The organism is Mesorhizobium sp. LNHC252B00, assembly GCF_000502955.1.
Taxonomy (GTDB): domain Bacteria; phylum Pseudomonadota; class Alphaproteobacteria; order Rhizobiales; family Rhizobiaceae; genus Mesorhizobium.
In genome coordinates this window covers 1-230686 of the sequence record NZ_AYWO01000005.1, presented here as the reverse complement: position 1 = coordinate 230686, position 230686 = coordinate 1, and the positions used below count along the sequence as shown (strand labels likewise).

Annotated in this window: 207 protein-coding genes, 3 tRNA genes and 14 pseudogenes; 133 read left to right on the top strand and 91 right to left on the bottom strand. The window is 60.9% G+C overall.

Going from position 1 to position 230686, the window contains the following annotated elements:
- Positions 1–332: 332 nt before the first annotated feature.
- Positions 333–527, top strand: a pseudogene (locus X744_RS1000000173505) (helix-turn-helix domain-containing protein); the annotation flags it as partial.
- 257 nt (positions 528–784) lie between these two features.
- Positions 785–1312 (top strand): ferritin-like domain-containing protein, encoded by a 528-nt coding sequence (locus X744_RS160370; RefSeq protein ID WP_023758467.1) that lies wholly within the window; start codon positions 785–787, stop codon positions 1310–1312.
- A gap of 51 nt (positions 1313–1363) precedes the next feature.
- Here X744_RS160370 and X744_RS160375 read toward each other — a convergent pair whose 3' ends face one another.
- Positions 1364–1945 (bottom strand): cupin domain-containing protein, encoded by a 582-nt coding sequence (locus X744_RS160375; protein WP_348626153.1) that lies wholly within the window; start codon positions 1943–1945, stop codon positions 1364–1366.
- A 180-nt stretch (positions 1946–2125) separates the two neighbouring features.
- Positions 2126–2944 carry an exodeoxyribonuclease III gene (gene xth, locus X744_RS160380; RefSeq protein ID WP_050589500.1) on the bottom strand — a complete coding sequence of 273 codons (819 nt, stop codon included), beginning with the start codon at positions 2942–2944 and terminating at the stop codon, positions 2126–2128.
- 399 nt (positions 2945–3343) lie between these two features.
- Between xth and X744_RS160385 the strand changes: the two genes are divergently transcribed.
- Positions 3344–4228 (top strand): hypothetical protein, encoded by an 885-nt coding sequence (locus X744_RS160385; RefSeq protein ID WP_023758464.1) that lies wholly within the window; start codon positions 3344–3346, stop codon positions 4226–4228.
- Positions 4229–4536: 308 nt separating this feature from the next.
- The gene (locus X744_RS0136390; protein WP_031259901.1) at positions 4537–4758 is read left to right on the top strand and encodes a hypothetical protein; all 222 of its coding nucleotides are present in this window, start codon (positions 4537–4539) and stop codon (positions 4756–4758) included.
- A gap of 355 nt (positions 4759–5113) precedes the next feature.
- On the opposite strand, the gene X744_RS160390 is transcribed toward X744_RS0136390, so the two are convergent.
- The 8 genes and pseudogenes from X744_RS160390 to X744_RS160420 all read right to left on the bottom strand — a co-directional run bounded on the left by X744_RS160390 (position 5114) and on the right by X744_RS160420 (position 12254).
- The gene (locus X744_RS160390) at positions 5114–5545 is read right to left on the bottom strand and encodes a hypothetical protein (RefSeq protein ID WP_023758462.1); all 432 of its coding nucleotides are present in this window, start codon (positions 5543–5545) and stop codon (positions 5114–5116) included.
- 719 nt (positions 5546–6264) lie between these two features.
- Positions 6265–6855, bottom strand: a pseudogene (locus X744_RS01000000169465) (ABC transporter permease); the annotation flags it as partial.
- A gap of 135 nt (positions 6856–6990) precedes the next feature.
- Complete coding sequence (locus X744_RS160395; RefSeq protein ID WP_023758459.1) at positions 6991–7554, bottom strand: sigma-70 family RNA polymerase sigma factor; 564 nt, start codon at positions 7552–7554, stop codon at positions 6991–6993.
- Positions 7555–8693: 1139 nt separating this feature from the next.
- On the bottom strand, positions 8694–8987 hold the full coding sequence (locus X744_RS160400) for a hypothetical protein (RefSeq protein WP_023758458.1): 294 nt from the start codon (positions 8985–8987) through the stop codon (positions 8694–8696).
- Between the two features lie 590 nt (positions 8988–9577).
- Entirely contained in the window at positions 9578–9811 is a 234-nt protein-coding gene (locus X744_RS160405; RefSeq protein WP_023758457.1) for a hypothetical protein, read from the bottom strand.
- Between the two features lie 2 nt (positions 9812–9813).
- Positions 9814–11490, bottom strand: coding sequence for an IS66 family transposase (locus tag X744_RS160410; protein ID WP_023758456.1), 1677 nt, complete (start codon positions 11488–11490; stop codon positions 9814–9816).
- A gap of 66 nt (positions 11491–11556) precedes the next feature.
- Complete coding sequence (tnpB, locus tag X744_RS160415) at positions 11557–11871, bottom strand: IS66 family insertion sequence element accessory protein TnpB (RefSeq protein ID WP_245266518.1); 315 nt, start codon at positions 11869–11871, stop codon at positions 11557–11559.
- A 29-nt stretch (positions 11872–11900) separates the two neighbouring features.
- Positions 11901–12254: a transposase gene (locus X744_RS160420; protein WP_023758454.1), complete on the bottom strand. Its 354-nt coding sequence runs from the start codon at positions 12252–12254 to the stop codon at positions 11901–11903.
- 169 nt (positions 12255–12423) lie between these two features.
- On the opposite strand from X744_RS160420, the pseudogene X744_RS1000000171765 reads away from it, so the two are divergent.
- Positions 12424–12597: pseudogene (locus X744_RS1000000171765) on the top strand (IS110 family transposase); the annotation flags it as partial.
- A gap of 189 nt (positions 12598–12786) precedes the next feature.
- On the opposite strand, the gene X744_RS160425 reads toward X744_RS1000000171765, so the two are convergent.
- The 6 genes from X744_RS160425 to X744_RS1000000176200 all read right to left on the bottom strand — a co-directional run bounded on the left by X744_RS160425 (position 12787) and on the right by X744_RS1000000176200 (position 22094).
- The gene (locus tag X744_RS160425) at positions 12787–14850 is read right to left on the bottom strand and encodes a carbamoyltransferase (protein WP_023758452.1); all 2064 of its coding nucleotides are present in this window, start codon (positions 14848–14850) and stop codon (positions 12787–12789) included.
- A gap of 1141 nt (positions 14851–15991) precedes the next feature.
- The gene (locus tag X744_RS160430) at positions 15992–18202 is read right to left on the bottom strand and encodes a xanthine dehydrogenase family protein molybdopterin-binding subunit (RefSeq protein ID WP_023758451.1); all 2211 of its coding nucleotides are present in this window, start codon (positions 18200–18202) and stop codon (positions 15992–15994) included.
- A 3-nt stretch (positions 18203–18205) separates the two neighbouring features.
- Positions 18206–18664 (bottom strand): (2Fe-2S)-binding protein, encoded by a 459-nt coding sequence (locus tag X744_RS160435; RefSeq protein WP_023708041.1) that lies wholly within the window; start codon positions 18662–18664, stop codon positions 18206–18208.
- 1169 nt (positions 18665–19833) lie between these two features.
- Positions 19834–20736: a dihydrodipicolinate synthase family protein gene (locus tag X744_RS160440; RefSeq protein WP_023758449.1), complete on the bottom strand. Its 903-nt coding sequence runs from the start codon at positions 20734–20736 to the stop codon at positions 19834–19836.
- Positions 20737–20788: 52 nt separating this feature from the next.
- On the bottom strand, positions 20789–21709 hold the full coding sequence (locus X744_RS01000000169460; protein WP_023758448.1) for an aminotransferase class V-fold PLP-dependent enzyme: 921 nt from the start codon (positions 21707–21709) through the stop codon (positions 20789–20791).
- Positions 21672–22094, bottom strand: coding sequence for a PLP-dependent transferase (locus tag X744_RS1000000176200; protein WP_023758447.1), 423 nt, complete (start codon positions 22092–22094; stop codon positions 21672–21674). The genes X744_RS01000000169460 and X744_RS1000000176200 overlap by 38 nt, the downstream gene beginning before the upstream one ends.
- Positions 22095–22168: 74 nt before the next feature.
- Between X744_RS1000000176200 and X744_RS160445 the strand changes: the two genes are divergently transcribed.
- From X744_RS160445 to X744_RS160460, 4 genes are all read left to right on the top strand, one after another.
- Positions 22169–23674 (top strand): PLP-dependent aminotransferase family protein, encoded by a 1506-nt coding sequence (locus X744_RS160445; protein WP_031249775.1) that lies wholly within the window; start codon positions 22169–22171, stop codon positions 23672–23674.
- Between the two features lie 159 nt (positions 23675–23833).
- Entirely contained in the window at positions 23834–24325 is a 492-nt protein-coding gene (locus X744_RS160450) for an MOSC domain-containing protein (RefSeq protein ID WP_023758446.1), read from the top strand.
- 5 nt (positions 24326–24330) lie between these two features.
- Complete coding sequence (locus X744_RS160455; RefSeq protein WP_023697831.1) at positions 24331–25281, top strand: PDR/VanB family oxidoreductase; 951 nt, start codon at positions 24331–24333, stop codon at positions 25279–25281.
- Positions 25282–25332: 51 nt separating this feature from the next.
- Positions 25333–27729: a transketolase gene (locus tag X744_RS160460; protein WP_023758445.1), complete on the top strand. Its 2397-nt coding sequence runs from the start codon at positions 25333–25335 to the stop codon at positions 27727–27729.
- 168 nt (positions 27730–27897) lie between these two features.
- Here X744_RS160460 and X744_RS160465 read toward each other — a convergent pair whose 3' ends face one another.
- The 3 genes from X744_RS160465 to gmd all read right to left on the bottom strand — a co-directional run bounded on the left by X744_RS160465 (position 27898) and on the right by gmd (position 31686).
- On the bottom strand, positions 27898–29319 hold the full coding sequence (locus tag X744_RS160465; protein WP_023758444.1) for a phosphomannomutase: 1422 nt from the start codon (positions 29317–29319) through the stop codon (positions 27898–27900).
- Between the two features lie 352 nt (positions 29320–29671).
- Positions 29672–30616, bottom strand: coding sequence for a GDP-L-fucose synthase (locus X744_RS160470; protein ID WP_023758443.1), 945 nt, complete (start codon positions 30614–30616; stop codon positions 29672–29674).
- Positions 30616–31686 carry a GDP-mannose 4,6-dehydratase gene (gene gmd / locus X744_RS160475; RefSeq protein WP_023692482.1) on the bottom strand — a complete coding sequence of 357 codons (1071 nt, stop codon included), beginning with the start codon at positions 31684–31686 and terminating at the stop codon, positions 30616–30618. Before gmd ends, X744_RS160470 begins: the two co-directional genes overlap by 1 nt.
- Before the next feature lie 973 nt (positions 31687–32659).
- On the opposite strand from gmd, the pseudogene X744_RS0136365 reads away from it, so the two are divergent.
- From X744_RS0136365 to X744_RS0136350, 4 genes and pseudogenes are all read left to right on the top strand, one after another.
- A pseudogene (locus X744_RS0136365) lies at positions 32660–33052 on the top strand (nodulation protein NodZ); the annotation flags it as partial.
- A 4-nt stretch (positions 33053–33056) separates the two neighbouring features.
- Positions 33057–33794 (top strand): annotated as a pseudogene (locus tag X744_RS0136360) (nodulation protein NodZ); the annotation flags it as partial.
- A 180-nt stretch (positions 33795–33974) separates the two neighbouring features.
- Positions 33975–34961: a sugar phosphate nucleotidyltransferase gene (locus X744_RS0136355; RefSeq protein ID WP_245266516.1), complete on the top strand. Its 987-nt coding sequence runs from the start codon at positions 33975–33977 to the stop codon at positions 34959–34961.
- A complete protein-coding gene (locus X744_RS0136350) occupies positions 34948–35601 on the top strand; it encodes a cupin domain-containing protein (RefSeq protein ID WP_198032199.1) in 654 nt (217 codons plus the stop codon). The genes X744_RS0136355 and X744_RS0136350 overlap by 14 nt, the downstream gene beginning before the upstream one ends.
- A gap of 244 nt (positions 35602–35845) precedes the next feature.
- On the opposite strand, the gene X744_RS01000000169455 is transcribed toward X744_RS0136350, so the two are convergent.
- Positions 35846–37150, bottom strand: coding sequence for an E2 ligase fold family C protein (locus X744_RS01000000169455; protein WP_245266515.1), 1305 nt, complete (start codon positions 37148–37150; stop codon positions 35846–35848).
- Between the two features lie 308 nt (positions 37151–37458).
- Between X744_RS01000000169455 and X744_RS1000000170895 the strand changes: the two genes are divergently transcribed.
- The 12 genes from X744_RS1000000170895 (at position 37459) to X744_RS160535 (ending at position 52403) form a co-directional block, all read left to right on the top strand.
- Complete coding sequence (locus tag X744_RS1000000170895) at positions 37459–38220, top strand: hypothetical protein (protein ID WP_023758442.1); 762 nt, start codon at positions 37459–37461, stop codon at positions 38218–38220.
- Positions 38221–38551: 331 nt separating this feature from the next.
- Positions 38552–39151, top strand: coding sequence for a hypothetical protein (locus X744_RS160480; protein WP_023758441.1), 600 nt, complete (start codon positions 38552–38554; stop codon positions 39149–39151).
- A 229-nt stretch (positions 39152–39380) separates the two neighbouring features.
- The gene (locus X744_RS160485) at positions 39381–39983 is read left to right on the top strand and encodes a hypothetical protein (RefSeq protein ID WP_031259894.1); all 603 of its coding nucleotides are present in this window, start codon (positions 39381–39383) and stop codon (positions 39981–39983) included.
- A 3-nt stretch (positions 39984–39986) separates the two neighbouring features.
- Positions 39987–42035: a UvrD-helicase domain-containing protein gene (locus X744_RS160490; protein WP_084025293.1), complete on the top strand. Its 2049-nt coding sequence runs from the start codon at positions 39987–39989 to the stop codon at positions 42033–42035.
- On the top strand, positions 42004–43299 hold the full coding sequence (locus X744_RS160495; protein ID WP_023758438.1) for a 3'-5' exonuclease: 1296 nt from the start codon (positions 42004–42006) through the stop codon (positions 43297–43299). Before X744_RS160490 ends, X744_RS160495 begins: the two co-directional genes overlap by 32 nt.
- A gap of 78 nt (positions 43300–43377) precedes the next feature.
- Positions 43378–43869 carry a hypothetical protein gene (locus tag X744_RS160500; protein WP_023758437.1) on the top strand — a complete coding sequence of 164 codons (492 nt, stop codon included), beginning with the start codon at positions 43378–43380 and terminating at the stop codon, positions 43867–43869.
- A 546-nt stretch (positions 43870–44415) separates the two neighbouring features.
- Positions 44416–44937, top strand: a complete 522-nt coding sequence (locus tag X744_RS160510; RefSeq protein WP_050589498.1) for a hypothetical protein — start codon at positions 44416–44418, stop codon at positions 44935–44937.
- 2 nt (positions 44938–44939) lie between these two features.
- Positions 44940–46304 carry a hypothetical protein gene (locus tag X744_RS160515; RefSeq protein ID WP_050589497.1) on the top strand — a complete coding sequence of 455 codons (1365 nt, stop codon included), beginning with the start codon at positions 44940–44942 and terminating at the stop codon, positions 46302–46304.
- 122 nt (positions 46305–46426) lie between these two features.
- Positions 46427–47686: a DNA repair exonuclease gene (locus tag X744_RS160520; protein ID WP_023758433.1), complete on the top strand. Its 1260-nt coding sequence runs from the start codon at positions 46427–46429 to the stop codon at positions 47684–47686.
- The gene (locus X744_RS160525; protein ID WP_023758432.1) at positions 47683–51153 is read left to right on the top strand and encodes an AAA family ATPase; all 3471 of its coding nucleotides are present in this window, start codon (positions 47683–47685) and stop codon (positions 51151–51153) included. Before X744_RS160520 ends, X744_RS160525 begins: the two co-directional genes overlap by 4 nt.
- 280 nt (positions 51154–51433) lie before the next feature.
- Complete coding sequence (locus X744_RS1000000175955; RefSeq protein WP_023758431.1) at positions 51434–51841, top strand: DUF4917 family protein; 408 nt, start codon at positions 51434–51436, stop codon at positions 51839–51841.
- Positions 51729–52403 carry a DUF4917 family protein gene (locus tag X744_RS160535; protein WP_198032198.1) on the top strand — a complete coding sequence of 225 codons (675 nt, stop codon included), beginning with the start codon at positions 51729–51731 and terminating at the stop codon, positions 52401–52403. The genes X744_RS1000000175955 and X744_RS160535 overlap by 113 nt, the downstream gene beginning before the upstream one ends.
- Positions 52404–52613: 210 nt before the next feature.
- Here X744_RS160535 and X744_RS160540 read toward each other — a convergent pair whose 3' ends face one another.
- Entirely contained in the window at positions 52614–53534 is a 921-nt protein-coding gene (locus X744_RS160540) for a hypothetical protein (protein ID WP_023758429.1), read from the bottom strand.
- A 642-nt stretch (positions 53535–54176) separates the two neighbouring features.
- Here X744_RS160540 and X744_RS160545 point away from each other — a divergent pair.
- Positions 54177–57818, top strand: a complete 3642-nt coding sequence (locus X744_RS160545; RefSeq protein ID WP_023758427.1) for a DNA-binding protein — start codon at positions 54177–54179, stop codon at positions 57816–57818.
- A 727-nt stretch (positions 57819–58545) separates the two neighbouring features.
- Positions 58546–59718 (top strand): hypothetical protein, encoded by a 1173-nt coding sequence (locus X744_RS160550; RefSeq protein ID WP_156938500.1) that lies wholly within the window; start codon positions 58546–58548, stop codon positions 59716–59718.
- A gap of 541 nt (positions 59719–60259) precedes the next feature.
- Here the strand turns inward: X744_RS160550 and X744_RS1000000171760 are convergent.
- Together X744_RS1000000171760 and X744_RS1000000173495 are read right to left on the bottom strand one after the other, a co-directional pair.
- A pseudogene (locus X744_RS1000000171760) lies at positions 60260–60738 on the bottom strand (transposase zinc-binding domain-containing protein); the annotation flags it as partial.
- A 3-nt stretch (positions 60739–60741) separates the two neighbouring features.
- Positions 60742–61739 (bottom strand): annotated as a pseudogene (locus tag X744_RS1000000173495) (tyrosine-type recombinase/integrase).
- Positions 61740–62043: 304 nt separating this feature from the next.
- Here X744_RS1000000173495 and X744_RS160560 point away from each other — a divergent pair.
- From X744_RS160560 to X744_RS160620, 14 genes are all read left to right on the top strand, one after another.
- A complete protein-coding gene (locus tag X744_RS160560; RefSeq protein ID WP_023758423.1) occupies positions 62044–64074 on the top strand; it encodes a conjugal transfer protein TraG in 2031 nt (676 codons plus the stop codon).
- 119 nt (positions 64075–64193) lie between these two features.
- Entirely contained in the window at positions 64194–64601 is a 408-nt protein-coding gene (locus X744_RS160565; protein ID WP_023758422.1) for a hypothetical protein, read from the top strand.
- On the top strand, positions 64598–65566 hold the full coding sequence (gene trbB, locus X744_RS160570; RefSeq protein WP_023753799.1) for a P-type conjugative transfer ATPase TrbB: 969 nt from the start codon (positions 64598–64600) through the stop codon (positions 65564–65566). Before X744_RS160565 ends, trbB begins: the two co-directional genes overlap by 4 nt.
- 11 nt (positions 65567–65577) lie before the next feature.
- Positions 65578–65886, top strand: a complete 309-nt coding sequence (locus X744_RS160575; protein ID WP_023689362.1) for a TrbC/VirB2 family protein — start codon at positions 65578–65580, stop codon at positions 65884–65886.
- Positions 65886–66158, top strand: coding sequence for a VirB3 family type IV secretion system protein (locus X744_RS160580; protein ID WP_023758421.1), 273 nt, complete (start codon positions 65886–65888; stop codon positions 66156–66158). The genes X744_RS160575 and X744_RS160580 overlap by 1 nt, the downstream gene beginning before the upstream one ends.
- Complete coding sequence (trbE, locus tag X744_RS160585; RefSeq protein WP_023758420.1) at positions 66152–68602, top strand: conjugal transfer protein TrbE; 2451 nt, start codon at positions 66152–66154, stop codon at positions 68600–68602. Before X744_RS160580 ends, trbE begins: the two co-directional genes overlap by 7 nt.
- On the top strand, positions 68599–69324 hold the full coding sequence (gene trbJ / locus X744_RS160590) for a P-type conjugative transfer protein TrbJ (protein ID WP_023758419.1): 726 nt from the start codon (positions 68599–68601) through the stop codon (positions 69322–69324). Before trbE ends, trbJ begins: the two co-directional genes overlap by 4 nt.
- Positions 69325–69360: 36 nt before the next feature.
- Positions 69361–70683, top strand: coding sequence for a P-type conjugative transfer protein TrbL (gene trbL, locus X744_RS160595; RefSeq protein WP_023758418.1), 1323 nt, complete (start codon positions 69361–69363; stop codon positions 70681–70683).
- On the top strand, positions 70684–71415 hold the full coding sequence (gene trbF / locus X744_RS160600; RefSeq protein ID WP_023697329.1) for a conjugal transfer protein TrbF: 732 nt from the start codon (positions 70684–70686) through the stop codon (positions 71413–71415). It abuts the gene before it with no gap.
- Positions 71405–72433 carry a P-type conjugative transfer protein TrbG gene (gene trbG / locus X744_RS160605; protein WP_031259890.1) on the top strand — a complete coding sequence of 343 codons (1029 nt, stop codon included), beginning with the start codon at positions 71405–71407 and terminating at the stop codon, positions 72431–72433. The genes trbF and trbG overlap by 11 nt, the downstream gene beginning before the upstream one ends.
- Before the next feature lie 10 nt (positions 72434–72443).
- On the top strand, positions 72444–73661 hold the full coding sequence (locus X744_RS160610) for a TrbI/VirB10 family protein (RefSeq protein ID WP_023758416.1): 1218 nt from the start codon (positions 72444–72446) through the stop codon (positions 73659–73661).
- Between the two features lie 13 nt (positions 73662–73674).
- The gene (locus X744_RS160615) at positions 73675–73953 is read left to right on the top strand and encodes a DUF2274 domain-containing protein (RefSeq protein WP_023758415.1); all 279 of its coding nucleotides are present in this window, start codon (positions 73675–73677) and stop codon (positions 73951–73953) included.
- A 691-nt stretch (positions 73954–74644) separates the two neighbouring features.
- The gene (locus X744_RS0136325) at positions 74645–74938 is read left to right on the top strand and encodes a helix-turn-helix domain-containing protein (RefSeq protein ID WP_023735755.1); all 294 of its coding nucleotides are present in this window, start codon (positions 74645–74647) and stop codon (positions 74936–74938) included.
- Positions 74939–76300 (top strand): type II toxin-antitoxin system HipA family toxin, encoded by a 1362-nt coding sequence (locus tag X744_RS160620; RefSeq protein WP_050589496.1) that lies wholly within the window; start codon positions 74939–74941, stop codon positions 76298–76300.
- Between the two features lie 302 nt (positions 76301–76602).
- Here the strand turns inward: X744_RS160620 and X744_RS160625 are convergent, their stop codons facing one another.
- From X744_RS160625 to X744_RS160635, 3 genes are all read right to left on the bottom strand, one after another.
- On the bottom strand, positions 76603–77898 hold the full coding sequence (locus X744_RS160625; RefSeq protein ID WP_023758413.1) for an integrase arm-type DNA-binding domain-containing protein: 1296 nt from the start codon (positions 77896–77898) through the stop codon (positions 76603–76605).
- Positions 77899–78110: 212 nt separating this feature from the next.
- Positions 78111–78186: transfer RNA gene (locus tag X744_RS160630), tRNA-Phe, on the bottom strand.
- 313 nt (positions 78187–78499) lie between these two features.
- A complete protein-coding gene (locus X744_RS160635) occupies positions 78500–79372 on the bottom strand; it encodes a helix-turn-helix domain-containing protein (protein WP_031259888.1) in 873 nt (290 codons plus the stop codon).
- Between the two features lie 106 nt (positions 79373–79478).
- On the opposite strand from X744_RS160635, the gene X744_RS160640 reads away from it, so the two are divergent.
- The 5 genes from X744_RS160640 to X744_RS160660 all read left to right on the top strand — a co-directional run bounded on the left by X744_RS160640 (position 79479) and on the right by X744_RS160660 (position 85700).
- Positions 79479–80750, top strand: coding sequence for an ABC transporter substrate-binding protein (locus X744_RS160640; RefSeq protein WP_023758411.1), 1272 nt, complete (start codon positions 79479–79481; stop codon positions 80748–80750).
- A gap of 106 nt (positions 80751–80856) precedes the next feature.
- Positions 80857–81717 (top strand): sugar ABC transporter permease, encoded by an 861-nt coding sequence (locus X744_RS160645; protein WP_023758410.1) that lies wholly within the window; start codon positions 80857–80859, stop codon positions 81715–81717.
- Entirely contained in the window at positions 81714–82550 is an 837-nt protein-coding gene (locus X744_RS160650; RefSeq protein WP_023758409.1) for a carbohydrate ABC transporter permease, read from the top strand. The genes X744_RS160645 and X744_RS160650 overlap by 4 nt, the downstream gene beginning before the upstream one ends.
- Positions 82551–82558: 8 nt before the next feature.
- Positions 82559–83638 carry a sn-glycerol-3-phosphate ABC transporter ATP-binding protein UgpC gene (gene ugpC / locus X744_RS160655; protein ID WP_023758408.1) on the top strand — a complete coding sequence of 360 codons (1080 nt, stop codon included), beginning with the start codon at positions 82559–82561 and terminating at the stop codon, positions 83636–83638.
- Between the two features lie 34 nt (positions 83639–83672).
- Entirely contained in the window at positions 83673–85700 is a 2028-nt protein-coding gene (locus X744_RS160660) for an aldo/keto reductase (protein ID WP_023758407.1), read from the top strand.
- A gap of 23 nt (positions 85701–85723) precedes the next feature.
- Here the strand turns inward: X744_RS160660 and X744_RS160665 are convergent, their stop codons facing one another.
- Positions 85724–86779, bottom strand: a complete 1056-nt coding sequence (locus X744_RS160665) for an AraC family transcriptional regulator (protein WP_348626152.1) — start codon at positions 86777–86779, stop codon at positions 85724–85726.
- A gap of 66 nt (positions 86780–86845) precedes the next feature.
- Here X744_RS160665 and X744_RS160670 point away from each other — a divergent pair, with 66 nt between their 5' ends.
- The 6 genes from X744_RS160670 to X744_RS160695 all read left to right on the top strand — a co-directional run bounded on the left by X744_RS160670 (position 86846) and on the right by X744_RS160695 (position 95844).
- Complete coding sequence (locus tag X744_RS160670; RefSeq protein WP_023758405.1) at positions 86846–88312, top strand: alpha-glucosidase/alpha-galactosidase; 1467 nt, start codon at positions 86846–86848, stop codon at positions 88310–88312.
- 119 nt (positions 88313–88431) lie between these two features.
- Positions 88432–90516: an ABC transporter substrate-binding protein gene (locus X744_RS160675; protein WP_023758404.1), complete on the top strand. Its 2085-nt coding sequence runs from the start codon at positions 88432–88434 to the stop codon at positions 90514–90516.
- A 114-nt stretch (positions 90517–90630) separates the two neighbouring features.
- Complete coding sequence (locus X744_RS160680) at positions 90631–91638, top strand: ABC transporter permease (protein ID WP_023758403.1); 1008 nt, start codon at positions 90631–90633, stop codon at positions 91636–91638.
- 1 nt (position 91639) lies between these two features.
- Positions 91640–92776: an ABC transporter permease gene (locus X744_RS160685; RefSeq protein ID WP_023758402.1), complete on the top strand. Its 1137-nt coding sequence runs from the start codon at positions 91640–91642 to the stop codon at positions 92774–92776.
- Between the two features lie 10 nt (positions 92777–92786).
- The gene (locus tag X744_RS160690) at positions 92787–94454 is read left to right on the top strand and encodes an ABC transporter ATP-binding protein (protein ID WP_023758401.1); all 1668 of its coding nucleotides are present in this window, start codon (positions 92787–92789) and stop codon (positions 94452–94454) included.
- Between the two features lie 19 nt (positions 94455–94473).
- The gene (locus X744_RS160695; protein WP_023758400.1) at positions 94474–95844 is read left to right on the top strand and encodes an alpha-glucosidase/alpha-galactosidase; all 1371 of its coding nucleotides are present in this window, start codon (positions 94474–94476) and stop codon (positions 95842–95844) included.
- Between the two features lie 4 nt (positions 95845–95848).
- Here X744_RS160695 and yacG read toward each other — a convergent pair whose 3' ends face one another.
- From yacG to X744_RS21510, 9 genes are all read right to left on the bottom strand, one after another.
- Complete coding sequence (yacG, locus tag X744_RS160700) at positions 95849–96046, bottom strand: DNA gyrase inhibitor YacG (RefSeq protein ID WP_023758399.1); 198 nt, start codon at positions 96044–96046, stop codon at positions 95849–95851.
- The gene (locus X744_RS160705; RefSeq protein ID WP_023758398.1) at positions 96043–96669 is read right to left on the bottom strand and encodes a Maf-like protein; all 627 of its coding nucleotides are present in this window, start codon (positions 96667–96669) and stop codon (positions 96043–96045) included. The genes yacG and X744_RS160705 overlap by 4 nt, the downstream gene beginning before the upstream one ends.
- A gap of 21 nt (positions 96670–96690) precedes the next feature.
- The gene (gene infA / locus X744_RS160710) at positions 96691–96909 is read right to left on the bottom strand and encodes a translation initiation factor IF-1 (protein ID WP_006200926.1); all 219 of its coding nucleotides are present in this window, start codon (positions 96907–96909) and stop codon (positions 96691–96693) included.
- Positions 96910–97108: 199 nt separating this feature from the next.
- Positions 97109–97579, bottom strand: a complete 471-nt coding sequence (locus X744_RS160715; protein WP_084025279.1) for a low molecular weight phosphatase family protein — start codon at positions 97577–97579, stop codon at positions 97109–97111.
- Positions 97567–98052, bottom strand: coding sequence for a UPF0262 family protein (locus X744_RS160720; protein ID WP_023758396.1), 486 nt, complete (start codon positions 98050–98052; stop codon positions 97567–97569). The genes X744_RS160715 and X744_RS160720 overlap by 13 nt, the downstream gene beginning before the upstream one ends.
- 6 nt (positions 98053–98058) lie before the next feature.
- A complete protein-coding gene (gene hisD / locus X744_RS160725) occupies positions 98059–99351 on the bottom strand; it encodes a histidinol dehydrogenase (protein ID WP_023758395.1) in 1293 nt (430 codons plus the stop codon).
- Between the two features lie 7 nt (positions 99352–99358).
- Positions 99359–99793, bottom strand: a complete 435-nt coding sequence (locus X744_RS160730) for a DUF2948 family protein (RefSeq protein WP_023758394.1) — start codon at positions 99791–99793, stop codon at positions 99359–99361.
- 91 nt (positions 99794–99884) lie between these two features.
- Positions 99885–101177, bottom strand: a complete 1293-nt coding sequence (gene murA / locus X744_RS160735) for a UDP-N-acetylglucosamine 1-carboxyvinyltransferase (protein WP_023758393.1) — start codon at positions 101175–101177, stop codon at positions 99885–99887.
- 147 nt (positions 101178–101324) lie between these two features.
- Entirely contained in the window at positions 101325–101501 is a 177-nt protein-coding gene (locus X744_RS21510) for a hypothetical protein (RefSeq protein WP_023758392.1), read from the bottom strand.
- A gap of 160 nt (positions 101502–101661) precedes the next feature.
- Between X744_RS21510 and X744_RS160740 the strand changes: the two genes are divergently transcribed.
- A tRNA-Thr gene (locus X744_RS160740) sits at positions 101662–101736 on the top strand.
- Positions 101737–101978: 242 nt separating this feature from the next.
- Here the strand turns inward: X744_RS160740 and X744_RS160745 are convergent.
- From X744_RS160745 to X744_RS160755, 4 genes are all read right to left on the bottom strand, one after another.
- Positions 101979–102410: a nuclear transport factor 2 family protein gene (locus X744_RS160745; protein ID WP_023758391.1), complete on the bottom strand. Its 432-nt coding sequence runs from the start codon at positions 102408–102410 to the stop codon at positions 101979–101981.
- A gap of 172 nt (positions 102411–102582) precedes the next feature.
- Positions 102583–103056, bottom strand: a complete 474-nt coding sequence (locus tag X744_RS160750) for an OsmC family protein (RefSeq protein ID WP_210164164.1) — start codon at positions 103054–103056, stop codon at positions 102583–102585.
- Positions 103057–103209: 153 nt separating this feature from the next.
- Complete coding sequence (locus X744_RS01000000169435; RefSeq protein WP_023758389.1) at positions 103210–103746, bottom strand: carboxymuconolactone decarboxylase family protein; 537 nt, start codon at positions 103744–103746, stop codon at positions 103210–103212.
- Between the two features lie 87 nt (positions 103747–103833).
- On the bottom strand, positions 103834–104787 hold the full coding sequence (locus X744_RS160755) for a sigma-70 family RNA polymerase sigma factor (RefSeq protein WP_023758388.1): 954 nt from the start codon (positions 104785–104787) through the stop codon (positions 103834–103836).
- A gap of 378 nt (positions 104788–105165) precedes the next feature.
- On the opposite strand from X744_RS160755, the gene metH reads away from it, so the two are divergent.
- From metH to X744_RS160770, 3 genes are all read left to right on the top strand, one after another.
- The gene (gene metH, locus X744_RS160760) at positions 105166–108975 is read left to right on the top strand and encodes a methionine synthase (RefSeq protein ID WP_023758387.1); all 3810 of its coding nucleotides are present in this window, start codon (positions 105166–105168) and stop codon (positions 108973–108975) included.
- Positions 108976–109077: 102 nt separating this feature from the next.
- Complete coding sequence (locus X744_RS160765) at positions 109078–110472, top strand: multicopper oxidase family protein (RefSeq protein WP_023758386.1); 1395 nt, start codon at positions 109078–109080, stop codon at positions 110470–110472.
- An 85-nt stretch (positions 110473–110557) separates the two neighbouring features.
- The gene (locus X744_RS160770) at positions 110558–112003 is read left to right on the top strand and encodes an NAD(P)H-dependent oxidoreductase (RefSeq protein WP_023758385.1); all 1446 of its coding nucleotides are present in this window, start codon (positions 110558–110560) and stop codon (positions 112001–112003) included.
- A 665-nt stretch (positions 112004–112668) separates the two neighbouring features.
- Here X744_RS160770 and X744_RS160775 read toward each other — a convergent pair.
- The 4 genes from X744_RS160775 to proC form a co-directional block, all read right to left on the bottom strand.
- Positions 112669–113931: an AAA family ATPase gene (locus X744_RS160775; protein ID WP_031259885.1), complete on the bottom strand. Its 1263-nt coding sequence runs from the start codon at positions 113929–113931 to the stop codon at positions 112669–112671.
- Positions 113932–114098: 167 nt separating this feature from the next.
- On the bottom strand, positions 114099–114557 hold the full coding sequence (locus tag X744_RS160780; protein ID WP_023758382.1) for a hypothetical protein: 459 nt from the start codon (positions 114555–114557) through the stop codon (positions 114099–114101).
- A gap of 1 nt (position 114558) precedes the next feature.
- Positions 114559–114990 carry a type II toxin-antitoxin system antitoxin SocA domain-containing protein gene (locus tag X744_RS160785; RefSeq protein ID WP_023758381.1) on the bottom strand — a complete coding sequence of 144 codons (432 nt, stop codon included), beginning with the start codon at positions 114988–114990 and terminating at the stop codon, positions 114559–114561.
- A gap of 343 nt (positions 114991–115333) precedes the next feature.
- Entirely contained in the window at positions 115334–116149 is an 816-nt protein-coding gene (gene proC, locus X744_RS160790) for a pyrroline-5-carboxylate reductase (protein ID WP_023758380.1), read from the bottom strand.
- Positions 116150–116412: 263 nt separating this feature from the next.
- Here proC and X744_RS1000000173480 point away from each other — a divergent pair, with 263 nt between their 5' ends.
- The 4 genes from X744_RS1000000173480 (at position 116413) to X744_RS160810 (ending at position 121370) form a co-directional block, all read left to right on the top strand.
- Positions 116413–117291 (top strand): hypothetical protein, encoded by an 879-nt coding sequence (locus tag X744_RS1000000173480; protein WP_023758379.1) that lies wholly within the window; start codon positions 116413–116415, stop codon positions 117289–117291.
- Positions 117292–117471: 180 nt separating this feature from the next.
- The gene (gene folD, locus X744_RS160800) at positions 117472–118371 is read left to right on the top strand and encodes a bifunctional methylenetetrahydrofolate dehydrogenase/methenyltetrahydrofolate cyclohydrolase FolD (protein WP_023758378.1); all 900 of its coding nucleotides are present in this window, start codon (positions 117472–117474) and stop codon (positions 118369–118371) included.
- A 55-nt stretch (positions 118372–118426) separates the two neighbouring features.
- Complete coding sequence (locus X744_RS160805) at positions 118427–119389, top strand: GlxA family transcriptional regulator (RefSeq protein WP_013530232.1); 963 nt, start codon at positions 118427–118429, stop codon at positions 119387–119389.
- 322 nt (positions 119390–119711) lie between these two features.
- Complete coding sequence (locus tag X744_RS160810) at positions 119712–121370, top strand: VWA domain-containing protein (protein ID WP_023758377.1); 1659 nt, start codon at positions 119712–119714, stop codon at positions 121368–121370.
- A 68-nt stretch (positions 121371–121438) separates the two neighbouring features.
- On the opposite strand, the gene edd is transcribed toward X744_RS160810, so the two are convergent.
- The 3 genes from edd to zwf all read right to left on the bottom strand — a co-directional run bounded on the left by edd (position 121439) and on the right by zwf (position 125501).
- A complete protein-coding gene (gene edd / locus X744_RS160815; protein WP_023758376.1) occupies positions 121439–123262 on the bottom strand; it encodes a phosphogluconate dehydratase in 1824 nt (607 codons plus the stop codon).
- Between the two features lie 71 nt (positions 123263–123333).
- Complete coding sequence (pgl, locus tag X744_RS160820) at positions 123334–124050, bottom strand: 6-phosphogluconolactonase (protein ID WP_023758375.1); 717 nt, start codon at positions 124048–124050, stop codon at positions 123334–123336.
- Positions 124032–125501, bottom strand: coding sequence for a glucose-6-phosphate dehydrogenase (zwf, locus tag X744_RS160825; RefSeq protein WP_023758374.1), 1470 nt, complete (start codon positions 125499–125501; stop codon positions 124032–124034). Before zwf ends, pgl begins: the two co-directional genes overlap by 19 nt.
- A gap of 317 nt (positions 125502–125818) precedes the next feature.
- Between zwf and X744_RS160830 the strand changes: the two genes are divergently transcribed.
- Positions 125819–126565: an SDR family oxidoreductase gene (locus tag X744_RS160830; RefSeq protein WP_031259883.1), complete on the top strand. Its 747-nt coding sequence runs from the start codon at positions 125819–125821 to the stop codon at positions 126563–126565.
- Between the two features lie 45 nt (positions 126566–126610).
- On the opposite strand, the gene X744_RS160835 is transcribed toward X744_RS160830, so the two are convergent.
- The 3 genes from X744_RS160835 to X744_RS160845 all read right to left on the bottom strand — a co-directional run bounded on the left by X744_RS160835 (position 126611) and on the right by X744_RS160845 (position 130601).
- Positions 126611–127462, bottom strand: coding sequence for an SH3 domain-containing protein (locus tag X744_RS160835; protein ID WP_023758372.1), 852 nt, complete (start codon positions 127460–127462; stop codon positions 126611–126613).
- Between the two features lie 298 nt (positions 127463–127760).
- Positions 127761–129047 carry an FAD-binding oxidoreductase gene (locus X744_RS160840; RefSeq protein ID WP_023758371.1) on the bottom strand — a complete coding sequence of 429 codons (1287 nt, stop codon included), beginning with the start codon at positions 129045–129047 and terminating at the stop codon, positions 127761–127763.
- Positions 129048–129164: 117 nt separating this feature from the next.
- A complete protein-coding gene (locus X744_RS160845; protein WP_023758370.1) occupies positions 129165–130601 on the bottom strand; it encodes a glutamine synthetase family protein in 1437 nt (478 codons plus the stop codon).
- Between the two features lie 163 nt (positions 130602–130764).
- Between X744_RS160845 and X744_RS160850 the strand changes: the two genes are divergently transcribed.
- On the top strand, positions 130765–131481 hold the full coding sequence (locus X744_RS160850; RefSeq protein WP_023758369.1) for an HAD family hydrolase: 717 nt from the start codon (positions 130765–130767) through the stop codon (positions 131479–131481).
- A gap of 65 nt (positions 131482–131546) precedes the next feature.
- On the opposite strand, the gene X744_RS160855 is transcribed toward X744_RS160850, so the two are convergent.
- The 3 genes from X744_RS160855 to aceA all read right to left on the bottom strand — a co-directional run bounded on the left by X744_RS160855 (position 131547) and on the right by aceA (position 133818).
- Positions 131547–131999 carry a response regulator gene (locus X744_RS160855; RefSeq protein ID WP_023758368.1) on the bottom strand — a complete coding sequence of 151 codons (453 nt, stop codon included), beginning with the start codon at positions 131997–131999 and terminating at the stop codon, positions 131547–131549.
- Positions 132000–132227: 228 nt separating this feature from the next.
- On the bottom strand, positions 132228–132470 hold the full coding sequence (locus tag X744_RS160860) for a hypothetical protein (RefSeq protein ID WP_006202762.1): 243 nt from the start codon (positions 132468–132470) through the stop codon (positions 132228–132230).
- 58 nt (positions 132471–132528) lie between these two features.
- Entirely contained in the window at positions 132529–133818 is a 1290-nt protein-coding gene (gene aceA / locus X744_RS160865) for an isocitrate lyase (RefSeq protein ID WP_023758367.1), read from the bottom strand.
- 235 nt (positions 133819–134053) lie between these two features.
- On the opposite strand from aceA, the gene X744_RS160870 reads away from it, so the two are divergent.
- The 7 genes from X744_RS160870 to X744_RS160900 all read left to right on the top strand — a co-directional run bounded on the left by X744_RS160870 (position 134054) and on the right by X744_RS160900 (position 142148).
- Complete coding sequence (locus X744_RS160870) at positions 134054–135496, top strand: XRE family transcriptional regulator (RefSeq protein ID WP_023758366.1); 1443 nt, start codon at positions 134054–134056, stop codon at positions 135494–135496.
- A gap of 151 nt (positions 135497–135647) precedes the next feature.
- Positions 135648–136547: a DUF2167 domain-containing protein gene (locus X744_RS160875; protein WP_023758365.1), complete on the top strand. Its 900-nt coding sequence runs from the start codon at positions 135648–135650 to the stop codon at positions 136545–136547.
- 177 nt (positions 136548–136724) lie between these two features.
- Entirely contained in the window at positions 136725–137678 is a 954-nt protein-coding gene (locus X744_RS160880) for a DMT family transporter (protein WP_023758364.1), read from the top strand.
- A gap of 344 nt (positions 137679–138022) precedes the next feature.
- Positions 138023–139120, top strand: coding sequence for a polyamine ABC transporter substrate-binding protein (locus tag X744_RS160885; RefSeq protein WP_023758363.1), 1098 nt, complete (start codon positions 138023–138025; stop codon positions 139118–139120).
- Positions 139121–139202: 82 nt separating this feature from the next.
- Positions 139203–140342 carry an ABC transporter ATP-binding protein gene (locus X744_RS160890; RefSeq protein ID WP_023758362.1) on the top strand — a complete coding sequence of 380 codons (1140 nt, stop codon included), beginning with the start codon at positions 139203–139205 and terminating at the stop codon, positions 140340–140342.
- A gap of 8 nt (positions 140343–140350) precedes the next feature.
- Positions 140351–141325, top strand: a complete 975-nt coding sequence (locus X744_RS160895) for an ABC transporter permease subunit (protein WP_023758361.1) — start codon at positions 140351–140353, stop codon at positions 141323–141325.
- 4 nt (positions 141326–141329) lie between these two features.
- Positions 141330–142148 carry an ABC transporter permease subunit gene (locus X744_RS160900; protein ID WP_023758360.1) on the top strand — a complete coding sequence of 273 codons (819 nt, stop codon included), beginning with the start codon at positions 141330–141332 and terminating at the stop codon, positions 142146–142148.
- 18 nt (positions 142149–142166) lie between these two features.
- Here X744_RS160900 and X744_RS160905 read toward each other — a convergent pair whose 3' ends face one another.
- Positions 142167–144020: an AsmA family protein gene (locus X744_RS160905; protein WP_023758359.1), complete on the bottom strand. Its 1854-nt coding sequence runs from the start codon at positions 144018–144020 to the stop codon at positions 142167–142169.
- Between the two features lie 212 nt (positions 144021–144232).
- On the opposite strand from X744_RS160905, the gene X744_RS160910 reads away from it, so the two are divergent.
- Positions 144233–146203 carry an acetoacetate--CoA ligase gene (locus tag X744_RS160910; protein ID WP_023758358.1) on the top strand — a complete coding sequence of 657 codons (1971 nt, stop codon included), beginning with the start codon at positions 144233–144235 and terminating at the stop codon, positions 146201–146203.
- Positions 146204–146606: 403 nt separating this feature from the next.
- Here the strand turns inward: X744_RS160910 and X744_RS160915 are convergent, their stop codons facing one another.
- Complete coding sequence (locus tag X744_RS160915) at positions 146607–150500, bottom strand: PAS domain S-box protein (protein ID WP_023758357.1); 3894 nt, start codon at positions 150498–150500, stop codon at positions 146607–146609.
- A gap of 248 nt (positions 150501–150748) precedes the next feature.
- Here X744_RS160915 and X744_RS160920 point away from each other — a divergent pair, with 248 nt between their 5' ends.
- From X744_RS160920 to X744_RS160935, 5 genes are all read left to right on the top strand, one after another.
- Positions 150749–151207 (top strand): phasin, encoded by a 459-nt coding sequence (locus tag X744_RS160920; protein ID WP_023758356.1) that lies wholly within the window; start codon positions 150749–150751, stop codon positions 151205–151207.
- A gap of 350 nt (positions 151208–151557) precedes the next feature.
- A tRNA-His gene (locus X744_RS160925) sits at positions 151558–151634 on the top strand.
- Between the two features lie 547 nt (positions 151635–152181).
- The gene (locus X744_RS1000000170890) at positions 152182–152991 is read left to right on the top strand and encodes an AraC family transcriptional regulator (RefSeq protein WP_023758355.1); all 810 of its coding nucleotides are present in this window, start codon (positions 152182–152184) and stop codon (positions 152989–152991) included.
- 98 nt (positions 152992–153089) lie between these two features.
- Positions 153090–154058 (top strand): alpha/beta hydrolase, encoded by a 969-nt coding sequence (locus tag X744_RS160930; protein WP_023758354.1) that lies wholly within the window; start codon positions 153090–153092, stop codon positions 154056–154058.
- Between the two features lie 189 nt (positions 154059–154247).
- Positions 154248–154760: a nuclear transport factor 2 family protein gene (locus X744_RS160935; protein WP_023758353.1), complete on the top strand. Its 513-nt coding sequence runs from the start codon at positions 154248–154250 to the stop codon at positions 154758–154760.
- A gap of 9 nt (positions 154761–154769) precedes the next feature.
- Here X744_RS160935 and X744_RS160940 read toward each other — a convergent pair whose 3' ends face one another.
- The gene (locus tag X744_RS160940) at positions 154770–155669 is read right to left on the bottom strand and encodes a LysR family transcriptional regulator (RefSeq protein WP_023758352.1); all 900 of its coding nucleotides are present in this window, start codon (positions 155667–155669) and stop codon (positions 154770–154772) included.
- Positions 155670–155771: 102 nt separating this feature from the next.
- Here X744_RS160940 and X744_RS160945 point away from each other — a divergent pair, with 102 nt between their 5' ends.
- From X744_RS160945 to X744_RS160960, 4 genes are all read left to right on the top strand, one after another.
- The gene (locus tag X744_RS160945; RefSeq protein ID WP_023758351.1) at positions 155772–157229 is read left to right on the top strand and encodes a hypothetical protein; all 1458 of its coding nucleotides are present in this window, start codon (positions 155772–155774) and stop codon (positions 157227–157229) included.
- 137 nt (positions 157230–157366) lie between these two features.
- Positions 157367–157723: a hypothetical protein gene (locus X744_RS160950; protein WP_023758350.1), complete on the top strand. Its 357-nt coding sequence runs from the start codon at positions 157367–157369 to the stop codon at positions 157721–157723.
- A 358-nt stretch (positions 157724–158081) separates the two neighbouring features.
- A complete protein-coding gene (locus tag X744_RS160955) occupies positions 158082–159065 on the top strand; it encodes a zinc-dependent alcohol dehydrogenase family protein (protein WP_023758348.1) in 984 nt (327 codons plus the stop codon).
- A 561-nt stretch (positions 159066–159626) separates the two neighbouring features.
- On the top strand, positions 159627–160478 hold the full coding sequence (locus X744_RS160960) for a LysR family transcriptional regulator (RefSeq protein ID WP_023758346.1): 852 nt from the start codon (positions 159627–159629) through the stop codon (positions 160476–160478).
- A 148-nt stretch (positions 160479–160626) separates the two neighbouring features.
- On the opposite strand, the gene X744_RS160965 is transcribed toward X744_RS160960, so the two are convergent.
- The 3 genes from X744_RS160965 to X744_RS160970 are packed head-to-tail and all read right to left on the bottom strand — an operon-like array spanning position 160627 to position 162129.
- The gene (locus X744_RS160965; protein WP_023758345.1) at positions 160627–160968 is read right to left on the bottom strand and encodes a nuclear transport factor 2 family protein; all 342 of its coding nucleotides are present in this window, start codon (positions 160966–160968) and stop codon (positions 160627–160629) included.
- Positions 160965–161375: a VOC family protein gene (locus tag X744_RS01000000169430; RefSeq protein ID WP_245266513.1), complete on the bottom strand. Its 411-nt coding sequence runs from the start codon at positions 161373–161375 to the stop codon at positions 160965–160967. Before X744_RS01000000169430 ends, X744_RS160965 begins: the two co-directional genes overlap by 4 nt.
- A 10-nt stretch (positions 161376–161385) precedes the next feature.
- On the bottom strand, positions 161386–162129 hold the full coding sequence (locus tag X744_RS160970) for an SDR family oxidoreductase (protein WP_023758344.1): 744 nt from the start codon (positions 162127–162129) through the stop codon (positions 161386–161388).
- Between the two features lie 132 nt (positions 162130–162261).
- On the opposite strand from X744_RS160970, the gene X744_RS160975 reads away from it, so the two are divergent.
- The gene (locus X744_RS160975) at positions 162262–163179 is read left to right on the top strand and encodes an AraC family transcriptional regulator (protein ID WP_023758343.1); all 918 of its coding nucleotides are present in this window, start codon (positions 162262–162264) and stop codon (positions 163177–163179) included.
- A gap of 236 nt (positions 163180–163415) precedes the next feature.
- Here X744_RS160975 and X744_RS160980 read toward each other — a convergent pair whose 3' ends face one another.
- Positions 163416–164381 (bottom strand): zinc-binding dehydrogenase, encoded by a 966-nt coding sequence (locus X744_RS160980; RefSeq protein WP_023758342.1) that lies wholly within the window; start codon positions 164379–164381, stop codon positions 163416–163418.
- A gap of 96 nt (positions 164382–164477) precedes the next feature.
- On the opposite strand from X744_RS160980, the gene X744_RS160985 reads away from it, so the two are divergent.
- The gene (locus X744_RS160985) at positions 164478–165365 is read left to right on the top strand and encodes a LysR family transcriptional regulator (RefSeq protein WP_023758341.1); all 888 of its coding nucleotides are present in this window, start codon (positions 164478–164480) and stop codon (positions 165363–165365) included.
- A gap of 195 nt (positions 165366–165560) precedes the next feature.
- Positions 165561–165968, top strand: a complete 408-nt coding sequence (locus tag X744_RS160990) for an aminotransferase class III-fold pyridoxal phosphate-dependent enzyme (protein WP_084025266.1) — start codon at positions 165561–165563, stop codon at positions 165966–165968.
- Positions 165969–166114: 146 nt separating this feature from the next.
- Here X744_RS160990 and X744_RS160995 read toward each other — a convergent pair whose 3' ends face one another.
- The 10 genes and pseudogenes from X744_RS160995 to X744_RS161025 all read right to left on the bottom strand — a co-directional run bounded on the left by X744_RS160995 (position 166115) and on the right by X744_RS161025 (position 176686).
- Positions 166115–166651 carry an NADH-quinone oxidoreductase subunit B family protein gene (locus tag X744_RS160995; RefSeq protein WP_023758339.1) on the bottom strand — a complete coding sequence of 179 codons (537 nt, stop codon included), beginning with the start codon at positions 166649–166651 and terminating at the stop codon, positions 166115–166117.
- A gap of 12 nt (positions 166652–166663) precedes the next feature.
- Positions 166664–168181, bottom strand: a complete 1518-nt coding sequence (locus tag X744_RS161000) for a nickel-dependent hydrogenase large subunit (protein WP_023758338.1) — start codon at positions 168179–168181, stop codon at positions 166664–166666.
- A 19-nt stretch (positions 168182–168200) separates the two neighbouring features.
- Positions 168201–169136 (bottom strand): annotated as a pseudogene (locus X744_RS0136295) (hydrogenase 4 subunit F); the annotation flags it as partial.
- A 31-nt stretch (positions 169137–169167) separates the two neighbouring features.
- A pseudogene (locus X744_RS0136290) lies at positions 169168–169776 on the bottom strand (proton-conducting transporter membrane subunit); the annotation flags it as partial.
- On the bottom strand, positions 169773–170435 hold the full coding sequence (locus X744_RS161005) for a hydrogenase-4 component E (RefSeq protein WP_023758337.1): 663 nt from the start codon (positions 170433–170435) through the stop codon (positions 169773–169775). The pseudogene X744_RS0136290 and the gene X744_RS161005, both read right to left, overlap by 4 nt.
- Positions 170435–171391, bottom strand: coding sequence for an NADH-quinone oxidoreductase subunit H (locus tag X744_RS161010; RefSeq protein ID WP_023758336.1), 957 nt, complete (start codon positions 171389–171391; stop codon positions 170435–170437). Before X744_RS161010 ends, X744_RS161005 begins: the two co-directional genes overlap by 1 nt.
- Positions 171382–173400: a hydrogenase 4 subunit B gene (gene hyfB, locus X744_RS161015; protein ID WP_023758335.1), complete on the bottom strand. Its 2019-nt coding sequence runs from the start codon at positions 173398–173400 to the stop codon at positions 171382–171384. Before hyfB ends, X744_RS161010 begins: the two co-directional genes overlap by 10 nt.
- Complete coding sequence (locus X744_RS21795) at positions 173400–173714, bottom strand: helix-turn-helix transcriptional regulator (RefSeq protein WP_023758334.1); 315 nt, start codon at positions 173712–173714, stop codon at positions 173400–173402. Before X744_RS21795 ends, hyfB begins: the two co-directional genes overlap by 1 nt.
- A gap of 261 nt (positions 173715–173975) precedes the next feature.
- Positions 173976–174716 (bottom strand): annotated as a pseudogene (locus X744_RS161020) (YoaK family protein); the annotation flags it as partial.
- Positions 174717–175285: 569 nt separating this feature from the next.
- Positions 175286–176686, bottom strand: a complete 1401-nt coding sequence (locus X744_RS161025; RefSeq protein WP_023758332.1) for a Do family serine endopeptidase — start codon at positions 176684–176686, stop codon at positions 175286–175288.
- Positions 176687–177235: 549 nt separating this feature from the next.
- Here X744_RS161025 and X744_RS161030 point away from each other — a divergent pair.
- The 7 genes from X744_RS161030 to X744_RS1000000175950 all read left to right on the top strand — a co-directional run bounded on the left by X744_RS161030 (position 177236) and on the right by X744_RS1000000175950 (position 180689).
- Entirely contained in the window at positions 177236–177793 is a 558-nt protein-coding gene (locus X744_RS161030) for an Hsp20 family protein (RefSeq protein ID WP_023758331.1), read from the top strand.
- Between the two features lie 64 nt (positions 177794–177857).
- Entirely contained in the window at positions 177858–178352 is a 495-nt protein-coding gene (locus X744_RS161035; RefSeq protein WP_023758330.1) for an Hsp20/alpha crystallin family protein, read from the top strand.
- A 68-nt stretch (positions 178353–178420) separates the two neighbouring features.
- Complete coding sequence (locus tag X744_RS1000000170885) at positions 178421–179176, top strand: NADH dehydrogenase ubiquinone Fe-S protein 4 (RefSeq protein ID WP_023758329.1); 756 nt, start codon at positions 178421–178423, stop codon at positions 179174–179176.
- Between the two features lie 140 nt (positions 179177–179316).
- Positions 179317–179523 carry a hypothetical protein gene (locus tag X744_RS161040; protein ID WP_156938496.1) on the top strand — a complete coding sequence of 69 codons (207 nt, stop codon included), beginning with the start codon at positions 179317–179319 and terminating at the stop codon, positions 179521–179523.
- A complete protein-coding gene (locus X744_RS161045; RefSeq protein WP_023758327.1) occupies positions 179508–179849 on the top strand; it encodes an SPW repeat protein in 342 nt (113 codons plus the stop codon). The genes X744_RS161040 and X744_RS161045 overlap by 16 nt, the downstream gene beginning before the upstream one ends.
- Before the next feature lie 92 nt (positions 179850–179941).
- Complete coding sequence (locus tag X744_RS161050; protein WP_023758326.1) at positions 179942–180151, top strand: DUF3072 domain-containing protein; 210 nt, start codon at positions 179942–179944, stop codon at positions 180149–180151.
- A 409-nt stretch (positions 180152–180560) separates the two neighbouring features.
- Entirely contained in the window at positions 180561–180689 is a 129-nt protein-coding gene (locus tag X744_RS1000000175950; RefSeq protein WP_280948943.1) for a hypothetical protein, read from the top strand.
- Positions 180690–181117: 428 nt separating this feature from the next.
- Here the strand turns inward: X744_RS1000000175950 and X744_RS1000000175945 are convergent, their stop codons facing one another.
- The 3 genes from X744_RS1000000175945 to X744_RS0136275 form a co-directional block, all read right to left on the bottom strand.
- The gene (locus tag X744_RS1000000175945; RefSeq protein ID WP_023758324.1) at positions 181118–181240 is read right to left on the bottom strand and encodes a hypothetical protein; all 123 of its coding nucleotides are present in this window, start codon (positions 181238–181240) and stop codon (positions 181118–181120) included.
- Between the two features lie 212 nt (positions 181241–181452).
- The gene (locus tag X744_RS01000000169420) at positions 181453–182034 is read right to left on the bottom strand and encodes a hypothetical protein (protein WP_245266511.1); all 582 of its coding nucleotides are present in this window, start codon (positions 182032–182034) and stop codon (positions 181453–181455) included.
- A 284-nt stretch (positions 182035–182318) separates the two neighbouring features.
- A complete protein-coding gene (locus tag X744_RS0136275; RefSeq protein ID WP_031259852.1) occupies positions 182319–182546 on the bottom strand; it encodes a hypothetical protein in 228 nt (75 codons plus the stop codon).
- A gap of 341 nt (positions 182547–182887) precedes the next feature.
- On the opposite strand from X744_RS0136275, the gene X744_RS161055 reads away from it, so the two are divergent.
- The gene (locus X744_RS161055; RefSeq protein WP_023758322.1) at positions 182888–184633 is read left to right on the top strand and encodes a thiamine pyrophosphate-binding protein; all 1746 of its coding nucleotides are present in this window, start codon (positions 182888–182890) and stop codon (positions 184631–184633) included.
- A gap of 19 nt (positions 184634–184652) precedes the next feature.
- Here X744_RS161055 and X744_RS161060 read toward each other — a convergent pair whose 3' ends face one another.
- Positions 184653–184982 carry a hypothetical protein gene (locus X744_RS161060; RefSeq protein WP_023758321.1) on the bottom strand — a complete coding sequence of 110 codons (330 nt, stop codon included), beginning with the start codon at positions 184980–184982 and terminating at the stop codon, positions 184653–184655.
- Between the two features lie 236 nt (positions 184983–185218).
- On the opposite strand from X744_RS161060, the gene X744_RS161065 reads away from it, so the two are divergent.
- The 4 genes from X744_RS161065 to X744_RS161070 all read left to right on the top strand — a co-directional run bounded on the left by X744_RS161065 (position 185219) and on the right by X744_RS161070 (position 187196).
- Positions 185219–186019, top strand: coding sequence for a cytochrome c oxidase assembly protein (locus X744_RS161065; RefSeq protein WP_023758320.1), 801 nt, complete (start codon positions 185219–185221; stop codon positions 186017–186019).
- Positions 186020–186141: 122 nt separating this feature from the next.
- Positions 186142–186423 (top strand): hypothetical protein, encoded by a 282-nt coding sequence (locus X744_RS0136270; protein ID WP_031259847.1) that lies wholly within the window; start codon positions 186142–186144, stop codon positions 186421–186423.
- A 72-nt stretch (positions 186424–186495) separates the two neighbouring features.
- On the top strand, positions 186496–186819 hold the full coding sequence (locus X744_RS0136265; RefSeq protein ID WP_023758318.1) for a hypothetical protein: 324 nt from the start codon (positions 186496–186498) through the stop codon (positions 186817–186819).
- A gap of 128 nt (positions 186820–186947) precedes the next feature.
- Positions 186948–187196: a metalloregulator ArsR/SmtB family transcription factor gene (locus X744_RS161070; RefSeq protein WP_023758317.1), complete on the top strand. Its 249-nt coding sequence runs from the start codon at positions 186948–186950 to the stop codon at positions 187194–187196.
- Between the two features lie 538 nt (positions 187197–187734).
- Here the strand turns inward: X744_RS161070 and X744_RS161075 are convergent.
- From X744_RS161075 to X744_RS161095, 5 genes are all read right to left on the bottom strand, one after another.
- Positions 187735–188088, bottom strand: coding sequence for a hypothetical protein (locus X744_RS161075; protein WP_023758316.1), 354 nt, complete (start codon positions 188086–188088; stop codon positions 187735–187737).
- Positions 188088–188450 (bottom strand): hypothetical protein, encoded by a 363-nt coding sequence (locus X744_RS161080; protein WP_023758315.1) that lies wholly within the window; start codon positions 188448–188450, stop codon positions 188088–188090. Before X744_RS161080 ends, X744_RS161075 begins: the two co-directional genes overlap by 1 nt.
- Positions 188450–189670 carry a divalent metal cation transporter gene (locus X744_RS161085; protein ID WP_023758314.1) on the bottom strand — a complete coding sequence of 407 codons (1221 nt, stop codon included), beginning with the start codon at positions 189668–189670 and terminating at the stop codon, positions 188450–188452. Before X744_RS161085 ends, X744_RS161080 begins: the two co-directional genes overlap by 1 nt.
- Positions 189667–189966, bottom strand: coding sequence for a hypothetical protein (locus tag X744_RS161090; protein WP_245266508.1), 300 nt, complete (start codon positions 189964–189966; stop codon positions 189667–189669). Before X744_RS161090 ends, X744_RS161085 begins: the two co-directional genes overlap by 4 nt.
- Before the next feature lie 261 nt (positions 189967–190227).
- On the bottom strand, positions 190228–190443 hold the full coding sequence (locus tag X744_RS161095) for a hypothetical protein (protein ID WP_023758312.1): 216 nt from the start codon (positions 190441–190443) through the stop codon (positions 190228–190230).
- Positions 190444–190648: 205 nt separating this feature from the next.
- Here X744_RS161095 and X744_RS161100 point away from each other — a divergent pair, with 205 nt between their 5' ends.
- A complete protein-coding gene (locus X744_RS161100) occupies positions 190649–192949 on the top strand; it encodes an FdhF/YdeP family oxidoreductase (protein ID WP_023758311.1) in 2301 nt (766 codons plus the stop codon).
- 70 nt (positions 192950–193019) lie between these two features.
- Here X744_RS161100 and X744_RS161105 read toward each other — a convergent pair whose 3' ends face one another.
- Complete coding sequence (locus X744_RS161105; protein WP_023758310.1) at positions 193020–193292, bottom strand: hypothetical protein; 273 nt, start codon at positions 193290–193292, stop codon at positions 193020–193022.
- 250 nt (positions 193293–193542) lie between these two features.
- Between X744_RS161105 and X744_RS161110 the strand changes: the two genes are divergently transcribed.
- The 19 genes from X744_RS161110 to X744_RS161190 all read left to right on the top strand — a co-directional run bounded on the left by X744_RS161110 (position 193543) and on the right by X744_RS161190 (position 212056).
- Positions 193543–194649 carry an NAD-dependent epimerase/dehydratase family protein gene (locus tag X744_RS161110; RefSeq protein WP_023758309.1) on the top strand — a complete coding sequence of 369 codons (1107 nt, stop codon included), beginning with the start codon at positions 193543–193545 and terminating at the stop codon, positions 194647–194649.
- Positions 194646–195800 carry an NAD-dependent epimerase/dehydratase family protein gene (locus X744_RS161115; protein WP_023758308.1) on the top strand — a complete coding sequence of 385 codons (1155 nt, stop codon included), beginning with the start codon at positions 194646–194648 and terminating at the stop codon, positions 195798–195800. The genes X744_RS161110 and X744_RS161115 overlap by 4 nt, the downstream gene beginning before the upstream one ends.
- On the top strand, positions 195797–197089 hold the full coding sequence (locus tag X744_RS161120; protein ID WP_023758307.1) for a TIGR04295 family B12-binding domain-containing radical SAM protein: 1293 nt from the start codon (positions 195797–195799) through the stop codon (positions 197087–197089). Before X744_RS161115 ends, X744_RS161120 begins: the two co-directional genes overlap by 4 nt.
- A gap of 835 nt (positions 197090–197924) precedes the next feature.
- On the top strand, positions 197925–198251 hold the full coding sequence (locus X744_RS1000000174995) for a glycosyltransferase (protein WP_245266505.1): 327 nt from the start codon (positions 197925–197927) through the stop codon (positions 198249–198251).
- A gap of 2 nt (positions 198252–198253) precedes the next feature.
- On the top strand, positions 198254–199384 hold the full coding sequence (locus X744_RS161125; RefSeq protein WP_023758306.1) for a glycosyltransferase: 1131 nt from the start codon (positions 198254–198256) through the stop codon (positions 199382–199384).
- Positions 199381–200475, top strand: a complete 1095-nt coding sequence (locus X744_RS161130; protein ID WP_023758305.1) for a glycosyltransferase — start codon at positions 199381–199383, stop codon at positions 200473–200475. Before X744_RS161125 ends, X744_RS161130 begins: the two co-directional genes overlap by 4 nt.
- Positions 200472–201575 (top strand): glycosyltransferase, encoded by a 1104-nt coding sequence (locus X744_RS161135; RefSeq protein ID WP_023758304.1) that lies wholly within the window; start codon positions 200472–200474, stop codon positions 201573–201575. Before X744_RS161130 ends, X744_RS161135 begins: the two co-directional genes overlap by 4 nt.
- A complete protein-coding gene (locus X744_RS161140; protein WP_031259831.1) occupies positions 201572–202648 on the top strand; it encodes a UDP-glucuronic acid decarboxylase family protein in 1077 nt (358 codons plus the stop codon). Before X744_RS161135 ends, X744_RS161140 begins: the two co-directional genes overlap by 4 nt.
- 122 nt (positions 202649–202770) lie before the next feature.
- On the top strand, positions 202771–202971 hold the full coding sequence (locus tag X744_RS161145; RefSeq protein ID WP_031259830.1) for a hypothetical protein: 201 nt from the start codon (positions 202771–202773) through the stop codon (positions 202969–202971).
- A 145-nt stretch (positions 202972–203116) separates the two neighbouring features.
- Positions 203117–204220: a myo-inositol-1-phosphate synthase gene (locus X744_RS161150; RefSeq protein WP_023758301.1), complete on the top strand. Its 1104-nt coding sequence runs from the start codon at positions 203117–203119 to the stop codon at positions 204218–204220.
- Complete coding sequence (locus X744_RS161155) at positions 204217–204813, top strand: histidine phosphatase family protein (protein ID WP_023758300.1); 597 nt, start codon at positions 204217–204219, stop codon at positions 204811–204813. Before X744_RS161150 ends, X744_RS161155 begins: the two co-directional genes overlap by 4 nt.
- Before the next feature lie 13 nt (positions 204814–204826).
- Positions 204827–205930 (top strand): glycosyltransferase, encoded by a 1104-nt coding sequence (locus tag X744_RS161160; RefSeq protein WP_023758299.1) that lies wholly within the window; start codon positions 204827–204829, stop codon positions 205928–205930.
- Positions 205930–206736: a nucleotidyltransferase family protein gene (locus X744_RS161165; protein WP_023758298.1), complete on the top strand. Its 807-nt coding sequence runs from the start codon at positions 205930–205932 to the stop codon at positions 206734–206736. The genes X744_RS161160 and X744_RS161165 overlap by 1 nt, the downstream gene beginning before the upstream one ends.
- A 2-nt stretch (positions 206737–206738) precedes the next feature.
- On the top strand, positions 206739–207500 hold the full coding sequence (locus X744_RS161170) for a TIGR04290 family methyltransferase (RefSeq protein WP_023758297.1): 762 nt from the start codon (positions 206739–206741) through the stop codon (positions 207498–207500).
- Positions 207493–208425, top strand: a complete 933-nt coding sequence (locus tag X744_RS161175) for a glycosyl hydrolase (protein ID WP_023758296.1) — start codon at positions 207493–207495, stop codon at positions 208423–208425. The genes X744_RS161170 and X744_RS161175 overlap by 8 nt, the downstream gene beginning before the upstream one ends.
- Before the next feature lie 127 nt (positions 208426–208552).
- Positions 208553–209620: a glycosyltransferase gene (locus tag X744_RS161180; RefSeq protein ID WP_023758295.1), complete on the top strand. Its 1068-nt coding sequence runs from the start codon at positions 208553–208555 to the stop codon at positions 209618–209620.
- A gap of 6 nt (positions 209621–209626) precedes the next feature.
- Positions 209627–210616: a GNAT family N-acetyltransferase gene (locus tag X744_RS161185; RefSeq protein ID WP_031259829.1), complete on the top strand. Its 990-nt coding sequence runs from the start codon at positions 209627–209629 to the stop codon at positions 210614–210616.
- 56 nt (positions 210617–210672) lie between these two features.
- Positions 210673–211584 carry a class I SAM-dependent methyltransferase gene (locus tag X744_RS0136250; protein WP_245266504.1) on the top strand — a complete coding sequence of 304 codons (912 nt, stop codon included), beginning with the start codon at positions 210673–210675 and terminating at the stop codon, positions 211582–211584.
- A gap of 292 nt (positions 211585–211876) precedes the next feature.
- On the top strand, positions 211877–212056 hold the full coding sequence (locus tag X744_RS161190; protein ID WP_023758292.1) for a hypothetical protein: 180 nt from the start codon (positions 211877–211879) through the stop codon (positions 212054–212056).
- A gap of 9 nt (positions 212057–212065) precedes the next feature.
- Here the strand turns inward: X744_RS161190 and X744_RS161195 are convergent, their stop codons facing one another.
- Together X744_RS161195 and X744_RS0136245 are read right to left on the bottom strand one after the other, a co-directional pair.
- Positions 212066–212620 carry a sigma-70 family RNA polymerase sigma factor gene (locus X744_RS161195; protein ID WP_023758291.1) on the bottom strand — a complete coding sequence of 185 codons (555 nt, stop codon included), beginning with the start codon at positions 212618–212620 and terminating at the stop codon, positions 212066–212068.
- A gap of 206 nt (positions 212621–212826) precedes the next feature.
- Positions 212827–213129: a hypothetical protein gene (locus X744_RS0136245; protein WP_023758290.1), complete on the bottom strand. Its 303-nt coding sequence runs from the start codon at positions 213127–213129 to the stop codon at positions 212827–212829.
- A 222-nt stretch (positions 213130–213351) separates the two neighbouring features.
- Here X744_RS0136245 and coxB point away from each other — a divergent pair, with 222 nt between their 5' ends.
- From coxB to X744_RS161220, 5 genes are all read left to right on the top strand, one after another.
- Positions 213352–214470 carry a cytochrome c oxidase subunit II gene (coxB, locus tag X744_RS161200; RefSeq protein WP_084025261.1) on the top strand — a complete coding sequence of 373 codons (1119 nt, stop codon included), beginning with the start codon at positions 213352–213354 and terminating at the stop codon, positions 214468–214470.
- Positions 214467–216410: a cytochrome c oxidase subunit I gene (gene ctaD / locus X744_RS161205; protein WP_023758288.1), complete on the top strand. Its 1944-nt coding sequence runs from the start codon at positions 214467–214469 to the stop codon at positions 216408–216410. The genes coxB and ctaD overlap by 4 nt, the downstream gene beginning before the upstream one ends.
- A complete protein-coding gene (locus X744_RS161210; protein WP_023758287.1) occupies positions 216407–217009 on the top strand; it encodes a cytochrome c oxidase subunit 3 in 603 nt (200 codons plus the stop codon). Before ctaD ends, X744_RS161210 begins: the two co-directional genes overlap by 4 nt.
- A 1-nt stretch (position 217010) precedes the next feature.
- A complete protein-coding gene (locus tag X744_RS161215; protein ID WP_023758286.1) occupies positions 217011–217352 on the top strand; it encodes a hypothetical protein in 342 nt (113 codons plus the stop codon).
- A 239-nt stretch (positions 217353–217591) separates the two neighbouring features.
- The gene (locus tag X744_RS161220; RefSeq protein WP_348626151.1) at positions 217592–218800 is read left to right on the top strand and encodes a cytochrome c; all 1209 of its coding nucleotides are present in this window, start codon (positions 217592–217594) and stop codon (positions 218798–218800) included.
- Positions 218801–218849: 49 nt separating this feature from the next.
- On the opposite strand, the gene X744_RS161225 is transcribed toward X744_RS161220, so the two are convergent.
- The 4 genes from X744_RS161225 to X744_RS161235 form a co-directional block, all read right to left on the bottom strand.
- Positions 218850–219224 (bottom strand): c-type cytochrome, encoded by a 375-nt coding sequence (locus tag X744_RS161225; protein WP_023758284.1) that lies wholly within the window; start codon positions 219222–219224, stop codon positions 218850–218852.
- Between the two features lie 154 nt (positions 219225–219378).
- Entirely contained in the window at positions 219379–219675 is a 297-nt protein-coding gene (locus X744_RS0136240) for a hypothetical protein (RefSeq protein WP_031259823.1), read from the bottom strand.
- A 230-nt stretch (positions 219676–219905) separates the two neighbouring features.
- Complete coding sequence (locus X744_RS161230) at positions 219906–220175, bottom strand: hypothetical protein (protein WP_245266502.1); 270 nt, start codon at positions 220173–220175, stop codon at positions 219906–219908.
- 30 nt (positions 220176–220205) lie between these two features.
- Positions 220206–220571, bottom strand: coding sequence for a PRC-barrel domain-containing protein (locus tag X744_RS161235; RefSeq protein ID WP_023758279.1), 366 nt, complete (start codon positions 220569–220571; stop codon positions 220206–220208).
- Between the two features lie 764 nt (positions 220572–221335).
- Between X744_RS161235 and X744_RS1000000175940 the strand changes: the two genes are divergently transcribed.
- The 8 genes from X744_RS1000000175940 to X744_RS161275 all read left to right on the top strand — a co-directional run bounded on the left by X744_RS1000000175940 (position 221336) and on the right by X744_RS161275 (position 224643).
- Positions 221336–221464, top strand: coding sequence for a hypothetical protein (locus X744_RS1000000175940; protein ID WP_023758278.1), 129 nt, complete (start codon positions 221336–221338; stop codon positions 221462–221464).
- 406 nt (positions 221465–221870) lie between these two features.
- Positions 221871–222056 (top strand): hypothetical protein, encoded by a 186-nt coding sequence (locus tag X744_RS161240; RefSeq protein WP_023758277.1) that lies wholly within the window; start codon positions 221871–221873, stop codon positions 222054–222056.
- A gap of 579 nt (positions 222057–222635) precedes the next feature.
- Positions 222636–222827 carry a hypothetical protein gene (locus X744_RS161245; RefSeq protein ID WP_023758276.1) on the top strand — a complete coding sequence of 64 codons (192 nt, stop codon included), beginning with the start codon at positions 222636–222638 and terminating at the stop codon, positions 222825–222827.
- Positions 222828–222882: 55 nt separating this feature from the next.
- Positions 222883–223077: a hypothetical protein gene (locus X744_RS161250; protein ID WP_023758275.1), complete on the top strand. Its 195-nt coding sequence runs from the start codon at positions 222883–222885 to the stop codon at positions 223075–223077.
- Positions 223078–223189: 112 nt separating this feature from the next.
- Complete coding sequence (locus X744_RS161255) at positions 223190–223408, top strand: hypothetical protein (RefSeq protein WP_023758274.1); 219 nt, start codon at positions 223190–223192, stop codon at positions 223406–223408.
- Positions 223408–223653: a DUF982 domain-containing protein gene (locus tag X744_RS161260; protein ID WP_023758273.1), complete on the top strand. Its 246-nt coding sequence runs from the start codon at positions 223408–223410 to the stop codon at positions 223651–223653. The genes X744_RS161255 and X744_RS161260 overlap by 1 nt, the downstream gene beginning before the upstream one ends.
- A 520-nt stretch (positions 223654–224173) precedes the next feature.
- Positions 224174–224395: a hypothetical protein gene (locus X744_RS161270; protein WP_023758271.1), complete on the top strand. Its 222-nt coding sequence runs from the start codon at positions 224174–224176 to the stop codon at positions 224393–224395.
- Positions 224395–224643 (top strand): DUF982 domain-containing protein, encoded by a 249-nt coding sequence (locus X744_RS161275; RefSeq protein ID WP_023758270.1) that lies wholly within the window; start codon positions 224395–224397, stop codon positions 224641–224643. Before X744_RS161270 ends, X744_RS161275 begins: the two co-directional genes overlap by 1 nt.
- Before the next feature lie 946 nt (positions 224644–225589).
- Here X744_RS161275 and X744_RS01000000169410 read toward each other — a convergent pair.
- Both X744_RS01000000169410 and X744_RS1000000170880 read right to left on the bottom strand, forming a co-directional pair.
- Positions 225590–225855 (bottom strand): annotated as a pseudogene (locus X744_RS01000000169410) (hypothetical protein).
- Positions 225845–226171 carry a hypothetical protein gene (locus X744_RS1000000170880; protein WP_245266499.1) on the bottom strand — a complete coding sequence of 109 codons (327 nt, stop codon included), beginning with the start codon at positions 226169–226171 and terminating at the stop codon, positions 225845–225847. The pseudogene X744_RS01000000169410 and the gene X744_RS1000000170880 overlap by 11 nt, the downstream one beginning before the upstream one ends.
- 65 nt (positions 226172–226236) lie before the next feature.
- Between X744_RS1000000170880 and X744_RS161280 the strand changes: the two genes are divergently transcribed.
- From X744_RS161280 to X744_RS1000000173475, 3 genes are all read left to right on the top strand, one after another.
- Positions 226237–226599 (top strand): SRPBCC family protein, encoded by a 363-nt coding sequence (locus tag X744_RS161280; RefSeq protein WP_023758268.1) that lies wholly within the window; start codon positions 226237–226239, stop codon positions 226597–226599.
- Between the two features lie 264 nt (positions 226600–226863).
- The gene (locus tag X744_RS161285; RefSeq protein WP_023758267.1) at positions 226864–227523 is read left to right on the top strand and encodes a hypothetical protein; all 660 of its coding nucleotides are present in this window, start codon (positions 226864–226866) and stop codon (positions 227521–227523) included.
- A 68-nt stretch (positions 227524–227591) separates the two neighbouring features.
- Positions 227592–227732: a hypothetical protein gene (locus X744_RS1000000173475; protein ID WP_023758266.1), complete on the top strand. Its 141-nt coding sequence runs from the start codon at positions 227592–227594 to the stop codon at positions 227730–227732.
- Positions 227733–227827: 95 nt separating this feature from the next.
- Here X744_RS1000000173475 and X744_RS161290 read toward each other — a convergent pair whose 3' ends face one another.
- Positions 227828–228547 (bottom strand): Crp/Fnr family transcriptional regulator, encoded by a 720-nt coding sequence (locus tag X744_RS161290; protein ID WP_023758265.1) that lies wholly within the window; start codon positions 228545–228547, stop codon positions 227828–227830.
- Between the two features lie 74 nt (positions 228548–228621).
- On the opposite strand from X744_RS161290, the pseudogene X744_RS1000000171710 reads away from it, so the two are divergent.
- Positions 228622–228835: pseudogene (locus tag X744_RS1000000171710) on the top strand (JAB domain-containing protein); the annotation flags it as partial.
- 172 nt (positions 228836–229007) lie between these two features.
- Here the strand turns inward: X744_RS1000000171710 and X744_RS1000000174990 are convergent.
- The gene (locus tag X744_RS1000000174990) at positions 229008–229166 is read right to left on the bottom strand and encodes a hypothetical protein (protein WP_023758264.1); all 159 of its coding nucleotides are present in this window, start codon (positions 229164–229166) and stop codon (positions 229008–229010) included.
- Positions 229163–229486, bottom strand: a complete 324-nt coding sequence (locus X744_RS1000000174985; protein WP_023758263.1) for a hypothetical protein — start codon at positions 229484–229486, stop codon at positions 229163–229165. Before X744_RS1000000174985 ends, X744_RS1000000174990 begins: the two co-directional genes overlap by 4 nt.
- A gap of 107 nt (positions 229487–229593) precedes the next feature.
- On the opposite strand from X744_RS1000000174985, the pseudogene X744_RS0136220 reads away from it, so the two are divergent.
- Both X744_RS0136220 and X744_RS1000000174980 read left to right on the top strand, forming a co-directional pair.
- Positions 229594–230148 (top strand): annotated as a pseudogene (locus X744_RS0136220) (HupE/UreJ family protein); the annotation flags it as partial.
- A gap of 12 nt (positions 230149–230160) precedes the next feature.
- Positions 230161–230386 (top strand): annotated as a pseudogene (locus X744_RS1000000174980) (hypothetical protein); the annotation flags it as partial.
- Positions 230387–230686: the final 300 nt, after the last annotated feature.

Sequence of the window (230686 nt, the reverse complement as noted above, 5' to 3'; positions counted from 1 at the left end):
CCTCCCGGATCTGCACAGTTTGCACCTCTCGGTGATCGATTGCACTTTTTCGACGCTCATACCGACCCGGTTAGGCTTCATGCGCCACGATGCTCTGCGCGCCATTTGCGAACAGCACCCCCGCATCGCGACCGCGTTCTGGCGCTCGACGCTGATCGACGCGGCCATATACAGGGAATGGGTCACCAATGTCGGAAGGCGCGAGGCTTTCACGCGTATGGCTCACATCCTTTGTGAACTGATCTACCGCTTGCGTTCGGTAGGACGCATCAAGGATCACATAGCCGACATTCCGATTACGCAGGCGGCGCTTGGAGATGCGCTGGGTTTNTTCGGTAGGACGCATCAAGGATCACATAGCCGACATTCCGATTACGCAGGCGGCGCTTGGAGATGCGCTGGGTTTGTCCACGGTCCACGTGAACAGAATGCTTCAGGAACTGCGACGGAAGGGCCTCATCGCCACCTTAGGCCCAACGGTACATGCTCTGGATTGGCCAAATCTTGTTCGCGCAGGAGACTTCGAATGCGATGCGAAGGGTTGCCGCCATTCACCGGCCTCGCCGCCAGCGCATAGGCCGAGTTGGGCGCGGAAATCGAAGACATCGGCATCTCCCTCCTCGCGCTGACAACGGCGTGGAAAACGACGGATACGGCCAAATGCCGAACTGGCGCCGAAGTGTCATGGACGACTCATTTAATTGGACAGCAAGGGAACTGCCAGCTTCTCTCCGAGTTAGAAAATGCCCACGACGCGAAACAAGCCAACAAGGAGCACACAGCGATGGCAACCACTAAGAAGGCAAGTGCGAAGACCAAGAGCCTTGAGGATCTGTTCCTCGACGGTCTCAAAGATCTCTACTACGCCGAGAAAAAAATTCTGAAGGCCTTGCCGAAGATGGCCAAGGGCGCGGACGACGGGCAGGTCACCGCAGCCTTCGAAAAGCATCGTGCCGAAACCGAAGCCCAGGTGGAACGGCTTGAGGAGGTTTTCGAAATCCTCGGCGCGGCTGCGCGCGGGAAAACCTGCCCGGCCATCGACGGCATTCTCGAGGAGGGATCCGAAATTCTCGAGGAGTATGAGGGTTCGAAGTCGCTTGACGCCGGGCTCGTCGGCGCCGCGCAGGCTGTCGAGCACTACGAGATCGCGCGCTACGGCACTTTAATTGCGTGGGCTACCTCGCTTGGCAAGGACGATATCGTTGAACTTCTGAGCGCGACCCTCGAGGAAGAGAAAGCTACAGATAAGGCCCTGACGTCTCTGGGCGAAGCCGGCGTGAACGACCGGGCGGCCGAGCTGAAAGCGGCTTGAATTGAGACGGGTTTCAATGGTCCCGGCGCGACCGCCGGGGCCATGTCGTCGTCATTTCGGCCATACTGACAGCAGCGGGCCTTTGCTCCCATAGACTGGATCCTTCCGGGGACGGCCAACCTTGGGAATCGTTTGCAATGCCCGCTCATGTTCCTGGGCTGTCGTGCATTCGTCATAAGTCCCCGATGCCGGATAAGCACCGACCACCAGAAAGTCATCACTCTCGCCGAGGCATTGGTGTCCGGTGCCGGCCGGTAGAACGGCCACGTCGCCAGCCTTCAAGGATAATATCCGGCCCCTTTTGCCGCCGAACCGAACCCTGCCGGTTCCGCGCGCAACCCCAAGCACCTCGTGTATGCGGGAATGGTAATGAACGTAGTGATAGATGCCGTCGCGCCAGCTGTCACGCCAGCCATTCGCCTCGAAAAGCTCTTCCAGCACGGCCGCGAAGTCGAATTGCTCCATCGGCTTCACGGCGCCACGATAGACGACAAATGGCCAGAACGGATGGTTCGGCACGAGGCCATCGTCCTTGAACCGAAATTCGAGCGGTTTCTTCAACCTCACCAGTTCGGCGAGTTCTTGCGTTCTCGGTCGCCCAATACCCGTCGCTAGCTCGGCCGCCTTCTTCACGCTTTCAAGAATACCCACTGCTATCCTCGTTGGATTGTAAGGGCTAGATAGAGCAGTAAGGACGCCGCCGCTCTGGTCTCAACGAATCTCAACTGGCGGCCCCGCATTTTGTTCCTTTTGCCGGATGGCCGTGGTCCGCGCCGCGATGTCAAAGAAACCCTTCGCTTCCGGGAGCGACGATCATCCAGCCTCACGATTGACATGACCCGCAACCTGGGCGGAGAGGTCGAGTTCTATCCAGGCTGGCGCATGATCACTCGGCTTTTCCCAACCTCGCACGTCAGCTTCCACGCCGGCATCACGTAGCCTGTTCGAAAGTGATGGGCTGACGAGGAGATGGTCCATCCGGAGGCCGGAACTCCGATCATAACCGCCCCGGTAGGAGAAGTTCCAATAGGTGTAGATGCCTTTCTCCGGATGGATGCGACGAACGGCATCGATCCAGCCGTTACCAAGCATTTCAGCGTAGGCTTGCCGGCTCTCCGGAAAGTAGACTGCATCGCCTAGCCAACGCCTTGGTACCACGGCATCGATCGGCGTTGGCACGACGTTGTAGTCGCCGCACAGAACGCTCGCGACACCTTCCCTGAGCAGTAGCTTACCGTAGCTGATCAGACGGTCGAACCAGCGGAGCTTATAGTCGAATTTCGGGCCGGGCGCTGGATTGCCGTTGGGCAGATAGAGGCAGCCGACCACAATTCCATCCACCTCGGCCTCGATATACCGACTGTGGGTATCGTCGGGATCGCCTGGCAGGCCGCGTCGACGTTCCACCGGCTCCCTCCCCCGGGCGAGTATGGCCACACCATTGTAGGACTTTTGCCCGTGCCAGATCGCGCCGTAACCGGCGTTCCTGATGGCTTCGGCGGGAAATTTCTCGTCCGAGGTCTTCAATTCCTGGAGGCACACGATGTCGTGGTCGTTCTGACCCAGCCACTTGATGAGCACGGGCAGGCGACCGTTCACGCCGTTCAGGTTGAAGGTTGCGATGCGAATCATCCGAGTTCTCGACAAACTCTTGGAGAGCAAGAAAGACTTGGTTGTTGATCCTCAGTGGTCTTTGTAGGGGCTTGGCGGCCTCGTCACAATCTTTCGCCAGTCATTCCGTAGCGACGTACCGACTCCCGCGCCTGCGCTGGTGACAGATCATGTGTCTCGATAACATGTCTCGCCTCTGCGTCCCCTTTGTGGGACGCGAACTAGCCTTTGCGACCGCTCGGCTCTAGCCGCATGACATCGTGGATCCTCCGGACCCTGCTTAAACTGTCAAGCGTGGGGAAAGTTTCACCCACGTCTTGGGCGTTGGCATCATAGCGCCATATTCCTGCGGACTTGCCCGGCTGATGAACCTTTGGCCCGGCGCCGCGTTCGCATGCAGCGAACTCGGTTGATTTTACGATGACGGACCCCAACGCTCGTCCTGCGCCGCACAAACAGGATGCAATTGGTGCCGAAGTCGGCTTTGCGTACGATCGAATGGCGGTCGAGCGGTTTCAGCAAGCTTTTCCGCGTGCCAGGTGGAGCGACGAGCGCAAGAGCTGGTTCGTGCCCGGTAAGACAGCGGCCCGGCGGATCGACCGCTGGCTGGAGCAAGAGGCGGCATTGCGGGCGCCCCATGACGAGAGCAAGGGACGAGATGCCTTCGCCTTCGACCCGATATCGAGCCGGTATCTGGAAATCGCGGATGACCTGCGCATTCGCACGCCCTATTCCAAGACGGTGGTTAAAGAACTGCATGCTGTCCCGTGGGCGAGTTGGGACGATGAGTTGCGGGCCTGGAGAGTTCCATTCCGCTCATATGAGACGCTCCGGCGTCGATGGCCACACATCGAACAGGCTGCGCAGCACGCCGAACCGGAGGAAAGGAAACGGCGACTTGCGGCAACCAGAAACACGGCAGCCTATAAGGCCGCACAACAGCGGGCTAGTGAACGTAGGCGCCATCGCTATCCGTTGCCACTTCAGGATCTGCCTACTTTGGGCCGCGCCGTCGCAACCATGCAGTACGGGATAGTCGTATTCACTGAAATTTCCGGTGAACTCGTTGAGCTATCTGACGCAGCCACCTTCTATCCCCATGCGATGCCTGCGACAGGTGATTTCGTTTGGGGCAAGTGGCGTTCGGCAACCCTGGCCGAACTTGTGAGCACTTGGCCTGCTCGGTCAGCCGCCGGGCCGAGCGAACGCTTCAGAGGCTGGTGGAGACCAACCCTTGCTGAACTTAGACTTGCTCGTCGAAATGCACGCAGTAGTGAGCGTAGGAGGCGAAGTCACGCGCGTTAGATACCCCGCCCGCATTCGTTTTGTCATTGCTGCATTACTGGCGTCGCCGAGCGTTTACTGACTGCGGCGCTAAACACGCAGCCGCGCTTCGGCCGATATCGGGCGCGCACGAGTAGGGACGCCAAGGGCTCGCTACAGATAATGACCTCCTGCTCGACCGGCGGGGATCGTCGAGATCTTGTCGGCACGACAGGGCCGACGATTGGACAGTGAGGCCCAGGGCCGTCAGGGCTTCTCACGAACAGCAGGGAACCAAAGGCAATCGCAAGTGGTTTACCAATCGAAGGGACCGTAATGGACGCGGAATAATGAAATTTTTGGATCTGGAACTGGCGCGAGCCCGACAGCGACTTAACCGAGAGGAGCTTGCCCTCGAAAATGCCAACGAGATGCTGGATGAAAACTGCGGCGTCGGCATCAATATCGCGCTCTGCAACAGGATACGGGCGGCGCAACGGCGCGTGGTAGAGGCCAGATCGCGGTTGACGAAGATTGATCACGGCAAGGCAAACACAATCCGCACAAGTTGATCCTTGCGGCCTTTAATTGGACGACGACCCGCGGCCGGTCGAACAGGTTGCGGCCATGCCAACGTCTTCCTGGCTTCGGCGACCGCTGTTGCGTACCGCGCATTGACTGCCCATTTCGACGGGTCAAAGGTCAACGATCGCATCGTCGTTTTTGATGTGAAGTCAACTGAGCGGCGAGCCGAACTGGCGCCTAACACCAAGGCCCGCTGCATCGAGGGAGAGCGGCGGGCCGATGCGGAGCCGGGCGACTTAGGGTGTTCCCGCGACGAGATAGCGAGGCTGCTGAAAGTTTTCGCAAAGCACGCAGGACGAAGGAATGCCGCTCTCCGAAATAAGTGTCGCAGTCTTACCGACCTCAGTGCCGCATTCTCTGTCTGAGCCAATTCAGAAATCTGTTGCCACCGATTGTCCGGCGGACTCTTGCAGCAGCCCATTGCCCTGTCATCATACTCCCGACATGACAACTACAGACCACGTCGTGCAATTGCCAGTCGGTCAGTTCGAAGAAGCGCTTTGCTTCCCCATAGGTGTCATCTTTCAGGCCCAACGCACGCAGCACTGAATCCTCGAAAGCCACTGTGATTGGCGAGCCCTCACACCGTACTGCGTCGCGGTCTTTCCGCTTCAGACGTTCGGTGCCGATCAGGGCTCTCAGGCGTCGCTCCGGATGTTCTGCAAGCAGCTCTGCCCAGCGCTCGATGCGCTGTTGCCGGGTCATGATCGGGTAGGTCGACAAGGGTTCCACCTCTGCGATTGTCTGCAGTTGATTTAAGGTTTGATGTTTCATGGTCGTCTCCTGTGGATTGAAGATCCCCTCCCAACAAAAATTATCGCGCCCCGACTCGCTGACAAGCCCGGCAGGCGGTTTCTCGACGGATAATCGGGATTGCCAGTTTGTGCCTGACACTGCGCTGTAAACCGGAACCAGGTTCGCAGAGGCGAGGCCGTGGCAAAACCGATCGTCGAAACCGTGGAATGGCTTGACCGAAAATGAAACCCCGTCACCGAGCACGCAGTTGGTCACAGAGAAGGGAGTCCGCCGCCTTTGGGCTCCGGCCAGATTACAGGACAGGCCGTTTAGACCGCCGGGTGGCATTCAGCCGCAAGGTGAACGGCCGACGCAGGTGCCGGTGAGCATTGCCGCGTCAGCCGCTACGGCATTCTTGTTGAGGATGCAAGAAACCGTAGCAAAGCTTAGCACCTGCTAAAATGGTAGGCAACGAAGCTGCGGCGGCTGAGTGGGCCCGTCGCTCGGCCGAAGCACCTTGGACGCGGGGAAGTCGACGTGGCCGAGCAAGCTCGACCCGTAAAGCATGCCGGCATTGCCATTCTCCGCAAATGACCGCGGCGTGGTTCGGTCGTTTGACCTGACGGTCACTCAAGTTACTAATTTGCCGGGTCCTTGGAGCGATCAGGTCAGGCTCAGACGCTCGCGGCAACAAGCGGCCGGCTAGCCTCAGTACAGTCGTCACCTTGATCGCCGGCCGGCATCATTGCCGACCGCCGTCAGGTGGCCCGGCTCTCGGTCGAATGCGGGCTCCACTGGATCAGACGGGCCTCGGCGATGTCGCGGGTGCGGTTGATGATCAGCACAAAAATCGCGAGGATTATAATGCCGGCGAAGACACCGACCGCATCGAAATTGCCTTCCGCCTGGGCAATCAGACAGCCAAGGCCGGCGGAGGCGCCAAGGTATTCGCCGATGATCACGCCGACCACCGCGAAATCGACCGAGGTGCGCAGCAACGATAGGATCCAGCTGGCCGTGGCCGGGAAGTAGACGTGCGTCAGCAGGCTTGAGCGCTTGGCGCCGAGGGCCGCGCGTTCGCCAGCACCACCGGGTTGACTTCCCGCACGCCCTGCATGGCGTTGAAGAAGGTGATGAAGAACACCAGCGTCACCGATAGCGCCACCTTCGACCACAGCCCGAGGCCGAGCCAGAGCACGAAGATAGGAGCGAGCACCAAGCGGGGTTCAGCGCCTTTATGAACGGATCGAGGATGCACGGCTAAGCCCTAGCCAGACGACGGCTGCCACGCCGAGGGCGGTACGAATGACGTATCCGAGCACCGTCTCGGTGAGCGTGATCGACACGTGCCCTGGTCGGAGAGGACAGCCGAGTTGTTCTTTTTTGAACTTTCCCCCGCCCTCAATATCGAGACGCGGGTATGCCTCGCCCTGCACGCAGGTCAAATGCAGTGCGCTCGTGGAAAGGCTGGCCCAATGTTTCAACTAGAAGCGTCTGTCCGCTTCGATGTGGCGTTGACCGTCCGATAGCTGATTTCGCCTTTCCATCAATGTCTGCAGCGAACTCTCTCCAAGAAATTCGAGAGCGTTCGCGCGAGCGCGGTTAAGCCGGCTTTTCACCGTGCCCACCGCGCAGCCGCATATCTCGGCTGTCTCCTCATAACTGACGCCCAGAACGCCTATCAGCATCAAGACTTCGCGTTGGTGTTCAGGCAGCCTCTGGATGGCGCCATGAACCTCCTTGCTTTGTACAGTCCATTCCTGCGTCGCTTCCGAAACCGGCCTCGAGGAAGCGCAGTCAAGCAGGCCAGGCGCTTCCCTCGCAGCAAACTTGACGTGGGTGTAGTAGGTGTTGCGCATGATCGTGAAGAGCCAGGACTTCATGCGCGTGCCGGGCTCGAACTTGTCCATGTTCGCGAGACCCTTCGTCAGCGTCTCCTGCACCAGGTCGTCGGCATCGTCGGGAATGCGGCAGAAGGTCCGCGCGAAAGCTCGCAGGGCAGGTATCAGGTCAACGATGCAAACTTCACTGGTTTTCTGGTCGGCCAAATCGCAGCCTCCCGATTACAACGATCCAGCTCCCAGACGAAAGAGTGTTGAACGACCTAGCTAAATGCATGGGAGTTTATATCGTTCCGCGCGTTGATACTCCCACTGGCGGTCACGCTCCCGCAGTCATCCGCGAAACGTCGCTCCGGCTCTGCGGGGCCATTGCCGTGAGGCGATCAAGATCGCGCTGCTCCGCAGCACGCCTACCATCGTCATCCACGAGCAAGTCTTTCGCCAACTGCTTTCGACGCCAAGCAGAACCTAATCGACACCGCTCAACTGCGCGCTATTCGATGACGGCAGTAAGCTCGGCGAGGCTGTCATCGTATCCAACACGACCAACAAGCGGCTTGCACGCTGGACGCTCTTCAAGGGCTTGCTCGTTTGTTGAGCCTGTCCAGCGCTCTCGCCGCCTCGAGGTTCGCTGGCGCCGTCAGGTAGCGCCGCATCGTCACCATGTGCGGCTGGCCTCTTGATGGCAGCATTCGCGGTTGTGGTGCTGGTGCTGCCGGCGAGGCCTAGCGGCACACATGGCCGAAAATGGTTTGACACAGAATACGGCCGGATGGATTGAGATGGGAAGGGCATCCGGCCAGCGCAATAAAGGTTGGCTCCGGCGTGATTTCCTCGAACACGCTGACGACGCGGTCCTGCTGCTTTCAGCGATGCTGTTCAACGAAAGTTCTACAGGCGGGTGACAACTGCCCCATCTTGCTTTGAAGATCACATTTGCCAATCGGCGTCGTTGGGCAAACCGATTTGTAATCGCGGTTGCATGCCTTGCCTTGGAAAGATTTGAAAGTTTTTACTTGCTTTGGGCTGGTTCCGCTCGCTGGAACCAGGCCGGAACCAGTGTCCGTCGCGCCATCCTTGCCACCCTTGCCGCCNGCCCCCTCTCGCAGAGGCAATGCCAGAAATGGCGGCGCATGCGACAGTTGCGCCCATCAGGGAAAGCAGTGCACGACGTGATGTAGACATTGTCGAAACCTCCCTTTTACTTTCCAATTAACTAAATTAGCATAGATGAATATAGATTCATATTCGGGGTTCGATCGAAATTCGCCGAAGCGTCCCGCGCGCCTGGCGCCCCACCTATTGGCAGCGCTGCCCCTGACAGGTGCCGACCTTCGCCAGCGCCTTCACCTGCGGCCGAAAGTCGGCTTCGAAACACGCCTGGTGCGTGCTTCGTCTTGGCCTCGATAGTCGGGCACGAAGGTGAAGAACACCGGCCGGCGATCGCGACCATCTGCCTTGCAATCCGAACAGACAAAGAACCCGACCAGATCCCAGTGCATTGAGCCATGATCTGGGCCGAGCCGATCGATCAGCGCCTGGATGTCGAGCTGGGTCGATTTGCAACACGCGGGATGGCCGCAAGTGATGCGGACCGTTTCGCGGGCGGCCAAGGTGTCGGCGAGGGTCTTCTGGAACATGGCGATCTCCGTTGAAGGGTCGCCGCAACGAAAGAATTATATTCCTTGATGTAACTAGGTGGCAAGAGGCGCGACTGAATATTAGCAGTCTTTTTGACTAGGCCATCGGCCGCCCCAGAATCGGTTCTATGGCTCGCGGGATCAAGGACGGAGTGGCGATCATGGCGACCGTGCGGTGGCGGGTCACGGAGGATCGGGTCAGCGTCTCGATCCCAACCGAACGCCTACAATTTCCGGCATTCGATCACCAAGGCGAAGAAAGGCCAGCCGATCGAGTTGATCGGCGACGTCACCAGGATAGACGAGGACAAGTGACTGTGAACCTTGGCGGCCCCGCTACGGTCGATGCGGACACTGTGCGGCTGGTGCAAAGCGCCGTTCCGCCGAAGCGAAGGAAGGCATTATTGACCGCCCAGATTGACGACGCAAAACAGCCCGCCCCGAGCCCTTTTGCCCCGGTGGGCCCAAGACGGTCTGCGGGAGCTCGGAGGTGCTTCCCGCTTCAAAACTTCAGAAGCGTACGCATCCGGTGAAGACCGCAGACGTGCGTATCCGGCGGCCATGAGCACCTGAGCACCGCGGTGCTGGGGTCAAGCTTTCGATGGGGAGACGCGATGATATTCTTCGAGAAGGAGTTTGACCTCCTCGATGCCTTCATCGGCGAAGGCCAAGATCCCGTCGTCATCGTTGGCGCCGTACACCCAGATGACGCCGTCCTCGGGCTCGAGACCGAGGGTCAGGTCCTGGATGAGCGCTTCGCTGACGCCGAGGTCCCTGGCGACACGGTCGACGGTATAGACGTGATGCACCTTATTGCGCTGCATGATCAGGCCGCCGCTGGTTGGGTCCGCAGTTGTGCGGATCTCCAATTCCACGGCAGCAAATCATCGATCCGATGAGCTGGGTGGGCTGCGATGCGCGCCAGGATATCGGCGAGCCAGGCCTGCGGGTCGATATCGTTCATCTTGGCGCTGACGATCAGGCTGTAGAGAACGGCAGCGCGCTGTCCGCCGCGATCGGAACCGCAGAACAGCCAGGACTTTCTGCCGAGAGCGATGCCGCGCAGGGCTCGCTCGGCTGCATTGTTGGATAGGCAGATCCGCCCATCGTCGAGGAACCGGGTGAAGGATGACCAGCGGCGCAGCATGTAGTTGAAGGCCTTGGTCAGATCATGTCCGCGCGAGAGCTTGTCGCGCGTCTCGATCATCCAGCGCTCGAGCTCGGTGACCAGCGGCACGCTCCGCTCCTGGCGCACGGCGTGGCGTTGGCCTGGCGACAGACCGTTGATCGCGCGCTCGATATCGAACAGGGCATCGATGCGCTTCACGGCTTCCACCGCTAGCGGATAGACCAGGTTGGGCTTCTCGCCGTGCGCCTTCTTGCGCGCCGCCGCTTCGACATCGGCCAGCTCGAACACTTTGCGCCGGCTGTGGGCCCAGCAGCTGGCTTCCAGAATAGGCGCCGGCTGACGGGCCGCCGCATAGAGATCGCCATAACCGCCATAGGCATCGGCCTGCAGAATGCCGCTCCAGCCGGCGAGATGCGCCGCGGGATGTTCGCCTCGGCGATCGCGGGAATAATAGAACACCGCCGCCGGCGGATCGACACCGCCGAATGGTCGGTCATCACGCACATAGGTCCATAATCGGCCGGTATCGGTCTTGCCCTTGGCCAGGACCGGCACCGTCGTATCGTCGCCGTGCAGACGTGACGCGGCCAGCACATGGGCTTCGAGTCGCTTGAACAGCGGCATCAGCGCCGCAGCGCCGGCGCCGACCTGATCGGCGAGCGTCGACAGGCTGAACGGCACGCCTTCGCGGGCATAGCGTTCAGCCTGGCGGTTAAGCGGCTGATGCTGGCCGAACTTCTCGAACAGGATCATCGCCAGCAGGCCGGGACCGGCCCAGCCGCGTGGGGTGGCGTGGAACGGCGCCGGAGCCTGGCTGATCGCTTCGCAGTCGCGGCAGGTGAACTTCTCCCGCACGTGCTGGATCACTTTCCATTGCCGCGGCACCACCTCCAGGGTCTCGGTGATATCCTCACCCAGCCTGCGCAGCCGATGGCCGCCGCAGCAATGGCAAGCGGTCGGCGCCGGCTCGACCACGCGTTCGCGCGGCAGATGCTCGGGAAATGGCTGGCGCGCCGGCCGCTTGCGCACATAAGGCGCCACCTCGGTGGTGCGGCCTGCGGCCTGTTCGGCGGCGATCTCGTCTTCCGTTGCCGTGCTCTCGAGTTCCTCGAAGGTGAGTTCCATCTGGTCGTGCAGACGGGCTGAGCGTTCAGAACTCTGACCATGCAGCGCCCGCTGCAGCTTCCGGATCGTCAGATCCTGATGTGCGATCAGCGCCGCATCATCCGATGCCTTGGCCCTGGCGACCGCCAGTTCGGCCTCGACCAGCGCAGCGCGTGCGGCCTCGTCTTCGGCCCTGGCCAGCGCCGCGGTCAGCGCTGCTCTCAGCGCGCCGATATCGTCCGGAACAGCATCCAGGGCGGTGGCAACCATGCTCTGAAGTGAATCATAAAACGCGTCCGCTGACTCGCAAAAAATGGCGCAAACGCAAAGAAAAACTCAGCCCGCGCGCTGCGGGCGGAACGTGTGAAGCGGGTTGCGCCAATCGATCCCGTCGAGCATGTAGGCGAGCTGCGCCGGTGATATGGAAACCGTGCCGTTCGCCGGCGACGGCCATAGGAACCGGCCCTTCTCGAGTCGTTTTGCATACAGCGACATGCCGAGCCCATCATGCCAGATAATCTTGATCAGATTGCCGCTGCGGCCGCGGAAGACATAAAGATCGCCGGCATGCGGATCCCGGCCCAACGTCTCCTGAACCTGCAGAGCGAGGCCTTGCATTCCGCGACGCATATCGGTCCGGCCGACCGCCAACCAGATCCGCACCTGGCTCGGAACCGGGATCATGAAACGCCCAGCGCCTTCACCATCGCCGCCGCCAGTGTCGGCGGTGTAGTCAACGGAATCCGCAGCCGCACCTTGCCGGCGATCTCCAGCTCGATCACCGCTGGTGGCGCCGCCGGCACCGAAGCGGCGACAGGCTCATCGGGAGCCACGACAACTTCGGCAAAGCCAGTCTCGCGGGCTCTCATCGTGCGGCGCCACTTGTAGATCAGGCTGGTCGCGACATCGTACTGGCGCGCTACCGCCGCCACTGTGGCCCCGGGCGCGAATGCCGCAGCCAGTATCCGGCACTGATCTTCTTCACTCCAACGACGACGACGCTCCGGCCCGGTCAATAATGTCACATGGCTCATGCTGTGCTGCTAACTTCGCTCGTAAGGACGACCTTAAGAGCGCAGCCTCGCTACCGTGCCATGCTCGCGCAAGGCGGCCCTCGCCGGAGGCGTACNCGTAAGGACGACCTTAAGAGCGCAGCCTCGCTACCGTGCCATGCTCGCGCAAGGCGGCCCTCGCCGGAGGCGTACGGATTATCAGCTCCTGCGACAAATCCCGGGCATCGGACCGATCAAGGCATTGACCGTCATTGCCGAAGCCGGCGATCTTCGCCGCTTAGGTCATCATCGCCAGTTTCTAAAGTTCTGCGGGCTGGACCTCTCGACACAGAAGTCCGGTCAATATGGAGGCCAGACCCGCCTTTGCAACCCAGTCTCCCCGGTTCGGTCCGAATGGACAACCTCCCGAAAACTCACAGCAAGCACACGACCCATTCAATAGCATTCCTAAGCATACTGACCAGGGCGACCACGACCCCCCTAATCACAGCGGTGAGCTCGCAGGCGGGGTCGATGAACACTATTGATTGGCCGAGCTTGAGCGGCATCTCTATCACATTGATAGCCTATTAGGCTGGTCCGGCGTTTGATCGGACCCATGATCCATCCGAGCAGCTTGTGAGGGATGCAGCCGAACCAGGCGCTGCTCCCACAGTCTTCGCAGGTCCTCCATCAGAGCTTCATGCTCAGCCTGATCCGGCGCAATTATATTGAGGTGATCGCTTAACACGGCTTCGCCCTCAATCCGCATCAGCAGATTAAACAGGTCGTTTGAAATTCGCACACTGTCAATGCTGGAGTGGTTCGGAATAATCTCGCAGACAGTCTCCTGATGATCTCGCGCTGTGTAAGCACGGGTTTGATGGAGGGAGACTGAGGGAGGCAATGAAATCGCAAGCGCAGTCCAATCCTGCAGCGTTGCAGCCCGTTTTTTTACCAGGAAGGGCCCGACCACAAGTCCATCCAGCTCTGTCGTCAAAAATGTGGCAATCGCGTCTGCAACCGTATCCACGATCGGTTCAGCATTGTTGTTAAAGGACGTATTGAGCAGAATTGGAGTGCCTGTCCGCTTCTTGAACGCATTGATGACCTCCCAGTAAGCGGGGTTGGCATCGCGCGATACTGTTTGCAGCCGAGCCGTACCGTCGACGTGCGTAATGGCACCCAACAAGGCGCGCTTTGAGTCACGCACGCGAACGACGAAATTCATGAATGGAAATTCGTGCTTACCGTCCGGGAGGTCGAAAAATTCGCTCGCATCCTCTTCCAGCACAGATGGTGCGAAAGGCCTATAGCCTTCGCGCTTCTTGACCATGGCATTGATCCGGTCCTTGTTTGCAGCGGGCCGAGGGTCGGCAAGAATGCTGCGGTTGCCCAGCGCACGTGGCCCAAACTCCGAACGACCCTGCACCCAGCCGATCACGGCGCCGTTGGTGATCCAGTGGGCTGCACTGCTCGCTACGTCATAAGAGCGTTCAACCTCGAGATGTCCGGACCATGCATTCAGTTCCTGTTCCACGGCGCGGTCGCTCCCGAGATCAGGACCCCAATAGACCTCCTGCAGTCGCTCACGCGGCGCGGGGCGGCCCATCTCGTTAGAGACTATCAGCGCAGCTCCCAATGCGCAGCCAGCGTCGTGAGACGCGGGTTGCACGAAGATGTCTTCGAAAAGCCCTGAATACAGCAGCTTGCCGTTCATCGTGCAGTTGTGGGCTACCCCTCCCGCCAGACACAACCGCTTCATGCCGGTGGCCTCACGGTGGTGCCGGAGAATGTGGAACACGATCCGCTCAAGCGCTTCCTGCAGTGACGCACTCACATCTCGATGCTGCTGGGTGAAAGGCATTCCCTTTCGCCTGATCTCTATGTTGCGGAGCAACGCCGGACCGATGCGGTCGAGGTGAACACGGTAGCCACCGTTGGCGGAGAGCTCGTAGAACTGCTCGAAGAGCTCGCGATAGGGAGCGGGGTCGCCATAGGGCGCGAGTCCCATTACCTTATACTCGTCGAACATGCCGTAGCCGAGACAGCGGATCGTCTCGAGATAAAACAGCCCAAGAGAATTGTCCTCCGGGAAAGCCTCGATTTGCGTAATTTCTGTGCCAGACCCTACCGCCACAAGGCCCGACAGGAAATCACCACAGCCATCAATCGCTAGAATGAGACTTTGTTCGAAGCCCGACATTGCAAAGGCGCTCACGGCGTGCGCCTGATGATGACCTACGAATGAAATACGCGAACTGTCCAACTTAGTGCCGAACTCACGCGCTAACAGGTTCTGCACCAACATTTTAGCATCCAACGGAGTGGAGAGAATGTCCGGTTGGGAAGCGGACATACCCTCAAGCATGGCGTTGGCATAGGTCTCGCTGGCGTAGACCGCGACACGATCAATGTCGCTGAGCTGAACCCCGGCCGTCGAAAGACAGTATTGAATCGAACCACTTGGCAGCTTGTTCGAGTGCTTGATTCGATTGAGGCGTTCCTCTTCTACGGCGGCTATCACCTTTCCGTCTCGGACGAGCACCGCGGCGCCATCGTGCATAAAGGCGTTCGGACGCTCGAATCGGTTTTCATGGACTTGGTCAAGTCCGCCGCTGATTCCTAGACACAGCATTTCTTTCTCCAAATAGTAACGGGGAAGCCAAATTGGCCTACCTCGACTGTTTCCAACTAAATAGGCCGTGTTGTCGCCTGCAGCTGCGACCGCCCGTCAGGCATCAGCGGCATCGAAGAAAGCCTCATAAACGATCAATGAGATGCTTCGACTGTGACACCTACGGTGCCATCACGCCGAGAGCTTGGCTGGATCATCCAATCCTGAGCGGCTGCTGACATGTATCCGGCGCTGTCGTTTTCATCGGCAGAACCAACTTGCGATGCCGCCTGTTCTTGGGAAGGGCGGCCGTCGACGAATAACAGTACCGCCCCCGTGAACTGGCCCGATTTCATTCTCCGAAGCGACCATGGTCGCACCGCCCGACATTGTCGGCCAGTTGCAACTCACTTTCTCGGCACGACCTCCACTGCACGTCAGGGCGCATCGAAGATTTTCTCCTTTGGATTATTCCTAAGGCAGCTTTCGTCACGCGATAGAGCAGCGTGTGATTGGTGCGTGAGGCTCTTTTTTTGTCCATGCACGATTCCGGAAGAGTGATGAAATCGATTGTTTTGATCAAAGTCATCCACGCTATGAATAGTAGCCGCAGCACATGCGTTTCAAAGCGCTTCAGGCTTCCCGGATGGCTACTCCGATGTGAAGCGCATGGCATTCCAAGCGCTCTGTCAACCAAACGATGAGTATCGGCGTCGACCCTCATTGCCTTCGTCTTCGCGACTCCGTGACAGCGGCTGGCATTGTGTTTGTAGGGCATCGGGCGAAGATCATGTCGATCGGCCATCTCGCCTGCCTATCGGCAAACCCTTGAACAATGATCCACGCACCAGCGCGATTGTGATCACGAGCGCCTCTGAGCTCGGGAGGTTCGGTTTTCTGAGGGTTCCTGGGTCTCCGAAGCGATGGAGGTAGCCAGCCTTCCTGGTGCTATACGGTTGTGCTCTTCATGGAGTGGACGCATTTGCGTCTCGAAAGCGGTTCTTCAGTGGAACCGGCGCCAAGGCCCGTCTGTGGTCGTTCAGAACACGCGGTGCCGTCTCCAAACCGGATATTGGAGCGGGCAGCCGCCGGAATTTGACCCATGGAGATGAGCGCCTGTCAGGAGGCGTTCGAAAACGGCGCGATCTTCATCGCGGCTGTTTCATGGTGTCATTCCTGACATGTTCTTTATAATCGGCAGCTTGCGGATAGTCTTGCCCGTCGCCGCCCGTAGCGCGTTGGCGACGGCCGGGCCGATCGGCGGCACACCTGGCTCACCAACTCCCGTGGGCGGCTCCTCGGACGGCACAATGTGCACCTCGACTCGCGGCATCTGCTCGATCCTGAGCGGTGTATAGGTATCGTAGTTCTCTTGGTCTACGACACCGCCCTTCAGGGTCAGCTCCTCCTGGAGGATCGCGCCTAGCCCGAAGCCGATACCGCCCTCCATCTGAGCGCGAATCTGGTCAGGATTTATCGCGGTGCCGCAATCTACCGCGCAGACGACGCGGTCGACCTTGAAACCATTTTCATCGTTGAGGGTGATCTCCACCACATCGGCGACATAGGTCGAGAGGCTTTCATGCAGGGCCACGCCGCGGAAACGGCCTTCCGGCAGAGGCTTGTCCCAGCCTGCCTTCTCAGCAGCCACTTTAAGCACGGCGGCATGCCGTGGATGGTGACCGAGCATTGACAAGCGGAAGTCGACCGGATCACGGTTCGCAGCGGCGGCGAGCTCATCGATCAGGGTTTCCACCGCGTAAGCGGTGTGGGTGGAGCCTACCGAACGCCACCACAGCACTGGGATGTTCACGTCCGTGGTGGTCAGCTCGACCTTCAGGTTCGGGATCGCATAGGGCAGGTTGGTGGCGCCCTCTACGGAGGTTGGATCGATGCCGTTCTTGATCATCGCCGCAGAGGTCGAACCGCCCAAGACCGATTGGCCCACGATGTGGTCATGGAGAGCGACGACATTGCCTTTCTTGTCGAGCCCCGCCTTGACTGCGTGCACATAGGCCGGCCGGTACCGCCCACCCCGCATGTCATTCTCGCGGGTCCACTGCACCTTCACTGGCTTGCCGCGTCCCAGTGCACGCGCTGTGGAAACAGCTTCGATAATGACATCTGCATCCAAGACCGCGCGGCGGCCGAAACTGCCGCCGGTCTTCATCACGTGCAGCCTCACCTTGTCCGGCGTGGTGCCGCCTACCTGAGCGGCAGCCGCCTGATAAAGGTCGGGCATCTGGTGTCCGCCCCAGACGTCGATGGTGCCGTCTTCGTTGATTCGGGCGGCGGCGTTGAGTGGCTCGATCGAAGCATGGACAAGATAGGGGAATTCGTAGTGCCCCTCGATGATTTTCTCAGCACTGGCGAACGCTGCGGGAGTGTTACCGTCGTCGCGCGCGGTGGCCGCGCCCAGATCGTCTGCTGCCTTGTTGTATTCGGCCATGATCTCGGCCGTGCCGCGCCCTTCGGCCTTCTCCTCGTTCCAGGTCACCTCCACGAGGTCGCGGCCCTTGAGCGCCGTCCAGGTGTCCCTGCCAACCACGGCAATGCCTCGCGGCGTCTGGACGACATCGACAATGCCGTCGAGTGCCTTGGCCTTGGTTGCGTCGAAGCTCTCGATCTCGGCGCCGAACTTCGGCGGATGGATCATAACGGCCGTCTGGAGTCCCTCCATCATGAGGTCGATCGTGTAGGTCTGCGCGCCGTTGGTCTTGCCGGCGGAATCGTAGCGCTTGAGGCTGTCCGATCCGATCTGGGCCCACTTGTCGCGCGGCTTTAGCGGCACGTCGTCGGGAACCGGCATTCCCGCTGCGGCTTCAGCCAGGTCACCGTAGCGCGCCTGCATGCCTGAGGCGTGCGACACGACCCCGGAAGCGACTTTGATCTCGCCGGCTGGCACATCCCACCGCTGCGCCGCGGCCGCCACCAGCAAGGCCCGTGCGGCAGCACCCGCCTTGCGGTAGCGTTCCCACGACGAACTCATCGACGTGGAGCCACCAGTTGCCTGTGCGGCCCCGCCCCAGGCGAGATTGCCGTAGAGCGCGGTATTGCCATATCCGCCGACCACGTCCACCTGCGCCCAGTCGCCGTCGAGCTCTTCCATAACCAGGGTGGCGATGCCGAAATAGGAGCCTTGTCCCATCTCGAACTGCGAGGAGTAGATGATGATTCGGTTCCCCTTTGTGATCTCGACATAGGTCTGGAAGGGGTTCGCCTGAACCTTTGCAGTAGTCGTTTGTGCGATGTCGGACGCCGCCAGCACTAGCCGGTAGCCCACGGCGAGGCCAGCGGTGGTGACGCCCGCGCCGACGAGGAACCGGCGGCGCGTGGGCCGCACGGAGTTATGCTTCGAGAGAAACTGCGACATGCCTCAAGTCTCCAGCCGGTTGGCGGTCTCGTGGATGGCCGCGCGGATGCGATGATAGGTGGCGCAGCGGCAGAGATTGCCGCTCATCGCCGAATCAATATCATCGTCCGACGGCTTAGGCGTCTCTGTAAGGAGGGCCACGGCCGACATGATCTGGCCAGACTGGCAATAGCCGCATTGAGGTACGTCGAACTCGGCCCACACGGCCTGGACCGTTTCGCCTATCTTGCCCGACACACCCTCAATGGTGGTGATCGAGGCTCCTTCGATGTCGCCGACTGCGGTCTGGCACGAGCGCGTCGGCATGCCGTTAACGTGAACCGTGCAAGCGCCGCACTGGGCAAGCCCGCAACCGAATTTCGTTCCCGTGAGTCCGATGACGTCACGGACCGCCCAGAGCAGCGGCATCTCTGGATCGACGTCGAGTGTTCGCGCCTCGCCATTGAGGGTAAAAGCGACCATTGCTTGCTCTCCTTGTCCTGAGCTGGCTATCTCGTTGAGCCTCCGCCCGCCTGGCAACCGAGCTCTTGTTGCTGAGGCCTAGCGACCACACCCTAGGAACGCGCAGCTCAAGCAACAAGCCGCTAGGTTGGCGAGTTACGAGATCGTGAAGTGGGTCGTGTCGAACTGGAGGCAACTGAATGTCATTTTTTGGGCGGACAGGCCGCTTTAGGCTGGGTTACACGAGACTGGACATTCGGGTCGTCGCGAACATCGACCGCTGGTCGGCCGCGTCCGGCAGGGCCCTGATTGGCTACACGAAATGAAATGGGACGACTATCGATGGGGGCCTACCTCGACCCGCAACCTCCACGACTGGACCCTCAGGTTTCCGACTATCGTCCCGGGCGGTGGCCGAGCTCGGCGCCTCGGACGCGATAATAGACGGTGAGGCGTTCGTCGTTGACCAGAAGGCTTGTCGCGCATTCCCAGTCTTCAGCGGGCTCTTGGCCGCGGCGGGAGACGTCAGGACCATGCTTGCCGGCTTCGACCTGCTCAAGATCGACGGCGAGGGTCTTCGCGATCGGCCACTCGTCGATCCGCGCAAAGCGCTAGTTAACCTGCTGAGACGCCGCCAAACGGCATCGTTCTGAGCGACGAGATCAGCGGCGGCAGCGACATTCTCGCGCAAGTCTCCCAGTTCGGCCTCGAGGGCATCGTCTCCAAGCTGCGTGTCAGTCCATATCGATCCGGCCGGCGCCAAAGAATGGGTGAGACAAAATGCGTGCTGAGTGATGAGTTCATCGTCATCGGCTGCGAACCCGGCAACAGTTACGGCGGTCGGGAAGCGTGCTCTGGCGAATGTCGAGGACGGAAATCTGGTGTTCGCCGGCGGCATTGGCACCGGCTTCAATGCGCGCACCGGGCCGGAAGTAAAGCGCCGGCTCGATGCCATTCAAATGGATAAACCACCGATTCCTAGTTTGAAGGCGAACGGTGCGGCATGGGCGGAGTGCCCTGCGCAGTCTGTACCTCCGCAGCCGATTGTCGAGTTCGAAGGGGGTGTGATTGGCGTCGAGACTGCTCCAGCCATGGCTATCAGCACGCCGAGTGCGTTGTTTTCGATCAATTCTCGAAATGAGCGGGTAAATACATGCACTTCCTTTCACTTGCCGAACGGGGTTTGCTGTTCACCGGCTGGCATCCGATGGCAAACCTTTCAACGCGGCGGCGATCTGGCGCTTCGCTGCTGGGGGCAGAGGCAGGATGGGACGCGGGGGTTCGGCACTGCAAACGTCGAGCAATTCAGCGAGTGCATAGACGACGCGAAGGCTCGAGAACTCCTTGAAGAGGCTCCAGATCGGGACCAGCGCGGCATTGATCCGTCGCGCTTCGGCCGCATCGCCCTGTTGCGCCGCTGTGACGATCGTCATGCAGACCTCGGGCAGGATGCCCGCGAGGACGCTGTACCATGTGTCGGCGCCGGCGATCATGGCCTCGGCGGCGTTCCAGTCGCCGCTGTAGCCAATCGAGAACCCTTCCGGCAGTGTGCGCCTCTGGGTGGTCAGGTGGTTCTTGATCGCATCGCTTTTGTCTGTCGGATTCTTGATGGCGACAATCCCAGCCACCTTTGCCAGGCGGCTGACAAGGGGTGGACTGAAATGGAAATGCGTCGTTCCTGGATTGTCGTAGACGACGATCGGCAGGCCACTTTCGCGCGCCACAGTGGAGAAATGTTCGAACACCTCGTCATCAGTAAGCGGGGTGTAGGAGGCGGCGGCAAGCAAACCCGCAGCTGCTCCAAGGGCCTTGGCGTCTTGCGCGAGCCCCACGGCTTCATCGGTGCGCAGCGCGCCCACACCCACCACGACCGGCATTTGCCCCGCCGTTTGGTCCAAGGTCTCGGAGAGCGCCCGCCGCCGTTGCTCGCGCGACAGATAGATGTATGTGCCGGTGCTGCCGAGAAGACCGATGGAATCGACCTGAGCAATGCCAAGCCGAGCAATCAGCCTGCGCAGGGCAACGCTATCGACGCGGCCGTCACGATTGGTCGGGGTGATGGGGAACGCGGAAAGACCGCTCAGGAATGCCATGGCAAGGCTCCAGATCTATGTGTGAGCGCAGAGGTGGCCGCACGCCAGGTCATTACAAGACGTCCAAAGCCCGCCGCAGATCGGCGATCAGGTCATCAGCGTCTTCAAGCCCCACCGAGAGACGCATGAGATCCTCGCCGACTCCATCGGCCAAATGGGCATCCTTGCGGATCGGCTGCCGAGCACGGGTGAGGCTTGCTGGATGATAGATGAGGCTGTCGGCATCGCCGAGGCTGACGGCGCGAATGATCAGGTTGAGCCGGTCCATCATCCGGCGCGCTCCTTCGTATCCAGCGTGGAGGCCAAAGGCCAACATGCCCGATCCGTTGGACATCTGTTTTCGCGCCGTCACCTGATCAGGGTGCGAGTCGAGGAACGGATAACTCACAAATGCCACCGCCGGGTGCGCTTCCAGCGCCCGAGCCACCGCAAGGGCCGTGGCGCTGTGCCGTTCCATACGCAGCGTCAGCGTCTTCAGACCGCGCAGGATCAGGAAAGCTGACATGGGCGAGAGCGCTGCGCCGGTGATGTAGCGCAGGCCCGTTTCATGCAGCGTACGGAGCGTTTGGGCGTCGCCGAGAAGCGCCCCGCCAAGGGCATCGCCATGACCATTGATGTACTTGGTCAGCGAATGGAGCACGATGTCCGCCCCGTGCTCAAGCGGTCGCTGGAGCGCGGGCGAGGCGAAGGTGCTGTCGACTGCAACCCTTACACCGCGCGCGTGAGCGCGCTCGGCAATTGCCGCTATGTCGAGGATGCGGCTCAGCGGATTCACCGGCGTCTCGAAGAAAACCAGCCGCGTCCGCTCGGTGATCGCAGCATCGAGATTGTGGGGATTTGACAGATCGACCGCGACGACCTTGATGCCGAAGCGGGGGACCGCTTGTTCGACCATGGCAAGCGTGTTCGCATAAAGCGTCTTGTGGACGATGAGTTCATCGCCCTGGGACAGGAGCNTGTTCGACCATGGCAAGCGTGTTCGCATAAAGCGTCTTGTGGACGATGAGTTCATCGCCCTGGGACAGGAGCGACAGGATCAGAGTGCCGAAGGCCGCCATCCCCGAGGCAACAACCAGCCCCGCCTCGGCTCCTTCCAGGTTCGCGAGCCGCTGCTCGAGGATCTCGGTCGTGGGATTGTATTCGCGCGCATAGAGCCGTCCACCAAGGGCGGCGGCGGCATCGTTTGCTGCCACGCTTTCGAACCCATAGGTTGACGTCAGGAACACTGGCGGCTGGACGGCATTCGAAAAGCCGGCCGGATCGTAGCCATGATGGATCGCCCGGGTGGCAAATCCGGGGCTGGTGCGGTTGAGCGACCCCGTGGGAGCATCGGTTTCGGATGGATGGGAGCTGGTCATTCGGCCTCTGCGATCTCTCTTGGGGTTCCGAAAGATTGACGGCAACCTGGCCAATGTGAAATATCCAGTTGGCGATGAAAGAGATGGTCCAGTCTTCAAGTGCCGGGTCTGCAGCGCGCTCGCACGCGATGGGTGCACGCCAGATATACGAAGCCCTTCGCGAGCAAATCCTCGGCGGCGTCTACGAAACCGGCAGTCAGTTGCCATCCTCCCGGGCCCTGGCAAATGACCTCGGCGTTTCGCGAACCACGGTGACGGTCGCCTATGAGCAACTGGCTGCGGAGGGTTTCATCGAAGTCCGTCAAGGCGCACGACCTCGCGTTGCGTCTTCGTTGATGGGCCATGGGACGGGGCGCACTCACGCGCAACGGGTCGGCCCGATCCACCTGTCCGCATATGGCGAGCGGCTGCGCGCGACGTCACCCTGGCCAGATTATCTGCCGACTGGGCTGAAGGTCGAGTTCCGCTATGGCGACCTCGCGCCGTCGGATTTCCCTTCATTGGTCTGGAAACGCGCGATGAACGAGGCGATGGGGCAGCGCCCGCTGCGTCTTGCCTATGACGATCCTCGCGGCTCGCGCCGGCTTCGCCAGGCGCTTCAGGGCTATCTCTGGCGCGCCCGGACCCTGAGCTGCGACCTCGACCAGATCATAGTTGTGAACGGTTCGCAGCAGGGCCTTGATCTGTGCGCGCGCCTGCTTCTCGATCCCGCCGACCGTTTCGTCATCGAGGATCCGTGCTACAGGATGGCGCGTCAGGTCTTTGCCAGTACGGGTGCCTCACCCATCCCGGTCATCGTCGACGAAGACGGGATGAGGACCGAGTTGCTGGCGGGGATCGGAGCACGACTGGCTTATGTGACGCCATCGCATCAGTTTCCGCTGGGCGGCGTCATGCCGATCGCGCGCCGCCATCAGCTTCTGAAATGGGCGCGGCACAACAACGCCTATGTGATCGAGGACGACTACGACAGCGAATATCGCTACGACATCAATCCGGTCCCTCCGCTGCACAGTCTCGAGGACCACGGGGCTGTCATCTACCTCGGCACGATCTCCAAAACGCTCTCGCCGATGCTGCGCATCGGCTACCTCGTCGTCCCGCCCGAATTGCAGGAGGTCTTCGCAACCGCCAAACAATTCGCAGACCGGCATTCGCCGGTCGCTGAACAGGAAGCGCTGGCATCGTTGATCGAGAGCGGCGGCTACGAAAGCCATGTGCGCCGTGTGCGCAGGCTGAACGGCGAGCGTCGGGAAACGTTGTTGGGTGCCTTGCAGCACAGCTTCGGGGATCGCATCACTGTCCAGGGAGCAGATGCGGGACTGCACGTCGCGGTTTGGTTCAATGACCTGCCACGATCGCGGGAAACGGCCTTGGTCGAATCCGCCCGCGACGCTGGCCTGGGGCTACACCTGATCTCGCCGCTCTACGAACGGCCATCGGACCAAGGCCGCACCGATCGCGTCGGACTTGTCATGGGCTATGCCGCCTTGAGCATTCGGCAGATCGGGAAGGGCGTTGAGGTCCTGCGAGAGGTTGTCAAGCAGGTGCAAGACGCGATGCCGGCGCGGAACAACTGAGACGGGACGACGCCGAAAGCTGGCGCTGAAAACGGTCCGAGGGCCCCCCGTATTTCTTTCCAAACAGCCAACTGGACCGGGAAAATGCCATGCAACTGGCGCTGTTGATCAGGCCAGTTTTGCAGCAGGTTTCCACGAGACGAATTTCCGAGAGCGATGATGACCTGGCGAGGAAAGCTGCTTCACGTCCATATCGCGCCTGCCGCCTCCTATGAAATGGAGGAGCTGGCGCAGGCGCAGCTTATTGCCGGCCAAGGCATTGTCGGAGACCGCTACTACCTGGGGACGGGGACCTATTCCGCGCGTCCTGACGTTCGCGAAGTGACGCTGATCGAAGCTGAAGTCTTGGACGCCATCGCGCAGGGCGAACCCAGAATTCCGGGCTTCAAGGCCAAGCTCGCACCCGAAGATCACCGGCGCAATCTGACGACACGAGGCGTTCCGCTTAGCCATCTTGTCGGCAAACGCTTCCGGGTCGGGGAAACGATTCTCAGGGCCGCCCGGATGAATGTGCCGTGCAAGTATATCGAGGAGTTGCTCGGGCTTCCGGGTCTCTACGAGGGGCTTCTGAACCGCTCCGGCCTGAACTGCACAATCGAGGTCGGGGGCGTGATCCGCCCCGGTGATCTGATCTTGCCCATCGACGAGTGAACGCCATGGCCTCGCCGCGCATCATCATGAAGCTGACCGTGACCGCCGCCCGCAAGGAGCCGGGCGACGTGCTGGTCATCGACCTGAAACACCCACGCAAACCTGTGCTGCCGGCGTTCGAAGCGGGTTCTCACGTCGACGTCCATCTGCCTGAAGGGAAGGTGCGTCAGTATTCACTTTGCGGCGACCCGACCGAGCTTGGCCGCTACACCATCGCGGTGAAGCGCGAGAATGACGGCCGTGGCGGCTCGGCGTGGATCCACGAAACCATTGCCGTCGGCTCCACACTGCCTGTCTCCGCGCCACGCAACCATTTTGCGCTCAAGCCAGGCGAGGGGCCGACTTTGCTGCTGGCAGGGGGAATCGGGATCACCCCGATTCTGGCCATGGCGCGCGCGCTCACCCGGCAGGCCAAGCCCTTCGAGTTGCACTATTTCACCCGCAGCCGGGCGCTCACGCCACTCTTGGCGGCGATCGGGAGCGATCTTCCTGGCGGCAATGTGCGGATCCATTTCGACGACGAGCCTCAGACCCGGCAGAACATCGCCGCGCTGCTGGCGAACCGTTCGGACGACGCGCAGACATACTACTGCGGACCGCCTGGCTTCATGGCGGTTGTGGGGCGCGCGGCTCAACACTGGCCCGAGGGTACTGTTCATTTCGAAACTTTCCAGCCTCCCGAGTTTGATGGCGCGCCACCGGAACCATTCGTCATAGAACTGGCTGAGGGCAGGGTGGTTGAGGTTTCGGCTGAGACCACGGCACTGGCCGCCTTGCGTGCGGCCGGTGTGCCGTTGATGGCCTCGTGTGAGAACGGGGTGTGCGGGACCTGCGAATGCGCAATGCTGGCGGGACAGCCGATCCATCGGGATGCCGTCCTGTCCAAGGAGGCACGCGGCCACCGCTTCATCCCCTGTGTGTCGCGCGCGACAGGTGTGTTGAAACTCGATCTTTGACCATTTGGGCGGGGGTCCTGTGAGACCGGCAGCTGATTTGCGGGAAACTGAATGACGAGGAAACTGGAATATCTGAACGAGATCGAGCGCTGCGTCTCCTGGCTCGCAGCCTGGACGATCCACCACGCCAACCACGTCCGCGAGGGCGATGAGATCAAGGTCGGGGGGCATCAGGCCTCGTCCGCGTCGCTGAGTACCATCATGACCGCGCTCTACGGTTCGGTCCTGCGCCCGCAGGATCGGGTGGCGGTCAAACCCCATGCGGCGCCGATCTTCCATGCACTTCAGTATCTGGCGGGCAACCAGACCCACGAAACGCTCATGAACTTCCGCGGCTACAAGGGCGCGCAGAGCTACCCTTCGCGGACGAAGGATGTCGACGATGTCGACTTCTCGACCGGGTCGGTGGGTCTCGGCGTTGCTCAGACGCTGTTCTCGTCGCTGGTGCAGGACTACGTCTCGGGTCACGGCTGGATGAAGGAGCGTGCCGAGGGCCGAATGGTCAGCCTGATCGGCGACGCCGAGATGGATGAGGGCAACATCTACGAGGCCCTGATCGAAGGCTGGAAGCACGGGCTCAGGAACTGCTGGTGGGTGGTAGACTACAATCGCCAGTCGCTCGACGCCGTGATCCGGGAGGGCCTCTGGCAGCGTTTCGAGCAGATTTTTCGCAACTTCGGCTGGGACGTGATGGTCCTGCGCCACGGCGCTCTGCAAGAGGCTGCCTTTGCCGAGCCGGGGGGCGAGAAGCTGCTCGAGTGGATAGAGCGCTGTCCGAACCAGCTCTATTCGGCGCTGACCTTCCAAGGGGGTGCTGCCTGGCGCAAGCGGCTGCTCGACGAGATCGGAGACCAAGGGCCGGTCACCACTCTGATCGAACGCCGCTCCGACGACGAGTTGCAGGCGTTGATGACGAACCTTGGCGGGCATGACATGCCGAGCCTCCTCGAAGCCTTCGAGGCGGCGTCCAGGCATGACCGTCCCGTCTGCTTCATCTGTTACACCATCAAGGGCTACGGTCTGCCGCTTGCCGGACACAAGGACAACCACGCGGGGCAGATGACGCCCACGCAGATGGAAGACTACCGCCTGCAAATGGGCGTAAAGCGGGGTGAGGAGTGGGACAAATGGGCGGCCGCCACCTTGCCGGAAGCGGAACTTGACGCCTTCTTCGCAAAGGCGCCGTTCTTCAGTGAGGGGCGCAGGAGGCTGTCTGCGCCGTCGGTGCCGGTGCCGGAAACCCTTCCGTCACCGGGGCAGCCCGGCAAGCCGCTCTCGACCCAGATGGGGTTCGGCCAGATCCTGAACGACATCGCACGCGAGCGCAGTCTGCTTGCCGACCGCATTGTCACCACCTCGCCCGATGTGACGGTCTCGACCAATCTCGGTGGCTGGGTCAACCGGCGCGGCCTTTTCGCCCGGGAGACCATGGCGGACACCTTCAAGGCCGAACGCATTCCGTCGACCTTTACCTGGGAATTTGGGCCGAAGGGGCAGCACCTCGAGCTCGGGATCGCCGAGTCGAACCTGATGATCATGCTCGGGGCACTCGGTCTCTCGCACTCGATCAATGGCGTGCGCCTGCTGCCGATCGGGACAGTCTATGATCCCTTCATCTACCGATCGGCCGACCAGCTAAACTACGCCTGCTATCAGGATGCGCGCTTCATGCTGGTCGCAACGCCCTCGGGCGTGACGCTAGCGCCCGAGGGCGGAGCACACCAGTCGATCGGCACCCCATTGATCGGCATGGCGCAGGATGGGCTTTGCGCCTTCGAACCGGCCTTCGTCGACGAACTGTCCGTGATCATGCGCTTTGCCTTCGATTACATGCAACGTAATGGCGAGGGGGATCCGGATGAGACGACGTGGCTGCGTGATCAGACCGGAGGATCGGTCTATCTTCGCCTGTCAACCCGGCCGCTCGAGCAGCCGCTGCGCGACATGAACCCGGCGCTCGCGCGGGACATCGTCAATGGCGCCTATTGGCTGCGTCCGCCTGGGCCCAACGCGAGTGTCGTCATTGCTTATCAAGGCGTCGTCGCGCCGGAGGCGATTGCCGCGACGGGTCTTCTGGCGGAGGACCGGCGCGATGTCGGGCTGCTCGCGATCACCTCCGCGGACCGGCTTAATGCGGGCTGGCAGGCGGCGGAACGTGCCCGGCAGCGTGGCGCGATTGGCGCCCTGAGTCATATCGAGCGGCTGCTCGCGCCGCTATCGCGTGACTGCGGCATCGTCACCGTGATCGACGGCCACCCGGCGACGCTCGCGTGGCTCGGTGGGGTTAACGGGCATCGCGTGAAGGCGCTCGGGGTCGAGCAGTTCGGCCAGACGGGGACTATTGCGGACCTCTACCGTCACCACGGCCTGGACACCAACGCCATCGTACATGCGGCGCAGGCGGTGAGTGCGGGACCGGCTGTTCGCTACCGGAAGGCGCTGCCTTGACCATGAGCTACCGGATGCTCCGTGGCTGGTACGGATCGGCTGTTTCCACGGGCGTTCCGGTTCGCTTCAAAGCGGACAGGGCCGGGACACTGTGGACGTTCTGATCGCGCTTGAGTAGCTTGTGCGACCCCCAGGGTCACCTGGAATACGCAGGGAGGCGGCTTTTATTTAGCCTTGCGTCCAATTAAGAATTCGATCCAATCCAGTCCGGAGCAAAAGCTCCGCGTCCTCCCGATTTTCGGCTTCGACGTAGCACCGCATTTCCGGGGCATTTCCGGATGGACGCAAATGCAAGACACGCTTATCCGCGAGAGTGATACGAAGTCCGTCAACATCGCTAACCTTGCTTACCACTCCAATCGACCCGACGAAGGCGGCGATGTTAGTTTCCGCTGTACGAAGGTATGTCATGAGGCGAGTGCTGCTTTCGACGGAAAAATTTTCCAAGCGATCCGCCGCCGCTGCCGGCAATTGAAAGGAACTGCCAATCTCCGACAGTGGCTGCCCACTTGTACTAACAAGGGAAAGTGCCGCAAGGATGGGGAGAAAACTGTCGCGTGTAGGTAGCGCTGGCAGTTTAGTTCCGTTCGGGTCAAAGTCCGTGCCGGTCAACAAACCACCGTTTGCTTCGAAACCAACCACGCGCTCGTGACCCGACGCAACCAAATCGAGCATGGCAGCAATAACAAATGGCGATCCAACCTTGGTACGCACGACTTTAAAAGAACCTGCGGTCTCGATACCAGAGTTTGATGTGACCGGCGTGACGACTGCCTTCGCTTGCAGGAAGTTCGCCGTAATCAGGCCTAACAAATCACCGCGAAGGGGGTCTCCGTGGTCGTCAGCTACCAGTGGGCGGTCACCATCGCCATCTGCCGAGACGACCGCATCAAGCCGATGCTCTTTGGCCCAGAGCTTGAACTGTTGAGCAGTCTCGTCAGAGACCGCTTCAGTGTCGACAGGAATGAAATCTTCCGAACGTCCCAGGGTTACGACCGTCGCACAGTGATATGAGAGAATGTCAACCAAGAGATCGCGCGCGACTGTGCTGTGCTGATATACGCCCACCGTTAAGCCCTTTAGAGCATTAATCTCCATAAGCTTTCGATTGCGCGCCATGAAAAAGGCCTTGCATTCGGCCTCCCGGTGCTCCCGACGTGCAACAGCACCTTCAAGGACGTATCCGCGCTTCTCCAATTGCAAGGCGATGCGCGTTATCTCCCGCTCATCACCCTTGTCGATCTCACCGTCGGGTCGATAGAATTTTATTCCATTACGGTCGGCCGGAATGTGCGAGCCTGTGATCATCAAACAACCACTCTTACGCGCCTGAGCATACAGTGCCAGGGCAGGGGTGGGGACTGCGCCGCAATCGACTACGATGAAGCCGAGCGCAGACAGTGCCGCCGCACAGACGGCGGCGATGGCCGGACTCGAGGCGCGAAAGTCGCGCCCTATGAGTATCTCGTCGCCAATTCTGGCCAGGCCGGATTCCAGCAGGAATGTCGCGAATGCCGTTGCATATAGGGCAGAGGCGGCTCCTGCCAATTCTGTCGCCAGGCCCCGTAATCCACTTGTTCCGAATTTCATACCAAATCCGACGTTGCTAACCGGGTTTTGAAGGTAACATGCTCAAACCTTGGCTCGTCCGGAATGCCCATCGACAGATCCCTCGGACGAGAACAAGAAGTACATTCGGTTACCGTAGACGCGTTCGGTTATCGAGGGTTACCCTTGTGAGGATTGACGCAGTCGGCGTCGGCGTGGGCAGCGCACCGTGACCTTCACGGCGACGAGGTTGGAGCGGATGGGGTCCGGGTCCGGCAGGGCTCCTCGCGGCTGGCTCACATGAGCGCTATCGCCATCGAGTGATTGTCTCAGTCTACATTAGCTCTGGGTCCCGAAAGCGCGTACAGGCCTGAGACGCAGCAAATCCTCTTATCTATCGCCGTTCGGTGTAGCTCCCGTTCAGAAATGCATGATAGACACTCTCGATGCCTTCCATGAGAGTGATCTTTGCTGCCCATCCCAAAGTGCGCAGCTTGTCGACGCTCATCAGCTTTCGCGGTGTACCGTCAGGTCTAGAGTGATCATGCGCGATCTCCCCAGTAAATCCGACTACACGGCAGATCATTCTGGTCAGCTCTAGGATCGTGATGTCCTGTCCGCAGCCGAGATTGACGTGATCATGGTCAGAGTAGTTCTTCAGAAGGAAGACTAATGCGTCGGCGCAGTCGTCGACGTGCATGAATTCCCGACGTGGTGTGCCCGTGCCCCAGATGGTGATTTGCTTATCACTTATGAGCTTAGCTTCATGCGCTTTCCGGATCAGCGCTGGGATGACGTGGCTTGAGTGCAAGTCATAATTGTCGCCTGGCCCGTAGAGATTCGTCGGCATAGCGGAGATGTAGTCGCGGCCATATTGCTGGCGATAGGCTTGAGCCATTTTGATGCCGGTGATCTTGGCGACGGCGTAGCATTCGTTGGTGCGCTCTAGTGGCCCGGTCAAAAGCGCGCTTTCAGGAATGGGCTGTGGTGCCATCTTCGGATAGATGCAAGACGAGCCGAGGAAGAGGACGCGGTCGACATTGTTTTCGTGGGCTGCCGCGAAGATATTGGCCTCGATCATCAGATTGTCGTAAAGAAAGTCGACCGGATAGGTGGCGTTCGCGAGAATACCACCTACCTTTGCCGCCGCCATAATGATAGCGTCCGGTTTCATCACTGCCACGAAGTTTTCAACCTCGGTCTGTCGCTTGAGGTCTAGCTCTCCCCGAGGGGCGGCCACAACTTTGCAGTCTTCAGATGCGAGTCGGCGTACAACAGCGCTGCCCACCATACCTTTGTGGCCAGCGACCCACACGGTTTTTCCGTTCAGATCATACATTACGCTTCCTTCATGACTACAGATGTCTGCATGACCTTCAGGTCTTCGCGTACCATTTCCGCAGCAAGCTCGCGAACGGATGTCTCATGCACCCAGCCGAGTTTCTCCTTCGCCTTGGTAGCGTCACCCAGGAGAAGATCGACTTCCGTGGGGCGGAAGTAGCGTGGGTCCACTTGGACTAGGCATCTGCCGCTCGCTACATCATAGCCCTTTTCGCCGACACCCTTGCCACGCCATTCGATCTCGACGCCGATATCTTCGAAAGCCCACTCGACGAATTGGCGGACAGGAGTCGTTTTGCCCGTAGCCAGCACGTAATCATCCGGTTGATCCTGCTGTATCATCATCCACATACCTCGCACGTACTCACGCGCATGGCCCCAATCGCGTTGAGCATCGAGATTGCCGAGATAAAGCTTGTCCTGCTTGCCCAGGTAGATAGCAGCGGCAGCGCGGCTGATCTTGCGCGTCACAAAAGTTTCGCCACGAAGGGGGCTTTCGTGATTAAAAAGAATGCCGTTGGAAGCGTGCATACCATAGCCCTCGCGATAATTGACGACCATCCAGTAGGCGTAGAGCTTGGCGGCGGCGTAAGGGCTGCGCGGATAAAAGGGCGTCGTTTCGTTCTGCGGTACGGACTGCACGAGGCCGTATAGCTCCGAAGTCGAGGCTTGATAGAAGCGGGTCTTGTCCGTCAGACCGAGGAGGCGAATCGCCTCAAGAAGTCGCAATGTACCGATACCGTCCGCGTTTGCTGTGTACTCAGGTGTTTCGAACGACACCTGCACATGGCTCTGAGCAGCCAAGTTGTAAATTTCGTCTGGCTGAGATTCCTGAACCACGCGGATGAGATTAGTCGAATCAGTGAGGTCACCGTAATGCAAGATCAGGCGCGGATCGGATTCGTGCGGGTCTTGGTAGAGGTCTTCGATACGACCCGTGTTGAAGGAAGAGGAACGTCGCTTAATCCCATGAACGATGTAGCCTTTTTTGAGAAGAAGACGGGCAAGATAGGCACCATCCTGTCCAGTTATGCCCGTAATAAGAGCAACTTTTCTGCTATCGCCCATTCTATTCCTGCTCTATTAAAGTTTAAAGTTTCGGCTCCGGCTCGCCACGCCGACACAATGTGCGGCCAGCCCCGTGCGCTATGGAGCACTTCGACAGATGCGGCGCGAAGCTCGTCATTGACAGTCCGCCAGCCGAGCACACCTCTTGCTTGGAGTCACAGCAAAATAGAGTTGCGCCGCTAACCTGTCGGCTTCGTACATGCGGTCTGAGTGCCGCTCAGCTCACGCCGTGAGCGACATGTACTCCCAGCACCTTGCAGCTGATTTGCTCATACATCAGTGAGTGAGGACGCCTTTCTTTCTTGCTTCAGCGTCTTCTAAAGGGAATTGTTTGGATCAGTGAAATCGATTGTTTGGATAAAGTGCATCCACAGAATGGATGGTCTGACCGAGCAGCGGGGGCGCCTCGCCGGCCCGGAGTCGTAGGCGCGAGCTTCCGTTCGGGGCGAGGACAACGTTCGTGGCCGCGAGCCCTCACCACAGCATCCGGCACAGGTCGTGCAGAACTTTGGGAGCAGACTGCAGATTCTGTCGAACAGCTGGTTCCAGGCGCGTCGAGCTGTCGACCTCATCTCGCCCGGTACCGGTTGCTGTATGCAGCCTTGCACCCTTGGCGTATGGCGTCGACGGAACGATTTGCTCCGGCAGGCAGTGTCGCAGCGTTTCCCGGCTGTTTCGGCTCTATTGGCCGGGCCCGCGTCAGCCGAGCCCCTTCATCATGGCATCCAACACATGGATGGCCGGCATCCACTCAATAGATTTTACATATGCCGGGGAGGCCCAGTAGAGAAGGCTGAACCGGAAGCGAGGGCATCGGCTTCAAGCTGTGCGAGCATCACGGGATTAGTGGGCAGTGCTGAGTGAGCTCTTCTGCCCTATGGCCCGGCCTCTGCCAAGCGCCCGGCGTCAGGGTCTACGTGTCGACTAAGGATACCAAACCGGGCAACCTCCTCTCTGAACGAGATTTCCGAAAATGCATGTTAGTGGATTGGAAAAGCGCCGGTTCGTCGTCTCTCGGAGGCGTACGGGGTTCGGTGATTGTCTGTGGTCATTGGCGGCCGCTTGGCGCTACGCGCAGCGGTCGGGACGAACTCTAGTCATCGACTGGCGGGGGGCCTGCTACCTCGACCAACCCTTCACAAATGCGTTTGCGGTGTTCTTCCAGCCGATCAATGACATCGCTGGCGTGCCGGCTATTTCCGACGACCGGATCAACGACGTTTCCTTCCCTGGTCCATTCTTCCCGGAGTGGTGGAACAGGCCGGCGATCGAGTGCCTTTACCGGCCAGATGAGCAGATTTTCCAAGAGCGCGATGAGTTGGGCGAGCTCTTTCAGGCCGAACACGATGTCGAAGCGAACACAGTAGNTTTCCTTCCCTGGTCCATTCTTCCCGGAGTGGTGGAACAGGCCGGCGATCGAGTGCCTTTACCGGCCAGATGGCCAGATTTTCCAAGAGCGCGATGAGTTGGGCGAGCTCTTTCAGGCCGAACACGATGTCGAAGCGAACACAGTAGTGTGTGACGCTTGTCTGATGTGGCGGTGCGATGAGGATGCAGAGCGGCAGGTGTTCCAGAGTGTCCAGCCTCGGCCAGAAATTCAAGCCCGCATAGATGCCATTTATCAGGAATGTTTTGAGGGGCACAGTATCATCGGGATTCATGTTCGGCACGGTAACGGTGAAGACATCATGGAGCATGCGCCCTACTGGGCCGATCCGGAGCTCGCCGTTCGGCAAGTGTGCGCTGCAATTGACAAGGCTAAGGCGTTACCGCACCCCAGGCCTGTGCGGCTGTTCTTATGCACGGACAGCGCGCGGATACTGGATCTTCTGTCGGCCAGGTTTCCCGATCTGCTCACTGTCCCGAAGCACTTCGGATCCAATCAAGGTGGCCCCTTACACACTGCAGCACTCGGGATTGACGGCGGAATTTCCGCCCTCGTTGAGATGTATCTTCTCGGGCGCTGCGATACCGTAATTCGGTTTCCCCCAACGAGCGCCTTTACACGATATGCACGCCTTTTCGCACCACGGGTAATTGAATTCGATCTGAAAGAGCCAAGTCGTTTGACTTTGATAGAAGGCAGCCAAGTCTCTGATCTCAGTTAAGACCCGCCACCTGCGCAATTCGGCAGACGCAACCAACAGGCATAGTTGAATGCGCATTTCTCACCGACGCCAGTGGAGGCGTCGTACATTACCAATAGCGTCGTCATCTGACGCCGCCTGCAACGCGCCAGAACTTCGCTGTTACGCGGGGGCCGCAGACAAGCCAGAGCGACGGCGATCGTGACGCTGACGCTCGAAAGAACGCGGGCGATCACTCCAGAGACGAAATTGAGGTTGGTTATGAAAGTCATTCCCGTGATCATCAGCGGCGGAGCCGGATCGCGGCTATGGCCCGCCTCAAGGCAATCGCACCCCAAACCTTTCCTCAAAGTAGCGGATGGATATTCTCTCATTCAGCAGACTGTGCTGCGCGCCGCTTCGATAGAAGGTGTCGTGGAACTCGTCGCTGTGACATCCGGGGACCACCTCTTCCTGACCAAGGACGAATTTGACGAACTGGATTCCGTGGTCCTGCCACGCACCTTTCTGCTCGAGCCCGAAGCTCGGGATACGGCCGCCGCCGTGGCTGCAGCCGCGATCCATGCGAGGGCAACGCAAGGCCCTGACGCGATCCTGTGCGTCTTCCCGGCCGATCACCTGATTGGCAACCTGCCTGCGTTTCTAGACGTCATGGGCCTGGCCATGGAACATGCGAAGCTCGGGCGGATCGCCACATTGGGCATCACCCCAACCAGACCGGACACCGCATTCGGCTACATCGAAGCAGATGGTGAGAACGTCGTCCGTTTCGTTGAAAAACCGGATCTGGAGACAGCCAAAGCCTATGTCGCGTCTCAACGCTTCTTCTGGAACGCCGGCATCTTCTGCTTCAGTGCGCAAACCATGCTCGACGAGATGGTTTTGCATTGTCCCGAGGTGCTCCAGGCCGTCGCCGACAGCTATGAGAACGGCCGCGCCAGTCAATGCCAAGGCTTTGCCAAAATCGAACTCGCGCCTGAGCATTTCGGTTCCGCGCCGCGAATCTCGCTCGACCACGCTGTCATGGAGAAGACTAACAGACTTGCCGTGATTCCCTGCGACATGGATTGGAACGACATCGGATCTTGGAACGCAATGGCCGATTTGATCGCCCCCGACGAAAGCGGGAACAGGATACGCGGCGATGTGCACATGGTCGACNGACCACGCTGTCATGGAGAAGACTAACAGACTTGCCGTGATTCCCTGCGACATGGATTGGAACGACATCGGATCCTGGAACGCAATGGCCGATTTGATCGCCCCCGACGAAAGCGGGAACAGGATACGCGGCGATGTGCACATGGTCGACACGACCGGCACCTATGTGAGCTCCGACAAGCGCGTCATCGGCACGGTGGGCGTAAGCGATCTGGTGATCGTGGATTCCCCGGACGCTTTGCTTGTCACATCCCGCGACCGCGTTCAGGACGTTAAGAAGCTCTTCGAGGGCCTCAAGGCTTCGGGACATGAAGCTCATCTGGTCCATAGCACGGTACACCGGCCCTGGGGTACCTATACGGTTCTGGAGGAAGGCGAGCGCTTCAAGATCAAACGCATCGAGGTGAAGCCCGGTCGCCAGTTGAGCCTGCAGATGCACTATCATCGTTCGGAGCACTGGGTCGTGGTCAGCGGCTCCGCCAAAATCGTCAATGGCGAGCAGGAGCTGTTCCTGGGGACAAACGAATCTACTTACATCCCCTGCGGCCATAAGCATCGGCTCGAGAACCCAGGCAGAATTGACCTGGTTATCATTGAAGTGCAGAGCGGCGATTATCTCGCCGAGGATGATATCGTTCGCTTCGACGACGAATATGGTCGAACGTAGATAACAGTACAAAAAACGTTAAACGGCGAGCCGTCGCTCAAGGATCTCTGTCGTGGGTTCTGGGCCTGACATTGACAAGCAGCGGGCCGAGCGTGTCATAGTATCCGCCCCGCACTCTCATCAGGCACTCGATCGTGGTCGAAAACATCGGTGAGCGCTTGACAGCGCGCCGTCCGCGGTAACGAAGACTTCAGATCTTTTTAGGCGGACCCGTTGCTCAGCTGTTCAACGGCACAGCCGTATTTCAGCCTGTAGGCGGAAATGAAATCCTCATCGCTGCAGATGCAGCGGCCGCTGGAATCTTTGGCTTTCGGATCATGGAGGTGAGAAACAAAGGGGGCGCAGTAGTGCTGGTTGTCCGACTCATCGGAAAACCCGCACTATGCTTGACTAGGTCTGCGGCAAGCATGATCCCGGCAAGCGCTGATTGAAAGGCCATCGGAACCACGGTTCGAACGAGACGACTTCCATCGCTAAGCTGGAACACCAGACCGCCGCAGATAGCCTGCTGATAAAAGGAACGGAGGGGCTGGCCAACAAACGCGGCGAGCGGCCCAAACGGCACAGCCATCGCCGTAGCCACCCGAGCTACGAACTCATTGGGGACCCCGGTATTGGTCTGCAGGAGCGTTTTTACCTCATCGTGTGCTTCCGGCATTCCGAGTTCCTCCGCGACCAGTTGGTGTTCGTCCTTGGATTTCCCGGTCGGCATGTACATGCAGCAAAGGCAAGCCTGGCCGTCATCGAAACCATGCCGCGAGATGCCTAGATCTTGCTCCTGAGTCCAGGCGTTCGCGATCCATCGGGGCAGAGCACCTTGGACAGCTAGACGGTCGGCGGCGGTGTCAAGCGCCACACCCACTCGGTCGAATACCCAGTCGCCCCGGCGCGCAACATATTCTGCCCACTTCATAGGGTGCGCCTCGACTTCAAGGGCGGTGGACCGAAGGGCGTTGGTTGCAAGGGCCGCCTTAGAGAGGCCGACCTCCGCCTGACCTGCCAACACGTAGCGCTGCAGGTTTGAGAGTTCGATAGCTTCGTGATCAACTACATGCAGGCGCCCCGACAGACCGGATTGCCTCGCCAGCGCCCAGAGCGAGCCATGGCCTATCGCGCCGAGCCCAACGAGGTGCATTTCGCCAATCTTGTTGTAGGTGCACAAAGAGAGGTCGATGTTCTCGTCCAGCTCGGCGCCGGTCAGCTGGGAAGCAAAGATGGTTCGAAAGACGTTGGCCGCGGCGAAGCAGCTTGCGGCGCCAGCTCCAAAGGGCAGCAAGCTCGAGCCAGAGCCCACCGGGTCCGTACGCGACAGCTTTGCCGCCCAACCCTGCGATCCCATGAAAAACGTTGGGCACCGAAGTGATGGGTGCACCGCGCCTGCAGCTACACAGACCGTCGCATACTTGCCGGAACGCCGGATGCTGAATTTTGGATTGATCGACTTTGCCAAGCGCTCGAGCGCTTGGGCTTGAGAGCTCGCGACCATATCCAGGGGGACTATGGCCAGAACCGGATACAGTCTGGCAAGCAACCTGACCCGTAAGGTCACGCGTCGCCTGGCCCTCGGCACACAGGCTTGTCGAGGAGCTCGTCGGCGATGTCGAGGGCGCAATTTTAGGGACGCTGCCCTGGAGGGAGAGGAACCGAAATCCAACTCTGTCAACTCTAGCCTCAATTTTGAGAGAGATGCGTGACCATCACTCCACTAGCATTTCCGTCTACCAGAAGCGGACATAGCTGCGTCAACACCCAGGTCACGCGCGACGTGCTATGCTCATAGCTCCGGTGATTCCACGCTAGGAGGAAAAGATACGGAATCATAGGTGAAGGCAAGCTCCAGTAAGTCAGAGAATAAACATGACCAAGCCCATTCGGATCCTCGTACCAGTCGATAGCCAAGACGCCGAAGCGCTTCGCATTGCGCTGGGTTATGCCCAGAAGATCTGTGAGAAATTTGGACCGGAGGTACAGGACATAGTCCTACTAGTACATACCAAGCAACAGCTGGACCACACGGGTCTTTCCCAGTCGTTGGGTGCTGGCCATGTCAAGGCTCTTGCCAAGGGACCGATCTCACTGTCCGGGGGTGGCCGCTTGCATGCTGAAACCATGAAGACATGGCGCTACCCGCCGCGAAAGTCGGTGGTTGTGGTCTACTATGCGGAGCCGCGAATCCTCGATTTTGTCGATGATCTGAATAACATCGCTGGCGTAGTGGTCGTCCCGGACATCCCCGCAGCGGCGGATGGTTGGGTGGCCCGCTGGGGCGCGATCATACACGGCCAGGCGCAACAGGCTCCGCCATCCGCCCTGATCGACGACCCTGTGTTTGTGCGCGCGATTGAAACGCTATCCAGCATGATCAACCTATCGACCGGCCTGGGGCATCCTCGCGACAAGGCGATGGCAAACGAGATCATGCGCATTCTCCGAACCAAGGGACACTCCGACCAATCTGCAAATATCAAGTCTTGGGCTATCCGGCGTGGATGGCGGCCTGACCACGCCGCAGATCTCGAAGCGCTGGCCAGGAAGATATGGGCGCTGAGGGCCAAACCGAGCCTTTCGGGCATCCACGATCCCGAAGGGCGCTACCGGCGCTGGCAGGCTGACTCGTGAATGCGTGTAGAGCCGGTTCGAGGTCATTTGTCATTGTTCAATTCGAAGGCGCCGGACATGAGGCGGTGCGGCACCATCGCATCGTCCCGACCTTGAAGCGGTTGGCAACTGGAAGGCTTTGGCACTCCACCGCAATAGGGTTTGCATCGAGCAGAAATCGGCTTCGGTGTATCCCGCGACTTCCCGGCGTTTTTGCGGTCGGCATGCAACCGAACTTGAGACATCGTCGAGCTTCAGCCTGGTCTGGTTGAAGACATTCTGAAGGGCGCTTCCCATTTTTCTCCGCTGGGACCGCTTCACCTGGAGATAATGTCAAAGAGGGCCTCGGCCGATGGTGATCTCAACGAACAAGCTGAAGCCGCCGCCGTGCACCGACGCAATCGGTTGGCGTAAGATCACACAGGCTGGGCAACTCGGTCGTTATGCACCAGAGGCGATCATCGCTGCCTTCCAATATGCCGGCAGCAAGGATCGGCACCTTCGTGAGGATATGGCTAGCTATCTCTCCAATCTGGCGCAGCGGGTTCTGCGCAAGCGCGTCGGAACCAACAAGATGAATAGCGGCCAGGACATCATCGACGACGTCTACGACGAATTCTTCGCCGCAATCTGCAATCCGAACTGCGCCGACGCCAAAGGATACCGAGAATCCTTCTATGGACGACTGACGTTCCGGCTCAAGGACGCTATCGCCGAGGAGGAGGCGGCGAAGCGGATCCCGCCGCCCGAGGAGAAAAAGCCCGCGGCCCGTAACTCGAACGATGACAGCAAGGCCGACGATGGCGAGATCTCAGGTAAAATGGAATTGAGGCCAGCGCTAGAAGAGAGCGCCGATGGCTTGTTTGAGATCGAGGAACATACTGCGGATGCCGGTGTCAAACGACCAGACCCGGCGTTGCTACAGAACGTTGAGGAGCTCGCGAGACAATAGATGTGGAGCGGACCCTTGCCCAGATCCCCGATCCGCGCAAACGTCTCGCGTTTCGGCTTCACGTGGATCAGGTTCCCTGCGGTGGGACAAAGGGGACTGTCTCAATCGCGGGGGCTTTAGGAATTGACCGCAAGACGGCAGAACATTGGGTCGCGGAGGTTCGCGCGTTGCTGATCGAGAACGTGAACCAAGTTCGAGCCGTGACGCGGCGCGCAGCGGGAGAATGATAATGGCGAAAACAATGAGCAAGGATCGAGATGATGTCCTCTACAGCTTCCATACTGACTGCCCGGCGCCGAGCGCCGCCGACATCATCGAATGGACTAAGCGGTTTCCACAATATGCCGAGGATATTCGTGCGCACGCCGCAATTGCGCGCGACTGGACGGCTCAGGCGGACGTAGATGTTGAGATCGACGAAGTTACCCTCCAGCGTGCTCATAGCCGTGCGCTGAACATAATCTATCGAAGTGCCGAGGCCAGTGGAGTGCCCTCCCAGGCGGTCGGCTTTTTCGAACTTTTGACGCGCGCGGGAACCAGGATTTCGGGTATCGCTACCGAGATCGGGATCGCGCGAGCGGTTGTGGCGGACCTCTTCAATGGCTGGATGCGGCCCCCCGTGGGCGGAAGGCTTTCGCGCGCGGTGATGCATGCGCTGCGTATTGATCAAGCGGCCTTCGACAGAGAAGTTTTGTTTGCGCTCGCCAATCCGCGCATGGGTGAGGCGAAGGCATCCGGGCCACCGCAGGTCTTACAACGTAGCTACAGGGAAATTGTCGAGAGCAGCGGGATGTCGGCAGAGCGAATACATTACTGGCTTGAAGAGGATTAGCTTTTGGATGCCTGGATCGATATTCGGCGGAAAGCCCGTGAGGTTCATCTGGCAGCACTTAAGGGTGCAAATGGCGATCGGAGTGCTGAGGCACTTGTCGCGGGCGCACTCAACGTGGCGGATCTTGAGCTGCGGAGGGTAGCGTTGGCCCCAGGGGTATTGGGTTCCCTCGACAGGGCCGCAGAACTCGTCAACGTCGCACAGGGCCAAGATCCTATCGACGAGCGCGTCGTGATCGCCCATGAACTCGGCCATTTCTATCTGCACTTGGACACTCGCAGCGAAGTGCGTGTGACAGCCCACGCGCTTGGAGGCGACCCGATTGATAGTGGCGCAGGCCGGGTCGAAGGATACGCGCCGACCGAGCGCAAGGAGGTCCAAGCCGACGTTTTTGCAGGCGAGTTCCTTTGCCCCTCGGACTGGTTAAGGACGGAATTTGTCGAAAGACGCCGCCGCCCATCCGAGATCGCCGCTGCGCTCGGACTGCCCGCCGCTCTTGTCAGCAGCCAAATGGCGCGCGCGCTCCTTCTCCCACCGCTCCGACCGCCGCCCCCGCAACGACCCGTCAATGCAGCCGAGCTCGATGATAGCCAACAAGGGGCAGTGCTGTGGGATCAGGGACCGCTGCTACTCGATGCTGGTCCCGGCACCGGCAAGACGCGCACACTGGTGCGCCGCATCGAGCATTTGCTCGCAAACAACGTCATGCCGACCGAATTCCTCGCACTCACTTTTTCGAACCGGGCTGCCGAGGAAATGCGCGAGCGGCTTTCGGCCGCCAATGCGGAAGCATCCATTCAGATGTGGGTGGGAACCTTCCACGCCTTCGGGCTCGAACTCCTCAAGAAGTGGCCCTCAGGCCTTGGCCGCACGCTTCCCTTGAAGGTATTCGACCAGACGGCATCGCTCGCACTCTTGGAAGCCAACCTTGAGAAGCTGGACCTCGTCTACTATCAGAATCTGTACGAGCCTGCCTTTGAGCTCGCGCCGGTCTTGCGCGCGATTTCACGCTGTAAGGATGAGCTGGTCTCGCCGGCTGACTATGCCCGCGCGGCTGTCGATTATAAAGCAACAGCTTCGGATGAGGAGGACCTTGAAGCTGCAGACAAGATGCTGGAGTTCGCCCACATCTATGAAGTCTACGAGGACGCCTTATTGCTGGCGAACGCGGTCGACTTCGGAGATCTCATCAGGCTCGCAATCGATCTCATTCAGAACAACGCGGATGCGCGTGCCTATGTGATGGGCTTCAAACACGTGCTGGTCGACGAATACCAGGACGTCAACTTCGCCAGCGCCAAATTCCTGCAGGCGATCGCCGGCGCCAATCCCAATCTTTGGGTCGTCGCGGATCCACGCCAGTCGATCTATCGTTTCCGCGGCGCGGAGCCGGAGAACGTCGCGCGCTTCGTGCCGGACTTCAAGGGGACGCGCCTGGCCCTCAATACAAATTACCGGTCGACGAAACCTATCGTTGACGCCTTTCAACGCTTCGCCAACGACGGCATGCGCGTAGCCAGCCAATGGAAAGTTGAGCGCCCGGAAGCGGGCAGCATTTCACTCACAGTCGCGCCGACCGTGAGCGACGAGGCTGCTGGCATCCGCGATCAGATAGCGCAGTTTCATGCGAACGGCATTCCGTTCGCGGACCAGGTCATCCTGGCCCGAACGCACTTAACCCTGGCGCGAATTACGGGGCCCCTTGAGGCGATGAACGTGCCACTCCTTTATCTTGGCGACCTCTTTGAGCGCGCTGAGATCCGGGACTTGCTATCCCTCCTCGCGCTTGACGCCGAGCGTGGCGCGGTGGGCCTGGCGCGCGTCGCGGCACTGCCCGAATACGCCGTGTTGCGGGAAGAAGTGCTCACGTTAATCGAGTGGGGCCGCGCAAATGGAGTGTCCGTCTTTGAAGCGCTTGCACGCCTTGCTGAGGTGCCAGGTCTCAGTGGGGCCGGAGGGGCAGGTCTGGCCAGGCTGGCCTGGACAGTTAGGGGGTTTGCGCCGCTCTTCACCCTGGACAATGCTCACCACCTGGCTTTTCGAGCGGAGTGACTATCTTCGACCTATTCTCTTGCGCCAGGACCCGGCCGCGCAGCAGCAGCTCATTGCAATCTATCAGTTCTTGAAGGTGGCTGTCGAATTCGCGGCCACTGGCGGGCGAAGCCGGCGACGCTTTCTGGCTCGCGTACGGCGCATCGAGGCGCTCAACGAAGATACGGCGTACAGAGCAATTTCGTCGGAAGCGACCGACATGGACGCGGTCCGCGTCATGACCATTCACGGCAGCAAGGGATTGGAATTTCGCGGCGTGCATTTGCCGGGCCTCGCCACGACGTACATGCCGAGCAACCGCCAAGCCGTGCGCGTTCCGCCGCCTTCTCTCGACCGGCTCGCTATGACGTCGGATGACCACGATCACGAGGAGCAGTCACTATTCTTCGTTGCACTCTCGAGAGCGCGCGATCACCTCGCATTGAGCCGCGCCGAGCGATACACACCTTCCCGAAAATCCAGTCCATCGAAGTTTCTCGCGCTCCTTGCAGGGCTTTCCAGCAGAAACCGTGCGGCAGGGCCAGCGGCCCACGCCAAGCGGGGGCTAGCGCGGGCGACCGCGCCCGCCCTGAGCTATGGGGAAGATGCTCTCGGGGTTTATATCAACTGCCCTGCGCGCTATGGCTACAAGGTGAAGGATGGGCTTCTTGGTGGTCCGGAGAGCTCGGCCTATGTGCGGTTCCACGCCTGTGTCTACGATACGGTCGGCTGGCTTGAGGACCAGCGCGCGGCAGGCACTACGGCTGGGGTCGCGGATACGCTGGCGCACTTCACCGCCGATTGGGCCGAACACGGTCCGATTAAACACCCATTTCAGAAATACTACCGTGCCATCGGGATGCAAATGGTCACGCGTATGGCCGAAGCCGTCATAGGTGAAACTGGTCACTACGACCGGCGGGAATGGTTGGTCAACCTCGATGGCCGCAAGGTTGCGGTTACCCCCGATCGTGTCATCATCGCGACCGACGGCTGCGTGACGATCCAGAGGGTTCGCACCGGCAAGAAGACCAAGTCGGAATCGGACAAGGAAATCTACGCCTTGCTTCGGCTGGGTGCCCGTCAGCTTTATCCCGGCAGGCGGATCACGGTCGAGGCATACTACCTGGGGACCGGTGAACGTATGGTTCCGCCGCTGAAGGATGATGGCAAGCTGCTGGAACGATATTCGGAAGCAATCGCCGGAATCGAGAGTGGCGACTTCGGTCCTAAGACGGGCCGGAGTTGCCCAGGCTGCCCCTACTATTTGACCTGCGGCGGCTAGCCGGCCAGTTCCCATTTTTCCGCGCTCGCGGCGCTTCACTTTCAGAGGGTTTTACGCCCCAGAAAGGAAGCACCGAAAATGCCTACGAAAACCATCTTCATCCGTAGCCGTGAACTGCCCGCGGCCATCGAGACCGAGATCGTGGAGGCCGCGCTCGTCGCGGATCTCTTGGAAGCGATCAAACATGCCGGGATCGCAATCAACGCCGACACCGCGATTTTCATCGACGAGGCGGAGGTACCACACGCGATGACGCCGAACTTGCCGGCGACAGACCTTAAGCGCGGCTCCCACGTGCACGTCACCAAATGCAAGAAGATCGAGGTGACGATCAACTATCTGGCGGAGACGGCGACGCACAAGTTCGCCCCGGGCGCACGCGTGCGCCGTGTCAAGGCCTGGGCGATCGACAAATTCAAGCTGAGCGCGCACGACGCGGACGAGCATGTGCTGCAGATGTGTGGCACCACGCGCCGTCCGGCAAGCGATACGCCGCTCAACGAACTGACGGACGGCAAGACCTGTGCCGTCTGCTTCGACCTCGTCCCCGAGAAGCGCGTCGAGGGCTGAGCCATGAACCGTGTGGTGCCGCCGGACCGACTGCTCTTGGAGGCCGATCTGGCGGCCACTGCCTTCCGGGTCGGCGAGATCGATGGGCGCTGGCGTCTAGGCATGATCTCCTGGCCGCACGTCATCATCGCGGTCACGGCGCCGCAGCGGCCNTTTCCCTACACGACGCTCTTCCGATCTGATCGATGGGCGCTGGCGTCTAGGCATGATCTCCTGGCCGCACGTCATCATCGCGGTCACGGCGCCGCAGCGGCCCAATAGCCCTGCCGAGTTCGCATTCCGCTTCGAGTGCACTGGCTACCGGCAGTTGCCGGTGACGGCGCAGCCATGGGACCTGCGCACTAACGGACCACTGCCGGCGAAGGACTGGCCCACGGGCCGGTCCATCGTGCCCTCCATCTTCCGCCCGGAGTGGCGTGAGGGGGCGGTGCCTCTACCTGCCCTGCGATCGCCTCTCGATCGAAGGCCATCCCGGTTGGATCACCGACCATCCGAGCCGTCTGTGGGATCCAAAACGCGGCATCACCTGTTACCTGGAGCAGCTCCATGACCTTTTCCATCAAGGCGATTATTCGGGCGTTCGTGGCGCCTGAGCACCGGTTATCGATGTCGCGCAAAATGTGGGGCAACACGCTTGCCGAATTGCGGCGCCGAGGTGGCGGGCGCACCGAATCCGGCGTGTTTCTCCTCGGCGTCATCGCGGGCAAGCGGCGGCGGGCGGTCACGGCAATCTATTATGATGAGTTGGATCCCGACGCGTATTCGTCGGGTGTGTGCGTCCTCCATGGAGATGCCTTCGCCAAGCTGTGGGCGCGCTGCCGATCGCTTGGCCTAACGGTCGTCGCGGACGTGCATACGCATCCGGGCGTTGCGCTGCAGAGTGGTAGCGATCGCACCAACCCGATGGTCGCTCGCGAGGGGCACATTGCGATCATCGTACCGAACTTCGCCGCCGTCCCGGTTCAGCAGGCGAGATTGGGCATCTTCGAATACCGGGGCGGACATCAGTGGTTCGACCGGACCGAAGCACATGCCACCGGCTACTTCTACAATGGCTTCTGGGGATAATGATGACCAACACGCTCAGCGCTGATAATCTGCACCGCACCGCCAAGTACTTCATGGATCGTGGCACAGCCGCCTCTCATCAGGAAGCGATGGCCATGCTGGGCCGCTTTGGCCTCAATGTCCATGTCGGCGCCGACATCGCCGCCTCGGCTGCTAAGCAGGTGGCGCTGCTTTCCCTGGTCAATCTCGGCCACCGCACCCTGCTTGCCGGGGTACGGGTAGTCGGGGCTCCCGAATGCAACAACCTGACTACGCTCAGCACAGCGCCGACGCTGCGTGATGCGATCGCAGATCTGGGCGGCCTGTGCTGTGACGCGGCGGATGCCGTTGCACCTGCTGCCGTCATCGGGAATGGCGAGGCTCCACCAAACACCGTTGTCGGATGGCGGCTCACCTGGGAAGGCTGGCGCGGAGGCGTTGCGCCATTGCGCGATCAGTTGCGCCTTGCGGATGATGAGCACATGGCCCTCGCGCCGCTGGTAGCGGCGGCTTGCCTTATGACGGAGGTCTTCAGCTTCCACGCTGGCGATCATCCGATGGCGGGTCGGCGCGTGGCGGGCCTATCGCTCTGGAGGCCGGGTGTGGATTGGCGTGAACCGTCGGCTGACGAACCTGCCCTCAGCTATTTGCCATCGCGCCTCTGGCTCATTGGCCTTGGCAATCTCGGGCAAGCATTCTGCTGGGTATTGGCCGCGCTGCCCTACAAGGATCACGCCGAGGTCGAGCTGGTCCTCCAGGATTTCGACACCTTGGCGACCTCGAACGCTAGCACGTCGATGCTCTCTTTTGACGCCGACGTCGGTACGAAAAAGGCTCGGATTGCCGCCGCATGGCTGGAAGCGCAGGGGTTCAAAACGGTCATCGAGGAGCGTCGCTTCGGTCCGGCGATCAAGCGCGAGAACGCTGAGCCGGGCGTTGCGCTGTGTGGCGTCGACAATGCGCTAGCGCGCGCGGCATTGGAGGATGCTGATTTCGACTTTGTGGTTGAGGCAGGCCTTGGCGCTGCCCCCGACGGGTTCCGCGGCATTTCTGTCCATACGTTTCCTGGGTCGCGAACGGCGCGCTCGATTTGGTCGAATGTCGCGATCCCCGCCGCATCCGTCGCGCACATGCCGGCCTACGAAAAACTCGTCAACGCGGGCATGGACGAGTGCGGGCTTGCCATATTGGCCTCGCGCACGGTCGGTGTTCCCTTCGTAGGGCTGTTGGCAGCGACATTGGCGATCTCAGAGTTGTTGCGCCGGCTGCATGGTGGGGCGACGTTCGAATTGATACCGACCTCCAGCAACACGCTGGACGACGTTACCACCATCGCCGCGGCGGTCACCACCCCTTACGGCTTTGGACATCTTGCGGCCAGGAGATAGCGAGGTGAACCGCCTCCCGAGACACGACCTGTAGAACGGCTCGGCTAGCACCACTACCTGTCGTGAAATTCATCTATCGAGCCGCAGTCGAATATCACTATGTTCAGGGGCTGGAGACCTGAATGGCATTTCGATTCGTACACACCGCCGACATTCATCTTGACTCGCCGCTGCGCTCGCTGGCGCTGCGCAACCCTGAGCTTGCCGAGCTCGTCGGTGACGCCAGCCGCCAAGCGTTCATCTCGATTGTCGATCTCTGTCTTGCCGAGCGTGTCGATGCGCTGGTCATTGCGGGCGATCTCTACGATGGCGATCAGACGTCGATGAAAACCGCCCGCTTTCTGGCCTCGCAAATGTCCCGCCTGCACCAGGCCGGCATCAGGGTCTTCAAGATTCGCGGCAACCACGACGCCCTGTCGCGGATATCGAAACAGCTTGTGTTTCCCGACACCGTCACGATCTTCGGCGGCCGTCCCCAGTCTGTGCAGCAAACCGCCGGCGGGCTCGACGTCATATTTCATGGATTGAGCTTCGCGACCCCAAAGGCACCGGAGAGCTTGCTGCCCAAATATCCGGCCGCCCATGAGGGCGCGGTCAATGTCGGCATCATGCACACCAGTCTCGCCGGATCGCCCGGGCACGATGTCTATGCCCCCTGCAACCTGGCTGATCTGCACGCGCATGGTTTCGACTACTGGGCGCTCGGCCATATCCATATGCGCACCATTCATCCCGATGCAAGCACGGTGGTCATGCCGGGAATGCCGCAGGGCAGGGACATCAACGAGGCCGGCGAGAAATCCGTCACCCTGGTGACGATCCGCGACGACCGCTTGATAGAGATCGAGGAACGGCTGACCAGCATCGCGCAGTTCGAACGCGTGAACGTTGACGTGACCGGCACTGTCGAATGGCCGGAGGCAGTGGGCCGCATCCGATCCGCTCTGCAAGACATCCGGACTTCCGTCCGGTCCCGCCATGCGGTTATCCGGCTCAGCCTTTCCGGAGCGTCCCCCCTGTCGTGGGCCTTGATCCGCGACCGCGATGTGTTGCTGGAGGAAGCCAATCAGGTCGCGGAACAGACGGGCGATATATGGGTGGAAAAGCTTGAGCTCGACCTTGCCGAGCGCAGGGCGGAAACGAGCCGTGGCACAGCGGACCCGATTCTCGAACTAGCCCAATCCATGCGCGCCGACGCTACTTCAGAAGCCTTCCGTGCCGAGGTGAGGGCGTTTGTCCAGAAGCTGATCGCCGACCTTCCGGCCGAGGGGCGCGATTTCGCCGGCAAGGACGAGGCCGGACTGGAACTGTTTCTCAGCAAGGTGCTTGCCGGCGGCGCCGACCTGGTGACAGCCCGCCTCAAGGCCGGTGGGTCGCCATGAGGCTGCGCCGCCTTGACCTTATCCGCTACGGCAAATTCACCGACCGTACGATCGACTTCCTCCCGAAGCCGGCGTCCGGACCCGACTTGCATATCGTGTTCGGCCTGAACGAGGCCGGCAAGTCGACCGCGCTTTCGGGCTACCTCGACCTGTTGTTCGGCATCGAGGAGCGCAGCCGTTACAATTTCCTGCACGAGTACGGCGCGATGCGCATCGGGGGCGTGCTCGAATTCACGGGAACCGAGCAGACGTTTACGCGCACGAAACAGCGCAGCAACTCGCTGCTCAACGAGGTTGGCCAGCCCTTGAGTGAGGTGGCGATAACGGCCCATCTCGCCGGTCTGTCGCGCGATGCATATCAGACCATGTTCTCGTTGAACGACGAGACCCTGGAAGAAGGCGGCAAATCGATCCTGGAGTCGCGCGGCGACCTTGGCAAGCTGCTGTTCACCGCCAGTGCCGGGCTCGGGCAAGCCAACGATATGTTGAGCGCGCTCGACGCCGAGGCGGACGGGCTCTACCGGAAGCAGGCGCACGGGACCGACCTGGCACGGCTCAAGAAGCGCCTCGCCGAGCTGAAGGCTGAGAAGGACGCCATCGACACATTGGCTTCGACCTTCGAGACGCTCGAGGCCGACCGTGTCGACGCTACGGAAAAATATGAGCACAGCATCACGGAGCGCTCCGTGTTGTCGGCGCGGCTCGATACGATTGCCAGGTATCTTCGCGCCTTCCCGATCCTGAAGGAGATCGAGCGCCAGACGGACCAACTGGCTGAACTGCCCGATATCGCGGCGCCGTCGCGCACCTGGACCGGAAGTGTGGCCGGTCTCATCGATGACGACGCGAGCTTGAGAACACGGCTCGCCGGCAACATCGACGAAATCGAGCGTTTGACAGCAAGGGTCGCCGCGGTCGACATGGACGAGGCGATTCTTGCGATTTCAGAGCGCATCCGCAATCTCGCGGAAAGCAGGGTGCGCTATGCTTCGGCGGGCCTTGACCTTCCCAACAGAAGGATGGAGCTGCAGATCCTCGACAGCGCGGTGGCGACATGCCTTGCCGCCCTGGCCAGGTCGTCCGAACCGAACCCGGCAGCACTGCTCTTGCCTGCCGCCACCGTTGGGGCTGTCCGCGCCTTGATCGAGCAGCGATCCGGCGTCGCCACAAGCGTGCGCGTCGCCCGCGACGAGGCCGCGGCAGCCGTCGATGCGCTGCAGACCGCGCGGCAAAAGATTGGCGAGGAAAGGGCCGTGCCCGCGCCCGCTAGATCCAGGCTCACCTCGGCGTTGGCAAAAGCGCGGGCGAGCGACCACGTCAGGGAACTCAAGGCAGCACGCGACGCGCAAGATGGGGGCACCGTTCGCTGGGAAGCAGCGCTCTTGCGCCTTCTGCCGTGGTCAGCAGGTGCGCGAGCGCTAGCCAGCATCACCGCGCCCAGCGCCGCACAGATCGGGGCGTGGAAGGTGCAGGCCGCGGATCTCGGCAAGGCCAGGGCCATGCTTTCCGAACGCCTTGCCGAACATGAAGCCAGTCATGCCCTGCTCGCGAGGCGGCTTGACGCGTTGCGTGCCTCTACCGATGTGGCCGACGATGAAACAGCCGCTGTCATCAGGCGTGATCGGGACGCGGCCTGGGCAAAGCACCGGGGCGAACTCACAGGCAAGACAGCGGATGATTTTGCCGTGGCGTTGGCGCGCGACGACAGTATTGGCGCCGGCAGGCTGTCCGACGCCCGCGAACTGGCCGAGATCCGAACGACAACAAGCAGCCTTGCCGGAGCCGCGGCCGATGTTGCGCGCATAGGCGAGCAACTCGAGCGGACCGACGCGGCGGTGGAGGCTCTGTCTTTGGAAATGCGTGGCGCCGCAAGAGAGCTTCTCGCTGACAACCTCGCCTCATCGCTCGAGCGCGCGATCGAACTGATCGAAGACCGTGGCGCCGCGCGAGCAGTTGCGCTCGTGGCTTGGGAGGAGATCGAGCTTGCCCGCAAGAGGGCTGGGCGTGCGACGGACGAGGAGGAGGGTATCCGACTTGAATTGGACGGCGCACTGCGAAGCGTCGGCATAGTTCCTGAGCCTGGCGACAGACTGGAGACCATAGCGGCCGTCGCGGAGCTTTTCCTTGACCGCCAACGCAAGGTGGATGCCGAACATGCCGAAGCTCTCAGGATGGTGACCGCCAGGGAAGAGGATCTGGCCGCGCGACGACGCTCGGTGGGCATGGCGGAGCGGCGCGAGGAGGAGTGGCTGGCGGCCATCGCGCAAGCGCTGGAAGGCACATGGCTCGAGAGCGGGGTTCCCGCATCGAGCGTCGGCACCGTCCTTGATCAGCTGGCCGAACTCGCCAAAGGCCTGCAGGAGCGGGATGCCATGCGCCTCCGCATCGAGAAGATGGAAGCCGACAGGGCCAACTTCGTGGTCGAAGTTGCCGCTGCCGCGGTTGCCACTTGCGAGCCGGCCAGCGACGACGAGCCGGAGCAATTGGCGATCCGGCTTGCCGCGCGTCTAGAGCGCGCCGAACGCACGCGCGAAATGAAAGCAAACCTTGTCGAGGACATGAAGCGCCCACAAGAGGCGCGCGAAGCTCTCGATGCTGAGATTTCGGCCCATGAGCGTCGCAAAAACGAGATCCTGAGCGCCTTTGGCGTGACGACACTTTCCGAGGTCGTTGAACGCGACGAGGTTCTGCGCGACAGGGATCGGCTTCGCGCGGCTGTGATCGGACTTGAGCAGCAACTGTGCGCTGAACTCGCGGTGGATGGACTGGAGCAGGCCATTGCGATGTTGGGCGTTCTCGATCCCGAAAGGCTCCTGGTCGAAAAGGCCAAAAACGAGCAGCGGATTCAGGGTCTTGACGAAGCGATAAAGCAGCAGCTTGTTAGGCAGACCCGAGCATCCGACAAGCTCGACGCTATTGGCAGCGACAGCACCGTTGCCCGGATCGATGCCGAACGCCGAACCGTCCTGCTCGAGATCGAGGAGAAGGCTGTGCGTTATCTCGAGCTCAAACTCGGCGTCATGTCGGCTGGAAACGCGTTGCGGCTCTATCGTGACCGTCATCGCTCCGGAATGATGGCGCGGGCGTCGGACGCCTTCGCGCTGATCACGCGCGGCCAGTATTTGGGGCTGGCAACCCAGCCTGCCAAAGGCGGCGAGGTCTTGATTGCATTGCAACGCGACGGCAAGTCCAAGATCGCCGACGCCTTGTCGAAGGGCGCACAATTTCAGCTCTATTTGGCGCTGCGGCTTGCCGGCTACTACGAATTCGCGAAGCTTCGACCGTCGGTCCCGTTCATTGCCGATGACATCATGGAAACGTTCGACCATGTCCGGTCGGAGGAGGTTTTCAAACTATTTGCGGAAATGGCTTCTGCCGGCCAGGTGATCTACCTCACCCATCATCAGCACCTGTGCGAGATCGCCAGGGCCGTTGTGCCGGGCGTTGCGATCCACGAGCTCAATTAGGATGGCCCCGCAAGTGCAAGGGCGCTCCCCTGCGCCGGCCGGTTTGGGGACCGCTTTGCATTCCCCGCGACATTGAAAGCCGTCCGTAACAGGCGGCCCGGTCTTTTCGCCAGGCGGTCGCTATCGGAGCGGCAGCTTATTGCCGAATCATGACGAAACCGGACGGGCAGCAATCCGGCCCACTCACACCATCTCACTGATAAATCGGTTGTTCGCATGCCACCTGACTGGTCAAAAGCGTGGCACAGAATAAAAGATCCCAACTTGGAGCGAGTACGCGATGCCGGACGTGATCGATTTTGATGATGCCATGAAGCGGACGGAGGGCGAGGATCGCGCCTTGCTGCTCGGCAATGGCTTCTCCGCTCAATACTTCAGCTACCGCAATCTCCTCGACAAGTCTGGCCTCGCCGCCGGCACTCCGGTGCGCGATCTCTTCGACGCTCTCGCGACGGTCGACTTCGAGGCCGTGGTGCGCGCTCTAGAAGGGGCGGTGCTGGTGGAGCGGGCGTACGGGAACGCCGCCCATGCCGCCGAGATCGAGGGGGGATGCCCGGAAGGTGCGAGAGGCACTGGTGGAGGCAGTCAACGCGACACACCCCAAGCACCGGGAGGATCTAGGTTCGAAATACACGAGCAGCGCAGACTTCTTGTCTTGCTTCTCCACCGTGTTCTCGCTGAACTATGATCTTCTGCTTTACTGGGTGAATCTTGAGAAGCGGCTTCTCCGGGACGGATTCGGGTTGGGTAAGACTGCTGGCTCCTTCCACGGCCCCTTCTCGGAGGACGCATACTGCCATCTCTACAACCTGCACGGCGGCCTCCATCTCTTTGAGAGCGGAGCAGGAGAGATAATGAAGGCAGTCGACACTGGTTCTGGAGTCATCGCCACGATCACTGACGAGATCGCCAAGCGCGGCAAGTTCCCGGTCTACGTTGCGGAAGGCACGAGCACCCAGAAGATGCGCAGGATTAACTCAGTCGCCTACCTCCGCCATTGCCTCGACATCCTCAGGGGCAATTCCGCGGTGACGTTCATATACGGACATAGCGCTGACGAGAACGACGCTCACATTTACCGCGCCATTTTCGGGTCTGAGACCAAGCACATCTACTTCGGCGTCTACAAACCGGATGGCGACAAGCTCAGGGCGCTGGACGGTCTCCTGGCAAAGTATCAGAAGACCGCAGGCTCCACGATCGGCTACACATTCTTCGACAGCGGGAGCGCGAAGGTCTGGGAAACTTGAAGAGATCGGGCCCGGGACACATGCGCGGCAGCGCCCATCCACCGGTCCAAGTTCTGGCGCATATGTTCATCGGGACTCGCGCGCAGATCGACGTCGAGCACTGGTTCTACAGAGCGTCTTCCGAGCCATACCGCTAGGCTGATGCCAGAGGTGGTTGTCACCGGATGGCCCGCTGCGTGCGAGCTCTCGGTGCCTCAAAAATCAGCCGGGTCAACTTTCGTCACATTTAAGTTGGAGTGCCATTTGTTCCATCAGATCACGTGTCCACACGTTAAATAGGCCGCATATTGAGAGGATCAGAAAGCGCGCTACTTGCTGGACATTGTACACTTCGTAAGGCCCCAGACGCTGTGTACTTTTTCCAAAGGCATGTGCAGTCACGAAATTCCGTAAGTAACTGCATGCGTGAATAGCGTCAGGAAGAGAGAATTGGACATCTCTGACTATTTTTCCATCGCTATATGCTGAGAATTGGTCGCGCACCGGTTCGATCGGTATTTCGGTCTCGTCTCCCCTCACTATCCAATCGAAGGTTCTCTCTGGATTAATGCCAACCCTGTCGAGTCGAGACTTGAGGTCCATCAAGACTGTCGGGTTCCACGTGTATTTGTTGTCCAGCCATCGCGGCTTTTCCCGGCTGGATTTCACTTGCAGCTTCATCTCTTCGATAGCGGAGAAGGCAAGGTTTATCGCAATCGAACTGCGGACATGGTCTGAGAACTCGTCGGAATGTTTCTCAAAGATCTGTCCAAACCGTGGGTGCGCCGACCAGGGCGTGATGGCTTCTGTTTCGTAGCATCTTGAGAGTTTGTGGATCGCATAGACAATTCGCCTATCTGGCCAAGCGTTGACCGCCATCGCGACGGCCACCGGCCTCTCCCTCTTGAACGAGAAACGCTCAAAGAACCCGGTAGTCTGGAAGATGTTCTTGAAGATGCTTGCCTGCTCGGACGCATCATCCGGCAACTCGAAGCCCGCAGTGTTTCCGTGTTCCTGATCCGGGAACCCTTCAATGACAACATCGGCGGCGCGGATGAGTTGAAGGATGTTGTTAGCCTCGATCTCTTCAGCCTCCACCACCAACAACCGCCCCTGAGTTTCGCCTTCTCCGAGAGAGCCAAACTCGGCCAAAGCGCCAGGTCGCGAAACTTCAGAATAGCCGCTTTTGTGAAACTTATAGCGTCTTGAAGGATCAGGAATAAAGCGAACGGTCCAACCGACGCGCCGACAAAGGGACATCACCAACGTAGTTTGACTTGGTTCAAATATGAGGAAGCTACAGAACGACGGCACACGCTAGTTCCGCGATTTCACCCACTCGCTGGTCAGCATAATGATTGTTTAGCAAGGAAAGCAAGATCGCGCGGCCATAGGGCACACTAGACTGAGACACTGGTAGAAAAGGTGTGTGATCCAAATTTCAATGAGCGGGTCGAAGCGACCATTCTCGCAGCAATAAACGGATGGCGACAATGAGGCTGGTTGCTGAAAGGCAGCTATCTGCCCGGCCGAACCGAAAGCGGAAATTCCGGTTCCGGCCCCAAAGCTGCCAGGCGGGAACGCGCACAATCTCGGTCGTTGCGGCTGATACCGTGAGCGCCCGAAAGCTGCCAATCATCGAGACTATTGCCTATGGCTACTTCCCGCTATGATTGCGGGCGGCGGGACTCTATTGATCGATTCCCAAATGCGGAGTTCTCGGAGATAAAAAGTCGGTGTTTTCCGGCTCCTCAGTGATATTTGCCGCTTGGATCAGTGATATTTGGGTTACTTATGGGCGAACGAACTCCAACATTAACAAATTGGCTGGGTGGCTGGTTCACTAGTTTCGGCGCCTTCTTGGAAGGTATTGGTCGACCCGCCGTCACAAAAGCAAAATTTGTAAATCTTGCACCGACCGACCAAGCTGACAAGGCCGGTGTATATTCCGAAGCTTTGCTCTTCGCGACGACAGACCCGAGGGTGAACAATATAGCGCTGACGGGGCCTTATGGTTCAGGAAAAAGCAGCATCATCCAATCGTTCCTGAAAAGATACCGAAGACCTTCACTTCACATATCTCTCGCGGCGTTCGTGAAAGAGGCCAGCCCACCAGGCGACAAAGAAGCTAGCACCCCAAGCCTCAAAGTGAGCCGGCAGGAGATTGAAAGAAGCATACTTCAGCAAATGCTGTATGGTGCAGATGCCAACAAACTTCCACTGTCGCGCTTTAAGCGAATTCAATCCCCTGGCGTCTTGTCGATCTTCAAATCGCTGTGCATCATGTTCGGCTTACTTTCGATTTGGTACGTATTCACAAAGCGGGAAGCGATAATCAACGGCACCTTTTTCGATCCACTCGAATTCAGCAATTGGCCTAATTTTACAATATTCGGGTTTTCGTTGCTTTTTCTGTGGGTTGCGCTGCACAACTTTTATGTCGCCAGCTTTGGGCTGTCACTCAAAAGTATCTCTCTAAAAGACATAGAAATAAGGCCAGCATCAGACAATCTCGACTCAATACTTAACCGTCATTTGGATGAAATTATCTACTTCTTTCAGTCAACAGAATATGATCTCGTAATAATTGAGGATCTGGACCGATTCGAAGATGCAGAAATATTCGTGACGTTGCGTGAAATCAACGGCTTGGTGAATGCGAACGCGGGAGTCAGACGAACTATTAGATTTCTTTACGCTCTGCGCGACGACGTATTTGTTAATACAGACCGGACCAAGTTCTTCGAATTCGTTATTCCTGTTATTCCCATCATAAACGCTTCGAACTCGATTGATATGGTGCTGGAGCAGGGAAAGAGGCTTGAACTCGACGGTCGTCTTGATCGACAGTTCCTTCGAGAGGTCTCACGGTATCTAGACGACCTGAGACTTATTCAGAATATCTTCAATGAATACGCCATCTACGTTGCCAATTTGGAGACCGACGACGAAAATACTCTCAACGCCAACAAGCTTCTTGCGGTCCTGATATATAAGAACGTCTACCCCAGGGATTTCGAACAACTGCACCGGGGCGAAGGCAATCTCGCTGACATTCTGGGCCGCCACGATGAACTCGTTGCGCACGAGGAGGTGGCCTGTAAGGCAGAGATAGCGGAAATCGAACGAAAGATTGACGTTGCCGAAAGGCAGACACCTTCTGACCTGAAAGAATTGCGCCAAATCTACGCGATGACGCTCGTTCAGATGCTTCCTGCGAACGTCAATAGCATCAGCCTTGACGGGCAGTCTTGGATCGCACTTCACTCGCTTGTTGGGCACGACGCGTTTGAACAGTTAATCGCAGTTCCGCATATTACCTGCCGCGATGTCTATAATAGCCGACAGCGGATCGATATCTCCGCCTTGCAGAACGAAGTGGATAGCGAGAAAACCTACTTTCAGCGCAAGGCGGAAATTGAAAGCAAATCTGAGGCCAACAAGAGCGAGAGCCTGCAACGGATTCGCGAGCTTAGAGCGAAGATCGCGACACTTCGAACAGCCAAGTTCAATGAACTCGTGCGTTCAAGCGCCGACCGTGTGACTGATCTTTTCGACGGCTTCGGCGAGAAGGGCGAGCTGGCTCGCTTCTTGATTCTAGAAGGCCATCTCGACGATACGTATTATCAATATACGTCGCTGTTCCATTCTGGTCGGCTGTCGCCTAATGACAACAAGTTTCTGATCCAGATACGGGCGTTCTTTACTCCCGACCCCGACTTTCAGATTGACAACCCGAATGAGGTCATCGCAGCGATGCGCGAAGCGGACTTCGGGCAAAGCTATGTTCTTAACGTCAAATTGGTTGACTGCCTTCTAAACGAGGCGAGCCGCTACAGCGATCAGACTCGTAAGTTTTTCGAGTTCATCGCGTCCCAGTTCGAAGGCTGCGAAGATTTCTTAGAGGCCTACTACGCCACGGGACGCGCCGTCCCCAAGTTGCTTTCCCGCCTGGCTGACGAATGGAGGCAGTTCGTTCCGACGGCAATCGCCAGCAAGCGCAATCTTTCCCATATCACACAGTTGGTAACCAACCTGCCGGAAAGAGCGCTAGAAACACTAGCACGCGATGGCGACGAGTTCCCTGATTTCGTCGCGGCGAAACTCCCTGAAATTCTGGCACTTGCACCTGACTTGGCACCCGAACGCCTCGAGCGCATTGACTTCGAGGTTCGAGACCTTCCGGCAATAGGGAAGTTCACCGGCATCGTGCGCTTCATGGTAAAACGGGGCCTTTTTGAACTCTCGATTGCCAATGTGGAACACATCTATCGCGAGGTCATGGGCGAGACCAATCTCATGGCGTTTCGCGAGCGCAATTACACTACGCTGCGTTCGCTCACAGATCCTGCCTTGATCACCAGGGTCGAACGCGATCTTGATATCTATCTTAGCGACGTGCTCCTTGAGCTTCACGACAATTCTGAAGAAGATGCGGCAGCCATAACTGATCTCCTAGGTCGTGAGGGACTTGACGAAGACAATCTTCGTGAATTTCTCGGTCGACAGACGGCTCTCCTGCCAGCGCTGGAGGGTGTTCCGGAGAAATTGCACGCCACGGTATTTGAGCTGCGACGTATCGCGCCGACATGGGACAATTGTATCTCGTTCATGGGAGGCAGTGGCTTCGCGGCGGAAATCCTAGTGGCCTATCTTGATCGGAAAGATGTGCGCGCGGTAATTCTGAAGCATAGTCTGCGTAACGGTCCCGAGACACTGCCGCTACGCCAATTCCTTGTTAACGCGAATGCACTGAGCGATGACAGTTACCGGGAATATGTCCGAGCGTTGCCCAATACGTTCAAGAATTTTCCCAAAAGCCTCGATTCTTCGAAGAATACTATTCTCATAGTGGAGCGCAAGATCACCTTTTCAAAGGAGACCCTTGAAAGCCTAGACGCCAATACGGACTTGCCGGTCCTTTTCATGGCAAAAAACATCGAAGCTTATCTCACCGATCCCGGAATGTTCGGTCTCGACGACGTCTTCCGAGAAGAGCTCCTTCAAGCCGACATAACAGATGACGATAAGCGCGCGATAATCGACCTGATCGATTTGAATAGGCTAACGGAACTGCCCAAGCGAGCGGCACTCATAGGCCCGATTCTTGACCGCACCAACGTTCGTATATCCGGCATGGATGCGGCTAAAGCGCGGTCACTGATCCTGAATTCAAGGCCCGTTGAGACGCAGATTTCCCTGCTCAACAAGTTTCACTCGACTATGGCGGTCGACGAAGCGCGCGAAGTGCTTGCGGCGCTTCCATATCCGTTCTCTGAGATCACGACAGGATATCACACTCCAAGATTGCCAAGATCAGATGAAAATCGTGCATTGGTCCAATGGCTTGAGACTCGCGGAATCATCTCTTCGTGGAGCGAGGGAGGTGGTTGGTTCCTGGGTGATGAGATACGCGTAAATCTCAAGAGGCGATGAAAAACTGGTAGCTACAATGAGATGCCATTAGATTGGTGGTTTTGGAATTCTTACCGGCGGCTAACCAGGTTGTTGGTTCTCCCAAAAATCAGTTCACCAGACCCCAATTCGCTAAACCTGACAGTCTGCTTGCGGCCCCATGAGCGGCAGTGTCCTGCGACGGTTCTCTCTCGGCCAATCACGGCCGAGGAGAATTCACATGGGCCATTCTCAATTTCACGATGCCAGCCGCCAGCACGCAGCCTGGAATGCTGGGAAGAAGGTCGGCACCAAGCGTCCTTTCACCCAGAAGCAGATTTGGGCTATTGCTTTTTGCTCGATTACGAGAGACGCGTTCGGGACCGTGCGCTGTTCGATCTGGCAATCGACAGCAAGCTTCGCGGCTGTGACCTGGTCAAATCAGGATTCGCGATGTGGTCGCCGGACCGGAGATAAGGACCCGCGCGATCGTTGTTCAGCAAAAGACGGGGCGGCCGGTTCAGTTCGAGATCACCAACGACGTGAGAGCCAGCCTTCTGCATTGGCTCGAACGACGTGGAGGCTCGGTCGAGGATTATGCATTCCCGGGCCGGGTCGATCATGCGCGCCACATGAGCACAATAGCCTGAGACGCGATCGAGGAAGGACTTTCCTCCACTATCGCAGTATAGCGGATGGAAAGCGGCAACAGCGTAATGCGCGTGATGTCGCTGTCTGACGTTGGCTGGGCCACGCCTTGGGGGGATGCATGCAGAAATCAGTAAGACTGGCGCTTAACAAGTTTCCGGCGGTGCCCACTTCACTCAGGAATCCAGCGAAGCCGGGGAGTCAAGTGCCGGAAATCATGGTCGATCTAGCCGACTTGTATCACCAATATTATCTGCAGAGCTACGACAAGGGACCGCCGAACCCTGACCCTGCCCAGTTCGAACATGTTCGATATCTGGAGCCATGCACCGCTTTTCGGTTCCAGCCGAACGGCCTCGGCGCCAACAAAACGAAGAAGCAAAACAACTCGAACGAGCTCGGCGAGGCCTTTTGTCGCTGGTTCTTGGCCGAGCACCTCGATATCACGCACGTCGCCCGGATCGATGACGTCCGCAATCACGGCGCGCTTTCTTGGACCAATGGCGTGTCAGTCGAATGCAATCCCGGCACCGAGGGAGATGCACCCGACTATTTCTGCGTGGAGTCGACAGGCCAGGTGTCGCTCGCAGAGGCGAAGGGCACGATCGAGGCGGTCGGTTTCAAGGCTAAGAAATTCTCGACGTGGCGCAATCAGTTCAATCGGGTGCGCGTTCTTGATCGGTCTAAAAACGCGCTGAGCGTAAAGGGTTACATCGTCGCGATGCGATGGGCAGTCCACACCCATAGCCCCGCCATCTTCACGACCCTCTCCGCAGAGGATCCGCGGACTCCGGGCGAGCGCCCCTTTTTCGATGAAAGTGGCGGTTTTGCAGCCGCGATCCGCTCTCTCCATTATGCGCCGAGCCTTGCGAAGATTCGCCAGCCCGTCCTCTCGGCCGCGCTCGCGACAGGTACGACGATCACTGACGAACTGAGCTTCCAGATCGTTCTGTGGGAATGTCTGCTGGCGAATCTGAAGGGACTGCGGTTTGTCGGAGGCTATTTCCCAACCGATCCCAAGGGCGTTCTGCCCTTCAAGGTCGAAGACGGAAAGTTGGTCGCCGTGCCGAACGATCCCTTCAGGCTCGATCGGAGCACAGGCACTTTCATCGGCATCGAGGAGAAGACCTTTCGACACCTGGTCGGCACCGCGCGAAACGGACCGATGACGATCAACGATCTCCCGCGCATAGAGCGCCGGGTCACTGGCTTCAGCGGGGCGAGCTTTCTCCCGGACGGCCATGTGCTGGGCCCAATCGATCTGTTCCGCCCGATTGCCGTCGATCTGGTCTGATCGGCGGCAAGCCTTCTGTGAGAAGGATATAGGTGAACGCGTCTGGGTGCCCGATGCGGTCATGACGCTTGAGGCATGAATTGAACGTCCGCTTCCGGCATCGCTCTTCGGAATTCCGAACGTCTCCGAAGGGGTCGACTGTAGAACGGCAGCTTTCTGCGTAACCGCCGCGAAGACCTGACAGTCCGGTTACGTGAAGAGTTTCGGGCGCCGGCAGGCGTACGAAAGTCCCCGAGGAAGGAACGCGCGGGCCGCAGGCGATGGTTATGGGGATTTCGATTTGCGGCTGGTGTCGGCGATGGCGCGACCGCCGCTTGGAAGCGGCGGGTTTGGTGCGGACGGACCGTTTCGCCTTTCGGCCACGCGGTGTTGTCGGCTGGTCGCGCGGCCGGACGCGACCCGTTCGGCGTCGATGATCACCATGGACACGCGTGGGTCCGTTGCCGGAGGCTGAGTGCCTGCGGCTGAAGGCTGGAGCATGCCATGCCGGGTCATGGAGAGTTCTCCCGGTTCGTCGCCGTGGAGTCCGGCGGTCCGCGCGGTGCGGATGGTGCGTCATCGCCGATCCCCAGGTGTGGAGCACCGCGGTGATGCCGATGCGCGCGCCGAGGTGTCTTGGGTCGGCGGCGATGGTCAGCATCGTCTCCGCTGCCGCCTTGAACAGCAGGTCGTAGATGAGCGCCTTGTTCTGGAACGCGATGTCGGCGGCCTCGGCGGGCAGCGTGAACACGACATGGAAGTAGCCGACCGGCAGCAGGTCGGCCTCGCGCTCGGCCAACCACGTCCGTGCGGCCGCGCCCTGGCACTTCGGGCAGTGCCGGTTGCGGCAGGAGTTGTAGGCGATCCGCCATTGGCCGCAGTCCTCGCAAGCCTCGACGTGACCGCCAAGGGCTGCGGTGCGGCAATACTCGATCGCCGACATGACCTTGAGCTGGGCGAGGTTCAGGTGACCTGCATGGGCGGCCCGGTAGGGTGGCCCGCAGCACGGAAGATGTCGGCGACCTCGATCGAGGTGCGCACGGCTCAGCCGTCGGGCGAGATCTCTCCCGGCTTGAACAGGCCGAGCTTGTCGAGCGGGCTCGTGACCGTGCGCACCGTGCGGGTCGCGACCTTGGTGTAGAAAGCGGTATTGTTGAGCTTGGCGTGCCCGAGCAGCACCTGGATGATCCGGATGTCGGTGCCGTCCTCCAGAAGGTGGGTGGCGAAGCTGTGGCGCAGCGTGTGCGGCCCCACCCGCTTGGCGATGTCGGCGGCCTGGGCCGCCTCGACGACGATGCGATAGAGCTGCCTCGTTCTGATCGGCTTCATCGCGTGCTGTCCGGGGAACAGCCAGCCGTCGCGGTGCATTACGCCCTGCTGACGTCCGACCTTCCATCACTCACGCAGAAGCGTGAGCAGGTCCGCCGAGAGCATGGCGTTGCGATAGCGCCCGCCCTTGCCACGCTCGACGCGCAGCAGCATGCGCTCGCTGTCGACGTCGGCAACCTTCAGCATCGACACCTCGGCGACACGCAGGCCCGCGCCATAGGCGACCGAGAGCGCGGCCTGGTGCTTGAGACACGTGGTGGCGTTGAGCAGCCGGGCGACCTCGTCGCGACTGAGCACCACGGGAAGGTTACGCGGATGCGCCAGCCGGACAAGCCGGCGCGCCAGGCCCGGGCGGTCGAGCGTGTGGGTGAAGAAGAAGCGCAGCGCCGACACGATGCTGTTCATCGTTGGCACGGGAACGCCGTCGTCCTGCTGCTCGATCTGGAACCGGCGCAGGTCGTCGGCGGTCGCTGTGTGTGGTGAACGCCCGAGGAATGTGGCCAGGCGTCCGATATCGCGGAGATAGTTGCGCTGTGTCTCGCGTGAGAAACGCCGCATGTTCATGTCGTCGATCAGCCGCTGGCGCANGCCAGGCGTCCGATATCGCGGAGATAGTTGCGCTGTGTCTCGCGTGAGAAACGCCGCATGTTCATGTCGTCGATCAGCCGCTGGCGCAGCGGGCTCACGGGTGCGTCGAGAACGGGATGGTGCATGGTCAGGCTCCTTGTTGAAGAAGCCCGCCATGCTCTGCTCCAGCCGAACGACGCTCAACGCGAGCGCGACGACCGGTTCTTGATCTCTACCTCAACCGCAGGCACCCCTCCCGCGCAGCGGGTTCGTTCCACGGCCCCATACAAGTCATTCGCTCGTGCCTTCGCGATGACATTTCTTGGCGCCCCCAATCTTCCAAGCCTGCAACGTTCACTGCATCGCACGGGCGCGTATATTGGGTATCTTCAATATTCTGAAACGTCACGCCATCCTGCTTCCGTTTAACAAAACTCGGAGGCTGCGCCCATGACACCGACGAAGCTCCTTGTCGGTCAGATAGTCATTGTGTTCGCCATCGTCATTCTCGGCGTATGGACAGCGACTCAATGGTGCGCCCAAACTTTAGATTATCAGCCGCAACTCGGACCCCCATGGTTTGTCGCAGCCGGATGGCCGATCTACAAGCCGTGGCAACTGTTCGAGTGGTGGTTCCATTTCGACGCATACGCGCCCGAGGTCTTCGACACGGCCGGGATGCTTGCGGCCACCACAGGCTTCATGGGCTGCGCGGCCGCCATCGCTGGCTCCCTCTGGCGTGCGCGGCAGCGCGGCCTAGTCACCACTTATGGCTCGTCGCGATGGGCCGTGTCTTGGGAGATCGAGAAGGCAGGGCTGTTTCGACCAGCCGGTGTTTTCCTTGGCAAGCTGAAGGACCGCTATCTTCGCCATGACGGGCCGGAGCACGTAATGGCCTTTGCTCCCACGCGCTCGGGCAAGGGTGTTGGACTGGTTGTTCCGACGCTTCTTTCCTGGACCGGCTCGGCCGTCATTCACGACATCAAAGGCGAGAACTGGCAGCTGACTTCCGGCTGGCGGTCGAAGTTCTCTTTCTGCCTCCTGTTCAATCCGACCGACTCGAGATCGGCGCGCTATAACCCGCTGCTGGAAGTGCGCAGGGGTTCAGATGAGGTCCGCGACGTTCAGAACATCGCGGACATTCTCGTCGATCCGGAAGGCGCGCTGGAGCGGCGGAATCATTGGGAGAAGACCAGTCATTCACTCTTGGTCGGTGCCATCTTGCACGTGCTCTACGCGGAAGAAGAAAAGACGCTCGCGCGCGTCGCCACTTTCCTGTCGGATCCGCAACGCTCGTTTGCCGCGACACTGCTGCGGATGATGACCACCAACCACCTCGGCACGGAGGACACACCTCGGGTCCATCCCGTCGTGGCCTCGGCGGCTCGCGAGGTGCTGAACAAGTCAGAGAACGAGCGTTCTGGCGTTCTCTCGACCGCAATGTCGTTTCTCGGGCTCTATCGTGATCCGACGGTTGCCTCGGCAACATCGGCCTGCGACTGGCGCATTGCCGACCTCATGGATGCGGAACGACCGATGTCGCTCTATCTAGTGGTGCCGCCATCGGATATCTCGCGCACCAAGCCACTGGTGCGACTGGTGCTCAATCAGATCGGCAGGCGACTGACGGAGCGGTTGGAAGGTGACCCGAAGAAAAGCCGCAAGTACCAACTGCTCATGATGCTAGACGAATTTCCGGCTCTTGGTCGCCTCGACTTCTTCGAGACCGCGCTCGCCTTCATGGCGGGTTACGGCATCCGCGCCTATCTGATCGCGCAATCCTTGAATCAGATCTCCAAAGCCTATGGCGAGAACAACGCCATTCTCGACAATTGCCATGTGCGCATTGCCTTTTCCTCCAACGACGAGCGCACGGCCAAACGCATCTCGGATGCGCTCGGTACGGCGACGGAACTCAGGTCCATGCGCAACTACGCCGGCCACCGGCTGGCGCCCTGGCTTTCGCACGTCATGGTCAGTCGCCAGGAGACTGCTCGCCCGCTGCTGACGCCTGGCGAAGTGATGCAGTTGCCGCAAGCTGACGAGCTGGTGCTGATATCAGGATTGCCGCCGATCCGTGCGAACAAGCTCCGCTACTACGAGGACCAGAATTTCACCGAACGGGTGCTGCCGGCGCCGGTGTTGCGCGACGGTCTGTACGCGGACTGTCCTGCGTCGCGCCCGGACGGTTGGAGCGGACAGGTCCGCAGTGTTGACCGCCGTCTCGCTGCCGATGACGAAACCGCCAGTGCGGCAATCGAAGAAGAGGGCGGCGTGCAACAGCAGCGTCATCCAAGCCTGCCTGAAGAACACGTCGTCGTCTCTCAGGAGCCAGATCAGGACGACCTCTTCAATCTGGCGGACGATGACGCCGAGGCACTCGCCGACAAGCGCGTCATGGACCGGGTTTCCACCGCGTCTAGCGCCTACGGTATCAACGAGGGAAGGGGCGACGACAAGGACATCATCCCCGGCTTCTAAGCGCTTCCGCAGCTCAGGCGTATCTCGGCGTAGATAACGCCCATAAGCGATTTTGCGGATCTCGACGATGTTCGTTGCCGCCGCCGGCGCATCAGCGCCGGCCAGTCGGAACGAGCCCCATGAAGCCGCATCGCATTCGCCACCAGTTTCTGCTCGAACCCGCGTTAAGCGCGAAGCTGGAAACCCTCAGTCGCAACCCGTCGACCACAAAATCGGCAATCGTCGCGAAAGCGGTCGAGGCCTTCATCGAGCGGCGTGGCGAGAACGAACTCGACCAGCGCTACGGCAGGCGGCTCGACCGTCTTTCCCGCGACCTCGACCATATCCGAACCGATGTCGAGGTGATCCTGGAGAGCCTGGCGCTCTTCATACGCTTTTCGATTACGCTTCATGCCCACACGCCGATCCCGGATCGGGCGACACAGGCGATTGCCCAAGAGCGCTTTGACAAATTCGTTGAGCAGGTCGGTCGCCAGATCGCCTCCGGGAAGCGCTCGCTTGGCAATGGCAATGGAGGCGAAGGATGAGCTCTCATCCCGCAGCCGACCACCGCCGCCGCGCCATGCTGCGCACAGCCATGGGCCCCGCGATCACCGAGGCCCTTGCCGATCCGACCGTCATCGAGGTGATGGTCAACCCCGACGGCGCGCTGCGGCTCGACCGGTTGGGAGAAGGCCGGGTCGATACCGGCGTGCATATGCATCCATCCGAGGCCGAACGCATCGTCCGCCTCGTTGCCTCTCACGTGCGCGCCGAGGCGCATGCGGACAACCCAATCGTCAGCGCCGAACTACCCTCAGGCGAGCGTTTCGAGGGCCTGTTACCGCCAATCGTCTTGGCGCCATGCTTTGCCATCCGCAAGCCGGCAGCAAAACTCTACACGCTGGCCAACTATGTCGCCGATCGCATCATCCTCCCGCTGCAGGCCGATGCGCTGAGGAAGGCGGTCCGTGAGCGGCGCAACATCCTGGTCGCCGGCGGCACGTCGTCGGGCAAGACCACGCTTGCGAATGCGCTGTTGGCAGAAGTCGCCGAATGCGATGAGCGAGTGATCCTAATTGAGGACACCCGCGAGCTGCAATGCGCAGCCGAGGACTGTGTTGCCTTGAGGACGAGGCGGGGGTCGGTCACGCTTGGTGATCTCGTGCGCTCGACGCTGCGACTTAGACCCGACCGCATCATCGTCGGCGAAGTGCGGGGCGCGGAAGCCCTCGACATGCTGAAGGCATGGAACACCGGACATCCCGGCGGCATTGCCACGGTTCACGCCAATTCGGCACGCTCCGCACTCTATCGTATTGAGCAGCTCGCCCAGGAAGCCGTTGTCACCGTTCCCCGCCGGCTGATCGCCGATGCCGTCGACTTGGTCATCTTTATTGCCGGAAGAGGACCCGCGCGCCGCGTTGACGCGATCGCCGAGGTCACGGGTCTCGACGGCAGCGGCGATTACGCCGTCACCCCGCTCACACTTCCGCAACTCCAGCAGCTCTGAAAGGTCACCTCATGCGCAAGAAGCTTCGCTTTCTTTCGTTCGCCGCCGTCGCGCTTCTTCTCACGGCCCAGGCCCACGCTGCCGGCTCCGGCATGCCGTGGGAACAGCCGCTGCAGCAGATTTTGGAATCGGTGCAGGGGCCGGTCGCCAAGATCATCGCGGTGATCATCATCATCACCACCGGCCTGACCCTTGCCTTCGGCGACACGGCGGGCGGTTTCCGCCGGCTGATCCAGATCGTCTTCGGCCTGTCGATCGCCTTCGCGGCCTCGAGCTTCTTTCTTTCCTTCTTCTCCTTTGGCGGCGGGGCAGTCGTCTGATGAGCACCGGAGAGCAGCATATCGAAGGCTTCGAGGTTCTGGTCCATCGGGCGCTCACCGAGCCGATCCTGCTCGGCGGCGCGCCGCGGGCGGTGGCGATCCTCAATGGCACGGTGACCGCGGCCATCGGCCTAGGCCTGCAGCAGTGGATTGCCGGTCTGATCCTCTGGATCGCCGGCCACACGCTCGCGGTCTTTGCCGCACGGCGTGATCCGGATTTTGCCAGCGTGCTTGTCCGTCATCTTCGTCAAAAGGGCTGGCTTGCATGCTGAAGCTTTCCGAATACCGCGGCAAAGCCGACCGGCTTGCCGACCATCTGCCGTGGGCAGCACTCGTCGCGCCCGGCATCGTGCTCAACAAGGATGGCAGCTTCCAGCGGACATTGCGGTTTCGTGGCCCCGACCTTGAAAGCGCGACGGAGGCCGAACTTATCGGCATATGCGCGCGGGCAAACAATGCGCTGAGAAGGCTCGGCTCCGGCTGGGCATTATTCTTCGAGGCCGAGCGCAGCGAAGCGCTGGGCTATCCGAGCTCGGCGCTTCCCGATGCTGCCTCATGGCTGATCGATGAGGAACGGCGCGCGGCCTTCGGGGGCAAGGTCGCGCATTTCGAGAGCATCTATCATCTGACCTTGGTCTTCATGCCTGGGCCCGATGGCCAAGCGCGCGCGGAAAGTGCTCTCGTCGACTCGCATCACTTGGGAGGGGAAAGAGACTGGCGCCAGGAGCTTGCCCGGTTCCGAGACGAGACTGACCGCGTTCTCGATCTTCTTTCGGGCTTCGTGCCAGAGGTGCGCGCGCTCGACGATGCCGAGACCCTGACGTACCTGCACGGCACGATCTCGACCCGCCATCATCCCGTTGCCGTGCCGGAAACGCCAATGTATCTCGACGGCGTCCTGGTTGACGCGCCGCTGACCGGCGGCCTAGAGCCGATGCTGGGCGAGCAGCATCTGCGCACGCTCACAGTTCTCGGCTTTCCGAACGTCACCCGGCCAGGAATGCTTGATGCGCTCAATAACCAGGATTTCGCCTATCGCTGGGTGACGCGCTTCATTCCACTCGACAAGGCGGAAGCCACGAAGACGCTGACTCGGCTCCGCCGGCAGTGGTTTGCCAAGCGCAAATCGATCGCGGCTATTCTGCGCGAGGTAATGACCAACGAACCGGTGCCTCTCGTCGACAGCGACGCCGACAACAAGGCGCTCGATGCCGATGCAGCACTGCAGGCATTGGGCGGCGATCATGTCGGCTTCGGCTATCTCACCACAACGGTGACGGTGTGGGATCAGAACCGTAAAGCCGCCGCGGAAAAGCTTCGCGCCGTCGAGCGGATCGTCAACGGGCTCGGCTTCACCACCATTCGCGAAAGCATCAACGCCGTCGAAGCGTGGCTTGGTTCATTGCCGGGTCATGTCTACGCCAACGTTCGCCAGCCGCTCGTTCACACGCTTAACCTTGCCCATCTCATGCCGCTGTCGTCCGTGTGGGCAGGTCCAGCGGAGAACGAGCATCTTGCCGAGGTCACCGGCGATTACGCTCCGCCGCTTCTTTTCGCCGAAACCAGCGGCTCGACGCCGTTTCGGCTTTCGACCCATATCGGCGATGTCGGCCACATGCTGATTGTCGGGCCGACCGGTGCCGGCAAGTCGGTTCTGCTTGCCCTGATCGCTTTGCAGTTCCGGCGCTACGCTGGCGCGCAAATCTATGTCTTCGACAAAGGCAATTCGGCCCGCGCCGCCGCGCTTGCCATGGGCGGCGACCACCATGCGTTGGGTGCGAATGGTGCGCTTGCTTTCCAGCCGCTGCGCCACATCGATGACCCGGCCACACAGAGCTGGGCGGCCGAATGGATCGCCGGCCTCATTGCCCACGAGAATGTCACCGTCACCCCGGAGGTGAAGGAAGCAATCTGGTCGGCGCTCACCAGCCTCGCCACCGCGCCGGCGCAGGAACGCACGCTGACTGGCCTGTCGGTCCTGCTTCAGTCCAATGCGCTCAAATCGGCGTTGATGCCCTACACGCTCGACGGTCCATTCGGCCGCCTGCTCGATGCCGATGACGACCGGCTGGCCATCTCGGATGTGCAGTGTTTCGAGACCCAGGAGCTGATGCACAGCCAAGGCGCTGTGCTGCCTGTGCTCACCTATCTGTTCCATCGTCTTGAGGACCGGTTTGACGGGCGGCCGACGCTGCTCATGCTCGACGAGGCCTGGGTCTATCTCGACAACCCGCTCTTTGCCGCCCGCATCCGCGAATGGCTTAAGGTGCTGCGTAAGAAAAACGTCTCCGTCATCTTCGCGACGCAGTCGCTTGCCGACATCGCCGGCTCTTCTATCGCACCCGCAATCGTCGAGAGCTGCCCGCAGCGCATTTTTCTCCCCAATGATCGTGCGGTGGAGCCGCAGGCACGGGCAGCCTATGAGCGCTTCGGTCTTAATGAGCGACAGATCGAATTGGTCGCCCGCGCCACGCCGAAGCGCCACTACTATCTGCAGTCGCGCCGCGGCAATCGCCTCTTCGAGCTCGGGCTAGGCCCGATCGCTCTTGCGCTTTGCGGCGCCTCCGACCCGGCCGCGCAGACCCTGATCGACAATATTCTTTCCGAAGAAGGGCAGGGCAGCTTTGCCGCCCGTTTCTTCAGTGCGCGCGGCCTGGATTGGGCTGCCGAGCTTCTCCAGCAATTTCCTCAACCTAACAAGGAGCAATCGTCATGATCGGACGCCGCCTTTTTACTAGCCTGGTCACCGTTTCCCTGATCGCCAAACCGATGGCTGACTACGTCCAGCCGGCCTATGCGCTCATCGTGTTTGACCCGTCCAACTATACGCAGAATGTGCTGTCGGCAGCACGCGCATTGGAGCAGATCAACAACCAAATCCAGTCGCTTCAGAACCAGGCGACCATGCTGCAGAACATGGCGCGCAACCTTCAGCGCCTGGATTTCTCTTCCGTGGGCCGGCTTACCGGCTCGCTCCAACGGATTGACGGTCTGATGACCCAGGCGAGCGGCCTGAGCTTCGATCTCGACAAGCTGCAGGACCAGTGGCGCCAGCAATATCCGGAAAGCTACGACGCCACCATCAAGGTCAGCGATGTGGCGAGCGCCGCGCGCGAGCGCTGGCAGAGCGCCATGCAGGCGTTCCGCCAGACCATGAGCGCGCAGTCGCAGATCGTCGAGAACGTGCAGGCCGATGGCGACCTGCTTACCGATCTCGTCAATCGCAGTCAGGGCGCGGCAGGTGCCCTCGAGGCAAGCCAGGCTACGAATCAGCTGATCGCGCTTTCGACCAAGCAGCAGATGCAGATCCAGACGCTGCTTGCGACCCAGTTCCGGGCCGAGGCCGAGGATGCGGCGCGCAAGGCGCAGTCTGAGGAAGCCGCTCGCGAGACGACGAAGCGTTTCCTGGGCACCGGCACGGCTTATCCCGGCAACTGAGCGGCAGTTCTTCAAGACAACGAGGAAGGCGGCGACATGAACGACCTCGGAGTCATCGATCGCTTCATGGAGACCTTTACCCGCTACATTGACAGTGGGTTCGGTCTGCTTTCGGGCGACGTCGCCTTTCTCACCACCTTTCTGATCGGCATTGACATCACGCTCGCGGGCTTGGTCTGGGCGTTCGGCGGCGAGCCCAACATTCTTGGCCGGCTTGTTCGCAAAGTGCTCTATGTCGGCGCCTTCGCCTTCGTCCTGAACAATTTCAAGAACCTTGCCGACATAATTTACCGCTCCTTTGCCGGTCTCGGCATCAACGCATCGGCCGGCAACCTGTCCGCCGACAGTCTCCTGCGGCCAGGCCGCATTGCCGCGGCCGGCTTCGAGGGCGCCTGGCCGCTCCTCAATCAAGCGAGCCAGCTAGTAGGCTTCCCCGAGATCTTCGGTAACGCGCTCACCATCTTCGTGCTGCTTCTGGCCTGGTTCCTGGTCCTCATCGCCTTCTTCATTCTTTCCATCCAGCTCTTCATCACCATCCTCGAGTTCAAGCTCACCACGCTGGCCGGCTTCGTCCTGGTGCCCTTCGCGCTCTGGAACCGCTCGGCGTTTCTGGCCGAGCGCGTGCTCGGCAATGTGATTTCGTCGGGCATCAAGGTGATGGTGCTTGCCGTCATCGTCGGCATCGGCTCCACGCTCTTTGGCGAGTTCGCTTCCGCCCTGCAGGGCCAGGAGCCGGACCTGGCGGCGGCCATGTCTCAGGTGCTGGGTGCGCTGGCGCTGCTTGGGCTCGGCATTTTCGGCCCCGGGATTGCCTCGGGTCTCGTTTCCGGCGCGCCGCAGCTTGGCGCCGGCGCGGCACTTGGAACAACGGCGGCCGCAGCTGGATCAACGCTCGTTGCCGGAGGCGCTGCGTTTGCCGGCGCGCGCATGGCAACAGGCGGCGGCCTCGCCGCAGTCCGTGCCGGCGCCGCCATGGGGTCCGCTGCCACCGTCGCTTGGCAAACGGGGCGCGCGACATCGCCCGAGTCCGGGCTGTCCGGGGTAGCTGCTGGGCTGCAGGGGGTTGCGAGTGCCGCTAGCGGCGCCGCGATGCGGGGAATGCGATCCGCAGCAGAACCATTCCGCCGTAGTGCCGACGCCGGTCGCGATGCCGGCTGGACCGCGACCGGCGGCATGCCGACCGCGTCAAAGACAGGAACCTCGCCCGCTGCAGCCTCTGACCCCGCGCCGGTCTGGGCAAGGCGTCTGCGTTCCGAACAGACCGCACGCGCCCATCGCAATGCTGCCACGCAGGCGGTGCGCGATGGAGATCGGGGCGGAAGCGGCGCCAATCCCTCCCTCAATGACAAGGAAGACTAGATGCTCTTCAAGCGACCCGTTCAGCGTTATGGAAAGACGCCCGAACCCGTAACACCCTACCAGAAGGCCAGCCAACTCTGGGATGAGCGCATCGGCGCGGCGCGCGTCCAGGCCAAGAACTGGCGCTTCATGGCCTTTGGCTGCCTGGCTCTGACGACGGCGCTTTCCGGTGGGCTTCTGTGGCAGTCGATGCAGGGCCGCGTCGTGCCTTATGTCGTCGAGGTCGACCGCTTTGGCGAGGCGCACGCGGTCGCGCCGGCAGTCCAAAACTACCAGCCCGACGATGCCCAGATCGCCTGGCATCTCAGCCGCTTCATCCAGAATGTTCGTTCGGTTTCCACCGATGCGGTTCTGGTGCGGCAGAATTGGCTGTCGGCCTACGACTTTGCCACCGACCGAGCGGCGCTCTTCCTCAACGAATATGCCAAGGCGAACGACCCTTTCGGTCAAATCGGCACGCGCAGCGTGTCAGTGCAGGTGACCAGCGTGGTCAGGGCTTCCGACAGCTCGTTCCAGGTCAAATGGACCGAGCAGGTATTCGAGCGCGGCAGCCTCGCCAGCACGACGCGCTGGATCGGGATCCTCACCATCCTCATCCGCCCGCCTAGGACAACCGAGCAGCTGCGCAAGAACCCGCTCGGCGTCTTCATCAACGCCATCGACTGGTCGCGCGAGCTCGACAGCGCCGCGCCAACCCCCGTTTCCCCTAAGGAGCCCGCCAATGACAAATAGAGCCCAATTGCTTCGTGCTGCCTTGATCCTGTCGGCGTCTGCTGCGGTTCTTTCGGCCTGTGCCTCGAAGCCAGTGCCGCCGCCTCAGATTTCCTATGACCACGAGGACTTCAAACCAGCCGCGATCGAGAAGGCGCCGGAGAAGCCGGTCAAGGTCGTGGAAGTGCCGAAACCGTTACCGTTGCCTGGTCAGTTGATGCCCGCACCCGGCAAGCCCGCCCCAGATAAGCGCTCGCCGGAAGAACAGGTCGCCGATGCCAACAAGGCGGCGACGCAACAACCCACCAAGTTTGGCTATGTCAATGCGGTGCAGGTTTACCCCTTTGCCGACGGCGCGCTCTACCAGCTCTACGCCGCGCCGGAGCGCGTCACCGATATCTCATTGCAGCGGGGCGAGAAGCTGACCTCGGTCTCAGCCGGCGATACGGTCCGTTGGGTGATCGGTGACACCGTTAGTGGCTCAGGCGATGACCAGCGCACTCATGTGCTGGTGAAGCCATTCGCGCCGGGGCTTGCCACCAATCTGGTCATCACGACGGACAGGCGATCCTATCACCTGCAGCTTCAAAGCACTGAGAAAACTGCCATGGCGGCGCTCTCCTGGATTTACAGCGAAGACCAACTCGTGGCGCTTCGGCGGCGCAACGCTCAGGCCGAGGCTGAAATGCCCGCGGCCTCGAACGTAGCACTCGAAAACATCCGCTTCCGCTATTCGATCGCCGGCGACACGCCACCATGGAGACCGACGCGCGCCTTTGATGATGGCAGCAGGGTCTATATCGAATTCCCGCGCCGTATAGACCAAGGTGAGGCGCCGCCGCTCTTCATCGTCGGAGCCGACGGGGACAACCAGCTCGTCAACTATCGCATGCGCGGCAACTACTACATCGTCGATCGCCTCTTTGCTGCGGCCGAGCTAAGGCTGGGCACCAAACAGCAGCAGGTGGTGCGCATTACGAGAACCGACGGTCGGAAACCGCCGCGGCGGGTTTCGCTGTTTTCGCGTTTTGGCAGGTGAGGGGAGGCTCATGACCGATACTTCCCATCCGAATGCTCCGCCGAAGCTCAATCCCGAACAGCTGCAGCTGCGAGCCTCGCCCCGCCGAGCGGTGCGGTTCAGGCGCGGCATAATCGTCGCGATCGCTGCTGTTGGTTCCGGCGCTGTTTTTGGCGTCACGATGATGGCGCTGCGGGGACCCGCATTGCGCCTGAAACAGCAGGCCGAAGAGCTCTACAGCACGGACCGCAAGCCGACCGCCGAGGGACTTGAATCGCTGCCCAAGGACTATTCCGGGAGCAAGCCGAAGGCTCCGGTGCTTGGACCGCCGCTGCCCGGGGATCTCGGCCGTCCTATTCTCGAGCACCAGCGCCAGCTTGGCTTCGCACCTGGGCAAGACGTTTCCGCCGAGGCGCAGCGGCTTGCACAACAAGCGATTGAGGCGCGCGAGTCGCAAGTCCTCTTCCGCATCGAAAACCGGCTCCAGCAGACGGAAGCTTTTGGCAATGGGCAGGGCGGACGTTCGCCTTTCGAGACGGCGTCTCCGCAGCCAGATACCGAAAGCCAGCGAGCTTCCGTCGCGCCGGCCGAGGGCGACCAGAACAATCAACAGCGCAAGCTCGATTTCATCGATCAACGGAACACCGGCGGGATCTACAACCCGCATGCACTGCAGACGCCGGCTTCGCCCTATCAGATCATGGCCGGTAGCGTGATCGCTGCAAGCCTGATCACCGGCATCAATTCCGATCTGCCCGGCCTTGTCGTCGCCCAGATCACCGAGAATGTGCACGACAGCGTCACCGGCAGCATCCTGCTCATCCCGCAGGGCTCACGGCTGATCGGCACCTACGACAGCGTTGTAGCCTTTGGGCAAAGGCGCGCTCTGTTGGTGTGGCAACGCATCGTGATGCCGGACGGCTCCTCTACCGAAATCGACAATCTGCCCGTGACCGACGCGGCCGGCTATGCCGGGCTCGAGGACAAGGTGGATTTCCATACTTGGCAGTTGATCAAGGGCGTCGCGGTGGCCACATTGCTGGGGGTTGGTACCGAGTTGAGCTTTGGGGAAAATGAAAGCGACTTGGTCAAGGCAATTCGTGAATCCACCCAGCAGAACGTCAGTCAAGCGGGCCAACGGATCACTGAAAAGAACCTGAACGTCCAACCCACGATCACCGTGCGCCCTGGTTGGCCGTTGCGCGTCATCGTGCACAAGGACCTCGTGTTACGGCCTTACACGGGGTGAACAGGAGGACTTCATGGCTAACCTGAAACTCGGAAAACTTCCGGACCGGACACCTTCGAAGATCACCATCACCGTTGGCGCCGACTTGAGCCAAGCACTCAACGACTATGCCGCACTTTACCGTGAGACCTATAGCGAGTCCGAAACGGTGGCGGAACTGATCCCCTTTATGCTGGTCGGGTTCCTGGAAGGCGACCGGGCGTTTGCCAAGGCCAGAAAGGAAGGTCTGCCGGGCGCCGGCGCGTCGGAGAAACCACGAAGGCAATCATCTTCCACACTGGACAACGGTTAGCGCTTGGTGTCGTTTTGGAGCACGCTAGGTTCTTGATCCTGACCGCGTTGCCGCCGGTCCGTACTCCACCAGTTCGAGTGCCTCCTCCTTTGTGCAGGAATTCGCCTGAGCGAGTTCGAGCGCCTCTTCAAGGAAGCGATGATTGCGCTCCTGTACATCGAGGTGCGCCGGCGTCGGAAAGCACGCGACAATCCATTGCCACACGCGGTGTTGAAACGAGCCTGAAGGCATGTCTAATTCCCAGAGGTTACCCTGAGAAGACACTGAGTCTGAGGGAGATTCAAGTTTCAGGGGAACAACTAAGCCTGCTAGACAATAAAGGTTGTGCATAAAAGCCGTGGCTTTTTCTTGCGGCCGGCCTCGTTCTCTTCGGACAAAAAATCGATCTTGTCACGATGCCGCCAGACCGGATGCTGAATGACAGCTTCTCGCCAACAGTAATTGAATAGCGGACCAGACCGCTCCCGGCCCCGACAACGTTGTTGAGTTCTCGACCAGCGGTCATTCTCGATGGTACCGTGGCGAAAGGTCGATCGCACATTGTTGCGTGGCGCAATGATTTATTTAGGTTCGTATATGAAGGTTGCCGATATGTGAACCTATATAGCGTTAAATTGATATAGTAACGTATATTGACACCCGTCATATACGAGCCTATATCAGGCTAGCTCATACAGAAATCGTATACGCCATGAAGATCAGAACAGCTCGCGACATTGGAATCCTGATCAAGGAGGCCCGCACCCGGCGCGGCCTGTCACAGGCTGCCTTGGCCAAAATGATCAACACGACGCAGACGTGGGTGTCGTGGATCGAGAACGGCAAGCCCAGCGCCGAGATCGGCAACGTGCTGCTGGCGCTGACCACGCTTGGTGTGGAGATGGACTTTCAGATCCCGCCGGCGCCGACGTCGGCTGATCATCATCATAATGCCGATGAACGGCATGTCGACGATGACGACGACGAGATTCCCTACAAGCTCTAGATGACGATGATCATGATGAACCCGATCGACACCCTCGACGTCTATATCGCTGGCAGACCGGTTGGGGGGCTCCACCACCTGCAGGGCGGCAAGCTTTCGTTCTCCTATCACGAGGCATGGATGGAAGGCCGGGTGGCGATCCCGCTCTCCCTGTCCATGCCGACGATCACCAGGACCTACGAGGGCAAGGTCGTCGAGGCATTCCTCTGGGGCCTACTGCCGGATAATGAGCAGACCCTCGCCAGATGGGCGCAGAGGTTCCAGGTCTCCGCCCGAAACCCGTTTGCCCTGCTCAAGAATGTCGGCCGCGACTGCGCCGGCGCCGTCCAGTTCCTTTCGCGTGGCGACCAGATTTCCCGCGGCGAGAACGTGGAGTTGCTCACCGAGGCGCAGATCGGCGACCGCCTGCGCGATCTGCGCAAGGATGGTGCAGCGACCCGGCGAATCGGCGATCCTGGTCAGTTCAGTCTCGCTGGTGCGCAGGCAAAGACGGCGTTCCATTTCGACACGGGCAGCAATCGCTGGGGTATTCCTCTAGGCGACACGCCCACGACACACATCTTAAAGCCGCCTTTGCCGCACTTGCACGGGCATACTGAGAACGAGCATTTCTGCCTGCAGCTTGCATGCAAGCTCGGCATGGACGCTGCACACAGCCAGGTTCTCGACTTTGCAGGCGAAAAGGCGATCGTTCTCGAGCGCTACGACCGCCGCAACATCGACGGCAAGACCATCCGCATCCATCAGGAGGACATGTGCCAGGCCCTGTCGGTGATGCCGACGCTAAAGTACGAGAACCAGGGTGGGCCAGGTATCACGACGATCTCCAAAAAGGTGCTGTCGGCCTCCCTCGACCCCGTCCAAGACCGTCAGACCTTCATGGCCGCGAACGTCTTCAACTGGATCATCGCCGGCACGGACGCGCATGCAAAGAACTACTCGATGCTGCTCGGTGCCCAGGGCGAGGCCCGCCTAGCTCCGCTCTACGACATCTCCTCCATTCTGCCGCACCTCGGCGAGGGAGAGATCCAAGCTGAGATGCGCGACCTTAAACTGGCGATGAAGATCGACAGAGTCTACCCGATCGACGAGATCATGCCGCGCCACTGGGGGCGCTGTGCGTCCTCAGCAAAGGTCGGCGCCGAGTACACGGTGCGGACGATCCGCCATCAGCTCGCGGTGATGCCCGATATGGCATCGGAGTGCGCCCAAGAGCTTCGCCAAGAGGGGATCATCCATGAGATCGTTGGTCGCCTCGTCGACGCGATCGCGACGCGCATCAAGGGCTTGTCCCGGATCTATGGAGAGGAAGCCGCCGCGGAGCCCCTGGAGGTTGTGGAGGTGAAAGTCGGGCGGGGATAGCGGATCCACGGACTAATGCCGGCGAAACGGACGGACCGCACACTGCCCAAGGGATTCTCGCTCTAGTAGCGCGGCCCCGGGCCGGGTAGATGGCCGGTTTCGGAACCGGCCATCCGGCATCTTGAATGACGGGAATGGGGTCGGCTGCAGAACGGCAGCTTCCCGCCGAACGTTGCCCAAGAGCGGCCAGTCCAGTCCGCTCTCGGCCAACCGTCATCATTCACCAACCTTATTGATACCCCGGAGAGAAAGTTGATCCTCCGGGCCGACGATTTGGCGCGAGTTTCGGCGTTTTTCGACGGTCAGTATGATTTCCGGCGGTTAGAGATTTGCATCGGCGTTTGGTGAACGGCCGCTGTTGGGTTCAAAGTGGATGGTCGCGTTGGCTTGCGGCGTCCCTCGATTGAGATCACCCGCGGGTTTTTGCTCTTGAGTTCATCCAGATAGTCGGCCCACCATTGCATCATTTTCACGCGCTCGTCCCAGTGCTCTGCCCGGGCGTAGGCGCGCCGAACGTCGTTGTTCTCAATGTGGGCCAGCTGCCGCTCTATGGCGTCCGGATGCCACTTGCCGCATTCGTTCAGCAGAGTTGATGCCGTTGCTCGAAAACCATGCGCGGTTGCTTCTTCCTTGCCGTAACCCATACGACGCAGCGCGGCGTTAAGCGTGTTGTCGGAAATCGGACGCGAAGCCGATCGAACACTAGGAAACAGCAGCGATCCACCACCAGAGATTTCCCTCAGTGAAGTCAGGACGCTGATCGCCTGCTTTGACAGGGGTATGCGGTGCGGACGTCGCATTTTCATGCGTGCTTCAGGGATGGTCCATACCGAGCTTTCAAAATCGAACTCTTCCCATTCAGCGGAGCGAAGCTCGCCGGGGCGGGGAAACATCAGAGCCATCAGCTTCAGACCGGCTCGGGTTGTAGGCTGTCCGTCAAATGCATAGATCGCCCTCAGCAAACCGCCCAAGGCCTTCTGATCGGTAATCGCGGCGCGAGGCGTTACCGTCGGACTGATGAGTGCGCCTCTGAGGGCGAAGGTCGGATCTGTCTCGGCGCGTGCGGTGGCGATTGCGTATCGAAACACGCTGCCGATGGTGGAGCGCAGTCGCCTGGCCGACTCGTATCGACCGCGAACCTCAACGCGACGGAGGGCGGCAAGGGTGGTGGCCGTATCGATCTCCCGAATGCACTTATCGCCGATAATCGGATAGGCAAAGTCGAGCAGCCATTTGACCTTGCTGATCGTCCGGTCGGCACGTCCCTCCTTCTTTAGCTTGTCGACATATTCGTCCGCGATTGAGCGAAAGGAGTCCTTAGCCGAATCAGCCTTTTGCAAGCTGCGTTCCTTTCCAGGGTCGACGCCAGCTAGCAGGAGCCTTTTAGCATCATCGCGCGCCTCCCGTGCCTCGGCGAGAGAGATAAGGGGATAGCTGCCCAGCGCGAGCAGTTTCTGCTTGCCCTTAAAGCGGTAGGCGACCCGCCAGAGGCGAGAGCCCGTGGGCTGTACCCATAGCTGCAGCCCGCCCCCGTCAGATAATTTCACGAGCTTGGAAGCAGGGCGGGCATTTCGACATTTCACGTCGGAGAGGGGCATTCGTCAGGTCTCCCTTGGCTGTTTCGATACCATCAGGATGTCGAATACCAACGGAAATACCATCCCCCCGCCTCGTTGGACCAAATGCTCCTGAAGCGCTCCCTGTCCCGCTTAACTGCGCAATGCGACTGCAAAACATCAACAATTCCAGGCGCTTGCAGAAGCTGCAGCGTAGAAGGTTCGGTGAAAGGGAGTGTCGGGAGAAGGGGGGATGGTGCCCAGAGGCGGATTCGAACCACCGACACGCGGATTTTCAGTCCGCTGCTCTACCAACTGAGCTATCTGGGCCTGTTCCGGCAAACGAAATCTCGTTGACCGGAGTTCATCGAGGCGCCGTGGGCGTCCCTTGAAAGCGCGTGGGTTATAGCATGGGAATTCGGCCTGTCCAGCGCCCAGATGGCGATTTCAGACAGGAAAGGCGATGCCGTGCGACGGCCGCTTCCGATGCCGTTGCGGCAGCCGGAAATGGCGAGCAGTGCGACGCCATTTCGTCCGGCGGCGTCCTTATCGCGGGCCGCAACCGTTCGACCCGTCTTTAGTTAGCCGGCGATCAAGTCGGCAATGCTTTCGCGGCAACGGCGCGGGGCATACCTGCCGCCGCCTATCTGGCGCCGGTCACGCCCCGGCGAAAATCGGAGGGCGACATGCCGGCCAGCTTGCGGAATGACTTGTTGAAGGCGCTGAGCGAGCCGAAGCCCGAATCCATGGCGACGCGCAGCACATTGGCGTCCTGATGCATCAAAAGCGCTTGCGCATAGCTCAGCCGCAGCAGGTTGACATATTCGTTGAGCGTCATGCCGGTCGATTTCTTGAACAGGTTCATCGCGTATTTGGGATGGATATCGGCGGCGGTCGCTATGTTCACGCTATCGATCTCGTAGAGGAAGTTCTCGGCGATGAAATCGCACATTCGACCGACATTGCGGGACGACTGCTGGTCGAAGGGGCTGCCCGTTTCCTGCCCGGGCGCGGTTTCCGGCACCAGACGATAAGGCTCGAATCGCACCCGCTCCAGCCTGAGCAGCAACTCGTTCACGGCATGCTCGATCATGGCCGGATCGCCCGAACGGAAATAACGATTCCAGCGCTCGAAATTGTGGTGGTCCGCCGGATCGGTCGCGCCCGTCACCAGCGTGGCGCCGGTCATCAGCCGATGGCGGACATCCGTCGGCAAATGCAAGCGAAAGAAATGCACCAGCGGCAGATGCGCGCCGGCATAGATGGCGTCGTCGGAGAGATCGGTCATCTGGTGCGGCAGGCCGCCCCAGAACAGGCACATGTCGCCTGCCGACAGTGCGATCTCATGTTCGTTCATGCGGTAGTGCACGCTGCCGCGCACGATGAAATTGACCTCGACCTGGGCGTGCCAATGCGGCTTGAGCATCACCAGCGGATGGTTATGAAACATCTGCAGGGCAAGCGGCAGGCCTTCCACGCTGCTGGCGCCAGGCTGATAAAACGGCCGTTCCGGCATCTTACTTTCCGCCAATTTTATATTCCCTTTGACGGCGACACGCCTTGCCCACTGCATAGTCTAGCCATGCTCGCAGTGAGAGAGCAAATGAAATGGGAGGATTTCTATGCGCATCACAATGACCTGCGCCGCGCTCGTGCTTGCCCTGGGGTCTGCCCCGGCCTATGCGCAGTCCGGCGAAATCACCATCTGGAGCTGGAATGTCGCCGCTTCATCGTTGAAGGCGACCATTGCCGGCTTCAACAAGCAATTCCCCGACGTCAAGGTTACGGTCCAGGATCTCGGCAACCAGCCGACTTACGATAAGTCGATCGCCGGTTGTGCGGCCGGCGGCGTCGGTCTGCCCGACATCGTCACCATCGAGAACGGCGAAGCCGAGAACTACTGGAGTCAGTTCCCCGACTGCTTCGTCGACCTGCATACGCTGGGTTATACCGCAGAGGATCAGGCGAAATTCCCCGACTTCAAACGCACCGAGCTCGAAGTCGGCGACAAGGCTTATGCGATGCCGTGGGATTCGGGCCCGGTCGCGGCCTTCTATCGCCGCGACTTCTACGAAAAGGCCGGCGTCGATCCGGCGTCGATCAAGACCTGGGACGATTTCATCGCGGCCGGCAAGAAGATCCAGGCCGCCAATCCGGGCGTCACCATGACCAACGCCGATTTCAACGGCGATAGCGAATTCTTCCGTATGATCTCCAACGAACAGGGCTGCGCCTATTTCTCCGCCGATGGGCAGTCCATCACGGTCAACCAGCCCAAATGCGTCGATGCCATGACCAAGATCAAGGAGATGAAGGACGCCGGCATCATTTCGTCGGCCGACTGGGGCACCAAGATCACCAACAACACCGCCGGTACCGTCGCCACCCAGATTTATGGCGGCTGGTATGAAGGAACCATTCGCACCGAATCGGCCGGTGAAAACGGCAAATGGGGCGTCTATCTGATGCCGAGCCTCACCGCCGATGGCCCACGCGCCGCCAATCTCGGCGGGTCTTCGCTGGCCATCACATCGGCGTCGAAGAACAAGGAGGCTGCCTACGCCTATCTCAAGTACACGCTCGGAACCAATGAAGGCCAGATCACGATGCTGAAGGGTTTCGGCCTCGTGCCCTCGCTGATCTCGGCACTCAATGAGCCCTATGTTTCCGAAGGCCTGCCCTACTGGGGCGGCCAGGCGGTGTGGAAGGACATCCTCGGCACTTTGCCAAAGGTCGTTCCCAGCCGCGGCACGCCATTCCAGAGCGATGCCGAAATCATCGTTCGCGCAGTGCAGACCAAATATCTGGCCGGCGGCTATCCCGACGCCAAGGCGGCACTCGACGACGCCGCAAGCCAGATCGCCGCGGCGACCGGATTGCCCGTCAAATCTTGATCTGGAGATGATGTCGCGGGCAGCATGATGCTGCCCGCGACCATTGCCGAACGCGCCGCGCGTTTCAGCAGGGCGCGCCACCCTTGAACGCGGAAAGGAGACAGCAATGCGCCATCAGAATGCCACGGCGTATCGCTTCCTCGCGCCCTATCTGCTGATCTTTGCGGTGTTCTGGGTGTGGCCGATCATCAGCTCCTTCATGATCTCCTTCCAGGCGACGCGCACCGTGCCGTGGCGGTTCGCGCCCGGCTTCAACTGGGGCCGATTGATCGGGGATCCGGCCTTCTTCAACGCGCTTGAGAACACGCTGCTGATCCTGGTGATCCAGGTGCCGGTGATGATTTCGCTGGCGCTCGTCATGGCGGTGCTGTTGAATTCGCCGCTTTTGAAGGCGCGCGGCCTTTACCGCTTTGCCTTCTTCGCCCCGGTCGTGGTTGGCGAGGTCGCCTATTCGGCGGTGTTCCGGCTGATGTTCAACCTCGATTTCGGCATCATCAACAAGCTCTTGAACAGCGTCGGCCTGCCGAAGATCGACTGGTTCTCCAACGTCACGCCGGCGATGGCGCTGATCATGATCGCGGTGACCTGGCGCTGGGCCGGTTACAACGCCATCATCCTGCTCGCCGGCATGCAGTCCATTCCCGAAGATGTCTACGAGGCGGCGACGCTCGATCGTGTCAGCAAGCTCAAGCAGTTCTTCCATATCACCCTGCCGCTCCTCAAGCCGGTCATCGTGTTTTGCCTGGTGCTGTCGATCATCGGCACCATGCAGCTGTTCACCGAGCCGTTCCTGATCACCGAGCGGGGCGGCCCGGGAGGCGGCACGGAGACGCTTGGTCTGCTGCTCTATCGCCAGGGTTTCCGCTCGCTCAACTTCGGCTATGCGTCGGCCGTTGCCTACACCATGGCCGGCCTGGCGATCGCCATCACGCTGGTGCAACTGTGGCTGACGAGGGAGCCGAAATGAGCTCGCGCTCCTCCACCAGGCTGGGACGCAGCATTGCGCTGCATCTGTTCCTGACGCCGCTGGCGCTGATCTGGCTGTTTCCGCTGTGGATGATGGTGGTATTTTCGACCATGCCGGACAACGGCATCTTCAGCCCCGGCATCGAGCTGTTGCCGCACGGCAATTTCATTGACAATTTCAACAATCTGCAGCGGGACACCAACTTCGTCGGCGCCATCGGCATTTCGGTTTCGGTGGCGGTGACTTACACCATCCTGTCGGTGCTGCTGACGTCGATGGCCGGCTGGGCACTGGCTCGTTACCAGTTCTTCGGCAAAGGCGCGATTGTCGCCATTATCCTCGGCACCATCACGCTTCCCTATGCGGTCGTGCTGATCCCGCAATTCATCATGGTGGCGCGCGATTTCAAGCTCGCCAACACCTGGATTGCGCTGATCGTGCCGCCGCTGTTCAATTCGCTCGGCGTGCTGTTCATGCGGCAGAGTTTTTCGATGATGCCGGACGACCTCTTCGATGCGGCGCGCGTCGAAGGCGTAAAGGAATGGCGCATCTTCCTGTTCGTTGGGCTGCCCTTGGCGCGGCCGATGCTGGCGGCGCTCGCCATCATCCTGTTCCTCGCCTCCTGGAACAATTATCTGTGGCCGCTTTTGATCAACAGCCAGCCCGGTTCAATGACGGCGCCGGTGGCGCTCGGTACGCTGATCGGCCTCACCAAGGTGTCATGGGGCGGCATCATGGCGGGCGCCGTGATGCTGACGGTGCCGATGCTCGTCGTCTTCGTGCTGCTGCAGCGCCATTTCATCGCCGGCATCGCCGCCGGCGCAGTCAAGTAAGGGGCAGAATGGCAACGGTCACGCTCAACACTGTCGTCAAGCGCTTCGGCCTCTTCGAGGTTGTCCACGGCGCCAGCATCGATATCGAGGACGGCGAGTTCGTCGTCTTTGTCGGCCCGTCCGGCTGCGGCAAGTCTACTCTGCTCAGAATGATCGCCGGGCTCGAGGATATCAGCGCCGGCGAGATCGCCATCGGCGGCAAGGTAGTAAACGATGTCGAGCCAGCCGACCGCGGCATCGCCATGGTGTTCCAGTCCTACGCACTCTATCCGCACATGAGCGTCGAACAGAACCTCTCTTTCGGGCTGCGCATGACCGGCAACCCGAAGGCCGACACCGATCGGCGGATAAAGCGCGCGGCCGAGATCTTGCGCATCAGCGAATTGATGGACAGGCGGCCGAAAAAGCTCTCCGGCGGCCAGCGCCAGCGCGTCGCCATAGGTCGCGCCATCGTGCGCGAGCCGCAGGTCTTCCTGTTCGATGAGCCGCTCTCCAATCTCGACGCCGAACTGCGCGTCCAGATGCGCGTCGAGATCTCTCGGCTGCACAAGGAACTCGGCGCCACCATGATCTATGTCACGCACGACCAGACCGAGGCGATGACGCTCGCCGACAGGATCGTCGTGATGCGCGCCGGCCATATCGAGCAGATCGGCCGGCCGCTCGATCTCTACGACAATCCCGACAACCAGTTCGTGGCGGGCTTTGTCGGCTCGCCGAAGATGAACTTCATCAAAGCTCATATTGTCGGGCACGATGCGCGTGGCGTGATCGTCGAACTGGCGGGTCAGGACAAGACCCGTTTCACCCAGCCGCTGACGGGCGCTACGCCCGAAGTGGGTAGCAAGGTCATCGTCGGCGTGCGGCCCGAACATTTCGGCAACGCGGGAGAAGGTGGCGCCGACCTCGTCGTCGGCATCGACGTGATTGAGCACCTCGGCGGCACGAGCTTCCTCTACACCAGAACGGCCAATGGTGAAGACGTGGTGATCCAGCGCGACGCGGCAAAGGTTCCCGATGCGTCCGAAATCACCGTTTCCATCCGCAAATCCTACCTGTTCGACGAAAAAGGACTGCGGCTGCGGTGACCGCCGCCCTTTCCAGCCTTCAAGGAGAATGACAATGACTGCAACCACGCCCATTCGCTGGGGCATCCTCGGCCCGGGCAGCATCGCCCAGTCCTTTGCCGGTGGCGTGGCCGATTCGCGCACCGGAAAGCTGGTCGCCATCGGTGCCCGCAATCCCGCCAAGCCTGGCCTCGCCGAGAGTTTCCCCAGCGCCCGCATCCTCGATGGCTACGATGCGCTGCTTGCCGATCCCGAAGTCGACGCCGTCTACATTTCGATACCGCATCCCGGCCATGCGCAATGGGCGATCAAGGCGGCCGAGGCAGGAAAGCATGTGCTGTGCGAAAAGCCGCTTGCGCTGACCGCCTTCGAGGCCGACGCCATGATGCATGCCGCGCGCAAGGCCGGCACGTTTCTCGGCGAAGCCTTCATGTACCGGCTGCACCCGCAGACGCTGAAGCTGGTCGAGCTGATCAGGTCCGGTGTCATCGGCGAGATCAGGATGATCAAGTCGAGCTTCGGTTTCGCCATGCCGGGCTTCATGCCGCAGCACCGGCTCTACGCCAACGATCTTGCCGGCGGCGGCATTCTTGACGTCGGCGGCTATCCCGTCTCGATGGTCCGATTGATTGCCGGCGCCGCAGCTGGAAAACCCTTCGCCGAGCCTGACAAGGTCGTCGGCACCGCCCATCTTGGCCAGTCCGGCGTCGACGAATGGGCCTCGGCGCTGCTGCATTTCCCCGGCGGCATTGTCGCCGAAGTCTCCTGCAGCATCTCGCTCAACCAGGACAATGTTCTGCGCATCCTGGGCACCAAAGGCCGCATCGAGGTGCCGGACTTCTGGTTCGCTGGCGGTAACCGCAGCGTCGGCCTGGGCCAGATCGACGTCATTGCATCGGATGGCTCGCGCGAGACCATCAGCGTCAACGAGAAGCGCCATGTCTATTCCTTCGAGGTCGACGCGGCCGGCGAGGCCATTCGCGCCGGGAGGCAGGAATTCGCCTGGCCGGGCATGGCCTGGGCGGAAAGCCTCGGCACGTTGCGTGTGCTGGACAGATGGCGGGCGGCGGCCGGCCTCGAATACGGGATCGAGAAGCCCCAACAACGCATCAACACCATCTCCGGCCGGCCTTTGCGATCAGGCGGCACGGCGATCGCCAAGCGCAAGATACCGGGCCTGTCGAAGCCCGCGTCGGTGGTGGCGCTCGGCTTCGAGGATTTCCGCACGTTTTCCTCGGGCTCGATCCTGCTCGACGCCTTTTTCGAGGCCGGCGGCAATCTCTTCGACACCGGTTATGTCTACGGCGCCGGTTATACCGAGAAGCTGCTTGGCGAGTGGCTGAAGAACCGCGGCGTGCGCGCGCAATCGGTGGTCATCGCCAAGGGCGCCCACTCGCCGCTCTGCTATCCCGATGTGATCGGCAAGCAGCTCGACCAGTCGCTCGACCGCCTGCAGACCGACCATGTCGATGTCTATTTCATGCACCGCGACAATCCGGACGTGCCGGTCGGCGAATTCGTCGATGCGATGGATCGCGAGGTAAAGGCTGGCCGCATCCGCGGCCCGTTCGGCGGCTCGAACTGGACGATGGAACGCATGGATGAGGCCATTGCCTATGCCGAACGCACCGGCAAGCAAAAGCCCGGCGCGCTATCCAACAATTTCTCGCTGGCCGAAATGCTGGAGCCGATCTGGGCTGGCTGCATCACGTCCTCCACGGATGCGTGGAAGGCCTGGCTGACATCTCGGCAGATGCCGAACTTCGCCTGGTCGAGCCAGGGACGCGGCTTCTTCACCGACCGCGCCGGGCGCGACAGGCTCGACAACGAGGAACTGGTACGTGTCTGGTACTCGGAACGGAATTTCGGCCGCCGCGACCGGGCGATCGACCTTGCCGCGAGACTTGGCAAGAGCCCGATCCATGTTGCGCTCGCCTACGTGCTTGCTCAGCCTTTCCCATCCATTCCGCTGATCGGGCCGCGCACGCTGGACGAGTTGGACGACAGCCTTCGCGCCCTCGACATCACGCTTTCGCAGGCCGATCTCGAGTGGCTGGATGGCGGCAGTCTGCGCGCAGCCTAGCTGCCTGTCTAACGGCGGCGGCGTCAGGTCCCGTCATCGGACGCCCTGACGCCGCGCCTGGCCGGGGTTCTCATGCTGGCGTACATGCCGGTGGTGCGGAATTGGCTTGGCGTGATGCCGTAACAGCGGCGGAAGACCTTTGAAAAATAGTTCGCGTCCTCGAAGCCGCAGAGGATGGCGACTTCCTTCACCGGCAGAAAATCCACCTTGGTCAGCAGCTTCGCCGCGCGTTGCAGGCGCTGCTGCAGCACGAACTCGGCGGGCGGCACGCCTTCGCTTTCGGCGAAACAGCGCGAAAAATGAGCCCGGCTGAGGCCGCTGATCTGGACCAGGTCCGCCACCGGCAGCGGTTTATCGAGATTGGCACCGATGTGATCGATCACCGGCTGCATGACGCTCTGTTTTTCGGCAAAGGCGTGGGAGCCGAACACATCGTCATAGAGCGCCATCGCAGCCTCGTAGGCTATCGCCGAAGCAGCACCCGGCGAAGCAGCCCCTTTGATTAGGCGCAGGCTGCAATCGGCAAGATGATCGATCGTCGCCGGCTGCAGCCGAAATACAGGACCCGAGACGCTGAGGATCGACTTGTGGATGCGCAGCGCCTCCTCGCCGTTCATCGAGATCCAGAAAAACTCCCAGCGCTCATCCCCAGCCAGCCAGTAGCGGTGGTTGTGCGGCACCAGCACCAGCAATGTGTCGTTCTTCTGCAGGCGGTAGTTGCGGTTTTCGTAGCGCAGCCGGCCGGCTCCGCTAATCGTGTGCTGGAGCACTGTGAACGGTGTCTGGCCGCGCTTGCGGCCGTCCCAATCATAGATTTCGTCCTCGCGCACCTCGTAGCCCGTGCTCGTCGGCATGGCGTGCAGGCGCTGGCGACCGCGCGGCAGCGAGATCGTGCGCATGGATTGTCCGTTGGCTATTAAATCATCCAGCACAAAATTACCCTCGAAAGCATAATCCTTCTCTGGTCGCGCTCGCGAATAAGCGCATAATCTCCGTCGAAAAGCGAGAGGGATCCGCAGTCGAGGAGCGGACAGGGAGGTTGGTGAGCCGGATTCCGGCTTGTCGCGCACACATGTCACGGCATGTGGCTACAACTTCCCATTGTCATTCCTTGCCTGCATATCGAATGGAATGAGGTGCGCCTGATGAGTTTCAAAATCGCTATCATCGGTGCGGGCAGCGTCGGCTTCACCAAGAAATTGTTCACCGACATCCTGTGCGTGCCCGAATTCAAGGACATCGAATTCGCGTTGACCGACGTCAGCGAGCACAATCTTCAGATGATCAAGGCGATCCTCGACAGGATCATCGAGGCAAACAGATTGCCGACCAAGGTGACGGCGACCACCGACCGCCGCAAGGCGCTCGAAGGCGCACGCTACGTCATCAGCTGCGTCCGGGTCGGAGGCCTCGAAGCCTATGCCGACGATATCCGCATTCCCCTAAAATATGGCATCGACCAGTGCGTCGGCGATACGATTTGCGCCGGCGGCATTCTCTATGGCCAGCGCAACATCCCGGTGATCCTGGATTTCTGCAAGGACATCCGCGAGGTCGCCGAGACGAACGTCAAATTCCTGAACTACGCCAACCCGATGGCGATGAACACCTGGGCAGCGATCGAATACGGCAAGGTCGACACCGTCGGGCTCTGCCACGGGGTCCAGCACGGAGCCGAGCAGATCGCCGAGGTCCTCGGCGCGAAGTCCAGGCAGGAACTCGACTATGTCTGTTCAGGCATCAACCACCAGACCTGGTTCATCGACCTGCGCCTGAACGGCCGCCCCATCGGCAAGGACGAATTGGTGGCCGCCTTCGAGGCGCATCCGGTCTATTCGCAACAGGAGAAGCTGCGCATCGATGTCCTGAAGCGCTTCGGCGTCTATTCGACCGAAAGCAACGGCCATCTTTCCGAATATCTGCCCTGGTATCGCAAACGTCCCGACGAGATTACGCGCTGGATCGACATGTCCGACTGGATCCACGGTGAAACGGGCGGCTATCTTCGCTACTCCACCGAAACCCGCAACTGGTTCGAAACGGAATATCCGCAGTTCCTCGAAGCGGCGTCAAAGCCGATCGACCCGGATAAACGCTCCAACGAGCATGCCAGCCACATACTGGAGGCGCTGGAGACCAACCGCGTCTATCGCGGCCACTTCAACGTCAAGAACGATGGGGTGATCACCAACCTGCCGCAGGATGCCATCGTCGAGTCGCCCGGCTTCGTCGACCGTTTCGGCATCAACATGGCGGCCGGCATCGCGCTGCCGGAAGCCTGCGCCGCCACCTGCATTTCCTCCATCAACGTCCAGCGCATGTCGGTTCATGCCGCGATATCAGGCGACATCGATCTGTTGAAGCTCGCCGTGCTGCACGACCCGCTGGTCGGCGCGGTTTCGACGCCGGAGGAGGTCTGGCAGATGGTCGACGAAATGGTCGTCGCCCAGGCGGCCTGGCTGCCGCAATATGCCCATGCGGTTCCGGCCGCCAGGGAGCGGCTGTCGACATCTCAGGTGAAGACCCGCGAGTGGGCGGGCGCTGCACGGCGCAGCGTTCGCTCGATCGAGGAATTGCGAGCCGAAAAAGCTGCGCTGGCGCAAGCCGGCTGAAACCACATGCGGTGACGGTGGATCTACGGGAGGCGGATCCACTGCCAGGAAGCCGTTTGAGTTCGAGGAGAAGCGGAGCGGATGCAAACGCTCCGGAACAAACAAGAGGGAGAGAGACAGTGAGGAATTTACGCGATATCGGTCTTGCTGCCGGACTGGCGCTGAGCGTCTCGGTCTCGGCACTCAGTGTATACGCTAGCGAACCGACGGTTCCGCCGGCGCCGACACCGTTCCCCGCCGAGGGCAAGATCCACTATGTGGCGCGTGACTCCATTCTGGAGTTCAAGGCGCTCCCCGAATATCACGAGCCGGACTGGGTCACCGATAAATACGTCAAGACCGGCAAGCTGCCGCCGCTCAAGGACCGGCTGCCGAAAGAACCGCTGGTCTTCAAGACGGGCAACATGCAGGACGGCATCGGCGTCTACGGCGATACGATGCGCCATGTCATCGGCGGGCGGCCGGAGGGCTGGAACTACGGCGCCGGCCAGACCCAAGGCTGGGGCGGCATCGATATCGGTCTTTCCGAATGCCTGACGCGCACCGCACCGCTGTTCCAGGTCGAGGCGAAGGACACCGAGCCGTTGCCGAACCTGGCCAGGAGCTGGGACTGGTCGAAGGACGGCCACAAGCTGACCATGCACCTGGTCGAAGGCGCCAAATGGTCGGATGGCATTGCCTTCAATGCCGACGATGTCATGTTCTACTGGGACGACGAGGTCGTCGACCCGAACGTCTCGCCGCTGAACGGAGCGACGCCGGAAACTTTCGGTGTCGGCACGACGCTGAAGAAGATCGACGACTACACCGTCGAGTGGACCTTCAAGGAGGCGTTTCCGAAACAATATCTCTACGCGATGGCATACGGCACCTTCTGCCCGGGTCCTTCGCACATCCTGAAGCCGCAGCATCCGAAATATTCGAAGAACACCTACGATCAGTTCAAGAACGCCTTCCCGCCGGAATATATGAACCTGCCGGTAATGGGCGCCTGGGTGCCGGTCGAATACCGGCCTGACGATATCATCGTCCTGCGTCGCAACCCCTATTATTGGAAAGTCGACGAGAAGGGCAACCAGCTGCCTTACCTCAACGAGCTGCAGTACAAGCTGTCGACCTGGGCCGACCGCGACGTCCAGGCGGTCGCCGGCTCGGCTGACTTTTCCAATCTGGAACAGCCGGAAAACTTCGTCGCCTCGCTGAAGCGCGCGGCAGAGGCCAATGCGCCCGCACGCCTGGCCTTCGGCCCGCGGCTCATCGGCTACAATTTGCGCATGAACTTTTCCGCCAATGGCTGGGGCAACCCGGACGCGCGCGGGCAGGCCGTGCGCGAGCTGAACCGCAACGAGGACTTCCGCAAGGCCATCACCATGGCGCTCGACCGCAAGGCGCTCGGCGACTCGCTGGTCAAGGGGCCGTTCACCGCCATCTATCCCGGCGGACTGTCGTCGGGCACCAGCTTCTATGACCGCAATTCGACGGTCTACTATCCCTTCGATCTCGATGGCGCCAAGGCCGAACTGGCCAAGGCAGGCCTCAAGGACACCGACGGCGACGGTTTCGTGAACTTCCCTTCCGGCACCGCCGGCGGCAAGAACGTCGAGGTCGTGATGTTGGTCAACAACGACTACACCACCGACAAGAGCCTTGCCGAAGGCGTCGTCGCCCAGATGGAAAAGCTTGGAATTCGGGTCGTGCTCAACGGGCTCAACGGCACTCAGCGTGACGCTTCGCAATATTCCGGCCGCTTCGACTGGCTGGTCCGGCGCAACGACCAGGAACTGACCTCGGTGGTGCAGAACACCGCGCAGCTCGCCCCGGTCGGTCCGCGCACCAGCTGGGACCATCGAGCGCCGGAAAACGGCGAGGTCGATTTGATGCCTTTCGAAAAGGACCTCGTCGACATCGTCAACAAGTTCGTCTCGACGCAGGACAATGACCAACGCGCCAGCCTGATGAAACAGTTTCAGAAGATCTCGACGGAACACGTCTACAATGTCGGTCTGACGGAATATCCTGGCGCGCTGATCGTCAACAAGCGTTTCTCGAACATTCCGCAGGGCACGCCGATCTTCATGTTCAACTGGGCCGAGGATTCGATCATTCGCGAACGGGTCTTTGTCGCCGCCGACAAGCAGGCGAAATACGAGTTGTTCCCTGAGGAGCTGCCCGGCAAGCCCGGAGAAAAAGGCCCGATGGATTAGGTTTACCTCCCCTGACTGAGAGAATTCGGGCCGCGCCGCCGGCGCGGCCCGACAAAGTCAACCTCCGGACGCATCCAAAGGGCGCGATCGGCGAGACAAGGAAACGGACCGTCCATGTTGCGATTCCTGCTCACGCGCATAGCGTCGGCAATACCGGTCCTCGCCATTTTGAGCCTGGTCACCTTTGCCATCATCCAGGCGCCGCCGGGCGATTATGCCGACTACATCCGCTCGCAGGCGATCAACCAGGGTGGAGCTTCCTTCGCCGAGGCTGACGCGCAGGCAAAGGCCTATCGCATCGAGCATGGCCTCGATAAGCCGCTGCCCGTCCAGTATCTTAACTGGATCGGTGGCATCATCACCCGCGGCGACTTCGGCTACAGCCTCTATTACAACAAGCCGGTAGCCGATGTGGTCGGCGAGCGGCTGCCGCGCACGCTCCTTCTGGCTTTGGTCTGCCATCTGCTCGCCTCGGTGCTGGGCATCGGCTTCGGCATTTGGGCGGCGACCCGGCAATATACCTGGATAGACAGCACGCTTTCGGCCATCTCCTTCCTAGGCATGACGGTGCCGCGCTTCCTGATGGCGCTGATCATCGTCTATCTCCTGGTCTTCCAGTTCAACGTATCGGAGATCGGCAGCTTCTTCTCGCCGCAATATGGCGGCGCTACGTGGTCGTGGGCCAAATTCGTCGACCTGGTCAAGCATGTCTGGCCTGTCGTGGCGATCGCCACCTTCGGCGGCCTCGCCTACAATATGCGCGTCATGCGCGGCAATCTGCTCGACACGCTGAACGCGCAATATGTCGAGACTGCCAGGGCCAAGGGGCTGACCGGCACTGCCGTCGTCATGCGTCACGCCGTGCCCAATGCGCTGCACCCCCTCGTCATGTACCAGGGCGTGGTGCTGCCTTATATGCTCACCGGCGAGATCGAGACCGCAATCATCTTTGCGCTGCCAACCGTCGGCCCGGCGATCGTCGGCTCCATGGCTGTCGGCGACGTCTATGTCACCGCCACGTTCATGATGGTTTTGTCGGCAACGCTGATTGTCGGCAACATCATCGCCGACATGCTGCTCGTGCTGCTCGATCCGCGCGTGCGCCAGTTCGGGGAAAGCTGAGATGCTGGCTTTCGACAATCTCCCACCACCGTTGCCCGCCGAAGGCACAATCGAGAAGCCGCAGCGCGGCAATGAGAGCTATATCGCGCTTGTCTGGCGCCGGTTGAAGCGCTCCTGGACCGGCATGGCCGGGCTTTGGCTTGTCGTGCTCCTGTTGGTGATGGCCGTGTTCGCCGAGTTCATCGCGCCGATGGACCCGAAGGTCACGGACGTCGGCTTCGCTCCGCCGCAGGTGCCTGTTTTCCATGACAAGGACGGCGGTTTCACCGCTCGGCCGAGGGTCTATGCGCTCGCCGATTCGGCGGATCTCGATCCGGTCACCTTCCAGCCTGTCGTTGGCCCTGACTATGACCATCCGAGGCTGCTTGGCTTCTTTGCGCACGGCGCACCCTACAAGCTGTTCGGGCTCATACCGGCGGACCGGCATTTGTTCGGCTCGCTGGATGGCCAGCCGGTACATTTCCTCGGCACGGACAAATTCGGCCGCGACGTGCTGTCGCGCGCCATCCATGGCTCGCGCGTCTCGCTGATGATCGCGCTGACGGTCGTCTTCATCATCACCGTCATCGGCACCACCGTCGGTATGGTCTCCGGCTATTTCGGCGGCAGGTTCGATGTCTGGATGCAGCGCTTCGTCGAACTGGTGCTCGCCTTCCCGCAACTGCCGCTTTACCTGGCGCTGACGACATTGATCCCGGTTACTGCTCCCACCAACGTCTTTCTTGCTTTCGTCATCATCGTCATGTCGGCATTGGGTTGGGCGCAGATGTCGCGCGAGGTGCGCGGCAAGACTTTGGCGCTGGCGCGGATCGAGTATGTGCGCGCCGCCATGGCGGTCGGCGCCACCGACAGGCGCATCATCATGCAGCACATCTTCCCCAATGTGATGAGCCATGTGATCGTGGCCGTCACGTTGGCGATCCCGACGGTTGTGCTGCTTGAATCCTTCCTCGGTTTCCTAGGCTTTGCCGTCAAGCCGCCGCTGATCTCGTGGGGCCTGATGCTGCAGGACACTGCGACCTATTCGGTCATAGGCACCTATCCCTGGATCTTATCGCCGGTCGGCTTCGTGCTCGTCACAGTCTTTGCCTTCAACGCGCTTGGCGACGGCCTGCGCGACGCCGTCGATCCCTACTGAGGTGGCACAGATGTCAGTCGCGCTCGCCGTATCCTTCGCACCGACCGTCCGCCATGACCATGACGGACGCCAGGATCAGCCCGTTATCGACGCCCGCAATGTCGCCGTGGCCTTCAAGGTCGAGCATGGCGTCGTCGACGCGGTCAAGGACATCTCGTTCCAGCTCTATCGCGGCGAGACGATCGCCATCGTCGGCGAATCCGGTTCCGGCAAGTCGGTGACGGCGCGCACCGTCATGGGATTGCTGTCGCGGCGCGCCACGGTGTCGCCCGGATCGAGCGTCTGCTATGACGGACAAAACATCCTGAAGTTCCCCGAGAGCGCGCGGCGCAAGCTGCGCGGCAACCGCATTTCGATGATCTTCCAGGAGCCGATGAGCTCACTCAACCCGATTTATACGGTCGGCAGCCAGATCGTCGAGGCGATCAGGGTGCATCGCAAGGTCAGCCGCAAGCAGGCCTGGGCGCGGGCGCTGGAACTTCTGCAGCACGTGCAGATTCCCGATCCCGCTGCGCGGCTCAGGCAATACCCGCACCAGCTGTCGGGCGGGCAGCGCCAGCGGGTGATGATCGCCATGGCGCTTGCCAACAATCCCGACGTCTTGATCGCCGATGAGCCGACCACGGCGCTCGATGTCACCGTCCAGGCGCAGATCCTGAACCTGATCCGCAGCCTGCAGAAAGAGCTGCGCATGGCGGTAATCCTGATTACCCACGACCTGACCGTCGTGCGCCAGTTCTCCGATTACGTCTATGTCATGCAGCATGGCGAAATGTGCGAGCACAACGTCACCGAACGGCTGTTTGCCGATCCGCAGCATCCCTATACGAGGCGGCTGCTGGCTTCCGAGCCGCGCGGGCAGCCGAAGCCGCTCCCCGCCGGCTGCGGCACCATCCTCGAGGCCAGCGGCGTGCGCGTCTCCTTCATGCTGCGCCATGGCACCTTCCTGAAACCCGACTGGCGCGAACTGGTCGCCGTCGACGGTCTCAGCCTCAGCCTGTGCCGCCATGAGACGCTGGGGCTGGTCGGCGAGTCAGGTTCCGGCAAGACCACCTTCGGCCAGGCCCTGCTCCGGTTGATAGACACCAAGCGCGGCGAGATTCGCTTCGACGGCAAGCCGATCCACGGCCTGTCGCGAGCCGAGATGCGGCCCTTGCGATCACGCATGCAGATTGTCTTCCAGGATCCGTTCTCTTCTCTCAACCCGCGCATGACGATCGGGCAGATCATCGAGGAAGGGCTGATCGTCAACAGCATAGGAGCGACGCGGCGCGAGCGGGTAGAGCGAGTGCGCGACGCGCTGGTCAGCGCCGGCATGCCAGGCGATATACTGTCGCGGTTTCCGCACGAATTCTCCGGCGGCCAGCGGCAACGCATCGCGATCGCCCGCGCCATAGCGCTCGAACCCGAATTCATCCTGCTCGACGAGCCGACATCGGCGCTGGACCTCTCCGTCCAGGCGCAGATCATCGACCTCTTGCGCAAACTGCAGGACGAGCGCGGCCTGAGCTACCTTTTCATCTCGCATGACCTTAAGGTGGTGCGCGCACTGTGCCACCGCGTCATCGTCATGCAGAACGGCAAGATCGTCGAGCAGGGCCCCGTCGACGATGTCCTTTCCAATCCCAAGACCGCCTACACCGAACGGCTCGTCAGGGCCGCTTTCGAAGTGGCCTGAACATATGCCGGAGATTAGCATGGCAAGAAATCCCAAGATCACGTTCATCGGCGCCGGCTCGACGGTGTTCATGAAGAACATTGTCGGCGACGTGCTGCAACGCCCGTCGCTTGCCGGCGCGACGATCGCGTTGATGGACGTCAATCCGCAACGGCTGGAAGAGAGCGCCATCGTCGTCAACAAGCTGATCGCGACGCTTGGCGTCAAGGCGAAGACCGAGACCCATTCGGACCAGCGCAAGGCGCTGGCCGGTGCCGATTTTGTCGTCGTCGCGTTCCAGATCGGCGGCTACGAGCCCTGCACGGTCACCGATTTCGAAGTGCCGAAGAAATACGGCCTGCGCCAGACGATCGCCGACACGCTCGGCGTCGGCGGCATTATGCGGGGGCTCCGGACCGTGCCGCATCTGTGGAAGGTCTGCGAGGACATGCTCGCCGTCTGCCCGCGGGCGATCATGCTGCAATATGTCAACCCGATGGCGATCAACACCTGGGCGATATCAGAGAAATATCCTGAGATCAGGCAGGTCGGCCTCTGCCATTCGGTGCAGGGCACGGCAATGGAGCTGGCGCACGATCTCGACCTTCCCTATGAGGAAATCCGCTATCGCTCGGCCGGCATCAACCACATGGCCTTTTATCTCAGCTTCGAGCATCGCCAGCCGGACGGTTCCTACCGCAATCTCTATCCAGATCTCGTGCGTGCCTATCGCGAAGGCCGCGCGCCCAAGCCTGGCTGGAACCCGCGCTGCCCCAACAAGGTGCGCTACGAGATGCTGACGAGGCTCGGCTATTTCGTCACCGAAAGCTCGGAGCATTTCGCCGAATACACGCCCTATTTCATCAAGGACGGACGCCCGGACCTGATCGAGAAGTACGGCATCCCGCTGGATGAGTATCCCAAGCGCTGCATCGAGCAGATCGAGCGCTGGAAGGGGCAGGCGGAAGCCTATCGTTCGGCCGACCGCATCGAAGTCGAGCAGTCGAAAGAGTATGCCTCCTCGATCATGAATTCGGTCTGGACCGGCGAACCGTCGGTGATCTACGGCAATGTCCGCAACAATGGCTGCATCACCTCGCTGCCTTTCGACTGCGCCGCCGAAGTGCCGTGCCTGGTCGACGCCTCCGGCATCCAGCCGACCTATATCGGCGAGCTGCCGCCGCAATTGACCGCGCTGATCCGCACCAACATCAATGTGCAGGAACTGACGGTGCGGGCGCTGATGACGGAGAACCGCGAGCACATCTACCATGCTGCGATGATGGACCCGCATACCGCCGCCGAGCTTGATCTCGACCAGATCTGGTCACTGGTCGACGACCTTCTCGCCGCTCACGGCGACTGGCTGCCGGCCTGGGCCCGCGTGAGGCGCAAGACCGAAGCCGCCTGACGACCTATTTCGGAGCGTCGGGGTCGGTCTCGTCCTCGTCGTCGCGGGCCGAGATGACATAGGCGCCCTTCAGCCAGCGATTGAGGTCGATGTCCTTGCAGCGCGTCGAGCAGAATGGATAAGTCTCGCGCGCCGACGGCTTGCCGCATTCGGGGCAGGGGCGTTTGGGCCGTAGCGGCGTCACCTTGTCGTCGATGCTCATGGCCGCGGCGATGACCAGCTTCGATGGATCTTGAAGCCTTCGCCGGATAGCAGCGCCACCGTCTCATAGAGCGGCAGCCCGACGATGTTGGTGTAGGAGCCGACCAGCTTGACGACGAAGGCGCCGGCGAGACCCTGGACGGCGTAGCCGCCGGCCTTGCCGCGCCATTCGCCCGAGGCGACATAGGCGTCGATCTCTTCGCGCGGCAGTCGCTTGAAGCGCACCCGTGTCTCGACCAGCCGTTGGCGGAGTTTGCCGCCCGGCGTGATCAGGCAGATGCCGGAATAGACCCGGTGCGAACGGCCGGACAACAGCCCGAGGCAGTTGGCGGCGTCGTCGAGCGTCTCGGCCTTGGGCAGGATGCGCCGCCCGACGGCCACCACCGTGTCCGCGGCCAGCACGAAGCCCGGCGCATAGTCGGCTTCGATTGTCAGCGAAGCGAATGCCTTCTCGGCCTTTTCCTTCGACAGCCGCTTGGCCAGCGAGCGCGGATGCTCGGCACGCAGCGGCGTTTCGTCGACATCGGCAGGCAGCACGCGGTCCGGTTCGATACCGGCTTGCTGCAAGAGCTCGATTCGGCGCGGCGAACCCGAGGCAAGCACCAGCTTCTGCAAAATGCTCATCGCGGACCAGTCGGGCTTTGCTTACTTGAAACGATAGGTGATGCGGCCTTTGGTCAGGTCGTATGGTGTCATTTCGACCAGAACCTTGTCGCCGGTCAGCACGCGGATGCGGTTCTTGCGCATGCGGCCGGCCGTATGGGCGATGATTTCGTGTTCGTTTTCGAGCTTTACCCGGAACATCGCGTTGGGCAACAATTCCGTCACGACACCCGGAAACTCGAGGACTTCTTCCTTCGGCATTCGATACCTTTGCTTGGATGGCAGTTCCGGCGCTTAGAGCATGATGCCGAAAAGTGTGAAGCGGTTTTCGGACGACATCATGCTCTACTTCTTGGTTTAGAGGCGGATTCAGATTTCAGCTCGAACAGACCTGAAATCATCCGACTCTAGCCGGAATTTCGGCGGAACCTATATGATAATCGTTCGCTTGTGAACACGCTTAATCCGTCGCGTTTTTTGCTTCTGGAAGCAAAAAACGTCGACCTATGCGCAACTTCAGCCGCTCGCGCACGTCCCTGTAGGCCGCCATGATCTGCTCGCGCGTGCCGCCGGCATCGGTGGGATCCGGCATCGGCCAGTATTCGACTTCGACGGCGAGCGAGCGGGTGAGTTCAAGCGCCGCGTGGTGCGCTTCCGGCGCCAGCGTGACGATGAGGTCGAAATAGTCGTCCTCGAGATCGTCCATCGTCCTTGGGTGACGCTCGCCCAGCGTGAGACCCTCCTCGGCCAGCACCGCATCGACGAACGGATCGCGCTCGCCCGCGCGAACGCCGGCCGAGGCGACGAAGATGGTGTCAGGTAGCATCCGCCTCGCCAGTTGCTCCGCCATCGGCGAGCGCACGGCATTCATCCCGCACAGGAACAGGATCGAACGGGGAAGGCCGCCGGGTGCCAGGGCTAGCCCCGCCAGTGCAGCACGCAGACCAGCGTGAACAGCCGGCGCGCCGTATCGAAGTCGATGTCGATCTTGCCGGAGAGCCGGTCCATCAGCGTCCGCGAACCCTCATTGTGCAGGCCGCGGCGGCCCATGTCGATCGCCTCGATGTGGCTCGGCGTCGAGGAGCGGATGGCATCGTAATAGCTTTCGCAGATCATGTAATAGTCCTTGACGATGCGCCTGAGCGGCGTCAGCGACAGGATGTGGGTGACGACGGCGGCGCCATCCTCTCGCGCCACGGCAAAGACCAGGCGCTGCTCGGCCAGCGACAGTTTCAGCCGATAGGGGCCGGCGCCGCTGTCATTGACGGGTCGAAAACTGTTTTCCTCGATCAGATCGAAGATCGCCACCGCGCGTTCATGCTCGACATCGGGTGTCGAACGGCCGATCGATTCCTCGAGTTCGACATCGATCAGCCTGCCGCGGGTTTGATCGGAGTCCGACATGCCGGCCTACATATTCAACCGTATGGCGACGGAGCGGCCATGTGCTTCAAGGCCTTCCGCCTTGGCCAGCGCAATCGCCGCCGGCGCCAAGATCCGCAACTGCTCCGGCCCAAGCTTGAGGATCGAGGTGCGCTTGACGAAATCGAGCACGGACAGGCCGGACGAGAAACGTGCCGAGCGTGCCGTTGGCAGCACATGGTTGGATCCGCCGACATAGTCGCCGATAGCTTCCGGCGTATGGCGGCCGAGAAAGACGGCACCCGCATTGCGCATCCGGGCCAGAAAACCCTCGGCATCGTCGATTGCCAATTCGACGTGTTCGGCGGCGATACGGTCGACCAGCGGTAGCGCGGCGTCGATGGTGGCGACCTCGATCACGGCGCCGAAATCGCGCCAGCTTGCCGCCGCCGTTTCGGCGCGCGGCAGGTTCTGCAACTGGCGTTCGACCGCCTGTTCGACGGCGATGCCGAAGCCCGGGTCGTCGGTGACCAGGATCGACTGCGCCGACGCATCGTGCTCGGCCTGGGCTAGCAAATCGGCGGCGATCCAGTCCGGGTCGTTGCTGCCGTCAGCCACGACGAGCACTTCCGACGGCCCGGCGATCATGTCGATGCCGACGGTGCCGAACACCTGGCGCTTGGCTGCGGCGACATAGGCGTTGCCCGGCCCGACGATCTTCGCGACCGGCCGGATCGTTTCGGTTCCATAGGCAAGGGCTGCGATCGCCTGGGCGCCGCCGACGCGGTAGATTTCCGACACGCCTGATATATCGGCGGCCACCAGCACCAGCGGGTTGATGACGCCGCCGGGCGCCGGCACGACCATGACGATGCGCTCGACGCCGGCTACCCTGGCAGGTACGGCGTTCATCAGCACCGAGCTCGGATAGCTCGCCGTGCCGCCCGGCACATAGAGCCCGACCGCCTCGATCGCCGTCCAGCGCCAACCGAGTTCGACGCCGGCGGCATCGCTATAGCGATCGTCCTTCGGCCGCTGCCGTTCGTGATGCGAGCGGATGCGGTCGCGCGCGAATTCCAGCGCCTCGATCGTTTTTGGGTCAGCGGCCTTGTAAGCCTGGGCGATGTCGTCCTTCGAGACGGCGATGCCTAATCCAGCAAGATCGGCGCGATCGAATTTCTGGGAATACTCGATCAACGCCGCGTCCCCCTCGGCGCGGACGCGCGCGATGATGTCGCGCACCGCGGCGTCGACATCGGCTGACACTTCCCGCTTGGTCAGGAGGAAGGCGGCGAAACGCTGCTCGAAATCGGCGTCGGACTGACGAAGCGTGATGGCCATCGGATGTTCAGGCCTTATGGATCGGGCGCGAGCTGGCTTCCCACGCGCCGCCGATGTCGGCAAGACGGGCCTCGATGCACTCGACATCGAGCATGATCGTGCCGCCGCCCGCAAAGATCAGCTCGACGATACCGGCCGGCTTGCTGATCTCGATGAAGCTGATCGCCAATAGGGACAGGACCTCAGTCGGCTTGTCGCGGGCGATGCCGTTGGTCTTGGCACCGAGCACCCGGTCGAAATGCAGCACCGCCTGCCGCCGCTCATTGTGCTGGCGAAACAGGCCGGATTTGGCCTCCCACACGAAACGGTTCATGGTCATCAGGAAACGCTTGGCCGCGGGCAGGAATTCGAGGTCGCTGACCTTCATCACGGCATCCTGGACATGGGCCGAAACGATGCTCAGATCCTGGTCGTCGAGCGCGATAAGCTTAAGGGCAGTCATGCGGATTTCGCACCTGAAGGTTGATAACCGAACCTTCTGTTAGGCGGTCTTTCCCGTCCGCGCAACCGCACCGCACGGCCTTGCGATTGGCCTATGCGGAAATCCGCTCGATCACCGCGCCGCAGTTGGACAGCTTTTCTTCCAGCCGCTCGAAGCCGCGGTCGAGATGATAGACGCGGTTGACCGTCGTCTCGCCTTCGGCTGCCAGGCCGGCGATGACCAGCGAGACCGAGGCGCGAAGATCGGTCGCCATGACCGGCGCACCCTTCAATTTCGGCACGCCGTCGACGATTGCCGTCTGGCCCGAAAGCGTGATGTGGGCGCCGAGCCGGGCCAGTTCCTGCACATGCATGAAACGGTTTTCGAAGATCGTCTCGGTGATGCGCGACTTGCCCTTTGCCATCGTCATCAGGCCCATGAACTGCGCCTGCAAATCGGTCGGGAAGGCCGGGAAGGGCGCCGTCGTTACGTCGACTGGGGAAATGCCGGCGCCGTTGCGCTTCACACGAATGCCGGAATTGGTTTGCGTGATCTCCGCACCCGTCTGGGAGATCACGTCGAGCGCTGTCTGCAGCAGTTCGGGGCGTGCGCCCTCGAGCACGACGTCGCCGCCAGTCATTGCCACCGCCATTGCGTAGGTGCCGGTCTCGATGCGGTCGGGAATGACGCGCACGCGGGCACCCGACAGCGATTCGACGCCATCGATGGTGATAACAGGCGTGCCGGCGCCGGAAATCTTCGCGCCCATGGCATTGAGGCACTCGGCGAGGTTGACGATTTCGGGTTCGCAGGCGGCATTTTCCAGCACCGTCTCGCCCTTGGCGAGCGCCGCGGCCATCATCAGCACATGGGTGGCGCCGACAGAGACTTTCGGGAACACGTAGCGGTTGCCGACAAGACGGCCATTCCGGGTTTTGGCGATGACATAGCCGGTGTCGACATCGATGTCGGCTCCCAGCGCCTGCAAGCCTTCGAGGAACAGATCGACCGGGCGCGTGCCGATGGCGCAACCGCCGGGCAGCGACACCTTGGCCTCGCCCATGCGGGCCAGCAGCGGCCCGATCACCCAGAACGACGCCCGCATCTTCGATACCAGCTCGTAGGGCGCCGTCGTGTCGACGATGTTGCGGGCGGAGAAAGTGATGGTGCGCGAATAGCCTTCATTCTGCTTCTCGCGGCGGCCATTGACCGAATAGTCGACGCCGTGATTGCCCAGGATGCGGATCAACTGCTCGACATCGGCCAGATGCGGCACGTTTTCCAGCGTCAGCGTGTCATCGGTCAAAAGCGAGGCGATCATCAGAGGCAGCGCCGCGTTTTTCGCGCCCGAGATCGGAATGCTTCCGGAGAGCTTGTTGCCCCCGACAATTCTGATGCGATCCATGGAAGAACGTCCCTCTCGGCTCAAAAAAGCCGGTTCAATCGTTTGAGTAGCGGCCCGTCTAGACCATTGGCCAATCTGGTTCAAGGAATTGGCTGGTTCAAGAAATAGGATTTCGCCCCGCCCCGGGCCAAGACTGGCAGATTTGAGTTAATCTTTTTGTATTTCCTTCGCAGCGCCGAGCCCGTCCGGCCGCTGATCCGCATCGCCGGCGCGCCGCGAGCGCGACTGCGCCTTGCGCTTCTGCAAATTGGCACGCAATTGCTCGGCCAGCCGGTCCTTGCGGTTGATGCCGCCCTTTTTTGCTGGGATTGTCTTGTCGTTCATGGTCCCGTCCGGGCCGGCGACCAGCCAGCCTGCCAATCAGGGATAGCCAACATTGTGGCGCCGCCATGTCAATAAAGCTATCCGGCAAAGGCTTTCACAGAAGCGTTGCACTTGGCCTTGCGCTTGCCGGTTCGATATGGCAGAAGCCCCGCCATCAGCGGCTGCGGTAGCTCAGTGGTAGAGCACTCCCTTGGTAAGGGAGAGGTCGAGAGTTCAATCCTCTCTCGCAGCACCATTCCAAGCCCATGTTTGGAAACAACTATCTGACTTTATTGGTCTTTTTGCCGCCTGTCTGGTACACAGGGGTGGTACACATAAGCTTGAGAATGCCTGGACCTCGGCGACATCCGAAGGTCGGCGTCTATTATCTTTGGCAACGCGCGCCCTCCGATTTGAGGGATAGGCGTTCGGGCTGGTGTCGGGCGTGTAGATTAGGCCCGACTTTCTTTTGCCGGCGGCCAGCAAGCACTGGTCCTTCTACTCCCCGACAATGGACGTCGGTGAGCGTACCGAGGTTATCGGGTCGGCATGACGAAGGACGATCCTCCACGCGCCTTCCTCCCGGCGGAATATGGTGGTGACTCGAAGCGCAATCGGCACCAGTTTGTCGCCCCCGCCGACCTTGGATTGGAACCGTTCGACCTCGATGATGTATCCCAAGTCGGCCGTCGCATATTCCGAGATGCGCTCAAAGCCGATGGCCTTGCCGTGCCGGTAATTGGTGGCGGCCCGTTCCATGGTCTCAGCGGCCTTTCTCCATCCCTTCGCCGGCGGGCCAAAGGGATTGGCAATTATGACGTCGTCCTTTCGCGAGTAGAGGCCTTTCAAGGGCTCAGGATCGCCCTTTACGAAGGCATCCAGAGCCAGATGATCCTGCTCGATAACTTTCGTTAGGTCGGAGGCTAACATCTTAACATTCCCACAGTCTTGCCATGCTTCCCAAAACTTCAGAAGCGGCAACTCGTTCCGTTAGCCTGCGCTAAAATGCCTGCCACCTCCCGGCAGTGGGCAGTGTCGTCGTGGGAACATGCACTGAATGGAGAACAGTGCGACAGCCGAACTGCCCCAACAGGTAACGGGATCACGCCTGCTGAATCACCAATTCGCTGGTCATGGGAATTCCTCTGAGGGCCCCAAGCACCATGTTGTGGGAGATCGCGCGATCATGAATTTTCTCCAGGTCGGCGCGCGGCGCCGAAGAACACACGGTCGCGCGCAGGTGCAGGGATACATAGCAATGCCGGGCGTCCCTGGGCGCCGTTAGCCCATCAAGTCCGTCGAACTCGCCACGCGGGTCGAACACGCCTTCCGCGACAAAATCGACTGAACGCAGATCGACCCCCGCATGCGCTGCCAGCATCGGATAGTCCGAGCCGGCACACACAGCCGCCGCGGCAAAGATCTGCTCCCAGGGAAAGACTGCGGCCGGCGAATTGTCCTTGAGGCTCGCCGGTCGCTCCAGCAGCGGCGTTGTGTAAGGATCGCTCGACTGCCGGTCGAAGTGGTAGCGGGCACGGTAGGTGCCGCGCACCGCGTCACCGTGTTTCTTCAGCACGGACACGATGTCTTTGACCGTGCTGACGGATTCTCCGAAGACTATTGGCATCTTTACCTCCCTATAAAGTTACAATTCCACTCACTTCCTCGGTTGCCGACGACTGTTGCCGCGGTCCGGCCTTGATCCGATAATGCGCCGATAAGGCTCACCCTACTTAGCAGGCGCGGCCGCTTGGGTATCGCCGCCGAGATCTTTCTTGAAGGTTTCGAAATCGACCTGCATGCCGTTGAAGATGGTGCTCCAGTGGCGTGACAGAGCGGCGATAGCGACGGCCTCTTCAATCTCGTCCTCCGTTGCGCCCGCCTGTTTTGCGCTCTCGGTGTCTTCCCAGATGCAATACTGGCAGGGAACTTGAGCGGAGACGGCGAGCGAGATCAAAGCCTTGACTTTCGGCGGCAGGGCGGTGTCGTTCGAGAATTGCAGAGCCTTCACCTCGGCCCAGGCGCCCGGCAGCGCCGCTTTTGAAACCTGATGGACAAAGCTTGGCACCGAGCCGAGCGTCCGCTCGACGTCCTTATAGGTGGCGTCGACCTCAGCCTGGCCGGCCCAGCCTAAGCCCGGTGACAAAAATGTGGCGCAGACGACAGTCGATGCGAACGCCGTTTGAAGGAAGCGGCGCGACCGGCGGGGTCCGAGCTTGCCGTTGTATGCGTTGGAAGCAATATGGGAAACTGCGAAGGCGGACATGATCTCTCTCCTCTGTGGAACCATTCGAGGCGGCGTTCTGTGATGGCCCCGTGCTCCAAGGAGTCACGGACGAGAGAAAAAGTTCGATCAATCATCCTCGATTCTGGGCGGGCGCGGCGAAAGATGAAGGTGCAGGCGTCGGGCCTTGCCGTCTCGTTGAAAGATCACCAGGGCGACACCCGGCGGGCAGTGGAACGGGTCTTCGGGCGGATTGAAGAATCGTCCTTCGATGACTGTGACATGGCTGCCGCTGAGAATGCGCTGCGGCTCGAGGCGGACGCCGGCTTCCGTGTCGGAGTCGACTTCCTCGGCAAGGAATGAACGCCCCAACACCGGTTCGCTCGCTCCACGGACCAGGTGAAGATCTTCCGCAAAGTGCCCGAGGAAGCGGTCGCGTTCGCCGTGCCGGTTGAGTCCATTGAAGATTTCGGAGTAAAATCGCTGGCGTTCGCAAGACTGTGAGCGAGCCCCTGCGTCGCCAAGGCCTGCCGTTTCGAGCAGCATCTCCGCCAGCTTGCGTTTGGCTTCCGACAAACGACTGCGAACCGTCCCAATCGGCACATCCAGAATGGCGGCCAGTTCCTGGTAGGACTGATAGCTTCCAAAATAGCGCAAGATTGCGGTGGCCTGCAGCGGCTCGGGAAGCTTGCGGAGGGCATCCCAAACCCATTCGCGAAGCGCGATTTTCTCCAGCCGCTCCTCGATGCCAGCGCGTTCGTCAGGGCGGTCGGGAATGTCGGCGGTCAAGATCTCGCGTCGTCTTCGACGCAATTGTTGCAGGCAGCATCGGTACAGCACAGCGCCAAGCCAGCCACCGACGGCTTGCGGATCCTTGAGTTCACCGATGCGCCTCAGCGCGATCAGGAACGTCTCATGCACTGCATCTTCGGCGTCAGATCCATAGCCGAGGATATTCAGCGCTGTCGCATAGAGCCGCGCGCGATGACGTTCCAGCAACAGGCCGAGGCAACCACAATCACCGCCCCGAGCGGCAACTGCCAGTTCGGCATCATTCGGCACGATACGAGTTTCGTAGCTCATCGACTGAAAGATGCACCAACCGGCGAAAAAGTTCGAATGCTTGTTCAGGCTTCGTCACCATCCGTGTTCGGCACCAGATCACCAGTAAGCTTTGAGCAGGCTTTGAATTGGGTTATGATCCTCGACCATCGCTCCCAGATCCGTCAGCGTGCAGCGCGGCGCCACTTCAGCTCCGCAACGACCGGCCCGAAGCGGGGTCCGTGAAACCACGCTCGTTCGTGCCGCCTTCTCCTCGTCCAGCCGCCTTGCGCCGACGGAACGATCGCGCTGGGAAGCCAGCGCTTGCAACAGCGCGTGACAATGATGAGCGTCTGCCGTATATTGACATAAAGATATCCTTATGTGACACGAACAGGCTTGTCGCCAGGGGGATAAAAAATGTCGCAGAATTCTGCATCGCTGGACGCATTGTTCGGCTCTGTCGCGGCAAAGCCCGATGGGTCGGAGGTGCTTGCGGCGCTCACGGCGGCGGCTAGCGAACGCATCCTCATCCTTGACGGTGCCATGGGCACGCAGATCCAGGGCCTGGGTTTCGATGAAGACCAGTTTCGCGGCGAAGCCTTCGCCGGCTGCGCCTGCCACCAGCAAGGCAACAATGATCTTTTGATCCTGACGCAGCCGCAGGCGATCGAGGAAATCCACTATCAATATGCCATCGCAGGCGCGGATATCCTGGAGACCAACACCTTCTCCTCGACGTCGATCGCCCAGGCCGATTACGGCATGGAGGATGCCGTCTACGCGCTGAATCGCGACGGGGCGCGGCTGGTGCGGCGCGCCGCGTTGAGAGCACAGCAGCAGGATGGCAGGCGCCGCTTCGTCGCCGGTGCGCTCGGCCCAACCAACCGCACCGCTTCGATGTCGCCTGATGTCAACAATCCCGGCTATCGCGCCGTGACCTTCGACGAATTGCGCCTTGCCTATGGCGAGCAGCTGCGCGGCCTGATCGACGGTGGCGCAGACATCATTCTGATCGAGACCATCTTCGACACTCTGAACGCCAAGGCAGCGATCTTTGCTGCGGAAGAGATCTTCATCGAGAAGGGCGTGCGCCTGCCGGTGATGATTTCGGGCATCATCACAGACCTGTCCGGCCGCACGCTGTCGGGCCAGACGCCGACCGCCTTCTGGCATTCGGTGCGTCATGCCAGCCCGTTCACCATCGGCCTCAACTGTGCGCTCGGCGCCAAGGCCATGCGCGCCCATCTGGCCGAAATATCAGGCGTCGCCAACACCTTCACCTGCGCCTACCCGAATGCCGGCCTGCCCAATGAATTCGGCCGTTATGACGAGAGCCCGGAATACATGGCCGCGCAGATCGGGGATTTCGCCCGCGAGGGACTGGTCAATGTCGTCGGCGGCTGCTGCGGCTCGACGCCGGATCACATCCGCGCCATTGCAGAGGCTGTCCGGAAGTATCCGCCGCGCGCCATTCCCGACATCGAGCGCAAGATGCGCCTGTCCGGGTTGGAACCGTTCACGCTGACGAATGAGATTCCCTTCGTCAATGTCGGCGAGCGCACCAATGTTACCGGGTCGGCCAAGTTCAGGAAGCTGATCACGGCGGGTGACTATGTCGCCGCGCTCGACGTGGCGCGCGACCAGGTCGCCAACGGCGCGCAGATCATCGACATCAACATGGACGAAGGCCTGATCGATTCGAAGAAGGCGATGGTCGAGTATCTCAACCTGATCGCCGCCGAACCAGACATCGCCCGTGTCCCGGTGATGGTCGACAGTTCGAAATGGGAGATCATCGAGGCCGGCCTGAAATGCGTGCAGGGCAAGCCGCTGGTCAACTCCATCTCGATGAAGGAAGGCGAGGCGGCATTCCTGCATCACGCCAGGCTGGTGCGCGCCTATGGCGCAGCCGTCGTCGTCATGGCCTTCGACGAGGACGGCCAGGCCGATACAAAGGCGCGCAAGGTCGAAATCTGCACCCGCGCCTACAAGCTCCTGACTGAGCAGGCCGGCTTCCCGCCCGAGGATATCGTCTTCGATCCCAATGTCTTCGCCATTGCCACCGGCATCGAGGAGCACGACAATTACGGCGTCGACTTCATCGAGGCGGCGGGCGAGATCACCGAGACGCTGCCGCATGTCCACATTTCCGGCGGCGTGTCGAACCTGTCGTTCTCGTTCCGCGGCAACGAGCCGGTGCGCGAGGCCATGCATGCCGTGTTCCTCTACCACGCCATCCAGCGCGGCATGGATATGGGGATCGTCAACGCCGGCCAGCTCGCCGTCTACGACACGATCGAGCCGGCGCTGCGCGAGGCCTGCGAGGATGTCGTGCTCAACCGTGTGCCCAAGGCCGGCGGCACAGCCACCGAACGCATGCCGGAGATCGCCGAACGCTTCAAGGGCGCGGCGGGCCAAGAAGCCAAGGAGCGCGATCTTGCCTGGCGCGAACTGCCGGTCGAACAGCGGATCGGCCATGCGCTGGTCAACGGTATCACTGAGTTCATCGACGCCGACACCGAGGAAGCGCGGCTTGCCGCCGAGCGCCCGCTGCATGTCATCGAAGGCCCGCTGATGGCCGGCATGAACGTCGTCGGCGACCTGTTCGGCGCGGGAAAGATGTTCCTGCCGCAAGTGGTGAAGTCCGCGCGGGTGATGAAGCAGGCGGTGGCGGGACTGCTGCCGCATATGGAAGCCGAGAAGTTGGCCAATGCCGCCAATGGCATCGACAATGGCGAGCGCCAGACAGCGGGAAAAATCCTGATGGCGACGGTGAAGGGCGATGTCCACGACATCGGCAAGAACATCGTCGGCGTCGTGCTCGCCTGCAACAATTACGAGATCATCGATCTCGGCGTCATGGTGCCGGCGGCAAAGATCCTGCAGACGGCGCGCGAGAGACAAGTCGACATCATCGGACTGTCAGGCCTGATCACGCCGTCGCTCGATGAGATGGCGCATATGGCCGCCGAGATGGAGCGCGAAGGCTTCGATATCCCGCTGCTGATCGGCGGCGCGACGACCAGTCGCGTGCACACGGCGGTGAAGATCCACCCGCGCTACACCAAGGGACAAGCGGTCTATGTCACCGACGCCAGCCGGGCGGTCGGCGTGGTCTCGTCCTTGCTGTCGAATGACAGCAAGGCGAAGTACGTCGACACGGTGCGCGCCGAATACAAGAAGGTCGCCGACGCGCATGCCCGCTCCGAAGCCGACAAGCAGCGGCTGCCGGTAGCCAAGGCGAGGGCCAATGCGCATCGGATCGACTGGTCTGAATATGAGCCGCCGAAGCCGTCCTTTACAGGCGTGAAGGTCTTCGAGAATTGGGACCTGACCGAGCTCGCGCGCTACATCGACTGGACGCCGTTCTTCCAGACCTGGGAGCTGAAGGGCCGCTATCCAAAAATCCTCGAAGACGAGGCGCAAGGACCCGCCGCCCGCCAGTTGTTCGAGGATGCGCAGGCGATGCTGAAGAAGATCATCGCCGAAAAATGGTTCGTCCCGCGCGGCGTCATCGGTTTCTGGCCGGCCAATGCCGTCGGCGACGACATCAAGTTGTTCACGAACGAGGCACGCTCGCAGGAACTGGCGACCTTCTTCACCCTGCGTCAGCAACTGACCAAGCGCGACGGCAAGGCCAATGTCGCGCTCTCGGATTTCGTCGCGCCAGCGGATAGCGGTAAGCTCGACTTCATCGGCGGCTTCATCGTCACCGCCGGCATCGAGGAGGTGGCGATCGCCGAGCGTTTCGAGCGGGCGAACGACGATTATTCGTCGATCATGGTCAAGGCGCTGGCCGACCGTTTCGCCGAGGCCTTCGCCGAGCGCATGCATGAGAAGGTGCGCAAGGAGTACTGGGGCTACGCGCAAGAGGAATCGTTGGCGCCCGACGAGCTGATCGGCGAACCCTATCGCGGCATCCGCCCGGCCCCCGGCTATCCGGCGCAACCCGACCATACCGAAAAGGCCACGCTGTTCCGGCTGCTCGACGGTGAGCGCAATGCGGGCGTGAGCCTGACCGAGAGCTATGCGATGTGGCCGGGCTCGTCCGTGTCAGGCATCTATTTGTCGCATCCCGAAAGCTACTATTTCGGCGTCGCCAAGGTTGAACGCGACCAGGTCGAGGATTATGCGCGCCGCAAGGCGATGCCATTGGCGGAGGTCGAGCGCTGGCTCGGCCCTATCCTCAACTACGTGCCGGCACACTATGCCGAGGCGGCTGAATAGCGGCGGCATGCCTTCAATTGAATTGCACTGGTTGCCGGCTTGTGATCCATGGCGTGACGGTTACACCTTCGCGGGCAGTCGCCTTTGCAGTTGGAGCGCCGAATGACCCTAATCACACGCCGCCGGCTTTTGACATCGGCCGCGATCGCCGGCGCGGGCGGGATCGGGCTTTCGGCCATGGGTCGGCTTGGCGGCTGGGCGGCTGCCACGCCTGAGCCGGTGGTTTTGCAGACGGCAAAAATCCAGGCAAAGCTGACGGATATCGGCCAGACCAGGGATGTGCTGACCTGGGGCAACGCCGGAATGCCGCCCGTGCTCAGGATGAAGAAGGGCGAGCCCTTTGCCGCCCGTCTTGTCAATGCCATAGACGATCCGACGACGATTCATTGGCATGGCATTCGCGTTCCAAACAAGATGGACGGCGTCCCGTTCCTGGTCCAGCCCTACGTCTATGCCGGCGACCATTTCGATTACGCCTTCACGCCGCCCGACGCCGGCACCTTCTGGTATCACCCGCATTGCAACACGTTGACCCAGATGGGCCACGGCCTGACAGGCGTCATCGTGGTCGAGAATCCCGGCGATCCGGAATTCGATGCCGAGGTCGTCCTCAATCTGCGCGACTGGCGCCTCGGCGACGACGGCCAGTTCATCGACCAGTTCCGCCCGCGTGATGCTGCGAGAACCGGCACCTATGGCACGGTGCGTACCGCCAACTGGCTCGACCAGCCGCAATATGACGCGCCGGCCGGAGGGCTGGTGCGGCTCAGGATCGCCATCACCGACGTCACGCGCATCTATGCTTTTCGCGTCGACGGCGCCGAGGCGACAGTCATCGCACTGGACGGCAATCCGGTGCAGCAGCGTTTTTCCCCCGATGCCTTGCTGCTTGGACCGGGACAGCGCATGGAGCTGGCCATCCGCATGCCCGATGGCGAGGGTGCGATCGTAAGCCTGAGGGATGTCAGGGGCACCAAGCCCAAGGTGCTTGCGACCCTGCGCGCGACCGGAAGCTCGCTCAAGCGTGATATCAGCGATGTTGCACCCCTGGAGCTCAATCCGGTGGCGGAAGTGGATCTCACCAGCGCCAAGCATATTTCCCTGGCTCTGAGCGCCACTGCGGAAAATGTCCCAAGCGACGGCATTTGCGGTTCGCTTGGCTACAGTTTTTGGGCCATCAACAAGGTGCCGTGGCCCGGCGATGCACCGGATCCGACTGCGCCGCTGGCCGAATTGAAGCTCGGCAGGAGCTATGTCATCGACATGGAAAATTTGACGCCGCAATCCCATCCGATGCATCTGCACGGCATGAGCTTCAAAGTGCTGTCGTCCTCGACGCGCCAGGTTCAGCCTTTGATTTCCGACACCTATCTCATCCAGCCCAACGAGAAGGTTCAGCTCGGCTTCGTTGCCGACAATCCCGGCGACTGGCTGCTGCACTGCCACATCATCGAGCACCAGAAATCGGGAATGACGAGCTACGTCAGGGTGGTGTGAAGCCGCGGCCGAGGGTTTCGTTGGCAAAAGAGGGCGGTTCCCTGCTATTGCCGCCTCCAACTCAAGAACCATGGGACATTCCTGCATGACCAATGTCGCCCTAACCGGCCTTGCCCGTGATCTCGCCAGGCGTTCCGCCGAAGGCCGCCCGGTGCGTATCGGCGTCATCGGTTCGGGCGAAATGGGCACCGATCTGGTCACGCAAGGCATGCTGATGCCGGGCATTTCGGTCTGCGCCGTCTCGACACGCCGCCCCCACACCGCACGCGATGCCATCCGCATTGCCTATGGCGACGAGGCAATGGCGGTCGAAGCCGACACCGCGTCGAAAGTCACCGCAGCGATCGAAAACGGCAAGATCGCCGTCACTTCGAACGAGATGCTGGTCACCAATCCGTTGATCGATGTCGTCATCGACGCCACCGGCAAGCCGGGTGTCGCCGCCGATTTCGACCTGATGGCGATGGAACACGGCAAGCATCTGGTGATGATGAATGTCGAAGCCGACGTCACCATCGGCTGCTATCTCAAGCAGCAGGCTGATCGGCTTGGCGTCGTCTATTCCGTTGGTGCGGGCGACGAGCCGTCGAGCTGCATGGAGCTGATCGAGTTTGCATCGGCGCTCGGCCTAACCATCGTCTCGGCCGGCAAGGGCAAGAACAACCCCCTCAATCACGATGCCGTGCCGGACGACTACCGCGAGGAAGCGATCCGCCGCAACATGAACCCGCGCATGCTGGTCGAGTTCGTCGACGGTTCCAAGACCATGGTCGAGATGTGCGCCATCGCCAACGCCACCGGGCTGGTGCCCGATGTGCCCGGCATGCATGGCCCGAAGGCCGACCGCGACGACCTCGCCAAGGTGCTGATCCCGCGCGAGAACGGCGGTCTGCTGCTGAAGAAAGGCGTTGTCGACTACACGGTCGGCAAGGGCGTCGCGCCCGGAGTCTTCGTCATCGTCGAGGCGACGCATCCGCGCATCATCGAGCGCATGGACGATCTGCATATCGGCCGCGGCCCCTATTACAGCCTGTTCCGGCCGTATCACCTGACTTCGTTGGAGGTGCCGCTGACCGCTGCCCGCATCATGCTTTTCGGCAAGCCCGACATGGTGCCGCTGCCGCGGCCGGTCGCCGAAGTGTGTGCCGTCGCCAAGCGCGACCTTGCCGCCGGCGAAATCTTCGATGCGATCGGCGAGACTTGCTACCGCTCCTGGACCATGACCGTCGGCGAAGCCCGTGCCCAGCGCGCCGTGCCGGTCGGCCTGCTCGAGGGCGGCAAGGTGCTGAAGCCTGTCAGGAAAGGCGAATTGCTGACTGCGGATAATGCCGTACCCGACCAGACGACGAGGCTGTTCGCTTTGCGCCGGCTGCAGGACGAGATGCTGTATGGGGCTGAAGGCCGCGCGCCTCTGTCGGAGCGGTTGGCCGACATTGCCGTCGATTTGAGGACCAAGGTAGGCGAGGGCGGTCGCGTCGTGAGCAAGAACAAGATCGACGACATGTGGGGCGGCAGCCAGAATGAGGCCTGACCAGGGGCACACGGGGTTGATCGGTTGAACGGCCTATTGGCGGCCCGGATTTCGTCTTTCGTTTGGATTGATCAGCATAAACATTCGGGATTGACTGTAGTGTCTCAGTTTGAAATTTGACGCCGCGCTTGTCGCTCGCCGGCCCGACCTCCTATATGCTTAGCGGAAAGCATGGGAGCAGCCAGTGACAGACGATATCGTAGGCATCATTGCGACGGCAATACGCGATATGCGCGCCGAATACCCTGGCACCGGAGAAGGCACCACGCGAGACCAGATATTTGAGGGAAATGAAAACAGCATTCCCCTTGCAAAGGCCGCTATTCTGGCGCTGGACAAANACGCGAGACCAGATATTTGAGGGAAATGAAAACAGCATTCCCCTTGCAAAGGCCGCTATTCTGGCGCTGGACAAAGCAGGCTACAAGATCGTCGCCAAGGCCGAACCCGAGAAGGGATCGTGATGCCGACCGGACCTAAGGGCCAGAGGCGCCCCGCCGACGTAATCGGCAATGCCGTCCGTGTCATGCGCATTGCCACCGGCGAGGAAGCCGACGATGTGCAGGAAAACACGCGGGTATCGGTTGCCAGTCAAGGCGGGAAAGCGCGGGCGGAAAAGCTAAGCGCCAAGCGTAAGGCAGAAATTGCGACCAGTGCCGCAAGGGCTAGATGGCAAACTCGCGTTGCTCCTTCTGAAAAAGAAGATTCTTAGCATCTTCGTCAATCATGCCGCTTTGTATGCCATTGATGATCACGTAGGGCTGCATCATTGGGTCGGCAAAGCGAAACATTTGCTGCCGGTCACCGCCTCTCCTTGAGAGAATTTTGCCGCCATCGTCTCCACTAAAGCGGCGGAGATGCTTTTCGAAGTGAGCAATTCTGCGTCTATCTTTCATAATAGCGCTAAGTGGTTCAATTAAATCAGCGGCTTTGAAAAACCCCTCGTCGTCGCTTTTTGCCAGCGCACAGGCGAGTAGGGTTTCTTTCAAGTTGTTTTTCTGGTTCGTTCTGGTCGCTTCGCCATATGCGTCGCGAAACGATACTGCGGTGTCTTCGATAAACTGCTTCATAGCTTCTGCGACATCACCGTTATTTATATTTAGGCGACGTGTTTTAATGGCATTTAGTGCCGCAAGCTTCGATAGGGTTTGCGTGAAGAAGGGCAATCCTCGCGATAGGATCACAACCGTCCAGATCGCATCGTTGCTGAATGTCATCGGAGTTTGTCGGATTCTTTGGTGGATTATTTCACGAAGTTCACTTTCCGACATCCTGTGGAGCGGAACATCAACCAGAGCGCGCCCGATCGAGGCATGGTCCGCTATCAATTCTGATATATTCTCAGCCACTCCAACAATTATTACAGTTGTGTGAACAGCAAAATCATAAAGCTCCTTTACTATGTTAGCCATCAAAACCTTGGTATCGCCATCGGTAACCTTGTCGTACTCGTCAAAAATTATAATCGGCAAAGCATTTGGATTTATTTTCTGTAGTTCACGACGAACCTGTGACGGAGTGATCGCCGTAAAATTGGTGTCGAAATTGACATAATCGGGGCGCCCCCGAGAAATGCCCATCGCCTTCAACTCCTCAAGACCTCTAATCCACACGGATGAGAAATCATCGTGCGGTCCGCATTGGACGCGCGCTACTATGAAGCTTTGAAGGGTTGTTCCGTACCTCTTCCAAAAGATGTTGGACAATGAGGTTTTGCCAACTCCGCGCTCCCCGAAAAGAACGACATGCTTTGCCCGCTCCATTACCGTCTGGAGCATTTTATTTACCTCCTTAGAGCGCCCCGCGAACAACTGCTCTTCATCAACAGGGGCTCCGTCAAACAGGCGCTGGATTTCGAATTCCAACATCATCCATTCATCGGAGGTCTGGGGCTTTGGCTTTTGCGTCGCCTTCGGCTTCGTTGCCATAAGCGTCTCCTTCGCGGCGGGAATCACAACATTGGTATGACTAACACGACAAAAGGTATGACTAATAGCAAAAAAGGTCTGACTAGCGTCCGCGATGGACGATCTTTGCGAGAAGATGGACGCCGTTGCGCCCAAGCCGGGTAAGCGCGGCCCGTACAAGAAGCAGCCTAGCTAAACTCGTAGGCGCACTTGCCGTGGTCTTTATGATGCGGGTCGAAGAACACGATGCGAAGGCAATTAAGTTCGCGGACGCCGTAAATACGTGTTCCTTGATCGAGCCTGAGAGAGAACAGCGTATCCGCGTGAATGTTTCGCGCTTCTAGCCGAGCTTGAACGTCCTTCTTGAACTTGTCCCTGGCTATGTGGTGGTTATTGTTCCCGGATGATCGCCCGCCGCTGGCTTTTAAAATTTCGTCCCATGTCATCGATTCAAAATTGGCCAAGTGGTCTTCAATATGGCCTCTGACATTGGCTATGTGCGACAGGCAAGACTCGTGACCAAACGGACCGTCCCAATCAAAATCACTGAACCGCCAAACCGGCTTCATCTTTAAGTAGGAGTCAGGGTCCGATCCAATCCGAACGGATTCGCCACCGGGTTTCTTCTTGATTTTCGGTTTGGCCATTTCAGGTCAAAGAGGCATAATATCGCTGCATTGCTGAAACCGTGATTTCAACCTTGCTTCTCTCGCCCGGCCTCGCTCCCCGTCTTGCATCCAGCCAAGGGTCTTCCGTATGTGTGAGATCGCTGAGCCATTGTGCAGACTTCCCGCCGTAAAACTTCAATACGTTTTTAACGGTTCGCCGCTCACGCTTGTCCAATTCCTCGGCGTCACCACGAGCAATCTTTGTGACCTTGAATTCGCTGGCGTGTTCGCGCCACAAGGCGGGACAGACAGGACCGTCCTTCCAAGCCTCGATTTTCTCTCTGAAAAGAGTGTGGTCGGCCCACACGGTATGCCAAGCCTGGGAATAGTAAACAAGCTTTTGCAACTTCATGGCCGACAGATCACCCATCTCTTCCAAGATAAATTGGGCGACGTCGAAAACATTGGCCATTTTTGTCTGCTCCTTCTTCGGCATTCCAGCCGAAGAAGCTCCCCCCGAGCTTCGAATCGGCACACTATGCCTAATGTGCGATACGCACAATACGGGACTCTTGTGCGGCGCACAATGAACCGCCATGCAGACTTATGACAGCTTCAGGATGCGCCGCGAACCTAAAGGAACCGTTCACGGCCAAGCCGGTTCCAAATTTCAAACTGAGACACTACCGGATTGACCGAAGCCTTCCCCTTTGTCATCCACGGGCGGAGCAAGGAGCGGAGCGACGCAGCGCAGACCATAGGATGACGAAGCGATGGGCGTTTCCGCCAAGGCGTCAACGCAAGGAGCTACCGGCTTACTTCCCGAGCTCGATCGATCGCAACCGCGCAGCCTCAACCGCCTCGGTGAGAAGGTGCGTCAGCCGGTCCTCGCCCATCAGCACGGCCAGCGCTGCTGCCGTCGTTCCGTTGGGACTCGTGACCTGCTGGCGCAGCACACCTGGTTCCTCGCCGCTTTCGGCGGCAAGCGAGGCAGCGCCGTAGACGGTCTGCATGGCGAGCAGCTTGGCGGTCGCTGTCGGCAGGCCGGCCTTCTCGGCGGCCACGGTCAGCGCCTCGATGAAATGGAAGATGTAGGCCGGCCCCGATCCGGACACAGCGGTCACCGCGTCCATCAGGCCCTCGTCGTCGACGGTGGTCACTTCGCCGCTTGCCGACAAAAGATCGGCGACGAAACGCTTGGTGTCGTCGGAAACCAGCTTGTTGGAAAACACCACCATCATACCCTTGCCGATCGCTGCCGGCGTGTTGGGCATGCAGCGCACGACCGGTGCACGGTTGCCCAGGATGTCCTCGAAGGTGGCGGTAGGCGTGCCGGCGGCGATGCTGACATAGGTGGTGCGGCCATCGGCGAAGCGCTTGTAGTCGGCGGTGACATCGCGGATCACCTGCGGCTTCACCGCGATGACGACGAGATCGGGCACGGCATCGGCCGGAATGCCATCGGCATCGGCTGATGCGGCGCAGCCCAACGCTGCGGCACGATTGCGCAGATCGGCATTGGGCTCGACCACGAAAACCGCCGACGGCGCAAGCTTGCCGGATTTCAGCCAGCCCGAGAGCATGGCGTAACCCATATTGCCGCAGCCGGCGAGAACAAGCCTGATCGTCATCGAAAGCCTCCGAAGCAACGCCTTCACATAGACGCTGACTGTTCCGTGGGGAAGCCCCCGTCAGGACGAACGGGAGATCCGTGCCGCGATCGGGATCATGCAATGCCATCGGCCGCAGCGTGTTTTGCAAATAGATGCAACTACAGAGGGAAACCGCACCGTCGGCGCGAAAAAATTAACCTTTCGTTTTCCGTGCCTGTTTAGCGTGGCTTAACGAATGGCCAATCGCTGTTCGCGGGTCGCAAGGGGTAAAGTTCCAGACGATGGTCGACAGGGAAAACCGCGAAGACTGGAAGCGCGAGCGCTCGTTGCTGGCGCTTGGCCAGGCTGTGCGTGGCGACGAACCCGACGCATCCCTGGTCTCGATCGGAGACCGGGCGGACCCGTCATGGCGCGAGGATGCCGCCACGCGTCATCGTCTCGCCCGTTCACAACGCGAAACGCCGACGAACCCGAAGCTGTCGCGTGCAACAGGCGGGTATCAGGCTGGCCACGAGCCGGCCTCGTCGATGAACCATGCGCAAGCCACGCCACAGCCACAGACACAGCCCGGCCGGATCCGAGCGTTGCTGTCGTGGCTGCACAAGGCCGTGTCCCGCAAGCCGGTCCCGGAGGAGCCCTTCGATACCCACGGTTGGGTATCCGCTGAAAACGCGATATCAACGCAAGATCCGACGTACTCTCCCTATTCGCAGTCGGCGCCGGCCATTGCGCCTCGGCAGCCAGTTCCCGCTGCTTACCCGCCGCCTTTCCAGCCCGGCGGCCATTCTCCCTTTCCGCCGCAGATGGCGCAGCCGCCTCAGCCTCCGCACATGGTGCCGCCGCGAGCGTATTCGGGCCCGCAACTCTATCCCTACGCGCAGCCTTTGGCCTACATACAGCAGCCGGACTATCCACGTCCGCAATCTACGTCGGCCCCCAATGCCGGCCAGCCCTCCTATCCGCCTCAGCCTGCCCCTGCGCCTCCGCCCTTCCCGCCGCAGCAGTCATCCCAGCCTCGCCAGCCATCGGTAGAGGCGCGGCAGGCCACGGAGGATGTCGAACCGCAAGCGCCGATCGAGGAAATCCGCGCCAGCCTGCGCGAATTCCGTGAAGCGGTCCGCGAACTCACCGAGAGCCGCGCGCGTCGCCGGTACTTCTGAGCCACAAAATTCTTCGCCGTGTCGTACAAAAGCATGCCGGTTTCGCGTAAACGGCATGGGACGGCGCTTTGGCGGGATTGCGTGTGGGAATTTTCGTGAAGATGCCACGCTGTTAAAGATCAGAAAGCGCGTCGCTTCCCGAAGCGACGCGCTTGGGCATTTTGGTGTTGAGGGTGGTCCATGGCCGAAGTGATTGATGGCAAGAGCGTTGCCGAAGACGTGGTGCGGACGGTCAAGATCCTGACCGCCGAGCTTGTCGCCAAAGGCAAGGCCAAGCCCGGTCTTGCAGTGGTCATCGTCGGCGAGGATCCGGCCAGCCAGGTCTATGTCGCTTCCAAATCGCGCACCGCGAAGGAATGCGGCTTTCATTCAGTGCAGCACACGCTGTCGGCCGAAACCTCGGAACCGGCATTGCTGGAGATCATCGGCGACCTTAACGCCGATCCGGCCATCAACGGCATCCTGGTGCAGCTTCCGCTGCCGGCCCATATCGATGCCGGCAAGATCATCCAGACCATCGCGCCGGAAAAGGATGTCGACGGCTTCCATTTCATCAATGTCGGCAAGCTCGGCACCGGTGAACTCGAGACTGCCTTCGTGCCCTGCACGCCGGCCGGCTCGATGCTTCTGATCGAGCGGGTGCGCGGCAAGGATTTGTCCGGCCTCAATGCGGTCGTCGTCGGCCGCTCCAACATCGTCGGCAAGCCGATGGCCAACCTCCTGCTTGCCGCCAATTGCACCGTCACCATCGCCCACAGCCGCACCAAAGACCTGCCGGCACTTGCCCGCACCGCCGACATTCTGGTCGCGGCCGTCGGCCGGCCGGAGATGATCAAGGGCGATTGGGTGAAGCCTGGCGCCACCGTCGTCGATGTCGGCATCAACCGCATTCCCGCACCAGAGAAGGGCGAGGGCAAGTCGCGCCTCGTCGGCGACGTCGCCTATGCCGAAGCGGCCAAGGCCGCCGGAGCCATCACGCCGGTTCCCGGCGGTGTCGGGCCGATGACCATTGCCATGCTGATGGCCAATACGTTAGCCTCGGCCTACCTTGCGGCCGGATTGAAACGGCCGTCCTTCTGACCGCCAGAAAGCCGCAGCTTTGCCGAACTCCACTATTCCCCCGGAACGGCCGGTCATGACTGATCCCGTTCAAGGCGGCCGGCAGTTCGCTTTCCTGCTGGTCGACAAGTTCTCCATGTTCTCGCTGGCCGCGGCGATCGATACATTCCGGTCGGCGAACCGGTTGCTCGGCCGCGACTTCTACGGCTGGACCACGGTGTCGGCCGATGGCGATCCGGTGATGGCCTCCAATGGCCTGCCGCTCAAGATCGACTATGCCGTTGCCGACCTGCCGCCGGTCGACATCCTCTTCGTCTCGGTCGGGCTGACGACGGAATTTCCCGGCAAGAGCAAGGTGCTGGCGGCACTGCGCAGCTGGGGCCGGCGCGGCAATGCGCTCGGTGCCTTGTCGGTCGGCTCCTATCTGCTGGCCGAGGCCGGCCAACTCGAAGGCTATCGCTGCACCATCCATTGGGAAAACCGCGCCGGCTTCGTCGAACGCTTCCCCGACATCAACTGCACCGGCAACGTCTTCGAGATCGACCGCAAGCGCTACACCTGCGCCGGCGGCACCACCTCGATCGACCTGATGCTGGAGATCGTGCGCGGCGATTTCGGTTCGAATCTCGCCAATGGCGTCGCCAACCAGTTCCAGCACGAACGCATCCGCTCGGCCGGCGACCGCCAGCGCGTCGGTCCGGAACGAGACCTGACCGGCAAGTCGGAGAAGCTCAGGCGCATTGTCGAACTGATGGCAGACCACCTCGACGAGCCGCTGTCGGCCGTGCAACTGGCCAAGTCCGCCGGCCTGTCGGTGCGCCAGGTCGAGCGGCTGTTCCTGCGCCATCTCAGCGTCACCCCCGGCCGCTATTACATGCGGCTGCGGCTGGAGCGGGCGCGCGAATTGTTGCGCCAGACCAACATGCCGATCCTCGACGTGGCGATCGCAACCGGCTTCACCTCGCATTCCTACTTTGCCCAGAGCTACCGGCTGCAATTCGGCAGGCCGCCCTCGGAAGAGCGCCGCACGACCTACTGAGCGGTTTTTCGCTTCCGTTGAAAAGTTCGGTATTCGGCCCCGGCACCGGGCCGGCGGAGCATCAAACGAAAAACCCGCCTGAGCGGCGGGTCACCGGCGCAAATCAGCACCATGGGCGAATATGTACCATAGCTGAGGGCACTGAGTCAAGAAAAAATTCCTATCGTGAAAAACTACCGGCACTGCCGACACCGCCGAACAGGATGTCGTCAGGTCTTTTGTTACGCTGAGTTCGGAGCCCTACGCACCGGCACCGACTTGTGTCCCGGCGCCGCGTCAAATAGCTTGCCGCCCGGATCAGGGGCGGATTGAGGAGATTTCGATGGCGGGACTTGCACGGGGCGTCGCTGCGGCGATCCTCCTTTTGTCGATGACCACGTTCGGCTTCGCCGCAAACAAGGTCATCGTTATCCTCGACGCCTCCGGCTCGATGTGGGCGCAGATCGACGGCAAGCCCAAGCTCGAAATCGCCCGCGAGTCGCTACGAACGGTGCTTCAATCGGTCCCCGTCGACGACGAAATCGGCTTCATGGCCTATGGCCATCGCGAAAAGGGCAGCTGCGACGACATCCAGTTGATCGTGCCGCCACAGGCAGGTTCGGCCAGTGCCATTTCGGCGGCCGCCGACAGCTTGAAATTCCTCGGCAAGACGCCCCTGACCTCTGCGGTCAAGCAAGCAGCCGAGGCGTTGAAATATACCGAGGACAAGGCGACCGTCGTGCTCATCACCGACGGTCTCGAAACATGCGGTGGCGACCCCTGCGCGCTTGGCAAGGAGCTTGAAGCATCCGGCGTCGACTTCACCGCCGATGTCGTCGGTTTCGGCCTCACCGCCGACGAAGGCAAGCAGATCGCCTGCCTCGCCGACAACACCGGCGGCAAATACATCCAGGCCTCCGACGAGAAGGCGCTGCAGGAGGCGCTTGTCGAGACCGTGGCGGCACCCGCTCCAGAACCGGCTCCCGCTCCGGCGCCTGCGCCCGCACCGGAGCCCGCGAAACCGGAATTCAATTTTCAGCCGACGGTGGTGATGGCCGAAGGTGGCGAGCCGATCACCGACGGCAACGCCTGGGAGATCTACAAGGCGAATGCCGATGGCTCGCGCGGCGATTCCATCACCACCGAATATGGCGCCTACAAAGGCAGTCTCGAGCCGGGCGACTACGTCGTCGTGGCGCGCGACGACGAGGCCAAGGTGGAGCAGAAATTCAAGATCGAGGCCGGCCAGGTCTACAAGCCGCTGTTCACCTTGAACGCAGGCACCATGCTCATTCATCCGCGGCCGAGCCAGGGCGCCGATATCAGTGAGGCGGCCAGCCTCAATTTCGTTTATCCGGGCGGCAGCACCACCCACTATGGCGACACCAAGATCATCGTGCCGGCGGGCGAACAGAAGGTCACGGTCCAGATCGGCGCCGGCAGCGTCACCGAAACCATCCAGCTCGCCGCCGGGCAGAAGATCGAGAAGGACGTCATCGTCGGCGTCGGCCATATCGTGCTCAACGCTTTCTATGTCGCCGGCGGTGACAAGGCCGACAGTTCCGGCCTCGGCTTCGAGATCGTCAAGGCGAAGAAGAAAATCGACGGCACGCGTGACAGTGTCGAGCATTCGTATGGACCCGACAGCAAGTTCTGGCTGCCGCCGGACGACTATGTGGCGGTCACCACGCTTGACCTGGCGGTCGTCGAGCAGCCGTTCAGCGTCAAGGTCGGAGATATCACGGACATCAAGGTGCCGCTCGATGCCGGCGTCCTGGCGATGTCGGCGTCCGGTGCCTATTCGATCGAGATCCTGTCACCGAAAAAGGACATAGAGGGTAAGCGCAAGGCGCTTGGCCTGAACTATGGCGATACCTGGCAGCAGACCGTTCCGGCCGGCGACTATGTGGTCGTCCGCCACATGTCCGATGCAGGCCATGACAAGGAAATGCCGGTGACGGTCAAGGCCGGCGAACGGAGCGAAATTACCGTTACGCCGTGACCACCATTTGACCGTAGCAAAAAGGGCGGCCAAGCGCCGCCCTTTTCATGCACAGAACGGTGATTCCATCACGCCGTGCCGAAGGCGCTGGCGCCATGGTCGGCGCGGCCGACCAATTGGCGGAAGCCAGCGAACAGCTCGCGGCCGAACCCGAACTCGTTGCCTATGAGATCGGCATCCGCCGTCCGGCGCAAGGCGAAGTCGCCGGCCGGCACCAGCACCTCAAGTGTCCCGGCCTCGGCGTCGAGCCGGATGATGTCGCCTTCGTGGATCCTGGCGATCGGCCCTTCCTCGACTGCTTCCGGCGTTACATGGATCGCCGCCGGCACCTTGCCGGAGGCGCCCGACATGCGCCCGTCGGTGACCAGCGCCACGCGCTGGCCGCGATCCTGCAGGATACCGAGCACGGTGGTCAGCTTGTGCAGTTCCGGCATGCCGTTGGCCTTCGGCCCCTGGAAGCGGACGACGGCGATGAAATCACCGGTCAGCGTGCCCGCCTTGAACGCCTCGTTCAACCCTTGCTGGCTGTCGAAGACCTTGGCCGGCGCCTCGATGATGCGCCGTTCCGGCTTCACCGCGGAAGTCTTGATGACGGCGTGGCCGAGATTGCCCGAGAGCACCTTGAGGCCGCCGGTCGCCTGGAAAGCCTTGCTGAACGGCGCCAGCACTTTCTCGTCGCCGCTTTTGCGCGGCGAGGCTTCGCGCACCACGCTGCCGTCGGCACCGAGCTTTGCCTCGACCGCGTAGGGCCGCAAGCCTTCGCCCCACACCGTCTGCACATCCTCGTGCAGGATGCCTTCGTCGAGCAGTTCGCGGATCAGGAAGCCGAGCCCGCCGGCGGCGTGGAAATGGTTCACGTCGGCAAGACCGTTGGGATAGACCCGCGCCAGCAGGGGCACCGCTTCCGAAAGGTCGGAAATATCCTGCCAGGTGATGGCGATGCCGGCCGCCGCCGCCATGGCGATCAGGTGGATGGTGTGATTGGTCGAGCCGCCGGTGGCGTGCAGGCCGACGACGCCGTTGACGATCGAACGCTCGTCGATCATCCGGCCGGCCGGCGTATAGGCATTTCCGAGCGCGGTGATCGCCAGCGCCCGCTTCGTCGCCTCGCGGGTCAGGGCGTCACGCAGCGGCGTGCCGGGATTGACGAAGGAAGCGCCCGGCGTGTGCAGGCCCATGATCTCCATCAGCATCTGGTTGGAATTCGCCGTGCCGTAGAAGGTGCAGGTGCCCGGCCCATGGTAGGACTTGGACTCGGCCTCCAGCAGTTCGGCGCGTCCGGCCTTGCCCTCGGCATAGAGCTGGCGGACCTTGGCCTTTTCATCGTTCGGCAGGCCAGTGGTCATCGGTCCTGCGGGAATGAACACCGCCGGCAGATGGCCGAAGGTCAGTGCGGCGATCACCAGGCCAGGCACGATCTTGTCGCAGACGCCGAGATAGACGGCGGCGTCGAACATGTTGTGCGACAGGCCGATCGCTGCGGCCATGGCGATCACGTCGCGCGAAAACAGCGACAGCTCCATGCCGGGCTGGCCTTGCGTAACGCCATCGCACATCGCCGGCACGCCGCCGGCGACCTGGGCGATGCCGCCGGCCTCGCGTGCCGCGTCCTTGATCAGCGCCGGAAAGGTCTCGAACGGCTGATGCGCCGAGAGCATGTCGTTATAGGAGGTGATGATGCCTAGGTTTGGGACCTTATCCGCACCCAGCGCCAGCTTTTCCGAGGGACTGCACACCGCAAAGCCGTGGGCGAGATTGCCGCACGACAGCACGGCCCGGTTGGCGGTGCGGTTCGACGCCTCGGCGATGCGGCTAAGATAACGCTCGCGGCCTGGCTTTGAACGCTCGCGGATGCGTTCGGTGATGGCTTCGATGTCGCGTCTGACGGTCATGGTGTCGGTCCTTTCAGGCGAGGTCCCGGAACACAATCCGGCTGTCCGCCGGGACCCTCAGTACGTTCAAATCAGGGCGCCCAGAAAATCTCCACGGGCTTACGCGCGGCGTCGAGCACGGCGCGGATTGGTTTTCGCGGTCCGGGCGCGACCGCGCCGTCGAAGGCGGTGCGCTTGTCCTCGCCCTCGATGTGCACCGCGATGAAGCCGGCATCGACGATGCGCGCCAGCGACAGGGTCAGCCGCGGCTCGCCCGCGCTCGCCGCACGAACCGGCAGCACGATCCTGTCGCAGGACGGGTCGAGCAATCTTGCCAGGTCGTCGGCATCGGGAAAGAACGAGGCGGTATGGCCGTCCGGCCCCATGCCGAGCACGACGACGTCGAGCGGCCAGGGCAGCGACTGCAGTGCTGCGTTGTCGGACGCCGCCGCGTCCTCGATGTCGGTGGCTTCGTGATAGAGAGGCACGAAACGTGCCGCCTTGGCCGCGTTCTGCAAGAGATTTGCGGCCACCAGCCCGGCGTTGGAACGTGGCGAGGAGGCCGGCACGAAGCGCTCGTCGACCAGCGTCACGATCACCTTGTCCCAGGCGATCGGTATCGCCGAAAGAGCGGCGAAGAACTTTGCCGGCGTGGTGCCGCCGGAGACGGCGAGCAGCCCCGTGCCGCGCTCGGCGATGGCCTTGGTCAGGCGGCCGGCGACATGACCGGCAAGGGCGGCCGCCAATTCCTGGCGCCCGGCGAAGCCGTTCCAGCTGTAGGCGGCGCTGTTCAATTGCTCTCGTGCCATGTCCGCCCGTCACGTTCGATCAGTGCGATGGAGGCCGAGGGTCCCCAGGTGCCTGCCGTATAGCCCTGCGCCTCTTGTCTGGCGCTTTCCCAGGCGTTCTGGATCGGGTCGATCCACTTCCACGCCGCCTCGACTTCGTCGCGGCGCATGAACAGGGTCTGGTTGCCACGGATGACATCCATGATCAGCCGCTCATAGGCATCCGGCGCGCGGCCATCGAAGGATTGCGCGAAGCTCATGTCGAGCGAGATCTGGCGCAGCCGCATGCCGCCCGGACCCGGATCCTTGATCATGATGAACTGCTTGACGCCTTCGTCCGGCTGCAACCGGATGACCAGTTGGTTGGCGAAGATCGGACCGGCGCTGTCACCGAAGATCGAATGCGGGATCGGCTTGAATTCGATGACGATTTCCGAAACCCGTGTCGCCAGCCGCTTGCCGGTCCTGAAGTAAAACGGAACGCCCGCCCAGCGCCAGGTGCCGATCTCGGCCTTGATGGCGACGAAAGTTTCGGTGTTGCTGTCGTGGGAAAGCTCCTCGACATAGCCTTTTACAGCTCCGCTGGCCGAGGCGCCGGCGCGGTATTGGCCACGCACGGTGTGCTTCGGCGCCTCGTTGCCGTTGATGCGCTTCAGCGCCCGCAGCACCTTCAGCTTCTCGTCGCGCACCGCGTCGGCGTCCATCGAAGACGGCGCTTCCATGGCGACCAGGCACAGCAGCTGCAGCATATGGTTCTGCACCATGTCGCGCAGTGCGCCGGCCTTGTCGTAATAGGTGACGCGGTCTTCCAACCCCACTGTCTCGGCGACCGTGATCTGCACATGGTCGATATGGGCGGAATTCCACAGCGGCTCATAGAGCGCGTTGGCAAAGCGCAGCGCCATCAGGTTCTGCACCGTCTCCTTGCCGAGATAGTGGTCGATGCGGAAGATCTGGCTTTCGTGGAAATCGTCGCCGACCAGATCGTTGAGCGCTCGCGCTGACGCAAGGTCGCGGCCGATCGGCTTCTCCAGCACGATGCGGGAGTTCGGCGTGATCAGATTGTGCTCCTTCAGCTTGTGAGAAATATCGCCGAACAGCGCCGGCGCCACCGCCAGGTAGAAGGCACGGATACGGTCGCTGTCGCCGATCGCCTTCGTCAATTTGTCGAAGCCGGCGCCGGTCGTTGCATCGGCCGAGACATAGGATAGCCGCGCCAGAAAGGTCTTCAATTCATTGGCGTCGATATCGGCCGGTTTGACATGCTCGGAGATCGCCTGCTTGGCGAAGGCCTGGAATTCCTCATCGCTCATTTTCGATCGTGATGTGCCGATGATGCGCGTCGGCTCCGAGAACTGATGGTCGCGCTGCCGATAGTAGAGAGACGGCAAAAGCTTGCGTTCCGACAGATCGCCGGTGCCGCCGAAAATGATGAAGTCGAAAGGGTCGACGGGGATGATCTGGCTGGTCATGGTCTATCCGCTCTGACGCCGGTCGCAAGTACGCGGCTGATATAATCTAATCGATTTAAATTTTCCAGTGCCATGGTGTCACATCTGGGTGTATGCGCCTGCCCCTTGACAGTCCGATGACCCTGGAGGCTTGTCGACAGGCGCGGCTCCGGAAGCCCTTCGCAGTTGCAGCATAGAGCGGGATCGAGGCGAAAGCCAAAGGAGAAATCGGCGATGGCCGCACATCTTTCAACCAACCTGTTCAGCAGCCGCGGCATTGCGTGGATGTGTATGATCGGCGTGACTGTCGATCATCACCAAGCATGAGCGGGAAAAACATGCGTCTGGAAAACAAGGTTGCCGTCATCACCGGTGCTGCGTCGGGCTTTGGCGAGGGTATGGCCAGGCGCTTTGCCGAGGAGGGCGCCAGGGTTGTCATCGCCGATCTCAATGGCAAGGGTGCGGAGCGTGTCGCCGGCGAGATCGGTGAAGCGGCGATCTGGACCCAGACCGATGTTTCGCTGCGCTCCGAATTCGACGAGATGGTCTATGCCACGAAGAGCGCCTTCGGCCGCATCGACATTATGGTCAACAATGCGGGCTATACCCATCGCAACGGCGACATGCTCAATGTCGACGAGGAAACCTTCGATCTGATCACATCAGTCAACATGAAGGCGATCTATCACGCAGCGCTTGCCGTGGTGCCGATCATGGAGCGGCAAGGCGGCGGCGTCATTTTGACCACGGCCTCCACCGCGGGTCTGCGGCCGAGGCCCGGCCTCACCTGGTACAATGCGTCGAAAGGCTGGGCGATCTCCGCCACCAAGTCGATGGCGGTGGAACTGGCGCCGAAGAAGATCCGCGTCAACTGCCTCTGCCCGGTTGCTGGCGAGACCGGCATGCTGGAGAAATTCATGGGCGCCGACACACCTGAAATCCGCGAGAAGTTCCGCGCATCGATCCCGCTCGGCCGGCTTTCGACGCCGCTCGACATTGCCAATGCCGCACTCTGGCTGGCCTCCGACGAAGCCGCATTCATCACCGGTGTGGCGCTGGAGGTCGATGGCGGCCGCTGCATCTGATAGCCTGCCGTATGTCGCCAACATGCCCACGCCGAGCAGTGGGAGTCAGGCGCCGGTCTTGATGTAGGTCTTGTAGACCCAGCCGGTCTTGCCGTTATAGATGATCTGGCACCATTGCTTGCAACTCATCACCTGAACCGAGGTTCTGGCCGGCACCGTGGCGATGGCGGCGGCATTCTTCTTCGGGCCGCTCCGCATGGTCACGGGTCTCAGGATACGCCCTGTTCCGGCGGCTGCGACCTTCCCGGGCTTCGCCTTGGCCTGGCTGCCGTCGTCAGCGGCCGTTGGCTGCTGTGGCGGCACCTGCGGCTGCACCGCGGGGATAGCGGCGGTTTGTGCGCCATCGGGATGGCTACCCGCCGCCGCGGGGGGGGCGGCAACCTTGGCAAGTTCAGCGGTGGCATCGGTATCGGCTGCCGGCTGCGCGAATGCCGCCGCCGGCTTGTCCGGCGTCTGTTCAGCCTGGTTCGCCACTTGGCTGGGAGCAGTCGAATCGGAGGCGACCTTCGGCTGCGGTCCGGTCCAGCGCGGATCATTGGCCTTGAGTGCGGGGATGGCTTCCGCTGCTGCCACGGTCGGTGAAACCGCGTCGGACTTGCGCGCCTGCGGCACGGTTGTCGCGGCGACTGCAGCCCCCACCGGGGCTATTTTCGTCGTCTTCACCGGAATGGCTGGAATTGTCTGCTCAGGGCTTGCTGACGCTTGCCTGTCGCTGGCCGGTAATGCCAGCCATAGCGCCACGGCGGCGACGCCAAGCAGTGCTGCGGTGCCGATTGCGGCGATCACCAGATGCGAGTTCGAACGGACTTCCTGCCAGAACGACGGCCGCATGTCGTATCCGAACTGCATGGCAAAGCGCCGACGTTCCGGCGTACCGAAACTGAAGGGCTCTTTCACTCTTGCCACCTCCATAAGTGGGCCAATGTTCTTTCGATCGAATGCCAAGAACCTGGCGAAAGATCTGCATCGGTCCCAAGAAACCAAAGCGGGCAAGCCCGCAAAATTCCCCATCAGTCGCCCACAACCGGCATCTTTTGCCGGCGATTGTGGCATCACTACGCCTTCCCACCCGATTCTGCACCTTTGAGGGGGATTCCGCAATGTGCCGCTACGGCAACAAATATTACAGTAATATTACATGAATTCAGCGCGATCCTGTCCAGTCCGAACGCAATCCCGAAAAGTGGGAACAACCCTAAATCCTGTCCCGCAGAGCAAACCAGTTGAGCGCCAGGAACAGCAGCGGCGTACGAAAGCGCCGTCCGCCGGGGAAGGGCGGGATTTTCAGATCCTCGATCAGCTTCAGCCGGTCGCGGTTGCCCGCAACGGATTCGGCATATAGCTTGCCGAAGAAGTTCGACAGCATGACGCCGTGGCCGGAATAGCCGCCGGCCGAAATCACATTGGGCATCACTTCGCGCACGAAAGGCATTCTCGGCACTGTGATGCCGACATAGCCGCCCCAGCCATGCGTGATCTCGACGTCCCTGAGCGCCGGATAGAGTTCCGCGATCTGGCGACGGATGTGGATGTGAATATCCTTCGGATCGTTGACGCCGTAAATCTCGCGTCCGCCAAACAGCAGCCGCCCGTCTTTCGATCTGCGGAAATAGCGCACGACGAAGCGGGAATCATCGACCGACTCGCCGCCCGGCAACACGTTCGAGTCTGCTCCCAGCGGCACGGTTGCGCCGATGAATGAACCGATCGGCATGATGTGCGCCGCACTCACCGGCTCAAGCGTGCCGCCGTGGGCGTTGACCGCGATCAGGCATTTCTGCGCTGTCACCGTGCCTCTCGGCGTCGAAACCTTGACCTTGCCGCCACTGGAAACGATGCCGGTCGATGGCGTCCCCTCGAACAGCTGCGCGCCGGCAAGCGCTGCCACCCGCGCCGTCCCGATCACCATTTTCATCGGGTGGATGTGTCCAGTGCCGGTGTCGCGCGTCCCGCCAAAGTAGGCTGTCGATCCCAGCCGCTCCGCCGTCTCCCTGGCATCCATGAACGAGATATGCGGGTAGGAAAAACGGCTCGCCATGATCTCGGCATGTGCCTTGTAGTCGTCGACGTAGCGCGGCTTGTGCGCCACCGAGAGCTGGCCCGGCAGATAGTCGATGTCGATCTGGTTGGCAGCAGCGAATTCGAGGAGATGCGTCTTCGCCTCTTCGGCAAGATCGAACAGGGCCTTGGCGCGCGAAAAACCATACTCGGCCTCCAGCTCCTCTGCCCAGGAACGCTGGCCGGTGCCGAGCTGCCCGCCATTGCGCCCGGAAGCGCCGTCGCCGAAACGGTACGCCTCGATCAAAACGACATTCGTCCCTCCCTTGGCCAGATGCACCGCCGCCGACAGGCCGGTAAAGCCGCCGCCGATGATGACGACATCGCAGGTACGGTCGCCATCGAGCACGGGGTATTCAGGCCGCGGTCCGGCTGTGTCTTCGTACCAGGAGCGGCCGGGGGAGATCGGGGATTGGTAGGCCATGATGCGGTTAAGACTCGGAGTTTTGGGGGGGGAAGCGAATGGCGAATAGGGAAGAATTGAAAAGTGAGGGTTGATCGAGACTGTGTCGCCCGTCTCATCATTTCTGTTCGCTATTCGCTAAACATTGAGCAACAAATACTCCCGTTCCCAGGGGCTGATCACTTCCATGAACGTCTCGAATTCGGCGCGCTTGATCGCCGCATAGGTCGCGGCGAAGGACTTGCCCAGATGCGCGCAGAGCTCCTTATCGCCCTCGAACAGGTCGACGGCTTCGAGCAGGCCACGTGGCAGGTCGATCTCGTCGGCATTGGCGGTCGTCAGGACGGGAGGTTCGGCCTTGATCTTCCTGGTGATGCCGATCAGCCCGCAGGCAAGCGATGCCGCCAAAGCCAGATAGGGGTTGGCGTCGGAGGAGGGGATGCGGTTTTCGACGCGCCGCGCCGCCGGATCCGAGCGTGGCACACGAAACGCCGTGGTGCGATTGTCATAGCCCCATTTGTTATTGACCGGCGCCGACGCCGCCTGTGTCAATCGCCGGTAGGAATTAACATAGGGCGCGAACATCACCAGCGCGTTCGGCACATGCTTCTGCATACCGCCGATGAAATGGAAGAAGGCGTCGGTTTCCGAGCCGTCGGCAGCCGAGAAGATGTTCTGTCCGGTCTTCTTGTCGATGATCGATTGATGGATATGCATGGCGGAGCCAGGCTGCCCCTGGATGGGCTTGGCCATGAAGGTGGCATAGATCTCGTGCTTCAGCGCCGCCTCGCGAATGGTGCGCTTGAACATGAACACCTGGTCGGCCAGTTCGATCGGGTCTCCGTGGCGCAGATTGATCTCAAGCTGGCCGGCACCTTCCTCGTGGATCAGCGTATCAATCTCCAGCCCCTGGCTTTCGGAGAAATGGTAGATGTCGTCGATCAGTTCGTCGAATTCGTTGACGCCGGCGATCGAATAGCCGGCGCCGCCGCCGATCGCGCGTCCCGAACGGCCGACCGGCGGTGTAAGCGGATAATCCGGATCGGGATTCTTGCGCACCAGATAGAATTCGATCTCAGGCGCCACCACCGGCCTCAGGCCGAGCTTGTCATAGGCGGCAACCACGCGCTTCAACACGTTGCGTGGCGTGAACTCGACCGAGCGGCCATCCTGGTGGACCAGATCGCAGATGACCGCGGCCGTCGGGTCTTCTTCCCAGGGCACCACCGTCAGCGTCGACAGGTCAGGCATCAGTTTGAGGTCGCCGTCGTCTTCCGGGTAATGGAAGCCGTTGCCGTCCTCGGGATAGCCGCCGGAAATCGTCGTCATGAAGACTGCCGATGGCAGGGCCAGCGATGTGTTGGAGGTGAATTTCTTCGATGGCATCATCTTGCCGCGGGCGACGCCTGCCTGATCAGGCGTGATGCACTCGATGTCTTCGATGCCGCGCCATTCCAGCCAGGCGCTGACTTCCTTCCAGTTCTTGACGCCCCGTTGGTTTTTCACGAAGGCAGGCGTGCGGGCACGTCCTCCGCGGCTCGACGGACGGACTTCCTTTTTTGCAGGCGGCATCATTCACCAGATTGGGTTGCGGATTGTGGAGTATAGCCGTGCCCTCCAATGGAAGGGAAGGGGAGCCGCGCCGGGCATTGGCTGACGCTGTTGAAAATCGCGCCAATCGGCTTAGTTTCCGCAATCCCGATCCCAATCGAGACCCCAATCTTAATCGAGAAATTGCATGCGGCACGACGACAAACTGACGACGATCGGCTTCGACGCCGACGACACACTCTGGCAGAACGAGCAGTTCTTCCGCCTGACGGAGAAGCGCTTTGCCGCCATGTTGGCCGACCATGGCGAAGCGGGGCACATCTCCGCGCGATTGTTGGAAGCCGAAAGGCGCAACCTTGCCGTCTATGGCTTCGGTATCAAGGGATTTACCCTGTCGATGATCGAAACAGCGATCGAGGTTACACAGGGCCACGTGCCGGCGGCGGTCATATCGGAGATTCTCGATACCGGCCGCGAGATGCTGAGCCATCCGATCGAGGTCTTGCCGCATGCGCGCGAGACTGTCGAAAAGCTTGCCGGCGCGTTCCGCCTTGTGCTGATCACCAAGGGCGACCTTTTCGATCAGGAGCGCAAGCTGGCCGGGTCAGGTCTGGGCGAATTGTTCGACGCGATCGAGATCGTCAGCGACAAGAATGCCGCCACCTATGACAGGATCTTCAGCCGGCATGGCGATGGTCCGGCAAAAAGCATGATGGTCGGCAATTCGCTGAAGTCGGACGTGGTGCCGGCCATCGAGGCCGGCGGTTGGGGTGTCCATGTGCCGCATGAACTGACCTGGGTGCTGGAGCATGTCGAGGCTCCGGTGGCCGAATCGAGATTCCGCCAGATATCCGATCTCGGCCAACTGCCCGGGCTGGTTGAAAGCATCGTGAACGCGGGCTGATCGCAGTAGTCGGCCATTGTTTTCCGTTTACGGGCGGGGAAACCGCCTACAACTCTTTCTGCAATCTAGCGGCCAACCAGGCGGTCGATCACCGGCTGCAGCCGTTCGGGCGTGATCGGCTTGGCGACCACGACATCGATGATATCAGACAGGCTCAGGCTCTCCGGCGAGCCATTCTTGGTCGAAAGCAGGATCACCGGTGGCAGCGATTTGCCCGAGGCCCGCCGCAACGCTCCGATGCTGGACATCAGGTCGTCGCAGTCCTTGTTGTCGGCACCGCCGTCTAGAACGACTGCGCCGGGAATGAGGGACCGTAAGATCCTCGCTGCCGTGTCGGGAGATTCCGAGATTGGCTTGAGCCCGGATCGCTCGACGATCTTCGAGATCACCACGCGATTGATGGGCGATTTGCCGACGACAAGCACCTGCGACGGATCGCGGATCGCCTCGGAGCTAGCGTCGCGCGGCGCCCGATTCAGATGTCTTGGAGTCTCGCCTTCGTGATTCAATGGGCACACAAGTCGGCCAAGAAGCTCGCCCCTATTTCAATGCAGAGTTGAATCTGGGGTGCAATTGGCGTGAGATCGTGGCTTATGTCAAGTTGAAATAAAAGACCCCGAGATCATGCCTGGGAGCAGTGAATTTCAAGCAACTCTACTGTACTGGACTGTCCACCGGGATGTCATGAAAGAAAATTCACCTGCACGGCGACCGCGCAGGTGAAAGGGCGGTTGCACGGATTGCGATCAGCCGTGGCTTTGTTGCGTGACGATCACCGGGATCAGCAGGTCGCCCCAGTTGCCGTCGCCGCCGTGATGGCGTGCCGAGCGCACGAGCTCCACCGAGACGCCCGCCTCGACCGCCTTCATCACCGATTGGTTGAGGCGGTGCAGATCGTTGGCCAGCATGCGGATCGTCGCTTGCTGGTCGACGCTCATCGTCGTGGACTGTTCCTCGGCGCGTTCCTTGACACGGCTTATCGATGCCATTGGTCTTCTCCTTGTGTCCCAAGCCCTGCTGGGCGTTTCCTCTGTACTTTGCAGCTCGCTATTCCGCTGCCGGTTTGAACTGCGCGTGCTCGGTGGACTCGTGCATGGCGGTGGTCGACGACCGGCCGCCGGTGATCGCCATCGACACGGCATCGAAATAGCCGGTGCCGACCTCGCGCTGGTGCTTGGTCGCGGTGTAGCCATTGGCCTCGGCCGCGAACTCCGCTTCCTGCAACTCGGAATAGGCCGCCATTTGCCGTGCCTTGTAGCCGCGAGCCAGTTCGAACATGCCGTAGTTGAGCTGGTGAAAGCCGGCGAGCGTGATGAACTGGAACTTGTAGCCCATGGCGCCGAGTTCCTTCTGGAACCTGGCGATCGTCGCGTCGTCGAGGTTCTTCTTCCAGTTGAACGATGGCGAGCAATTGTAGGCGAGCAGCTTGTCGGGGTGGTGCTTGCGCACGCCCTCGGCGAATTTCCTGGCCTGCGCCAGGTCAGGCTTCGAGGTCTCGCACCAGATCAGATCCGCGTAAGGCGCATAGGCGATGGCCCGCTCAATGCAGGGCTCGATGCCGTTGCTGACGTGATAGAAGCCTTCCACCGTACGCCCAGCGCCGTAGTCGACGAAAGGCTGGTCGCGCTCGTCGATGTCGGAGGTGAGCAGCTTGGCGGCTTCCGCGTCGGTGCGCGCGACGACCAGGGTCGGCGTGCCCATCACGTCCGCTGCCAGGCGCGCTGCGTTGAGATTGCGGATATGCGCCGCAGTCGGGATCAGCACCTTGCCACCGAGATGGCCGCACTTCTTTTCCGACGCCAGCTGGTCCTCATAGTGGACGCCAGCGGCGCCCGCCTCGATGAATGCCTTCATGATCTCGAAGGCGTTGAGCGGTCCGCCGAATCCGGCTTCCGCGTCGGCGACGATCGGCGCGAACCAGGTCTCGACCGAAAGCCCGTTGCCCTCGGACGTCTCGATCTGGTCGGCGCGCTGCAGCGTGCGGTTGATGCGCTTGACCAGCTCGGGCGCCGCATTGGCCGGATAGAGCGACTGGTCCGGATACATCGCAGATGCGGTGTTGGCGTCGGCGGCGACCTGCCAGCCCGACAGATAGATCGCCTTCAGCCCGGCGCGCACCTGCTGCATCGCCTGGTTGCCGGACATGGCGCCGAGCGCATTGACGAAGTCCTCCTCGTGGATGAGCTTCCACAGCCGGTTGGCGCCCATTTCGGCAAGGCTCTGGCGGATCTGCACCGAGCCGCGCAGCCGCTTCACGTCTTCCGCGGAATAAGGCCGTTCGATACCGTCGAAGCGACCTTCCGGCGCCGATGGGACGAGGTTGTAAAAATCAGTCATTGATCACTCCGAAGGATTACTGCATCCGTGTCCGGGCATCGATCATCGAGCGCGGGGTTTGACTGAATTTACATTGCGGCGCGAGATGAGCCAGTAGAATCAAGAAAATCGGCGAAATATAAGGGAAAACCTGTGTTGCGTTTGACAGGCGCACGCTGTAAATTTGTCATGATTGTAAAGAGCGGCGCATCGAGATTGTCGCGAACCTTGTGTAAATTCCTGTCAAGGACAGTCGATGGCTGACCAGAAGATATTTGCCGGGCCGCGCATCCGCCGCATCCGCAACGCCAAGGGCCTGACCCAGACGGCGATGGCCGAGGGGCTTGGCATTTCCCCGTCCTATCTCAACCTGATTGAGCGCAACCAGCGGCCGCTAACCGTGCAACTGATCCTCAAGCTGGCGTCCGTCTACAAGATCGATCCGCATGAGTTGCAGGGCGAGGCAAGGGGGTCAGTCGCCGCTTTGAAGGAGGTGTTCACCGATCCTCTGCTGGTCGGCGAGCTGCCGGGCGATCAGGAGCTGATAGAACTTGCCGAGGCGGCGCCCAACGCGTCCGCGGCGGTGATAAAGCTGTTTCGCGCCTATCGCGAACAGGCCGAGCGCCTGTCCGACCTCAACGAGCTTTTGGCGCGCGAGGGCCGGACGACCGCAGTTTCCGGTGCCCGCCTGCCGATCGACGAGGTGCACGAGATTTTCGAGCGCCGGCCGAACCATTTCGCAGCCCTCGAGGAGGAGGCCGCGGCGTTCACCTCGGTGCTTGATCCCGGCGACGATCTGTTCGGCGCGCTGAAGGCTTGGCTGAAGCGCGAATACGGCATCGTGGTCAAGGTGCTGCCGGTCGCCACCATGCCGAACTGGCGTCGCCGTTATGACCGCCACTCGCAGCGCATGTTCCTGTCCGAGCGGCTGTCGCCGTTCGACCAATTACGCGAAGTCGCGATGGAGGCCTGTCTGATCCGCATGACGGTCGCGGTCGCCGGCGAGATCCAGGCGCTCAAGCTGGCCACCGACGAGGCCCGCCGGCTCGCTCGCTTCGAACTTGGCCGTTATTCGGCGCATGCCTTGATGATGCCCTACCAGGCCTTTCACACGGCTGCCGTGCGTGCCCGTTATGATATCGATGTCCTGCGTTCGCGCTTCGGTGTCTCCTTCGAACAGGCGGCGAACCGGTTGACCACGCTGCAGCGGCAGGGTGCCTCGGGTGTGCCGTTTTTTATGCTGGAGGTCGACAATGCCGGCAACCGCTTCCGCAAGGCCGGGAGCCAGGGCTTTCCGCAAAGCCGCTTCGGCGGCGCCTGCCCCAAACTGCCCGTGCATGTCGCTTTCACCCAGCCCGGCCAGATCTTCGTGGAGGCGGTGGAAATGCCCGACGGCGCCGAGTTCCTGTGCATTGCTCGCACGCTTGAAGGACCGCAAGGCGCCTTCTCGGAGCGCCCGCGCCGCACCGCGCTGCTGCTCGGTTGCGACATCGGCTTTCGCGACGACATCGTCTATGGCGCGGCGCTGCCCGGTGCGGCAATCGCCGCAAAGGCCGGCCGCGTCGCGGCGACACCGGTCGGACCCGCCTGCCGGCTTTGCGAGCGCGTCGGCTGCCTGGCGCGCGCCGAGCCGCCGGTGACGCGTCCGCTCGGCCTCGACGAGATGGTAACGGGCCTGAGCGCTTTCGATTTCCAGTAAGTCATGACTGTTGGTCGCAGAACAATACAACGAAATGTGTGTATTTGTGAAAGATGCTAGCTGTCGATCGTGATGTAACAGTTACAATATTGCTCGAACATTGCCGGCAGGATATCAAAACGCAAGCTGCATATGGGTCGGGGGATCATTGATGGGCAAGACAGTTTTCTGGTTGAGTTTGGCGTTCGCCTTTTCGGTTGGCCCTGCCGCAGCGGAAAAGTCGTCGGCCTTCTTCAAGTCTTACCAACAGTACAACGACGCCGGCAAGGCATTCCTGGACAAGATCGATCCGAAAACCGGCGCGATAGACCTCGCCGAGGGCGTGCATCTTGACCTCAAGGACAAGTTCTACTTCCTGAACAAGAAGGACACGGCAGCCGTCCTGACCGAAGCTTGGGGCAATCCGCCCGGCTCCGGTGCCGATGCGCTCGGCATGATCTTTCCCGCGGCAAACGATCCCATTGCCGACAACAATTGGGGGATAGAGTTGCGCTGGGAGAAGATAGGATATGTCGACGATAGCGACGCCAACTCCATCGACTACGACGAATTGCTGCGCAGCATGCAGGCGGACACCTCGTCGGCCAATGACCAGCGAGTAAAGGACGGCTTTCAGCCCGTTACGCTGGTCGGTTGGGCCTCACCGCCTGTCTATGATGCGGTCAACAAGCGGCTTCACTGGGCCAAGGAATTGGAATTTGGCAGCGACGCGGTCCACACGCTCAACTATGACGTCCGCTTTCTCGGCAGGGAAGGCGTTTTTGTGATGAGCTACATCGCCACCGTGAAGCAATTGCCGGAAATAAAACAGAGCCTGGATGAGGTTCTAGATTTGGCGGACTTCGGCGCCGGCAAGACATACGCCGATTTCGTGCCAGGCGTCGATACGGTTGCAGCGGTAGGCGTTGGTGGGCTGATTGCCGGCAAGTTGGCGGCGAAGGCAGGCTTTTTGATCGTGGCTCTGGTTGCGTTGAAGAAGTTCGGTCTGATCCTGCTGGTTCCATTGGCCGGGCTCTGGCGCTTCATCCGCGGCAACAAGAGTACCTCATAGACTCTGTTGCGACGGTCTGGTTCGCCGTCCGGCTGAGACCAAGACGGCTTCTCAGTGCCCCAAACGGCAAATCGAACTGGCTCAGCCCCAGCGCGCATCTTTGCGTTACGCGAACAGGCCATCTTTTCGTCGTCCCTTGCGCATCGTCCCGTCCACAAAAGCCCGACAGTCGCGCCCATGACCGACACTGCATCATCGCCGATCCTTGCTTCATCGACCGCCTCGCGGCGCGACGAACGCGTCGGCATGCTTTTGGTGTTCCTGTCGGCACTGATGTGGAGTTTCGGCGGCACCATCGCCCGCTTCATCACTGTCGGCGATAGCTGGACGGTTGTTTTCTGGCGTTCTGTCTGGGCAGCGGCTTTCCTGATCTGCTTCATGGTCTGGCGCGACGGCTGGCGCGGCATGTCGAAAATGTTCCGCGACATGGGTCTGCCCGGCCTTGCCGTCGGCGTCTGCTTCGCCACGGCATCGACCGCCTTTGTCGTGGCACTTGCCTACACCACCGTGGCCAATATCCTGTTGATGCAGGCCGGCGTGCCGTTGCTGGCGGCGCTGTTCGCCTGGGCGTTGTTTCGTGAAAGGGTGGGTGTCGCGACCTGGCTGGCCATCGCTGCCGTCATCGCCGGCGTCGCCATCATGGTGTCGGAATCGCTTGATGGCGCCGTCTCGCCGATAGGTGACGGGCTGGCGCTGTTGATCGCGGTGATGTTCTCGATCGCCACCGTCATTACCCGGCGGTTTGCCGGTGTCCGCATGACGCCGGCAACCTGCCTTGGCACCATGCTTGCGGCAGGCTTTGCCGCATCGCAGACCTCGACATTCGCTGTGTCGACCAGTGACATGGCTTTTCTCTTTGTCTTCGGCGTGGTCAATCTGGGCCTCGGCCTCGCCTTTTTCGCCACCGGCGCTCGGCTGATACCCGCGGCAATAGCAGCACTGCTCGGCACGTTCGAGCCGATCCTGGGGCCCATATGGGTCTGGCTCGTCCATTCCGAGGTGCCGTCGGGGCGCACCATCGTCGGTGGCGCGGTGGTTGTCACGGCGCTGCTCGTCCATATCGGGCTCGAATTCAAGCGCCAGACGGGGCCCGAACGTGCAGGGGTCACCGGAGTTCCATCGCCTAATTGACGTGGCGCGCAGCTTTGCCATTGACAATGCCGCTGCCGCGCGGGCAGGCTGAGATTACGGCAACAACAAGACAGGCTTATCTTGCCAAGTCTCCCTGCCGGTCAGATCGAGACCGGACCACATCGTCGTATCTCTGCCTGCGCCACGGCGAAAGCCTATGACGGCATTTGCACGCCACACGAGTCCCAGCGACGACGCAACGCCTGCCTCTCATCGAACTGCCTGCATAGCGCCGGCAGTTCACGCTTGTCGCCTTTTGGAAAGCTCAATAGCCTGAAACAAATGCCCGGCCGCGCTGGAACCGTGACGAGCCGGCGAAGGAACACTCATCAAAGGAGAATAGCATGATCCGCAAAGCGCTCTGGCTTTCGGCAACTTCGGTATTTCTGACGCTTTTCACCGTCGGCGGTCATGCCGAGGATCGCGTCCTCAATGTCTTCAACTGGTCGGATTATATCGACAGTTCGATTATCGACGATTTCACCAAGGAGACGGGCATCAAGGTCGTCTACGACACGTTCGATTCCAACGAAATCCTGGAAACCAAGCTGCTTGCCGGCGGCAGCGGCTATGACGTCGTCGTACCCAGCGGCAATTTTCTTGCGCGCCAAATCCAGGCCGGTGTGTTCCAGAAGCTCGACAAGTCGAAGCTGCCGAACATTTCCAACATGTGGGACACGGTTTCAGAGCGCACCGCCAAATACGACCCCGGCAACGAATACTCGGTCAACTACATGTGGGGCACGGTTGGCATCGGTTACAACATCAAGAAGGTGCAGGCAGCACTCGGCACCGACAAGATCGACAGCTGGGATGTTTTCTTCAATCCGGACAGCCTGGCCAAATTGAAGGACTGCGGCGTCTACGTATTGGACTCCCCGGCCGACATCATTCCGGCGGCGTTGAAATATCTCGGCCTCGACCCGAACAGCACGTCATCAGATGATATCGCCAAGGCCGAGGAGGCTTTGCTCAAGGTCCGGCCCTATATCAGGAAGTTCCACTCCTCCGAATACATCAACGCGCTCGCCAACGGCGATATCTGCCTGGCGGTCGGCTGGTCGGGTGACGTGTTCCAGGCCCGCAACCGCGCGGTCGAGGCCAAGCAGGGCGTCGAGATCGGCTATTCCGTGCCGAAGGAGGGTGCTCAGATGTGGTTCGACCAGATGGCTATCCCCGCTGATGCGCCGCATGTCGCGGAGGCGCTCGAGTTCATCAACTACATGATGAAGCCGGAAGTTATCGCCAAGTCGTCCAACTATGTGCTCTACGCGAATGGCAACAAGGCTTCGCAGCAATTCGTCGACAAGGCGCTGTTGGATGATCCTTCGGTTTATCCCGATGCCGAGACGATAAAGAAGCTTTACACCGTCTCGCCTTACGATCCCAAGACCCAGCGCGTCATCACGCGTACCTGGACCAAGATCGTCACTGGCCAGTAAGCAATCTGAGATGGTCCCGGCAGCCACCTGCCGGGACCATTCTTTTCTGGGGCAAGAAGCAAGAATCAGGACGGAGTGGGACATGAAATCGCTTGGCAGCATCCGCAGGGATTTTACGCCGTGGAACGACCCGAACGCCAAGCCATACATCCAGTTCGATAACGTCACCAAGAAGTTCGGCGACTTCACCGCCGTCAACAATCTGTCGCTGACCATCTTCGAGCGCGAGTTCTTCGCTCTGCTCGGCGCCTCGGGCTGCGGAAAGTCGACGCTGCTCAGGATGCTCGCCGGTTTCGAGGAGCCGACGGCCGGTCGTATCCTGCTCGATGGCCAGGATTTGCGCGGCATCCCGCCCTATCGCCGGCCGGTCAACATGATGTTCCAGTCCTATGCGCTGTTCCCGCATATGACTGTCGAGAACAACATCGCGTTCGGCCTCAAGCAGGATGGCATGCCGAAGCCCGAAATCGCGGCCCGCGTCGCCGAAATGCTCAGGCTGGTCAAGCTCGAACAGTTCGCCAAGCGCAAGCCGCACCAGTTGTCCGGTGGCCAGCGCCAGCGCGTTGCGCTCGCCCGCTCTGTCGCCAAGCGGCCGAAGGTGCTTTTGCTCGACGAGCCGCTCGGCGCATTGGACAAGAAGCTGCGCGAGGAAACGCAGTTCGAACTGATGGACCTGCAGCAGAACCTCGGTCTGACCTTCGTCGTCGTCACCCACGACCAGGAAGAGGCGATGACGATGGCCGATCGCATCGCCATCATCGACAAGGGCGAGGTGATGCAGGTGGCAACGCCGGCCGAAGTCTACGAGGCGCCGGGGTCGCGCTTCGTCGCCGGTTTCGTCGGCAATGTGAACATGTTCGAGGGCAAGATCGCGCGTGGCGAGGCTGGCGCTGCCAGCATCGATGCCGGTAATGGCATCACCATCCGCACCGACAATGCCGGCACCGCCAGCGCCGGAACGGCTGTCACCTTCGCCATCAGGCCGGAAAAGATCAAGGTGTCGTCCAAGAAGCCGGCCGAGGCAATCAACGCCATCGAGGGCGAGGTCTACGACATCGCCTATCTCGGCGACATGACCGTCTTTCACGTCAGGCTGGACGACGGACAGGTCGTGCGCGCGAGCACCATGAACGCGGCCCGCATCACCGAGGATCCGTTGAGCTGGAACGACCGAGCCTGGGTCTCCTTCCGGCCTGACGCCGGCGTCGTGCTGACACGGTAGGAGCGACCATGTCGAGCGCCGCCGTCACCACCGCATCAGCCTCTCCGGCAACCAGTACCGGCAAATCCGTCCACGCCAGGTTGGGCGCTGCATTCTCTGGCCGCCTGGTCATCATTATCCCCTATGTCTGGCTGCTGTTTTTCTTCCTCATTCCGTTCGTCATCGTTTTCAAGATTTCGCTATCGCAGACGGCGATCGCCATTCCGCCCTATACGCCGGCGCTCGATATCAGCGGCGGCTTTTCCGGATTTCTTGCTCAGCTGAAACAACTCAACCTCGACAATTACACCTGGCTGACGCAGGACGCGCTCTACTTCAATGCCTATGTGACCAGCGTCATCATCGCCGCGATCTCGACGGTTCTGACATTGCTCGTCGGCTATCCGATCGCGTACGGCATGGCGCGCGCGCCAGCGACGATCCGTCCAACCTTGCTGATGCTGGTGATCCTGCCGTTCTGGACATCGTTCCTGATCCGCGTCTACGCCTGGATCGGCATTCTCAAGCCCGAGGGACTGCTCAATCAGTTGCTGCTCGCCACTGGCGTCATCCACCAGCCGCTGATCATCCTCAACACATATACGGCGATCTTCATCGGCATCGTCTATTCCTACCTGCCGTTCATGGTGCTGCCGCTCTATTCCGCTCTGGAAAAGATGGATTATTCGCTGATCGAGGCGGCAAAGGATCTCGGCTGTCCGCCGACCAGCGCGTTCTGGAAAATCACCTTCCCGCTGTCGCTGCCGGGCGTCATCGCCGGCTGCTTGCTGGTGTTCATTCCAGCCGTCGGCGAGTTCGTCATTCCCGACCTGCTCGGCGGCTCGCAGACACTGATGATCGGCAAGACCTTGTGGAATGAATTTTTCGGCAACCGCGACTGGCCGCTGTCGTCGGCTGTGGCCGTCATCCTGCTGCTGCTGCTGATTGTGCCGATCATGCTCTTCCAGCGAGCTCAGGCGCGCGCTCAGGAAATGGACCGGTGACATCATGAACACCACCTGGAGCCGCTTCAACATCACCTCGGTCGTGCTCGGCTTTGCCTTTCTCTATTTGCCGATCGTCCTGCTCATCGTCTTCTCCTTCAACGAGTCCAAGCTGGTCACCGTCTGGGGCGGCTTCTCGACCAAATGGTACGTCTCGCTGTTCCACAACCAGGGCCTCATGGACGCGACCTGGGTGACGGCGCGCGTCGGCCTGATCTCGGCCACTGTGGCGACGGTGCTCGGCACGCTGGCGGCACTCGCCTTGACCCGTTACACGCGCTTCAAGGGCAGGGTGCTGTTCTCAGGCATGGTCTTCGCGCCATTGGTCATGCCGGAAGTCATCACCGGCCTGTCTCTGCTGCTGCTCTTCGTCGCCGTCGGTCTCAATCGCGGCATCCTGACCGTCACGCTGGCTCACATCACCTTGACCATGTGCTTCGTCGCCGTCGTCGTGCAGTCGCGCCTGATCACCTTCGATCGCTCGCTGGAAGAGGCCGCGATGGATCTGGGCGCGACGCCGGTGAAGACCTTCTTCCAGATCACGCTGCCGGTCATCATGCCGGCGATCGTCTCCGGCTGGATGCTGGCCTTTACGCTTTCGCTCGACGATCTGGTCATCGCCAGTTTCACCTCGGGGCCGGGCGCAACGACGCTGCCGATGAAGATCTACAGCCAGGTTCGCCTTGGCGTGACCCCGGAGATCAACGCCGCTTGCACCATACTGATCGCCGTCGTGGCGATCGGCGTCATCATCGCTTCGCTTGCCAACAAGCGGCGCGAGGTACAGCGCCAGCTCGACGAGCAGGCCGCACAGCGCGGGTGAAGGCGGAAAGCGCGGTTTCTATTCTCCCGAAACGCCGCGGCTGATCGGGGAAATGAACGGTGTACTCCAGGTTCCGCCGACGAAGAATGATGACTGGTTGGAACCTTGCTGGCCATTGGTCTGCGTTGCAGCCTGGTCCGGCTGAATGACGCCGCCGGACAAGGCCAGCCCGCGTCCCGCGTAGGACGCGATCCCGGACAGCCAGATCTTGTATTTCGCCGAATTGGCTTCGGCCTTGTCGATCCGTGCCACGCCCTTCGAAATGCTGGCCTTGATCTCGGCGCCGTCGATCGGCAGCGTTCCGTCGGAGACGTCGTCGAGCGCGAAAAAGCCGCCTTGCTCGGTATGCTTGAGGAACGCCGGCAGGTTGAGCTTGCTCAACGCACCTGGTCCGAAGGTCGCCGAAACCGAGCCGTCGGCATTGTCGAAAATGGAGTTCCAGGTTCTGCCCGGCCCCTTGAGGATGACCGAAACGGTCCCCGTGCCAACCGGCACCAGCCGGGTCATCCCCGCCGCCGTGGCAAAAGCACCGCCGTCGATATCGGATGCCAGCAGCCGGATTTCGACCTGGGAGCCTTCCGGCTTGCGGTCGAAGCGAAGGCTGGTCTGGATGTTGCCGCCGAAGGCCGAGGCATCGGAGATATCGAAGACCGACAGGCCATCCTTGACCTGGGCGGTGGCGGCGACGTCGGCGAGCTGGATAGGCCCGGCGGTGGCGTGTGCCGCGGACAGCCTGAGATCGAGGTTGATCTTGTCGGCGAAACTTGTGTCGACTTCGCTAGGCTCCACCGCGCCGGTGGGCGCCAGCGGCGTGAAGGCCGACAGGAACGATCTGAGGTCGAGCGTGTCGAAGGCGAGCGTGCCGGAGATCACCGGCTGAGCTTCGCCAAGCGACAGGTCCAGCGCTCCCATTCCCGGATTGTTGTCCAGTGCAATGGCGGTATTTTCGAATTTGACGCGCCCGGCCGTTGCCGTGACCTTGCTCGAAATGCTGACCGAGCCGATCGCAGCGCCCGGCGCGATGCCGGCCTGCAACCATTCCAGCACCCGGCGTAGCGAGGGCGCCGAAAATTTCGCCTGACCGTCGAAATAGCTGTTTTCGGACATGCTGGCCGTGCCGTCGAAAGAGAAGGTGGCGGGGGGCGCCTTGAACGACAGGGAAAGCGGCGCCAAGCCGCCTGCAAAAAGCACCAGCGGCTTCTCCGAGGCGGCATCCACGGCCACACTTTCGCCGCGCCAGATCCCGGTCGCAGACAGCGTTGCATTGCTGTTCATCGCCGCCCAGGTCGCCTGTCCGCTCAGGCTGCTCAGAATCTCGACGTCCTTACCGTTGACCGAAGCCACCATGCGGCCGTCGCGAAACTCCACCGTGCCGAAAGTGTCGGTCGGCAGCTTGTCGAGATTCGGCTTTGCGGGGTCGGCATTGACGACGCCGCGGGCCGTGTCGATGGAACGCGTGATGCGTCCACCGGTTGGGACGGCGGGCAGGAAAAGGCCGGTTGGCGTGCGCTGAACCCGGATCGTCGGCCGCACCAGCCGCGCCGTCGAAAACACCACGTCGCCGCGCAAGGCCGCCATGGCGGAAAGGTCGACCTCGACCCGTTCGGCCTCGACGACCGGCGGCGTCTCGGTGTCGGTCCATTGCGAAAGCGTCACATCGGTCAGGATCGCCCGGAAAGTCGGCCAGACCTCGATCCGCGGCGAGCCTTCGATGGCGACCCGGAAGCCGCTCCACGCACTCATTTCCCAGGCGATGCGGTCGCGCACGATACGGGTGGAGGCGATCAGCGGCAGGGTGGCAACCACCAGCGCGATGACGATCACGGCAGCGCCGATCGCCCATATTCCGCGCCGGATCAAAGATGATGGCATATCGCCCCGTATGCTTCTGTAACCCCAGTCGTCACCACGACTTCCTGGTCGTCACTACGACCCCAGTCGTCACTACGACCTAGGGCTGAGGCATTTCAAGTCTTTATGGCCCGGCGATGGCATTTGCGCACATCTAGCCGCATCAATCGAACAAAATCTTGCTCTGCTGCGCTGCGATATGCATAAGCGATGGCGACCGTGGAGGAACGATCATGGCTGCCGAAGTACCGCTCTGGACCCCGACGCAAGAGCAAGTTGATGCGGCACCCTTGACCGCTTTCACCAAGGCAGCCGCACTGAGGGCCGGTGTAGCGTTTTCTTCGTATCCGCAGCTTCACGCGTGGTCGGTCGAGGATCGTGAAGGGTTCTGGAGCCTGGTTTGGGATTTCTGCGGCATCGTCGGCGACAAGGGGACCAATGCGGGCGATGCCATCCTTGTCGACGGTGACAGAATGCCCGGCGCCTCGTTCTTTCCCTATGCGACACTGAATTTCGCCGAGAATCTCCTGAAGCAGACCGGGACCGGTGAAGCAATCGTGTTTCGCGGCGAGGACAAGGTCGAGCGCCGTCTGTCCTGGAACGAGTTGCATGCGCTGACCTCACGCCTGCAGCAGCTTTTCCTGTCGCTCAAGGTGAAGAAGGGCGATCGCATTGCCGCGATGATGCCCAACATGCCCGAGACCGTCGCCGCCATGCTTGCCGCCGCCTCTATCGGCGCCGTCTGGTCGTCCTGCTCTCCCGATTTCGGCGAGCAGGGCGTGCTCGATCGCTTCGGCCAGATCGAGCCTGTCGTCTTCATCGCGCCTGACGGCAATTGGTACAATGGCAAGGCGATCGAGGTCGCCGACAAGATCGCTGCGGTCGCGGCCAAGCTCTCGAGCGTCCGCAAGGTCCTGGTCGTCGATTATCTCGGCACATCGAGCGATGTCGCTGGGACCATCGATAAGGCCGTGGCGCTTGAAGAGGCGCTGTCGCCCTTCGCCGGCAAGCGCGTTAGCTTCGAGCAGCTGCCGTTTTCGCATCCGCTTTACATCCTGTTCTCATCAGGAACGACCGGCATTCCCAAATGTATCGTCCATTCGGCCGGCGGCACGCTGATCCAGCATGTCAAGGAACACCGGCTGCATGCAGGGCTGATCGAAGGCGACCGCTTCTTCTACTTCACCACCTGCGGCTGGATGATGTGGAACTGGCTCGTGTCGGGGCTCGCTTCGGGTGCCACGCTGCTGCTCTATGACGGCTCGCCCTTCTACCCTGACGGCAATGCGCTGTTCGACTTTGCCGATGCCGAGAAGATGACCTTCTTCGGCACCTCGGCCAAGTTCATCGATTCCGTCCGCAAGGCCGGACTAAAGCCGATCCGCAGCCATGATCTGTCTGATGTGCGTGCGATTTCCTCCACCGGGTCGCCGCTGTCGCCGGAAGATTTCCGCTTCGTTTACGACGGCATCAAAAAGGACGTCCATCTGGCCTCGGTCTCCGGCGGCACCGACATCGTCTCCTGCTTCGTGCTCGGCGTGCCGACGCAGCCTGTCTGGACCGGCGAGATCCAGGGTCCGGGCCTCGGCCTTGCCGTCGATGTCTGGGACGACGACGGCAAGCCGGTCAGGCAGGAGAAGGGCGAACTGGTCTGCACCAAGGCCTTTCCGTCGATGCCGATCGGCTTCTGGAACGACCCCGGGGGCAAGAAATACCACGCGGCCTATTTCGAGCGCTTCGACAATGTCTGGTGTCATGGCGATTTCGCCGAATGGACCGGGCATGGCGGCCTGATCATCCATGGCCGTTCCGACGCCACGCTCAACCCGGGTGGCGTGAGGATCGGCACGGCGGAGATCTACAACCAGGTCGAGCAGATGCCGGAAATCCTGGAGGCGCTGTGCATCGGCCAGGATTTCGACAATGACGTGCGCGTCGTGCTGTTCGTGCGCCTGGCCGCTGGCGTGCAACTCGATGAGGAACTCGAGAAACGCATACGGGCAAAAATCCGCAGCGGGGCGAGCCCGCGTCACGTGCCGGCCAGGATCGTCGCCGTCACCGACATCCCGCGCACCAAATCGGGCAAGATCACCGAGCTTGCGGTACGCGACGTGGTGCATGGCCGCGCCATCAAGAACAAGGAGGCGCTCGCCAACCCAGAGGCGCTTGAGCTGTTCAAGAACCTGCCGCAACTGGCCGAGTGACCCGCCAATGCATGTTGCACAAATTGGCTCGGGCTTTGAGCCAACGACCTGCATGAAACAAGGATTTCCAGCATGGTTACCGAAATATGTCGGTAGAATTTACCTAGATTTCATCAGTGGTACACATCCGTAAATTTTCCGCCGCCTCGGTAAGGAGTTGTTAAGGTCCGGCGTCGATAGTCGCATACAACTTGAGGGAGAAATCCCGTTCCTCGGCCCCCGGAGGATCCGATTCGCTCAAGCCCCCGTTGTGACAGCATTCCATCTCTTAAGGCGTCCTTTTGGGCGCCTTTTCTTTTGCTGAAGCAATTCCAGGAAAAGCGTCGAGCGTTTTTCCCGGGAAAAGCGCATCCCTTTGGGAGTTGCGACAAACAAAAGGGATCGAGCTGTGGAGGGCGCTGGCCTATTCCGCAAGCACACGAGTCGACGGAAACGCGACCTCGACCAGCGTGCCTTCACCCGGTGTGGAGTTGATGATGAACCGCGCGCGGTTGGCTTCGACCATCGCCTTGGTCAACGGCAATCCCAGCCCGGTGCCGTCGCCACGTCCGCGCTTCAGCGCGTTAATCTGCTTGAATGGCTTCAGCGCCTGCTCGATCTCGGCCTGGCTCATGCCGATGCCGGTGTCGCGTACCCGCATGACGACGTCGCCCGACGTCTCATAGGCGGTCGAGACGATCACCTGGCCGCCGGCCTGGGTATAGCGGATGGCGTTCGACAGGATGTTGAGCGCGATCTGGCGCACGCTGCGCAGGTCGGCCACCACTTCCGGCAAACGCGAAGCGAAGCTGGAGCGGATGATGACGCGCTCACGGTTGGCCTGTGGCTGCATCATCGCCACAGTCTCAGCCAGCGTGTCGTTGAGCGACACCGCCTCGTAGGCCATTTCCTGCTGGCCGGCCTCGATCTTCGAGATGTCGAGCAGGTCGTTGACTAGGTCGAGCACATGATTGCCCGAGCGGTTGATGTCGCGCAGATAGTCGCGGTAGCGGTCATTGGCGACAGGTCCGAACTTCTCGTCGACCATCAGTTCGGAAAAGCCGATGATGGCATTGAGCGGCGTGCGGATCTCGTGGCTGATGCGGGCCAGGAAATCGGTCTTTTGCGAGGACGCGCGCTCTGCCATCGCACGCGCTTGCGTCAAGTCCTCTTCGGCCCGCTTCCACTGCGTGATGTCACGCACGACAGCACAGAAGCCGCTGTCGTTGGGCAGCCTGCCAATGGTCATGAACAGCGGGATGAACCGCCCCTGCGCCTCGCGCCCGATTACCTCGCGGCCGTCATTCATCACGCTCGCCACGCCGGGTTCGGACAGTCCGTTGAGATAGTCGCGCGCCGCCCGCTGGCTTTCGATTGCAAATAGTGAAGCGAACGGCTTGCCGGTAACATCGTCGCTGTCGAAACCGAACAGCGCTTCGGCCGGACGGCTGATCGATCGGATGGTGCCGTCTCGGCCGATCAGCACGACGCCGTCGGTGGCGGTGTCGATGATGGTGCGCATCTCGGCGATGCGCGCCTTGAGCTCGGGAATGTCGGGCTGCGTCTGCTCGTCGCCAACCGCATGCACCGGTGCGTCATCTTCGCCGTGGCGGCGTACCACCAGCATCAACGCCTTGCCGTCGCGCCAGGGGACTGAGCGTAGAATAGCTTCGATCGGGAATTCCTGCCCGTCACGCGTCTTCAGCCGCAGCGCGCGATCGGCGCCGTCGGAAGAACCGTCATCGGCGTAGGGGTCGGCAAACAGGGCGCCGAGGCCACCGGCATCCGCAAGGTCGTCGAGTGCCTCATAGCCGGTCAGGTTGAGGAATTCCCCGTTCGCATAGTGCAGCTCGTCGCCGGAATGGATGAGCAGCGGCACGGGCAGCTTGCCGAGAAGCGAAGTGTCGGGAACCTTGTGCTCATCTCCGGCCGAAAACGCCGACGGCACGAACCCTTCGGCCTTGAGCGGCGGCACCTGCAGGCGCGGGCGCTCGATGCGTGTTTCCACGACGTCCTCTGCGCTGGCAGTTGTCTCGGCGGACGCCACCGCCTGCTGGTCGGGCGAGGCTTTCTCGTCGGGCTGCGCCCAATCTTCACTATCTTCGGCATCGCGAAAATCAGCTGACGTCATGCTGTCGTCATCGACGGCATCACGTCGCGCATCGGCGCCAACCGGCTCCTCGCCAGTCGCACCGGGTTTGGTGATGTCTGGTTCCGCCGCCACCGGTTCGGAGACCGGGGACGCGCCACTATTGTTCGCGGCAGCGTCGCTTTCGTTGACATGGCCGGCATAATCCAGCAACGAGCCCGTCGCATTCGGCGGCGCATCGGGCTCCTGAACCGTTTCGTCCGGGTGGCCGCCATCAAGCCGCGCCAGATCCCGCTCGTCCTCGGCATCGACATCGGACGGCTCGGCTGGCGCTGTCTCGTTCTCTGGCTCTGCCGCAGGGATTTCGCCGGCATGCGTAGGCTGTTCATGCGACGCGGTGTCGGGCGTTGATGAAACCCCGCCGACTGCAGAAGCTTCCGTCCCCGCTGTCGGCACGTCTGCTGCTTCCACCGCCGGTTCCGTGGATGTCTCGCTCGTCGGCTCGACCGGGGAACTGTCCTTCCTCAGCCGTTCGCCGATCTCGCGGAACGCGCTGCGTTCCAGGCTCGACAGGCCCTTGTCGTTGGCCGGCTGACGATGTTCGGCCAGCCGGATCACCTTGTCGGCAAAGCGCCGTTCCGGTTTCGGCACGATGGTCAGCGCCGGCACCTCGCCCTTGAAAGGGTCCGAAGCCGGTGGGCCCTCGGCCTTCGGCTCTCCCGATGCTGGTTCGAGGGTTTTCGGTTCCGGTGCCGCCGGTGCCGCACCGTTGGGCACCAGCGCCATGCCGATGGCTTCAGGATCGACGACCGCATCACTGGCGCGGGCGACGCCGAAGCCGCGAAAACCCTCGAAGGCACGGCTGCGGCCATAGACAGGCAGCGCCGCCAGATCGACAGGTATCTTCAGATCGGTGCCGACCACCGGCCACAGCACGGAGCGCCCGGACCAGGTATCGCGCCGTTCCAGAAGGCCTGCGATCTCGTCGGAGGGGTCGAGGCCGAAAGTGGCCGCGACATCCCTGAAGCGCCGGCCGATCACGTCGGCTGCGGGCTTGCCGACGATGGAGGCGAATTCCGGCGACAGCGCACTGAATTTGCCTTCGGCGTCGGTGCGCCAGACGAAGCGTAGCGGCGGCGCCATGCGGTCTATCGCCGGAACGGTCCCAGGCGCGGCCGCGGAGGTGGCCTGGACATCATTCCGTATCGGGTCTTGTTGTTTCGTGTTTTGGGCGGGAGTGTCCAGAGCGGCCGGTTCTGCGGGCGCTTCAGGTTCAGGCGCGGCTGGCCGGTGCGCCTGTTGCCCCTCGTCCTCGCCGGTGTTGAAGTACCAATGGTCGTGCTGCGCCGGCGTGCGCGCAGGTGGATGATCGCTGTTGGCGGCTGTCGGCGGCTGCACCGTCGCGTCGGCGATCTCATGCGCCTGCGATGCGGCGATATCGCTGGTCGGTTGTGAGGCACCCGGTTTGTCCGCGGGCTCGGCACCCTGTTCCGGCTGAACAGCAGCGTCGCCAGGCGCGGCCTCGGCAATGGTTTGCGCTGGATGTTCGCCGCCAGCTGCGGTGTCGTCGAGTTGGTCCTCGTCGATCACCACCAGCAGATGCCGCTCCTCGGTCAATCGTGCCAGCCCCGCCGGATAGGCGGCCGTGCCGCCGGGGACGAGGCGCTTGACGATGCGGTCGCTCTCAGCCGCGACGTCGGCGACGAGCGCAGCCAGCGTCTCCGGCAGGATGCCCAGCGCAGAAAACCCCTCCGAGGCGGCCTCGACGTTGCCTGCGGCATCGACAAAGGCGATGAAATGGCCATCCTCGGTAAACCCGCTGATGGCGCGAGCGGCGATTTCGCCGGCACTGCGCGAGCCCGTCTGCGCCGCCGGCACGGCCAGCATGATCGCCTTTTCGGCATCCGGCATGGACACGGCGCTGGCCAGGAAGCTGACGGCGCGGCTGGTCATGCCGGTCGCAAGCCGCACCGTGATAGCCCTGTCATTGCCGATCTCGGGAAATCCGCTGGTCGCCATGATCTGGCGCCTGGCTATCAAGGGCAGTTGCGCCGAGGTGCCGATGATGGCCTCGATGTCGGGATAGCCGAACATCGCGGCTCCCGGCCCATTGGCCCAGATCACCTGCTCCAGGTCCGCCGACAGGATCGCGATCGCGTCGCCGGCGGCAAAGCGATGGCGGACCGCGTCGAGCACGGCGACGTCAAGGAAGGAATATTCGGACGGCATGCGCTTGGCGAACCCTCACGGAGCGGCGAATTTGCAGTTAACGCTTTGTTAATAAAAGCCGGAGGCGCGAAGGTCCACAAGCCAGAACGTGCAAAGGCCGGAATCTGGGCTCTTGGTTAACGGCCCAAAAGAATTTATGGTGCACTGCAACAAAGATATTGCAATGCACAAAATTTGCCTTTATATTGCCATCATACATGAACGAGACGGCTTTCTGTCAAAGCCGCTGGCGCTGAAAAGGATGGAAAATGTCCAAGACCAAGACTGCCGAGACGATTGAAAACGTTGAATTCCCGAGCTTCGACGCTTCCAAGGCTACCGACCAGATGCGCGCTTTCGCCGAAAAGGGTGTTGAGCAGTCAAAGGAAGCCTATGCCAAGCTGAAGACTGGCGCCGAGGAGACCCAGAAGGCTTTGGAGTCGACCTTCGAGACCGCCAAGACCGTTTCGAGCGACCTGTCGCTCAAGACCATTTCCGCTCTGCGTGCCAATGCAGAGGCCGGCTTTTCCCATCTCGAAGCGCTGATCGGCGCCAAGTCGTTGTCGGAAGTCGTCGAGTTGCAGACCGCGTTCCTGCGCAAGCGCGTCGAGACGACGGTGGAGCAGGCCAAGGACTTCCAGGCTGTCGCCTCCAAGGCAGCCGAGGACGTCTCCAAGCCGATCAAGACCGCCTTCGAGAAGGCGATGAAGGATATCAAGATTGCTTAACATTTACGCATGATCTGAAGATGCAACAAAAGGTCGCATTTTCTTAAAAAAGATCGGGCGTATGATGTCGGCAATCAAGGAATACCCGGCGGGTGGAACCTCCTCCCTCTGCCTGCCGGGGTGACCAGCCAGCACCTCCTCCCGCTGGCTCGTAACAGGAAAAGGCCGGCACCTCCTCCCGCCGGCCTTTTTCTTTGCCTGGCGCCGGCGAATATCGCGCCGATGTGGGGAAGTGACCTTTGCTTTCCAAAAGCCTTGAATTAGAATCCATAAGCCCGTAAGGACGCATCGCCGAACGACAGAGCGGTCGAGTGGGATGAGTTTCCGCTTCGACCCGTTCAGGCAAACGTGCCGTTGTAGCTCAGATGGTTAGAGCGCCGGATTGTGGATCCGGAGGTCGCTGGTTCGATCCCAGCCAACGGTACCATAATTCATCAAATAATTTCAGTTACTTACAGGTTATTGAGGCAGTGAGGTAGGCCCCCTACGGATGGGTACCATTCTGGTATCATACGCAGGGCGTTCAGCTATGCCCATGACGGTCAACAAAGTTGGCGGTGGGAGCGGACCCCGCCAACGACGTCGGCTGTCGTTCTGCTTTGAGGTCTTTACGCAGCCGAAAAATGCCGACGGCCACGGGAGCCTGTGGAAACCGCTAGGCCCGAAGGTGAAGGGGCTTGAAGCTGCAGACTGATCCACGCATGGACGGCTGCAACATTTGATGTCGCTGTCCGGAAACGAAAGGCAGCGCCAATGTTTAGAGTAACCGCCCCACACCGCCACGCCATTTTTGCAGAACTTGACGCACACAACCGTGTTTCGACAGAGGTCGAAATGGCGGCCCTTGAACATCACGTGCTCCTCCATGGCTGAGGAGCGTTCCATGCATGCTCCGATTACCGAAAGGTTTGCGACAGAGCCGTATTTGAAGCGGTTCACTGGCAGCTTGCGACCTCTGTTGCTATTTTGAATCCATGTTGATCGGGCTGGAACAGACCAGGCGAGAACTGCGCCCCGGTTCATATGAATGGTCGGGAGGCGCGTCCACGTTTCTCAGGGTCGGTCCTGGCGAAGGTGCGTTCCATTTCGAGCGCGTGACCGTGGGCGTGGTGCTGGCGCCGCTTAGAAGCCATCATGCCGCTTATGGGAATGACCGCCGCCGGGCCTTGCCATTGCTGCCGGGCCAAGGCTGGGTTTTCCCCGCCGGCTTCGAGGGCTGGTGCCGGTGGGATGAGCCGAACGACTTCCTCAATGTCGAGATCGACGACGATCTCCTCATGGGTGCGGGGATGCCAGCACCGTCCTTTGTGCCTCGGTCAGGTACGATCGATGCGTTGGTGACTCAACTCGCCATCAGCCTCCACGCTGCAGGAAATGCCGCGCCTCGGCTATATCGCGACGCTTTGGCTGTCGCACTCGCAGCGCAGCTCACGCGTCTCGCGGGCCAGCCTGCAGGCGATCCGCCTGCGGCAGAGCCACGTATTCTGCGGGCGCTCGACTATATCGAGGCGCATCTTGCGGATGATATCACGCTCGATGACCTGGCGGCGGTAGCGGTGATGAGTCGGTTCCACTTCGCGCGCGCATTTCGCGCTGCCGTTGGCGTGCCGCCACATGCCTTTGTCGTCTCGCGCCGGATCGAGCGGGCGAAGGATCTGTTGCGCTCAACCCGACTACCGATCGCCGAGGTCGCATGGCGGGTCGGTTATTCCAATCCGGCAAAGTTCGCGGCGCAGTTCCGCAAGCTGGTGGGCGAGAGACCGGGAGCCTGGCGCGGGCACTGAAGCGCAAGATCGGATCGGCAAAGCGCAAGGACGGGCGCTGACGAGCGGACGTCATGGCGCGATGCTTGAGGAAATCCTGTCCTGAGGAGGCTTTTCCCATGTCCGTGCTCTCGTCGTTTATCGCCGCGGCGGCTTCGATGTTTTTTGCCGGAGCTGCGCTTGCCGCTGAGGTTCAGACCCGCAAGGTTTCCTTTGACAATGAAGGGGTCGCCCTGATCGGCACACTTTATCTGCCCGCCGATTACCGGCCTGGCGAGAAGCGCCCCGGCGTGCTGGTGACCGGCGCCTGGACATCGGTCAAGGAGCAGATGTCCGGCCTCTATGCCCGAGAAATGGCAGAACGCGGCTACGTGTCCCTTGCCTTCGACTTCCGCGGCTGGGGTGAGTCCGGCGGGACTGCCAGGTTCAGGGAAGACCCTGCGGCCAAGAAGTCGGATATTGTTGCTGCCGGCCGTTTCATGGCGAGTTTGCCTGATGTCGACGCGGCAAAGATCGCGGGCCTCGGTATCTGCGCCTCAGCCGGCTACATGGCGCAGGCCGCATCAGCCAATGCGAACTTCGCCAGCGTGGCGCTGGTGGCTCCCTGGCTGCATGACGCCCGCATCGTCGAACAGGTCTATGGCGGTCCAGAAGGTGTGGCCGCACTGATTGCGACATCGCGACAGGCCGAGGCCGCCGAGCGCAAGGGCCGACCCCGGATCGTCGTCGCCGCGAGCATGAGCGACCGGACGTCGCTGATGTACCAGATACCCTATTACACGGAGAGTAACCGGGGCCTCATCCCGGCCTATGACAACAAGTTCAACCTGGCCTCTTGGGAACCGTGGCTGACCTACGACTCCGTGGCCGTCGGTGCGCAGCTCCACAAGCCAACGCTCATCGTCCACTCGGAAGCCGCAGCGATCCCGCAGGGTGCGCATGCTTTCTTCGCGCTTCTTGAGGGCGACCGGTCCGAACTCTGGCTGGACGACGTCGCCCAGTTCGACTTCTACGACAAGCCCGAGAACGTGACGCGGGCCGCCGATGCAGCTGCGGCGCATTTCAACCGAATCAATAGTGGTTCTTGAAACAGAACTACCCCGGTGCCAGGGCGCTGGGCCTACCTTGCACCAAAGCCGCTGCTCGGGCGGCTGGCGGATTGATGGATGGTAACGAAACGCTTGCATGCAAACAAGGAGGATATTTCCATGGAACCTAATCATTCAAACCCAGCATCGACGCGACCCACTGGAACCACCGGCCAAAGATGTCGTGGAATGAAGGCGGCGTTGCTCGGCGCCGCGCTGCTCACAGTCGCTGGCGCTCAGACGTCCTTTGCGTCGCCCGCCGACGAAGCCCGCATAGCCGGCGTAATCTCCGCCGTCGCCGTCTACGCCGACAATCGCGATTTCCGCCCTCTCGAACGCTTCTTCGCACCGGAAACGACGATCGATTACACGTCCTTGTGGGGTGGCGAGCCGCAGCGCTTTGCGCCCTCGGCGTTGATGGATGCCTGGGCCGACCTGCTGCCGGGTTTCGACGCCACGCGTCATGAGCTTTCCGATATCCAGGTCGAGATCGGCGATGGCGCGGCAACGGCACAAGCCAGTGTCCGCGCAACGCACTGGCTGGGCGATCGCATGTGGGTCGTGGCCGGATCTTACGAATACGCGCTTATCCGCACCGGCAGCGGCTGGCAGGTCTCGCGGATGACGCTTCACTTGGCCGAGGAAAGCGGCGATCGCACTCTCGTCGAAGAGGCTACAGCCAAGGTCGCGCGAGCCAAGTGATTGCCGAGACTACCGCCCACGGCTATTGGTCTGCGTCGTGCTCCGCACGACGTCGAGGAATGCCTTCAGCACCGGTGAGGGCTGTTCGCGCCGATAGATGATGGAGGTATCGATAGCCAGGTTTCGGCCCCGAATTGGACGATAGACCACGCCGGATCGACGCAGGTTCTGAAGGCAGGCTGGCAACAGTGAAACGCCAAGCCCGACAGATACAAGGCCGATGATCGTCTGCTTGGGCGTTGCTTCCCGCACGATCCTTGGGCTGAAGCCCGACGCCCGGCACAGCCCGACGATCTCGTCATAAAGGGATGGATTGATGCCGCGCGGAAATTGAATCAGTGCCTCTGGTGCCAAGTCCGCCAGCGCCACCTCGGCTTCCGAGGCCAACCGATGCGTTTCCGGCAAGGCTACGATCAAAGGTTCGACCAATATGCTTTCGACCTGCAGAGCGTTGTGAACAATAGGCGGATGAACAAAGCCGATATCGAGTTGGCCTTCAGCCACGAGTTTGATCTGACTGGGAATACGCAGGTCCGTCAGGCTCAACTCGACCTCTGGATAGGCTTCAACAAAGCGCTGAACGATTGCAGGCACGACACTGTAGATCGCCGCATCGATGAACCCGACGGACAGATGGCCGGTTTCACCACGATCGGCTTTGCGGGCAAGCTCCACCGCTTGCCCCGTCTGATGAAGCACTGCCCGCGCTTCGTCCAGAAACACACGGCCGGCAGCAGTCAGTTCGACCTTGCGCTTGGTGCGATCGAGTAGGCGCACGCCGATGGCCTGCTCCAGCTGCTGGATCTGCTTTGTCAGAGGGGGTTGGGAGATGTGCAGGCGTATTGCGGCGCGCCCGAAATGCAGTTCTTCCGCTACAGCCACGAAGGACTGCATGAGCTTGTGGTCCATTTCTAGTTTCCCAAATCGAATTACTGCGAGTCCAATCGATATTGGACTGAAAGTATTGGAGCCTGCAAAATCTGAAAAGCCGCAAAAGAAGGAGGCAGGATTTTGAAGAATTCCGAGATTTCACGCCGCCAGATGCTCAAGGTGCCGCTTGCCGGAGCGGCGCTCGCAGCAGCATCTCAATCCGGGCTTGTCTGCGAGGCACTTGCACAGCCGGTTCCAGCTTCGTCGCCGGCACCTTCCGGCGCCTTCGCCCATAATGTCGAAGCGGTTGGCTATACCGATCTCGATCATCGCCCGGCCTTCAAGATGGCGATCAGGCAGGTAGGCGAGCGATGGTATCTTTATACCGGGCACTTCTGGCACTCCGGATGGAGCATCATCGACGTAACCGACCCGGCAAAGCCGGAGGTCCTCAAATTCGTGCCTTATCCCGGCACGAACACCTGGACGCTGCAGATCGATTTGTCCGGCGACACGATGGTGACCGCACTCGAAAAGCCATTCGCGAATTTCGGTGGCGATCCCGATGCGCCGTTCGGAGAAGGGGTTCTGATCTGGGATATCGCCGATCCCGTCAATCCGAAACAACTGAGCCACTACCGAACTGGCGGAAACGGCACTCACCGCAATCTTTATCCCGGCGGGCGCTACGTTCACCTTGCCGCCGGCATGCCGGGGTACAAGGGCAACATCTACGTCATTCTCGATATCTCGGATCGCTCCAAGCCGCGCGAAGCCGGACGTTGGTGGGTGCCGGGCCAGCATGAGACCGGCGGCGAGAGCTTCGCAGTCGCGGAGCCCGCCGCCGACCAGAAGACCTCCGATCGCTACCAGTTGCGACTGAAGCCGCAATGCATGTGCGGCGCCTTCTGCGCCAGCACGGGCGCGGATGTCTCGCTGCACGGCCCGCCCTATGTCACCGGCGATCTCGTCTATTTGCCTTACGGCGCGGCCGGTATAATTGTGCTCGACATCAGCGACGTCTCGCGGCCGAGGCAGGTCGGCGGCCTAAGCTTCAGCCCTCCGTTTCATTCGCGCTTCGGTGTGCATGGCGTGCTGCCGATTCCAGAGCGCGGCATCGCCTTCGCCAATTCGGAGAACGTCACCTATGGACGTGGTCCGATGCATCATGCGTCGATCATCGACATTTCAGATCCAAGCGAACCCTTTCTACTGTCGCTGTTGCCCGAACCCGTGCCGCCGGAAGGCGCTCCCTATTCGGATTTCACAACGCGTGGCGGCTGGCGCGGGCCGCACAACATCAACCACCACCAGCATCATCCCGATGTCCAGAAACAGGGCGATCTGTTCTACATCGCGCACTTCAATGCCGGGCTCAGGATCTACGACGTTTCGAACACCCGGCTTCCGCGTGAGGTCGGCTATTTCATCCCGCCGGAACCCACCCGCCGCTACGGGCCAATGCCCGAAGACAAGCTGGTCCTGCAGACCGAGGATGTCGTCGTGGATCGCCGCGGTTTCATGTATATCAGCGACAAGAATCAGGGGCTCTGGATACTCCGCTACACGGGGCTGAAACCCGATTGTGCCGGACCATGAAGGTGCCTTTCCGATTCAACGGTCGAGGGCTTTGGCAAACGCGGAAGCAGGCACACCTCTCCTCTACGTGCTGCGAATGACTTCGAGCTCACAGCCCGAAATTCGGCTGCGGACTGGCTCAATGCGGCTCCTGCCGCATGATCGTCAACGGTGAGATCGCTGCATCCTGCGTGGTTCTGTTTGAAGATGTCGCCGGCAAATCGGTCGAGACGCTTAGGCCTGAACTCATGATTGTCGTCACTGCCGCGAAACCGATCATACGAAAGCGACAGCCCGGTGCTGTATCGCGTTCGGCCATCCCCCAGTCCATCAAGCGCGCCGGCGGCGCAAGAACGACAATGTATTCGCTGGCCGTAGCGTTCAGCGGCCGCAGGTCCCTTGGCAAAGGCATGGCCGGTATGGTTCCGAGAAGGCCGCCTTCCTCAGCTGGCGTTCGCACGCTCGACAAATCCGTAACCGCCGAGACCGGCGTCACGCGCAAGACGATCGACTAACGAAAGGTCGAGGGCGGGACAGCGGCTGGGACATCGTCAATGCCGAAAGCGAAGAGCTCGAGATCGCCTGCCAGGAAGGTCTGATCCTGCCGCTCGACATCGACAAGCTCGGCGGCAAGGACAATTATGTCCCGGGCGCCGTCCACAAATGCGGCATCGGTGCTGCGACAGCCGCAGCAACAAGTCTAGTCACGGAGTGCCTCCGCTTCGGTCAGCGCTGGTGCGCAAGGCCGCGCTCGGGCCAAACATTTATGTTTGGACGCCGTGCAGTATCGTTAATTTCCAAGCGGCTTTAGACGGGGCAACGTAACTCCGTCAACAAACGATGGAGCATGTCAATGTCCCAATCCACTCTACCATGAATGCGCTGATCTTGGATCAATTCAAGCAGCCGTTCAGGCTGTCGGAAGTCACGCGCCCCATTCCCGGCGATGGCGAGGTTCTCGTCAGGGTCAGAGCGAGCGGCGTCAATCCTCTCGACACCAAGATCCGCGCCGGCGCGGCGGCACATGCGAAACATCCGCTTCCGGGGATTCTCGGCATCGACCTTGCCGGCGTCGTCGAGCAGGTTGGTCCGGGTGTCACCGCGTTCAAACGCGGAGACGAGGTCTTTGGCATGACCGGAGGCGTGGGCGGCAACCAAGGTTCGCTGGCCCAGTTCGCAGCAGTCGATGCGCGGCTGCTTGCACCGAAGCCCGCGAACCTGTCCATGCGCGAGGCGGCAGCGCTGCCGCTGGTCTTCATCACCGCATGGGAGGGCCTCGTCGATCGTGCCAAGGTTTCAGCAGGTCAGAAGGTCCTGGTCCAGGGCGGCGCGGGCGGCGTCGGGCATGTCGCGATCCAGATCGCGAAGGCGTTCGGCGCCGAAGTGTACGCCACTGACGCAGCCGCTAAGAAGCCGTTGATCGAGCGCCTCGGAGCGGTCGCGATCGATTATCGCGAGAAGACGGTGGAGCAATATGTCGCCGAATACACGGACGGTCTCGGCTTCGATGTCGTCTACGACACCGGCGGCGGGGCGGTGCTGGACGCGTCATTCGCCTCCGTGAAGCGGTTTGGCCATGTCGTCAGTTCCCTCGGTTGGGCTAGTCACGCGCTGGCGCCACTGTCGTTCAAGGCGGCGACCTATTCGGGCGTGTTCACGCTTCTTCCGCTGCTGACAGGCATTGGTCGTGAACACCACGGCGAGATCATGCGGGAGGCCACGCGGCTAGCGGAGGCTGGCGAGCTTGTCCCGATCGTCGATCCGCGTCTCTTCACACTCGAAACAGCGAGCGATGCCTACGCAGTCATCGAAGATGGCAATGCCCAGGGCAAGCTGGTCGTTGACATAGACGTTTGATGCGCGCCTCGGAACCTTCGAAGCGAACCATGACGTCTGTGAGGGCTTTGGCCATTTCATGCTTCTCCTCGGCGGAGAAGACGTTGTCGACCAACGTAACGCGAATATAGGGCATGATGTTTTCCTTTTAGGTTCTTGGGATCCATGAACGGAGGCGTCGATTGGGGGCTGTCACGGTCCCGGAACAGCCCGCTGCGACCGTTTCGCGAAGTGGTGTGGGTCTTGATCGAGGAACTCCACACCGATGGCTGGCACATTGGCGGACGTCCGTTCGAAGGTCCGAAGTCTCTGATGGGCATGCTCGAACGAAGCAAGAAGGTTTACGAGTCGATTGACGGAACTCCCGCGACGCGGGAGGAATTTGCTCGGTTGGCCCCACCCATAACTGCGTGACGGGGAGCGTGGGCGCTCAAGAATCCCACAATTCGAGCCGGCGCTTGCATTCCCGGCTCGAAAGTATCGAGCCTCCCATGGCGACCGGTCTCGATCTGGTGCATATGAAATCGCATGAAGTTGAGCGATCTTCGTGAAGGTCCATGCGAACACGTTTGAGTATCAAGGATGGAATGGAGCGATCTGAAGATATTTTTGGCTATTTCCCGCGAGGGCACCTTGGGCGCGGCAGCGCGCCGACTTGGGCAGACGCAGCCGACGATGGGTCGGCGGTTGCGCGCGCTGGAAGAGGCTGTCGGCCATACGCTTTTCCAACGCAACTCCGACGGTTTTGTTCTGACCGACGAAGGTCAAGCGGTGCTCGGTCATGCCGAAAGGATCGAGGAAGAGGCGCTGGCCTTCGAGCGGCAGCTTGCCGGTGCCGAGGCACATCTTGAGGGCAACTTGCGCGTATCGTCGTCGGATTGGTTTGGTCACATCATGTTGGCTCCCGTTCTAGCCGAGTTTGGCCGCCGCCATTCGAAGCTGTGCGTGGAATTGCTCACCGACGCGCGCCTCTACAGCCTTCCCCGGCGAGAGGCCGATCTGGTGTTTCGGATTGCCCCATTCAGCGACGCGGAAGTGATCTCGCGTCGACTGATGCACATTCCCTATGCGCTCTACGGACCTCCAGGCATGGCCTGCCCGATGCTGGGGGACGGTGCGGGCGCGCGTTTGATCACCATGGATATGGCATACGCGGAAATGCCCGACGCAGTGTGGCTTAAACAGAAGCTGCCCAACGCTGAAGTCTGCCTGCGCAGCAACAATCGCGAGGTCCAGGCACAGCTTTGTGCGCAGGGTGCCGGGCTTGCGGTTTTGCCGAGGCCACTGGGCGACCGCACGCCTGGGATCGCAACGATGGACATCGGCGAAACGCCACCCGGCCGGGATACCTATGTGGGCTACCACCGGGACTTACGGCGGCTCGCACGGTTACGAGCCTTGCTCGACCTAGTGATAGACCGGCTCGCAAATTGATCTCTTGTCGATTCCATTCGGTGGTGCATGCCGTTGTCGCGTCGAGCAGACGTTCGCATTTACGTCCACGCCAGCAAGGCGTGGCCCCCACGCTCCAAGGACCCTGACCGGCATATCGCGGCGGCCTTGGCGCGTAGGGTTAGCCGAGTTATTCGAGATCGGCGTCAATGCGAACGATCAGCCCGGCGGCATTGACTGAGATGTCCAGAAGGCCGATCTCGTGACCAAAGTCTCCGGTGAAATCGACCCGCACGCGCGCTCGGCCATCGCCGATGCTCTCGATCGAGAGGAAGCGGGTGACCGTGTGATAGCCTACGAAATACCGCTCGATGTAGTCGCGGACGCCGGCATGACCGTCGAAGCGGTGGCCGGTCGACGGGTCGTCGATCACCGCATCTGGCGTGAACAAGGTCAGTGCCGTGTCGGCGTCGAAGGCGTTGGTTGCCGCGATCAGCGCACCTGCCGCTTTGCGCAAGGTGTTGGTGGTCATCGCTTCAGCTCCGGTGCTGCCAGCTCTTGAAGACGAATTCGAGGCTGTAACCGTCCGGGTCTCTGACCTGCGCCGCATAGTAGCGGGGATCGTAGTGAAGCTGCGGTCCCGGTGCGTGGATCTCGGTCGCGCCGGCCGCCAAGGCTTCGGCATTGGGGGGAATTCACCATCGCTTCGGAATCGTCGACGAAGCCGACATGCACCGCGCCGGGTGTTGCTGTGTCCCGCCTCAGCCAGAAGAACATCCGGCCCTTCGAAACGAAGCCCTTGAGGTCGGGGTGCCCGGCCGGGCCGTCCTTGCCGTCGTAGTCGACGCGAGCGGTGATGCCGAGGATCGGGAGTATCCTCTCGTAAAAGGCGATCGAGCGCGCCGTGTCATTTGCTGTCAGGAAGATATGTTCGAGCATGTGAGCCTCCTCAAATCATATAGCCGCCGCCGATTTCGATGTTCTGGGCGTTGATCCAGCGGTTCTCGTCCGACAGCAGGCCGGCGACCATGCAGCCGATATCGCCCGGTTCGCCGACGCGACCGAGCGCAGTCTGCCCGGCGAGCAGCGCCTCGAATTCTTCGCTGAGGCCTCCGCCGAGTTCGGTGCGGATCGGTCCCGGTGCGATGGAATTGGCGCGGATGCGGCGCTCGCCGAACTCCTTGGCCATGTAGCGGGTCAGGACTTCAAGGCCGCCCTTGAAGGAGGCGTATGGCGCGACGCCGGCGGTCGCCACACGGCTGGTCGCGCTCGTCACGTTTACGATGTGACCGCCATCGGCGATCAGGGGAAGCAGGGCCTGCGTGAGGAAGAACGGCCCCTTGAGATGCACGCGGAACAGTCCCTCGAACTGTTCTTCGGTCACCGTCGCGATGGGGTTGTAGAGCCCGTGCCCGGCATTATTGACGAGGAAATCGAAGGTCTTTCTGTTCCAGGTCTTTGCTAGCGCTTCGCCGACTGCGTCGCGAAACGCAAGGAACGCCGCACTGTCGCTGACGTCCAGCTTTATGGCGACTGCCTTGCCGCCATCCGCTATGATCGCTTTGACGACCTTCGCTGCCGCATCTGGATTGCTGTTGTAAGTCAGGATGACACCCATGCTGCGCCTGGCGCACTGGATCGCGACGCTGGCGCCGAGGCCGCGGCTCCCGCCTGTGATGATGACGATGCTCATTTGGTGCTCCTTGGATTCACTGACCAGGTGATAGCCGCGGGGGATCGCGGCCGCTCGCACGATCCTCTTCGGATCTTGCCTATTTCTGCTTTCCTGTTGATCCGCGTGCATCGCTGTGAAACAACGCTGCCCATGGGCAGGCAGCTTCAGGAACTCAGGCAACTGGCTTCTCGCGCGGAGAACCGCCGCACGGAGACGGGCATTCCGCGTGTCGCCATGGTTCAGGGCGAGATACCGGAACATCAGCTTGCCGCCGTCTACGATCCCATGGTCAATCTGATCCTGAGAGGGTCGAAGACGATGACGGTCGGCGACCGGACGTTCCGCTACGATCCCGCGACCTATTTCGTGATGTCGGTCGATCTGCCAGCGGTTGGCTCCGTGCACCCATCTGAAAACGGAGAACCCTATCTGGCGATCAGTCTGACGCTGGAGCCGGCCATCCTTGCCAATCTGCTGGCCGACCTGCCCAAACCTGCTGGAGGTGAACTCTACAGCCCCGGTTTCTCCGTCGCGCCGGTCACACCGGACCTGCTCGACGCCTGGCTTCGCATGCTGCGCTTGATGGAGCGTCCGAACGAGATCGCAGCCCTGGCGCCTGCCTACGAGCGCGAAATTCTTTTCCGCGTGCTGCAGGGGCCGCTCGGCTGGTTGCTCCGTGATATCGCCACGCCTGACACTGCTCTGTCGCGGATCGGGATCGCCATCCAGTGGATCAGGGGGAACTTCGCCAAGCCGCTGCGCGTCGAGGCTTTAGCGGAGATGGCGGCTCTCAGTGTTTCCGCGTTCCACCGCCATTTCAAGGCCGTGACGGCGCTCAGCCCGCTGCAGTACCAAAAGCACGTGCGCTTGCTACACGCCCGATCCCTGCTCATTGCCGGAGAAGGCAACGCCACTTCCATCGCGTTCGGTGTGGGTTACGAAAGCCCAAACCAGTTCAGCCGCGAATATGCTCGTCAGTTCGGGTTGCCGCCGTCGAGAGATGTTGCGCGATTGCGCCAGAAAGGCCCACGCAACGCTGAACATTTGCTTGCGATCAGCAATGGATAATAATCGCGGGGCGAACTGGCGGACGACGAAGGACGACACCGTCGACAGGGCTTCAATTCAATCCTGCTCCGACATGGAGATGACATCCTTGTCGAGTCGCATCTTTTTCCGACATTCAAAGTGGTGCGGGATAGGGGAGGGAACAGCATGCTTCGGGCGCCTCGCATAGCCGAGGATAAAGCAGGGTACCCGCGGGCTGCGTCTTCAGATGAGTTCGACATGAGTTGCTCGCGCATTCAGACCAGCACAATCTTGCCTTCGCCCGCGGACTTCGCCGCGTGTTCGATTGCGGCGCCGAACTGTTCCAGCCCGTAGCGGGCGACGATGGGCAGCTTGCCTGGATGTTCGGCAAGCAGCGCCCAACATTCTCTTGTCGCCTTCGCGAGGGTCTCCCTGCCACCGTTGCGCTGCCAGGCGCTGATCGCGAAACCCTGCCACCGCAGGGACTTGTAGAGCAGGGTCGAGGCCTTAACTTCAACCGGCCGGTCGTCCAGGACTCCGTAGGAGAACAGCGACCCTCCGGGAGCAATCCGTTCGATGAGCGCGAGCGTATCGGGGCCGCCGACCGGATCGAGCACAAGGTGATAGGGCTCCACCTTGCTGAGGGTTTCCGCAATGCTGGCACCGAGTCCGACAGCTCTGTTTTCGGCATCAAGAAGACGGTAGCCCGCGCCCTCGCGCACTAGGCGTTCGACAGTCATGCCCCGCGTGCTTGCCAAATGATCGGCGACGGCGGCAACCGCGGAGCGCGCCGCAGTGAGCAGAACACGATGGCCGGGCACCGCCGGAGCCAGGTCCAGCATGCCCCAGGCGGTTAGCGGGTTGAGCGGAAACTGACAGACCACCTCATCAGCCAGACGCTCGGAGAGCTCAATGGGTACAGCATGCACCTGTTCGATCGGAACGGCGGCGTATTCGGCCCATGCACCGGGGCTGCGAAATGCCACGCGACACCCGATCTCGATCTCGCGGACTTCGGCGCCGACTTGTTCGACGATGCCGGCACCGTCGTATCCGGCAACCTGCGGATAGACGGGTTTCGTGCCGTATTTGCCGGCGATGAACAGCCGGTCGGCCGGCTGGATCACACGGGCGGTAACGCGCAGCAGGACCTGCCGAGGACCGCACGCGGGCTTCGGCGCCTCCCTGTAGCGAAGAACATCTTCGGCCGCGCCAGCCCGATCGAACACAATCGCCTTCACAAGGGTCTCCTTTGGCAAATTTCGCGACAACCTAGGCGCGGCATGCTATACCGAAAAGGACTTTCTTGATATGAGTTCAGATCAACATGGTATGAGATGGATCTGCGTCATTTGAGATATTTCGTCGCGGTTGCGGAGAACGAGCTTGTGACAAGGGCTGCGCAGCGCCTGCGCGTGTCGCAACCGCCGCTGAGCAGGGCCATTCGGGAATTCGAAAGCGAGTTGGGCGTCGACCTGTTCCGGAGACAGAAGCAGCGCTTGACTTTGACGGCCGTCGGCGCGGTGCTGCTGGATGACGCGAAGGCGATCCTCAGTCGGGTCAACGGCTTCAAGCAGCGAGCCCAATCGCTGTCATCCGGAGAGCAGGGTCGCATACGGGTTGGATACGTCGATGGAGCCATGCAAGGAGGCCTTCTGTCGAAGCACCTGCGGGAACTGCGCGCGCGCTGCCCGTCGCTCGCCGTAGATCTCGTACCGCTCAATAGCGAACTGCAGCTAAAGGCGCTCGCGGATGGAGTGATCGATGCCGGGATCGTCTACACGCCACGCTCTGAAAACGATGATGTTGTGGTTCACAAGCTGCTGGCGGATCGCCTTCTCCTAGCACTGCCGGTGGACGACAGGCTGGCTGGGAAGCGGCAGATCCGGCCGCCCGATCTGGACGGGGCGGCATGGGTCGTTGTGCCACGGGAAGAGGACACCAACTGGCAGGTCCGGTTTGCTCAGCAATATGCCAGCGCCGGCTTTCGGCCCGAAATTCGTTACGAAGTGTCTCAGCTTTCGGCGATGCTTGGGCTGGTCGAGGCCGGCGTGGGCCGAGGCTTCGTCCCCGCGAGCGCCACGCGGGCGCAAGTACCCGGCGTCAAATTCCGATCCTTGTCGTGGTGGACCCATACGGTCGATTTCTGGCTCGCTTGGCGCAAGCAGAACCCCCCTCCAGTCGTTCGACAGCTATTGCTCGCCAATCGAATTTCGGCGGAGTAAACGTTTCTCTAAGCGCGCCGACAGACAAGCTGGCTCGACCCAGTTCCGCGCTGCTTGCGCCCAGATCTCGCCACACGCGGGTATCGCCACGATTTGCCGTCCAGCGCATTCGGTGCAATTTGCATTCATGAAGATATCCGGCCCCGATCTCCACTTGTTTCGTGTCTTTGAAAGCGTGGTTCGCAATGGCGGCATATCTGCAGCACAAATGGAGCTGTCGCTCAGCCAGCCAACGATCTCCTCCCCCAGATTGGTCATTGCCATCCGCATGTGGCGAGAGCGATCTACCGCCAGGCCAGCGCGCTGAACACCAATACGCGCTACATGTGCGACGTGGCGGTCGAGTACGCAGCGCGCCTGACCGCCGACCTGCCTGATCACCTCGACACCTGCATCTTCGTCAACTCGGGCAGCGAAGCCAACGACCTGGCGATGCAGATAGCCATGTCGCTCAGTCGGCATGATGGCGGCTTGATTATCGACCAAGCTTACCACGGATGCACCGAGCTCACGACGGCGCTCTCCAATGAAAGCTGGCGTCCAAAGGGACGCCCAACACCGCGGAAGTGGACGTTTTCATCAGCGCTTTTGACGCCAGCTTAGCGCGATGATGAGTCCGAAAACACCGCCGCCGACCCAGCCGATGGAATGAAGTCGTTGCAGGCGTCGCCAGCAGGCGTTCTATGACAGCCCTATGCATTGGACACATGCAGCGACAAGGCCAGCCTGGTAAGCCTCCACATCGATATTCAACTTCGGGGACCACTCTTTGAATTCACGCCCTCAAGCAAGGCGAGCAGGCCTTTCAGAATTTCGATTGGCGGTGGCGGGCACCCCGGAATGTGCAGGTCGACGGGCAGAGCCTCCGACACGCCGCGCAATACGGCATAGCTGCCGGCGAAACAGCCGCCGTTCCTGGCGCAATCTCCGAGTGCGACCACCCATTTGGGATTGGGAGTTGCGTCGTAGGTTCGCTTCAACGCCTCTCGCATGTTCTTGGTCACGGGCCCGGTGACGAGCAGTACATCGGCATGGCGAGGCGATGCGACGAAGCGGATTCCAAAACGCTCGATGTCATAGAAGGCGTTGCTGAGAGCGTTCATCTCAAGCTCGCAGCCATTGCAGGAACCGGCATCGACTGCCCGGATCGACAGGCTTCGCCCCAATCGTTTGTGAGCAGCGCCATCGAGCGCGCGCGCGAGTTCATCGACCGCCGTGTCGCTCGCCGCCGGCGGACGCTCTGTCAGCGGCGGACGTATCAGGCTTTCAAAAAGCAGCTTGCGCATGACAGCGTACCCTCAGAGATCGTGGCCTGAATAAGAGCAGTTGAAGGATTTGTTGCACAGCGGGAAGTCGGCGACGATGTTTCCTTCGATCGCCGCTTCAAGCAGAGGCCATTGAAACCATGACGGATCGCGCAGGTGACAGCGCTCGACCAAGCCGCCTTTGCCGATACGCAGCCAGGCCAGAATGTCGCCCCGAAAACCCTCGACCAGCGCCATGCCCTCGCGCGGCCCGTCTGCTGCGGCGAGATCAACGCGGATCGGACCGCCGGGCAGCCGCTCCAGGATTTGCTCGATGAGCGACAGGCTCTGTTCGACCTCGCGGATGCGGATCCAGACGCGGGCATTAACGTCGCCCTCCTTAAGGACAGCTATTTCGAAATTGAGTTCGTCGTAAGGGGAGTAGCCCGGACTGCGCCGCGCGTCGAAGTCGCGACCAGAGGCGCGACCGACATAGCCGCCGGCTGCGTATTGCCGGGCAAGCTGCACGTTAAGTCGGCCGGTTCCGACGGTCCGGTCCTGCAGCGAGGCAGTGTTGTCGTAAAGTTCAATCAGGTGAGGGAAGCGTTGCCTGATCTCCGCGATCACCGACCGAACCGCGCGCGCTCCCTCCTCGCCTAGTTCGCTTGCCACCCCTCCGGGTACGATAAGGTCGCGCACCAAACGATGGCCGAAAGCAGCATCGCTTGCCCGCAATACACGCTCGCGCAATGCCCCGCAGTGGGCATGCATGATCGCGAAGGCAGCATCATTGCAGATGGCGCCGATGTCGCCCAGATGATTGGCCAGGCGCTCCAACTCGGCCATGAGCGCCCGCAACCAGACCGCACGTGATGGAACCTGGATACCCAGCGCCGCTTCGACCGCGCGGGCAAATGCAAGGGAGTATGCCACGGTGCTGTCACCCGAGATTCTGCCCGCCAGCTTACCGGCGCGATCGATATCGGACCCCGCCATCAGACCTTCTATGCCCTTATGGGTATATCCGAGGCGCTCCTCGAGCCGGACGACCGTTTCGCCGCTCGCCGTGAACCGGAAATGCCCCGGCTCTATGATGCCGGCATGCACGGGCCCGACCGGGATCTGATGCAGGCTTTCCCCCTCGGTAGGCAGGAAGGGGTAGGGGGACGCTGTCGGGGCAGATGTCCGGACACGGGTGGCCAATGGATAGCTGACACCCCAGTGGCCATGGTCAAGCCACGGTCGTGTATCGGGCGCGCCTTGCGGCAAGAGCCCAAACAGGTCAGCGGCCGCGCGTTCGAGGCGCAACGCGGGCGCATGTAGCCGGCCGACCGACGGGTAGCGGCCATCCCGGCATTCCAGGCTGACAACGCCGATGTCCTTGGCATTTTCATCGAGAAGCGCCATGTGGACGGTGATTGGCTCACCCCACAGACCAAGCAAGCTCCAGTGACCCTCGACCAGTTGCTCGATGGCAAAGCTCCATGTTCTCGGGGTCGCCACAGCACGCGGCCACGGGGCATGCTTCTCGACGCGTTGGCCAGCGAGAATGAAGTCGATCAGTGCGGGCATGCTTTTTCTTCCGTCCGCTTCACCCCAGGATACTTGCGACATGCTGGAACCATGTGACCAGTGGAGGCGGCAGATAGATGCCGGCGGCAAACACCAACGCCAAATGGGAATACATCGGAACGTAGGACGCTTTGGCGGGCGCGGTGCTGCCGTGCGGTTCGCCGAAAGCGACGCCCGTCAGTCGAAGCAGCAAGGCTCCGAAAGCGAGCAGAATTCCGAATACCAACGGCATCGCCAAAAGGGGGTGTCTTGCAAATGTCGAACTCACGACCAGGAATTCGCTCATGAAGATGCCGAGCGGGGGGAGGCCGGCAATGGCGACGACGCCGATGACGAGCGCCCAGCCAAGCCCTGGATGCGTCTCCGTCAGTCCCCGGATCTCCGCTATGTTTTGCGTCCCCTTGACCTGTGCAATATGTCCGACCGTGAAAAAGATCGCCGACTTGGTCAGGCTGTGCATGACCATGTGCAGCAGGCCGGCAAAGTTGGCGAGCGGGCCACCCATGCCGAAAGCGAACACGATGATGCCCATGTGCTCGATCGAGGAGTACGCGAACAGGCGTTTGATGTCGCGGCGGCGGTAGAGCATGAAGGCTGCGAAAACAAGCGATGTCAGCCCCATCGTGATCATCAGTGGCCCAGGCGCGATTGCTTCTGGGCTTGCCGCGAGCAGCAGCTTGAAGCGCAGAACGGCATAGAGCGCGACGTTCAGCAGCAAGCCCGACAGCACTGCGGAAATCGGCGTCGGGCCTTCCGCATGCGCATCGGGCAGCCAGGCATGCAAGGGCGCGAGCCCAATTTTGGTGCCGTAGCCGAGGAGCAAGAAGACAAAAGCAACGTTGAGCAATGCCGGGTCGAAATGCGCCGCGTGCTCGATAAGCACTGTCCAGACCATGGCATTGGTGCCCTCGCCGACAACCGGCTGGGCGGCCATGTAGACGAGGATGGTGCCGAAGANGTTCAGGCGTGTGCTCTTCCGATCTATGCGCCGCGTGCTCGATAAGCACTGTCCAGACCATGGCATTGGTGCCCTCGCCGACAACCGGCTGGGCGGCCATGTAGACGAGGATGGTGCCGAAGAGGGCAAGTGCTATGCCGACGCTTCCCAGAATGAAATATTTCCAGGCGGCCTCCAGTGCTTCATGCGTGCGATAGATGCCGACCATGAGCACGGTGGTCAGCGTGGCAAGCTCCACCGCCACCCACATCAAACCGATATTGTTCGACACGAAGGCGAGGTTCATGCCGAACATCATGATCTGGTACATTGCGTGGTAGAACCGCAAATTCGGCGCGGTCAGTCGTCCGGTATGCAGTTCGTGCGCAATATAGGAGGCGCTGAAGACGCTGGTCGTGAAAGCTACGAACGTGTTGAGCACGATGAATACGATGTTGAGATCGTCGACGAGCAGATACTGGCCGGGCTCTGGTCGTTCCATCACGAACAGTGACAGCGCGGCGAGCAAGGTCAGGAAGCTCGCAGCGACATTCAGGCCGGCCGTCAACCGATAATTCGGCAGCGCCGCGAAAAGCGCGGCCGCGACGACTGGTATCACCAAAATGGCGGCCACGGCATCGAAGGAAAACGCGGTCATCGGCGTTCGCCCCTATAGTCGTCGAGCGCGCCGACATCCACCGAGTCAAACCTTTCGCGGATGCGAAACAAGAAGACGCCGATGACGATGAAGGCGATTAGGATCGAGAAGGCGACACTTATCTCGACGACCAGCGGCATGCCCTTGGCTCCCGTGGCGGCCAGCACCAGGCCGTTCTCGAGCGACATGAAGCCGACAACCTGGCTGACGGCATTACGGCGAGTGACCATCACCAGAAGCCCCAACAATATGATAGACAGCGCGAAGGCCAGGTCCTCACGGGCGAGGGGGTCAGCCTCGGGAGTGACCCGCAGCATCAGTACCATGGAGAGCGTCACCAGGCCTATTCCGGCAAGCATGGTCGGACCGATGCCGACGGCGGTCTCGATGTCGCGATGGATGCCGAGCCGCTGAATGATGCGATGAAGCCCAACGGGAATTACGATCGCCTTGAAAACGAGAGCGATCGCCGCAGTGACATAGAGATGATGGGCGTCCTGGATGTATGCCTGCCAGGCCACGGACATGGCGAGGACGATCGCATGAAGCGCAAAAACGTTGATCAGAGCAAAGAGGCGATCCTGGTACAGCATCATGAAGCTGACCAGCACCAGGCCGCCGGCGAGCAGGTGAGCGATGTCGAAGGTGAGGCTGTGCATCACAGGCTCCGCGAGACGAACAGCAGAAGCGTGCCGAGCAGGGCCAGCATCAAAGCGGCACCGAGGAAATCCGGGACGCGGAAGACTCGCATCTTGGCGATGGCAGTCTCAAACAGGGCGAGGAGAGTGCCGCTGACGGCAAGTTTGCCGATATAAAAAACGACGGCCAGAACATAAGATCCCGGTCCGGCTCGGGCGGTCACCAGCCCCCAAGGCAGAAAGACGCAGGAAATCAACGACATATAAAGCAGGAGTTTGAGGAAGGCCGCGAACTCGATCATCGCCAGATGTCGACCCGAATATTCCAGCACCATCGCTTCATGAACCATGGTGAGTTCCAGGTGGGTCGATGGGTTGTCCACCGGTATGCGGGCGTTTTCGGCAATCGCCACCATCACGAGAGCGATGAGGGACATCCCGAGCGATACGCGCAGGCCAACCTGTGGCGAGCCCATGAAGGCAGCGACTGTGGACAACTGCGTGGCGCCGGCGACGAGCGCCAGGCTGAACACGATCAGCAGCATAGCGGGCTCGGCCAGGGAAGCGATCATCACCTCGCGGCTTGCGCCGATGCCGCCAAAGCTCGTACCGACATCCAACCCCGCCAGCGCCAGGAAGAACCGTGCGCTTCCAAGCAGTGCGACGATGGCTATGAGATCGGCGGTCCAACTGAATGTGAGGCCGGTGGCGAATGTCGGGATGAGTGCGGCGGCGACCCAGGTAGCGGCAAAGATCAGATAGGGTGTCACGCGAAACAGCCAGGATGCATTATCCGCCAGAACGACTTCCTTGCGCATCAGCCGCAGGAGATCGCGGTAGGGTTGGATCAGGGAGGGACCCTGGCGGCGCAACAGTCGTGCCTTTACCTTGCGCACGAAGCCGGTCAGGAGCGGTGCCAGCAAAAGCACGAGCGTCATCTGCGCACCTTGGACGCCCAACTCAAGGATCAGGGCCATAGTGCGAGCACCAGAAGCAAGGCCACGAGAAAAAGAAAGACGAGGGTCAGGTAACGCCTGATCGTCAGGAACTGCAGATGGTTGAGGTGCTCGGTCGCAAAGTCGATGCCCCTGGCGATGGGCTGGTAGACCACCTCCCAGATCACATCATGCATTTCGACATTCAAACGAGATGGGCCGATCTCACCAGGGGCCGGCATTTCGACCGTTTCCCTTGCCCGGAATACGAATGTACCGAAGACGCGGCGGATCGGCTGCGCGAAGCTGACGGCCGTGTACTGCGAGCTTGGAGTCACATCCGGAAAACCACAACCCCAGGCCGGACCCCGGCGGAGTGCATGCGACGCGAAGCGATGGATCACATATGCCGCGGCGGAGGCGGAAAAGGCGATGAACAGGAACACCAGCAGGCCGTTGTAGGAACTGCGGCTTGCTGCAATCGGCACGATCGACAGCCAGGCCTGCGCCATCTGCACAGGCATGCGGCTGCCAACCAGCGGGCGCGTCACCGACGAGAGGCCGTCTATGACTAGACCTGGAAGGATCCCTGCAAACAGGCAAAGTGCCGCGAGGGCGAACATTGCCGCCAGCGAGTACCGATCGACCTCGTACGCGCGTTCAACTGCGGCCGAGCGTGGCCTGCCGAGGAACGTGATCCCGAACGCCTTCACGAAGCAGGCCGCGGCCAGTGCCGCCGAGAGTGCCAGCAGACCACCAACGGCAGGCACCATGACTTTCAGCCCCCATTGTGGCAGATCGGGACTCTGCAATATGGCTTGAAAGGCCAGCCACTCGGAAACGAACCCGTTGAAAGGTGGAAGTGCCGAGATCGCGACGCAGCCGACAAGAAAGGCAAAACTTGTTAGGGGCATGCGATGTATGAGCCCGCCAAGCTTCTCCATGTCTCGCTCGCCGGTTGCCGTCAGCACGGCGCCCGCACCGAAGAACAGCAAGCTCTTGAAAAAGGAATGGTTGAGGACGTGGAACAGCGCGGCGGTGAGGGCCAATGCTGCTGCCGATGGCATCGCGTTCGCCTTAAATGCCAGCGCCAGTCCAAGGCTTACGAAGATCACGCCGACGTTTTCGATGGTGCTATAGGCAAGAAGCCGCTTCAGGTCCTTTTCCATCAAGGCGTAAAGGATGCCGAGAACCGCCGTCAGGCCTCCGAGAAAAAGCACTGCAACGCCCGACCACCATGCCGGCTCACCGAGCAGATCGAAGGTAACGCGTATGAAACCATAGATGGCCACCTTCGTCATGACGCCGCTCATCAGAGCCGAGACGTGGCTTGGCGCGGCCGGGTGAGCGAGTGGAAGCCAGACGTGTAAAGGGACCAGTCCCGCCTTGGAGCCCGCGCCCAGCAACATGAGCGCCAGGACGAAAGTTGCGACGAAAGGGGTGGGAGCGGCAGCACGCATCGCTTCGAACGTGTAGTTCCCGCCAGGGCCCGACAGGAGGCCGAATGCAAGCAGCAGCGCGAGTGTGCCGAAGCTCGCCATCACGAGATAGATGTAACCCGCCCGTGCATTGTCCTGTTCGCGATGGTGCGCCATGACGAGCGCCCAGGAGGCGAGTGACATGAATTCCCAGGAAAGCAGGAAGGTGAAGGCATCGTCGGCCAACACGACAAGATTCATTCCTGCGAGGAAGGCCGGGAAGAACGGCAACACCCGATGTGGCGCGGATTCATGCCTGCCGTATCCGAGGCCGTAAAGACTGGCCATGGCGCCGCCGAAGTTGACGACGACGAGGAAAAACATGGAGAGCGCATCCAGGCGGAAATGAGCGCCAATCCATGGCAACCCAAGAGGCAACGCGGCAGTCGATGGAGTGACGGGATCATCGAAGATGCGGCTGGCGAGAACCAGGAGCACAGCCGCCGATATACCGAGCGTCAAGCTGTAGATCAGGTGTGTTCCCGAGCCCGACCTGCGGCTTTCCGCAATCGCAAGCACCGCAGTCCCCAGGAGCGCAGCAATGCTCCATAGGAGGACCGCGGCCCCTGAAATCACGCCACGCTCCTCACGGGAATTTTGGCATCCGCATCGACCCCGCCCAGAACCTTGGCAGGGTCAAAATCTGCCTTCAGCCGCACGCCGCGCCCGCCCGTTTGGCTAGAGGCGCCTTCGGCAATCAATTCGACGCCGGCGAGATCGAGTGCCCCGATCAACTTCATGAGGGAATCGACATTGCCCCGGATAATCGACTCGCTGGCTTCCATGCGTTGAATTGTCGGCACGGAGAGGCCGGACAATTCGGCAAGCCTGCGCTGATCGATGCCAAGGAGTGCCCTCGCAGCACGCAACTGTGGAGCGGTTATCACGGTCGCATCCCCTCTTACCCAGCGTTGAGATATTATCTCTACGAGTTGCAGCATATATTAAAATGTAGAGCATTCAAATAATGATGCGTGACGCATCTGCCTTGGCCGCTACGGCCTTTGTGCGAAGCGCCGCATGACGAAGCCCCATTAGGTGCTCACAGAACAAAGTTCGTGAAGTCGGTGCGGCAGTGCAGCCAAATCCGGCACGCGGCAAAATCCGGCATGTAGCAAAGGTCTGTCGAACTACGGCCAGAGCCGCCTCATGCGAACGGACACATCCTCCAGGACGGGCATGGAGGCAAGCACGAGGAGCATGGCCGCGAGAAATAGCGTCACTGCAAAACCGACGTGTTTGAAACCCACGGCGCCGATGATGCCGCCGATAAAGAACAATGAAACAAGCGACGCTAGCAGCCTCAGCTTCCTTCGATCTGCTTTCACGAACAGTTCGTCCGAGTCATTGCCTGGGATGTTCCAATAGAGCAGCTTGCCCAGTTCAATGCCCATATCAGTCACCAGGCCAGTGACATGCGTCGTCCGAATTCTAGCTTCCGACAGCTTGGTGATGATGGCGTTCTGCAAGCCCATGATGAAGCAAAGCAGCATCACCGTCATTGGCACAAATAGGGCTTCATGGCGGGCAAGATGGCTGCCGAGCAGGCCGAAGCAGATCAGCAGGATCGCTTCCAGGACCAGCGGAAATGCATACTCGCCCTGCAGGCTCTGCCGCCTTCCCCAATTGACCAGGACTGCCGAACAGGCGGCACCAGCGACGAATGACGACAAGGCCCCCAACCCGGAAAGCGCGAGTTCGACGTTGCCGAGCGCCAGATGATCAGCCATCGAGGAAACGATGCCGGACATGTGGGACGTGTACTGCTGAACCGCCAGAAAGCCGCCGGCATTGGCCGCCCCTGCGACAAAGGTCAAGAAACGGGCGAGATGCCGATCGGTTCTTTCGCTTCGTTCCTTTCCGGTCAATCGGCGTAGATACATGATCATGAGCGAATCTTGCCTTTCCAAGCGGAGAAGCAGGACCGCAAGCTGACGTGCTGGGAGAGGCTCATTGGTGTTTCTGGAAGGAAAGGAGGACGAAGGACGGTGAATGCGTGGCGCCAAGCGCTTTGTACGATCTAGTTTGGCCTGCCCAACAGCGTTTCCGGGTGCCGGAATCTGACGCCGCGGGCGGCACGAAGCTGGGAAGCAGTGATCATTGAGGTGTGGTGTCTGATATGAGAAATGATATTCAGCACGGTATCATTGGAGTATGAAACATCAACACAAATCGAAAAATAGTGATCGCCCGCACTCGGCAATCCGCCGTCACCTCGGCAGCGTCTCGACGCAAGTCATGGAGCAGGGCCTTTGCTCGGTTTTGACCGTCCGCTTGAAGGTGATCGAGGAACGAGGTCAGCGGCAGCCTTGATGCGTATCCCAATCTTTTGGGCAGATCGCGTACTGGCTCAGAAGGCGCGACTTATGGCGCCGTCGAACCCGATACTCCGTCAGGCACCTGGCACTCGCTCGGACTTGGCACAGCAGTCTACGCAGCAGTTCTGACGCATTGTACATCAGGAGGCCCCCAGGGCTACGAAAAGTGATTGTCCCTGCCTGTCGATGCGCAGCAAAATTGGTTTGTTCTGCTGACGGGATTTCGACCACTCTTGCTGGATATCCGAAGGCTGCGTCACATTCCGGTTGTTGGCCGAGACGATCACGTCGCCAGGCCTCAGGCCGCCTTCCGCGGCAAGGCTGTTGGGTGCCACTCGCTGGATGTACACGCCGGTCGTGCCCGGCTGTAGACCCAGTTGCTGACGCGCCTCGTCCGGGATCGGGCTGAGCGAAAGTCCAAGGTGTTGGTCTGCGGCCGCGGGGGGAGGAACAGCGCCCGTCTGCACCTCTTCGTCCTTGCGTTGACCAACTGTCAGGGCCAGTTCCTGCGGGCTGCCATCCCGGATTCTAGTCAGCGTCGCCTTTGACCCTGGCTTCTGATTTGCTGCTGCAAGAGTTAGATCGTGAACACTTTGAATGTCCTTGCCGTTGAAACGGGTGATGACGTCACCCGACTGTAAACCTGCTTTGTCGGCCGGACTGCCGGGCTCGACGGAAGCAACCAGCACGCCCATTGGCCCTGGCATTCCAAGAGCCTCGGCAATTGACGGCGAGACTTCCTGGAGCCGCACTCCAATGAAGCCGCGTTCGATGCGGCCGGTGCGGATCAACTGGTCGACGACACTCTGGGCAGTTCGCGAAGGCACGGCGAATCCGATGCCGATGCTGCCCCCGGACGGCGAGACGATGGCGGCATTGACCCCGATCACTTCGCCGCGCACGTTAAACAACGGTCCGCCGGAATTGCCCCTGTTGATGGAGGCGTCTGTTTGCAGGAAATCATCAAAAGGCCCGGATTGGATGTCGCGTGAACGGGCAGAAAGCACACCAACTGTGACGGTTCCGCCGAGCCCGAATGGACTGCCGATCGCGATTGTCCAGGCGCCCGGCTGCATTGCGTCCGAGTCGCCCCAAGCGACTGTTGTCATGTTGGGCCGCGGCTCAATCTTCAGCACGGCGATATCCGTGGCCGGGTCCCGGCCTACAAGGCGAGCGGGCTTAGATTCCTTGTCGGAAAACAGGACGTGAACTTCGGTAGCGTCGGCGACAACATGATTGTTGGTGACAATATAGCCCTCGGGGCTGATCACGAACCCGGAGCCAAGGGCTTCTCGTACCTGCGGTTGGGCAGGTCCCAAGCCGCGACTATCGAACGGGTCGAGAAAATCGTTGAGTGTTGTCTGGTCCTGGATAATCTGTCTCGTCGTGATCGCGACAACTGCCGGCAGCTTTTGCCGCACGATTTCGGTGAAATCGTTCGGGATCTCCTGAGCTACGGTCGGAGCAAAGTCGCCGACCGAGAGGATCAGCGTTCCCGCCACGAGCCCAGCCCATAATTGCTTCTTCGAAATGTAGGACATGATTGGTTCTCCTGCCCGGGCCGCCCCGGCGCCGCTGCGTGACTATGCCCCTACGAACGCAAGAACTGCGATCCACGCTGATTGTTTCACCGGACCGAAAAAATGGCGCTCAAAGGGCTGAAATCCTGCGCCTGAAACCTACCTCGGCCATTGAAAATCGATCGAAAACGCCAAAAATCACACCGGTTCGCGAAAGCTGCCGATCCACGACAACAAAGGAGATTGTTCAAAGAGGCGGATCATCGCGCTCTTCTAGGACGTCAGCAGAGTCCGACCTGAATGGAGCGCATCGGGCGGTAATCGACTCGCGAAATACGGTCAGCCGGCATCGGCGGACCGTTCCGCCGGCGGATCCTTCTCACTCAGCGGCAAGTCACGGCGCGGGAAGCTACCCGCCACGTGAAAATTTTCCTATCCTCTTGAAGGCGCAGGAACGGATTTTTAGATTCATGTTGGCCGGCCGCCAAAAGGGGCCGGCATGAGCCGAGGAGGCGCCAAGCCTTTTTGGCACCTTCTTGTAAACCATGTTGCTCAAAGGAGGATATGGCTATGAGGACAAACCTTGATTTTGCCCCCCTGTTCCGGTCCAGCATCGGCTTCGACCGCGTCTTCGACATGCTGGAAAATGCGAGCCGCGTCACTGCGACAGACAATTGGCCGCCCTACGACATCGCCAAGACAGGTGAGGACGACTATCGCATCACCATGGCGGTTGCCGGCTTCTCGCAGGATCAGCTGACAATCACTCATCAGCCTAACCTGTTGGTTGTGAGTGGGTCGCAACCTGGCGAGGACAATGGCCAGTACCTCTATCGCGGCATTGCCGGGCCCGCTTTCGAGCGTCGGTTCGAACTGGCCGACCATGTGAAGGTCGTCGGCGCCGGCCTGGACAATGGGTTGCTGAACATCGATCTCAAGCGCGAGCTTCCCGAAGAGATGAAACCGCGCCGGATCGCCATCGCCGGCAGCACGGCAAAGGCAGCGCCGCGGCNAGCGCGAGCTTCCCGAAGAGATGAAACCGCGCCGGATCGCCATCGCCGGCAGCACGGCAAAGGCAGCGCCGCGGCAGATCGAAGCCGAAAAGAACGCGGCCTGAAGTCATCGTGAAACAGAAGCGTCAGGCACCGGCAATCGTCCGGTGCCGCGCGGTTGAACGTGGAGGTGAACGAAGATGAATATGCGTGACCTTATCCCGTGGGGCCGTAACAACAACCAGGCCCCGAGCATCTATAGCGGTGGCGATCCCTTTCTTTCGCTTCACCGCGAGGTGAACAGGCTCTTCGATGACGTGTTGAGGAGCTTCGAGACGCGCTTGCCTACTGCGGGGCAGCTTTCGCCTTTCGATGGCGGCTGGCCGAAGGTGGAGATCTCGGAGTCGGATAATGAGCTTCGCGTCACCGCCGAGGTTCCCGGCATGGAAGAGAAGGACATTGAAGTCCTGCTCGATGAGGACATGCTGACCCTGCGTGGCGAGAAGCGGTCGGAGACCGAGGAGAAAGGCTATTCCGAGCGATTCTACGGCCACTTCGAGCGGCGCATCCCCCTCGGCTATGAAGTCGAGGACGACAAGGTCAAGGCGTCCTTTGCCAATGGCGTCCTGACCCTGACGCTGCCCAAGAACCCGAATGCGCAGTCGAAGGTGAAGCGTATCCCCATCACCCACTGACGCACAGAGCAGGCCGGAGGCGGTACCTAACTGCCTCCGGCGCATCCTTCGCTCCACGGGAGGGACGAATGATGCCGAAGCAAGCAAGTGAAGTCACACCAGTCGTAGAAAGTCTCGGCCCGGCAAACGACAACTGCGGGCGAGCGCTGTCATTCGGCAGATCCGAGTTCCCGCCTGATGCGGTCGCGCGGATCTACAAGCCTTGCCGGTCGGTCATGAGCTCGGGCCGTGCGCGACCGAAAGGATGGCGGCTGGTGTTCGAGCGGCGTATCGCACCCGTCATCGAGCCCCTGATGGGTTACACCGGAAGCTGTGACACCCTGACCCAAGTGGAGCTCGATTTTTCGACGGCTCAGGCGGCCATCGACTATGCCGAACGTCAGGGCCTCGCGTACAGGGTTCAAGGAAGCCCGGCGGCCGAAAAATCCATTGTCGAACCTTCCGATGCTGAGAAGCGGCTGCAGCCCGGCGCGCATCTTGTCTGGAACCGCCTCCAGTTGGCGTTGCTACAGACCAGTTACGACGCTGTTTCGCAGGCGTCGCATTATCGGCCCGCATTGACGGACCCGGAGCCACTTTTTGCCTCGCCGATAGAAGTCGTCGTCGACCCCCTTTTGACCGTCGAAGAGAAACGCGCCGTCCTGCGCAACTGGGCGTGGAATGAGTATCTGGTCGATCTCGCAACATCCGAGGGAATGCCGGAAAACGCACGTCCGACCCGGCTCGACGAAGTGGAACAGGCGCTGCTCGCATTGGAACCACGGGACGGCAGCGAACCTGACCGTTTCGATCTCGGAACAAAAGCAGAAGGCAATGTGAGGTGACGCTATGGATCCGATCATCGTGTTCGATTGTGAAAATGCCGTTCCCAACCGTTTTGCGCTGGCCGTCGCCGGAGCGGGCCGTGCGCTCAGCCGGGGCGCCGAGCCTTGCCCGACAAAGCGACGATGCCAGTGGAACCGCCATGCGCGAGATCGCCGGCAACCGCTTCCGGCCCGACGAGGTCGAGCCTTTCCTTCTGGCCGGCTCGGTTCCGCGTGATTGGGCCCGGCAGGTGAAGAAAGCTTCGCGGTGGCCACGGACAGTCCTCGGCCGCCGCGCCCGTTCTCAACCAGAGGACGGTTCACTGACCATGTCACGAAAGGAGGATGAACAATGCAGAAATGGCTGAAATCTGAAAATCGTCCGGTGATCGACATCGTCAATTTGGTCGCCGGTATCGCGCTAGCAATGTCGCCCTGGTATCTCGGGTTTGCGGCTGAAGCCTATGCGGCCTGGAACGCCTGGATCGCCGGTGCGGTGATCGCCCTGATCGCCGTGGGTGCGCTGGTGGCAAACATCGTGGTTGGGCTGTGCACATTGGTCTCGCCTTGGGTCCTCGGTTTTTCGGCCGTGGCAGCGGCCATGTGGGCGCATGTGATCGTAGGCGTCATAGCGGCGGTCCTGGCAGCGGGAAGCCTCTGGTCCTTCGGCAACCGTCCGCTTTCGAAGGCCTGACCAACGCCCTCCTTATCCCGCGTCCGGCTGCCGTGCGCAGGAACAAAAGCAGATCAAAATGCGTTTCGTCATTCTGACGTGAGGAGAGCGCCATGCAACCTTCGGACCGCGCCAAAAGCGAAAGCATCAATAAGGCCCCTGATGAATGGACTAGCGGTGACGACCCGATGACGCCGGCCCAAGCTTCCTACCTGAAGACACTTTGTGAGCAGGCGGGCGGCGAACAAAGTTTTGCCGAGGACCTCAGTAAGGCTGAGGCTTCCAAGCGCATCGATGCTCTGAGGACCAAATTAAGGCTTTAGAGCTTTTTGGCGGAATCCGGTGACATGCATAGATACTCCCGACCGGGCCATGAGCAGCGGGCGTCGATCGGGTCGTGCTGTGGAATCTTGTCGCCATGAGCGATGAACCGAGGTGACTTGCCGAAGGAACAGCGGTCCCGCGTGCGTCAGCCCGAAAATCACGTCTGCGAGTTTGAGGCGGCGTGAAGCGTGCGCTTTGCCAGACGAAACAGCCATCGCCTTGGTTTTGCTTGGAACACCAAGAGCACGGCGACGGCATTTGCACGCGGCAGGGGAACCGGCCTAGACGCTCCACGTTTCGATTGATCGAAGTTCACCGGTAGGAATTCTGCGATGGCGGAGAATTTATCTCGCGACGATGAACAGCGCGGCACCAGAAAAGTCCTCAAGTGGGGTGTCGTGATNTGCGATGGCGGAGAATTTATCTCGCGACGATGAACAGCGCGGCACCAGAAAAGTCCTCAAGTGGGGTGTCGTGATCGCCACCGTGCTTTTTATTGTGCTGCTGGCGATATTCGTCCTCGGCCCGCGTGTGTAGGCCTTCGAACGGGTCTGCGAGCATATCGGTTGCGGCAAGCGCGCGCCTTTTGGCTTCCCTCCCTTGGCCAAGGCAACCCTGCCCCACCGAAAACGATCGCCAGCTTGGAAGTAGCAGCGCTGGAGGAGAGCCGCGCGCCGGCGGCGTTCGAGGCTGATCGCCACCCGTCGTGGTCTTGGGTGTGGGATCCTTGTCGGTCTCTATCTTGAGGGCTCTGCGTTACACCGGCTTCGGCCAGTTCTTTGCCACAGGCGACGGCTGCTGGGACATGACGAACTTTCTCGAGCCCGCTGGAGAGGCCGCGACCACTGCGGAAGGCGTGCTCGTACTCTCCGCCACGCCGGAACTGGGCAGGGTGCCTGGTTCCAGCAATTCGCCGAGCGCTATGCGGCACGTTTTGGACCGATTGGAAATTACGCCGTGTATTCCTACAACTCAGCCCGCGTCCTGATCGCGCCATCAAGGCTGCCGCCGATGAAGCCAAGCGGTATTCCAGCCGGCGAGACGTCACGGCGGCAATGCGCAAACTCCGCTTCAAAGGCATCGCCCATGGGCGCTCCGGTCGAATGGGACGAGAAGGGCGCAATTTGGCCGCCGTATGGAGAGCGGCTACTTTCGACAGGTGGCCGAGATTCCGCGGACCCCCGGCGGATCGGTCATTGCGTTCCCCTTCCTGCCTCTGGCTCATCATCTTTTCCGATGCTTCCCTCGGATCGTTGCACAGCAGCGCCACTACGATCCGGCCCGCTCGGGAACAGCACCTTCAACTTGTGCTCCGCGCCTGCCCAGCTGCGCGAATGATATTGCCACAGGCACCATTGCTCACCGCAAAGGCGAAAATGCCGGCGATCAGGGCGAGACCGAGCGTCGACCCGATGACTGCCTTGGTCATGACGCCGGCAAAGACGCCGGCGATTGCACCATTGACGACATTCACTATGCCCGCCGTGCTGGTGAAGGCCTGCCAGGGTCTGGGCCTGAGGCCGACATCGGCCAACAAGGCCAGATGATCGTCGTGGGTGGAGTGAACCAGATATCGCGCCATCGAGGGAGTGATCTCCGTGTAGTAGTGCCGGATGCGTGCCATGCCACGGGCATGGACCATATCTTCGATGCCCACCTGCACGGCCCTGACGAAGGTCACCAGTCCGATGAAATAGAGGCAAGGCAGCATGGTCAGGCTGAACAGGACGAAGGGCAGCCCCATCCTGGTCACCTGCGCCACGAACGCGAGGGCGATCGTGGTGCTCGACACCGACGTCAAGAACAGGTTGGCGCGCTGGTTGGCCTCCTGGATGGTGGCGGCCCTGGCGGTCTCCAGCACGAAATGTTCCGTCGTCATCATCTGCAGGAGCTGCTGCCGGCTCTCGCTTTCGTTTGCTTTGATTTCATTTGTATCCGGCATCGCGAACGGATCTATCGGCGGTCGCTGGATTGCCGGCGCGAGGCCGGCTCTCGGCTCGCGACGGTGGGTCTGGCGCCAGTATCAACCGGCGCGAACGAGCAGTCGTCGACCGAAGAACGAATGCCGTTCGGGTAAGGTTCCGGCCCCGATCGCCGATCGCTGCTTTCACGCTCCATCTATATCCAGTGATCTGCAAGGAACCGTGCTTATTCGTCGGCACGGTTCTAATTGTGGACGCTCTCCTGATTTTTGCCGCGAAGGATATTGCGGTCGTCGGGATCGACCAGGTCAGATGTGTCGGTCCTGATATCCGATCCCTTGCGCAACGCTTCTCGTTCCGCGGCCGACCGCTTCAGGTCTGCCTTCGCATCAAAATCCTTGCCGGCATTCTTGGTGTTCTCCCGTTCTTCGATGATGCGGATTTGCTGCTCATGGGTTCGGCGTCCGGTCATCGCTTCCTCAAGGTGTTCGGACCCGGGCCTTTTCTCATGGTGGTAATGGTGGTGGTAATGGCAAGGCGGCTGGATCGTTCCGAACGGCGTCGAATAAGCGCTTTGTCGACTGCGGGTATCGGACTCCCCCGGACTGCCTCGCGAAAGCTGCATCGAAATGCCGTGTCGGTTCCGCGCTTTCGCGCGGCAGCTTTGCCGCTTCGATGGAACAACCCGGCCCGTCCGCCGTTCGGCCACTGGTCGCGAGATGTCCACGCCCGCGCGTTCGAACGGCTGGAAGCGAGGTGCCGTTCGCCGCAACGCCGGCCAAGCCAAGCACATCAACACCAGAGGAGGCTACGATGCCCAACACCGCCGAGATACTTGTCGACACGCTGATCGCATGGGATGTGCGCGTGATCTTCGGCCTGCCGGGAGATGGCATCAATGGGATCATGGAGGCGCTGCGCACCAGACAGGACAAGATCCGTTTTGTTCAGGTGCGGCACGAGGAATCGGCGGCGTTCATGGCGACGGCCTACGCAAAATGGACCGGCAAGCTCGGTGTCTGTCTCGCCACCTCCGGACCGGGCGGCACCCACCTGCTCACCGGCCTCTACGACGCAAAGCTCGATCAAGCGCCGGTTCTGGCCATAACCGGCATGCAGTTCCATGATCTGATCGAGACCTTCACACAGCAGGATGTCAATCTGACCCGTGTCTTCAACGACGTCACCGTCTTTAACGCCCACGTCGCCGACGCGGCGCATATGGAAAGCGTTGCCGGCCTGGCCTGCCGCTCCGCGCTTGCCGGACGCGGCGTTTCCCATCTGTCGATAGCAAGCGATGTCCAGGAGCAGACAGCGGCGAAGCGCTCAATGCGCAACCTGCCGAAGCACACGCCGGACCGGTGGTTCGAAGGAAGCAAACAACCAGACGAGGCCCAGCTCGATCTCGCGGCCGACATTCTCAACACTGCCTCGAAAGTGGCGATCCTCGCAGGACGCGGCGCGCTGCATGCCAAGGCGGAACTCGAGAGCACCGCCGATCTGCTCGCCGCACCCGTCGCCAAGGCCCTGCTCGGCAAAGCCGTGCTGCCGGATGATCATCCGAACGTCGTCGGCGGCATAGGCATGTTGGGTACCTTGGCCTCCCAGGAGATAATGGAGCAGTGCGAGGCGCTGCTGATCGTCGGCTCGACCTTTCCCTACATCGAATACTACCCCAAGCCCGGCAAGGCGCGCGGGATCCAGATCGACCGCAATGCGCAGCGCATAGGCCTGCGCCATCCAGTCGAGGCTGGCCTGGTCGGCGACGCCGCCGTCACGCTGCAATTGCTCAACAAGAGATTGAAGCAGAAAACAGACAGGTCATTTCTCGAACAGGCCCGGCAGAGTGTGCGGCGCTGGCGCGGCATGATGGCCGAGGCTGAAGGCAAGGACGACGTGCCGCTCAAGCCGCAACGCGTGGTGAAGGCATTCGGCGACCGCATGCCGGCTAACGCCATCCTCGCAACCGACTCCGGCCAAAATACCGAACTTGCCGCCCGCCATATCGATATCAAGGCGGGTCAGGACTTCGCCGTCTCCGGGTCGCTCGCATCGATGGCCTGTGGGTTGCCCTATGCGATTGCCGGCGGGATAGCCTTCCCGGGCCGGCCAGTCTTCGCAGTGGTTGGCGACGGCGGGCTCGCCATGCAGCTTGGCGAATTTTCGACGGCGGTGCGCTACAAGGTTCCGCTCAAGCTCCTCGTGATCAAGAACAACATGCTGAACCAGATTGCCTGGGAGCAGATGATGTTTCTCGGCAACCCGCAATTTGCCTGCGAACTCCAACCGATCGATTTCGCCCTGGCCGCCGAGGCGATGGGCGGCATCGGCTACAGCATCACCCGGCCCGAGGACATTGAAGGCGTTCTTGATGCCGCTTTCGCCACCGTGGGCCCCGTGATCATAGAGGCCGTCGTCGACGCCTACGAGCCTATGCTGCCGCCGCGCATGCCGGATCAATACCGCAAGAACATGCGCACCGCGCTGAAAGAAACGCCGGGTCGACAGGAGATAGAAAAGAACCTTGCCCAGGAGCCCCTGAAGACGATGATGGGCTGACCCTGTCCCGCGCCGCCAGTCACGTCTTGACGTAAGCGCCTGGCTGCCGGCCGCCCTTGGGAGCCTTGGCGTCCTTCGAGCGCTCGGCGACCGCCGGGCCGGCGCCGGACGTCTTTTCGGTTGCCGGGCTCGGGGTGGCTTGCTTTGGCGCACTTTTCCTTGGCGGGTCTTGCCCTTCCGACTGGCGCGTCTTGTCGTCCATCTCGCCCATCCGCCGCGTCAGCCCAATCCCACCGGGAGGCTTCCTGTTGCCGGCCGCAGCCTGGGAGAATTCATCCGCCGCATCCGCGCCGACTTTGGCGGGGTATTTGGTCGCGCCGGTTTCATAGCGGTTTTCGTCCTCGGTCATGACACATCTCCGATTGCATGACGGGTAAACATTTCTGCAGTGCGCGGGTTCCGTCGCATGCATACTGGTTTTGACAGCGAAATATCCCAGATCGGCCGCGGCACATCGAAGATAAATTTTACTGCCGGCTACTGCCACTTCCGGGCCTTTCGCGCGTTGAAGCATCTTCAATGGATGTCCCGCGTGACGGATCGCAATCAGACTTCATCGGTGCTGTTCCCCGACGGGTGCGGACGATGAGCTTCGATCCGCTCTTCTCGACTTCGATCTGTTATGGCAGCGGCGCCCCCGAAGCCGGCTGGACGCTGGCGCTTCCCATCACGTTGCCGCTCGCGGCAGCCGCGTCGCTCTATGCTGCGGGCGCCATCCGGCTTTGGCGGCGGAGCGGACGCGGACGCCCCATGCGATCAAGGCGGGCGTTGCTGTTTGCCGCCGGCTGGGCCGTGTTGGCGGTGGCGCTGGTAAGTCCGATCCATGCCCTCGGCGGGCGCGTCTTTGCCGCTCACATGATCGAGCACGAATTGCTGATGGCGGTTGCGGCGCCTCTGCTGGTCGCTTCCTGCCCGACCGCGCCGATGATGTGGGCGTTGCCGATGCGGGTGCGCCAGGGGCTCGGCGTGGCCGCGCGTGCAGGCATGCTTCGGGCGATCTGGGCATTCATCAGCCGCCCTGTGGTCGCCACCATCCTGCACGGAGCGGCGATATGGGCATGGCACGTGCCGGCATTGTTCGAGGCTGCCCTCCAGCAGGGCCCCTTGCACTATGCCCAGCACGCCAGCTTCCTCAGCACCGGGCTCCTGTTCTGGTGGGTGCTGCTGCCTCGGCCCGGCCACCAGCAAGCCTGTGGCAGGGCCGTCATGCATCTTTTCTTCACCTCTGCGCACACCAGCCTGCTCGGGGTGTTGCTCCTGGTCTCGCCGAGGCTCTGGTATCCGGAAAATGCCATCGGCTCGAAGCTGTGGGACCTCAGCCCGCTCGAGGATCAGCAAGTCGCAAGTGGGCGGCGACAGGCTTCGAACGGCCTACGCCTCGTTTGAATCCATCACCTGAATCCATCCGCAGGCGATTATGGCTCGCAGCCGCGACGGCGTTTCGCTCGCGGTTCCGCGCCGGCCCGGCCGGGAAAACGCAAAACCGCGTCCGGGAGCGCGGTCCCGGCATGTCCGACGGGATTTGGCCCCGCCTGTTCGAAATCGTCCCCGCGCCTTTCCCGGAGCTGTGCAATTCCCGGCGCTGTGAGCACTGCGCGCGCTTTCATCAGGCGGACAAGTTCGGGCCGAAGGCCATCGCCTCTGGCGGCGGCCAATTCATGCAGAAAAGCAAAGGGGTACATTCGACTGACCTTTCGATGGCGACGCCGCCCCTCTTCGGCTCATTTCGTGTCATGACGTTCAACGCCCCGGCCAGAAGCATGTTCCGGCGATTTTGTCCGGGAATCTAGGCCGCCGCGGGTTATCCAATAGATTGGAACCTTCCGACCCAGACAGAAGTTCTGCCTGCAAAGGAGGCGATCATGGCCACATCCACGGACCGAAAACCTGCGGCGAAGACAGCCCATGCCTGGACGGAAGCGGGGCTGGACAAGACGCCGGGGTTCGACCCAGCCGCCGCGCCGTCCAGGACCGACGCTGAGGCGGCGGATACGCCCAATGACGCCGGGCAACCATCTCCCAAACGACAGTCGCGGTTCAAGAACCAAGCAAGCTTTGCCAATGCGATGCGGCCGATGGAGAACCGAGCCGACATACGGCCCGGCAACAACTGGCCCGTCTTGGTGATTGCCATAGCCGTGCTCGTGGCAGCTGCGGTCTTCATACTCGCCGCCATTCTTCGCTAAGGCGTGAACTGATAAACCGGCCCGATGCGCTCTCGGTTCATGCGTTCGCGAACTCGATTGACGACGATGCTCTCAAGTCTTTCGTTAGCTTTCTGGCTAACATTCATTGACGGTTTGCCCCCGTTATAATGAGCTTCAGGGCTAACCAATCGATGCAACTCGACCACATTTTCAGGGCCCTCTCCGACGCGACCCGTCGGGCGATAGTCATGCGGCTATGTGAGGGTGAGGCGTCTGTCGGAGAACTGGCGAAGCCGTTCGAAATGGCGCTGCCGAACCTGATGAAGCACATCGGCCTTCTAGCGAGCAGCGGCCTCGTTACGTCCGAAAAGAACGGGCGCGTCAGGACGTGCTCGTTGCAGACGGAAGCAAACTGAAAGCCAATGCCCCGCAAACGCGTCAAAATGAATCGCCTCTGTCCGCTTGGGCGCTTAATCGAGAGATCGTCCTCTCGCGCGTGATCAACGCGCCACGAGAGCTGGTTTCTGCGCATGGGCTGATCCGCGCCATCTTGCCCAGTGGTTCGGCCCGGCCGGGTCAAGATTAATACGAAATCGATAGATATTCGCGTCGGCGGCGAATGGCGGTTCGAGACCCGCGCCCGACGGCAAGCGATATACGAGCCGTGTGCAATTCCGGCGCATCGAGAGGCCGCACTTGATCGAGTTCAATCACGGCGCCGACAAGACAACGATCCTGGCCTGTTCCGCACCACCATCACGTTCGACGAACAGAGCGACGCAAAGACCGTCATCACTTTGCGACAGTTGCATCCAACGAAGGCTCAGCGCGACGCGGGGATCGGCTTAGGCGCGGCCGAATTTCGGCTATCAGACTCTCGACAAGCGAAAGCAGCACGGCCATTTAGCGACATCGGACAAATCTTCCACGCCCTGGCGTTCAAGCTTTCTTTTGTCAGGTTCTGGTCTGGCCTTTACCCTGCGGATGTTTGCGGCCGCCTTCCATTCGGGAAAGGTCTTTTTTCGTACATAGCAGCCTGGGCCGTGCAGGATCGGAGATGTCGATCTTGTCCCAGGGAATGCGATAAAAGCCGCCGCCGCGGCGTAGCCGGAATAGGTCGAGAACCGCAGCGCCTATGGCTGAAGCGGAGAGACGCTCGAATGCGGCATAGATACCGACATGGAACTCTATAATCACGAGATCGTCCCCATCCTGTTCGGCGCATATCTCCTCGATATAGCCGATGCTCTCCCCGCGCTGCGAAAGCACGCGTCGCCCGGCAAGCTGTTCGAGATTGACGGTCGTCATCAGCCCGCTCCCGGGATGCGGCCAATGACGTGGTCCCGCAGCCAGTTCTGCCAATCGAAGATTGCCGTCTCGCGCACATCGATGTCGAACTCAATATCGACGCCAATGTCGCGCACCTTGTTCCAGGCGATCCGATGCGGCTCGCCATGGTCCTTGCCGCCCAGCTTTGCCGCCAATCGCGCCATCCAGCGGCCGGGCCGCCGACCAAGCCGACGCGCCAGGGTGATGGACCCAAGTTCGATCGCAGCCACTCTGGGCGGCTTGCCCGGTCTCAGTTCGGCCACCAGCCCATCGACTTTGCCGATCTTGACCTGCTCGCGGTCGACCACTTGCTTGTCCAGAATGTCGCGCACCAGATCCATCACGTGCCTCCGAATATCTGCAATGGGATGGTCACGACCGCCAGCACGAAACCAAGTGCGATGATGAAGACGACCGCCGCGTTCGAGATCATCCCATTGCGATGCTTGCCCACGTAACGTTCATCGTTCAACAGGAAGAGGAAGGGAATCACGCTCAACGGCAGGCTGGCAGCCGTCAAAGCCATGGAGAAGATCGTCAGCTTCAACGGATCGAGGCCGAAAGCGATCGGCAAGGCGCTGAGGAACAACGACAACGTGTAAACCGTGCTGAAGCCTGGATTGTCGCGCGGCTTCTGGTCTTCGCCCCATGTCCAGCCGAAGCCCTGGGCCACGAGATAGGCTTGCTGCAGCCCGACCTCGAGCGCGGCGCCGAAGCAGGCAATGCCTAGCGAAGCGACAAACAGGACAAAACCCCAGAAGCCGAATACCGGGATCAGCATCAGCGGCAATTGATGGTAGTCGTCCACCTGGTCAATGCCGTGGGCGGGAAGCACGAGAGCGGCAACGATCAGCACACCGATGGAGATCGTGCCGCCAAAGGTCATTCCAAGGAACGCAATAGCGCGATTGGCACCGAGATAACTTCTGTCCCACTGGTCCTCGATGGCGCCCGACGAGTAGAACATGAACAGATAGGGCGAGATCGACGCTCCAAGAATACTGACGGCCATGAACCAGTAATTGGCCCGGTCATGAGCCGGCAGCGTGGGAACCGCGCCCGCCGCGACCTGACCCCAGTCGGGCTTGAGCATCACGGCGCCGGCCACAAAGCACAGTGTGACCAGACCGAGCATCGAAACACCTTTTTCGATAAGGCCGAACGTCCCTTTCCAGAGAAACAACCACGCCAGCAATGCCACCAGCAGCGCCCACCACTGGAAACCGATCCCGGTGGCGAGTTCGAGTGCAATGGCGACGCCGCCGATCTCTGCCGACATGACCATGAAGTTGATCAGCAAGATCGCGAGCAGCGGCCAAAGGAAGACGTTGAAGCCAAATCGCTCGCGAATTCCATCGGCGATGGTGTGATGGCTTATCGCGGCGAACCGACCCGCCATCTCGACGAGAAAGATGATGCAGATCGTCCCTAGAACGACCGCCCAGACCAGCTGGAAATGGAATGCCGCACCGGCCTGAGCTGCCGTAGCCATCGAGCCGATCTCGAGAAAACCGCCAATGCTGGTGACGATACCCAACGCTATTTCGAGCAGCTTTTTCATTGTTGCGGCGCCGAGGATTTGGCGTAGGCGCCCAGCGTCGTGGCGGCTCTTCGCAGGTCCCGCTCCGCTTGTTCAACCTTGCCGCGGTCACGATCCCGTAATCCTGTCTGCGCTCTTGCTGCCGCCGACGACAGCTGCTCGATAGCCTTGATGAGCTCCGCTCGGTCGGAGCCCTCCGGTGAACCGGCCGATCGGATTTGCGCTTCGGCATCGGACCAGATGTGGCTGACGGATTGCAATGTCAGCGACGTGTAGTTCCGGGGTGCCGCTCCAGCAAGCCAGGCTTCCAAGACCATCGATGCCGTCTGTGCGGCGGAGGCCGCAGTTCTCGACTGCTGGTATACCTGGTCTGTCGAAGACGTGCATGCGGTCAACGTCGTAGCAATCAACATAACGCATAGAGAGCGAAGTCGACCTTGGCATTTACCGGCGGAATATACCTCATGCATTTCTCGCGTTGCTGCAACACGATTGCCCTCCCCGGCGCGAGACAACTGCGAGTCTGGTATGTTGGATCGCCCGGTATTCATGTCATCGACCCATCCAGCGACCGGCACCTAGCGCGACGCGGCCTCGCCCTTCCTATATTCGTGAATGAGGCCCAGGATCTGCGCCCGGACCAATTCGCGAGCATCAGGCTGGACGAACGGCATCAGCAGTTCGACTTTCTCCTCGACCTCCTTGGGGAGATCCCCTGCAGGATCGGTGAGACTGGTCTCATATTCGTAAAGGTTATCCGACAGCTTTCTGTCGATATCTGACAAGATGCCCATCGCGTCCGCTCCGGTCGTGCTCAGCGTCGTGTTTCAATCGCTGACCAAAGGAAATGTTCCCACGACGGCGCCTGCCGCGCGTCGCATGCGCTCCGAGACATCGCCATTCAAGGCTCTGCTCGAAAGAGGTTGCGGCTTCGCAGAGCCAGCGGGAACAATTGGTCGCGGGTCGGGTTTGTTTAGTCTTCGTGCAAGGATGACTGGCATGAAACCCGCCGTAACCGATCACATTGAGATAAAGAAATATGACCATCCAACCGGCGGCTGGGGGTCGCTTCGGTCCCTGGTTCGCAAGGCGCGCGGCGAAGGCCTTTTGCTTTCAGGGATATGGAGCACGCTGCTCAAGCAGAACAAGGCGGACGGTTATATGTGTGTTTCCTGCTCGTGGGCCAAACCGGCCCAGCCAAGGCCTTTCGAATTCTGCGAAAACGGCGCCAAGGCAACGATGTGGGATCAGACGAAGCTGCGTTGCGAACCTTCTTTCTTCGCAGAGCACAAAGTGACGGAGCTGCTCGACTGGCCTGATCACGATCTGGAAAAGCAGGGCAGGCTTACCGATCCGCTGCGGTATAATCCCGTCAGCGACCGCTATGAGCCGGTTGCTTGGGATCGTGCGTTCCGTGAGATCGCCACAGAGCTGCGGCGACTCGATCCGAAATCGGTCGTCTTCTACACCTCCGGTCGAGCCTCGCTGGAGGCTTCCTTCATGTATCAGCTCTTCGCGCGAATCTACGGTTCATCCAACCTGCCGGACTCTTCCAACATGTGCCACGAATCCACTTCGGTGGGTTTGCCGGAGTCTATCGGCTCCCCTGTGGGCACCGTACAACTCGACGACTTCGCGAAATGCGACATGATGTTCTTCTTCGGCCACAACACCGGCGTAACCGCGCCTCGGCTGCTGCATCCATTGCAGGAGGCACGTCGACGCCAGGTGCCGGTGTTCACCTTCAATCCTTTGCCGGAAAGAGGACTAAAACGGTTCAAAAACCCGCAAAATCCCGTCGACATGCTGTCACCCGGCCCGGGAACCAAGATGTCCAGCGACTTCTTTCAAATCCGCGGCGGCGGCGACATTGCCGCCATGACCGGCATTGCAAAGGCTCTGCTGGCGCTCGACGACGCTGCGCGTGAACGCGGCAATCAGCGGCTCCTGGATGTCGATTTCATCACCGAACATACGCATGGCTTCGCCGATTTCGAAGCCTATCTGCGCGCCGCCCGCTGGGATGAGATTGTCGGCCGGTCAGGCATTGCGCGGGCCGATCTGGAGCATGTCGCAGAAGTCTACAGTCTTTCGAAGGCGGTGATCGGCAATTACGGCATGGGCCTGACGCAACACAGGCATGGCACCGAGAACGTCCAGATGCTGTGCAACCTGCTGCTGATGCGCGGCAATATCGGAAAACCCGGCGCCGGCATCTCGCCCCTGCGCGGCCATTCCAATGTCCAGGGCCAGCGCACGGTCGGCATAACCGAGAAACCCGAACTCGCTCCATTAGACAAGTTCGCCGAGTTCTATGGCTTCCAGCCACCGCGCCAGAAAGGCCTCGACACCGTGGAGACCTGCGAGGGCGTCATCGGCGGATCGGTGAAGGGCTTTATCGCTCTGGGTGGCAATTTCGTCCGTGCTGTGCCCGAGACCGGCCTGATCGAAAAGCATTGGCGTCGACTTAGCCTGCATGTCGAGATCGCGACCAAGCTTAACCGTAGCCATCTCTTTCCGGGGACGGTTACCTATCTGCTGCCCTGCCTGTCGCGGCTCGAACGAGATCGCGAGGCGAGCGGTGACCAGACGGTTTCGGTCGAAGATTCGACCGCCTGCATACACGGCTCCTTTGGCTCGCGGCCTCCTGCTTCGCCAAATCTGCTCTCGGAGCCGAAGATCGTTGCGGAACTCGCCATGGCTACGGTGCCCGGCAGGAGTTCAATTCCCTGGGACCAATGGGTTGCCGACTATTCCCGTATCCGTGATGAGATCGAGCGGTGCTACCCCCAGCATTTTCGCGACTTCAACAAGCGGTTTCTCACCCCGGGCGGCTTCCACCGCGACATCAAGGCGTCGAATCGCGTGTGGGAGACGCCCAACAAGAAGGCCAATTTCAAGTTGCCGACCATGCTCGAGGCAAATCCCGACATCGACCTTTCCGGCGATCGGGTGCTGACGCTGATCACCGTGCGTTCCAATGACCAGTTCAACACCACCGTCTACGGCTACAGTGACAGATTGCGCGGCATCCATGGCACGCGCATGGTGCTGTTGATGAACGAGGCGGACATCCGGCGTTTCGGCCTGCGCGCGGGCCAGGATATCACTCTCGAAACCCACGCCCATGATGGTGTAGAGCGGCGCGTTCACGGCCTGCGCGTTACGCCTTATTCGATTCCCGAGGGCAATTGCGCCGGCTACTATCCGGAACTCAACCCACTGGTCCCGCTCTGGCACCGGGCCAAGAAGGCTCATGTCCCAGCCGGAAAGTCGGTACCGGTGCGGATTGTTTCTTGAGGTATCCAAGCCGGGCGACACTTTGAGCAGCGCGAGGTCTCGTTCAGCAGTCGGCACTAGACACGAGCCGTCAGGCGCTCTGGCTGCGTTCGACGAACTTGTTGAAACGGCTGGCGTTACCGCCACCCGTTTCTTCCTGGAAAAGGAAGGCCAGATCATTCTCGTCGAAAATCCGGAAGAACTCGTCCCATTCGATGGGCTCCAGCGTTTCCTCCGGCTCGCCAAAGTCAATCCGCAGGATACCGCCCTTGCCCGAGGTGCGTATCACGGCAGGGCGGCCGCCTCTGTCGCTGACCCATTGGCGGATTTCGTCATGATCGGTCGTCGTCCTTGCTTGTGACATTGAAATCTCCGTTCGGTTCCCAAGGTTAGCAACCGGGCCTTCCCTCGCCGATTTTCACACCATCAATCCCGATAATCGGATGATTGGTGGCGCGCCGTAACGGGCCGATCGCTGGGCTCTAACATCGAAGAGCCTGCAATGTTCCAGCGTGCGCTTGGCGTACCGCGGATCGATCTTTGTTGATGCTCAGGGAACAAAGCTTTTGCGAAAAAGTTCGGAACGCCAAGGCGGGTTTGCGTGAGGAGTTGTCGTGAGACGCATATTGGTCACCGGCGGCTGTGGCTTTATCGGCCGACATGTCGCCCAAGAACTCATTGAGCACGATTACGCAGTTTGTATTTTCGACGCGCTGCTGGACCAGGTGCATGGCGGGGAAACGGTAAGCATTCCGGCCGGAGCCGAGCTGATCAGGGGCGACGTGCGCGACCGTGATGCGCTCGCCGGTGCGCTGCAGGGCGTCGATGCCGTCATTCATCTAGCAGCTGAAGTTGGTGTCGGTCAGTCGATGTATGAGATCGCCCGCTATGTCGGCACCAACGATCTCGGCACCGCTGTCCTGCTCGAAGCACTGATCAGACACCCGGTCCAACGGATCGTTGTCGCTTCGTCCATGAGCGTCTACGGCGAGGGTCTCTATGCGTCGCCGGACGGCCGGCGCGTCGGCAATGCGCGGCGGCGGCCGGAAAGCGTCAGGAACGGGCAATGGAATCCCTTGTCGGCGGAGGGCGACGTCCTGTCGCCGCTGCCGACGGACGAGGAAAAGCCGGTCGACCTCGCCTCGATCTACGCCCTGACCAAATACGCGCAGGAACGCGCGGTGCTGATCTTCGGCGAAGCCTATGACATCGATGCGGTGGCGTTGCGGCTGTTCAATGTCTTCGGCGCCGGGCAGGCGCTGTCAAATCCCTACACCGGGGTACTCGCCAATTTTGCCTCGCGGCTGGCCAATGGCCAACGGCCGATGATATTCGAAGATGGCGAGCAGAAGCGCGACTTCGTGCATGTGCGCGATGTCGCCCGCGCCTTTCGGCTCGCGCTGGAACAACGCCAGGCGCGCGGCCATGTCATCAATGTCGGCAGCGGGCGCGCCTATGCCGTCAGCGAGGTCGCCCGGCTGCTGGCCGATGCGATGGATGTGCCGGAGCGCTCGCCGGAAATCCTTGGCAAGGCACGCTCGGGCGACATTCGAAACTGCTTTGCTGACATCTCGAAAGCACGCGATCTGCTCGGCTTTGAACCACGGCTGCAGCTGGAGAATTCCCTGGATGAGTTTGTCGCATGGGTGCGCGGCACGGTCGCAATCGACCGCGGCGCCGACATGAGACGCGAACTGGAAGAGCGGGGGCTGGTATCATGACGTCCGACTTGCGCAACCCTCGCGAAGCCCACGTCGCGATTGTCGGCGGCAGCGGCTTCATCGGCTCGAACCTCGCCGACAGCCTGCTGTCCGACGCGACCCCGGTTCTGATCATCGACAATTTCAGTCGCCCCGGTGTCGAACAGAACCTGGCATGGCTGAAGCAGAAGCATGGCAATCGCATCGCCGTGGAAACCGTCGACGTCCGGGACGCGGACGCCTTGCTGCCGCTTGTGGCGAATTCGGCGGCTGTATTCCATCTTGCCGCGCAGACGGCCGTGACCACGAGCCTCGTGCAGCCGAGCGAAGACTTCGACATAAATCTTCGGGGAACATTCAACGTTCTCGAAGCCGCCCGTCGAAGCGACCGATGCATCCCGGTGATCTTCGCCAGCACCAACAAGGTTTATGGCGGGCTCCCCGACATCGCGGTGTTGGAGGAGGATAACCGTTGGGTGCCTAGTGATCCCGCTATCCGTGCCAACGGCATCGGCGAGAACCGCGGCCTGGATTTCTGCACACCCTATGGCTGCTCCAAAGGCGCGGCCGATCAATATGTGCTCGATTATGCCAAATCCTACGGGCTGCCGACCGTTGTGCTGCGGATGAGTTGCATCTATGGGCCGCATCAGTTCGGCACTGAGGATCAGGGCTGGGTGGCGCATTTTCTGCTCAGCGCCTTGTCCGGCCGCCCCATCACGATCTACGGCAACGGCAACCAGGTGCGCGACATCCTTCATGTTTCCGATGCCGTTGCGGCCTATCGCGCGGCACTTGCCCGGATCGAGGAGGCCAGCGGACAGGCATTCAATCTCGGTGGCGGACCAAAAAACGCGATCAGCCTGCGCATGCTGCTGGAGGAGATCAGCGGCATCACCGGCCGCGACGTCTCGATCCGCTATGAGCGCGAACGCACCGGCGACCAGCCGTTCTTCGTTGCCGACACACGTCGGATCGAAATGACGCTCGGCTGGANTGAGCGCGAACGCACCGGCGACCAGCCGTTCTTCGTTGCCGACACACGTCGGATCGAAATGACGCTCGGCTGGAAAGCGGCGGTCTCCTGGCGCGAAGGGGTCCGCCATCTCGCCGATTGGCTGCGGCGCAATCGCCTCGAACCGCAGCCTGAGCCAGCGAGGTGCGTGGCATGAGAGTAGCCCTTGTCAATCCGTTCTGGACCTATGAGGAGAGCATCTACTTCGGCTGCCGTCAGCCGCACTTGCCGCTCGAACTGGGCTATTCGAAAGCGATGCTTGAGGCCGATGGCCACGACGTGCTGATGCTGGACGGCCAAATCCAGCAGCAGGACAACAGCCAGCTTGCCGCGCGTGTCGCTGACTTCGGGCCGGCCATGACCGTGATCAGCACCGCGCCGACTTATCTGTTCTGGCGTTGCGCCCCACCTGAGTTGCGCGTGCCGGCCGATTTCCTCAACCGTCTCGCCGGACGTGGCGGCCGCACCGTCGCGGTCGGCCCGCATGGCTCGGCGACACCGGCACCAACGCTGCGCAAGCTTGGGGCCGATATCGTCGTGCGCGGCGAATGCGAGGAGGTCGTCGCGGAACTTGGCCGACGCGACGACTGGAGCGCGGTTGCGTACACCGCATATCTGCAAAATGGTGAACTTGCCGGCGATGGCCTCGTCCACGCCAGCCCCTTTGTCCACCATGCCCCGCTCGAATGGCCGTCCGACTGGCTCGCCGGCCATACTCATCACCATCATCGCTTCGATGAGAAGCAGTTTGGTTTAGGTGCCGAAGTCGAGGCTTCGCGCGGTTGCCCCTACAATTGCAGCTTCTGCGCCAAGATCGATTTCCGCGATGCGTATCGGCGCAGGAACCACGATGCAGTGACGGCGGAAATTGATCGGCTGATCGCTCAGGGTGTTGGCTATATCTACTTCATCGATGAGATTTTCCTCCCGCAGAAGGCGCTGCTGGAAGCGCTTGTGGATCGCGATGTCAAATTCGGTGTCCAGACCCGCATCGATCTTTGGAAACCCGAGCTCCTGGAGCTGCTTGGCGCCGCTGGTTGTGTCTCGATCGAGGCAGGGCTCGAAAGCCTGACGATGGAAGGACGCGCCATGCTGGCGAAGCGCTGCCGGCTGGGAACCGAGGAATTGGCCGCATTGCTTGTCGACGCGCGGCGTCATGTCCCCTTCGTTCAAGCCAATCTCATCGGATCAGTCGAAGATGATCCGGCTCTGGTCGAATATTGGCGAAAGCATCTCATCGACCGCGGCGTCTGGGCAAACGAACCGGTGCCGCTCTATCCCTATCCCAGTTCACCGAGCTATCGCGAGCTCTGGGGTGACCCCGACGACTTAGCCTGGGAGCGCGCGCACGAGCATTATCTCGCCTCGTTCGGCACCTTTAGCGACATCCAGGAAAAGCATCCTCGTGCGCTAACCGAATTGGAGGCCGCATGTTGCAGTCACTGATCCCGCGCCAGCGACGCATCCTGATGACGGTCGACGCCGTCGGCGGCGTCTGGCGTTATGCGCTCGACCTGACGCGTGAACTGATCACCGGCGGCGATAGTGTCGTTCTTGCCGGGCTTGGCCCCAAGCCATCCGCCGAGCAGGTCGAGGAAGCCGACACCGTCGCGGAGCTGGTATGGCTCGAGACTCCGCCAGATTGGATGACCCGCAACGAGGCCGACCTGGACGGGCTGCCACAGGAGCTGTGCGCCCTCGTTCGTGACTACGCCATCGATCTCGCCCACCTCAACGCGCCGGCACAGGCAGTAGGGCTCGATCTCCCCTGCCCGGTCGTGGCGGTGTCGCATTCATGTGTGGTGACATGGCTGCGTGCGGTGAAGGCACAGGATGCCGGCGGCGAATGGACCTGGCAGAGGGACCGCAACAGAACCGGTTTTGATCGCGCGAACGCGGTGATTGCGCCCAGCCGAAGCCATGCCGCCATGCTTGAAGCCTGCTACGGACCAATTCCCGGCCTCAGCGTCGTCAACAACGGCACCCGGCCCGGCCCGGTGGCCGCGAGGCGGGAAGCCGTTGTCTTCGCCGCCGCGCGCTGGTGGGATGAAGGCAAGAATTCAGTCACCCTCGACCACGCGGCATCGCTGATCCGCTGGCCCGTTTTTGCTGCCGGGTCCGTTCACGGTCCCGATGGGCAAGTAGCCCATTTCAGCAACGTTGCAGCCCTGGGTTCGATCGGACATCAAGATCGGAAGAGCACACGTCTGAACTCCNAGTAGCCCATTTCAGCAACGTTGCAGCCCTGGGTTCGATCGGACATCAGGAAGTCCGTTTGCTGATGGCGCGAGCCGCCGTCTTCGTGTCGCCGTCGGTTTACGAACCTTTCGGGCTTGCCGCTCTGGAGGCTGCAACATCGGCAACACCGCTCGTGCTGGCGGATATTCCTACCTATCGCGAATTATGGGACGGGGCGGCACTGTTCTACAATGCCAGCGATCCGCATGACCTCGCCAAATGTGTCGACGGTCTGTGTTGCGACGATCAACATAGGAAACGGCTCGGCCAGGCCGCTGCACGCCGTGCCCGCAGGTTCTCGCTTGCAAAACAAGCCGCCGCCATGCGCGACATCTACGGCCGCTCGGCTCTATCCGTGGCGGAACATTGACGATGCGCTTCCTGTTCTACACTCACTCCGTCGTCTCCGACTGGAATCATGGCAACGCCCATTTCCTGCGGGGCGTCATGCGCGAGCTCATTGCCTGCGGACACAAGGCGTTTGCGCTGGAACCGGCGGACGGCTGGAGCCGCTCTAATCTGCTGGCGGAGAAAGGTCCGTTCGCGGTCGAACGCTTCCGAAAGGACTTTCCCGAGCTGGTGCCGGTTACATATGGGGATGCCTTCGATCACGAAAGCTGGCTGTCGGATGCCGACGTGGTCATCGTCCACGAGTGGACGGACCCTCGACTTGTCGCGGAGATCGGGAAGGTGCGGGCGAGAAGGGGCAATTTCACGCTTTTGTTCCACGACACGCACCATCGTGCGGTTTCCGCCACGCAGTCGATCTCGGCGCTACGGTTGGAGCACTATGACGGCGTGCTCGCCTTCGGTGAGGCGCTGCGCAAGACCTACCTCCGCACCGGCTGGGGCAAGCGTGCGTTCACCTGGCATGAGGCAGCGGATGAGCGACTGTTCCAGCCGCACCCCGAAGTCGACTCGAGATCCGACATCATCTGGATCGGCAACTGGGGCGACGATGAGCGCAGCGCCGAAATTCAGGAGTTCCTCGTCAACCCGGTGCGCGAACTTGGCTTGTCCGGCACCGTTCAAGGCGTCCGTTATCCGCGAGAAGCGCTCGCCGATCTTGCCGCCGCGGGGCTCCGCTACGAGGGCTGGATCGCCAACGCGGACGTGCCGAAGGCTTTCGCGGAACATCGCCTCACCGTCCACATTCCCCGGCGGCCCTATCGGGAGAGCCTGCCGGGAATACCAACGATCCGCATGTTCGAGGCACTCGCCTGCGGCATCCCGCTCATTTCGGCCCCGTGGAGCGACGTGGAAGAACTCTTCAGACCAGGCACAGACTTTCTTTTCGCCCACGACGGATCAGAGATGCGCCGTCACCTTCGCGACGTACTGAACGACGCGGAGCTGGCCGCCTCGCTGACAAGGTCCGGCCTCGAAACCATCCGCGCGCGACACACTTGCCGCCACCGGGTGCGCGAATTGTTCGACGTGCTCGCCGAATGCGGGCGTCATCAAGCCAACAATCCAGTCGTCGCTGAGGAGGCCCTTGCATGAAGATGGCATTTTACGGATCGAGTCTGCTGTCGTCCTATTGGAACGGCGCGGCGACCTATTATCGCGGACTGCTCAAGGCACTGTCGCGACTGGGTTACCAAATTACCTTTTATGAACCGGACGCATATGACAGACAGAAAAACCGCGACATGGATGCACCGGACTGGTGCAACGTCGTCGTTTACGAAGCGACCGCCAATGCGCTTGTGCAGGTTGCGGCGCGCGCAGCCGAAGCCGACATCGTCGTCAAGGCGAGCGGCGTAGGCTTCGAGGATGATGCGCTGCTGCGCGCCGTGCTCGACAACGCCCGCGCCGATGCCCTTACCGTATTCTGGGATGTCGACGCCCCGGCGACCCTCGGTCAATTGCGTGCCGAGCCGGATCACCCGCTTCACCACGCGCTGCGGCAAATTGATCTGGTCCTCACCTATGGCGGCGGCGATCCGGTCGTCTGGGCCTACCGCACGATGGGTGCGACCGAGTGCGTGCCGATCTACAATGGACTCGATCCGGAGACGCATCATCCCGTCGCCAGAGACAACCGTTTCGTCTGCGATCTCGCGTTCCTCGGCAACCGTCTGCCGGACCGAGAAACGCGGGTCGAGGCGTTTTTCCTAGATCCAGCCGCCAAGCTCGCCGGGCAGCGCTTCCTGCTCGGCGGGTCGGGCTGGGGCGACAAACCGCTTCCGGCCAATGTCTCATGGCTCGGCCATGTCGGAACGCGGGATCACAACGCTTTCAATGTCACACCAAAGGCTGTGTTGAACATCAGCCGTGACAGCATGGCAGCGAACGGCTTCTCGCCAGCCACGCGCGTTTTCGAGGCCGCGGGCGCGGGCGCCTGCCTGATCTCGGATGCCTGGCTCGGAGTCGAATTGTTCCTGACTCCCGGCGAGGAAATCCTGATGGCGCGCGATGGCGATGATGTCGCCGAAATCATGGCCACCCTGACGGTCGAACGGGCAAAGGCGATCGGCGCAGCCGCGCTTCGCCGCGTCTTGGCTGAACACACCTATGCGCTGAGGGCTGCCGTGGCCGACGCGGTGTTCAAACGGCATTTCGAACATCCCACCGTGGAGGCAGCGGAATGAGGAAACGGCTCGACATCGTCTTTCTCGGCCTGTCGCTGTCTTCATCGTGGGGAAACGGCCACGCCACGACGTTTCGAGGGCTGCTAAAAGGCCTTCACGAACTCGGTCATCGCGTCACTTTCCTGGAGCGCGAGACACCCTGGTACGCAAACCATCGCGATCTTCGCGATCCCGATTTCTGCACCTTGCGCTACTATGAAACAACGGCCGAGCTTCATCGCAACTATGCCCGCGAGCTGCAGCGGGCCGACGTCGTGGTCGTTGGCTCCTTCGTTCCGGAGGGAAAGGCGGTTATCGACATTCTAGCTGCACTTTGCGTCGGGCAATTCTGCTTTTATGACATTGATACGCCGGTGACGCTTGCCAAGCTCGTCGAGGATGACTGCGACTATCTGAGCAAGCGGCAGGTACCGTATTTCGATATCTATTTCTCTTTCACTGGCGGGCCGACGCTTGCCCGTCTCGTCACGGACTTTGGTGCGCGGCGGGCCGAGCCGCTCCATTGCTCCGTCGATCCGGCACGGCATCATCGAACCGGAAACGCAGTCGACTGGGATCTCGGCTATCTTGGGACTTACAGCTCGGACCGGCAGATGGCATTGGAGGCGCTGCTGCTCGAACCGGCGCGCCAGATGCCGGACAAACGCTTTGTCGTCGCCGGTTCGCAATATCCGCCGGATACGGCCTGGCCGGACAATGTCGAACGCATCGAGCATTTGGCGCCTACCGATCATGCTGAGTTCTACAGCCGCCAACGCTACACGCTGAACCTGACCCGCCAGTCGATGATCACGGCTGGATGGTCGCCGAGCGTAAGGCTTTTCGAGGCAGCCGCTTGTGGCACGCCGATCATCAGCGATCGCTGGCGGGGGCTGGAGAGCTTCTTCCCCAAATCGACGATCCACACCGCCGCTCGATCTCAAGACGTGATCGAGATCCTGTGCGGCCGATCGGAGCGTGCCAGGCTCAGCATGGCCATGAAGGCGCAAGCCCTTGTACTGGCGTCACATACTGGCGCGGCAAGAGCTCGCGAATTGGTTTCGCTGTTGACCCGGTCGAGGCAGGAACCTCCGGTCCTGGACATCGGGAGTGCAGCATGATTGGCAGACAGGAGAAAATCGTGACGCGGCAGTCAAAAACAAAGGCGCGGCGGACGCCGACGGTGCTCGTCGCCGGCGGCGCGGGTTTTGTTGGTTCGCATCTTAGCGAGAAGTTGATCGAGTGCGGCTACCGTGTGATCTGCGTCGATAATTTCCTGACGGGCCGCATGGAAAACATCCGACCGATCATGAATCATCCGCGCTTCCGGTTGGTGAAGCAGGATATTTGCCGATCTTTGAAACTGGGGGAACCAGTCGAGCGCATCTTCAACCTGGCCTGCGCCGCATCGCCGCCGCGCTACCAGGCAGACCCGATCCATACCACCCGGACCTGCGTGATCGGGACACTGAACCTGCTTGATCTCGCCGCTCGAAATAACGCTCGTTTCCTGCAAGCTTCGACCAGTGAGGTCTATGGCGATCCAGAGCAGCATCCGCAAAGGGAAGACTATCTCGGCCATGTGAACTGCACAGGCCCGCGCGCCTGTTACGATGAGGGCAAGCGAACGGCGGAAACCCTCTGCTTCGATTATCTGAGGGCGGGCAAGGCCGACACGCGCGTTGCGCGGATTTTCAACACCTATGGTCCGCGAATGGATCCGGCCGATGGCCGCATCGTCTCGAACCTTATCGTGCAAGCTCTTGAAAGGCGACCGCTGACGATATTCGGCGACGGCAAGCAGACCCGATCCTTCTGCTTCGTCACCGATTTGGTGGATGGCCTGCTTAGGCTCATGGATGCCGAGCCCAATCCACGCCAGCCAGTCAATCTTGGCAATCCGGGAGAATATACCATCCTTGAGCTGGCGAAACTGGTCAGCGAAATGGCCCGCATCAGGCCCGCTCTGAAGTTCCTGCCTTTACCGCAGGATGATCCTCGCCGGCGGCAGCCCGACATATCCCGCGCAAAAGCACTTCTCGGCTGGTCGCCCAAGGTACCGCTTCGGCATGGCTTGGTGCAAACGATTGCCTATTTCGCCGAGCTTGAGACAAGCCGGATGGATGGCCCGATGACGCCGATCGCCAAAACCATCCCTCCCTCTCTGGGCAAGCTGCAGGATCTGCCGGCCTGAGCCCGTCTTATCGCCTGCAAGCTCCTCGGCGTGCAGGCGTGGGCCTGGCGGATTTCATGGTTCACTTTTTTCACGAACACGGAACATCCTGCCGGACTTGGGGTTGAGCCATAGGACCTGGCATGGAGAGCCTTGCTGTGCAGCCAAAACGATCCGCCAAAGACTTAGAGCAGGTGGCCGCCCAGGAGACGGCCGCCTTTCTGCGAAGAGCCTCGATTACTTATCTCGAATGTTGCGTTAGCCTGATGATGACGCACCTCGAACGTGAGGAAGTGGCTGCCATTCTCGAGCAGGAAGCCGACATGCTGCGAAACCTCGATTGAGACTGGCTGCTGTTGGTCCGCTCAAAGCGACCGATTTTGGGGCGGCTGGCGTAAGCTTTGTAATTATTCCGTATCGCAAGGAACATTCGGGCGCGCAGACAGTTCGGCCATGGAACTTACCTCAACAGCACATGGCGGCAGTTTCGTGGAATCAAAAAAGGTTCGGATTGCTATAGCCGGGGTGGGCAATTGCGCGTCTTCCCTAGTCCAGGGTCTCACATACTATCGAGACGCCAGAGGCAACGAGCCGATCCCGGGCCTCATGCATGCTGATCTCGGCGGCTATCACGTCGATGACATCGAGGTGGTCTGCGCTTTCGACATCGCCAAGGGCAAGGTGGGCCGCGATGTCGCGGAAGCCATCTACAGCGCACCCAACAACACATTCCGCTTTGCCGACGTGGCAAAAACAGGCGTTCGCGTCGAGCGCGGCCCGACGCTTGACGGCATCGGCAAATATTTGCGCGATCAGATCGAGGAGGCGCAAGAGCCGGTCGCCGACGTCGGCGCACAGCTTCGGCAAAGCGGCGCCGACGTGCTGATCTCATACCTGCCGGTCGGATCCGAGGAAGGAACACGCTTCTACGCCGAATGCGCGCTTGAAGCCGGCTGTGCCTTCGTCAACTGCATTCCTGTTTTCATTGCCTCACGGCCGGAATGGCGCCTCCGCTTCGAACAGCGCGGTCTGCCGCTGGTCGGCGACGACATCAAAAGCCAGGTCGGCGCGACGATTGTCCACCGTTTGCTTGCCAATTTGTTCCGCGAACGCGGCGTCCGCATCGACCGCACCTATCAGCTCAATTTCGGTGGCAACACCGACTTCCTCAACATGCTGGAACGAGAACGACTGGAATCGAAAAAGATCTCCAAGACGCAATCCGTGACGAGCCAGATCGATGTACCGCTCGAAGCGGGCAATATCCATGTCGGTCCAAGCGATCATGTGCCTTGGCTTACCGATCGCAAGTGGGCCTATATCCGCGTCGAGGGCACGACTTTCGGCGGCGTGCCGCTCAATGCCGAGCTGAAGCTGGAAGTGTGGGACTCGCCAAATTCGGCCGGAGTCGTGATCGATGCGGTGCGCTGCGCCAAGCTGGCACTCGACCGAGGCATAGCCGGCGCCCTGACCGGACCCTGCAGCTACTTCATGAAGTCGCCACCCGAGCAGTTCACAGACGCCGAGGCTCGGCTGCGCACGCTTTCCTTCATCGCCGGCAGGGACGAGCCGATGCTCGATGCCGCGGAATGACGACCACGTTCTTCCTGATCCGCCACGCGGCGCATGACCATGTCGGCGACTATCTTGCCGGACGCATGGCGGGAATTCGCCTTGGCGCGACGGGCAAGGCCCAAGCCCTGCGCCTGGCCCGCCGCATGGCAAGCGAGCCTATTGCAGCCGTCTTTTGCAGCCCGCGCGAGCGCACGCAGGAGACTGCGGATCCGGTTGCTGTCCTTTGCGGCACCGGGACCTGCATTGTCTGTGAGGAACTCGACGAAATCGACTTCGGCGTCTGGTCGGGCAGGACCTTCGAGGAATTGAGCCGCGACGCCGCCTGGCGACGATGGAACGACCACCGACAGGAGGCGATGACGCCTAGCGGCGAAACCATGCTGGACGTCCAGCGCCGTATTGGTTCGCTGATCGAGCGCCTTCGCAAACGCCACCAGAACAAGGCCATCGCACTGGTAAGCCACGCCGATGTGATCAAGGGCGCCGTCTGCGGCGTGCTTGGCCTGTCACCGGGAGACTGTTTTCGCTTCGACATCGATCCCGCTTCGATCACGACAATCGTCTCCGGCGACTGGGGCTCTAAGCTGATCCGCTTGAACGAAGCGGCCTGATGAGGACAGCCAGATGCGGATGGTCATTTTTGGTCTCACCGTCACGTCCTCATGGGGAAACGGGCATGCCACGCTGTGGCGCGGGCTGATCCGTGCCCTTGGCGGGATGGGATGGTCGGTCACATTTTTCGAACACGACACGCCCTACTACGCCCGAACGCGCGATCTCCACCATCTCGACGGCGGCGATATCGTTGTCTATCCCGACTGGGAGGTCATCCGCCAGATCGCCGAACACGCGATCGAGCAGGCAGACGTCGTGATCGTCACCTCCTACTGCCCCGACGCAGTCGACGCTTCACTTCTGGCCCAAAGCGCATGTCGCGGCTTGAAGGTATTCTATGACCTGGATACGCCCGTTACGCTTGCCCGCATCGAACAAGGTGAACTTCCGCCTTATTTCGGACCCGAGGGCCTTAGAGATTTTGACCTTGTCCTGAGCTATACCGGCGGAACCGCAATCGACGCGCTCAAGACAACTCTGGGCGCGCGCCTCGTCATGCCGCTCTATGGCCATGTCGATCCCGAGCGGCACCGGCCGGCGGAGGCCAGGGCCGAATTTGCCGGAGATCTGTCCTACCTCGGAACCTACGCGGCGGACCGTCAGGCCGGTATGGAAAGGCTGCTCGTCCGCCCGGCCTTGCGCCTGCCCGAGCGCCGCTTCGTCATCGGCGGCGCACAATATCCACTGGAGTTTCCGTGGAGCGAAAACATCTTCTTCGTCAGGCACCTGCCGCCCGCGGACCATCCGGCCTTCTTCTGCTCCTCCCGCCTGACGCTGAACGTAACACGCGAGGCAATGGCCAGAAGGGGCTGGTGTCCCTCGGGCAGGCTGTTCGAGGCTGCCGCTTGCGGCGCAGCCATCGTCACCGACGCCTGGCCAGGTCTCAGCAGCTTCTTTAAGCCCGGCAGCGAGATCATCGTCGCCGACACCACCGATGATTTGGTCGCCGCGCTCCACTTGCCGGACAGCGATATCGACGAAATCCGGCGCCGCGCCCGCGAACGGGTTCTCGATGAACATACCTCCGCGGTACGCGCCAGGGATCTCGATCGCATCCTGTCGGATGCGCGGCACGGCTCAACGCCGCAGCAGCCGTTGAAGGAAGCAGTCTGATGTTGGGCATCGTGCCTGCCGCCGGGCGCGGCAGCCGCATTCAACCGCTCGGCTTCTCAAAGGAGCTCTTGCCGGTCGGCAGTCGTATCGACGGCGCGGCCGAGCGCCCCTGTGCGGTGAGCGAATATCTGGTGCGCCGCATGGTGCGTGCCGGTACCGACAAGATCTGTTTTATCATCGGATCGGAAAAATCGGATATTCTCGAGTACTACGCGGCCGGGTATGGCGATGCAGTCGCTGTCTTCGTAGTGCAGCCCTCCCCCGTTGGCCTTTGCGACGCAATCTTCCGCGCCGCGCCCCTCGTCGCACCGGACGAGACAGTCCTGATCGGCTTGCCCGATACGATCTGGTTTCCAGAAGAAGGCTTCAGCCGCCTGCCAAATGACAAGCTTTCGTTCCTGCTGTTCCCGGTAGACCGTCCTGAACTCTTCGATGCCGTCATCCTGGAGCAGGACGGCCGGGTGCAGGCAATCCAGGTCAAGCAGCAGGACGCCGCCACAAACTGGATCTGGGGCGCATTCAAGATGCCGGGCCACGTGTTTCACCAGCTTGCGGCGTTGTGGCGCGAAAGAGACCGTTCCGACGAATATATCGGCACGCTTGTCAACGCCTATCTGGCAGCCGGGGGCGAAGCCTTCGGCGTCAAGGCCGGCACAGCCTATGTCGACGTCGGCACCTTCAACGGCTACCGCGCGGCGCTTCGGCTGCTGGAGAACAGTACGGCGACGTTGAACATAGCTGAGGATCTGTCCCTCTCGCTGTCTGCTCACGCGAAAATGCCGCTTCATCCAGGCGAAGGAGGCTAGCCATGCTCCAGTCCAGCGCTGAAATCCGCCGTCGCATCGATGCCCTCGGCCCATGGTTCCACAACATGGACCTGGCAGGCATCGAAACCGCGCCTGATCATTTCCTCGGCAACTACCCATTGGTGAAATGGCGCAAGTTCGCCGACGCCATTCCTGCCGACCTCTCCGGCAAGGCCGTGCTCGACATAGGCTGCAATGCGGGCTTCTATTCGATCGAGATGAAACGGCGAGGCGCCAGCCGCGTGCTCGGCATCGATTTCGACGAGGCCTATCTGGCGCAGGCGCGCTTTGCCGCAGAGATCGCCGATTGCGACATCGAATTCCAGCTGCTCTCGGTCTACGACGTCGGCATCCTGCGCGAGACCTTCGACATCGTGCTGTTCATGGGCGTGCTTTATCACCTTCGGCACCCCCTGCTTGCCCTCGATCTGGTCCGCGAGCACGTCGCCGGCGATCTGATGGTCTTTCAATCGATGCAGCGTGGCAGCTCCGACCTGCCCCTCCTGGAGCAGAATTACCCCTTCTGGACGCACGATATGTTCGATCGACCGGAATTTCCGAAACTGCATTTCATCGAGCATCGCTACGCCGACGATCCAACCAACTGGTGGATTCCCAATCGTGCCTGCACCGAAGCGATGCTGCGCAGCGCCGGCTTCGAGATCGTGCTGCATCCCGAGCAGGAGGTCTATTTCTGCCGCGCCACAAGCGAACCCGCCGGCGGCGGCGCCGTCTACCCGTCGAAAGGAGACCTTCATGATTGAAGCCGCGATGATCTGGAATGAGCCGAACAACAAGTCCCACTGGGACCCTGAGCTGGACCCCGAATGGCGCCGCTTCGCCGACATGACTATACTGGCCGCCCAGGCAGTCGCCGTGGCCAACCCGGCGGTGACCAGGGTCCTCGGCGGCATCTCGCCGATCGATGCCGATTTCATGAAGCTGATGAAGCAGTTCGGCGTGCTCGACCATGTCGATGCGGTCGCCGTCCATGGTTTTCCTCTCGACTGGAACCTCTGGCAGATCCAGGAATGGCCCCAGAGGCTTGGCGAGATTTCGACCGTCACCGATCTTCCCGTGTGGGTCAGCGAGGTCGGCGTTTCGAGCTTCGGCGCAGAGGAAATACAGGTCTGGGGTTTGCGCCGGACCGCTGAACTGCTGCTCGGCAATTCGCCACGCATACAATGGTACAGCCTCTATGATCTGCCGCGTGAATGGGGAGCAACGACGCGCCATCGCGAAGCGGAAGGCTCCTCCTATTATCGCCACTTCTACATGGGTCTTCTGCGGCAGGACGGAACACCCAAGCCCGCGCTCGACGAATTCATTCGTCACACTCCCGAAATGGGACTGGCGCAATGGTTCCACTTCGAGGACCCGAGGCTGGATGACGCGGTCGCCTGGATGAAGCGGTTGGGGGTCACGCAGCTGCGTACCGGGCTTTCCTGGGCCGACAGTTTCAGGCCGAACGCCCTGGACTGGTTCGACAGGCAGATGGAGGCGCTTGCCGATTTCGACGTGACCGTAACCTTTTGCTTCACGCCCGAGCACCGCGGAATGATGCCGCATCATACGAGCCCGCCCCTCGTGCCGGAGGAGTTCGCGGAATTTTGCGCGGCGATGATCCGCCGCTACGCCCCCGGAGTGATCGCTTCGCAAGCCAGGGCATTCGGAGCTACGGCTATATGATCATGTCATTGAGCACATGTTCCGCCGCGATGGCGTCCCATGATTTTCCGGCCTGGTCAGGCGGAGGCTCTGGTCCGGCGTTCTGGCGTCGGATCGCTGTTTCCAGGAAGCTTTGGTTCGACCGGACATGACACTCACGATCCTGAATGTCGCCTACCCCCTCGCCGCGACCGGGCCGGACGCGGTCGGCGGAGCCGAACAAGTGCTGTCGATGCTCGACCAGGCGCTGGTACGCGCGGGTCACACGTCCATCGTGGTCGGCTGCCAGGGCTCCAAGGCAGCAGGCATTCTCGTTGAAACGCCTGCCGAGCCAGGCGTGCTCGACGATGCGGCGAAAATCCGGGCACGACAGGCTCATCGCACCGCGATTGCGGCGGCGCGGGCCCGTTGGCCGATCGATGTCGTCCACCTTCACGGCATTGATTTCGACGCCTATCTGCCTGACGATGGTCCGACGCTCGTATCGTTGCACCTGCCGCTCGATTGGTATCCCGCGGACGCCCTGCGCCCGGCGCGCGATGATCTATGGCTGCATGCCGTGTCGGCCTCCCAACAGAAGACGGCGCCGCCAGGCGCCATGCTCGTTGCGCCAATTCCAAATGGCGTCGATATCGATCAATTGTACGAAACGCGATCCAGGCGCGCCTTCGCGCTGGTGCTCAGCCGCATCTGTCCGGAAAAGGGCATCCATCTGGCTCTCGACGCGGCCAAGCAGGCTGGTCTCCCGCTTGCTGTCGCGGGCAAGGTCTATCCCTACGAGACCCACACGCGCTACTTCGACGACGAGGTTCGGCCGCGGCTCGACAGGCAGCGCCGCTTCCTAGGTCCGCTCGGTTTTGCGGCGAAACGCCGGTTCCTCAACGCGGCTCGTTGCCTCGTTATTCCGAGCCTAGCGCCCGAAACCAGCTCGCTTGTGGCGATGGAGGCGCTCGCCTGCGGCACACCGGTGATTGCCTTTCCAAACGGAGCGCTGCCGGATGTGGTCGAACACGGCAGCACCGGCTTTCTCGTCGACAATGTCGACGACATGGCGAAGGCCATCATCGCGTCATCCGACCTCGACCCCGAGACATGCCGCGCCGCGGCACGGCACCGCTTTTCGCTCGATCGCATGGTCTCGTCGTACATCGACACCTATCATGCCCTTGCTCGGCTCGGCACCGGCCACAGCAGCCCTGCAGTCGCGACAGGGTGAGCGGACATGCTGCGCGGCGAGGTGATCGATGATCCCACCGCCCTTGCCGCTCTGGAGCCCCACTGGTGGCGGCTCTGGGCATCCAGCCGAACGGCGACGCCTTTTCAGTGCCCTGCCTGGCTCCTTGCATGGTGGGAAGCATTTGCACCTGGCGAACTGGCGACGATCGCGGTCTGGCGTGACGAGGATTTGGCAGGACTGGCGCCGCTTTATCGGGAACGGGCAATTTCTGGTTCGAGGCTGCTTCCGGTCGGAATCTCCCTGAGCGACTATCTGGACATTCTCTGCCTGCCCGGCATCGAAATGGCTGTTGCCGGCACCATTGCCGACGTGGTTGCCAAGATCGAATGGTCGCAATGGATTCTACCGGACCTGCCGGCCGACGCTGCCGGCCTCGCCATCAGCCATCCCGCGATGGAAGCCAGTGAGGCCGTCAACCATGCGGCTTGTCCCGTACTCTCGATTGCCGGTGACGACCGGCTTGCAGGCTGCGTTCCTTCACGGCGACGGCGACAATTGCGTCGCGCGTACAGAGCCGCTTGCGGGTGCGGCCGTGTCTCGGTCTGGCCGGCACAGAACGATCCCCGATTGTTCCTCGATCATCTGGTTCGCCTGCACGGCGCCCGCTGGGCCGGTTATGGTGACGGCGTGCTGAACGGCCCCAATGTCGAAGAGTTCCATAGGCACGCACTGCCCCCGCTCGCCGCGCATGGTCTTGTCCGATGCTGGCTCATAGCCATCGACGACCAGGTCATAGGTGCCTATTACGGCTTTCACCATCGTCAGCGCGCCTATGCCTATCTTGGCGGTTTCGACCCAGACTATGCCGAGGTCAGTCCCGGCGCGATCCTAATCGGCCACGCCATAACCGAGGCACTTCGAGAAGGCGCTAGCGAGTTCGACTTTTTGCGCGGGCGCGAGGCTTACAAGTACAGTTGGGGCGCCGTCGATCAATGGACAAAGCACAGGATCTGGACTCGAGGCTCGATCCCGTGAGCGGGGCCGGACATTCGCCACGGGCATCGGCCGCAAGAAAAGCGATCGAGCATTGGATGTCGGAAGGCGCCGGCGCCGAAACGATCATCGCCAGGCTCGCGCTTCTTTTCGAAGCAGGCATAGACGCTGGCGAACTGGCTCAGATCGCACAGGACATGTCTTCGACGGATCTTCAAAACCAGGACAAGCTACAACGGGTCGCCAGCCTGCTCCGTCACAGGCCCGATACCTTGGCGCTGTTGCGCGAAATAGGTGCTGCTGTTCGCCATCGACGCGACGAAGCGGAAACGGATGCAGCGGTGGTCCAGCGACTTGCGTCGAGCTTCGATGCGGCAGCGAGGATTTCATCGGCGGCAAGCGTCCAGTTGTCGTCCCTCGGCGATGAGGAAAAGCTCTCGGCTGCCACCGCTGAGATCACCGGGTGGCTGCAAAGACAAGGCTTCACCGGCGCCGGACTTCGTATACTGGACATTGGCTGCGGCATCGGGCGTTTTGAAATCGCGCTTTCCCCCGCCGCGCTGCGGGTCGTCGGGATCGATATATCGCCGAGCATGATTTCGATCGGGCTTGAGCGGTGCGCCGCGCTGCCAAATGTGGAACTCCGGCTGACCTCGGGCCTCGATCTCGCCGATTTCGGCGACGCCAGCTTCGATTGCGTGCTGGCCGTCGACAGCTTTCCCTATCTGGTGCTGGCCGGACTCGCGGAGCGATACTTGAAGGAGATTGGGCGCGTGCTGAAACGACCGGGCATGGCTGCAATTCTGAACTACTCCTATCGCGGCTCTCCAGCGCTGGATCGCTCCGAGATCCATCACCTCGCCGAAGCATACGGCATGCAGGTTGTGATCGATGGCGAGAGGCCATTCCGCCTGTGGGATGGAACTGCCTTCATGCTCGTACCGGTTGGAACATTACGGCCCGGCGCGGGTTCGGGCGTCGATGAAGAGCGCAGCGTGAGGTCAACTTGACGGCAGTGCATCGATCCGATTTGGATCTGGCCCCGATCGGTGCTTCCGCCTGCTGCGACAAGTGTCGGGTGATGTGATACCGGCTGAGCCGCGACGTCCAAACTGGCGGACGCTCGGCGCAAAATAGCAGGTCATAAACGAGGCCCGGCGCGTTGATCGGCTCGACGCTGCCCGCAGTTGTGGAAATAATGACCAGGGTTCGTTTTGTTGGCGTAGACGGCCCTGCAGCGTTATTGAACAGTTAGGTTCTGTGCTGGCAACATGACGAGGATAGAACCTGGTAGGGAACACGATGTCTCGCTCGAGCGACGATAACATTGATCCGCAGGTCAGTCTGGTGCTGGACCGGGAAATAGCCTCCTTGCTGGCGGCGATAGAGCAGGAGAAGGTCCCCAATCGGCTGAAAGACCTGGCGGTTCAATTGCAGAACGCGCTCGTCGAAAAGCGTCGGCTGGCGGCAAAGAGGAATTAGCTGCCTCGCCTATCGTGTGCCGAAGCCCAAACGTCCTTCGGACACGTGACCGCGCCTTTCCAGCAGCGTCTGCAGCGAATTTTCCCCAAGACGCTCGAGTACGCCGGCGCGTGCGCGGTTGAGACGGCTTTTAACTGTTCCCACCGCACAGCCGCAGATTTTGGCCGTTTCTTCATAGCTCACGCCGAGAACTCCGATCAGCATCAACACCTCGCGTTGTTGTCTCGGTAGTTGCTGGATGGCGCTATAAACTTCCTTGCGCTGGATCGACCACTCCTGCGCAGCCTCCGAAACGGGAACCAGGGAGGCGCAGTCGAGCAGCCCCGGGCTCTCCCTGTCGGCAGCTTTTATGCGCGTGTAGAAGGTGTTGCGCATGATGGTAAAGAGCCACGACTTCATCCGGGTTCCCGCTTCGAATCTGTCGAGGTTGGCAAGACCCTTGGTCAACGTTTCCTGGACAAGATCATCCGCATCGTCCGGACTGCGGCAGAAGGTACGCGCAAAGGCCCGCAAGGCGGGTATCAGGTCAACGATCGAAACTTGCTCGGTTTCTTGGTTGGCCAAAGCATAGCCCCTGGAGGACAACGGTGCAGCTCCCGGCAGAGATGAATTCTGTGACGCAGACGTAGCTAAATGCGTGAGGGTTTGGATCGTTCCTGACTTCGAGATAATCACTCAAAAATCCCGCATCGGGTCGCCATCTGTAGTGAGAGCGGCGCGCTACCCTGCGCGCGTCGCCGCCTCGGCAAGGTCGCGAAATTCGGAATTTGTCAGGCCGAGCCTCGGCCCGGCAATTCGGTCTGCTGCCTGACCTGCTCCGGCAATTCGTCACGCGCACGCTTCGCTTCGCCGGTGGATTGAGATGCGCCCCGCCCCAATCGATCCTGTCGGTCCAGTTCGTGCTCAACCGTGTGGCGCGAACCCTCCGCCGGGTCCTCTTCGGGATGGTTGTTGGCGGGATCATCAGCTTGCTCTTTGGGCTTTCGTGCCCTGCTTTCGCGGCCTTGGTTGAGGCGATCGTCTTTACCTTGGACGGTCCGGTTTCCGCTGATTGTTTTGCCTGTGTTTTTCATGAGTTCGGTCCTGACGGTTTGCGGCGTGGCGTTTGACGATGCTGATGCCATACCGCGTGCTCGAAGGAACGACAGACCGACCATTTGGTTGCGTCCGCCCAGCGCTTGAGCCGGCAGGCCCTGCTTCCCGCCATGTCACATTCCTTGAACTGAAGGGTTGTTGCCAAGGCATCCTTTTACAACCAATCGCGTTATGGCCTCTGGCATTGATGGTGATTCTTCATGGCAAGGTGCACGAGCCCGGTGGTCCGCCCCAGGAAACGGAGACGACCATCCGTATCGGCTAGCCTTTCGCATCCAGCTCGAAGCTCGTTCGGCAATCACCTTGCAGGCATCGCGAACCCGGCCGGCACCGCCTCAATATTGGCCTTGACGGGATGCAGCGACTGGCAATCCGCGCTCCATGCGCGTGGTTCCAATGCCCGCAGCATTCTTGATCTCATCTGGTCCTTTGGCGCGGTTGCGACGACAACATGGCTGCTTGTCATGGTGACAATGGCAATGGCGCTTTTCCACCGGCGCCGGGCGAGAGCAGGCCATCCGCCGCTGCGTATCGACAACCACCGGGAGCGCCGGTTCGGCCGCGCTGTCGTAGGCGCTACAGCGTCGACCGTGTTAATCTTGGCTGCGCTGACGTTAACGAGCTTCTTCGCGGGCCGATCCGTTGCCTCGCTGAGCGGGACAGCGACGCTCACCGTTCGCATCACCGGACATCAATGGTGGTGGGAGATACGCTATCCCGGCGATAATCCATCGCGGATGATCGTCACGGCCAATGAAATCCATGTCCCTGTCGGCGAGCCCGTCAAGATCAAGCTCGATTCGCCGGACGTCATTCACAGCTTCTGGGTGCCAGCCCTCGGTGGCAAACGGGACCTCATCCCGGGCCGGCCGAGCGAACTCACCCTCATTGCCGATAAGCCCGGCGTCTACCGAGGCCAATGCGCCGAGTTCTGCGGCTACCAGCACGCCCATATGGCCATCACCGTCATCGCGGAAAGCCGCGAGGCGTTCGACATGTGGCGATCGAGGCAAGATGCCGCCGCAGCCGCGCCCGTCGGAGACGAAGAACGCCGCGGCCAGCAAGCCTTTCTTTCCACCGGCTGCGCGCTCTGCCACACTGTAAGGGGCACGCCGGCCAACGGAACCATTGGGCCCGATCTTACTCATCTCGCAAGCCGACGCGCATTGGCCGCCGATACGCTGGCGATGACACCCGGTGCGCTTGCCGCATGGATCGCCGATCCGCAGTCGACGAAACCCGGCGCCAAAATGCCGCGTGTTGCGCTCAGCGCCGACGATCTCAACGCGGTCGCCACCTATCTTGGAAGCCTCGAATGAGCGGCATCGCGGGAAAGGCAGTCGGGCAAAAGCAGGAAAAGGGTCTAAAAGGCATACGCGACACCGGCCTCGAGGAGGCGCGGCTGCACGCCTTTCTGGCGCATGCCTGGCAGACACCGAAAGGTCTGTATGGCTGGCTGGTGACGGTCGACCACAAGCTGATCGGCCGGCGCTATATGGTAACAGCCTTTCTGTTCCTCGTCCTGGCGGGCCTGTCGGCGCTCGCCATGCGGTTTCAGCTCGCAACGCCCGAGGCCGGTCATATCGGCCCCGATTTCTACAACCAGCTCTTCACCATGCACGGCACGACGATGATGTTTTTGTTCGCCGTGCCGATAATGGAGGCGTTCGCGATCTACCTTGTGCCGCTGATGATCGGCACCCGCAACGTCGCGTTCCCGCGGCTCAACGCCTTCAGCTATTGGGTCTATCTTTCGGGTGGCCTGATGATCTGGATCGCCTTCGCATTCGACACGGGGGCGGATGCCGGCTGGTTCTCCTACGTGCCGGTCGCCGGGCCCGAATATGGAATCGGCAAGCGCCCCGACTTCTGGGCGCAGATGGTGACCTACACGGAAGTGTCGGCACTGGCGGTTGCCGTCGAGATCATCGCGACGGTTTTCAAGCAACGCGCACCGGGCATGACGCTCGATCGTATCCCGCTCTATGTCTGGTCGGTCCTGATTATGGCGTTCGTCATACTGTTCGCCATGCCCGCGGTGATGGTGTCAAGCACGATGCTGATCCTCGACCGGCTGGTCGGCACCAAATTTTTCGATCCCGCAGCCGGAGGCGATGTGCTGCTGTGGCAACACCTCTTCTGGTTCTTTGGACATCCTGAGGTCTACATCATCTTCATTCCGGCAACCGGCTTCGTCTCCGCGATCCTGCCCACCTTCGTCCGCCGACCGGTGTTCGGCTATCTTGGGATCGTGCTGTCACTGATAGCTATTGGCTTGCTTTCCTTTGGGCTGTGGGTGCATCACATGTTCGCCACCGGCCTGCCGCAGCTCGGCGAGAGCTTCTTCACCGCCTCCTCGATGATGATCGCCATTCCGAGCGGCATCCAGATATTCTGCTGGATTGCGGCGATCTGGGGCGGCCGGCCGATCTTCGCCACGCCCATGCTTTTCGTACTCGGCTTTATCTTCACCTTCGTGATCGGCGGCCTGACCGGGGTCATGGTCGCCTCGGTGCCGCTCGACCTGCAGGTGCACGATACCTATTTCGTGGTCGCGCATCTCCACTATGTGCTGATCGGCGGCGCCGTCTTCCCTTTGCTCGGCGCCGTCTATTACTGGTTTCCCAAGATCACCGGTCGCATGCTGTCCGAGAGGCTCGGCCGCTGGAATTTCTGGCTGGTCTTCATCGGTTTCAATCTCACTTTCTTTCCCATGCACATTCTCGGCCTGCAGGGCATGCCGCGCCGCGTCTACACTTATCCGCCGGCAAGCGGCTGGGGCGAGATGAACCTGTTCGTCAGCGTCTCGTCGCTGGTGGTGTTCGCCGGCTTTGCGCTTTTTTTCCTGAACGTCCTGCTCAGCCTTCGCGGCGGCAGCATTGCCGGAGACAATCCCTGGGGGGCGAGCACGCTGGAATGGGCGACGACGTCGCCGCCGCCTTCCTACGACTTTTCGCGCCTGCCCGTCGTAAGGCATAGGGAGCCGCTCTGGGATGAGCCCGACACGCTTCCGGTCGTCGAGGGCTTGCGCGTCGATGCCCGCGAAGTGCTTGCCAGCACGGTCGCCGACGCGGTGCCGCAACTGCGCCAGCCATCGGCCGGCAATTCGATCTGGCCGCTGCTTTCGGCCATCGCGGTGGGCGGCGCGTTTCTCGGTTCGATCTACACGCCATGGGCCGTGGTGTGGGGTGCAATACCGGTCTCGATCAGCTTTATCTGCTGGTTCTGGCCGAAAGGCGAGCCGGAGGACGAGGAATGAGACACCGCCCGGTCGCCGACGTCAGCCATCTGCCGACATATGATTTCGGCGCCGCAAGCCCCATGTGGTGGGGAACCCTTGCCTTCATCGCTCTGGAAGCAACCGGTTTTGCCTTGGCGATCGGTACCTATTTCTATCTGGCCGTGCTGGCCAAGCATTGGCCGATTGGCGCGCCGGCGCCCGATCTTTTGCCAGGCACGACGATATTGATCATGCTGCTTGCGAGCGTCGTCCCCAACCATCTGGTGGAGCTTTGGGCGCGGCGGCAGGATCTCACCAAGGTCCGCATTGGCATTGTGATCATGTCGATTGCCGGAATTCTTCCCCTGATCGTTCGCATCTGGGAATTTCCTGCGCTCCGGATCTCCTGGGACCAGAATGCCTACGGGTCGATTGTCTGGTTCCTGCTCGGTCTTCACACCTCACATCTTCTTACCGATGTCATGGACACAATCGTGCTTGCGGTTCTCATGTTCACGCAAAAAGGCAAGGCCGGACGCCGTCTCAGCGACGTGTCGGACAACGCCTTCTACTGGGACTTCGTGGTCGTCTCGTGGGTCGTGCTCTATCTCATCATCTATTGGGTTCCGAGGATCTAAGATGCAGGCGATCCGCACCGGTATTTCCTGGGCAGGCCTGGCGGCCGGACCAACCGCGTGGGCGGTATCGCTGCAGCTCGATTATGCGATTGCGTACTGGCAATGCCACACCGGCTTTCGCCCCACCGCCTTGTTCTCCCTGATCGGTGTCGCCGTCGCGACGGCGGGCGTCCTGTTGTCGTGGCGCGCCGCCCATGACCGCAGGCACGGCACGAGCCCGCCCCTGAAGGCACGCACGCGTGCGTTTCTAGCCAGAACTTCGGTCGGCATCGGAACGCTGTTCATGCTCATCATGCTGGCGCAAATGGCGGCCGGACTGATCTTCACCGGGTGCGAATTGTGACCATGCGCAAGAGCTTGCGGTCGGCTATCTGTTGTCGGAAGGCTTCGCTTCGGCTTATCGCAATCCCTGCACCCTTGGGCCTCGTCTTTCAGATCATCACGGTCGCCTTGACATTGTTGGCTCCGTGCACACAGCTGCGGGCGGATGAAATCCAGAAAGGCGAGTATCTCGCCCGTGCCGCCGATTGCGTCGGCTGCCACACGTCCAACCCGAGCCGCCCGTTCGCCGGAGGCTACCGCGTGCCAACCCCCTTCGGCGATGTCTATTCGACCAACATCACACCGGACCTCGATACTGGCATCGGGCGCTATTCCGCCGACGAGTTCGTGCGGGCGGTTCGGGAAGGCGTCAGGCGCGACGGGGCCGATCTTTACCCGGCCATGCCCTTTGACAGCTTTGCCAGAATGACCCGCGAGGACGTGCTGGCGATCCGCGCCTATCTGCTCACGCAAGTGCCGATCGCCCAGCCCCGACCGAGCAATATCCTTCCCTTTCCATTCAACCAGCGTTGGGCGCTCGGGCTGTGGAAACTTGCGAATGTCCATGTCGGCGGCTTCGCACCGGATCGGAGCCGAACCGGAGCTTGGAACAGGGGCAGCTACCTGGTCGAGGTCCTTGGCCACTGCGGCGCCTGTCACACACCGAGGAACACCACATTCGGCATGGATGAAGATCGCAAGCTTGCCGGCGGCACCGCTGGCATCTGGCAGGCTTTTAACATCACCAATGACAAGATCGCGGGCATAGGCAGCTGGAGCGACGACGAACTGTTTCGATTTCTCAAGACTGGCGCCGTGCCTGCGAAAGCCTATGCAGGCGGTCCGATGGCCGAAACAGTCATGAACAGTCTGCAACACCTCTCGGATGACGATATTCGAGCCATGGTCACCTATCTAAGGGATGTGCCTGCCCAATCAGGCGAGGAGAAGCGGCCGCGTTTCGCATGGAGCAATCCGCCTGTTGCCACGGCCAATGACTCATCGAGGACCACGGCGCAGGGCAGCGGCAACTCGGCAGGCGCCGATCTTTATCGGTCGCTCTGCGCGGGATGCCACGGGGGGAATGGAGAGGGATCGGCGGACGGCTCCTATCCGTCGCTCACCCGCAACAGTGTGCTCGGCGCCGCTGCTCCCGAGAACGTCGTCATGACGATCCTAGCCGGCGTCAGGGCGGGCGACGTGGCCGGCCGCAAATCGATGGCGGCCTTTGGCGACTGGCTGGATGACAGCCAGGTGACGAGCCTTGCCAATTATGTGACCGCGCGGTTCGGAAATCCCGAAGTAAGCGTCACGGCAGCCGACGTGCGCCAGATGCGGGCGGGCTCGACAACAGAACAGACGGTCATGCTGCTGGCAGCACAGGCTCTGGTGGCTGGTGGAGCGGGATTTATGGTCGTTTTGGCGTTCCTGCTCGCAAGGCGCCATGGAGCAATTGCAAGACAAATGTGAAGCGGCCGTCCGTCGGGAATGCGAGCGAGGAATCTGCACCCAGGCCGTTTCACGTTCGTGCGTAGAGATAGGCGGTGATGTCGCGCGCCTCCTGCTCTGACAGGTTGGTGTTGGGCATGGCCGTCCTCGGATCGACGTCCCGCGCTCTGCTGATCCAGCGCATCATTGCATCTGGAGAGGTTCGCAAGACGGTGCCTGCCGCATACGTTCTCTGCGCAACGCCCCGCAAGGAAGGCCCGACCGTGCCTTGAGCACCGGGGACACCAGGAATTTCGTGGCATCCGCCGCAGCCATTGCGGATCATCGCCGGAATGCCGCGCTCGGCGTCGCCGCCGACCGCCTGCATGATCGTAGTCTCGCGCAGGCTCTCGCGGTGGTTTGCCTGGACGAACCAGACCGCCAAGCCGAGGCCGACGGCCGCCAATATGCCCTCGGCCCATAAGAGCCCCGACCTTGCTTGCCGGATGGACGCAGGCTGTCGACCCATGGATCCGCCACCTTCTCTTGCGGCCGTGAACATGCTGCCGGTTGTGCATTCACTGGAAGTGAACAAACCGGCAGCGCTTTCAGGCAGGCGCTTATTTGTTGCAGTTCTGAACGTTCGACGTTGCCGTGCCGCTGGCGGTGTTGTTGTCGACATCGTTGCCCGCCGTGTCCTTGCAGCGATCATTCATGCCGTTTGGGCCCCTCGTCGAATTTGTCGCGTTTGGATCGACAGATGTTGTCGGCGTACCGGAGCCGGTGCCCATGGTGCCGTTGGTGCCGGTCGTGCTGCCCGCCTGGGTCGTGGTGGAACTTGAACCATTCGATTGCGCCATGGCCGAGGTAGCCAAGGCGATGGTGAGCAGGGACGCGGAGAGGATTTTCGTAATCATGTAAGCCTCCATCGGTTCATGTGCATTGCCACAACCAACGAGCATTTTTCGGAGAGGTTCCCTTGAATTGATTGTCTTCCGTCAGGTTTTTTCACCCCGGATTTCAACTGCCCTGCCGTTGAATTCGATGGTGGTGCACCAAAGGGCTGACCATCAGTCGGCAGGTTCGGCCGCTTCGAATTACGGAGTGTTCGAGACCATCGCCGTTCAGCTTTGCGACTGAGGGAATTCTACGGCTCGTCGATGTCCAGCTTCGAGGGGTTCTGCGAAATGAGACGCTCTTCCTCGTCATCCGGCAGCGCTTCGTCGCTGTTCTGGTACGCGTTATCGTCCTCTTCGTCGGGCAATTCACCACTCTTCTCGGTGGCGTTGCGACTGTCGCCGTCTGGCGGCACACCATCCGGAAGAACCTCGCTGCCTCGGATCGCGTCCCAATCCTGCTTTTCGAGCGCTGGTCCTTTCGGATGTGACGACGGGGGGCGCGCATTCGCGCGCCACATCAGCATACGCCGTAAGGGCTGGCATCAAGATCAGTGCCAGTAGGGTTCGACCCTCCAATATCGATACGAAGCTTCGCGGGCCGGCCTTCCATCGTCGACGGTGAGTTCATCGATCGAGTAGGCGGGCGCGGCCTTGAGCTGATCTGTGCTGAAAGAGACAACGTATCCGCCGCGGTCCGGATCATAATCCAAGAGGGACCATGGCACTGCGTGGTATCTTTCACCGATGCCCAGAAACCCGCCAAAGGAAATCACTGCGAACATGATGCCATTCGCAGTCTTTTCGAGCATCACGTCGTCGATCGTACCAATTTCCTCACCCGCCGTGTTGTAAACAGTTGTGCCAATCACGCGCGAGGCACGGATGGCGTCGGTATGGCCACTCGGAGTTGGCATTTCTTGAGCTCCTCTCTGTCCAAGTCAGATACCCAGATCGGAAGAGCACACGTCTGAACTNCCGTGTTGTAAACAGTTGTGCCAATCACGCGCGAGGCACGGATGGCGTCGGTATGGCCACTCGGAGTTGGCATTTCTTGAGCTCCTCTCTGTCCAAGTCAGATACCCACCAAACGGCCAGTCGGCGCTGGTGTTCCCAAAAAAAAACTGCCGGTGCTCTGTGGTCCGGACTCGACGGAGTGGCCGTCGCACAGCACGTCGTTACACGGCCGCGAAAACTCCACTCGCATTGTTGCACATCGCCGGCTCGGCAACGGAACCGAGCGCTGCAGGCATGCCAACAGCTTCTCCGCCTCGCCGGATTCATGGCCGCGATAGCGCCTGCCGATAACGGAATTCCTGGCGCCTCGGCTGAACAGGCCCGGCGCAGCCGATGACGTGCATAGATAGACCGGGCCATGGCGGTCTCCAAGTGAGCAGCGGGCGTCGATCGGGTCGTGCTGTGGGAATCTTGTCGCCATGAGCGATGAACCGAGGTGACTTGCCGAAGGAACAGCGGTCCCGCGTGCGTCAGCGCGGATCGAAAATCACGTCTGCGAGTTTGACGCATGCGTGAAGCGTGCGCTTTGCCAGACCGAAACAGCCATCGCCTTGGTTTTGCTTGGAACACCACGAGCGCGGTGACGGCATTTGCACGCGGCGAGGGGAACCGGCCTAGACGCTCCACGTTTCGATTAATCGAAGTTCACGGTAGGAATTCTGCAATGGCGGAGAATTTATCTCGCGACGATGAACAGCGCGGCACCAGAAAAGTCCTCAAGTGGGGTGTCGTGATCGCCACCGTGCTTTTTGTCGTGCTGCTGGCGATATTCGTCCTCGGCCCGCGTGTGTAGGCCTTCGAGCGGGTCTGCGGGCATATCGGTTGCGGCAAGCGCGCCCCGTCTGGCACCCTCCCCCGGCCAAGGCAACCCTGCCCGCACCGAAGACGATCGCCACCGTTGAAAGTAGCAGCGCTGGAGGAGAGCCGCTGGATGGCCGACAAGAATGGGGTGCAACAACGCCCGCCGCCCCATTCACGGCAGCGACGGGCCGCCCCAGGATCAAGGGACTTGCAGGAGCGTTGGGGCCCCTGCCGTCAAGGAAACTATCAGGAATGTTCCGGATCTGGCCAGGCGAAGATCAGACCGGCCTTGACGCTGGCACTCCCTACAGTTTGTACGATTTGTACCCAGCCTTGCATGGCCGATTCAGCACTCATATAAATTCGCGATTGTCCTCATATTGCGGGGAGGCAATGCGATGGATAGCGAGATCGGCAAGGGTCGTCCTTGCATCGAAGTGATAGAAGCCTGCGGCGAATGGTTCGTCCGTGTGGTCGAGGAAGATCAGGAACTAACCCAATCATTCGAACTGGAATCGGTCGCCCTCGCCTTCGCCGAAGGCCAGCGGATACGCCTGCATCTAGACAAGTTTGCCCGGCTGTAGGCGTGACCGACCAGCGCATGACCGGCGGGCTAGTTCGTCGGTCAGGCCCGGCGCCTTGTTGGCATTCCTCTGTCAAAAGGTGTCGGGCCGCATGGCCGGGCGGCACGCTCGGATGCAAATTTGGAGTTGGATTTGCGCTAAATCACCACTAGCTAATCTGATCACTTAAGATCATACTGCCGGCAATGATGGATGGCAGGCTACCGCCCACCCCCGCCCAACAGCCTGCCACTTGCCGGCGACGCCGTCCCCAAGACGACCGCCGGCTTTTCATTCCCCCTGTATCGCGGCGGATCTCGGTGATGGCGTTTGGAAGATGTCCTGCTATCCATTCGTCGAGAAAGTTGACTCCGTGCGTGCTTATCGACGCCCCTTCTTAGTCTAAGGCTAAGTTCCTTCCCTAAAATCCTGCACTGACGCATGACGAAGCTTGTGCTCGCAGCGTGTTAGGTCAAGCGGCCTCGCCGCACACGCGTGGAGGAAATGAGGGAGCACGGGGGGTCAGCGCGCGTGCCTGTTATCCGATCACCCGCTCAGAAATTTCTACCAAACAGTCCCGACCTACATTAGACTTCCCTAATGGTATCGATGCGGTACGACCTTAGGAAAGAACACGACGAGTCCTGGACGGTGTTCGACGTCTTCACTGGTCAGCCGGCTGTGTACGAGGGCCACGAAGCCATCGACCTCGACATGGAATATGCCGACGATCTGGTAGATCTTCTGAACGCTGTCGACCTGAAACGCAGGGTTGCCCGAGGTGATCTCTGATGGAACCATACTGTCCCGAACGAGTTTGACGCTCTGGGGTGGAGTAGTCCCAATCATGGCCGAGCGTTATCAATCAGGGCAGATGTCGGCCGCGAACGCTGTTCGGCGGATGATTGCGTCCGATGAGACCCGTCATTACCTCCACAAGGTGTTAGATCTGAAGATCGAGGCGGAACTGCCTGGCGCCATCGGGGCACTGCTTGCTTTGCTTGATCTGAAAGGGCGAGACGAACCGTCCGAAACCCCCTGAGCCCCCGTAAGGTCCATCCCCTCGGTTCGGTACGTTCCGAACATTGATTTATTCGCGGGGGTGGCCCTTAGATAATGCTTGGGTTTTTCTTCCCTGGGGAGGGAGGAGGGCTATGACGGCTCAAGCGTTCCGTCCTACCGCCAAAGAGGCGATAGAGGCAGCTATCCATCACGTCCGATGCGGCAGCATCGTCTCGGTCAAAGAAGCCGTTGCGGCAGTCCGATTATCAAATCCGTATTTGCGAGAGACAGACTGTGAACTGGTCGAAATCATTGTCGACCGGGCCACGCTCCACGGGCAGTTCGTGTGCTTCGATCTTAAAGAGCCCTGATGGCTCGCCATTGGTTCTACTCTCCAGTCCCCGTGAGCTGCGAGCGGGCAGGGATGTGCTACCACGTCAACAACGTGGAACGCGCCGCCGAGGAACTCCTGAAGTGGACCAAGCGTGGCCCTAAATGGAACTATGCGGTGCGCATCTGCATGGCCTGCCTGGCTGATCAGATGCCAACTCAGGAGGCCCGTAAGGCATTCGAGAGTGCTGCCAACGAGGAAGGGATGTTCCTTACTCCTAGCTAGGTGCTCTGGTAATGCCTCGCCTGGCTCTGCGGCGCTTAGAAAGGGCCTGCAATAGGTCCGCTTCGTCTGTGATCCCGTTCTGGAAGACGCTGACGACTTCCTTGGCGAGGGCTTCCATCTGCCTCACGTCTTTCTTGGCGAGGAAGCGCTCCTTGCATAGTTGGTCGAACACTCGCTTTAGCAGGGCCAGATCAGCGGCGTCGAATGCTCCGCCAAAATGTCGCAGTGGCATTTGCCGTCCTTCAAACTTTTTTTGATGCCTGACTTTCTAACAAACGATGGATGATCGCTACTCAGCGTAGGCGCTTCAAACTGAGACGCTAACAACTATGGTACTGGGTTGAGGACACAACTGAGTACCTGTCCCTCTTAGGCCACACCCCAAGAGATCTGCGGAGGGACCGAGAGGGAATGTCGCCAACCCGGTTCCGACCTGTTCTGTACGATTCCGACTCTTGATTTTTCAAGAATGTGCGCCAGAGATTGGCTGTTGACGTTCTGTCTCTGGGAGGAGGATGGGATGGACATGCAAGCACCTGCTTGGCCTGCACAGCGCACGGCCAAGGAGTTCGTTCGCGAAGTGTATCAGGTCGGGAAAATAGTTTCCGTCAAGACAACCATCCGGAGTGTGCGCGAGCGCAGTCCGTACCTTCTTGACATTGAGTGTCAGTTGGTCGCGCTCATTGTGGATTGTGCCACCAAACGGGGGCTGTTCGTTGCGTTCGACGTGCGAGAGCCCTGATGCCCCTTGGCTATTTCCACTCTCCAGTCCCCATTAGGACCATCGGTCCGGGCGATATCCGTTGCGACATCAACCACATTCAGGCGGCCAGGGAACAGCTCCTTCAGTGGCCCAATAGAGGCCCCAAGTGGTATCTGGCGGCAGATGCCTGCTTAGCCGCTATTGACGGCAAGGTGCCCCCGGACGAGGTCCGAAAGGTATTCGTTGAGGCTGCCATGGAGGCAGGTTTCCTGCTTCTCGAGTCGTAGTCCGATCGCACCTATTCACACCCGGTCGGCCGCCCGATAGTGTGAGGGGGAGGAGTGGGGCGATCGGAATGGAGCCCGAGGACGATCTGAAGTCCCGTGTCGAGGCTGCCCTTGTTCGCGGCCACCTCAGCCAATGGCAACGCAAATTCCTCCTCGACATGCGTGAGAGATTGTTGAAGTACGGCCCGCGCACACGACTGAGCGCAAAGCAGTGGGCGAAGCTCTACGAGGTCATCGGACCCGCACCGCCAAGCACCTACGCACCGTCGCAATCGCACCCGAACAAAGTCCCATCGTCGCCGCGTTGGCGCCCACGCCGTTGGCGCGGCCCACTCGCTCGCGAGCGCGGTACTTGGCAGCCAGGTTCGCCAGAACCTTTGGGATCGTTTTGGCACTGGTCGTCGGGTCCCTGATCTACTCGTTGGTCGTCAAAGGCGGGCACGTCACATGGCCAACCATGCCATCCTTCGCGAGAACGGGCACAGGGGATAGAGTGCCACTTGCCAGATCACAGTTCAGCATTACGGACGGGGACACCATTCGGCTCGACGGCAGCTCAAAGGGGACCCGGCTGGTCGGCTTCAATGCCCCTGAGAGCATAGAGCCGAGGTGTGACGCTGAGGGAAACCTTGGGCGTCTGGCGAAGGCGCGCCTTACAGAACTGGTTGCTTCTGCGAAGCTCGAACTAAAGATGGTTCGTTGTTCCTGTACGCCCGGAAGTGAGGGCACTTACGCCTGCAACTACGGGCGAAGTTGCGGCTTTCTCTTCGCTGACGGGCGCGACGTGGGCGCGGTGTTGGTGTCAGAGGGTTTGGCCGTGCCATTTGTCTGCGGTTCGAAGAGTTGCCCGCCGACACCTCGCCCGTGGTGTGGATAAGTCAGCTGCCAGCGTTGATCTACAACGCAGCGGCACCCGGACTGTTCGCCCCTGGGTCAAGCGCAAACTTCACTCCATGTCCGGCACGTCACCGCCTACAAAGAGCGTCGTGGGCTCGCCGTATTCACCAAGCGAAGGTTGGCATCACGCGACCACGCAATGACACCGGCATGTTTAGTCGCCAAGGCCCTTGCGGTCCTTATTGCCCCGTCTTCACCTTACTGCTCGGCTGGCCCAAAGACAGGCTGTAGGTCGCCGGTCTCACCGCGGTCGAACGCGGTGACGACGATTAGCTTCGGCGCCGCCTTTTGCTGAGGCATCAAGTTATCCGACATGGTGGTCTTCCTTCCGCTGGACTAGAAGCCGATGGAAGTTGAGCGGTGCAGGGGGAAGAACCTCGGCCATCTCGAATAGAGGCACCAATGGGAACTCAATTTCGGGGATTTCCTGCTTGGCCTTCAGGTCTGTGATTTCCTCGTCGCGTCGCGCAATTCGGCTTTCCAGATTGGCAATACGCTCCGTCAAGAAATAGCGTCCAACGGTAAATTCTCCGCCACCGAACAGCACGGCAAACGTGGCAAAGGCTGCCGGGTTAGCCACCACCAGCGCGGTGTTACTTCTATCACAGCGATAAGGTCGTGCATCGAGCATCGTCACTCTCAACCGAGCACGGGCGGCGTAGAGTCAGAACTGATTGCCACCCCTCCCGGACGCAGATGGGCAAGTTCGGTGGAGTCGTCAACACCGACCGCCTGGGCCTCAGCCACCGCGATTGCTGCATTACGCCGCCGCCCTATGGCACTGGCACGCGCGTCCGGCGGCACGGTGCCTTTATTGGCCGATCATTTGCATGGGTGACCGAGGTCACCGAGTTCGAACCAGGACGCTTGGTTCGGATGAAGTATGTCTCCGGACCATTTGCCGGCGGAGTGGACTATTCTATCCTGCCGGTTGGCGAGGGATCCGAAGTCGTCATCCGCAACTATGGCAACGCAAACTTCTGGTTCCCATTCATGGCGGCAATGATGAGAGCGTCGGTGCAGGCGGATCTCAGACGGCTCGAGCGCCTGGTGGCGTAAATCGGTCGCGCCAGATGGAGCAATCGGCGCCGCACTAATGTGCCGTCTTTCGGGGACGCCAGTCCCTGACCACGCGCATCGCCCAGCATGCCAGAACTGTTTGCGCCATTCGAGGTCACTGACAAGAGCTCGAGCGATTTTGTCGGACCGCCAAGCACTGCCCGGATAGTGCCGTGCTCACTCACATATGCGGATGAACAGGGGGATAGACTTGACGCCCCCTTCAGCTGCGGCTTTGATCGCTTGAATTTTGGGGGGAAGAATATGGATCGGGCGCTTCCAATAACCGCAGGAACTTGGAAAAAACTCGTCGATTGCAATCGCATTTCAGTTGACGCCGGATGGGCTTCATCTGGAGTTTTCGCGCCGGGCATCGGCCCCGAATACGATCCCGGCAGTAAGCTTGCACTGCTTTATGTTGGCAAGAGCGCAGGGCCGCTTGGCAAGTTGGTTGCCTCCAACCATGATCAGGCGGCAAGTGTTTTCGCGTCCACCAAGTGGATGGTTGAGAGGAGAAACAAATCTGCCTTTTGGCAGATGCTGGATTTGATTGATCCCAGTCGCCGCAAGGTCGCGTGGACGAACATTTGCAAAATGGACGAGATTGGCGGTTCCAGGCCGCCGCCTGCGCATCGGTGGCGCGGGCTTTCGGAACCTCATTTCACGGCATTGAAAGAGGAGATCGCGTCCCTCACCCCACGCGTCATCCTGTTCGCAACTTCTGGATATTGCGGCGACGCGGTTGCTTCCTCGCTGGAGGACCTTGGCTATACAAGAAAGGCACTGAGATTTCGCGATGGCCACACCAAGTTAACTGCCACTTCCGAAGGCGCGTTCGCAATCGAGACGCGCCATCCTCAAGGCTGGCCCACGTCCGAGCGGGACCGTGTGGTCGACTTAACCAGGAAACTCCTGCTTCGCTGATATTGAGCCAGCGTAAATCATCCGAGTTGATCGAGACAATCCCAGCATGTGGAGCGGCTGACGACTGGATGCCGCTTCGCTATTCGGCGGCCGTCCGCGGCGTCGAGACGATCCACCTGCTTTTGGTGACAGGCGCCGATCCGGCGTTCGAAACCCGCATCATAGATCACTGCACGACTACCATCGAGAATGCCCATCGCTGGCTCTGAAGCCGGAGCGCCCGGTCGGAAGCGACGTCGATGTTGGTATCAGCGCAATTGCCTCACGCAATGCGAAAACGTCAGTGTTGATAGGGCGATAGGCATCAGTATTCGATGTAGCCGCTTTCGAATCCAGCGAGCTTCGTCAGGCCTTGTTGGTCTAGCACGCGAACATGGCCTTTGCGGAATTCGAGGACCTTACGCTCGCGCAGTTCCCGCAGCATTCGGTTGACGTGAATTGGCGTGAGGCCGAGAGCGTCCGCCAGATCGTGCTGGGTGAGAGGGCATTCATAGCTGTTACGGGTGACGGAGCCGATTCGTTCGAGACGCGCCCTTAGCTCGAGGAACAGATGCGCCGTACGTGCCAAGGCGCTGCGTCTACCTACATTGGTGAGATGTTGAGCGATAACCGCTGCGCGGTGTACCAGCGTTTCGAGAATAAGGGAGAAAAGATGGGGCGACTTCATCGCAGCTGGGAAAAATGTCTCGGTGGAAGTCACCAAAACCGAGAGCTCGGTTTGAGCCATAAACGTTTCAAGAGCGTTGCCCGGGATTGACTGAGGCAGAATGATATCGCCTCTCAGGGCGAAATCCAGAATTTGTCGCTGCCCGCCCGCGAGTTCATGAGAAATGCAGCCCCAGCCCGACTCGACTATGAATACGCGATCGCAGGCCTCGCCCTGGCCGACGATGACCGTCTCCGCTGGATAGCGCTTCGGCGTGAACCTCAACGCCCTGATAAGCCCCATGTCATCGTTGTTAAGTCCGACGTAGGATGGAATACGTTCGATTCCGAGCAACGACGGCTGTGAAGTGTATGCCATGTACTACCCCCGCCCAAGAGTAACCTCCCAGCTACCTCCCCAAAGGAATGTACATCAAATTTGATGCGGTGAGTAACGCGCTCATCGCCGACGCGCCAGTTGCAGCAGACAGGCACCGTCGATCCCATGCCTGTCTGCCCGCGAGAAGTAGTCAAGCGCGCGCTCGAACTCTCGGCGACCGCCATTATCTTGGTCCACAAGAAGCCCGCGCGATATCCCACTCGCGTGCCCCGCCGCATCCCGGAGTTCGCGCAAGGTCCGCTATTCATAGATTGGGAAAGGAAGTAGTCGCCGTGAGCCTTTCAGTTCATCAAGGGCCGAGCTGGATGGCGGGAAAAGGCATCGGCGCCTGGCATATGCCAGGCTCGTGAACGGGTGATTGGCCTTGGAGCAGCGGACGTCGCCGCTTCTCGCCATCCTCACCTTCGCTACGCTGGGCTTCTAGCTGGTCAGTCCATGTTCAGACGACCAGGACAGGGGCAAAACCGCCGCCGGGTGTGCGGAAATTGGTGGTCTGGCCTTGATAGAGGCGCGCGGCGGCGACCAGCACCTGGCCATCGTAAGCATAAAGCCGCACGTCCATCTTGCGCGGTGTGGGTGCGCCATCGATCTCGATCATGCGCTGCACCGGTGCAGCAAATGCCTGGGCCACATAGCCTCCCCGGGCGATCTCGGCCCAACCCCCTTCGTCACCATGTCGCCTCGATAGACCGCTTTGCTGCCATGACCGGAGAGTGGCTTGAATAACATGTTCTTGCGCGATTGCCACATGGCATCTGCATTGTCGGGCGTGACCAGCGTAGTCCGCGGAATACCATCGAGCCGCGAGCGCATCTCCGGCGAAAGGCCCAATGCTTCCAGCGCCTTTGGATCGGACAGCAATGTCAGATCGCGCTTGCTCGCATAAAGCGCATGGTTGTGCGGATTGGGCGTGACCACGACCGCGCCGTCCTGATAAGCCGCCCTGAGCGCTGCATGCTCCGGCCAATCAAGGGTAAAATCGACCAGGCGGTTGTAGACGAGGTCGATCTCCTGTCCGCCGAGCCTTCATCTATCTCGGCGCCAAGCACATGGTGACTGGATACGACCACATCTGGTTCCTGTTCGGCGTGATCTTCTTCCTCTACCGGATGAAGCACATCGGCATCTATGTCAGCCTGTTTGCGCTCGGCCAATCCACGACCATGCTGCTTGGCGTCTACTTCAACGTCGGCATCAACAGCTACATCGACGCGATCATCGGCCTGTCCGTGGTCTACAAGGCACTCGACAATATGGGCGCATTCCAGCGATGGCTCGGCTTCCAGCCGAATACCAAGGTCGCGACGCCGGTCTTCGGCTTCTTCCACGGATTCGGTCTGTCGACGAAGATAATCGAATACAACATCTCGCCTGACGGCCTTGTGCTGAACCTGCTGGCCTTCAATGTCGATGTCGAGATCGGCCAACTCACGGGCCTCGGCGCCATCTTGATCGTGATGGGCTACTGGCGCCGGACACGCAGCTTCTGGCGCCACGCCTATACCGCAAACGTCATCATGATGACGGCTGGTTTCCTGCTGATCGGATATCAGCTCACCGGCCTGTTCGTCGCAGCATAAGGAACCGCAATCATGTACAACACCGACCTTCCCAGCCGCGCAGATTTGCCAACGTCAGCGCAGCTGAAGCGCTCCACCATGATTGCCGCGCTGACGGCGCTTGCCGTGCTCGTCACGGTCGTCATGCTCCGAGTATGCGATGGATCCGACCGGAGCAGGCAGATTGCTCGGCCTCACCAGAATGGGCGAAATCAAGACACAGCTGGCAGCTGAGGCGGCAGCGGACGAAATGGCCACGGCGAAGGCCCCGGCCGAGCGGATGACGCAAATGGTCCCTCCGGCCGAGTTGATAGCGCGCATGGACCGAATTGAAAATCTCCTCGTTGCCCTGACAGCCGAACAGCCCGAGTCGCAGCCATCCCAACTGGGGAGGCCGTTGCGCAAGATAATGTGACAGCTGGAGAGATCGCTGTGATTTTTCATGGAATGAGGACCCTGTTTGAGGGGTGATTTTCGTCCAAACGGGGGTCTGACTCACATTTGATGATTTTGCATGGCGGCGTGGTGCTGTTTTCTGAGGGGAATCAGCACCATGGTG

Excerpts from the sequence above, each read along its gene's own strand:
- X744_RS161125 (WP_023758306.1), top strand. The coding sequence starts at position 198,254 with ATGCGCTTCCTGTTCTACACTCACTCCGTCGTCTCCGACTGGAATCAT.
- X744_RS160625 (WP_023758413.1), bottom strand. The coding sequence starts at position 77,898 with ATGCCCCTCTCCGACGTGAAATGTCGAAATGCCCGCCCTGCTTCCAAG.
- X744_RS160730 (WP_023758394.1), bottom strand. The coding sequence starts at position 99,793 with ATGACTGCCCTTAAGCTTATCGCGCTCGACGACCAGGATCTGAGCATC.
- X744_RS161250 (WP_023758275.1), top strand. The coding sequence starts at position 222,883 with ATGGCCGAGCGTTATCAATCAGGGCAGATGTCGGCCGCGAACGCTGTT.
- X744_RS161210 (WP_023758287.1), top strand. The coding sequence starts at position 216,407 with ATGAGACACCGCCCGGTCGCCGACGTCAGCCATCTGCCGACATATGAT.
- X744_RS161075 (WP_023758316.1), bottom strand. The coding sequence starts at position 188,088 with ATGACGACCGTCAATCTCGAACAGCTTGCCGGGCGACGCGTGCTTTCG.
- X744_RS160465 (WP_023758444.1), bottom strand. The coding sequence starts at position 29,319 with ATGAAATTCGGAACAAGTGGATTACGGGGCCTGGCGACAGAATTGGCA.
- X744_RS160910 (WP_023758358.1), top strand. The coding sequence starts at position 144,233 with ATGGCTGCCGAAGTACCGCTCTGGACCCCGACGCAAGAGCAAGTTGAT.
- X744_RS160920 (WP_023758356.1), top strand. The coding sequence starts at position 150,749 with ATGTCCAAGACCAAGACTGCCGAGACGATTGAAAACGTTGAATTCCCG.
- coxB (WP_084025261.1), top strand. The coding sequence starts at position 213,352 with ATGGCAAGGTGCACGAGCCCGGTGGTCCGCCCCAGGAAACGGAGACGA.
- ctaD (WP_023758288.1), top strand. The coding sequence starts at position 214,467 with ATGAGCGGCATCGCGGGAAAGGCAGTCGGGCAAAAGCAGGAAAAGGGT.
- X744_RS161280 (WP_023758268.1), top strand. The coding sequence starts at position 226,237 with ATGGGCAAGTTCGGTGGAGTCGTCAACACCGACCGCCTGGGCCTCAGC.
- X744_RS160405 (WP_023758457.1), bottom strand. The coding sequence starts at position 9,811 with ATGCAGCGCAATAAGGTGCATCACGTCTATACCGTCGACCGTGTCGCC.
- X744_RS161085 (WP_023758314.1), bottom strand. The coding sequence starts at position 189,670 with ATGAAAAAGCTGCTCGAAATAGCGTTGGGTATCGTCACCAGCATTGGC.
- X744_RS160780 (WP_023758382.1), bottom strand. The coding sequence starts at position 114,557 with ATGGCCAAACCGAAAATCAAGAAGAAACCCGGTGGCGAATCCGTTCGG.
- X744_RS160650 (WP_023758409.1), top strand. The coding sequence starts at position 81,714 with ATGAGCTCGCGCTCCTCCACCAGGCTGGGACGCAGCATTGCGCTGCAT.
- folD (WP_023758378.1), top strand. The coding sequence starts at position 117,472 with ATGGCCGAAGTGATTGATGGCAAGAGCGTTGCCGAAGACGTGGTGCGG.
- X744_RS160385 (WP_023758464.1), top strand. The coding sequence starts at position 3,344 with ATGACGGACCCCAACGCTCGTCCTGCGCCGCACAAACAGGATGCAATT.
- X744_RS160755 (WP_023758388.1), bottom strand. The coding sequence starts at position 104,787 with ATGAGCTACGAAACTCGTATCGTGCCGAATGATGCCGAACTGGCAGTT.
- X744_RS161185 (WP_031259829.1), top strand. The coding sequence starts at position 209,627 with ATGCTGCGCGGCGAGGTGATCGATGATCCCACCGCCCTTGCCGCTCTG.
- X744_RS160615 (WP_023758415.1), top strand. The coding sequence starts at position 73,675 with ATGGCTAACCTGAAACTCGGAAAACTTCCGGACCGGACACCTTCGAAG.
- X744_RS161035 (WP_023758330.1), top strand. The coding sequence starts at position 177,858 with ATGAATATGCGTGACCTTATCCCGTGGGGCCGTAACAACAACCAGGCC.
- X744_RS01000000169430 (WP_245266513.1), bottom strand. The coding sequence starts at position 161,375 with ATGCTCGAACATATCTTCCTGACAGCAAATGACACGGCGCGCTCGATC.
- metH (WP_023758387.1), top strand. The coding sequence starts at position 105,166 with ATGTCGCAGAATTCTGCATCGCTGGACGCATTGTTCGGCTCTGTCGCG.
- X744_RS1000000175950 (WP_280948943.1), top strand. The coding sequence starts at position 180,561 with ATGGCGGAGAATTTATCTCGCGACGATGAACAGCGCGGCACCAGAAAA.
- X744_RS160975 (WP_023758343.1), top strand. The coding sequence starts at position 162,262 with ATGGGCAGGCAGCTTCAGGAACTCAGGCAACTGGCTTCTCGCGCGGAG.
- X744_RS161175 (WP_023758296.1), top strand. The coding sequence starts at position 207,493 with ATGATTGAAGCCGCGATGATCTGGAATGAGCCGAACAACAAGTCCCAC.
- X744_RS1000000173480 (WP_023758379.1), top strand. The coding sequence starts at position 116,413 with ATGGTCGACAGGGAAAACCGCGAAGACTGGAAGCGCGAGCGCTCGTTG.
- X744_RS160705 (WP_023758398.1), bottom strand. The coding sequence starts at position 96,669 with ATGAGCATTTTGCAGAAGCTGGTGCTTGCCTCGGGTTCGCCGCGCCGA.
- X744_RS160640 (WP_023758411.1), top strand. The coding sequence starts at position 79,479 with ATGCGCATCACAATGACCTGCGCCGCGCTCGTGCTTGCCCTGGGGTCT.
- trbL (WP_023758418.1), top strand. The coding sequence starts at position 69,361 with ATGAACGACCTCGGAGTCATCGATCGCTTCATGGAGACCTTTACCCGC.
- X744_RS160455 (WP_023697831.1), top strand. The coding sequence starts at position 24,331 with ATGGCCTCGCCGCGCATCATCATGAAGCTGACCGTGACCGCCGCCCGC.
- infA (WP_006200926.1), bottom strand. The coding sequence starts at position 96,909 with ATGCCGAAGGAAGAAGTCCTCGAGTTTCCGGGTGTCGTGACGGAATTG.
- X744_RS161260 (WP_023758273.1), top strand. The coding sequence starts at position 223,408 with ATGGCTCGCCATTGGTTCTACTCTCCAGTCCCCGTGAGCTGCGAGCGG.
- X744_RS161060 (WP_023758321.1), bottom strand. The coding sequence starts at position 184,982 with ATGACCGAGGACGAAAACCGCTATGAAACCGGCGCGACCAAATACCCC.
- X744_RS160880 (WP_023758364.1), top strand. The coding sequence starts at position 136,725 with ATGACCGACACTGCATCATCGCCGATCCTTGCTTCATCGACCGCCTCG.
- X744_RS160620 (WP_050589496.1), top strand. The coding sequence starts at position 74,939 with ATGACGATGATCATGATGAACCCGATCGACACCCTCGACGTCTATATC.
- X744_RS160525 (WP_023758432.1), top strand. The coding sequence starts at position 47,683 with ATGAGGCTGCGCCGCCTTGACCTTATCCGCTACGGCAAATTCACCGAC.
- hisD (WP_023758395.1), bottom strand. The coding sequence starts at position 99,351 with ATGGCCATCACGCTTCGTCAGTCCGACGCCGATTTCGAGCAGCGTTTC.
- trbJ (WP_023758419.1), top strand. The coding sequence starts at position 68,599 with ATGATCGGACGCCGCCTTTTTACTAGCCTGGTCACCGTTTCCCTGATC.
- X744_RS160870 (WP_023758366.1), top strand. The coding sequence starts at position 134,054 with ATGGCTGACCAGAAGATATTTGCCGGGCCGCGCATCCGCCGCATCCGC.
- X744_RS160485 (WP_031259894.1), top strand. The coding sequence starts at position 39,381 with ATGGCGAAAACAATGAGCAAGGATCGAGATGATGTCCTCTACAGCTTC.
- X744_RS1000000170880 (WP_245266499.1), bottom strand. The coding sequence starts at position 226,171 with ATGCTCGATGCACGACCTTATCGCTGTGATAGAAGTAACACCGCGCTG.
- X744_RS160390 (WP_023758462.1), bottom strand. The coding sequence starts at position 5,545 with ATGAAACATCAAACCTTAAATCAACTGCAGACAATCGCAGAGGTGGAA.
- X744_RS01000000169435 (WP_023758389.1), bottom strand. The coding sequence starts at position 103,746 with ATGTCCGCCTTCGCAGTTTCCCATATTGCTTCCAACGCATACAACGGC.
- X744_RS160460 (WP_023758445.1), top strand. The coding sequence starts at position 25,333 with ATGACGAGGAAACTGGAATATCTGAACGAGATCGAGCGCTGCGTCTCC.
- X744_RS160915 (WP_023758357.1), bottom strand. The coding sequence starts at position 150,500 with ATGCCGTCCGAATATTCCTTCCTTGACGTCGCCGTGCTCGACGCGGTC.
- X744_RS160785 (WP_023758381.1), bottom strand. The coding sequence starts at position 114,990 with ATGGCCAATGTTTTCGACGTCGCCCAATTTATCTTGGAAGAGATGGGT.
- X744_RS161190 (WP_023758292.1), top strand. The coding sequence starts at position 211,877 with ATGTCTCGCTCGAGCGACGATAACATTGATCCGCAGGTCAGTCTGGTG.
- X744_RS160575 (WP_023689362.1), top strand. The coding sequence starts at position 65,578 with ATGCGCAAGAAGCTTCGCTTTCTTTCGTTCGCCGCCGTCGCGCTTCTT.
- X744_RS161145 (WP_031259830.1), top strand. The coding sequence starts at position 202,771 with ATGGAGAGCCTTGCTGTGCAGCCAAAACGATCCGCCAAAGACTTAGAG.
- X744_RS161275 (WP_023758270.1), top strand. The coding sequence starts at position 224,395 with ATGCCCCTTGGCTATTTCCACTCTCCAGTCCCCATTAGGACCATCGGT.
- X744_RS161100 (WP_023758311.1), top strand. The coding sequence starts at position 190,649 with ATGAAACCCGCCGTAACCGATCACATTGAGATAAAGAAATATGACCAT.
- X744_RS160370 (WP_023758467.1), top strand. The coding sequence starts at position 785 with ATGGCAACCACTAAGAAGGCAAGTGCGAAGACCAAGAGCCTTGAGGAT.
- X744_RS01000000169420 (WP_245266511.1), bottom strand. The coding sequence starts at position 182,034 with ATGATGACGACGGAACATTTCGTGCTGGAGACCGCCAGGGCCGCCACC.
- X744_RS161160 (WP_023758299.1), top strand. The coding sequence starts at position 204,827 with ATGCGGATGGTCATTTTTGGTCTCACCGTCACGTCCTCATGGGGAAAC.
- X744_RS160680 (WP_023758403.1), top strand. The coding sequence starts at position 90,631 with ATGTTGCGATTCCTGCTCACGCGCATAGCGTCGGCAATACCGGTCCTC.
- proC (WP_023758380.1), bottom strand. The coding sequence starts at position 116,149 with ATGACGATCAGGCTTGTTCTCGCCGGCTGCGGCAATATGGGTTACGCC.
- X744_RS160995 (WP_023758339.1), bottom strand. The coding sequence starts at position 166,651 with ATGCGCAAGCTGCTTTTTGAAAGCCTGATACGTCCGCCGCTGACAGAG.
- X744_RS160965 (WP_023758345.1), bottom strand. The coding sequence starts at position 160,968 with ATGACCACCAACACCTTGCGCAAAGCGGCAGGTGCGCTGATCGCGGCA.
- X744_RS160850 (WP_023758369.1), top strand. The coding sequence starts at position 130,765 with ATGCGGCACGACGACAAACTGACGACGATCGGCTTCGACGCCGACGAC.
- X744_RS160565 (WP_023758422.1), top strand. The coding sequence starts at position 64,194 with ATGAAGCCGCATCGCATTCGCCACCAGTTTCTGCTCGAACCCGCGTTA.
- X744_RS1000000175945 (WP_023758324.1), bottom strand. The coding sequence starts at position 181,240 with ATGGGCGATGCCTTTGAAGCGGAGTTTGCGCATTGCCGCCGTGACGTC.
- X744_RS161215 (WP_023758286.1), top strand. The coding sequence starts at position 217,011 with ATGCAGGCGATCCGCACCGGTATTTCCTGGGCAGGCCTGGCGGCCGGA.
- X744_RS160860 (WP_006202762.1), bottom strand. The coding sequence starts at position 132,470 with ATGGCATCGATAAGCCGTGTCAAGGAACGCGCCGAGGAACAGTCCACG.
- X744_RS160440 (WP_023758449.1), bottom strand. The coding sequence starts at position 20,736 with ATGGCATTCCTGAGCGGTCTTTCCGCGTTCCCCATCACCCCGACCAAT.
- X744_RS161025 (WP_023758332.1), bottom strand. The coding sequence starts at position 176,686 with ATGTCCTACATTTCGAAGAAGCAATTATGGGCTGGGCTCGTGGCGGGA.
- X744_RS0136270 (WP_031259847.1), top strand. The coding sequence starts at position 186,142 with ATGTCCGACGGGATTTGGCCCCGCCTGTTCGAAATCGTCCCCGCGCCT.
- X744_RS161070 (WP_023758317.1), top strand. The coding sequence starts at position 186,948 with ATGAGCTTCAGGGCTAACCAATCGATGCAACTCGACCACATTTTCAGG.
- X744_RS160970 (WP_023758344.1), bottom strand. The coding sequence starts at position 162,129 with ATGAGCATCGTCATCATCACAGGCGGGAGCCGCGGCCTCGGCGCCAGC.
- X744_RS161235 (WP_023758279.1), bottom strand. The coding sequence starts at position 220,571 with ATGCCAACTCCGAGTGGCCATACCGACGCCATCCGTGCCTCGCGCGTG.
- X744_RS160515 (WP_050589497.1), top strand. The coding sequence starts at position 44,940 with ATGACCAACACGCTCAGCGCTGATAATCTGCACCGCACCGCCAAGTAC.
- X744_RS160520 (WP_023758433.1), top strand. The coding sequence starts at position 46,427 with ATGGCATTTCGATTCGTACACACCGCCGACATTCATCTTGACTCGCCG.
- zwf (WP_023758374.1), bottom strand. The coding sequence starts at position 125,501 with ATGACCAGCCAGATCATCCCCGTCGACCCTTTCGACTTCATCATTTTC.
- X744_RS160450 (WP_023758446.1), top strand. The coding sequence starts at position 23,834 with ATGACCTGGCGAGGAAAGCTGCTTCACGTCCATATCGCGCCTGCCGCC.
- X744_RS160985 (WP_023758341.1), top strand. The coding sequence starts at position 164,478 with ATGGATCTGCGTCATTTGAGATATTTCGTCGCGGTTGCGGAGAACGAG.
- X744_RS160720 (WP_023758396.1), bottom strand. The coding sequence starts at position 98,052 with ATGTCGGACTCCGATCAAACCCGCGGCAGGCTGATCGATGTCGAACTC.
- X744_RS160810 (WP_023758377.1), top strand. The coding sequence starts at position 119,712 with ATGGCGGGACTTGCACGGGGCGTCGCTGCGGCGATCCTCCTTTTGTCG.
- trbB (WP_023753799.1), top strand. The coding sequence starts at position 64,598 with ATGAGCTCTCATCCCGCAGCCGACCACCGCCGCCGCGCCATGCTGCGC.
- X744_RS160900 (WP_023758360.1), top strand. The coding sequence starts at position 141,330 with ATGAACACCACCTGGAGCCGCTTCAACATCACCTCGGTCGTGCTCGGC.
- X744_RS160895 (WP_023758361.1), top strand. The coding sequence starts at position 140,351 with ATGTCGAGCGCCGCCGTCACCACCGCATCAGCCTCTCCGGCAACCAGT.
- X744_RS160905 (WP_023758359.1), bottom strand. The coding sequence starts at position 144,020 with ATGCCATCATCTTTGATCCGGCGCGGAATATGGGCGATCGGCGCTGCC.
- X744_RS160670 (WP_023758405.1), top strand. The coding sequence starts at position 86,846 with ATGAGTTTCAAAATCGCTATCATCGGTGCGGGCAGCGTCGGCTTCACC.
- X744_RS0136390 (WP_031259901.1), top strand. The coding sequence starts at position 4,537 with ATGAAATTTTTGGATCTGGAACTGGCGCGAGCCCGACAGCGACTTAAC.
- X744_RS160495 (WP_023758438.1), top strand. The coding sequence starts at position 42,004 with ATGCTCACCACCTGGCTTTTCGAGCGGAGTGACTATCTTCGACCTATT.
- X744_RS160400 (WP_023758458.1), bottom strand. The coding sequence starts at position 8,987 with ATGTTCCAGAAGACCCTCGCCGACACCTTGGCCGCCCGCGAAACGGTC.
- X744_RS160610 (WP_023758416.1), top strand. The coding sequence starts at position 72,444 with ATGACCGATACTTCCCATCCGAATGCTCCGCCGAAGCTCAATCCCGAA.
- X744_RS160645 (WP_023758410.1), top strand. The coding sequence starts at position 80,857 with ATGCGCCATCAGAATGCCACGGCGTATCGCTTCCTCGCGCCCTATCTG.
- xth (WP_050589500.1), bottom strand. The coding sequence starts at position 2,944 with ATGATTCGCATCGCAACCTTCAACCTGAACGGCGTGAACGGTCGCCTG.
- X744_RS160955 (WP_023758348.1), top strand. The coding sequence starts at position 158,082 with ATGAATGCGCTGATCTTGGATCAATTCAAGCAGCCGTTCAGGCTGTCG.
- X744_RS160480 (WP_023758441.1), top strand. The coding sequence starts at position 38,552 with ATGGTGATCTCAACGAACAAGCTGAAGCCGCCGCCGTGCACCGACGCA.
- X744_RS160435 (WP_023708041.1), bottom strand. The coding sequence starts at position 18,664 with ATGGTCGCTTTTACCCTCAATGGCGAGGCGCGAACACTCGACGTCGAT.
- trbE (WP_023758420.1), top strand. The coding sequence starts at position 66,152 with ATGCTGAAGCTTTCCGAATACCGCGGCAAAGCCGACCGGCTTGCCGAC.
- X744_RS1000000175955 (WP_023758431.1), top strand. The coding sequence starts at position 51,434 with ATGCCGGACGTGATCGATTTTGATGATGCCATGAAGCGGACGGAGGGC.
- pgl (WP_023758375.1), bottom strand. The coding sequence starts at position 124,050 with ATGGCACGAGAGCAATTGAACAGCGCCGCCTACAGCTGGAACGGCTTC.
- X744_RS160935 (WP_023758353.1), top strand. The coding sequence starts at position 154,248 with ATGAAGGCGGCGTTGCTCGGCGCCGCGCTGCTCACAGTCGCTGGCGCT.
- X744_RS160830 (WP_031259883.1), top strand. The coding sequence starts at position 125,819 with ATGCGTCTGGAAAACAAGGTTGCCGTCATCACCGGTGCTGCGTCGGGC.
- X744_RS1000000170890 (WP_023758355.1), top strand. The coding sequence starts at position 152,182 with ATGTTGATCGGGCTGGAACAGACCAGGCGAGAACTGCGCCCCGGTTCA.
- X744_RS1000000174995 (WP_245266505.1), top strand. The coding sequence starts at position 197,925 with ATGGCGCGAGCCGCCGTCTTCGTGTCGCCGTCGGTTTACGAACCTTTC.
- X744_RS21510 (WP_023758392.1), bottom strand. The coding sequence starts at position 101,501 with ATGAACGACAAGACAATCCCAGCAAAAAAGGGCGGCATCAACCGCAAG.
- X744_RS161120 (WP_023758307.1), top strand. The coding sequence starts at position 195,797 with ATGAGAGTAGCCCTTGTCAATCCGTTCTGGACCTATGAGGAGAGCATC.
- X744_RS160930 (WP_023758354.1), top strand. The coding sequence starts at position 153,090 with ATGTCCGTGCTCTCGTCGTTTATCGCCGCGGCGGCTTCGATGTTTTTT.
- X744_RS160550 (WP_156938500.1), top strand. The coding sequence starts at position 58,546 with ATGCAGAAATCAGTAAGACTGGCGCTTAACAAGTTTCCGGCGGTGCCC.
- X744_RS160560 (WP_023758423.1), top strand. The coding sequence starts at position 62,044 with ATGACACCGACGAAGCTCCTTGTCGGTCAGATAGTCATTGTGTTCGCC.
- X744_RS161165 (WP_023758298.1), top strand. The coding sequence starts at position 205,930 with ATGTTGGGCATCGTGCCTGCCGCCGGGCGCGGCAGCCGCATTCAACCG.
- X744_RS161180 (WP_023758295.1), top strand. The coding sequence starts at position 208,553 with ATGACACTCACGATCCTGAATGTCGCCTACCCCCTCGCCGCGACCGGG.
- X744_RS161230 (WP_245266502.1), bottom strand. The coding sequence starts at position 220,175 with ATGTGGCGCGCGAATGCGCGCCCCCCGTCGTCACATCCGAAAGGACCA.
- X744_RS161105 (WP_023758310.1), bottom strand. The coding sequence starts at position 193,292 with ATGTCACAAGCAAGGACGACGACCGATCATGACGAAATCCGCCAATGG.
- X744_RS160660 (WP_023758407.1), top strand. The coding sequence starts at position 83,673 with ATGACTGCAACCACGCCCATTCGCTGGGGCATCCTCGGCCCGGGCAGC.
- X744_RS161065 (WP_023758320.1), top strand. The coding sequence starts at position 185,219 with ATGAGCTTCGATCCGCTCTTCTCGACTTCGATCTGTTATGGCAGCGGC.
- X744_RS0136325 (WP_023735755.1), top strand. The coding sequence starts at position 74,645 with ATGAAGATCAGAACAGCTCGCGACATTGGAATCCTGATCAAGGAGGCC.
- X744_RS160425 (WP_023758452.1), bottom strand. The coding sequence starts at position 14,850 with ATGCTGTGTCTAGGAATCAGCGGCGGACTTGACCAAGTCCATGAAAAC.
- ugpC (WP_023758408.1), top strand. The coding sequence starts at position 82,559 with ATGGCAACGGTCACGCTCAACACTGTCGTCAAGCGCTTCGGCCTCTTC.
- X744_RS160635 (WP_031259888.1), bottom strand. The coding sequence starts at position 79,372 with ATGCCGGAACGGCCGTTTTATCAGCCTGGCGCCAGCAGCGTGGAAGGC.
- X744_RS160890 (WP_023758362.1), top strand. The coding sequence starts at position 139,203 with ATGAAATCGCTTGGCAGCATCCGCAGGGATTTTACGCCGTGGAACGAC.
- X744_RS0136240 (WP_031259823.1), bottom strand. The coding sequence starts at position 219,675 with ATGATTACGAAAATCCTCTCCGCGTCCCTGCTCACCATCGCCTTGGCT.
- X744_RS161270 (WP_023758271.1), top strand. The coding sequence starts at position 224,174 with ATGGACATGCAAGCACCTGCTTGGCCTGCACAGCGCACGGCCAAGGAG.
- X744_RS161285 (WP_023758267.1), top strand. The coding sequence starts at position 226,864 with ATGGATCGGGCGCTTCCAATAACCGCAGGAACTTGGAAAAAACTCGTC.
- X744_RS161045 (WP_023758327.1), top strand. The coding sequence starts at position 179,508 with ATGCAGAAATGGCTGAAATCTGAAAATCGTCCGGTGATCGACATCGTC.
- aceA (WP_023758367.1), bottom strand. The coding sequence starts at position 133,818 with ATGACTGATTTTTACAACCTCGTCCCATCGGCGCCGGAAGGTCGCTTC.
- edd (WP_023758376.1), bottom strand. The coding sequence starts at position 123,262 with ATGACCGTCAGACGCGACATCGAAGCCATCACCGAACGCATCCGCGAG.
- X744_RS0136245 (WP_023758290.1), bottom strand. The coding sequence starts at position 213,129 with ATGAAAAACACAGGCAAAACAATCAGCGGAAACCGGACCGTCCAAGGT.
- X744_RS160770 (WP_023758385.1), top strand. The coding sequence starts at position 110,558 with ATGACCAATGTCGCCCTAACCGGCCTTGCCCGTGATCTCGCCAGGCGT.
- X744_RS160950 (WP_023758350.1), top strand. The coding sequence starts at position 157,367 with ATGATCGTCAACGGTGAGATCGCTGCATCCTGCGTGGTTCTGTTTGAA.
- X744_RS160500 (WP_023758437.1), top strand. The coding sequence starts at position 43,378 with ATGCCTACGAAAACCATCTTCATCCGTAGCCGTGAACTGCCCGCGGCC.
- X744_RS160445 (WP_031249775.1), top strand. The coding sequence starts at position 22,169 with ATGAAAGAGATGGTCCAGTCTTCAAGTGCCGGGTCTGCAGCGCGCTCG.
- X744_RS160805 (WP_013530232.1), top strand. The coding sequence starts at position 118,427 with ATGACTGATCCCGTTCAAGGCGGCCGGCAGTTCGCTTTCCTGCTGGTC.
- X744_RS160470 (WP_023758443.1), bottom strand. The coding sequence starts at position 30,616 with ATGTATGATCTGAACGGAAAAACCGTGTGGGTCGCTGGCCACAAAGGT.
- murA (WP_023758393.1), bottom strand. The coding sequence starts at position 101,177 with ATGGATCGCATCAGAATTGTCGGGGGCAACAAGCTCTCCGGAAGCATT.
- X744_RS160840 (WP_023758371.1), bottom strand. The coding sequence starts at position 129,047 with ATGGCCTACCAATCCCCGATCTCCCCCGGCCGCTCCTGGTACGAAGAC.
- X744_RS0136275 (WP_031259852.1), bottom strand. The coding sequence starts at position 182,546 with ATGACCGGACGCCGAACCCATGAGCAGCAAATCCGCATCATCGAAGAA.
- X744_RS161010 (WP_023758336.1), bottom strand. The coding sequence starts at position 171,391 with ATGGCCCTGATCCTTGAGTTGGGCGTCCAAGGTGCGCAGATGACGCTC.
- X744_RS160695 (WP_023758400.1), top strand. The coding sequence starts at position 94,474 with ATGGCAAGAAATCCCAAGATCACGTTCATCGGCGCCGGCTCGACGGTG.
- X744_RS160410 (WP_023758456.1), bottom strand. The coding sequence starts at position 11,490 with ATGGTTGCCACCGCCCTGGATGCTGTTCCGGACGATATCGGCGCGCTG.
- trbG (WP_031259890.1), top strand. The coding sequence starts at position 71,405 with ATGACAAATAGAGCCCAATTGCTTCGTGCTGCCTTGATCCTGTCGGCG.
- X744_RS1000000174990 (WP_023758264.1), bottom strand. The coding sequence starts at position 229,166 with ATGATCGAGATCGATGGCGCACCCACACCGCGCAAGATGGACGTGCGG.
- X744_RS160960 (WP_023758346.1), top strand. The coding sequence starts at position 159,627 with ATGGAATGGAGCGATCTGAAGATATTTTTGGCTATTTCCCGCGAGGGC.
- gmd (WP_023692482.1), bottom strand. The coding sequence starts at position 31,686 with ATGGGCGATAGCAGAAAAGTTGCTCTTATTACGGGCATAACTGGACAG.
- X744_RS1000000170885 (WP_023758329.1), top strand. The coding sequence starts at position 178,421 with ATGATGCCGAAGCAAGCAAGTGAAGTCACACCAGTCGTAGAAAGTCTC.
- X744_RS160745 (WP_023758391.1), bottom strand. The coding sequence starts at position 102,410 with ATGTTAGCCTCCGACCTAACGAAAGTTATCGAGCAGGATCATCTGGCT.
- X744_RS160875 (WP_023758365.1), top strand. The coding sequence starts at position 135,648 with ATGGGCAAGACAGTTTTCTGGTTGAGTTTGGCGTTCGCCTTTTCGGTT.
- X744_RS160420 (WP_023758454.1), bottom strand. The coding sequence starts at position 12,254 with ATGAGCCATGTGACATTATTGACCGGGCCGGAGCGTCGTCGTCGTTGG.
- trbF (WP_023697329.1), top strand. The coding sequence starts at position 70,684 with ATGCTCTTCAAGCGACCCGTTCAGCGTTATGGAAAGACGCCCGAACCC.
- X744_RS161135 (WP_023758304.1), top strand. The coding sequence starts at position 200,472 with ATGAGGAAACGGCTCGACATCGTCTTTCTCGGCCTGTCGCTGTCTTCA.
- X744_RS161005 (WP_023758337.1), bottom strand. The coding sequence starts at position 170,435 with ATGCACAGCCTCACCTTCGACATCGCTCACCTGCTCGCCGGCGGCCTG.
- X744_RS161080 (WP_023758315.1), bottom strand. The coding sequence starts at position 188,450 with ATGGATCTGGTGCGCGACATTCTGGACAAGCAAGTGGTCGACCGCGAG.
- X744_RS160765 (WP_023758386.1), top strand. The coding sequence starts at position 109,078 with ATGACCCTAATCACACGCCGCCGGCTTTTGACATCGGCCGCGATCGCC.
- X744_RS161140 (WP_031259831.1), top strand. The coding sequence starts at position 201,572 with ATGATTGGCAGACAGGAGAAAATCGTGACGCGGCAGTCAAAAACAAAG.
- X744_RS160845 (WP_023758370.1), bottom strand. The coding sequence starts at position 130,601 with ATGATGCCGCCTGCAAAAAAGGAAGTCCGTCCGTCGAGCCGCGGAGGA.
- X744_RS160940 (WP_023758352.1), bottom strand. The coding sequence starts at position 155,669 with ATGGACCACAAGCTCATGCAGTCCTTCGTGGCTGTAGCGGAAGAACTG.
- yacG (WP_023758399.1), bottom strand. The coding sequence starts at position 96,046 with ATGAGCATCGACGACAAGGTGACGCCGCTACGGCCCAAACGCCCCTGC.
- X744_RS161240 (WP_023758277.1), top strand. The coding sequence starts at position 221,871 with ATGGATAGCGAGATCGGCAAGGGTCGTCCTTGCATCGAAGTGATAGAA.
- X744_RS0136265 (WP_023758318.1), top strand. The coding sequence starts at position 186,496 with ATGGCCACATCCACGGACCGAAAACCTGCGGCGAAGACAGCCCATGCC.
- X744_RS161055 (WP_023758322.1), top strand. The coding sequence starts at position 182,888 with ATGCCCAACACCGCCGAGATACTTGTCGACACGCTGATCGCATGGGAT.
- X744_RS1000000173475 (WP_023758266.1), top strand. The coding sequence starts at position 227,592 with ATGCCGCTTCGCTATTCGGCGGCCGTCCGCGGCGTCGAGACGATCCAC.
- X744_RS160775 (WP_031259885.1), bottom strand. The coding sequence starts at position 113,931 with ATGGCAACGAAGCCGAAGGCGACGCAAAAGCCAAAGCCCCAGACCTCC.
- X744_RS160580 (WP_023758421.1), top strand. The coding sequence starts at position 65,886 with ATGAGCACCGGAGAGCAGCATATCGAAGGCTTCGAGGTTCTGGTCCAT.
- X744_RS161000 (WP_023758338.1), bottom strand. The coding sequence starts at position 168,181 with ATGCCCGCACTGATCGACTTCATTCTCGCTGGCCAACGCGTCGAGAAG.
- X744_RS161170 (WP_023758297.1), top strand. The coding sequence starts at position 206,739 with ATGCTCCAGTCCAGCGCTGAAATCCGCCGTCGCATCGATGCCCTCGGC.
- X744_RS161090 (WP_245266508.1), bottom strand. The coding sequence starts at position 189,966 with ATGGTCTTGGAAGCCTGGCTTGCTGGAGCGGCACCCCGGAACTACACG.
- X744_RS161050 (WP_023758326.1), top strand. The coding sequence starts at position 179,942 with ATGCAACCTTCGGACCGCGCCAAAAGCGAAAGCATCAATAAGGCCCCT.
- X744_RS0136350 (WP_198032199.1), top strand. The coding sequence starts at position 34,948 with ATGGAGAAGACTAACAGACTTGCCGTGATTCCCTGCGACATGGATTGG.
- X744_RS0136250 (WP_245266504.1), top strand. The coding sequence starts at position 210,673 with ATGTCGGAAGGCGCCGGCGCCGAAACGATCATCGCCAGGCTCGCGCTT.
- X744_RS160430 (WP_023758451.1), bottom strand. The coding sequence starts at position 18,202 with ATGTCGCAGTTTCTCTCGAAGCATAACTCCGTGCGGCCCACGCGCCGC.
- X744_RS160885 (WP_023758363.1), top strand. The coding sequence starts at position 138,023 with ATGATCCGCAAAGCGCTCTGGCTTTCGGCAACTTCGGTATTTCTGACG.
- X744_RS160690 (WP_023758401.1), top strand. The coding sequence starts at position 92,787 with ATGTCAGTCGCGCTCGCCGTATCCTTCGCACCGACCGTCCGCCATGAC.
- X744_RS161155 (WP_023758300.1), top strand. The coding sequence starts at position 204,217 with ATGACGACCACGTTCTTCCTGATCCGCCACGCGGCGCATGACCATGTC.
- X744_RS161255 (WP_023758274.1), top strand. The coding sequence starts at position 223,190 with ATGACGGCTCAAGCGTTCCGTCCTACCGCCAAAGAGGCGATAGAGGCA.
- X744_RS161245 (WP_023758276.1), top strand. The coding sequence starts at position 222,636 with ATGGTATCGATGCGGTACGACCTTAGGAAAGAACACGACGAGTCCTGG.
- X744_RS160510 (WP_050589498.1), top strand. The coding sequence starts at position 44,416 with ATGACCTTTTCCATCAAGGCGATTATTCGGGCGTTCGTGGCGCCTGAG.
- X744_RS1000000175940 (WP_023758278.1), top strand. The coding sequence starts at position 221,336 with ATGGCGGAGAATTTATCTCGCGACGATGAACAGCGCGGCACCAGAAAA.
- X744_RS161095 (WP_023758312.1), bottom strand. The coding sequence starts at position 190,443 with ATGGGCATCTTGTCAGATATCGACAGAAAGCTGTCGGATAACCTTTAC.
- X744_RS161290 (WP_023758265.1), bottom strand. The coding sequence starts at position 228,547 with ATGGCATACACTTCACAGCCGTCGTTGCTCGGAATCGAACGTATTCCA.
- X744_RS161040 (WP_156938496.1), top strand. The coding sequence starts at position 179,317 with ATGCGCGAGATCGCCGGCAACCGCTTCCGGCCCGACGAGGTCGAGCCT.
- X744_RS160545 (WP_023758427.1), top strand. The coding sequence starts at position 54,177 with ATGGGCGAACGAACTCCAACATTAACAAATTGGCTGGGTGGCTGGTTC.
- X744_RS160685 (WP_023758402.1), top strand. The coding sequence starts at position 91,640 with ATGCTGGCTTTCGACAATCTCCCACCACCGTTGCCCGCCGAAGGCACA.
- X744_RS161130 (WP_023758305.1), top strand. The coding sequence starts at position 199,381 with ATGAAGATGGCATTTTACGGATCGAGTCTGCTGTCGTCCTATTGGAAC.
- X744_RS1000000170895 (WP_023758442.1), top strand. The coding sequence starts at position 37,459 with ATGACCAAGCCCATTCGGATCCTCGTACCAGTCGATAGCCAAGACGCC.